The following is a 180401-nucleotide window of genomic DNA, read 5'->3' on the forward strand; positions in this document are numbered from 1 at the left end:
CCGAAAACACCACATCTACAAGCTCATTGACATCACGCACTCCATGTCAACGACGCCCCTTCACCCTGCGTTACCACCGAATGTGAGACAGGGCCGGATAGGTGACAGCCCCGCCGGGCGGGCCGGGCGGGGCTGTCGTACGCACGCGGTTGACGTCAGGCCGACGTCAGATGTGGCCGTCAGATGTGGGCCGCGCCCGCACCCTGATCGGCGTTCGCGCCGCGCTTGGTCAGCAGGGCGACGAACACCGCGACGGCCGCGACACCGGCGGCGACCAGGCAGGCCAGGCCCATGCCCGACATGAAGGTGTCGTGGGCGACGCCGACGATCTTCTCGGCGATGGCGGGCGGGGTCCCGGGCGCCACCGGCGGCACACCCACCTGAACGGCTTCCGACGCCTGGTCCAGCTGGGCGGGGGTGAGCGGCGGGAGCTTGGCATCGATCCAGTTGCCCGCGAGGTCGTTGTCGACCTTGGAGGCCATGACCGCGCCGAGCACCGCCGTACCGAGGCTGCCGCCGATCTGCATGGCGGCCTGCTGCAGACCGCCCGCAACGCCGGAGAACTCCATCGGGGCGTTGCCGACAATGACCTCGGTGGCGCCGACCATGACCGGAGCGAGGCCGAGGCCGAGCAGGGCGAACCAGACCGACATCGGCAGGCTGCCGGTGTCCGTGGACAGGGTCGACATGCCGAACATGGCGACCGCCGTGAGCACCATGCCGCCGGCCAGCGGGATGCGCGGGCCCGACTTGGTGATCAGCGCGCCCGCCAGCGGGGAGCCGACGATCATCATGCCGGTGAGCGGCAGCAGGTGCAGACCGCTGTCGACAGGGCTCATGCCGTGCACGTTCTGCAGATAGAAGGTGACGAAGAACAGGCCGCCCATGAAGGCGATGGCCATCAGCACCATCAGGACCGTGCCCGCCGCGAGCGGCACGGAGCGGAACAGCTTCAGCGGGATGAGCGGTTCCCTGACCTTCGTCTCCCAGAAGGCGAAGAGCGCGAAGCAGACGACGGATACGGCCATGAAGCCCCAGGTCCGGCCGTCGCCCCAGCCCCATGCCGGGGCCTTGATCAGCGCCCAGACCAGGCAGAACATGGCCCCCGACAGCAGCGCGATGCCGAGGATGTCGAAGGACTTCGGCGCGTTCTTCGCGCGGTGGTCCTTGAGGATCAGCGCGCCGAGCGCGACCGCGAGGATGCCGACCGGGACGTTGATGAAGAAGACCGACTGCCAGCTGACGTGCTGGACGAGCAGGCCGCCGAGGATCGGGCCGCCGGCGGTGGACGCGCCGATCACCATGCCCCAGATGCCGATCGCCATGTTCAGCTTCTCGGCGGGGAAGGTGGCGCGCAGCAGGCCGAGCGCGGCGGGCATCAGCAGCGCGCCGAACAGGCCCTGGAGCACACGGAAGGTGACCACCAGGGCGATGCTGTCGGACAGCCCGATGGCCCCCGACGCGGCAGCGAATCCGACGACACCGATGAGGAACGTCTGCCGGTGGCCGAAGCGGTCACCGAGCTTGCCGGCGGTGATCAGGGTCACGGCGAGGGCGAGGAAGTAGCCGTTGGTGATCCACTGGACGTCGGCGAACGTGGCACCGAGGTCCTTCTGGATCACCGGGTTGGCGATCGCGACGATGGTGCCGTCCAGCGCGACCATCATCACGCCGATGGCCACGGCGAAGAGCGTCAGCCAGGGGTGGCCGCGCAGCCCCTTGACCGGTGCCGGGGCGGCGTCCTGGGGATCCTTCTGCGCCTTTTCGACGGTGGTCTGACTAGTCATGTCCGGAGGCTAATGTCAGCCACTGACAGTTGACAAACCAATTCACAAGTCGGTAACTGTCACATAGCTCACAGGTAGGCTGAGCCGGCCGAAGTGTCGAGAAGAGGACCATGAAGTGACGGTCGAGCCGACAGGGCTGCGGGAGCGCAAGAAGCAGCGGACCCGTGACGCGCTGGTGCGCGCCGCGCTGGAGCTCTTCACGACCAAGGGGTACGAGCAGACGACCGTCGACGAGATCGCGGACGCGGTCGAGGTCTCCCAGCGCACGTTCTTCCGGTACTTCGCCAACAAGGAGGAGGCTGCGTTCGCCGTCCAGCAGCTCGCCGAGTCCCACTTCATCGCGGCGGTGCGCGAACGGCCCGCGCAGGAGGGGCCGTTCGAGGCACTGCGGAACGCGGTGCTGGGGGCGTGGGACACGATCGGCGAGGCGATCGAGGCGATCATCCCCCTCGATCTGCATATGCGCAGCTACCAGCTGATCGAGTCGACGCCCGTGCTGCTCGCCGTCCATCTGCGGCGCTCCACGGAGGTCGAGGAGGAGATCGCCCGCCTGATCGCGGACCGCGAGGGCCTGGACGTGAACGTGGACCCGAGGCCACGGGTCGCGGTGGCGGCGTTCAGCGGGGTGATGCGTGTGACGGGCCGGCTGTGGAGCCAGGGCGAGGACGCGAGCATGGAGGCGCTCAGGAGCCTGACGGAGACGTACCTGGACCACCTGGGCCCGGCGCTGGCGGAGAACTGGGGGGCGCGGGGCACCCGTTCGGGCAACACGTACCGGCCGCGGTCCGCGCCGGAGCGTACGCCTCGCGCGCACGGAATGTGACGAGCTTTCCCTCAATCCCCCCGGGAACACGTGATCTGTCTCACGGTCTTCGCGAGCGCCCTCACGCGTCTCCTAGGGTGTCCCGCAGTGACTTCCTTCGACTCCTCCCCCACCTTGACCGCTTGGCGCGCCCTCCTCGCCCTCGCGGTCGTGTTCATCATGCTGGCGACCACCGGCTGGACCGCCGTACGACATCAGGGCGGTCCCCGTAACGCTCTCGAGGCCGAACTGGCCGACTGGACCAAGGGCCGGATAGGAGCACGGGCGCTGCCCGGGGCCGACTCGGCGCCGCATCGGCTGGCCGCCTTCTTCGGCTCGCTCGGCAGTGCCCAGCGGGCGCGGCTCGCCGACCAGTACCCGCTCGTCGTCGGCAATCTCAACGGCGCGCCGGTCACCCTGCGCTACCGCGCCAACCGCAAGGCGCTCGCGCACTCGCTCGAGCTCGAGCGCAAGCGCGTGAACGACCCCAACCTCACCGCGGACGGCCAGCGCGAGGCCGTCCGTCGTATGCACCGCTTCCAGGCGCTGATGAGCGCCGACCGGCAGATCCTCGCCTTCGACCCGTCCGGGCCCGGCAAGGTCGCCGAGGTGCTCGGCGACCTCGACCGCGCCGAGCGCGTCTCGGTGATCGTCCCAGGCGTCGACACCAATCTGCTCACCTTCCAGAAGACGACCCGCAAGTACACCGCGCCGGTCGGCATGGCGCAGTCGCTGTACGCGGCCCAGCGGGCCGCATCCCCTCGTACGCGTACCGCCGTAATCGCCTGGGCCGACTACACCGCGCCCGTCGGCGTCGGCATGGACTCGGCCATCGGCCGCCTCGCCGCGAGCGGCGCGATCCGGCTGACCGCGCTTGCGAACGCACTGCCCGGCGACTCCAGGGTCGCGCTGTTCTGCCACAGTTACGGCTCCGTCGTCTGCGGGGTCGCTGCCCGCGAACTGCCCGCCCGGGTGGACGACATAGCGGTGGCCGGCAGCCCCGGCATGCGCGCCCAGAACGTCGCCGGACTGCACTCACACACCCGGGTCTGGGCGATGCGGGACAGCGACGACTGGATCCAGGGAGTACCGCATCTCGAAGTCGGCGGCCTCGGGCACGGCGAGGACCCGGTGACACCGGCGTTCGGCGCCCGGGTGCTGTCCGCGGCCGGCGCGGTCGGCCACGCAGGCTATTTCGAGCCGGGTACGGAGAGCGTCAGCAACTTCGCGGAGATAGGCGTCGGTTCGTACGGCAGCGTGAGCTGCGCGAGCGAAGATGACACATGCCGCAGTGGTATTTACGGCAACGAGGCGGCCTGACGCGCGTAGAGCGTCGCGGATCGGGCCTCGCACCGATGCAGACGCGCGGGCGCACGCCGCCTACGATGAGGCGTATGGGTGATGTGCTGGCCGGAATTCAAGCCACCTGGGAGTTCGAGACCGACTCCGTGCTCATCCGCTTCGAACGGGGGCTCCGCACGCCGAAGCTGTTCCAGACGCTTCGCGAACGCCGTATCCCCCACGAGGCGTTGGCGTCGGTGACACTCTCCCCGGGCAAGCGCGGCACGGTGGTGCTGCACGCTGTGCCCAGACCCGGCGCGGATCCGCTGATGGAGGCCGCGGCCGGGCAGCTGAAGGAGGGCTGCGACCCGTACCGTCTTGTGCTGCCCGCGGAGCGGGAGACGCTCGCCGAGTACTACGCCGACGAACTGCGGGGCCTGCTCCCCGCGGACGCGGACAAACCCGCCGAGCGGTACGCCGTGGCCGCGCCCGAGGCGCCGCTGGGCTTCAAGGCGTACGACGGAAAGGCCTCCTTCGACGGCTCGCACGTCGCATTCCGCTGGTCCTGGACGGGCGCGTCGTCCGCCAAGTGGAAGGCGGGCGACCAGAGTTACCCGGTCGGGGAGCTGAGCGGGGTCGAGTGGCGCTCGCCGGAGGCGTTCGACGGGTATCTGCGGCTGCTGCTGCGCGGCGACGAACCCGGCGACGAGGGGGCCAGGCCCGCGCAGGTGGACCAGGACCCGGCCGCGGTGCTGTTCGGGCTGAGGTACGGGCCGGTACACGAGTCGCTGCCGTTCGCGGCCGCGGTGCTCGAATCCGTACGGAATACCGGCTCGGCGCCTGTACCGGCGCTGCGGGCGGGCCGGAGAGACCCGGCAGATATCGCGGAGCGGATACGGCACCTCGGGGAGCTGCACCAGGCGGGTCTGGTGACGGACGAGGAGTTCAGCACGAAGAAGGCGGAGCTGCTCGCGCAGCTGTGAGGGCCACCGGGGGCGGGCCGGCGGGGCGTTGCCCGCCTTCGCGGGGCCCGTCCCCGGTGTCACCAGCCTTCATCGCGCCCGGCCCGCCCTCGATGTCACCGCCTTCTTCGCGCCCGGCCCGCCCCCGGTGTCACCGCCTTCTTCGCGCCCGGCCCGCCCCCGGCGTACGGGCTACTCGCGGGCCGCCGAGGTCGACGACATGTCCGGGTACCTGTCCCCCGCCACCAGCCCGGCGATCGGCTCCAGCACCGCCAGCTCGTCGGCGGTCAGCGTCAGCCGGGTCGCGCCGATGTTCTCGAGGAGCCGGCTGGTCTTGCGGGTGCCGGGGATCGGGGCCACGGCGAGCGAGTGCGCATCCGCCCGCTGGTGCACCCAGGCGAGGGCGACCTGCGCGGCCGTCGCCCCGTGCGCCGCCGCGATCTTGTGGACCGGTTCCAGCAGCGCCGCGTTCGTCTTGGCGTTGTCGCCGGTGAAGCGCGGCTGGTACTGCCGGAAGTCGTCCTGAGACAGGTCCTTGCCGGCGTCCGTGAACGCGCCGGTCAGAAAGCCCCGGCCGAGCGGCGAGTACGGCACGAAGGCGACACCGAGCTCCGCCGCCGCGCCCACCGCGCTGCGTTCCACGTCCCGGCTGAACAGCGACCACTCCGACTGCAGCGCGGCGATGGGGTGCACGGCGTGCGCCTCGCGCAGTTCCGCGCCGGTGACCTCGCTCAGCCCGAGGTGCCTGACCTTGCCCTGCTCGACCAGTTCGGCCATCGCGCCGACGGACTCGGCGAACGGCACGACCGGGTCGCGTCGATGCATGTAGTAGACGTCGATGACGTCGGTCTTCAGGCGCCGCAGGCTGTCCTCGACGGCCTGCCGGATGTACGCGCCGTCGTTGCGGACACCCCGGTAGTGCGGGTCGTCGGTCCGCTCTATGGCGAACTTCGTCGCCAGCGTGATCTCGTCGCGGTGCGCTCCGACGAACGGCGCGAGGAACTCCTCGTTCGCCCCGCGTCCGTACACGTCCGCGGTGTCGAAGAGCGTGACGCCCGCCTCCAGCGCCGCCTCCAAGGTGTCCCGGGCGGCAGCCAGGTCGGTCTCTCCGTAGAACTCGCTCATTCCCATGCAGCCAAGGCCCTGCACGCCGACCAGGGGTCCGCCGCTCCCGAGCCGCACCTGTGCGATCTTGCTGTTGCTCATCAGATTCAGAGCCTCTCCGACGCCCGCCGGGCGTCCGCGTAAAAGCCGATCTTGTGGTCCAGCACGGCGAGCGTGTCCTGGAGCTCCGCGATACGCGACCGGACGTCGCGCCGCGTCTGCTCCAGCAGCTCCTGCCGTGCCTCGAAGGTGTGCTCGCCCTCCCGCACCAGCTCGGCGTAGCGGACCATGTCCGCGACCGGCATCCCGGTCAGCCGCAGCTTGCCGACAAAGGCGAGCCAGTCCAGGTCGCGGTTGGTGAAGCGCCGCTGTCCGGTGTGCGACCTGTCGACGTGCGGCATCAGCCCGATCCGCTCGTACCAGCGCAGGGTGTGCGCGGTGAGGCCGGTGAAGGCGACGACCTCGCTGATCGTGTAGCGGTCCTGCCCCTCGGGCCGGGGATGCGCACGGGGCGCAGAGGCGCAGATGTCCGTCCGGTCCGGCTTGGTCTCGATCAGCGTCATGCCTTCAACGCTAGATCCCTGGAGTGCACTCCAAGCAAGCAGAAACCGATGGCAGTTTTCGTGCGCCCCCGATTAGCCTCCGGTCGCATGAGCCTCGCCCGCCGCGCCACCCCACAGGACGCCGAAGAGCTGGTCCGCCTCCGCAAGGTCATGCAGGACTCGCATCTCGGGCCGAATCCCGACGTCAGCTGGCAGCCCGCCGCCGTCGACACCCTGCGCAAGAAGCTCGCCGACCCGGCCGGTGACCTGACGGCGTTCGTCGTCGAGCGCCCCTGCGGCCTGGCGGCGTGCGCGGTCGGCACGATCGAATACCGGCTCGGCGGTCCGGGCAATCCGCACGGCATGTCCGGCTATGTGTTCAGCGTGGCCACCGACCCGGACCTGCGGCGCCGCGGCTACTCCCGCGCCTGCATGGAGGAGCTGCTGGCCTGGTTCCGCGAGCGCGGCGTACGCAAGATCGACCTGCGCGCCTCCTCCGACGGGGAGCCGCTGTACGCGTCGCTCGGCTTCGTCCGCACCCCCGATCCCGCGATGAGACTGACCCTTTAGGCTCGTACACATGCAGAGCCTGGCGATGATCGAGAACTGGCCGGTACCGACCGCGGCGGCCGCCGTCGTACGAGCGGACGGCACGGTCGCCGGTTCGTACGGCCCCACCTCGCACCGCTTCCCGCTCGCCTCCGTCACCAAGCCGCTCGCGGCCTACGCGGCCCTCGTGGCGTACGAGGAGGGGGCGGTCGAACTCGACGAACCGGCGGGCCCCGAGGGCTCGACGGTCCGTCATCTGCTCGCCCACACCTCGGGCCTGGCCTTCGACGAGCACCGCGTGACGGCCCCGCCCGGCACCCGTCGGCTGTACTCCAACGCGGGTTTCGAGGTGCTCGCCGACCACATCGCCAAGGCGACGGAGATCCCGTTCGCGGAGTATCTGCACCAGGCGGTGCTCGAGCCGCTGGGGATGACGGCGACCACCCTGGACGGCTCGCCGGCGAAGGACGGCGTCTCGACGGTCGACGACCTGGTGCGCTTCGCCGCGGAGGTGCAGGCACCGCGTCTCCTTGACGCCCGCACGGTGCTGGAGGCGATGACGGTCGTGCACCCCGGCCTGTCCGGGATCCTCCCCGGCTACGGGCACCAGAAGCCCAACGACTGGGGACTCGGCTTCGAGATCCGGGACGCCAAGTCCCCGCACTGGACGGGCAGTTCGTCCTCACCGCGCACCTTCGGGCACTTCGGCCAGTCGGGCACGTTCCTGTGGATCGACCCGGACGCGCGGGCCGCGTGCGTGGCGCTCACAGACCGGGCGTTCGGACCGTGGTCGGTCGAGGCCTGGCCGCCGTTCACCGATGCGGTGCTCGCCGAGCTGCGCCGAGGGTGAACCGGGGCTCCGCCCCGGACCCTCCCCCTACGCCCTGCGGGCGTGGGGGACCCCCACGCCTCAAACGCCGGCGGGGCTCGCCTCGTTCAGCTCCCAGAGCAGGACCTCGGCAGCCTCCGCCGCAGCCAGCACCAAACCGTCCGCGTCCGTGATACGCGCCGCGTCACCCGGCCCCAACTCCGTGTCCCCCAGCCGCACTTCGCCCCGCACCACATGGACGTACACAGCCGCCGCGTCCGGGACCGCCGTGCGTTCGCCCGGGGCGAGGCGGCGGACATGGAGCATCGCGCCCGCCTCCGGCAGCGCGTACGGCGTCGAGTCCGCGATGCCGTGCACGATCTCATACGAAGCGTCGCCGCCCGGTGACAGTGGCGCGAGCCACATCTGTACGAAGACCAGCGGGGCGTCCCCGTCGTTGCGCTCCACATGCCGCACCCCGCCCGCCGAGCTGAGCCGCTGGACGTCCCCGGGCCCGACCACCGTCGCGTGGCCCGCCGAGTCGCGGTGGGTGAGCTCGCCCTCGACGACCCAGGTGACGATCTCGGTGTGGCTGTGCGGATGCTCGTCGAAGCCCGCGCCCGGCTCGAGACGTTCCTCGTTGCAGGCGAGGATCGCGCCGAAGCGGAGGTTGTCGGGGTCGTAATGGCGCCCGAAGGAGAAGGCGTGCAGGGACTCGATGCCCGAGGCGGGGTCGCCGCCGCGGAAGCGGTCGGCGGAGCGCCGTACGTCAATCACGGGTCCACCGTAGACCCGCGCGGCGTCTGCCAGGGAGCGAAGAAGCAGGCCCCGCCACTCCGTGCACCCGTCCCGATAAGGCAGTCTTGTCCCGTGCCCGAACCTGCAGCGAACGTCCCCCACCCACATCCCGCGACCCTGCGCCGCCTGGAGCAGTCCTCCGGCCGGCTTGCCGCGAACGCCATCGCACGCATGGACGAGACGCTGCCGTGGTACCGGGCGATGCCCCCGGAGAACCGGTCGTGGATCGGTCTGGTCGCCCAGGCCGGCATCGCCGCGTTCACCGAGTGGTTCCGGCATCCGGAGACCCCGCAGGCAATCTCGACCGATGTCTTCGGTACGGCGCCGCGCGAGCTGACCCGGGCGATCACCCTGCGCCAGACCGTCGAGATGGTGCGCACCACCATCGAGGTCATGGAGTCGGCGATCGAGGAAGTTGCCGCCCCCGGCGACGAGTCCGTGCTGCGCGAGGCCCTCCTCGTCTACGCGCGCGAGATCGCCTTCGCGACCGCACAGGTGTACGCGCAGGCTGCCGAGGCACGCGGCGCCTGGGACGCCCGCCTGGAATCGCTTGTCGTGAACGCCGTACTGTCCGGCGAGGCCGACGAGGGCGCGGTCTCCCGCGCCGCCGCGCTCGGCTGGAACTCGCCGGAGCATGTCTGCGTCATCCTCGGCACCGCGCCCGACGGGGACAGCGAGCTGACCGTCGAGGCGATCCGCCGGGCCGCCCGGCACGCCAAGCTGCAGGTCCTCACCGGAGTCCTCGGCGACCGGCTCGTCGTCATCGCGGGCGGCAGCGACAACCCGCTGCACGTCGCCAAGGGGCTGATCGGGCCTTATGCGGCCGGACCCGTGGTCGCGGGCCCCGTCGTCCCCGACCTGCTCGCCGCGACCAGGTCCGCGCAGGCCGCGGCCGCCGGGCTCAAGGCATGCTCGGCCTGGCAGGACGCGCCCCGCCCGGTCCTGGCGGACGATCTGCTGCCGGAGCGCGCGATCGCGTCAGACCCTGCCGCGCGTGAGCAATTGGTGGAGGAGATCTACAGACCGCTGGAAGAAGCGGGGTCTGCGCTACTGGAAACACTGAGCGTCTATCTGGAGCAGGCGAGCAGTCTCGAGGGCGCCGCCCGGATGCTCTTCGTCCACCCCAACACCGTGCGCTACCGGCTGCGACGTGTGACCGACGTCACCGGCTGGTCACCCTCCGATGTGCGCTCCGCGTTCACTCTGCGAATCGCGCTGATCCTGGGGCGTCTGGCCGACGGGGATTCGCAGTCCTAGACTTTTGTCGAAGACTAACAATTCCCCTGACGGTTCTTGGTCCCTGTCCCCACGGGCGGTTTGAGCCGTCCACAAGAGAGAGTGTGAGGGTGCTCGTACTCGTCGCTCCCGGCCAAGGCGCTCAGACGCCCGGCTTCCTTACTCCCTGGCTCGACCTTCCCGGCGCCGCCGACCGCATCGCGGCCTGGTCGGACGCCATCGGGCTCGACCTTGCCCACTACGGCACGAAGGCCGACGCGGACGAGATCCGCGACACCGCCGTGGCACAGCCGCTCCTGGTTGCCGCCGGCCTGCTGTCGGCCGACGCGCTGGGTGCTGTGCGGCCCGGCGCCGTCGCGGGCCACAGCGTCGGCGAGATCACCGCGGCCGTGTTCGCGAATGTCATCGAAGACGCCGCCGCACTCGGTTTCGTACGGACGCGCGGACTGGCGATGGCCGAGGCCGCGGCGGTCACCGAGACCGGCATGGCGGCCGTCCTCGGCGGCGACCCCGAGCAGGTCGTCGCCCATCTCGAAAAGCTCGGTCTGACCCCGGCGAATGTGAACGGCGCCGGTCAGATCGTCGCCGCCGGCACCGCCGAGCAACTCGCCGCGCTGGCCGAGGACAAGCCGGAGAAGGCGCGCGTGATCGCTCTGAAGGTGGCCGGTGCGTTCCACACGCACCACATGGCGCCCGCGATCGCGACCCTCCAGGAAGCCGCCGCGGACCTCACGGTCTCCGACCCGGTCCTGCCGTACGTCTCGAACAAGGACGGCCGCACGGTCTCCACCGGCGACGAGGTCATCGCCCGGCTGGTCGGCCAGGTCGCCAACCCGGTCCGCTGGGACCTGTGCATGGAGACCTTCAAGGAGCAGGGCGTCACCGGTCTGATCGAGGTCTGCCCCGGCGGCACGCTCACCGGCCTCGCCAAGCGCGCCCTGCCGGGCGTGCAGACACTCGCGCTCAAGACCCCCGACGACCTCGACGCGGCCCGCACGCTCGTCGCCGAGCACTCTTCCTGACAAGGAGCCGTAAGAGCATGTCGAAGATCAAGCCCAGCCAGGGCGCCCCGTACGCACGCATCATGGGTGTCGGCGGCTACCGCCCGACCCGGATCGTGCCCAACGAGGTGATCCTCGAGACCATCGACTCCTCCGACGAGTGGATCCGCTCCCGCTCGGGCATCGCCACCCGCCACTGGGCCTCCCCCGAGGAGACCGTGAGCGCGATGTCCGTCGAGGCGGCCGGCAAGGCGATCGCCGACGCCGGGATCAGCCCGCAGCAGATCGGCGGCGTGATCGTCTCCACCGTCTCGCACTTCAAGCAGACCCCGGCCATCGCCACCGAGATCGCGGACAAGATCGGCGCGATCAAGCCGGCCGCGTTCGACATCTCCGCGGGCTGCGCGGGCTTCGGCTACGGACTGACCCTCGCCAAGGGCATGGTCGTCGAGGGCTCCGCCGAGTACGTGCTCGTCATCGGCGTCGAGCGGCTGAGCGATCTGACCGACCTGGAGGACCGCGCGACGGCCTTCCTGTTCGGCGACGGCGCGGGCGCGGTCGTCGTGGGCCCCGCCAAGGAGCCGCAGATCGGCCCGACCGTGTGGGGTTCCGAGGGTGACAAGTCCGACACCATCAAGCAGACCGTGCCGTGGGACGACTACCGCGAGGGCAAGGTCGAGAAGTTTCCGGCGATCACGCAGGAGGGCCAGGCGGTCTTCCGCTGGGCCGTGTTCGAGATGGCGAAGGTCGCACAGCAGGCGCTGGACGCGGCCGGAATCAGCGCGGACGACCTGGACGTCTTCATTCCGCACCAGGCCAATATGCGGATCATCGATTCGATGGTGAAGACTCTGAAGCTGCCGGAGCACGTCACGGTCGCCCGTGACGTGGAGACTACCGGCAACACTTCGGCCGCCTCGATCCCGCTCGCGATGGAGCGGCTCTTGGCGACCGGACAGGCGAAGAGCGGTGACACCGCGCTCGTCATCGGCTTCGGGGCGGGTCTCGTCTACGCCGCGACGGTCGTTACCCTCCCCTAAGCAACCGGATCTTCCGGACGCCACACCCTCTGATACAAACCGAAGGAGCGCCACATGGCCGCCACTCAGGAAGAGATCGTCACCGGTCTCGCGGAGATCGTCAACGAGATCGCCGGCATCCCGGTCGAGGACGTCCAGCTGGACAAGTCCTTCACCGACGACCTGGACGTCGACTCGCTGTCCATGGTCGAGGTCGTCGTCGCCGCCGAAGAGCGCTTCGACGTCAAGATCCCGGACGACGACGTCAAGAACCTGAAGACCGTCGGCGACGCCGCGGACTACATCGCGAAGCACCAGGCCTGAGCCTGAATGCGTTTGTCGCCACCTGATGGTGGCGCCGTGACAATTCAGCACCCCCTACACGTGGAGAAAGAATTCCTGTGAGCTCGACCAATCGCACCGTGGTCGTCACCGGTATCGGCGCAACCACACCGTTGGGTGGCGACAGCGCATCGACCTGGGAGGGTCTGCTCGCCGGGCGTTCCGGAGTGAAGCCCCTCGACAGCGAGCGCTTCGCCGACCTCCCGGTCCGGATCGCCGCGCCCGCGGCGGTCGACCCGGGCGAGGTCCTGCCACGCCCGCTGGCCCGCAAGCTGGACCGCTCGGCGCAGTTCGCGCTGATCGCCGCGCGCGAGGCCTGGGCCGACGCCGGCTTCACCGCTCCCGCGGGCGAGGACGAGAAGGTCCTGCCCGAGCGTCTGGGCACGGTCATCGCCTCCGGCATCGGTGGCGTAACGACTCTGCTCGACCAGTACGACGTGCTCAAGGAGAAGGGCGTACGCCGCGTCTCCCCGCACACCGTTCCGATGCTGATGCCGAACGGACCGTCCGCCAACGTCGGCCTTGAGGTGAACGCCCAGGCGGGCGTGCACACTCCGGTCTCCGCGTGCGCGTCCGGCGCCGAGGCCATCGGTTACGCCGTCGAGATGATCCGCACCGGCCGTGCCGATGTGGTCGTCGCGGGCGGCACCGAGGCGGCGATCCACCCGCTGCCCGTCGCGGCGTTCGCCAACATGATGGCGATGTCCAAGAACAACGACGAGCCCGAGAAGGCTTCTCGCCCGTACGACAAGGCCCGTGACGGCTTTGTGCTCGGCGAGGGCGCGGGCGTCGTCATCCTCGAGTCGGCCGAGCACGCCGCGCGGCGCGGCGCGAAGGTCTACTGCGAGGTGCTGGGCCAGGGCCTGTCCGCGGACAGCCACCACATCGCGCAGCCAGAGCCGAGCGGCCGCGGCATCGCGTCAGCACTGCAGAACCTGCTCGACTCGACGGACCTCAAGCCGTCCGAAGTGGTGCACCTCAACGCGCACGCGACGTCCACCCCACAGGGCGACATCGCCGAGATCAAGGCCCTGCGCAAGGTCCTGGGCGACGAGCTCGACCATGTCGCGGTCTCCGCCACGAAGTCGATGACGGGCCATCTGCTGGGCGGCGCGGGCGGCATCGAGACGGTCGCGACGGTGCTTGCGCTGTACCACCGCACGGCCCCGCCGACCATCAACGTCGACGAGCTCGACGATGAGGTCGACGCGGACGTCGTGCGCGACGAGCCCCGCAAGCTCCCTCAGGGCACGATCGCGGCGATCAACAACTCGTTCGGCTTCGGCGGCCACAACGTGGTCCTGGCGTTCCGGACAGTCTGAGTCTCCGGCTGATCTCCGGCTGACTCCGGCTGAGCTTCTGTTCGTGCACGAAAGGGCCCCCACCGCTCGGTGGGGGCCCTTTCGCGTGTGTCCTCTCGCGTCCGTCAGACGACCTGGTGGAGCCAGCGGACCGGCGCGCCCTCCCCCGCGTACCGGAACGGCTCCAGTTCGTCGTCCCACGGCTTGCCCAGCAGCTTCGCGATCTCCGCCTCGAGGTCCGTCTCACCCTGCGCCGAGCGCGTCAGCGCGGCGCGCAGCCGGTCCTCCGGGATCAGGATGTCGCCGTGGATCCCGGTGACGGCGTGAAAGATGCCGAGGCCGGGCGTGGCGCTGTAGCGCTCGCCCTCCGCCGTGGGGCAGGGCTCGGCGGTCACCTCGAAGCGCAGCATCTGCCAGCCGCGCAGCGCCGAGGCGAGTTTGGAGGCCGTGCCCACCTCGCCCTGCCAGGAGAACTCGGCTCTCCAGGTGCCGGGCGACGCGGGCTGGCGGATCCAGTCGAGCTGGACCCGCACACCAAGAACACCCGCCACCGCCCATTCGACGTGCGGGCACAGCGCGCGCGGCGCGGAGTGAACGTACAGAACGCCACGTGTCGTCACCGGGACCTCCAGTGTGGGACGAGGATCGCCTTTCCCAGCGGCCTCAGTAAACAGCATCGGGAGTCAAACTCCACAAAAGGGACAGTATGTGACGTGATGTAATTTACCGGAGCCGATGGGCACGATGCCTCTGGGTCGACGGGAAAAAGCTACCGTGAGTAGGTGGCCAAGGGGTGACGTAATGTCGGTCCGGGAGCCCGTACGCACCAAGCTTTCACTCGGCAGGACGTCACGGACCGGTGATACGGAGGGGATCTGGGCATGCGGGAGACGAGCCGGAAGCGCCGTTCGCGCAGCGTGGCAGCAGCGCTGACGGCAGCGGTCCTGCTCGCGACCGGCGCCCTGGCCGGATGTGACTCCGCGTCGGATACGCGGGGCAACGGCTCCCCCGCCAAGCGGCGGCCGTCGCCCAGCCCCACCCCCGTCTGGGACCGCAGCCCCGACTCCATCGCCGCCGTAGGCGACTCCATCACCCGCGGCTTCGACGCCTGCGTGGTGCTCTCCGACTGCCCGGAGGTGTCCTGGGCGACCGGCACGGACGCCACGGTGCGCAGCCTGGCGCTGCGGCTGATCGGGCAGCCCGCGGTTACGGAGCGCAGTTGGAACTTCGCCCGCTCCGGGGCCGATGTGGCGGACCTGGCCGAGCAGATGACGCAGGCGGCGGCCCGGAAGCCCGAGCTGGTGACGGTGATGGTCGGCGCGAACGACGCCTGCGCGGACACGGCGGATCGGATGACTCCGGTCGAGGAGTTCCGGAGTTCCTTCGCGGCGGCCCTGCGGCAGTTACGGCGCAGTGCGCCGAAGGCTCAGGTGTACGTGTCGAGCGTGCCGGATCTCAAGCGGCTCTGGTCGACCGGGCGCGGCAATCCACTGGGCCGGCAGATCTGGAAGCTGGGCATCTGCGCCTCCATGCTGGGCAACGCGGAGGACGAGAGCGTGAAGGCGCAGCAGCGGCGGGACCGGGTGCATGAGCGGGTCGTGGCGTACAACGAGGTGCTCAAGGATGTCTGCGGGAAGGATCTGCGCTGCCGGTACGACGGCGGGGCGGTCTTCGACTACCGGTTCAAGGGCGAGCAGTTGAGCCGCTGGGACTGGTTCCACCCGAGCAAGAACGGGCAGGGGCGGCTCGCGGAGATCGCCTACCGCAACGTCACGGCGGCGAAGCCACCACGGTCGTGAACCGGGGCTTTGCCCCGGGCCCGGGACCCGCGTCCCGGGCTGCTTCGCCGGGTTGCCGCTGCCGCCGGGCGGTGACTGCTGGGGTCGGAGCGGCCGGAGCGGCGGGAGTGACGCGGTAGCCAGGGGCGCGGCACGGACGCGATACTTCCGCCACCCGACGGAAGGATTCCCGTGTCCCGAATACGCGTGCGCCTGGACGTAGTTGGCGTCGCCCTCCTCGTACTCGCCCTCACCGGCTCCCCCCTCGCCGCGGCCGATCCAGCGCCTGCGCCTGCTTCGCCGTTCACTGTCGAGGAGCAGCGGCTCGACAAGGCCGTGCCCCAGGAGATCCTGCGGCGCAGCGGATTCGACACCGTGGCGCCGCGGTTCGCGCAGGCGCTGGAGGGGACGCGGTCCTTCCGGCAGGCCGAGCGGGCTGTCGTACGGCAGGGCGCGCAGCTGTGGGACCGGGCGGTGGACCGGGCGCAGGGCCGCGGCCCGGCGCGGGGCGATCTGAGCCGGGACGACGACCGGCCGCTGTACTGGGCGCGGCTCGGGATGACCCGCGAACTGCGGCAGTGGCAGCCGGGGTTCGGCCTGACGGACACGGAACGGGCGCGGCTCCTCGACCGCCTCGAGCGCTCGTCGCGCGGCCAGGACTCGATGCACCTCCCCGCGGGGAAGGGCTTCAAGCGGATCGTGATGACGGGCTTCGACCCCTTCACGCTGGACCGCGACATACGAATAAGCAACCCGTCCGGGGCGACTGCGCTGGCGCTGGACGGCACCTGGATCCGCACGGCGGACGGGCCCGCCCGGATCGAGACGGCCGTCTTCCCTGTGCGCTGGCAGGACTTCGCGGACGGCACGGTGGAGCGGACGTTGCGCACGCAGCTGCCGAAGGCCGACCTGTTCACGACGGTGAGCCAGGGGCGGGTGGGCCGTATCGACATCGAGCGCTCCAACGGCGCGTGGCGGGGCGGGTTCGGGGACAACGAGAACGTCTCGCGCACGGAGACGGTGCCGGTGACCGATCCGGCGTCGCAGCCGCAGTGGACGACGACGACGCTTCCGTACAAGGCGATTGTGGCGGCGGAGACGGGGCGCTTCCCGGTGTACGACAACACGACGGTGACGGAGATCCCGCCGGGCGCCACGACACCGGTGGTCAGCCCCGGGGGCCCGACACCCGGCTCGACGGCGCGCGCGGGTGGCGGCGGCAACTACCTCTCGAACGAGATTGCGTACCGGGCGACACTGCTGCGGGACCGGTTGGGGCTGGAGATTCCGGGGGGCCATGTGCATACGCCGGTACTGGAGTTCGGGGTGGGGAACACGACGGAGATCACGGACCCGGAGTTCGTGCGGAACCGGGTGGACATCATTGGGCAGGTCCGGGCGATTATCCGCGTGGCGGCGGAGACGTCGGGCTGAGGGCGGGGGGCAGCCTGCGGCGGGGCTTGTCCCCGCCCACCCGCCCATTGATGCGGGGGCGGGCCCCACACCCCGGGCGCGGCAGCTTCGCGCCGCCGGAGACACGGCGGTCGCTTCCGCCGCCCGCGCCAACGGGCCGGGGGCCCGCGCCCTTGATGTGGGGGCGGTCCCACAACCGCGGAAGCGACACCGCCGAGCGGCAGGCTTGTCCCCTGACGTGGGGGCGGCCCCCGGGGCGGCAGCTTCACGCCGCGGGAGACACGGCCGTCGCTACCTGCCGCCCGCGCCAAGCGCGGCCGGTCGGTCCGCCCGCCCGCCCGCCCGCCGCAGACTTGCCCACTGACATGGGGGCGGCGCCCCGGGGCGGCAGCTTCGCGCCGCGCCGAGCGGGCCCCGGAGTGCGCGGCAGCTTCGCGACGCCCGGACACAGCCCGGGCGGGGTGAAGCAGGCTCAGCGGGCGAAGCCCAGAGTTACTCCCAGGCCCACCAGGACCGAGCCGATCGCGCGGTTCAGGGTCTTCTGCCAGCGCAGCATCGCCGTGCGCAAGCGGGAGTTGGAGAAGAACAGCGCCACCACGCCGAACCACGCCAGGTGGGCGAACGACATGAACAGGCCGTAGCCCGCCTGTTGCCACAGGTGGGTGTCCGGGCCCACCACCTGGGTGAACGTGGAGACCACGAAGAGCGTCGTCTTCGGGTTGAGCGCGTTCGTGAGGAAGCCGGTGCGCAGCGCGCCCAGGCGCGTCAGGCCCGGCTTGGACTCCAGGTCCACCGCCAGATCGGGGCGTGCCCTGAAGGTGCGTACGCCGATGTAGACCAGGTACGCCGCGCCGACCAGTTTGATCGCCGTGAACAACTCCGTCGACGACGCGATCAGCAGGCCGACGCCGAGCATCGTGTACGTGACATGGACCAGGACGCCCGCGGCCACACCCACCGCCCCGAGCAGCCCCGTCGTACGGCCGTACAGATAGCTGTTGCGCACGACCATCGCGAAGTCGGCGCCCGGGCTGATGACGGCGAGGACGGTGATGACGGCGACTGCGATCACTTCGGTCATGCGCCGATGCTGGCCAGCGCCGCCCCCGCGAGCAATCGATTACGGGCTTTCTCCCGGATGGTGAGACGGCGATGATGGGGCGCATGAAGACCGCAGCTGCGCAATTCGCGTCCGTGCCGGGCGATGTCGGCGCCAATGTCCACGCCATGCACGGCCTCATCCGCGCGGCGTCCGGCCAAGGCGCGGATCTGGTCGTTTTCGCCGAGCTGGCCGTGACGGGGTACGAGCTGGAGCTCATCGCCAAGGACCCGGCGCTCTGGGTCGCGGAGGACGATCCGCGGCTCGACCCCATACGCGAAGCCTGCCGCGCCGAGCGCATCGCCGCCGTGGTGAACTGCGCCGCCCGCACCGGCGGCGAGCGGCCCGCCATCGCCTCGCTCGTCGTCGGCCCGCGCGGTGAGCTCCTCACCCGCTACGACAAGCAGCATCTGCACGGCCCTGAGCTCGACATCTTCGAGGCGGGCACAGCCGACGGCCGGTTCACCCTCGACGGCGTCCGCTTCGCACTGGCGATCTGCTACGACAACCGTTTCCCGGAGCTCGCCGAGCGAGCGAAACAGGACAACTGCCAGGTGTACGTGGCCAGTTCGGCGCTCGACGTGGAGAACGACTCCTTCGAGGCGGTCTACCCGGTCCGGGCCAGGGACAACGGCCTGTACGTGGTTCTCGGCAACGCCGTGGGGCTCAGCGACGCCGGTGACTGCCGCGGCGGCAGCGCCGTCTGGGGCCCGGACGGCGCGATGATCGCCGACGCGGGCACCGCGGCCCCCGGCCTCGCGGTGGCAGAGCTTCCCCGCCAGTCCTAGTCCTTGTGGAGGGTGTACCGGGCCGGACTCGCCGGCTCGGCGTCCGCGTCCGGCGCCACCAGGTCCCGCACCATCAGCGTCGCACCGGCCACCGCCCCCGGCATCAGGAACACGGCCAGGAACGGCACGAGGAACGCCAGCGTCAGCGGCACGCCGAAGCCGAGGGTCAGCAACCGACGGCCCCGCAGCAGCCCGAGGCGGTCCTTGAGCTCGACGCCGCGCCGCTGGAGGGCGACCGCGGTGAGCTCCTCCGCGAGGAAGAAGCCCGAGACGCAGAAGCCTATGACAGGGATGACGGTCTGGCCGACGACCGGGATGAAGCCGAGGGCGAAGAGCAGTACGCCGTAGAGCACGACCCGCCCCAGGACCCGCAGCGAGTCGCGCGCGGAGATCCACAGCTCCCGCCAGAGCGGCAGGCCGGACTCGGGGACGTCGCCGCCCTCGGTCCGGTCGACCTGCTCGGACAGCGACTCGTAGAAGGGCTGGCCGACCAGCAGCGTCACCGCGGTGAAGGTGATCACCGCGAGGAACAGCCCGAAGCAGAAGACGAGCGCGGTCAGGAAGCCCCGGAACAGGCCCTGCCAGGGCGAGGACCAGTCGTCGGCGAAGGGTGTCGTCCAAGCGGCGAAGTCGTCGGCGCCGTAGCCGAGGCCGACCAGCGCGGCCGCGTACAGCACCAGGGTCACCAGCCCCGGGAGCAGCCCGAAGCCGAACCACTTGCCGTGCCCGCCGACCCAGCGCTGGCCCTTCATCAAGTAACCGAAGCCCACCCCAAGATCACGCATGGGTACAGCTTATCGGGGTGCCGGAGCCGGCGTGGGGCCGAGCCCGGCCGGACCGGGGCTGCGGCACGATCGGCCCGGCGGGTGGTGCGCGAAGGGCCGGAGCCGAACCGGGAGTTACGCCCAAGCAGCTCTTGTTGTCCGGCAGTTGACCCTGTAGACCCCTGCGTACCACTAATCGTTGTGCTGATCGATTCCGATCGATTCCGACACTCCGGAGGCATGTACGCATGGGCTTGCCCCGCCCCCTTCTCATCGCCACCGCCGCCCTCGCCGGGGCGGTGCTTCTTGCGCCCGCGCCCGCGACCGCCCTCCCCGGTCGCGACGGCCCACAGCCCCATCCCGTACGCGAAGGCGGCGGGCGCGACACCGCAGTCGCCAAGGCCCCCCTCTCGGCCGCCGCCAACGCGCTGCGCACCGCGGCCCCCGAGCTCGCGAAGAGCGGCGGCTATCCACGGCGTACCGTCCTGGATGCGCCGCCCGTGAACCCGGCCGACAAGTCGATCAAGCTGGGGCTCGCGCCGTACCACGCGCTCGCCCCGCGGCTGAACGCCCTGCAGAAGCTCGGCGACCGGGTCAGCGTCGAGGTGGCCGGGCACTCCGCAGGCGGGCACGAGCTGTATCTCGTCACCGTCACCGCGCCCGAGACCTCCCGGCAGGCGCGCGAGCAGGAGCGGATGCGGGAGCTGATCGAGAACTCCCCGGCCGCCGCCGCCAAGGACAAGCGCGTCAAGTCCGCCTACAAGACGCCGGTGTTCATCAACAACAACATCCACGGCAATGAGTGGGAGGGCACCGACGCCGCCCTGAAGCTCATCGAGGAGCTGGCGAAGGCGAAGGACGGCACGACTGCCGGCCTGCTGTCCAAGAACCGTATCTACCTCAATGTGACGGCCAACCCGGACGGCCGCATCGCCGGCACCCGCGCCAATGCCAACGGCTTCGACCTCAACCGGGACTTCATCACCGGATCCCAGCCCGAGGCGCGCGCCATCCGGCAGATCGCCATCGACAAGCAGCCGGCCCTCATGCTCGATCTGCACGGTTACGTCAACGGCACGCTGATCGAGCCGACGACTCCGCCGCACGGCGAGAACTACGAGTACGACCTCTTCCTCAAGAATTCGTACGCCAATGCGCTGGGCATGGAGAAGGCGGTGAACGGCCTCGGCTACACCCCCGCCAAGGATGGTGTGCAGCCCGCCGTCATCCCCTTCCGGGACGAGAAGGAGGGCTGGGACGACTGGCCGCCGATCTTCACCCCGCAGTACATGCCGTTCCAGGGCGCGATCGCCTCGCACACCATCGAGTTCCCGATGGCGGTCAACAACGAGGAGTACGACTCCCTGCCGGTCGCCGAGCTGCGCCGCCGGGCCGCGATCAACACGGCCGTCGCGGGCGCGGCGATGCGCGCGACGCTCGACTACACGCGTACGCACCGCACGTCGGTGATCGCCGACCAGATCGAGACCTTCCGGCGGGGCGCTGCCGGCGAGGCGCAGCGGCCGGTCTCGGAGGAGACCGTGCCGGGCGTGCCGGGCATCGGTCCCGAGGACGTGTACACCACGGCCTTCCCGCGCGCGTACGTCATTCCGGCGGGGCGCGGCCAGAGGTCGGCGACCGCGGCGGCCCGGCTGGTGGACCATCTGGTTGCCAACGACGTACGGGTGGAGCGGGCGGTGCTGCCGTTCAGGCTCGCGGGCCGCAGCTATCCGGCGGGGTCGTACGTCGTCGACATGCGCCAGCCCAAGCGCGGCATCGCCAATGTGATCCTGGCCGAGGGCCGGGACATCAGCGCGGACGTGTCCACGATGTACGACATCTCGGGCTGGAGCCTCGGGCTGCTGTGGGGCGCGACCGTGGACAGGGCTGCCAAGGGCAAGCTGCATGTGGTGGGCCGCCCGGTCCATGCTGCCGCGCCCACCGGCTATGTGGCCCCGTTCGGTGATCTGCGGCTGCGGCTCGACGACCCGAAGGAGCTCGCCGCCCTCAACTCCCTGCTCGTGCAGGGGGTGAAGGTGCGGCGCGCCGCGGACGGCTCGGCGATCGTGCCGGGTTCGGCCCGCGGTGTGGCGGGCGTGCTCGCCGGCCGTCTCGGGGTCGCCTTCTCGGCCACGAAGGAGAAGGGCACGGGCTCGCTGCACCGGACCAGGGTCGCCGCGGCCGTGACCCCCGGTGAGCTGTTCGCGCTGCGCGAGATGGGCTTCGAGGTACAGCCGGTGTCGACGGCCGCTCTCAACGCTGGCTTCGACTGGTCGAAGGCGGATGTGCTGATGGTCTCGGGCGGTCTGGAGTACGAGCGGCTGACCCCGGCCGCCCGCGGCGCGCTGGACGCCTTCCTCGCGGGCGACGGCGGTGTGGTGGCCCTCGGCTCAGACGGCGCGGCCTTCAACGCCGATGCGGGTCTGATCGCGGTCAAGCCGGTGGCGGGCAACGGCGACGCCAACGGCGTGGTCCGGGTGGCCAATGCGGCCGGCAGCCCGGTCACCGGCGGCGCGCCCGCGCACACCTTCGTGTACTCCCCGCTCTGGTTCACCGACCTCGGCCCGGGTGTGCGGGTGGAGCAGTCGTACGGCTCGGGGAACCCGCTCGTCGCGGGCCACTGGCGCACGACGGAGGACGGCAAGGGTGGCCCTAAGGACGCGGCCGGCCGGGCGTCGATCGTCAGCGGTACGAGCGCGAAGGGCACGCCGGTCGTGCTGTTCGGCACGGAGCCACTGTTCCGCGACCACCCGAAGGGCGTGTTCGCGCAGGTCGGCCGGGCGCTGATCACACGCTGAGTACGCAGCGAGGGCCGCACCCCGGACGGGGTGCGGCCCTCCTGTACGCAGCGCCGGTCAGACGGCGAGGTCGACCGTGATGTTGCCGCGGGTCGCCTTGGAGTACGGGCAGACCTGGTGGGCCTTCTCGAGCAGGTCCTTGGCGGTGGCGGCGTCCACGTTCGGGATGTTCGCGGAGATCTTGACGATGATCCCGAAGCCCTCGTCGTTCTTGCCTATGCCGACCTCGGCGGTGACCGTCGAGCCCGAAAGGTCTGCGTTCTCCCGGCGGGCGACGACACCCAGAGCACCCTGGAAGCAGGCGCTGTAACCGGCGGCGAAGAGCTGCTCCGGGTTGGTTCCCGCGCCGGAACCGCCCATCTCCTTCGGCGGGTTGACGACCAGGTCGAGCCGGCCGTCGTGGGTGACGACGCGGCCGTCACGGCCGTTCTCCGCGGTGGCGGCAGCGGTGTACAGGACGTCGGACTGCTGGATGGACATGAAGAAGTTTCCTGTCGCTGGTTCACCCCGGCTCGCGCCCACGACCGCGGTGGCTGAGGCCGAGCCTAGCTGGTCAGCGAAACGATCATCTTGCCGGTGTTCTCACCGCGCAGCAGACCGAGGAACGCGTCGTAGCCGTTCTCGATGCCCTCGACGACGGTCTCGTTGTACTTGAGCTCGCCGGAGGCGATCCAGCCCGCGACCTCACGGACGAACTCCGGCTGGAGCGCGGCGTGGTCGCCCACGAGCACGCCCTGCAGGCGCAGCCGCTTGCCGATGACCATGGCGAGGTTGCGCGGTCCTGGGGTCGGCTCGGTGTTGTTGTACTGGGCGATCATGCCGCAGATGGTCGCGCGGCCGTGCACGTTGAGCGAGGAGATCGCGGCCTCCAGGTGGTCCCCGCCGACGTTGTCGAAGTAGACGTCGATGCCGTCGGGGGCGGCGTCCTTCAGCTGCTGCGCGACCGGGCCGTTCTTGTAGTTGAAGGCCGCGTCGAAGCCGTACTCCTCGACCAGGAGCTTGACCTTCTCGTCCGAGCCCGCCGAGCCGATGACGCGGGAGGCGCCCTTGAGCTTGGCCATCTGGCCGACCTGGCTGCCCACCGCGCCGGCCGCGCCGGAGACGAAGACCGCGTCGCCCTCCTTGAAGGAGGCGACCTCGAAGAGCCCGGCGTAGGCGGTCAGACCGGTCATGCCCAGCACTCCGAGGTAGGCGGAGAGCGGGGCGAGCGAGGCGTCGACCTTGGTGGCGTGCTTCGCGGGCATCGCGGCGTACTCGCGCCAGCCGAGCCCGTGCAGGACGTGGTCACCGACGGCGAAGCCCTCGGCTCCCGAGGCGATGACCTCGCCGACAGCGCCGCCCTCCATGGGGTGGTCGAGCTTGAAGGGCGGGGTGTACGACTTCACGTCGTTCATCCGGCCGCGCATGTACGGGTCGACCGAGAAGTACAGATTGCGTACGAGGATGCGACCCTCGCCCGGCTCGGTCACCGGCGCTTCACGCAGAGCGAAGTCCTCCGCCTTGGGCCAGCCGTGCGGGCGGGCGACCAGGTGCCATTCACGACCGGACGCGGGGAGTGCGGACATGCTGCGTTCCTCCTAGAAAAGCTTCACTATGTGAAACAACCATGCTCATGGATATTTCATGTTGTCAAGTAACTGGGTATCCTGTTCGCCATGGCCACCCCACGAACAGACACCCTGACCGTCGAAGTCGTCGAGCTCATCGGCGCCGTTGTGGCCCGCTACCACGCGGAGTACGAGCAGGCCGCGGCCAAGCACTCACTCACCGGCGCGCAGGCGCGGGTACTGGGACTGCTGACCCTGGAGCCGATGCCCATGCGACGCGTCGCGCAGAAACTGAGGTGCGAGCCGTCGAACATCACCGGCATCGTGGACCGGCTGGCGAGCCGCGGACTGGTGGAGCGACGGCCTGATCCGAACGACCGCAGGGTGAAACTGGCCGCACCGACGAAGGACGGGGTCGACACCGCGCGGCGGCTGCGGGAATCACTGGACTTCGCGCGCGAGCCGCTGGCCGAGCTGTCGGACGAGGAGCGGAAGATGCTGCGGGACCTGCTCAAGCGGATGCTGGGCGAAGCGGCTCCGGCCGTGCCGTAGCCCTCGGTCACCCGACCGCTAGATGCACCAAAAGAGGAACTGGTTGCAGGTCTGGGTGGGCGTCGGGGTCGGCGTGGGGCCCGAGGACGGGGGGTCGGCCGGGGCCGATCTGCTCGGCCGCCCCGAGTTCGACGGCTCCGTACTGGCGGACGGCTGCACGACGGAGGGCGCGGCGGACGGCCTGCCGCCGCCCCGGCTCGTGGCAGTCGGCTTCCCGGTGCCGCCGCTGCCCGTGCCGCCGGTGCCGGTTCTCGTCGGGCGTGCGGAACTCGACGCCGAGACGGGCGACTCCGTCACCGGGTCGGGGCCCTCGGAGGTGACATCGACGTCTGTGGGCTCAGGAGGGGGCTCCGTCTCGACGTCCGGCTCTTCCTTGACGGCGGTGGCCGCGCCCTCGTCCCCCGGATTCTCCATGGCCAGCTCGGCGAGGCTCAGCGCACCCGCAGCGAGCACCAGGCCGAAGGTGCCGAGCAGCACCTTGCGGCCACGCCGCTTACGGGCCCGGCGCCCGGACGCGGCCCTGCGCCGGGAACTGTTCTGGCGATGGGCACGCCGATGGCCCGCCGGCTCGGACACCTCGTCCAGTTCGAGGACGTGCTCCGCCGCGGGCGCAATGGGGCTCTGATACCGGAGCTCCTCAACGGGTGTACCGCAGCCGGCACAGGCCAGAGCGCCGTTGAGGTGCCGACGGCACTGGTTGCAGTAATCCATGGCGCCCGCAGGCTATGCGGCGCGGAGGGACCAGTGGTGAATGAGCCTGTGAGGATTTTGTGTGGACCCCTCATCTTGGCTGCGAGTCAGCTTCTCGTCAGTGACGGCGCGTTCGTCCCGGGCAGCGGGGCAGGATGTCGGACATGACCCCTGCCGCACCGTTCGGGCCCCGCGAATTCCAGCTGGTACTGCTACGCCGGATGGCTGACCATCAACCCGGTCTCGTCGAGGACGCCCGCCACGAACTGGGCGCGTCCCTCGCCGAGATGCGCGAGGCCAACCGCCGCTGGCAGGCCATGGCCCGCTCGCCGAGGGGCCGCGGCGCGCTCGCCCGCTACCGCTCGGTGCTCGGGAAGCCGGAGCAGGTCGTACGTCGGCGGATCGGCGACCTCGAGTGCGACGCGCTGCTGTGGCCCGTAGCGCTCTGGCCCGATCTGCGCTTCGAGGTGCTGGCAGCGGACGGCGGGGCGGTGTGGAACGAATGGCTGGTCCGCGCCCCGGGGGCGGCGGGACCCGAGTTGCGTACGGCCGATGACCTGGTGCCGTGGTCGTGCACGGTGGACGAGGTGGCAAGAGCGTTTCCTCCGGCCAGACCGATGGAGGGCTCGGCGCCGACGCGATGGCAGCTGGCGTTCACCCTCCCCGACGGCGAGCAGGGCATCGCGGAGTTCTGCTGGGGACTGCTGCAGAGACGGCTGTAGCCGGGGCGCGACAGCCACCGATCGGCCGAACAAATCTGGCGGGTCGTCAGCTCCATACCCCCGACCGGCTCACCCAGCGCGCGAACTTCCCGTTGCGATCGCACGATGCCATCAAGTACCGCACTCGGGAGGATCCGCCGTGACCGTCAGCCTTGAGCAGTTGCGCCGTTGCCATGTCGCCGTCGACCTGGGAGCCGCGAGGACCAGGGTCTTCGTGAAGGGGGCCGGGCTCGTCGTCGACGAGCCGAGCGTCGCCGCCGTGAACACCCGCACCGGCGCGCTGATCGCCGTCGGCGCGCTCGCAGAGAAGATGACGGGCCGTACGCCCGACTACATCCGCGTCGCCCGTCCCATCGCCGGCGGCACCATCGTCGACATCGAGATGGCCCAGCGGATGCTCCGTCTCCTCCTCGGCGAGAAGCTGCGCCGCCAGCTGCGCCGCAAGCCGCGGCTGCGCGCCGCCGCCTGCACCCCGCACGACAGCGACCCGCTCGCCGAGCGCGCCGCCGTCGAGACCCTCGTCGGACTCGGCGCCCGCCGGGTCGAGCTCGTCGACACCCTGATCGCCGCGGCCGTCGGCTGCGGGCTGCCCGTGGAGCAGCCCACCGCGACCATGATCATGGTGTGCGGCGCGGCGACGACACAGGTCGCCGTGCTCTCGCTCGGCGCGATCGTCACGGCCGAGCGGATCCCGGTGGGCGGCAACGCCATCGACCACGCGGTGATCCAGCACCTGCGCCACCAGCACGAACTGATGCTGCCCAGCCAGTCCGTACGCCCCCTTCAGCTGGCGCTGAGCGGCAATGGCCTCAACACCCACGGCCCGGCGTCCACCGAGATCCACGGCCGGGACGTGGCGACCGGCCTCGCCCGCTCGGTGCGCGTCGACACCGCAGCCGTACGAGACGCCATCCACACCCCGCTCACCTCCGTGCTCGACGGCATCGGCAAGGTGCTGCGGGACTGCCCGCCGGACCTGGTCGCCGATCTCGCCGACCGCGGGATCATGATGGTCGGCGGGAGCGCGCTGCTGCCCGGCCTGGACCAGATGCTGCGCGACGCCACCGGAATGCCGGTGCACATCGCCGACCGGCCCGACATCTGCGCCGTACTGGGCCTCGGCGCGATGCTGGAGGGCAAGATCCAGCCGATGGTCCTCAATCCGCTCGCCGAAGCCAGCTGAGACAGCCGGTGGGCGGGGCGCGTAAATCAGTCGCGCCGGCCGTGGCCCGGGACCGACGCTGTGCGCCATGAGTATGTGGACGACGGCGATGGCGGGCGCGGCGGCGGGCCTGGGTGTGGCGATGCCCGTGGGGGCGATGGGCGTACTCCTCATCCAGGAGGGCATGCGCGACCGCCGCGGTGCAGTGGCCGCGGCGGCCGCGGTCGCCGTCGTCGACTTCGCGTACGCCGCCGTGGCAACCGCACTCGGGCCGCTCGTCGCCTCCGCGCTCTCCGGCGTCGAGGCCTGGGTCCGGCTGGTGTCGGCCACCGTGCTGGCGGTGATCGCGGTGCGCGGGCTGCTCGCCTCGCGGCACGCGGGGGACGCCTCCGAGAGCGAGATCGAGAGCGCGGGCGCCGGACCGGTGCGGACGTTCACCCGGTTCGCCGCGCTCACTCTCATCAACCCGACCACCGCCCTGTACTTCGCCGCCCTGACCACGGCTCAGGGCGCGGCCCTGAGCGGAGGCACAGCAGGCGCGGTGTTCGTCGGCGGTGTCTTCATCGCCTCGCTGGCGTGGCAACAACTGCTGGTCGCGGTCAGCGGTTTGGCGGGCACGCGGATCTCGGACACCGCTCGGGCGTGGACGTTCCGGATCGGATACGGGCTGGTCGCGGTGTACGCGGTCAAGGTGGCGCTCCCGCTGCCGTAGGGCGCCGGGACCACGGGCGTCCGGGGTGCGGGTTGCTTGTTCCCCCACCCCGCCCCTTCCCGGAACTGGGGCGATGCCCCAGACCCCTGGGGTGTGGGGGCTGAACGCGGCAGCCTCACGCCGCCACCACCAGCGGCGCGGCAGCAAACACCCCCTGCCCACGCGGCAGCGTCGCATCGCGCGGGTACAGCGGGGACGCAGCCCCGCCGTGCGGCAGCTTCACGCCGCGCCCTCCCGGCCGACGTGTACGGCACGCGGGGTGCGCAGGGCCTGCACCGGCACGGGGACGCGCAGGGGTCGTGTTCTGGACGTAAAGCGGCGCAACTCGAGCGAAGCGCGGTGAGGAAAGCAGGCCAGAATACGAGCCCCGGAGCGGCCCCCAAGCCCGCACCGGGCGGCCCCGGGCACGCCCAAGACCCGCACGCCGCGGCCCCGCGCACCCCGGACTCCCCAGACCCGCACCCCGCCGCCCCGCGCAAGCCGAACGCGCACCCCGGACGCCCCAGACCCGCGCCCCCCGCGGCCCCGCGCAAGCCGAACGCACCCCAGACCCGCACCCCGCGGCCCCGCGCACCCCGCTCGGCGCGCGGCGCCGCGTACTCGCGAATAGCGTGAAAGGGACGAAATTTCCTCGACCGGGAGGCTTGGTTCCCATGGCCGCGCAACCCGAAGGCACCCCCTGTTGGGCCGACGCGATGTTCCCCGATCTGGAAGCCGCCAAGAGTTTCTACAGCGAGCTGTTGGGCTGGACGTACGGCGAAGGCTTGGAAGAATTCGGCTACTACACACAGGCGTACTCCGACGGCAAGGCCGTGGCCGCCCTCTCCCCTCAGATGCCGGGCATGGAAAGCACCCCGGCCGCCTGGAACCTCTACTTCGCCACCCCGGACATCGCCGCGACGACCGCGAAGATCCGTGACAACGGCGGCGCACTGACGATGGAGCCGATGGAGGTAGGCGAGTTCGGCACCATGGTGACGGCCCAGGACCCCAGCGGCGCGTACTTCAGCGCCTGGCAGGCCGCCGGCCACGAGGGCTTCGAGAAGACGGGCGAGTCCGGCTCGTTCGCATGGGCGGAGGTCACCACCCGCGACGCCGCGAAGGCGGACGCCTTCTACCCGGCCGTCTTCCCCTTCGAGGTGCAGCGGATGGCAGACGAACACATCGACTTCTGTGTGTGGAACGTCAACGGCCGGCCGGTGGCGGGCCGGATGAAGATGACCGACGACTTCCCGCCCGACGTCCCGCCGTACATCAATGTGTACTTCGCGGTGCCGGACTGCGACGCCGCGGTGGCCACCGTCAACAAGCGTGGCGGGCAGGTGCACTTCGGCCCGATGGACAGCCCGTTCGGCCGTTTCGCGGCGGTCGCGGACCAGCAGGGCGCGGCGTTCTCCGTCATCGATCTGCAGACGACGCAGGGCGAGATGCCTGAGATGACCTGACGCGCTCGTCATCCCCGTCCGCGTGAACGGCCTCCCGCGGGCGGGGAAGTGACGGCACCGGACTCTGCAGGCCCCGGCCCGCGGCGTCGAGCAGCCGCCCCGGAGCCCCGGGCCGCGGCCCGGACGGGGCGATGTCCGTGCCGGACCCGGACCCGGACCCGCCATTGCTGACCCGGCGGACATTGGACTTGGGCACGTCCCCGTACGGAGACGTGCTCTCCGGATCAGGCACCGGATCCGGCACCGCACCCCCGCCCACCGGCCGCGGGGGTCTGCCGCCCGACGGGGAGGTGTTGACCTCCTCGGCGGGCGGATTTCCCGAATCGGCGGTCGGCCGGATCTTGGGCGAGCCGGCGGCAACGTTGTCAGTGGCCCAGCGCTGCGCCGGAGAGCCGTCACGGACCTTGACCACCACCGTCGCTCCGGCCTCCGCGACGGTGGGGACAACGGCAAGACCGTCGTTCCAGCGGGGAATCACATCACCCTGGATCGTCAGGTCGTAGCGGACGTCCGCGGCGTTGCCCGCCGACGGGTCCGCGCACGCGCCGAGGACGACCACGCCGTCCAGCTCATGGGAGTTGAGGCACAGTTCGGGGGCGGCGGCGCTGCGCAGCAGTCCGTCGTTCTCGTACACCCACTGCTGGGTCACGGAGCTGGAGCAGGGCGCCGTCGTCGCGTCGGCGCCGAGCTGCGCCCTGCGGTCGCGGATGTCGAGGCACAGGCCGGAGTCGGCGTTGCGCAGTCTGGTGTTGAGCGGGCCCGTGGGGAGTGCGGCAGAGGTGGTCGACGGCTGCGAGGGCTGCGGAGCGGGGCTGGAGGGCAGCTGGGATCCGGGGGCGGGGACCGCGCTGACGGAGCCGCTCGGGACAGCCGGTCCCGCATTACTGCCGTCGTCCGGCCAGATCTCGGTGACGACGGCCGCGACGATGAGCAGGCCGGTCACAATCCCGAGGCCGGTGATGACGGCCCCGCGTCCGCGCTGGGACAGCGACAGGGGGCGGCCGCGGAAGGTGACGCGGGGCAGGGAGCGAGGACGACCGCCCCGCGAGTGACGGCCGGCGCTGCGGACCGCGCTGCGGACCGCGCCCGCTCTGGCCGCCCGGGAGCGGGCGTTGTTACGGGCGGGCCGCGAGTCGAGGTAGGGCTGGGCGGCCGGGCCGAGTACGCCTTCGGCCAGCAGGAGGGCGAGCCTGCCGTCGACGTGGTTGAGCTGTTCGGCGCCGTGGCGGCAGTGCTGACACTTCGCCAGATGCGCCTGGATGTCGGGAATCAGTGGGCCGCCGCGGCGCAGGGATACGTCCAGCAGCCGGTTGAAGTGTCGGCATTCCTGGGACGGGGCGAGTTCCAGATGGGCCCGTAGGCAGCCCGCCCGCAGGATTTCACGCGCCTGTTCGAGCTGGGCCGCCGCGCCACGGGGATCAACGGCCAGCAATCCGGCCGGTACGGATATACCCTCGCCCTCGACCTCGACGTGCCAGAGCAGACATTGGGCGGGGCCCGGCATTGCCTGGAAAGCCCGCGCGATCAGCCCCCGATTCTCCGGGATGGTGAACATGTCGACAGGTACGGTGCGCCCGGTGTCCGGATTCTGGAGTTCGGGCAGCGCGGTGATGCGCTCGTCCGCCGCCCACGCCTTGCCGATTTGACGGGCAGTCACCAAAAGCAGCGGACGAAGTGCTGCGGCCGTCCGGGCCGGCCACAGATTTTCCAACACCTTGTGGGAGGCCGCGGTGGCGAGCATGGACGCCGCCCGGGCCGAAGGGGTGCAGATCGACGTGTAGTCGAACACCGGTTGCCAGTGCCTCGCCAGCAGCACTGCTACGGCACGGGCCTCGTCGTTCCTCCTGTCGGCCCGCAGTGTCGCCGCGAGACCTTCGTCGGAGTCCCCGGAGCTGAGACCGGTGCGGGGAGGAGGGACGGGACCCGGAGTACGGGGATTCTGCATAGACGTCTTTCCATCCAGGGCATTGCGGTGGGGGGTTGAACATGGTTCCGGTCCGGCCCGGGTTAACGGGCCGGACATTTCTGTCAGTTGAAAGGGTGCGCGCCTGCTTGGTCTATACCGCGGTGAAATTCGAACGGCTGAACAAAATCGGCCTGTTGAGACATGAGGAAGCTCACCCTTACACAACCCACAGGTGTGGAACAAGAGTTCCGGAACCGCGACCATTCCCGACGCTGTCGAGAAAAGGAAAGAACCGCTCGACTTTTGTTCAGAGTTGACTGGTTCTACCGTGGAGTAGCAGTGCGCGCCCTTCCCCCCGGCTCGGCCGCCACCGCTCTCACAGCGTCACAATGACGGCCTCGGTCGCCTTGACGCTGGTCCATACGGAAGTCCCGTCGGCGAGGCCCAGTTCGGCAGCCGCCTGCGGGGTGATCTCGGCGACGAGGTCGGGCGCCTGCGGTGAGCCGATCAGGATGCGCAGCCGGCTGCCGGTGGCGGTGATCTCCCGTACGGTGCCCGGCCACACATTGCGCGGGCTGCCGCCGGGCCTGTCACGGTGTACGGCGACCGCTTCCGGCGCGATGATCGCGAGGGCCTCGGTGCCGACGGGCAGCGGATCGGCGACGACGAGGAGCCCGCCGCCGGGGAGCGCGAGGCCGTCCGCCGTCGCGGTGCCGGGCCAGGCGTTGCGGCCGAGCATCCGGGCGACCCACGGGGAGCGTGGGTGGCGGGTGACCTCGGCGGGCGGCGCGTCCTGCAGGGCGCGGCCCCCGTCCAGTACGAGCACCCGGTCGGCGAGCGATACCGCTTCCACCGGGTCGTGGGTGACGATCAGGCAGACACCGCCGAAGCCGTCGAGGTGCGTGCGCAGGGTGTGGCGTACATGGGCGCGGGTGGTCTGGTCGAGTGCGGCGAGGGGTTCGTCGAGGAGCAGCAGCCGGGGGCGTGCCGCCAGCGCGCGGGCCAGCGCGACGCGCTGGGCCTGGCCGCCGGAGAGCTGGGCGGGCCTGCGGTGCGCGAGGTGGCCGACGCCGAGCCGGTCGAGCCAGCCCTGGGCGGTGCGGCGGGCCTCGGCGCGTGGGACGCCGTGGGCGCGCAGCCCGTACGCCGTGTTGCCGAGGGCGCTCAAGTGCGGGAAGAGCGCGCCGTTCTGGGGCACCCAGGCCACGCCGCGGCGGTGCGGGGGCAGGTCGGTCACATCGGCGTCACCGAGGCGGAGCGCGGCGTGGGCGCGTGGGGTCAGTGCGAGGAGGGCGCGCAGCAGGGTGGTCTTGCCCGCGCCGTTGGGGCCGACGACGGCGATGGTAGTGCCGGGTTCGGCGTCCAGGGTGAGCTCGTTGAAGCCGGTGACCTCGGCGTGCAGCGGCCAGCTCTCCTGCATTTCGGGGAGGTTGAAGTCCTTGACCGGCTCGGCGGGGGGCTGCTCGGCAGGAGGCGGCTCGGCAGGCGCTTCCTCCGGGCGCTGCCTGCCGGGTGCCTGGCCGGGGGCCCCGCCGGACCAGCGGCCGCGCAGCGCGATGAGCACCGCCATGGCGATGGCGAGCAGCAGCAGGGACAGGGAGGTTGCCGCTTCCGGCTGGTCCTGGAGCAGCAGGTACACCTGGAGGGGCAGGGTCTGCGTGGTGCCGGGCAGATTGCCCGCGAAGGTGATGGTCGCGCCGAACTCACCCAGGGCCCGTGCCCAGGTGAGAGCGGCTCCGGCGACGAGCCCGGGGGCCACCATGGGGAGGGTGACGGTGAAGAACACCCGTAGCGGCGAGGCTCCGAGAGAAGCCGCGGTCTCCTCGTAGCTCGGTCGCAGCCCCGCCAGGGCGCCTTCGAGACTGATGACGAGGAACGGCATCGCGACGAACGTCGCGGCGACGACGGCACCCGAGGTATGGAAGGGCAGGGTGATGCCGAAGGTGCCTTCCAGCCAGGGGCCGAGCAGTCCCCGACGGCCGAATCCGAGGAGGAGCGCGACGCCTCCGACAGTGGGCGGCAGCACCATCGGCAGCAGCACGAGGGAGCGTACGAGCGCCTTGCCGGGGAAGTCGACGCGGGCCAGCAGCCAGGCCAGCGGCACGCCGAGCAGCAGGGAGAGACCGAGCGCCCAGAACGAGACGAGCAGCGACAGCTGCAGTGCCTCGGTGACGCCCGGGCTGGTCAGATGCGTACCGAGATCGCCCCAGGAGGTGCGGACGAGGATGCCGATCAGCGGCATCAGCAGCAGCGCGATGGCGAGCAGCGCGGGCACGGCGAGCGTGACGGGGGTGCGGGTGCCGCGGCTGCGTAGGCGTCTCATCGGGGGTTCCTCGGGGACCTGGTTGGGGTCGAGTTACGGTCGTGGGCTGCCCGGCCCCCCGTACCGGGCAGCCCACTCACGGCTGTTACGGCTGCCGGCGGTCACGGCTGCTGGAAGCCCGCGTCCTGAAGGATCTTCTGCGCCTCGGGCGTGCTCAGCCACTTCACGAACGCGGCGGCGGCCCCCGTGTTCGTGGACGTCTTCAGGGTCGCCGCCGGGTAGGAGGCGACGGCGTTCTGACCGTCGGGGATCTCGACGGCCTCGACCTTGCCCTTCGCGCTCGCGGCGTCCGTCTTGTAGACGAGTCCGGCGTCGGCCTCGCCGAGCTCGACCTTGCTGAGGACGGCGCGGACGTTGGGCTCCTGGGAGACCGGCTTCACGACGATCTTCTGGGCGTCCAGGATCTTCTTGCTGTAGCGGCCGACCGGCACCTCGGGGGCGGCGAGCACGACCTTCAGCCTGGTGTCCGCGAGGTCCGCCAGCGAGCCGACCTTCTCCGGGTTGCCCTTGCCGGTCGCGATGACGAGCCGGTTCTTGGCGATGACCGTCGGGGCGCCGGTGTCGGACTTCAGCCCGTCCATGGTCTTGGTGTCGGCGGTGACCAGGGCGTCTGCGGGGGCGCCCTGCCTGACCTGGGCGGCCAGCTCCTGGGACCCGGCGAAGGAGAACTTCACCGTGGTGCCGGGGTGGGACTTCTCGTACGCGGCGCCCGCGGTCTTGAAGACATCGGTCAGCGAGGAGGCGGCCAGCACGGTCAGCTCAGCCTTCGGTGCGCCGGCGGCGGCCCCGGTGGCCTTCGCGCCGCTGTTCTTTTTGCTGTCGTCGCTGCCGCAGGCGGCCAGCGGCACGAGCAGTGCTGCGGTCAGGACGGCGGCGGCACGGCGCCGGGTAAAGGCGTACGACACGAGGACTCCTTGGTGAAGCGGTGGGAACAGGCCGCGTCGGGGACGGGCGACGCCGCTGCAAGGGATGAGCGCTAAGTGAGTGTTCCGGGGGGTCTCGGGAGCGGTTCTCAGACGCGGTCGATGTGCACGCTGGTCGACTTCACGCGGGCGGTGGCCTGCATGCCGACCTCCAGCCCCAGCTCCTCGACGGCCTCCCTGGTCAGCAGGGAGACCAGCCGGTGCGGGCCGGCCTGGATCTCGACCTGGGCGGCGACATCGCCGAGCTTGACCGCGGTGACGATGCCCGGGAAGGCGTTGCGGGCCGAGGTGTACGAGACGTCCTCATCGCCGGTCCCGCTCTGGGCGACCTCGATCGAGAAGGCCGCCAGGTCACGGCCGTCGATGAGGCGGCGCCCGCTTTCGTCGCGATGGGTCGCGACCTTGCCGGCGTCCGCCCAGCGACGCGCGGTGTCGGGGCTGACGCCCAGCAGACGCGCCGCCTGGCCGATTGTGTAGGACTGCATATGCGACAAGGTAGGCGGCATCAGCCAGCATTTACAAGCCATCGAGCACCGCTTCATAGCAAATGCTAGACCCCTTGGAGGAAGCCCCAAGCGCGCTGCCCGGCCGCTGCCCGGGCCCGTGGCTACGGTGACCCCATGAGCCTGAGCATCCGCAATCAGATCCCCGGCACGGTCGTCTCCGTCACGCCCGGCGAGGTGATGGCCGCCGTCAAGGTCCGCCTGGAGGGCGGCCAGGAGATCACCGCCGCGATCACGCTGGAGGCCGTCAAGGAACTGGGCCTCGCGCCCGGCTCCGCCGTACGCGCCCTGGTGAAGTCCACCGAGGTCTCGCTGGCCACCGGCGCGGTCGAGGGCCTGAGCATCCGCAACCAGATCCCCGGCACCGTCACCGACGTCGCCGCCGGCGGCGCGATGGCGAGCGTCAAGGTCGGCGTGGTGGGCGGCGAGCTGACCGCCGCGATCACGAAGGACGCGGTCGCCGACCTGGGCCTGGCCGCCGGGTCATCCGTAGTGGCACTGATCAAGTCGACCGAGATCTCCCTTGCCACGCCCTGATCGCGACCCAACTACCCCTGCTGCCCGGCCCGTGGAGCCCCGCGGGAATGCCAAGGCCGCATAGTAAAATTGGCTCTCATGTCGAAGCCTGATTACCTGCTTGTCGATGTCGCCGCCATGGTGGAATCGGAGCAAACCAATCAGATGTCTCTCACCGTGGTGGTCGACGGGGCTGTCATCACCGGACGACTGGCTCCCGAAGCCATGTGGAGGCAGCGCGTCGCCGAGGTCCTGAAAGATTCGGACCTACTTGGACCGTTCTCCACCATCTTCATGGCGGCCGGGGCCGGTCCCCGCAGCGAACAGGGTGAGCCGCCCACACACCTGCACTTCCATGTCGCGAGAATCCTTCAGGGAAGCCTCGGGATTCCCGAGACCGGGGGGATGTACCGCATTGCCATCAAGGATGTGAGCGCCTGGACGGTGGGGGACTTCAGTTACTCCGACCACTGAGAATTCGCTCTCAACGGCGCCACCGGCCGCGGACCCGTCCATGCGGCAGCATGGAGGCAGGGACAATCCCGGCGGCTGTGCAGCGTGACAGCCTGGAGTCGGCTGTGGCGGGCCGGCAAATGGGGAAGAGGTGCCGGATGGGTTCGGATGCGGACGACCATGACGGGCCGGCCACGGACTCCCATGAGCTGGACCGGGCGGTGCAGCAAGCCCTCGACCGGCTGACGCTGCTGACCAACGCCGCCGACGCACTGGCCAGCACCCTCGACCTGGACACGGGCCTGCGACGCCTGTGCCACACGCTGGTGCCGGGCCTGGCGGACTGGTGCGCGGTGGATCTGCTCGACGAGCACGGCCGCCTGCGCCGGCACGTGATCGAGCACCGTGAGTCCGACCTGGTGTCACCCGGCCTGTACGAAGGTGAACTGCCACCGGTGTCCGAGGATTCGGCCGCCTCACTGGCCCGTGCCCTGCGGGGGGCCGGGCCGCTGCTCGTCACGTCATTCTCCGCGCCCGAAGCTGCGGCCGATCCTCTGCATGCCAGGGAACTGGAACTCTTCGACCGCCTGGGAGCGGACACGGTGGTGATCGCGCCACTGCGCTCCCGCCGGCAGGTTCTGGGCGCGTTGACCCTGGCGCGCACGGAGAGTACTGGGGCACTGGACGAGGACACTCTTCCGCTGGCGGAGGACCTGGCGCATCGCGTCGCGCTCGCCGTCGACAACGGACGCCTGTACTCCGAGGTCCAGAACACAGGGGAGCGCATCCAGCGCTCCCTGCTGCCCGATCTGCCCACGCTCGGACTGCTCGAGTTGGCCGCCCGCTACCAGCCCGCTCTGGCCACCTCCCAGGTCGGCGGAGACTGGTACGACGCGTTCGTCCTGCCCGGCGGTGCCGCGGCCCTCATCATCGGAGACGTCGCAGGCCACGATCTGCAGGCCACCGTCACCATGAGCCACATGCGCAACATGTTGCGCGGCATCGCCTGCGACCGCAAAGAGCCGCCCGGCAAGATCCTTGGCCGCATGGACGCGGCCAACAGCATCCTCTACCCACACCAGACCCTGACCTGCATTTACGCGCTGGTCGAGAAACCGGCCGAGCATGAGCCATGGGCTCTTCAGTACGCCGCCGCCGGCCATCCCGCCCCGCTGTTGATCACAGCTGAAGGCGACACACGCTTCCTGACCGACGGCCGCAGCATGCTTCTGGGAGTGGATCCCACCCAACGACGCCCCGACGCGACCGAAGTCCTGCCGGCGAACGCCACGATCCTGTTCTACACCGACGGCCTCATCGAACGGCGCACTGAAGACCTCGACCGCGGCGCGGCCCGGCTGCGCCAGCACGCCGCCGCCCTCGCCCAAGAACCCCTGGGAGCCCTCTGCGACGAGCTCCTCACCGGCCTCGCTCAGGACAGCAGCGACGACGTCGCCCTCATCGCCGTTCGCACACCGGCATCCGACGACCGCGCCGCCACCGCCACCGCCACCGCCGACTGAGCTCAACAGCCGGCGGCGCCACTCGACCGCGTCCCCTCATTCGATGAGGGCGGCCTCGAAGGAACCCCCCAGGTATCGGTCCCGGCTGTCGCGACGCTGCAGCTTGCCGGTCGTCGTGAGCGGCAGCGTCCCCGGCTTGAGGAGGACGACATCGTGCACCTGGATGCGGTGTCCTGCATGGACGGCGCGCCTGATCTCCTGCTTGATCTCCTGCGCGGTCACCGGCTCGTCACTCCCGCCGCCGGCTGCCGACGTCGTCTCGGCGAGCACGATGAGCCGTTCATGTGCGCCGTCGTCGACCGACACCGCGCAAGCACCGAACTCGCGGACTGCCGGATGGCTGGCCTCAACAGTGGCTTCGATGTCCTGCGGGTAGTGGTTGGCACCGGCGATGATGATGACGTCCTTCGCCCGACCGGTGATGAACAGCTCCCCGCTGTGCAGAAATCCGAGGTCACCGGTACGGAGAAACCGCTCGCCCGGCTGGTCGGGAAGGGTCCCCATGAAGGTCTCGGCGCTCTCCTTGGGAGCGTTCAGGTAACCCGTTGCGACGCTCGGGCCGGACACGAAGATCTCGCCCACCTCGTCCTCATCGCAGGGCTTGCCGGTCTCCGGGTCGACGGCGACAGCCGTGCTCAACGGATGGATCGGGCCGCAGCCGACCAGCTCCCGACTGTCCAGTGCCGACGCGGCTGGGCGCACTTTTCCGGCGGCGAGCGCCTCGGAGTCCACGCGCAGGACTTCCGGGCCCTGGCCGACCGGCACGGCCGTGACCATCACTGTCGCCTCTGCGAGGCCGTACGCGGGGGACAGCGCCCCGCGCCGGAAGCCGGCCTCTGCGAATGCCGCGCAGAAGCGGTCGAGGGTATCGGCGCGGACGGGCTCACCTCCGACCAGAGCCATCTCCCAACGGCTGAGGTCGAGTTCCCGGCGCTGAGCGTCGGTCACCCGGCGGACACACAGGTCGTAGGCGAAGTTCGGCGCGCAGCTGTCCGCGCGTCCGAGCCGGGAGATCGCCCGCAGCCACGTCAGCGGACGCTGTACGAACGTCATCGTCGGCAGCAGTGTGACCTCCCGGCCGGAGAAGAGGGACTCGAGGACGTTGCAGATGAGGCCCATGTTGTGGTGCGGCGGCAGCCACGACACCGACGACGGGCGGGGCAGCCCGGCGTCGTCGGCAGACCGGCGCGTGTTGTCGTATATCAACGACAGATTGTTCAGCACATTGCTGTGAGTGATCGCGACGCCCTTCGGCACTCCGGTCGATCCCGAGGAGTACTGCAGGTAGGCGACCATCTCAGCGGCGGTCACCGGCGGGGTCCACTGCCGGGCCAGGTCCAGGCATACCTCGTCGGTCGCCACCCGGTCGAGTCGGGCGAGCCCTGCGGTGCCGGTGAGGACGGGCTCCGCGGCGGCAAGCATAGGGCCGGTGGACAGGAACAGCCGGGACTCGGAACTCGCGGCAATCGACTCCACCCGAGTCCATTTGGCATTGCCCCGCGTGCCGTCGAGCGGAGCTACCGGCACCGGGATCAGACCCGCATAGATGCAGCCCAGGAAGGCGGCGTGGAACTCCAGTCCGGGCGGGTAACTCAGCAGCGCGCATGCGCGTGCGGTTGGAGCCTGCTTCAGCAGCGTCACGGCGATCGCCCGCGCATAGCGGTCGAGTTCGGCCAGGGTCAGCGAGTCGGATTCATCGACACCATCGCCCAGGAACACAAAGCTCTTCCGGTCGGGCTCGGCTGCCGCACGAGTGCGGCACAGGTCGATCAACGTCGTCAGTGCGCCATGCTCACCGGCCACCCCCTCGGGCAGGCGGACACTGTGCTGATGATTGGTTTGCATGAGACCACTCCAAACGGAGGAAGGAGGAAGAAGGCGGCGGCAGTTCGCGCGCCCTCCCTGCATGGAGCGAGGTTCAGACCGTCTCGAACACCCGCGCCCGGTACCTGGACCGGCACCGCGAGCGCTGCAGCTTGCCGCTGGTGGTGAACGGCAGCGAACCGGCCTTGACCAGGAGGACCTCGTCGGCCCGGAGGCTGTGCCCGGCGAAGACGGCCTCCCGGACGGCTTCTTCGACCTCGTCCGCCCCGACGGTCGCGCGTGCACCTGACGGAGCGTCCGGCGGGGGGCCGGCCACGACGCGGTACCGGCTGTTGATCTCAGCCAGGACGACGAGGCGTGTGCGTCCGCCGTCTTCGACGGTGAATGCGCAGCAGCAGCCTTCCCGTATGGCCGCGTGGCTTCCTCCCGCGGTCGCCTCGATGTCGTACGGGTAGTGCTGCATGCCCTCCACGACGATGAGGTCGTCCACCCGGCAGGTGACGAAGAGCTGACCGCCGTCCAGAAAGCCGAGGCTGCCGGTGCGCAGGAACTGGCGGCCCTCGTGGCCGCGCACGGTGGCGTTGAACGTACTTGCCGTCTCCTGCGGGGCGTTCCAGTACGCGGCACCGATACTCGGTCCGGAAGCCAGGATCTCCCCTGTCTCGTCCGGGGCGCAGGGTTCGCCGGTGGCCGGCTCCACCACCGCGATGGTCATGGACGGGTGCAACTGGCCCAGGCCGACCAGTCGGCGGGCCCCGTCCTCGCGACCGGCTCGCTGCACCTTGCCTTTCGCCAGCGCCACCGCGTCGAACCGCCGGATCACCGGTTCGGGCTCCACCGGCCCGCCGCTGAGCATCACGGTGGACTCGGCGATGCCGTAACTCGGGAAGAACGCCTCTCGGCGAAAGCCGAACGGGGCGAGCATGGCACTGAACTGGTCAATCATCTCCGCACGCACCGGCTCGTCCCCGACCACCGCGATCCGCCAACCGCTGAAATCGAGGGAACGCAGCTGCTGCTCGGAGACGCGCCGCACGCACAGCTCGTACCCGAAACCGGGTGCCGAACTGATGCCCGCCCCGCGGTCCGATATCGCGCGGAGCCAGTTGACCGGATCCTGGGTGAACGCCGACGGCGGCATCAGTACGGCGTCGTACCCGACATAGAGCGGCTGCAGGACCCCGGTGATCAGTCCCATGTCGTGGAACACGGGCAGCCAGGACACAACGGGCGGCAGCCGGTCGAAGTCGTCCGTGTCCCGGGAACCGTTGGCCAGGATCAGCGAGAGGTTGTGCAGGACGTTGCCATGGGTGAGCTCCACACCCCGGGGCGGACCGGTCGTGCCGGAGGTGTACTGCAGGTACGCGATCGTGTCCGGGCCGATGCGGGGGGCATTCCAGCCGTATGCCTCCGTCCCACTGATCTCGTCAGTCGCCACAGAGGTCGGCCGGCGCGGTGTGGACATGTCCTTCAGCAAAGTGTCGACACGGTCCAGCCTGGACCCGTTCGACAGCACCAGATCCGGCTGGCAGCTGTTGACGATTGCCCGGAAGCGCGTATACCGGTCGTCGACACCGACGCGCAGCACCGGAGGAGCCGGCACCGCGATCAGGCCGGCATACAGGCAGCCGAAGAAGGCGGACACGAAGTCCAGACCCGGCGGATAACTCAGCACGGCGCGGGCGCCCGGCGGGGCATGCCTGCTCAGACGCACGGCGATCGCCCGTGCGCGGGCGTCGAGTTGGGCGAGGGTGAGCGAGTCGGACTCTTCGAGGCCGTTCTCCAGGAAGGCGAACATCCGTCGATCCGGGTCCCTGGACGCGCGATACCTGCAGAGCTCGACCAAGGTCGTCGGCTCGAGTCGGAATTCTGTGATGGCATCCTCTGACATCGTGGTCCTCCTGTTCGGCTTGGCCATTGCCATTGCCCCGCCATTCCCCCACTGGCCGCCAGGACCTGGCTATTTGCCCAGCCATTGCTGTACGCCTGCGTCACGTTCGTTCCACTCGAAGAGATGCTAAGTCGGCGGAGAAATATGGGGTATCCGCCGGCGGAAGGCGTCCACCCCCTACCGGAGGCGAGTGCCGGGTAAGCCGTAGGACGGATGACAACCAGCCTCCGGTCGCCCTCACGGTTCCGTCCGCCGGCCGTTATGGAAAGCGCCTCGTGCTGGCTAACGTAATGACGACGGCCAGTGGACAACGAATGACCCGTGCCCAAGCCCGTGCCCAAGCCCGTGTCCAAGGGAGAACATTTCCCTAGAAGGCTTCAGAAAGGGAACCGTGATGTCCTACGAAGCATCTGACGACTACTTCTTGGGTTATCCGAAGCTCCCCGATCTCCCCGGTCCCCCGGACGGGGAAGTCCTCGGTACAACCGGCGTTGTGGTCACCGGCTTAGGAATGACCACGCCGCTGGGTGCTGACGTCCACTCCACCTGGAAGGGGCTGCTCGCCGGCGAATCCCCGATCACCGTGCTCGACGAACCGTGGGCCCGCGACCTGCCCGTACGGCTGGCAGGCCGACTGAGTCAGGAACCGACCGAGGTACTGCACCGGGTCGAGGCCCGCAGGATGGACCGCTGCCAGCAGATTGCGATGGTGGCGGCCCGGCAGGCATGGGCCGACGCCGGCGCGCCCACGGTGGCGCCGGAGCGGTTGGCCGTGGTGATCGGCACCGGCCTCGGCGGCGGGAAGACCCTGGTCGACCAGCACGACGTGTCCTCGGCGAAGGGGCCGGGGCGCGTGTCGCCCTTCGCCGTGACGATGCTGATGCCCAACGGCCCGGCCGCCGCCGTCAGTCTGGATCTCGGCGCCCGCGCCGGCGCCCACGCACCGACCAGCGCCTGTGCCTCTGGAGCGGAGGCAATCGCCATGGGGCTCGCCATACTTCGTGCCGGGCGGGCCGACGTCGTTGTCGCCGGCGGCACCGAGGCATGCATCGGGCGGCTGTCCATGGCGGCCTTCGCCCGCATGGGAGCCCTGTCCAGCCGTCATGACGAACCTCAGAGCGCTTCGCGGCCGTTCGACAGCGGCCGTGACGGCTTCGTCATGGCCGAGGGCGCCGGAGCCGTCGTACTGGAACGAGCCGAATCCGCACGAGCTCGTGGCGCGCGGGCGTATGCCACGCTTGCCGGTACGGGGATGAGCTCCGACGCGCACGCCATGACAGCTCCTTCAGCGGACGGTCAGATCAGTGCGATCCGCCAGGCCCTGAGCTCCGGCGGCCTCGGCCCGCAGGACATCGTTCACGTCAACGCTCACGCTCCCGGTACGCCCGTCGGTGACCGTATCGAAGCGTCGGCGTTGCTGGAATCGATCGGCCCGCATGCTCTCGTGACGGCGACCAAGTCGATCACGGGCCATCTCATAGGCGGGGCGGGCGCGATCGAGGCCATCTTCACGGTCCTGAGCATCTTCAACGACGTGATTCCCGCGACCAGGAACCTCGACGACAAGGACCCCGAGGTGAAGGTGGAGATCGTCACGGAAAGTCCTCGGCACACCAAGGTCACCGCGGCCATCTCGAACTCGTTCGGTTTCGGCGGTCACAACGTGGTCCTCGCTTTCACCAAGCCCGCCTGACCAGGGGCGCGGGACGGGCCGGAGGAGAGGGGGCTTGAGGGGCTGGGGGTACTGGAGGGCCTGCGGAGGCCCGTGGAGCCTGTGCAGGCTGGGGCGAGTGCACCAGACCGCTCCGCTGAGCCATCAGCGCCGCGTGCATCCGGTTCGGCAACTCGAGCTTGGCGAGGATGCGCGAGACGTGGGACTTCACGGTGGCGGGCGTTACATGCAGCTCGCGGGCGATCTCTTGATTCGACCTCCCCATGGCTATACCGGACAGGACTTGGGTCTCCCGGCCGCTCAGGGTGGCCAGGGCGACCGCGTGAGAGCGCTCCTGTGGCGGCGGAAGAATCTCGAACCGATCGATCAGCCGTCGGGTCATCGTGGGGCAGATGAAAGCCGCGCCGCCGGCGACCGCGCGCACGGCTGAGGTCAGCTCCTCCTGGCTGGCGCTCTTGAGCAGAAAACCGCTAGCGCCCGCCTTCAGCGACCCGAACAGATGGCTGTCGAGGTCGATGCTGGTGAGGACGACGATTCCGGGTACGAATCCGGGTGCGATTCCTGGTGCTGCCGCCCCAGAAGGCTGGGCGAGTTTACGTATGAATTCATATTCGGCATCGACGAGTACGACCTGCGGTCGCCGCAGCTCGACCATTCGTATTGCCTCCTCGCCGACCCTCGTATCGGCGACCACGGTGATATCCGGTGCCTCCCCGAGTGCATGCCGGAAACCGCGGCGCACAAGGTCCTCATTGTCGACCAGCATTACTTCCAACGTGCTGAAGTCGTCCATCAATCACTCCGCCTGTGCGATTCGGAAGTGTGGTCCCCATTCCACTCCGTGGTCTCCTGACCGGTGTGGTTTCACGGGTACTGTCAAGAACGCTTTCCGGTACAGCGGTTGCACACGCGATGACTGCAGGGCGCGCTGAGCCCTACTGGTGACCGTGGCTGATACCGCATATGCCCCCTGGCCGGCGCGCACATCCCGGTTAGGCTGAATGACAGCCTGCGGCGGGATTCGCCGCATCGATCCCTTCCGATGCTAGGGGGATTGGCAGTGCTGGTTCTAGGCAATGGCGGCCATGCTGTTGGCCGTTCCGGACACGGGGCGGGGGTCGACGAAGTCTCCACGGCTCCGCGGCTGTTCCCGCGAGGCATCGCAGGCGTACGCGCGATGGTGGATGTCGGGGTCGAGCGCGGAGTTCCCGTACCGGCATGCCTGGACGGCAGCGGTGTGGACGAGAACACTCTTGCCGACGATGCCGCACACGTCCGCGCCTGGCAGGAGCTCGTCGTGGCGCAGAACCTGGTCCGCGCCACAGGCGATGCTCCCGGCCTGGGGCTGGAGGTCGGCAGCCGGATTCCGCTGCGCAAGTACAGCGTGTGGGGCTTCGCACTGCTGGCCAGCCCAACGCTGCGCGAAGCGGCGGCTGTGGGACTGCGCTACCTGGAACTCACCTTCGCCATGGTCGGGATCCACCTTCAGGAGGACGGGGACGAGGTCCACCTCGTCCTGGACGACGGGTTTGTGCCCCAGCCCGTCCGGCACTTCTTCGTCGAGCGGGAAATGGCCAACATCCGCACCATCCTGGACACCATTCTGGGTCGGCCCTTCACCCCCCTCCGGCTGGAGGTGCGCTTCCCACGGCCTGAAAAGCCCGCAGCGTACGAGGCGTTCGCCGACGCGCCGATCGCCTTCGGGGCGCCGCGCAACGCGATCGTCACCCTCGCCGCGGTACTGGAGCAGTCGCTGCCGCAGGCGGACCGCCACACGATGCAGGTGTGTGAACGCGAGTGCAGCCTCCTGCTGGCCCGGCGCGCCCACACCGAATTCGCAGCGCGGGTACGGGAACTGCTCATGCAGTGGCCGGACGGGATCCCCGACATGGGTGTTGCCGCAGCCGCGCTGCACGTCTCCACCCGCACACTGCACCGGCGTCTGGCTGTGGAGGGCACTTCCTACCGGCGTCTCGTCGACGGAGCGCGGCACGCTCGCGCTGTCGAGATGCTGTCCACCCTAGGACTGGGAGTCGACCAGATCGCCGTACGGCTCGGGTACGCCGATGCGGCGGCATTCATCCGCGCGTTCCGCCGGTGGACGGGTGCGACTCCGGGCGCCTACCGCACCAGGGTGCCTACCCGGCCGTACTGATCATTTCCGGACCACGTTCGGAGCGTACAGGGGTGCGTCCAGTCTCCGGACGGGGGATCCCTGAAGACCATGCGACCCGGCGGGCCGCTACAGGGGCCACTTGACCTTGGTCTGGGGCCTTCCGGCTGCCTGCGGGCCACTAGGGCCACTTGCGGGCCACGCGAGGCAACCGAGCGGGACACGCGATGGGCAACGGGCTGAACGCCAAGGAGCAGGCACAGGCCGAAAACGTCGTTTGGGCGGGCGGCTCGCCCGGCTACCGGCTGCTCCGGTCGGCGTCGGCTTGACGGCCGTCGGCATCCGGCGTAGTCCGGGATTAGGAGGTGGATCAGATACTTCCGGGAGGATTTCGAGAGGAGTCCGATCATGCTCGGCGATCTGCTCGGCGAAGAACAGGGAGAAACCACCGGAATGCGGGTCCTGCCCACTGACGGCGGCCACCCCGCGATGGAAGTCTCCTTCCAGGCGGTGGGCACGCTTCTGAGCGCAGCGGTCAAGGACATGGGGACGTACGAGTCGTTCGTGCGACCCGACGGCACACTCTTCGGCGATGGCCAAGGGATCATCATGACCCAGGAGGGAGAGACGGTCACCTGGCACGGTCAGGGCGTCGGGCACTTCACCGACACCGGCGGAGTGAACTGGCGAGGCGCCATCTACTACGAAACCGCCGCCGCCAAGTTCGCGCAGCTCTCAGGGACCGCGGGCGTGTTCGAGTTCAACACGGACGAGAACGGAAAGGTCACAGCCAAGGTCTACGAGTGGAAGTAGCCCCCGCAGCCCCTGCCCGTTTTGCAGTGAGCCCGGGCGGGTCGCGCGGCTCAGAATTTCCACCACCGCGCTGCGGCGGCAGTCCTTGTGAAGAACGTCCACTTCCTGCGCTACGCAGAGGCCAGCGGCACATACGGCAAGGTCCTGGATCTGCTCAGCGGCCACTGAGGTTCCTGGCCGGCACCACGTCGGCTCTCGCCGGGACGACGGCTGGGCCGATGAGGGCGAACGCGCTCACCAGCAGCGCGGCCACTGGAGCCGCGGCGGCCGCCGCGCGCCCCAAGCGCGGTGCTGCCCCGGCTCGGCGACGGCTACGCGCTGCGCGTTCCGTACGACGTCATCGATCTGCTGCGCTTCCGGGACCTGGTGGCCGCGGCGGAGACCGCACGGCGAGACGGCGGCCAGGCGCGAGCCGTGGCGCTGCTGGCCGACGCGCTCGGGCTGTGGCAGCAGCCGCCCCTCGCCGACCTGCCGTTCCTCGCCGCCCACCCGATGGTCGTCGCGCTGGCCGGGGAGCGTCGTGGCCTGGTGGCCCAGTACGGCGAAGTCGTGATCGCGACGGGAAAGAGCGCCCCAGCGTGCTGCCGGTCCTGGAGGAGGCCGCGGCCGCGCAGCCACTGGACAAGGGCGCCCAGGCCCGGCTCATCCGGGCGTACCAGGCGGTCGGGCGACGCGACCAGGCAGTCGCCGTCTACCGGCGAAGCCGCCGCCTGCTGGTCGATGAACTCGGCGTCGCCCCCGGCCCCGAGCTGTCCGAGGCCTATGTCTCCGTGCTGCGCCGCCGCACCAGGCCTCCTACTCCCGGCCACGGGCATGTCCCCGACCAGGACGCGGCCACCGGCCCGGTACCGGTGAGCGTCGTCGGCGCGCTCCCCGCGCAGTTGCCCGCGGATGTACCCGACGGCCGGGACACGGAGCTGTCGGCCCTCGACCGGCTACTGACCGGAGCGAAGGGAAGCCCGACGGCGGTGGCCGTCTCGGTGGTCTCCGGCACGGCCGGGGTGGGGAAGACCGCGCTGGCCGTCCATTGGGCGCACCGGACGCGGCACCGTTTTCCCGACGGCCAGCTCTACGTCAACCTGCGCGGCTCCGGACCACCCCATGCCGCCCCGTGACGCCCTCACCCGGTTCCTCAGCGTCCTCGGGGTTCCTGGTGACGTGATCCCGCTCGACGTCGACGACCGCGCCAGCCGGTACCGGACCGAGATCGCCGACCGGCGGATGCTGGTGGTCCTGGACAACGCCCTGTCCGAGGAGCAGGTCCGCCCGCTGCTTCCCGGCCCGCCGTCCTGCACCGTCGTGGTCACCAGCCGGGACAGCCTGGCCGAGCTGGTGGCCCTGCACGGCGCCCGCCGCATCGGCCTGGGCCCGCTCCCACTGCCCGACGCGGTCGCCTGGCTGCGGACGCTCATCGGAGCGCGGTCGAAACCGAGCCGTGGCCGGTCGCCGCCCTGGCCGAACAGTGTGTACGGCTCCCGCCGGCGCTCCGGGTCGCGGCCGAGCTCGCCGTCGCCCGCCCGTCGCCGCAGCTGGTGGACCTGGTAACGGAGCTGGCCGACCGTCCAGCAGGTGTCCGGACGCGGCCGGACCGAGCGCACCTGGCAAACCCACTGGTCACTGACCCGGTCACCCAAGGGAGAGGCCGACATGCGACGAAGGCTGCGAAGACTGCGTTCCCCGGCCCTGTTCCCTGCTCGGCATTCATCAGCGGGAGCACGCCGCCGGCGACCAGGCAGGCCGGTGGGTTGAGGGCGGCCGCGAGCAGGTGGCGGATCTCCGGGACGGTCACCTCGACCGGCTCGTGGCTGGCGCGGTGCAGTTCCCGCTGCCCAGCACCGACATAGCCATCGCACTTGACACGAACTGACACACTTCCGGTCCACCGACCGGTAATGGTGAGCCCGCCCCACCCCCGGCGGGCTCACCACCGTTGGCTACCACCCGTCCCAAGGCCCGGAGCCCTTACCGGTGATCTGCCAACCGGCCGGGAGTTGGCCGTCAGGGCCAACCTGTTGCGCGGACGGTTGGGGATCGGCAGCCTGCTGAGCGGCAGCCTGTTCAGCGGCAGCCGACCCTGGCGGTCCCACCACTGTCGCCAGTACCGCCGCAGCGGCGACTCAGTACGCAGCGAGTACGGATCAACGTTCCCCTCCTGTTTGGCACTTGCCCGAGCGCCCCGGGATCTCCGGAGCGCTCCTGGCCTTCGTCTTCGACTGTTCGCGTCAGCGTTTGAGGGACTCGGCGTCTCCCATGACGATCACCGGGTGCTGGTCGGGATCGAGCGTGAGCAGCAGTTCTTTCATGTGTTTCCGCGCCAGGCTCACGCAGCCGTGCGTAGGCCCGTCGTGATCGACGTGCAGCCAGATGCCGCCGCCCTTGTCGTCGCCGAGGGGGCGGGTCCAGTCGAGAGGGGAGGTTCCGGCCTTGCGGTTGTAGTTGATCGCGATGACGTAGTCGAAGGAGCCCGCAAGCGGCTCGCCCTCGAAGCCCGTGCCGCCGATCCTGAAGCCCTGCGACGACTGGTCGTACGGCAGCTTGGTGCCGGGGTCGGGCAGCAGCCCGCCGGCATCGGTGAGGGTGAACACACCTATGGGCGAGTGGAGATCGCCGGCGCGGTGGTCGTCCGTCCAGCCCTTGAGAGCGTTGTGCGCCGGCCAAGTGGCTCCTGGCTCCCAGCCCGCGCTGGTGCGCCGGTACAGCACCACCTGCGACTTCGGGGAGTCCTTGACGCGGCCGGTGACCAGGACAACCTGCCGCGCGTTCTTGGGGATTCCGGCCAGCGTCTGGGGGCCCAGGCCCGGTAGCTCCGCGGGGACGGATGCGGCGGTCGCTTCGGTGTCCGCAGGTGTCTGCCGGGGCCTGGCCTGTGTCGTGCTGGGGACGCCGGACTCGGTGGGTGACGCGTCCCCAGCACCGACGGCCGCCGACCGGGCGTCGTCGGCTGTTCCGGTGCCAATGCCCCCGCATCCGGCGAGCGTTAAGGACAGGGCCAGAACGGCGGCCGGTATCCCCAGACGGTTCAGGCCCGGGGTTGTGGAGGTGGTCGCTTGACGGTTCCCGAACTGAGCACGGGGACGCCGTCGCGGAGGGCGACTGGTTGATGAAGCCATGTCGTCAGCCTCGATGAGACAAGTGAGGAACTTGTCAGCTCCGTCGGACGAGGTCGCCCGTGGTCGGACGAGGTCGGACGAGGTCGCGCGGCAGCATCGGGTGTGCCTCGGGGGCGATGCCGGTAGCAGATCGCTTCCGGCGTCTCTTCCCTGACGGCGACCTGCGACCCGGTCCGCCTCAGCGTGCGGAGCCCGCCTTCCACTGATCCCATGCCATGTTCCAGCCGTTGAGGCCGTTGTCGGGGGCAATCGTCTTGTCGTTCGAGTTCTGCACCACGACCACGTCACCGACGAGGGAGTGGTCGTAGAACCAGGCGCCGTCCTGATCAGGGTCGCCGCCGCCCTGGGTGTCGTTCAGCCCCACGCAGCCGTGGCTGATGTTGGACCGGCCGAACACCGAGTCCGCGCCCCAGTAGTTGCCGTGGATGAACGTGCCCGAGGTGGACAGGCGCATGGCGTGCGGGACGTCGGGGATGTCGTACTCGCCGGCGAAACCCACCGTGGCTCCGTCCATCCGCGTGGTGATCAGCTTCTGCGAAATCACCATCTGGCCGTTCCACGTGGGCGAGTTCTTGGCGCCTGCCGTGATGGGTATGGTCTTTTGGGCCTTGCCGTCGCGGACGACGGTCATCCGGTGCGCGGAGGCGTCCACGGTGGAGACCTGACTACGGCCGACGGTGAACCGTACGGTCTTGTTCTGTTCGCCGTAGGCGCCCTCGGCGCCCTTGACTCCATCGAGGCGGATCGTGACGGTGACGGTGGAGTGGGCCTTCCAGTACTGCTGCGGACGGAAATCGAGGCGCTGCGTGCCGAACCAGTGGCCTACGACGGCCTGTCCGCTGGTGGAGCTGACCTCGATGGCGGACTCGACGGCCTTCTTGTCGGTGATCGCTTTGTCGAAGGTGAACGAGACCGGCATCCCCACACCGACCGTGGATCCGTTGTCCGGGGTGAACGTGCCTGTAAAGCGGTCGGTTTCGGCGAGGGTGGTGAACGCGATCTTCTTCGTCTCCTCGCGTCCGTCGTCGTTGGCAGCCACCACGGTCAGCCGGTAGGCGGTGCCGTGGTCGAGGGCGGCATCGGGTGCCCAGGTCCTCTTGTCCGGGGAGCGTTCGCCGCGCACGGTCCGGCCGTTCGCAGTGGCCAGGGACACCTTGGTGATCCTCCCCGCCTCGACCGTGACGCGGCCACCGCGCGCGACGGAGACATGCTTCTGTCCGTCGGCGGCGTTCAGATGTATGCGCGGCGTGGCCGTGGCTCCGGCAGCGGCCGGCGCCGCTTTCGCGCGGTCGTTCGCGTCTCCTGGCCCAGTGTTGCATCCGGCCAGAAGGCATACCGAGATCGACAGGACAGCGAGGGCCGGGGCGGGGCGGGTGCGGTGCATGGGGTCTCCGTCATGCGCGTTGGGTGGCGTATCCCACCGAGTCGTGGGAAGCCAGGCCCCGGGTTCGAGCGGCGCGGTGTCGGCGCTGTTCGGCGCGACCCATTGGGCCGGGCGACAGCCGCTCTCGTGGCTGCGGCCCGGCCGCAGCTCTTCGGCTCGCCGTCGCCGTCACACCCGGTAGCTGCCCGGCGTGATGGCGGCGCCGAAGACGACCAAGGGCAACGCCCAGCGTGGCGTGCGGATATCAGGAAGTTGTCAGGGTGTGGGAAGGCCCGCACATCGGCCTGATGTCGATCCCGTGCACTTAGAGTCAGTGGCGTGTGCGCACATATTCTGGTGGCGGAAGACGACCGAATGCAGGCCGAGCTCATACGCCGGCTGCTGCTTCAGGAGGGTCACACCGCCGTCGTCGTCCACGACGGCCGGGCGGCGATCGACGAGGCCAAGAGCCGCAGACCCGATCTGGTCGTCCTGGACCTGATGCTGCCCAGGATCGACGGTTTCGGCGTGTGCCGCGTGCTGCGCCAGGACGGGGACGTACCCGTCCTCATGCTCACTGCCCGCTCCACCGAGGACGACGTACTGCTCGGCCTCGAACTCGGCGCGGACGACTACATGACCAAGCCGTACAGCCCACGGGAGCTGCTGGCCCGCATACGCACCGTGCTGCGCCGCACCCACCGCCCCGCCGAGAACTCCCCTCTGCTGCGAGCGGGCTGCATCACCGTCGATCCCGTACGGCACCTGGTGACGTGTGACGGCACCCCCGTAACCTGCACCCCCGGTGAATTCGCCATCCTCCACGTCATGACCGCAGAACCCGACCGGGTCTTCTCACGCCGTCAACTGCTTGAGCACACACGCGGCCACGACCGCGCCTCCACCGAACGCGCCATCGACGTACACATCATGAACCTGCGCAAGAAGATCGAACCCGACCCGCGCAGACCCGTCCGGCTGCTGACGGTCTTCGGCGTCGGCTACAAGCTCGTCGGCGGCGGCCATGACGCCTAGTCCTCGTATTCCCTGGCGCAAGAGCCTGTCGGTGCGCCTTCTGCTCACCTCCATGGCGATCGCCGTCGTCTCCGTGGGCGCCACGTCCTGGCTGGCCGTGGAGACCACCACGCGGGCCATCCAGGAGGAGCGTGGTCAGGTGCTCTCCGACGACAACGACATACTGCGGCAGCTCAGCGGCTACGCCGCGACCCACGCCGACTGGGACGGCGTGCAGAGCTCGGTGCGCACGCTGTCACGCACCATGGGCCGGCGCATCGCCCTGGCGACGGAGACCGGATACCCCATCGCCGACTCCGCCGCCCCGGGTACCCCCCTGCCCGCCCGCGCCTCGGCCACTGTCGAACCGCTGAACACCGACACCTACACCGAACCAGGGGCCCAGCTCGCCGGGATCGACCCGCGGGCGGTGGGACCGTATCTTCTCCCCCCTTTCGAACGGGCACAGGTGAAGACGCTTGCCGAGAAGCGCCTCGCGTGCATGCGGCGATACGGGAGTGACGGCAGCAGCCGACAGACTCCCAGCGGCCGCACGGTGGTCACGTCCGACGGCGGGGAGGCGTCTGTGCCGCTGCAGTGCGCCGACGGACAACTCAACACACCCGCGCGCACCGAGCAGAAGGCACTGGACGAACTGGGCGCCCTGATCGCCTCCTGCCCCGATCGCGAGCAGGGGAAGGGGAAAGGAACCCCGCTGGCCGGAGTTGGCATCGACTTGATTCCCGGCTTCAGCACCCTGGCGAGCGACAGCGGCCGCCCGCTCGGTCAGACGCAGAGCTGTGTCGACAGCGCGCGACGCAAACAACTCGACCCGTACGTCGCCCCGAGGGCCAGACTTTATCTGGGCAGCCTGGGCCGGCAGCCCGCAGGTTTCAACCTCTCTCCCGCCAACAAGGCCAAGATCGTCGGCGTCACGGGGCTCGTCCTGGCCGTCACCGTCGCCATGACCGCGGTTGTCGCCATCCGCCTGGTCCGTCCCCTGCGAGCACTTACGGCCGCGGCCCAGCAGCCGCCGCAGCGGCACGCGCGCGTTGCCGTCACCACCAAGGACGAGACGGGCTATCTGGCGACCGCCTTCAACGATCTCACCGAGCGCCGCGAACAGATGGAAGCCCAGCGCAAGGCCATGGTCAGCGACATCGCCCACGAGCTGCGGACCCCGCTGACCAATATCCGCGGCTGGCTGGAAGTCACGCGCGACGGGCTGCTGGACCCTGACCCGGACCTCATCGCCTCCCTGCACGACGAGGCACTGCTGCTGCAGCACATCATCGACGATCTGCAGGACCTCGCCGCCGTCGACGCCGGCACCCTGAAGCTGCACCGGGAGCCGGTAGGCGTGGACGAACTCGTAGCCCAGGTAGTGTCCGCCCACAGCGCCCGCGCCGAGGCCTCGGGCATCCGCCTGCACACCCGCACCGACCCCGGCCTCTGGCTGGACGCCGATCCTGTGAGGATGCGCCAGGCCCTGGGCAACCTCGTCTCCAACGCGCTGCGGCACACCCCCGCGGACGGCACGGTCACGGTCACCGCCCGGCAGACCGGCGATCTGGCTGCCCTCACCGTGGAGGACACGGGCGGCGGCATCACCCCCGAGGACCTGCCCCATGTCTTCGAGCGTTTCTGGCGGGCCGAAAAATCCCGCAGCAGACGCACCGGTGGCAGCGGACTGGGCCTGTCCATCGTCCGCCAGTTCGTCGAGGCGCACGGTGGAACCGTCACCGCCGAGAGCGAGCCCGGCGCCGGGGCGGTGTTCTCCATCCGACTCCCCCGCAGACCGGAACCGCATAGCCTGTCCCCGGCTCGTGGCAGGCCCGTGCCTTGACCTGGGCGACCTGCAAACGAGAGGACGACGACGGTCGCCCGGACCGGTTGCGGTGGCCAGGGCGGACAGGGCGGACGCATTGCTCGCGCCGGAGCCGTGGTGACGAGCGCCTGAGCCAGGTATGGAAGGCGACGAGCCCTCGGCTGTATCGATCGAACTCCAGGTGGAACTTGGTGCCGTCCCTGATGTCGATGACCGCCAGCCCTCAGGACTGGACAACGGGCAACCGCCAATCAAGACACCGTCCAAGGCTCGGCCGACTGGGCCAGACACTCGACCGCACCGTGTACGCCACTTAGTAGGCGATCTCCACGGGCCGAGCGGGGTGGAACTCCGGGCTCGGGGCGCGGGGCGTCAGCACGCTGCGCCCTGCCCCCGTGAACCCGGGCAGGGCGCAGCTCGTGACGGCCACGACGGCCGCGGCGTGTTCGGCTGCGTGCTCTAGTGCACGAGCTTCACGTGTTCCGTCTGCGCGTAGTCGATGCGCGTCTCGGCTCCGGTCGTCAGCGGGTATCTGACGAAAGCGGACCCCTCTCCTGTGAACGGCCCACCGGGCGCGTTGCTGAGCAGGCCCAGGGGAGAGCCCCTGCGCACGATCAGCGTGTCGCCCTGCGGCGGCGCGGCCGTGTTCGGGGGACCCGAGTCGACGGACAGCAGGGCGCTGACCGTGTTCTTGGCGGTGAGGTCCACCGTGTCCTTGCCGCCGCGCGCGGTGACGCCAATCCGCTCGGTCTCGCCGGTGGTGATCTCGAGGCCCAGCAGCCCCTCGACCCGGAGCAGGGTCAGCAGGTCCACGGTGCCGAGGATCGAATCGGCCCCTGTAGTGCCCACGATGGTGACCTCGTCGTCGCCGCCCTCAGGGTTGATCGCCACGTTGCCCGTCACTCCGGAGAGGTTCAGCACCTGCGGCGAGTTCGTCCGGGTCAGACGCCCGCCATTGGCGCTCGTCGGTGTGAACGTCAGCGACTCGTCGCCTGCTCCGCCCTGAATGGCCAGGCCGCTGCCGGCCGCGTCGAGGTTCACCACGGGGATCCCGCGGATACCGACGAAGCCGCCCGGGATGCCCGGGTAGCCCGTCACGGTGCCCTGGTCGACGTCGACGAGCACGTCCTCGGTCGCGCCCGAGAGCGTGAGCGACTGGTTGGCGATGGTCACCGGCAGGGACGGTGACGCCGGGCTCACATTGCCGGCGAGGTCCTCGAACCGCACGGCCATGTCGTATGTCCCGTCGTCGAGCGGATCGCTGACGACTTCGTACTCACCGCCCGAGGTGACGGTGTCCTTCCCGACCACGGACGGTCCCCCGGCCGGCGGATCGGCCGTCAGCCGCACCAATGCGTTCGGCTCGACCGATGAGCCCTGGAAGGCGGGCTTGGTGATCGTCGTGATGTTGTCGATCTCGTTGCCACCGGTGTCGCTCGACGACAACAGGTCGGGGGCGCTGAGCGGTGCGGCCGGTGCGGTCGTGTCGAGCGTGATCGCCAGCGCGTGCGCGCTCTCCTTGCCCGAGCCGGTGTCGTGCAGGATGCCGGCGCTGTCCGGGCCGTCGGACGGGTCGACGATCAGTACCTCGGCGGTGATCAGATGCTCCCCCTCCACCAGGACGGGGTCCAGGTCGATCTCGTACACCCCTGGCTTGAGAGTCGGGTCCACCGGCTGTGCGAGGCCGACTCGCTGTCCGTCACGCTCCACGGCCACCTTGTAGCCGGGGACGTCGTCCTCGAGAGCGGCTGTACCGTTCTCCGGCGAGAGCACGATGCCCGCGGCCCGCAGCTCCGAGTCGTCGACTCTGAGGAGGATCTCCGGTCCGGTGACATTGGTGACGTCGTCGTTGTCGATCCGGCCCGAGTCCGACTCGCGCTTGAGGTCGAGGCCGAAGGGTTCGGGGGCCGCGCGGTTGACGATGGTGAGGTCGTAGGTCGCTTCCGGCGGATCCGTCGGTGATGCCTGACCCGGCTCGGTCGGGTCGCTGATCCCGCTGTCGCTGACCGCGATGAAATACGGCTGGTCCTTGACGACCGGGATCGCAAGCTCGCTGGTCGAGCTGCCCGGCCTGGTCTCCGCGATGGTTCCGGTGGCGACCTCGTTGCCGAACCTGTCGTACGCGCGCACCTGGAGCTCGGAGATCACCTCGTTGAAGGCGATTCCGGCGTGCAGGTGTCCGGTGTGGCGGGCCTCGACCCTGAAGAAGTCGACGTCGGTCGCGCTGTGCAGGGTGAGTCGGCCCTGGTTGAACCTGTCGTCGGACCCGAGTGCGGCGGCGACGGCGGTGTCGATCGACTCGTTCGGTTCGAAGGTGTCCCGGAATGCTCCGAGCATCGAGAACGTGTCGTAGTAGGTGGTCTGCGCTCCCGTGGCCGGGTTACCGCCCGCCGGTGGGGTGGCGTTACCGGTCCAGGTCGCGTAGCCGATCCCGTCGACCGTCCACACGCCGTTGTACTCGCCGATGCGCAGGGTCTGCTGGGTGGAGCCGGCGGCGCAGCTGAAGCGGCAGGGGGCATTAAGGTCGGGGTCGAAGGGTGAGTCGCTGACCCGGAAGTCCTGCGCCCAGGTCTGCCCGCCGTCCCGGCTCGTAGTGCCGTAGAGCTCCAGCAGGAAGTTGTTGCTCCCGTTCGGCCCGGTGCCGTTGTTGCGCTGGCCACTGCGGTTGTCGTACCAGGTGACGACCGCGTTGCCGTCCTGGTCGATGTGGGCGGTGGGCATTACGGCGAAGGTCTGGCCCGGCCCGTGGTCGACCCTGCCCCGGGTGAAGGTCTGCCCGTTGTCCGTGGAGCGGGCGATGACGACGTCGGCGTCGTCGCCGTTCCCGAAGGCGTCGTTGGGGTCGTCGTTGGCGACGACGTAGACGTTCCCCGGCCGGGCAGGGTCGGGCAGGATCCAGGGCTGCATGCTGCCCTGGAGCCAGAAGTCGGTCCCCGGGATGTCACCGCCCGGGGTGTCCTGCACGTTGCAGGTGACGGTGGCCTGCCCCGCCCCGAACGCCGCGGTCCTCTGCGGGACCGTACCGGCGGCGAAATCGGCCCCGCCGGAGCCGTCGCGAAGGAGTTGTGTGGTGCCCTGGCCGGGCGCCCCGTCGGCCCCCTCGTTGCACCCGTTGGCGTGGTAGGCGACGTAGAGGTCGCCGTTCGGGCCGACGGCCGCGTGGGAGGGCCAGACGTTCCCCTCTCCGGCCGCGGAGAGGACGCGCGGCGTCGACCACGCCGTGCCGCCGTTCACGAGGCGGGAGAACTGGATCTCCCACGGGGCGCCGAGGTGTGTCCAGACGATGTAGAGGTTGTCCCGGTAGGGGCTGGTGGGGTTGGCGTCGGCCACCAGCCACTGCTTGTCATGGTTGTTCGGGCTGTTCCCGCTCACCTGGTCGGGGGTGTAATTCTGGTTCCCCGTCGTCGTCAGGTCGTTGATCCGAGCGACCCCCACCCCGAAGCGATTGGGGGTGGTGTTGAAGCTCGACGAGAGGTGGGTGACGAACAGGCGCCCCTGTGAGTCGAAGGCGAGGGACGGGTCCCCGGAGCATGGGAGGGTCGACGTCCGCGTGATCGGGAAGCCGTCCTTGCCGAAGTTGTTGTCGATGCGGACCGTGCATCCCCGCATGATGGCGACCTGTGACGGCTTGCGGGGATTGGCCGTGGCATTGTGCGGCTCGAAGCCGGTGTCGACCGCTTGGTCATCGCCCGCCCAGGCGGGCGTCGCCGATCCGACGAACAACAGCGTCTGCAGTACGAGGAGGATACTGCTGACAATGGTGAGGGCACGCCGTTGAATGTGGTTGTTCAACATTGCGTCCCCCTCTTTGGATCTGCTCATCCCTCTCCTTCTGGGCCCGGCCGCCGCGCCTGCACCCTGACGGCCTGTTCATCGCGCCAGAGGACTGTGGCACCGTGCGGCCGCTCGCCCGGAGAGGCCGCGACCGAGTCACGGGAATTCACCAAGATCCTCGCCAGAACCACCCGTACGTAGCACCCCGCTCGCCGGTGCGGGAGCCAAAGCAACACCGGAGACCGCACCAGCGCACTCGCCTCCATCACCGAAGCCGTCGAAATCCGCCGCGCCCTTGCCCAAACCAACCCCGCCGCCGACCTCCCCGACCGGTCCGTATCTCTCAACAAGCTGTCGATCCAAGCCGACTTGGGGTTCAGACAGCACGACCACGACAGGGGGCTGCTTATCCAACCGGGATCGACAGCCGCACTCGCCCGACCTCACGAAGTTCGCTTGACGAGCATGGCAACGACCTAGATCCACGCGAGATGAGAACCGTTCTCGGGGACGAAGAGGCCCTGAGTGCCCGTCAGCAGCAGCCGTCCTCCAGCTTGCTGGCCAGCTGCCCCACCATCAGATCGCCGAGATCCTCGGCGACCAGGACATTGCTACGGAACAAGCACTCCACGCCTTGGATCAGGCAGACCCCATACTCCTGCGCGAGATCCTGTATGCCATCCGCGGCCCAATCGTCGGCATCAGCGGTGCGATGTTCGCCGCTGTCATCTCGACAGCTGGTAACAACACCGGCCAAGCCCACCGGTTCGCGACGGCTGTCGCCCGGCACGGCGGAGGAGTGGGTGGCCCCGAGCGGTTGCTCAGAGCTGCTTGGTCAGGACGCACAGGTCATAGTTGTCCAAGTCGCCCATCTACCCCCACAACTTGGGCATCTTTTCAGCAACGAAGGCGGCGGAGCCGGTCTGCATGCTCCGGCACCCTGTGGGGGCCGTGTCCGCAGCCTCGGCGGTTCGGGCCTGCGGTGCTGGCGGCGCGGCTGCGGGAGGAAGCCGTGGCGGCGCTCCCAGTGTGGTTGTGCGACGGGGAGCGCCGCAGGGTGCGGGTGGGCTTGTTTATCGCGGAATCACTGTGTCGGCGATGCGTGGTTTGCCCTCGCCGGCCGCATTCCAGGTGCCCATGAACACCCGATAGCAGCCGCGACCTTGCGGCGACACGCCCTGGCGCAACAGCCGGAAGCTCAAGGCGTCCGGCGTGCCCGCCGGTTCAGGCGAGGGATCCGGTCGAAGACCGCGGCGAGCCTGGCGGCCTGGTCGAAGAGGGTCGCCGGGCGGGAGCGGTCGCCGTCGAGATGGGTGAGGGTTTCCATGCCGAGGTAGAACGCAACGGCCGCGCTCGCCAGTACGGATACGCGCACGACGGACGCGAGTGGTTTGCCGCGCAACAGCGCGGTCAGCAGTTCCTCGGCCAGCTCCTCCCAGTTCCGGGTTTCGAGGGCCAGCTGGGCGGCCAGCCTCGACCCGGGCCTGGCGCCGGCGTACAGCTCCTGGACGGCGGCGATGTGCCCGGTCTCGGTGTCCTCGTCGTAGAGCTCGCGGAGCCGTGCGACCGCGTGCGCGGCCCTGTCGGTCCCGGACAGTTCGGCGCGATAGCGTCGTATACGGGACGCGCTGGTCCGTGCCAGCGCCGCCACCAGCAGATCGTCCAGGTCCGAGAAGTGGTAGTAGATCACCCCGGGCGCGAAACCGCCGGTCTGGGCGATCGCCCGCGCGGTGGTACCTCCGTAGCCGTTGCGCACCAGGCAGGCGAGGGTGGCGTCGAGGACGCGGTCACGAGTGTCAGACAACGCGCACCGGCCGGACCCCATGGGCGGCGAAGTGGCCTTCGAGTCGGCGCGCGAGCTCCGGCAGGTGATGGCTGGGCACGCGCGGGTAGAGATGGTGCTCCAAGTGGTAGGTGAGCTCCAGGAAGACGGCGGGGATGATCCTCCCGCGCAGCGTGCGGGTCTGCGTCAACGGGGTGTCTCCGTAGTCGTGGTGCGGCAGATATACCGTCAGGAGGGGGTACACCCAGCTCCCGACGATCGCCATCACCGTATAGACCAGCACCCCTGGCGTGTGGGGCAGGAGCAGCACTCCCCCGCCGAGCGCGGCGAACGGGGCCGTGGCTTCCGCGAGGAGCCAACGGCGGTCCCGCCCGCGCCGGTAGGACCAGAACCACAGGCGCACGAGGAACACGGGGCCGTAGCAGACGGCACCGAGCAGCGACAGCTCGGCCGGGTAGCCCTCCGGGTCGTCGGGGTGCGGGAAGATCCGGTGGTGCTGGGTGTGTGTGGACCGGTAGGCGTGCCCGCTCTCCAGCAGGACCAGCCCCATCGCGAACAACGCCCAGTCGGTGGCGCGGGGCGACAGGCCGATCGTGCGGTGCACCACGTCGTGGGTGACGGTCACGACGGCGACGAAGATGCCGAAGACGATCACGGGAGTCAGCCACCACCAGCCCAGCCACACAGCGCCCGCAAAGCACAGCACTCCGGCGCCCGGGCGGGACAGGGCGACAATCCGCTGCCTGCGTGTGGTGACGAGGAGATCCTCGCCGAGGTCCGCCAGGGACGGCAGACCCGGTGCCGGGGACCCTGCCGCCGGAGGCGGCAAGGCGGCCGGAGGCGGCAAGGCGGCCGGAGGCGGCAAGGCGGCCGGAGGCGGCAAGGCGGCCGGTATGACCGGTGGTTCGGGCCCTGCGGCCGGATCGGGCGGGGTCATCGGGCCCGTCCCTTCTCCCTCAGGATGCCCTCGGCGACGATGCGGCTGCCCAGCACGCAGGCGACCGTGCCGAGGCCCGGCCAGGTCGAGTCGCCGACGAGCCACAGCCCGGGACCGCCCAGATCGTGCGGAACGGCGTGCTGGTTGGCGTTGCGCAGATGCTGGCGCACTCCGCCGACCGCTCCGTCCGGACGGAAGCTGAACCGTTCGTAGCTGCGGGGCGTTCCGGTCTGCGCGATCACGGCTCGCTCTCCGAGACGGGGGTACACGCGCCGGGCCAGGGCTACCAGCCGTTCGCCGGCTTCCTTCTTGCGCTGCTCGTACGCAGTCCGGTCGAGGCCGCGCCAGGCGGCGAGGTCGGTGTGGGTGGAGATCATCACCGCCCGGTGCCCGGGCGGGGCGCTGAGCGTGTCGCCGGGTGCGGACACGGAGACGAACATGTTGTTGCCGTCGCCCAGGGGACGGTCGTACGCCTGCAGCACCTGATGGTGCGTGAGGTCCTGGCCCGCCACCTCGGACTCGGGTACGCCGAGGAAGACCACGGTCGCACCGCCCAGCGCGTCCGCGTCCCGTTCCAGGTACGTCCGCAGTCTGCGGGCGACCGGGAGCCCCGCGCAGATCGTCGCCGTGGTGGCGGCAGGGACCGCGCAGACGAGTCGGCAGGCGTGAACGACGCCTTGGCGGGTGTTCAGCCGGTAGGCGCCGGGGCCGCCTTCGACGCGCGCGACGCGGCAGCCCACCCGGAGCGAGCCGCCGAGGCCCCGGTAGTGCTGCACGAGTACGCACCAGAATCCGTGCATGCCGCCGGTGTGCCGGCTGAGTCCCGCGCCCCGGATGGTCACCCCGAGCGCCGCGTTGATGAGGGGCGCCTCGTCGACACCGGTGTGCACCGTGTCCTCGACCAGCATGCCGAGCAGCCCCACCAACGCGTCGTCCCCGCGCAGGGAGTGGTCCCGCAGCGCGTCCCCCAGGGTCCGGTTCAGGTGGCGGGCGAGCCATACGCCGGGCATCCCGACCGCCCACAGGTCGCGGAGGGCGTCGGCGGGGCCGCGTACCGGCAGCCGAACGCCCCTCCGGCTGGCCTGCCAGAAGGTGTGTGCCAGCCGGTCCAGCAGCGCCCAGAACCGGCGATGGTCCGCACTGTCGCCGAACTTGCGCAGCCGTTCGTGGTGCCACGCGGCGTGATCGCGGTACAGCACGACCTCACGGTCCGGCAGAAAGGCCCGGTAGCCGGGCAGTTCATGCGCGTCCAGCGGCGGAATGCCCACGGTCTCCAGCAGTTCGCCGCCGACGCCGCCGGGGCCGAAGTCGACCAGGGTGGTCGTGCCAACGTCGAAGGAGAAACCCCGCTTCCGGTAGTACCCGGCGCAGCCGCCCGCGTGGCCGTGTGCCTCCAGCACAAGCGTGGACAGTCCGGCCGCCTGCAGCCGCAGCGCCGTCGCCATGCCCGCCATGCCGCCGCCGATCACCGCCGAGTCGACATGCTCCTGCACGTTCTGAACATTCGTTCTGAACATCCGTTCAGAATGGGCAACTTCATCCTTCGCGTCAAGAGCTCCGACGTGTCCGAAGAGACTCATTGGAACCCCCTCGTCTTCCTTGCACACTTCTGTACGATCACCGATCACAAACGGGGGAACAGCTGCGGAGGGGGCGGCGATGGATGGTAAAACCACTGGACGCAGAGGCAGTTGGCGGTTGAGGGCCGCAGCGTCGGGAGCCGCGGCGGCGGTGCTGCTCGGCGGCTGCAGCGCCGGGGCGGCCAAGGAGGCAGCCGAGCCCAGCGCCAAGGCGTCGCGGTCCCCGGCGCCGTCCGCTTCCGCGTCAGGCCAGGCGGCGGGTGGCGCACAGCCGTCCGCGACGCCGTTCGAGGCGGCCGCGGATCTCGTGCCCCGTACGAAGAGTCAGGGCTCTGCACTGGCCGAGGCGGTCGTGTTCCGGCCACAGGACTGGGGCCGGGGCTTCAAGGCGCAGCAGTCGGCCCGGAGCGCACCGGGCACCATCGCCGTACTCGACGAGCAGTGCCAATGGCAGCGCCGGGCGCTGCCCAAGGGCGTGCTGGCCTCGCTGTCCCTCTACAGCGAACTGCCCGGCAGCGGGAGCCGCGGCGCGATCAAGGTGACGGCGGCGGTGACCGTGCATGCCACGGAGCTGGGTGCCGACGACCAGCTGGCCACCACGCTGGAGGAGGTGCTGCGCTGCCCCGAGCAGCAGGTACGCACCGGCGAGCGGATCACGGACCTGATGTCCGCGGGCACTCCTTTCGGCGTGCGCGGGAACACCTACGCAGACGATTCGGTCTATGAGCGCGGCTCCTATCTCGCCGGGAGCGGCAAGACCTCCTACCGGTGGATGGTCACACGGCTGGGCCCGGTGACCGTGGCGGTGTCGCTGAAGGGCACCCACGGGTACACCTACGACGAACTGGAGCAGTACGTGACGCGCGGGACCACCAACATGCTCGACCGTGTGAGATTCGAGCTGGGAGGCAAGGGCTGATGGAGCAGCTGCGTTCTTCCGACCCCGTGCGTATCGCCGACCACCGTCTACTCGGGCGGCTCGGCGCCGGTGGCATGGGGGTGGTGTACCTCGCGCGCACACCGGTCGGCGCGCTGGTGGCGCTGAAGGTGCTGGCAGGGGAGTACGCCGAGGAGCCTGGCTTCAAGGAGCGGTTCCGCCGCGAGGTCGACGTTGCCCGGCGCATCCACAGCCCGTGGGCCGTGCCCCTGATGGACGCCGACGCGGACGCCGAAGCGCCGTGGCTGGCAACGGCGTACGTACCCGGCCCGTCGCTGGCCGAGGCCGTGGCCGCGCACGGGCCGCTCGCGGAGCACGGGCTGCGGATCCTCGGCGGCCGGCTGGCACGGGCCCTGGCGGAGGTCCACCGGGCCGGGCTGGTCCACCGGGACCTCAAACCGGGCAACGTGCTGATCGCCCTCGACGGGCCTCGGCTCATCGACTTCGGTATCGCCAGGGCGCCCGAGGACACGGCACTCACCGCGACGGGGCTGATGGTCGGCACACCCGGCTATCTGTCACCGGAGCAGGCCGAGGGGCGCGGCGGGCAGGCCATCGGCCCACCGAGCGATGTGTTCTCCCTCGGTTGCGTCCTGGCGTTCGCGGCGACGGGTCGGCCGCCGTTCGGTACCGGGGCGCTCGACGCCCTGCTGTACCGGGCCGTGCACGACCCTGCCGACCTCGACGGTGTCCCGCCCGCGCTGGGCGAGATGGTGTCGCGCTGCCTGGAGAAGGACCCGGCGCAGCGGCCCGGTGTCGAGGAACTGGTGCGGGAACTGCTTCCCGGTGACCTGGCCGATGCCCCTGCCGACGGCCCGACCCATGACGGGCCCGACGGCGGCACGACGGACGGCGGCACGGAGGGCGGTACGGAGGGCGGTACGGAGGCAGGCGGCGGGGCCGCCTCGTGGCTGCCGGAAGAGGTCACGCGGCTGATCGCCCGGCGCTCGGCCGCCGCACTCGCGCTGCCGGACATCGACAGCACCGAGATCTCGGCCGGCACCTCGCGAGCGGAGAGCCCCCCGGGGAGCAACTCCCAGGGCAGGAGCGGACCTCAGGATGCCGACACCGAACCGGCATCCGACACCGAGGATGCGGTGCCGTCGGTCACGGACGACACCCGGACTCCCGGACGGCGCCGCTTCCTCCTGCTCGCCGGTGGGGGCGCGGTGCTCACGGCGGGTGCGGGCGCGGGCTGGTGGACCCTGGGCAGGGTCGGCGGCCCGGACGACAGGAAGCCCGCCGCCTCCACCACTTCCCGGCGCCCCGCCTATACCGTCGCGGTGCACGGCGACCTCAGCGGCTCCCGGCGCGAGACGGGGCAGGCACAGGAGCGCGGACTGCGGCTGGCCGTCGCGGAGTTCAACGCCCGGGGCGACTCTCCCTTCGACGTGAAGGTGCGGGCCGTCGACGACTCCGGCGACCCGGCCGTCGCGGCACGGCTGGCGAAGCAGCTCGCCGACGACCCGTCGGTGCTCGCCGTGGTCGGTCCGACGACGGACGAGACCGCCCAGACGGCGCTCGCCGCGTACGACGCCGGCCTCCTGCCGGTGGTCGCCGTGTCTCCGGGAGCCATCAACCTCAGCGTCCAGGGCTTCCGCTCGTTCCTGCACGCACGGCTCCCCGACTCGCTGCTCTCCTTCTACATCAGCGCCTATCTGCGCGGGACCGCGCACTCGCGCAGGATCGGTGTCGTCGTCGACCGCGCGGCCGACAACTACGGCTGGGAGCTCAGCAGCAACCTGAGCAGGGCGTTGCGGGACGAGGGACAGCCGTACCTGCCCAGGGTGGTGAGCGCGATGCGGTCCGGCTTCGGCGACGCGGTGGACGATCTGCGGGCCGCCGATGCCGACTCCATCGCCTTCGCCGGACTGCACGACCGGGCCGCGTCGCTCGCCCGGACGCTGCGGGAGCGCGACTTCTCCGGCGCCCGCGTCTCCGGCCCGGACCTGCTCGACCCGCGCTTCCTCACGGCGGCGAAGGAGGCCGCCGACGGATGGACGATCGTCGCACCGGTCGTCGACGCGACGCTCAAGCCCGAGGTGAAGGCGTTCGCCGACGCCTACCGGAAACGCTGGAAGGAGGCGCCGCCTCGGTACGCGGCGGAGGCCTATGACGTGACGGGCATGGTGCTCAAGACGCTGGCGGACCTGTCGGCGAAGAGCCGCACCCGCAAGGAGCTGCTCACCGCCGTACGGGCCATCAAGTACCAGGGCGTCACAAAGCCGTTCGCGTTCGACAAGAGCGGCCATATCGTCATCGACGGCACCGGGGTCTTCCTCTGGCGGGTCGACAAGGGTCGCTTCGTGTACGGCGGCCCCGCGCCGTTCGCAGCCTGATGGAACCGCTGCGCACGGCCGATCCGTCCCGGCTGGGCCGCTACCGGATACTGCGGCGGCTCGGCGCCGGCGGCATGGGCGTCGTCTTCCTGGCCCGCGCGCCGGGAGGGGCGTTCGCCGCGGTCAAGGTCGTGCGGGCGGTCCATGCCGACGGCGAGGACTTCCGGGCCCGGTTCCGCCGGGAGATCGCGGTGGCCCGGCAGGTGGACAGCCCCTGGGTGGTCCCGTTGCTGGACGCGGACGCCGACACAGAGGATCCGTGGCTGGCGACCGCGTTCGTACCGGGGCCTTCGCTCTCCGAAGTACTGGAGGCGCAAGGGCCGCTGTCCGCCGCCACGGTGTGTGTCCTTGGGCTCCGGCTCGCCGAGGCGCTGGAGGCGGTCCACCGGGCGGGTCTGGTGCACCGCGATGTGAAGCCGGGCAACGTGCTGCTGGCCCCGGACGGGCCGCGGCTGATCGACTTCGGCATCGCACGGACGCCGGAGGGTACGGCGCTCACGTCCAGCGGCGTGATCGTCGGCTCGCCCGGATTCCTGTCGCCCGAGCAGGCGCGGGCGCGCGCCGGCGAGATCGGCCCGCCCAGCGACGTCTTCTCGCTGGGCTGTCTTCTGGCCTTTGCCGCCACGGGCGTACGGCCGTTCGGCGGCGGTGCGGCCGCCGGAATGCTGCTCCGCACGGTCTACGAGGAGCCGGACCTGCCCGGGCTGCCGGACGCGCTGGAGCCGCTCGTACGAGCGTGCCTGGACAAGCATCCGGCACAGCGGCCGACCGCCGCCCAGGTCCGCGAGGCGCTGGACGAGATCGCCCCCGACGACCGGGAGCGGTGGCTGCCCGAGCCGGTCACGCGGCTGATCGCCGACCGGTCCGCGGCCGTGCTCGGCATGGAGGCGATCGAGCCGACCCGGGTGTCCGCACCGGCCGGCACGATGTCACCGGAAGCCGCGACGGTGACGTCCCTTGTGGATCCGGAGTCCCACGCAAGCGTCGTGGGCCGCCGTGGTTTCCTGCGAATCGGCTTCACGGCCGGAGCACTGGGGGCCGGCGGCGGAGCCTGGTGGTGGAGCACCCGTGGCGGCCGGAAGTCGGGCGGCGGCGCCTCGTCCTCCTCGGCCTCACGGCCCGAACTCGTCGTGGCCTTCCAGGGGGATCTGTCCGGCGCCGCGAAGGACACCGGGCACGCACAGCTCAACGGCGCCCGGCTGGCCGTCGAGCGCGTCAACGCCGCGAGCGGCCGCCCGCTGCGGCTGAAGCTGCGCCCGTACGACGACGGGGGCGAGCCCGAACGTGCCCGGGACCTGGCCGAGCGGCTGACGGCGGACGAGCGTGTCCTCGCCGTTCTGGGTCCCACCACCGACGCTTGTCTCCTCGCCGCGGAGGACACCTACACCAAGGCCGTGATGCCCGTCCTCTCTGTTTCGGTGGGGGTCGCGCCACAGGTCAGGGAGGCCAGCATGTCCACTCTCCGCTCGCATGCGGCGCTGCGGCCCACCGATCAGCTGCTCGCCGCCCCCTGCAACGCCTATCTCGCCCGCTCCGCCGACGCACGCAAGGTGTTCCTCGTGGACGACCGGGCCGAGGGCGACTTCGCCTGGGCCCTCTGCGACGACCTCCAACGGGTGCTGCAACGGGAGGGGAGGGAGGCGACCGTCACGAGTATCGCCGCCGGGACGCTCGACTCCGCCGCGCTCGCCGGCAAGGTCATGGCGGATCGCGCGGACGCGGTCGTGTTCAGCGGAAGCCAGGAACGCGCGGGCGCCTTCGCGTCGGCGCTGCGCAAGGCGCGGTTCACCGGAGCCCGGGTCGCGACCCAACGGGCCTTCGGCACGCGGTTCCTGAAGTCCGCGGGTGCCGCCGCCGAGGACTGGGTGTTCGCCACCACCTTCATCGATCCGACGTCCACGCCGGCGGCGCGCTCCTTCACCGCGGCGTACCGCGCACGGTTCGACGAGCGCCCTGGCTGGTACGCGGCGGAGGCGTACGACGCCGTGCTGTTCCTGGCCGAGGTCTGTACGAGAAAGGGCTCTCCCCTGGCGGAACGGGGCGCGATCGTGCGTCGCATGCCCGGGGTCGACTACCGCGGCATCAGCCGGACGATCAAGTACATCGCGGACAAGGGCTACAACAGCGACGCGCTGTTCCTGTTCCGTACCGTCGACGGAGAGTTCGACTTTCTCGGGCAGTACAAGGAAGCGGTCTCGTGAGCCGGACGCATCGACGGAGGTGGGGCGGATGTGGCCACGGTGGGCGGGAGCGTGACGGTGCACCGGGCACGACCTCGGCCGCGTCTGTCATGCCCGGCCTGCCAGCATCGCGTCCACGCCAAGCTCTCCCCCGGCGGCGTGCGGTTCTTCGCCCATGACCCGGGAGCGTCTCGGCGGTGTGCGCTGGCAGGTGAGTCGGTCGCGCACCATCGGCTGAAGCTGGCGCTGGCCGGGGCCGTTCGCGCTGCGGGCCATCATGCGTCCGTGGAGGCGACCGGGCCTGAGGGCCTATGGCGTGCGGATGTGTTGTCGACCAGTCCCGATGGCATTACCCGCTGGGCGTGGGAGCTCAGCTGTCTGCGATCACCAGCGAGGACATCGAGCGTCGCACCGCCCGCTACGCTGCCGACGGCATTGGGGTGTGCTGGGTGTCTGACCGTCCGCGGAATTGGCTGGGGACCGCTCCCTCCCTGCTGGTGGGCACCACAGCTGTCGGGGAGTATCCCGTGGAGTCTGGTGTCGCACGGTTCGTCACCGAGGAATGCGCCTGCAGCCACGGCCACCGCACATGCCCGGCTGGTCGGCACGGCCGCTGGGATGGCGACCGCGGGGCCGGTTTACTGGATGTGGTCGCCCATATCCTCCACGCCGTGCTGCTGCCCCATGCCCCTACGGGTCCAGTGGGCCTGGGGATCCCGGGCGTGTGGCGATGGCTGTGGGCGACGCCGGAGGCGGTCGGGGAGGCCAGGGCCTATGCCGAGGAGGAGCGCGTCGGCAGGGAACGGTGGCGCAGGCAGCAGATTGAGTACGCTGCCCGTCGGTTCCCCGAGGCCAACGCCCCCTTGGTCAGCCAGTGGCAGCAGACGCTAGAGCCCGCCGCACGGCAGCAGTTGCAGGACGCGGCGCTGGCGCAGGCCCGCGCCGACACCGGCCAGCTGGCATTCGTCCATGCGAAAGCGACCGCGTGGCACTTCGGCTGCGGAGTCCTGGTCACGGTCGGCTCAGCCGTCCCCACCTCCACACGGGGCTGGTACGGCCTGATCCGCCCCGATCCCACCCGACTCGACATGACGTTGGTGCACCAGCTCGGCCTGGTGCTGTTCACCACCCCCGAGGAGTCCGCCGCCCTGACCCGGGCAGCCCCGGCCGGAACACGTGTCATCACCGTCGAAACCAAGGTGTGACAGCCGATCCGCATCGGGCCGACCTGCCAGCGGCTGACGCTCTATGTGGCCAACTGCAAGCTCAGCCGAGCTGTTCCTCCTCATGCCGCTCAACGTGCTGGAGACAGATCAGGCTCTGCGCCGTCCCCCTCACCTCAGCGGCAGCGAAGCACCGCATTGCTACCCGACCAGCATCGAGATCACGCGTGTGGTTTCGTTCACGGATCACGACGGCGATTGTTCAGCACTCTGGGAGGCGCCCGCCCGGGGCCGAGGTCGATGTTCACGCGAACGGACAGCACCCGTCCACTGACTCCCCGTCCCGGGCAGGGGGTGGCCTTCCTGGGCCTCGGTACCCGTAGTAGCCGTTGTTCGACCGGTCGGTATTCGGCCTGGTGACAGCTGCAGTTCCCGGCGGACAGGCAAGGCAGACCGGCCGGGTCCTCGGTCCCTGGGTATCGGTGGACCTTTCGCCTCGCCTGCGGCGCACGCCCGTGGTGCGATGAAACAGGGGGTCGGGAAGGAGAGAACGATGATCCCACCGGCAGGGGAGCGCAAGAGTGGCACGGGCCCTGTGTCGGTCCGCCCGCTGGGTGAGGCGGACCTGGATCGGGCCGACGAGATCTTCAGGGTCGCCTTCGGGACGTTCCTCGGGGCTCCCGAGCCGAAGACGTTCTTTGGGACCGCCGACTACGTCCGCACTCGCTGGGCGGCCGATCCACAGGCGGCCTTCGCAGCGACGGTCGAGGGCGAAGTCGCCGGATCGAACTTCGCCGTCAACTGGGGCAGCGTCGGGTACTTCGGTCCGCTGACCGTGCGTCCGGACCTGTGGGACCAGGGCGTCGGCAGGCGCCTCATGGAGCCGGTCATGGACTGCTTCGACACCTGGGAGAACCGCCACCTGGGCCTGTTCACCTTCTCGCACAGTCCCAAGCACCTTGAGCTCTACCGCCGTTTCGGTTTCTGGCCCCGATTCCTCACAGCCATCATGAAGAAGCAGGTGGCAGGCAGTGCCGCAGTCCCCGGCCGAGTGCTGTACGGCCAGCTGCCCGCCGCCGAGCAGCCCGACGCCCTGACCCTCTGTCGCGCACTGACCGGGGCCGTGTACGAGGGCCTGAGCCTGGAACGCGAGATCGTGGCCACGCACGCGCAGGGGCTCGGTGACACCATTCTGCTCCAGGGCGTCGGCTCCGAGCTCGATGGCTTGGCCGTCTGCCATTGCGGAGCCGGGTCGGAGGCCGGCGAGGACGTGTGCTTCGTCAAGTTCGGAGCCGTACGCCCTGGCCCGGAGGCCGCCAACCGGTTCGAACGACTGCTTGGCGCGTGCGAGCAGCTGGCCGCCGAGCGCGGACTGGGTCAACTGGACGCCGGGATGAACCTGGGCCGCCCGGATGCCTACCGTCGAATGGTCGACCGCGGTTTCCGCACCTGGTTGCAGGGCGTGACCATGCACAGGCCCAACGAACCCGGCTACAGCCACCCCGACGCCTACGTGATCGACGACTGGCGCTGAGACCCCGCCACACTCGGCCCGCGAGGAAGGCCCGGTGCCGCCCGAACCCGTGAACATTCCGCGTCGGCGCCGACGGCCAGACACCTCCCGGACCACTGTCGAAGTGCAGTCCCTTCTCATGGACAGAGCCACGCGTGCGAGGGACAGTCCGAGAGCCTGGTGCCGAGCCGCCTGGCCCCAGAAATGGGCTCAGGCGAATATCAGCCGCCATCGGCAGCTGGGCGTCCGCGGGGCCGTTTTCAGTTCGGCCCGTTCCTGTACGCCTTCAGCCAATCACCGGGGGCTACCCGTGTCGGAGCATGCCACCGCAATCCCAGGCGGCCGCCTCATCAACCACATCCACCACCCCGTGGACCGCACCCCGCAGCGGTCGGCGTGCTCGGACCTCTCGTGGACACTTCCCGGTACCTGTGTGCTGCCAGCGTCCCGAATTCACAGTTCCGACCGTCAGGCCAGCCACCTGCGGTGGCTCGCACCAACGGCGGGTCGATACATCCGCGCAGGTCAGCGAATTGCCAACCGGCATAGACCACTCCGGGACCGAACTCGCGAGCAGCGGATTCGGTCCGCTGAGCCGGAGTTGACGCTCCAACACCTCGCGAGGAACGTTTCCGCAGGTCAGATCATGCTTCAGGTGGGGCGGGTGGGACTCGAACCCACGGCCGACGGATTATGAGTCCGCTGCTCTAACCGGCTGAGCTACCGCCCCTAACGGCGCGTCGCGCACAAATGTGCGCGCCGTCTGCCGCAGCATAGCCGCTCATACGATCTCCTGCCTCGGGTGGTCGGCAACGCACAATCATGAGGACTGCGCTGCCCCCTGCCCGGTTCCAGGAGCCGTCCCGAAGTAGTCCAGGACACGAAAAAGGACCCCCCAAGGGGCCCTCTTCCGGTATCTGCTCCCCCGGCTGGACTCGAACCAGCAACCCTCCGGTTAACAGCCGAATGCTCTGCCAATTGAGCTACAGGGGATCGCGCTCCCCCGACTGGACTCGAACCAGTAACCTGCCGGTTAACAGCCGGCTGCTCTGCCAATTGAGCTACAGGGGATTGCTGCGTGTGCACCGAACGTACCTACCCCGGGTCTCCCGGGGGGCGTGCGCTCGCCGCGACACATACATTAGCGCAAGCAGGGGGGTGCTCCGCCAATCGGTAAGGCCCCGGGTGATCACGGGCCTGACCGGGTAGGCGGCGAGCACCGACGCAAGGGAAGGGTGGCAGCCATGCGGTACAAGCTCACGTTCCTCGCCGGACTAGCCCTCGGCTACGTGATCGGCACGCGAGCCGGGCGCGAGCGCTACGAGCAGCTCAAGAAGTCCGTGCGCGAGATCTCCCAGAATCCGGCCGTGCGCAATGCCGCGGAGTCCGCGGCGCACAACAGCCGCGAGGTCGCGGGCAAGGCTTTCCACGCGGTGAGCGAGAAGGTCGGGGACCGGGTGCCCGACTCGGTGGCCGAGCGGGTGCGGTCCCTGCGGGAGCGGAGCGCGAGCGGCGAGGACGACTGGGGCACCAGTAATACCTGACCACCGGCAGTAATTAACCGGCGGCATGTGACGTGGTACCTCCCCGCGTGCGGCAGAATCTTCAGTCATGGGGATAGTCGCCGGCTTGGACAGCTCGTCTGCATTCACGCGCATCGTCGTCTGTGACGCGGACACGGGTGCCGTGCTGCGCCAGGGGTACGCGCCGCACCCCGTCGAAGCGAAGGCCACCGAGATCGATCCGCAGGTATGGCTGCTCTCGCTCGGCGAGGCAGCCGCCGGCGGGCTGCTCGAAGGCGTGCAGGCAATCGGCGTCTCCGCGCAGCAGCACGGTCTGCTGACGCTGGACCCGCAGGGCAATCTCGTACGTCCCGCACTGCTCGGCAATGACAAGCGTGCGCAGGCCGCCGCGGCGGATCTGATCGACGCGCTCGGCGGGCGGCAGGCCTGGGCCGAGGCCGTCGGTTCGGTGCCGCAGTCCGCGCAGCCGGTGGCGAAGCTGCGCTGGATGGCCCGCTCCGAGCCCGAGGCGGCGCAGCAAGTCGCGTCCGTCATGCAGCCGCACGACTGGCTGGTGTGGCAGCTGCTCGGCCGGCCGGCCCGCAGGACCACGGACCGCGGCGGCGCTTCCGGCACCGGTTTCTGGTCGGCGGGCACCGGCTCGTACCGGCCCGACCTGGTGGAGCTGGCGCTCGGGCACCAGTGCGCGCTGCCCGAGGTGCTCGGCCCGGCCGATGCCGCGGGTACGACGCCCGAGGGGCTGCTGATCTCCGCCGGGACCGGCGAGACAATGGCGGCGGCCTTCGGGCTGGGCGTCGGGGTCGGCGACGCGGTGGTGTCGCTGGGAGCCTCTGGCTCCGTGATGGCCGTGCACCACCAGGCACTGGCCGATCCGGGCGAGATGATTACGTCGTTCGCCGATGCGACCGGGATGCATCTGCCGGTAGTGCACACGCTCAATGCCGTACGGGCGCTGCGCGGCACGGCCGAGCTGCTGGGCCTCGAGGGTCTCGACGAGCTCTCCGCGCTGGCCATGAAGTCGACGCCCGGTTCGTCCGGGCTTGTGATGCTGCCGTATCTGGAGGGCGAGCGCACTCCGCAACTGCCGCACACCGCCGGGACGCTGAGCGGTCTGCGCCGCGAGTCGATGAAGCCCGAGCATCTGGCCCGAGCCGCCTTCGAGGGCATGCTCTGCTCGCTCGCGGACGCCATGGACGTGCTGCGCGGGCGCGGAGTCGAGGTGCGCAGAGTGTTTCTGCTGGGTGGCGCCGCCGAGCTGCCCGCCGTACAGACCGCGGCGCCCGCGATCTTCGGGGCGCAGGTCGTCGTGCCGCAGCCCGCCGACTACGCGGCGCTGGGCGCGGCCCGGCAGGCCGCGTGGGCGCTCGGGGTCTCGCAGGGGACGCTGTCGCCGGCCGCTCCGCCGGCCTGGCAGGGCGCCGCGGTTGGGGTTGCCCCTGGCTTGTCCAAGGGGACTTTCGAGGCGGGCGGGCAAATCGTTCCGACGGAGGAGGAACGCGCGGTGGGTCAGGCGGTGCGCCAGCAGTACGGCGCGACGCGGGATCACATCCACCCCGGGGCGTTCAACCCGACATCTTGACCCTGCCTTGAATTAATCCCTTGGGGTTACCGGGGCGGAGTGTCGCAAGATGGGGTGACCCCTCGATCTTGCCGACTCCGAGAGACAGCGCGTGCTGATACGACTTCTACGGACGTATCTCAGTCCGTACCAGAAACCCATCGCCTTACTGGTGGCGCTCCAACTGCTGCAGACCAGCGCCACCCTCTATCTGCCCACCCTCAACGCGGACATCATCGACAACGGTGTCGTAAAGGGGGACACGGGCTACATCCTCCGGGTCGGCGCGGTCATGATCGCCGTGAGCGTCGTCCAGGTGGTCTGCAACATCGGAGCGGTCTTCTACGGCGCGCGAACCGCCTCCGCGCTCGGGCGTGATGTCCGGGCCGCCGTCTTCGACCGGGTGCAGAGCTTCTCCGCGCGCGAGGTCGGGCACTTCGGGTCGCCGTCGCTGATCACCCGTACGACCAATGACGTCCAGCAGGTGCAGATGCTGGTCCTGATGGCGTTCACGCTGATGGTGTCGGCGCCGATCATGTGCGTCGGCGGCATCATCATGGCGCTCGGCCAGGATGTGCCGCTGTCGGCGGTGCTGCTCGCGGTGGTGCCGCTGCTCGGCATCGCGGTGTCGCTGATAGTCAAGAAGATGCGGCCGCTGTTCCGGACCATGCAGGAGCGGCTGGACACGGTGAACCGGGTGCTGCGGGAGCAGATCACGGGCAACCGCGTCATCCGCGCCTTCGTACGCGACGAGTACGAGAAGGAGCGGTTCCGCGGGGCCAACACCGAGCTGACCGATGTGTCCCTGTCCACCGGCCGGTTGATGGCGCTGATGTTCCCGACCGTCATGACGGTGGTGAATGTGTCGTCCATCGCCGTCATCTGGTTCGGCGCACACCGCGTCGACAGCGGCGCGATCCAGATCGGCGCGCTGACCGCGTTCCTCGCGTATCTGATGCAGATCGTGATGGCCGTGATGATGGCCACCTTCATGTTCATGCAGGTGCCGCGCGCCGAGGTCTGTGCCGAGCGGATCGAGGAGGTACTGGCGACGGACTCGAGCGTGGTGCCGCCGTCCGCGCCCGTACGGCAGCTGCGCAGCCACGGGCATCTGGAGGTGCGGGACGTGGAGTTCCGCTACCCGGGGGCCGAGGAGTCGGTGCTGCGCAGCGTCGGTCTGGTGGCGCGGCCCGGCGAGACGACCGCGATCATCGGATCGACGGGCAGCGGGAAGTCGACGCTGCTGGGGCTCGTACCGCGGCTGTTCGATGTGACGGGCGGCGAGGTGCTCGTCGACGGGGTGGATGTGCGTGAGCTCGATCCGGCGCTGATGGCGAGGACGGTGGGGCTCGTGCCGCAGAAGCCGTATCTCTTCTCCGGGACGGTGGCAACGAATCTTCGGTACGGAAAGCCCGGCGCGAGCGACGACGAGCTGTGGCAGGCGCTGGAAGTCGCGCAGGCCGACGACTTCGTACGGAATCTTGAAGGCGGGCTGAACGCGTCGATCGCGCAGGGCGGCACCAATGTCTCCGGCGGGCAGCGCCAGCGCCTCGCGATCGCCAGGACCCTGGTGCAGCGGCCCGAGATCTACCTCTTCGACGACTCCTTCTCGGCACTGGACTACGCGACGGACGCGGCGCTGCGCGGGGCGCTGGCGCGCGAGACCGCCGAGGCGACGGTGGTGATAGTCGCCCAGCGGGTGTCGACCATCCGCGACGCCGACCGCATCGTGGTTCTGGACGAGGGGCAGGTCGTGGGGACCGGCAGCCATCACGAGCTGATGGAGAGCAATGAGACCTACCGAGAGATCGTGCTCTCGCAGCTGACGGAGGCTGAGGCCGCATGAGCGGGCCGGGCGGACGGATGATGACGGGACCGGTCGAGCGGTCCATGGACTTCAAGGGCTCGGGCAAGCGGCTGCTGCGGCAGCTCGCGCCGGAGCGGGCGACGCTGTGGGTGATGCTCGCGGCGGGCGTGCTGAGCGTCGCGTTCGCGGTGGTCGGGCCGAAGATACTGGGGCAGGCGACCGACCTGGTCTTCGCGGGGGTCGTCGGCCGGGAGATGCCGGGGGGGACCAGCAAGGAGCAGGCGATCGCCGACCTGCGGGACAAGGACCAGGGCGGGCTCGCCGACATGCTGTCCGGCGTGGACTTCACGCCCGGCGACGGCATCGACTTCACCGCCGTGGGCCATGTGCTGCTGGTGGCGCTGGTGGTGTATCTGGCCGCGGGTCTGCTGATGCTGGTGGCGACGCGGCTGTCGATCCGGGTGATCAACCGGACCGTGTTCCGGATGCGGGAGGACGTGCAGGCGAAGCTGTCGCGGCTGCCGCTGTCGTACTTCGACCGGGCCAAGCGCGGCGAGGTGCTCAGCCGGGCGACGAACGACATCGACAACATCTCGCAGACGCTGCAGCAGAGCATGGGGCAGCTGATCAACTCGCTGCTGACCATCGTGGGCGTGCTGGCGATGATGTTCTGGATCTCGCCGCTGCTCGCGCTGGTCGCGCTGGTGACGGTGCCGGTGTCGGTCTTCGTGGCGACGAAGGTCGGCAAGCGTTCGCAGCCGCACTTCGTGCAGCAGTGGAAGACCACCGGCAAACTCAACGCCCACATCGAGGAGATGTACACCGGCCATGCACTGGTGAAGGTCTTCGGGCGACAGGACGAGTCGGCGCGGGCCTTCGCCGACCAGAACGAGGAGCTGTACGAGGCGGGTTTCAGGGCCCAGTTCAACAGCGGGGTGATGCAGCCGCTGATGTTCTTCGTCTCGAACCTCAACTATGTGCTGGTGGCGGTCGTCGGCGGACTGCGGGTCGCGTCCGGTGCGCTGTCCATCGGTGATGTGCAGGCGTTCATCCAGTACTCCCGGCAGTTCTCGATGCCGCTGACGCAGGTCGCCTCGATGGCGAACCTGGTGCAGTCGGGCGTCGCGTCGGCCGAGCGGATCTTCGAGCTGCTGGACGCGGACGAGCAGGAGGCCGACGCTCCGACGGCCTCGGCCGGGCGGCCGGGACAGCCGCTGGGGCAGGTCTCGCTGGAGAAGGTCGCCTTCCAGTACGACCCGGAGAAGCCGCTGATCGAGGATCTGTCGCTGAGCGTGGAGCCGGGTCATACGGTCGCGATCGTCGGCCCGACGGGTGCGGGCAAGACGACGCTGGTGAATCTGCTGATGCGGTTCTACGAGGTCACGGGCGGCCGGATCAGCCTGGACGGCGTGGACATCGCGAAGATATCGCGGGAGGAACTGCGCTCCGGCATAGGGATGGTGCTCCAGGACACCTGGCTGTTCGGCGGCACGATCGCGGACAACATCGCGTACGGAGCGCCCCGAGAGGTGACGCGGGAGGAGATCGAGGAGGCGGCGCGCGCGGCGCACGCCGACCGATTCATCCGTACGCTCCCCGACGGCTACGACACGGTGATCGACGACGAGGGGTCGGGGGTGAGCGCGGGCGAGAAGCAGCTGATCACCATCGCGCGGGCGTTCCTGTCCGACCCGGTGATCCTGGTGCTCGACGAGGCGACGAGCTCGGTCGACACCCGAACCGAGGTGCTCATCCAGAAGGCGATGGCGCGCCTGGCCCACGGGCGTACGAGCTTTGTCATCGCGCACCGGCTCTCCACCATCCGGGACGCGGATGTGATCCTGGTGATGGAGAACGGCGCGATTGTCGAACAGGGCACGCATGAAGGGCTGTTGGCGGCGGAGGGTGCGTATGCGCGGCTGTACGCGGCACAGTTCGCGCAGGCGGTGGTGGAGGTGGAGTAGGTCGGGGGCGGTGCGCCTGTTCCCCGACCCGCCCCCTACGCCCGGGCGGCGTGGGGGGGACCCCCACTCCCCGAACTGGGGGCGGGGCCCCAGACCCCGGTACGCCCTTCTGGGGGTCCCCCCCACGCCCTCCGGGCGTAGGGGGAGTGTCCTCAATCGCCGGACGGGCTTGATTTTCGCCGGTCGTCCTGAGAATTCAGGCCGACCGGCGGAAAATCTAAGCCCCGTGGGAGTCCCCCGGACGAAGTCTGGGGGAGATTGAGGAGCGGGGTCCGGGGCGGAGCCCCGGTGTCAGTCCAGGTAGCCGCGGAGCTGGTCCGCGAAGGCGTGGTCGCGCAGCTTGTTGAGGGTCTTGGACTCGATCTGGCGGATGCGTTCACGCGTCACGCCGAAGATACGGCCTATCTCTTCGAGCGTCCGCGGCCTCCCGTCGACCAGCCCGTAGCGCAGCTGGACGACCTTGCGTTCGCGCTCGCCGAGGGTGGAGAGCACCGCCTCGAGGTGCTCACGCAGCAGCAGGAAGGCAGCCGACTCGACGGGCGACGCCGCGTCGCCGTCCTCGATGAGATCCCCGAGGGCGACATCGTCCTCCTCCCCCACCGGCGCGTGCAGGGAGACCGGCTCCTGAGCCAGCCGCAGCACCTCGCTGACCCGCTCCGACGGCAGGTCCAGCTGGATGGCGACCTCCTCGGGGGTGGGTTCGTAGCCGCGCTCCTGGAGCATCCGGCGCTGGACCCTGACGACCCGGTTGATCAGCTCGACGACATGGACCGGGACGCGGATGGTGCGTGCCTGGTCCGCGAGGGCCCGGGACATGGCCTGGCGGATCCACCAGGTCGCGTACGTGGAGAACTTGTAGCCGCGGGCGTAGTCGAATTTCTCGACCGCCCTGATCAGGCCCAGGTTTCCCTCCTGGACGAGGTCGAGCATGGTCAGCCCGCGGCCTACGTAGCGCTTGGCGACGGAGACGACGAGCCGGAGATTTGCCTCGATCAGCCGGCGCTTCGCCATCCGGCCCATGACCACCAATTTGTCGAGGTCGACGGCGAGTTGGGAGTCGTCGATGTCGGGGGTCTTGCCGAGCCGCTCCTCGGCGAACAGACCGGCTTCGACGCGCCGCGCCAGTTCGACCTCCTCGACAGCCGTGAGCAGCGGAATTCTGCCGATCTCCCGCAGATACTGGCGGAACAGGTCGGATGAGGGCCCGCCGCTGTCGATGCGGCCGACCCGTCGTTCCGGAGGCTCGGGCACTTCCACTGGATCCTCGACGAGGGTCTCCGGGACCGCTTCGGGAACGGTCGCGGTCTCGGGGTGATGTACGGCCCGGCTCTGCGCGGGAACCTGCGCGGAGACGGCCGCGACAGCATCGGTCTCGGTCAGGGTCTGGGTCTGCACGGGGGCGACCTCCAGGGTGATCGCTGCCGGTTCGGGGGCGTGCGGCAGCGGGACGGAGGCGGCCGGGCCGCTTTCCGTCCCGTACACGATGAACGGATCCGCGGGGGTGAGAGGCCCACTGTGGGTGGACCGGCCGCGCTCCGGGGACTCAGGCACCGCACCCCAGTGTGGGGTACGACACATCACCGCCACGAGGGGCGTGCGGCTACTTTTTGAGTCCAGTGCGTGACCGGGCGGTTACCCAAGCGGGGCTAGAGGACGTCGGCGCCCTGGTTGCGCAGGGACTGGGCGTACTGCTGGAGCACCCACAGTTCGTTCTGTACGGCCGTGTGGTGCTCGGGGTCGGCGTGCGGGCCGAGGCGGGCGAGGGTGCCCTGGACCTCGCGGATGCGGCGGTCGACCGCGCGCAGCCGGACCTGGACGAGCTGGGTGCCGGCGTAGGTCTCGTCGACCGTCCTGGCGTGCACCGCTTCGACGGCGAGCTCGGTGACCAGGGCGCGCACAGTGTCGTTCGGGGCGGCGTCGCGCACGCGGGCGAGGTAGTCGGGGGTGTCCTGGGTGCCCTGTTCGGCGCCGCCGGCCTCGGCGATGGTCTGGCGGACCGCGGCGTAGGGCGGGGCGGTGAACTCGTCCACGCCGTACGCGTCGAAGGCCGGCGAGACCAGATCCGGGTGCTGGAGCGCGAGCTTGAGCAGTTCGCGTTCGGTGCGGTGGGCGGGGCTGCGGAGGTTGAGGGCGGGGCCCGCGAGGGTCCGCGGGGCGCTCTGGGTCTCGTACGACTGCTGGGTGCGGGACTGTGTCGCCGGACCGCGGCCGCCGCGGTCGCGGGCCCAGCGGGCGAGCTGGGCGACCCGCTTGACCACGAACTGCGTGTCGAGGATGCCGAGAATGCCGGCGAGCTGCACCGCCGACTCGTGCTGGATGGCGATGTTCTTGATGCCCGCGACGATCGGCGCGGCCTCGTCGAGCGCGGCGGCCCGGCCCGCGGGCGTCTCCAGGTTGTGGCGCAGCACGCTGTGGCGGATCGCGAACTCGAAGAGCGGCGTACGCGTTTCGACCAGCTTCTGCACCGCGTCGTCGCCCTCGGCCAGGCGCAGTTCGCAGGGGTCCATGCCGCCGGGCGTAATGGCGATCGAGGTCTCGGCGGCGAACTTCTGGTCGTCCTCGAAGGCGCGCAGCGCGGCCTTCTGTCCGGCCCCGTCGCCGTCGAAGGTGAAGATCACCTCGGCGGTGGCGTTGTCCATCAGCAGCCGGCGCAGGATCTTGATGTGGTCGCCGCCGAAGGCCGTGCCACAGGTGGCGATGGCGGTGGTGACCCCGGCCAGATGGCAGGCCATGACGTCGGTGTAGCCCTCGACGACGACGGCCCGGCTGGTTTTGGCGATCTCTTTCTTGGCGAGATCGATGCCGTACAGCATCTGGGACTTCTTGTAGATGCCCGTCTCAGGGGTGTTGAGGTACTTCGGCCCGTTGTCGCTCTCGTACAGCTTGCGTGCTCCGAAGCCGACGACATCGCCCGAGATGTCGCGGATCGGCCACATCAGCCGGCCGCGGAAGCGGTCGATGGGGCCGCGGCGGCCGTCCTGGGAGAGGCCGGAGAGGATCAGCTCCTTGTCGCTGAAGCCCTTCCCGCGCAGAAAGCGGGTGAGGTGGTCCCAGCCCTGCGGGCTGTAGCCGACGCTGAAGTGCTGGGCGGCGGCCTGGTCGAAGCCGCGCTCGGCGAGGAACTTGCGGCCCGTCTCGGCCTCGGGGCCGGTCTCCAGCTGCTCGATGTAGAACTGCGCGGCGGCCTTGTGCGCCTCGACCAGGCGGATGCGCTCGCCCCGCTGGTGGGTGGGGTTGTACCCGCCCTCCTCGTAGCGCAGGGTGATGCCCGCCGTCGCGGCGAGGCGCTCGACCGTCTCGGAGAAGGAGAGATGGTCGATCTTCATCACGAAGGCGAAGGTGTCGCCGCCTTCCTGGCAGCCGAAGCAGTAGAAGAGACCCTTGCTCGGGCTGACCTGGAAGGAGGGGGACTTCTCGTCGTGGAAGGGGCAGAGCCCCTTGAGGTTTCCGCCGCCGGCGTTGCGCAGCTGGAGGTACTCGGAAACGACGGCGTCGATCGGGACCGCGTCCCGGACCGCCTTCACGTCGTCATCGTTGATCCTGCCTGCCACACGCGGAAGTCTACGGTGGCGCTGTGACACTCCCGTCAGCTGTTGAGGGAAGTGAGCGGTACGGAAGGGTCGGCGAGGGCTTCCGGGTCCACCGGGTTCCCGGAGCGGATCAGCTGCTGGATCGGGTCGGTGACGTCCCACACATTGACGTTCATCCCGGCGAGCACCCGGCGGTCCTTCAGCCAGAAGGCGATGAACTCCCGTTTCCCGACGTCGCCGCGGAGCACCACCTGCTCGTACGAGCCGGGCGGCGCCCAGCCTGAGTACTCCAGGCCCAGGTCGTACTGGTCGGAGAAGAAGTACGGGATGCGGTCGTACGAGACATCCTGGCCGAGCATCGAGCGCGCGGCGGCCGGGCCGCCATTGAGGGCGTTCGCCCAGTGCTCGACGCGCAGCCTGGACTCCAGCAGCGGGTGGTGCGCGGCCGCGACGTCGCCCGCCGCGTAGATGTCGGGGTCGGAGGTGCGCAGTGCGGCGTCGACGGCGATGCCGCCTCCGTGCCCCCGGTCCGCGAGCGCGAGGCCGGCGGCTTCGGCGAGGGCGGCGCGCGGGGCCGCGCCGATCGCGGCGAGGACGTCGTGGGCCGGGTGCTCCTCGCCGTCGTCGGTACGGACGGAGAGGACCATGCCGTCCTGGCCGGTGATCTCGGTGAGGCGGGCGCCGAAGTGGAAGCGGACACCGTGCTCGCGGTGCAGTTCGGTGAAGACCTGGCCCAGCTCGGGGCCGATGACCTGGTGCAGCGGGGTGGGTTCCGGTTCGACGACGGTGACCTCGGCGCCGTAGCCGCGGGCGGCTGCCGCGACCTCCAGGCCGATCCAGCCCGCGCCCGCGATGACCAGATGGCCGTTGTCGCGGCCGAGCGCGGTGAGCACCTGGCGCAGCCGGTCGGCGTGGGCGAGGCGGCGCAGGTGGTGGACGCCGGCCAGCTCGGTGCCGGGGATGTCCAGGCGGCGCGGCTCGGCGCCGGTGGCCAGCAGCAGCTTGTCGTAGTGCAGGACGGTGCCGTCGCCCAGGCGTACGGACTTGGCGTCCCGGTCGACCGCGACGACGGTCTGGCCGAGGTGCAGTTCGACGTCGGCCTGGGCGTACCAGGCGGGTTCATGGACGAAGACGCTGTCGCGCTCCTCCTTGCCCGACAGATAGCCCTTCGACAGGGGCGGCCGTTCATAAGGGTGGTCGCGTTCGTCACCGATGAGGATCACGCGGCCGGTGAACCCTTCGGCACGGAGGGTCTCGGCGGCCTTGGCTCCGGCAAGTCCACCGCCGACGATGACGAATGTCCGATGTGCGTCGACCACTTGATGCCTCCTCTTTGCTTTTACGCTGCGCAGCCTTCAGCGAGCGTCCCGCACGCAGCGTTATGGCGGAAGAGGGAGTGACCCCTGGGCGTGTCATCTCGGACGCGCCGCGGGGGCTCCCTCCCAGCTGCTCAGCGGCGGGCCGTGAGCTGGGCGTGCAGCGTGCGGGCGGAGGCGTCCGTGAGCGAGGCGAGCTGGTCGACGATCACCCGCTTGCGCGCCCGGTCGTCGGGGGCGGCGTCGAACAGAGCACGGAATTGCGGGTCAAGGCTCTCGGGGGCGCGGGCGGTGAGCGCCTCGGCCAGTTCGGCGAGCACGATGCGCTGGTCGGCGCGGAGCGCCTCCTGTTCGGCGCGCTGCATCACATAGCGGTCGGCGACGGCCTTGAGGACCGCGCATTCGTTGCGGGCGGCCCTCGGGACGACCAGCTCGGCGGCGTACCGGGTGAGGCGCCCGGAGCCGTATCTCTGGCGGGTCGCGCCCTCGGCGGCGAGGCAGAAGCGGCCGATGAGCTGGCTGGTGGCGTCCTTCAGCCGGGCCTGCGCGACCGCCGAGCCGTCGTAGTGGTGCGGCCACCACTCCTGGTCGATGAGCCGGTCCAGGGCCTCGGCCAGCTCCTGCGGATCGGTGTCCTCGGGTACGTACCGCCCGATCGCCACCCGCCAGATGTCGCTGCGCTCCGGTTCGGCGAGGAGAAGGTTGGGGTCGATATGGCCGGCGTGCAGTCCGTCCTCGAAGTCGTGCACGGAGTACGCCACGTCGTCGGACCAGTCCATGACCTGGGCCTCGAAGCACTTGCGGTACTCGGGGGCGCCCTCGCGGGCCCATTCGAAGACCGGCAGGTCGTCCTCGTAGACCCCGAATTTCACCGAGTCGGGGTCGGCGGGGTGTCCGCCGCGCGGCCAGGGGTATTTGGTGGCGGCGTCCAGGACTGCCCGGGTGAGGTTGAGGCCGACGCTGACGAGCTCGCCGGTCCCCGCCCCGGCACCGGCTGATGTCATCGTGCGGTGGACGAACCGCTTGGGCTCGATACGGGTCAGCAGCCGCAGCGACTGGGCGTTGCCCTCGAAGCCGCCGCAGTCCTTGGCGAAGTCGTTCAGTGCCTGCTCGCCGTTGTGTCCGAACGGCGGGTGGCCCATGTCGTGGGCGAGGCATGCGGCCTCGGTGAGATCGGGGTCGCAGCCGAGCGCCGCGCCCAGTTCCCGTCCGACCTGGGCGCATTCCAGGGAGTGGGTGAGCCGGGTGCGGGGGCTGGCGTCCCAGGCCTGGTTTCGGGTGCCGGGGGTGACCACCTGGGTCTTGCCGGCGAGCCGGCGCAGCGCGGAGGAGTGCAGCACGCGCGCGCGGTCGCGCTGGAAAGCGGTACGGCCCGGGCGTTTGTCCGGCTCGGGGGCCCAGCGTGCGGTGGCCGCCTCGTCGTAAGCGTCGTCGGGGGTGTCGTCGAATGCGTCGGGGCCGGATGAGGTGGTGCCGGTGGTGCCTGCCATGCACCGAAGGTAACCGGAGCCGGTGGCAGTCGGGCGATGCGGTGGTCTACGCAGGGGCGAGTTCGCGCCGCTGCGTGGCGTGCGCAGTGCTCAGGGCCTCGTCGTAGCGCTGCAGCAGCAGCCGGGCCAGGGCCGGGTGCGCGCCGAGGGGGGCGGCGGCGATCCAGGGCGCGGCGGCGGCGCTGCGGGTGGCGAACAGGCCCGGGAAAGCGAAGTAGGAGGCGACGGCGATGCGGTGGCGGCCCCGGGCGGCGAGCGCGCGCAGGGCCGCGGGGACGGTGGGCTGGGCAGCCGACGCGTAGGCGGGAACGACCGGCACTCCGCCGAGCCGCTCGCTGAGCAGTTCCGCGGCGCGCCGGGTGTCGGACGCGGAATCGGGGTCGCGCGAGCCCGCGGCGGCCAGGACCACTCCGGCGCTGCGGCTGGTGCCGTCCTCGGGCCGCCAGCCCGCCTCCGCCAGCCGTGAGCAGAGCGCCTCCACGAGGAGGGGGTGCGGGCCGAGCGGGGCGGCGACGCGTATGTCCGCGCCGGGTACGGCCGCGGCTGCCTGCGGCAGATCGTGCTTGACGTGGTAGCCGCGGCTGAGCAGCAGCGGTACGAGGACGGCGTGGGCGCCGTCCGTACGCCGCTCGCCTTGGAGCGCGGCGAGGGTGCCGGGCAGCAGCGGCTCGTTCAGCTCGATGTGGCCGAGGCGGACGTCGAGTCCGGGGCGCAGCTCGCGGACTCGGTCGAGGAGCTCGGTGACGGTGCGCAGGGCGCGTGGGTCGCGGCTGCCGTGCGCGACGGCGACGAGGGTGGGCCGTTCGGTCGGGGGCATGCGCCTGCGGGCTCCGTTCAGTGTGACGTGGCTGAGTTGGCTGCCGAGCTGGTCGGAGATGCGCAGGAGCAGCTGCGCTGTGCTGTCGAGGGGCGTGGCGTCGAGGGGCAGGGACTCGTGAAGGTGCGCCGGCTCCGTCATGAACCGATCCTGACGTGCCGAGATTGCCGGGTCGTTGCGTGAGGGTGACGGGTGTTTTCCACGGGCTCACCGACACCCCGGCGGCGTTGTCAGGCCCGTCACCTACTGCGATCGGGGGCCGGTATCGCCATGGACTGGATCGAGACGGAGCCAAAGCGGCCCCCGGCCGAACCGATCCGGCCCCATCAACGTCTGACCAGGCGTGAAGGTGAGACTACGACTTCCCAAAGCACCCCGTACCCGGCGCGCCCAGCGGCGGATCGCGCAGGCCGTCATGCTCGCCTGCGTCTTCGCACTCGCTCCCGCGACCTGGATGCACGCCGTCGCCGACAGCCGCATCCGCACCGTCGCGCAGGTCCCGGCGCAGGATGTCGCCGTCGTATTCGGGGCCGGGCTCTGGAAGGGCCGCCCCACGCCCTATCTCGCGCACCGGCTGGACGCCGCCGCCGAGTTGTACCGGGCGGGCAAGGTCAAGGTTGTGCTCGTCACCGGCGACAACAGCCGCGTGGAGTACGACGAGCCGGACGCCATGCGCACGTATCTCACCGCCCGCGGCGTGCCGGACAAGCGAATCGTCAGCGACTACGCCGGGTTCGACACCTGGGACTCCTGCGTACGCGCCAAGAAGATCTTCGGGGTCCGGCGCGCGGTCCTGGTGACCCAGGGCTTCCACATCCGGCGGGCCGTCGCGCTCTGCCGGGCGGCGGGGGTCGAGTCGTACGGCGTCGGGGTCGCCGAACCCCACGACGCGACCTGGTACTACGGCGGGACGCGGGAGATGTTCGCGGCCGGCAAGGCGGCGCTGGATGCCGCGTTCACGCCGGATCCCCGGTTCCTTGGGGCCGAGGAGCCCGGGGTGAGGGAGGCGCTGGCCGCAGCCGCCCGGTGACACGCGGCGACAGACTCGCGTCGGCATCCGCGGCGCGCGACAGTGAACCGTATGGAAAACGACGTAGCAACCCTGCTCAGCCGGCACGCCGAAGCGCTCGCGCTCTTCACCGAACGCGTGCACGCGGTACGGGCCGATCAGTGGGACGACCCGACGCCCTGCACCGAGTGGTCCGTGCGCGATCTCGTCAACCATCTCACCGCGGAACAGCTGTGGGTGCCCGACCTGGTGACCGACGGAGCCGGCATCGACGAGGTGGGCGACGCGTACGACGGCGATGTGCTCGGCGCCCACCCGCGGACCAGCTGGGACGCGGCCGCGCGCGCCGCGCGGAAGGCGTTCGGGGCGCCGGGGGCGCTGGAGCAGACCGTGCTGCTCTCGTACGGCGAGACCCCGGCGGTGGCGTACTGCGCGCAGATGATCACGGACGCCGTCGTGCACACCTGGGACCTGTCCCGTGCGATCGGCGCGCCGGAGCGGCTGCCGGACGTGCTGGTGAGCTTCGCGCTCGACGAGGTCACTCCCTACGCCTCGGGCCTGTCGAAGTCCGGTCTTTTCGCCCCGCCGATCGAGCCGCCGCCGGGCGACAGCCACCAGGCCAGACTGCTGGCGTTGCTCGGCCGCCGCGCGTGAGGAGCGCTGCGGGTACCTCACGGGCGCCACGGGTACCGAACGGGGCACCGCGGGTACCTCACGGGCGCCAGGGGCGCGGGCGGAGATGGGCGTACCCGGACCGTAATGCGGCGCGCCCGCCCGCGTAACACGGGCGTCGCAACCTGGCCGTATGTCCGAAACCACCACCGAGGCCGCTGCCCCGGTCACGCCGACCCACTGTCCCTACTGCGCCCTGCAGTGCGGGATGAGTCTGCGCGGCGGACCCGAGGCGGTCGAGGTGGTGGAGCGCCCGGACTTCCCGGTGAACCGGGGCGCGCTGTGCGGCAAGGGCCGTACCGCGCCCGCGCTGCTCTCCTCCCGGGTGCGTCTGACCGAGCCCCTGGTCCGTCGCCCCGCCACAGGCAGGCTCGAGCCGGCCACCTGGGAGGAGGCTCTCAGTACGGTCGCGGCGGGACTGCGGCGTACGAGGGCGGTGTACGGCCCCGACGCGGTCGGCGTCTTCGGGGGCGGGGGCCTGACCAATGAGAAGGCGTACGCGCTCGGGAAGTTCGCGCGGGTCGTGCTGGGCACCTCGCAGATCGACTACAACGGGCGCTTCTGCATGTCGTCGGCGGCGGCCGCGCACCAGCGGGCATTCGGGCTCGACCGCGGGCTGCCGTTCCCGCTGGAGGACATTCCGCGCTCCGGGTGCGTGATCCTCGTGGGCTCGAATCTCGCCGAGACGATGCCGCCGGCGCTGCGCTATCTGACCGAACTGCGGGAGAACGGCGGCAAGTTGATCGTCGTCGACCCGCGGCGGACACGGACGGCGGAACAGGCCGACCTGCATCTCACGCCCCGGCCGGGGACGGATCTGGCGCTGGCGCTCGGGCTGCTGCACGTGGTGGTGGCCGAGGGGCGTACGGACGAGGAGTTCATCGCGTCGCGTACGAGCGGCTGGGGCGAGGCGCGGGCCGCGGCAATGGCGCACTGGCCGGAGCTGGTGGAGCGGATCACCGGGGTGGGCGTGCCCCAACTGCGCGAAGCGGTGGGGATGTTCTGCGACGCGGAGTCGGGGATGGTGCTGACCGCGCGCGGTCCCGAGCAGCACTCCAAGGGCACGGACACGGTGAGCGCGTGGATCAATCTCTGCCTGGCGACGGGCCGCGCGGGCCGACCGCTGTCCGGCTACGGCTGCCTGACCGGCCAGGGCAACGGCCAGGGCGGCCGCGAGCACGGCCAGAAGGCGGACCAGTTGCCGGGCTACCGCAAGCTCGACGACCCGGCGGCGCGGGCGCATGTCGCCCGGGTGTGGGGGGTTGAGCCGGAGACGCTGCCGGGCCCGGGGCGCAGTGCGTACGAACTGCTGGACGCGCTGGGCGGGGACGTGAAGTCGCTGCTGCTGATGGGCTCGAACCCGGTGGTCTCCGCGCCCCGAGCCGGGCATGTGGAGGAGCGGCTGCGCTCGCTGGACTTCCTGGCGGTCGCGGACGTGGTGCTGTCGGAGACGGCGGCGCTCGCGGATGTGGTGCTGCCGGTCACGCAGTGGGCGGAGGAGACGGGCACGACGACCAATCTGGAGGGCCGCGTCCTGCTGCGCCGCCAGGCGGTGACGCCCCCACCGGGCATACGGAGCGACCTGGAAGTGCTGGGCGGGCTGGCGACTCTGCTGGGCCACGAGAAGGGCTTCCCGGCGGACCCGGAGGAGGTCTTCGAGGAACTGCGCAGGGCGTCGGCGGGCGGCCCGGCGGACTACTCGGGCATCACGTACCGAAGGATCATGGAGGAGGACGGGGTGTTCTGGCCGTGCCCCGAGGAGGTCTCGGGAGACCACCCCGGCACGCCCCGGCTCTTCCACGAACGGTTCTCGACCCCCGACGGGCGCGCCCGCTTCGTCACCGTGGCGCATCGGGCCGCCGGCGAAGAGGTCGACGAGACGTATCCCGTACTGCTCACCACCGGGCGGGTCGTCTCGCAGTACCAGTCCGGTGCGCAGACCCGGCGGGTCGATGAGCTCAATGCCGCCTCCCCCGGGCCCTTCGTCGAGCTGCATCCGTTGCTCGCCGAGCGCCTCGGGGCCGTCGAGGGCGAGCCGCTCGCCGTCGTGTCACGGCGCGGGCGTGCCGTCGGGCCCGCCCGGATCACTGCGGGGATACGGCCCGACACCGTCTTCATGCCGTTCCACTGGCCCGGCGAGGGCCGGGTCAACTCGGTGACGAACCCCGCGCTCGACCCGACCTCGCGGATGCCGGAGTTCAAGGTGTGCGCGGTCCGGGTGGAACGCGCGCACGAGACGTAGCCCCGGTCAGCTGCTCAGCCCGCCGCACCAGTCGCCGCCCCGGATCCGCGTGCCCTTCGCCCGCAGCTCCCCGGCCGGCCCCGGCGCCGCGACGTACACCCACGCCCGTACGGCCGTGCCGTCCGGGCCCAGGACGTCGCGCGCCACCCGCTCGTACAGATTGCGCGGGTGGCCCGGCGCGATGTACTCCTCCAGGTGGTCGAGTACGGCGAGCAGCTCGCCGTACTCCCCCGGGGCCGCCGTCACCAGCTCCCCCGCGACCGTGCCGCCAGCGGCGTCGAGGACGGCGTACGGATAGCCGGGGCCCTCGTACAGCACCGCGCCCCCGAGCAGCCCGGGCTCTTCCGTCGCCGTTCGGCCGTGCAGGAACAGATCGTGGTTGCACTCGCCCGGGCGCAGCGTGCCGTAGACGAAGAACGGGAGCTCTTGCGCAGACATCGTCACGGCACCATGGTCTCCGCCTCGATCCACGCCAGATACGCGGGGCTGCCGCCCACCACCGGCGTCGCGATGATCTCCGGTGTCTCGTAGTCGTGCGCGGCGACCAGATGCGCCTCCAGCGCCGCATAGCAGGCCTGCGTCGTCTTGAAGAGGACCTGCCACTCCTCCGCGGTCTCCATCGCGTTCCTCCAGCGGTAGACGGAGGTGACCGGCGCGGAGATCTGCGCGCACGCGGCGAGCCTCGCCTCCACCGCGCCGCGCGCCAGCTCCTCCGCCTTCGCGGCGCTGTCAGTCGTGGTCAGTACGGTCAGCGCCTGGGCCACTGACGTGCTCCTTCGGTCGCAGGGGTCGGGTCGCGGGGTCGGGTCGCAGTCGGTCAGGCAGCCACCGTACGCACTCGCTCGCCCAGCAGTCCGGTCAGCGTGTCCGCGGCCCTCAACCGGCATACGGGTGGCTGTACTTGGCGTTCCGCAGGGCGTGCCCCCACCAGGCGAGCTGGTCGAGCATCGTCTTGGCCGCGGCGTCGCAGGCGGCCGGGTCCTTGTGCCGCCCCTCGCCGTCGAAGTGGGCGCCGGCGTGGTGGAAGGAGACCGTGTCGCGGACGGTGACGGCGTGCATTTCGGCGAAGACCTGGCGCAGCTGCTCGACGGCGCGCAGGCCGCCGGAGATTCCGCCGTACGAGACGAAGCCGACGGGTTTGGCCTGCCACTGGGTGTAGTGCCAGTCGATGAGGTTCTTGAGGGCGGCGGGGAAGGAGTGGTTGTACTCGGGGGTGAGGACGACGAAGGCATCGGCGTCGGCGAGCTTCGGGGAGACCTTGGCCAGTTCGGCGCGGACGGCGGGGCCGGGGCTGTAGGAGAGGGCGGTGGGCAGGCCGGCGTCGGCAAGGTCGATCAGTTCGACGGTGAAGTCCTCGCGCCCGGCGGCGCGGGAGAGGAACCAGTCGGCGATGACGGGGCCGAAGCGGCCTTCGCGGTTGCTGGAGAGGACGACGGCGAGCTTCAGCGGCACAGTGCTCTCGGTCGCGGTGCTCTCGGGCGCGCTTTGAGGCGCGGTCTCGGGCGAGATCTCGGACGCGGTTTCAGGCGTTGTGAGGTCCATGAGGATGAGACTCATACCTCAAGCATGGTTGAGGTCAAGTCCGTGCCCGGCGAGCGGGTACGGCCGGCCGGGGGCCCCTTCACCCGTTCAGCATGCCCGGGGCCAACCTCGCCATCTGATTCCCCGTCACCGGCGATGACCTGCGACAACGTCTCGTGTCCAGCGCGACACGCCGAGTCTGTCCATCGAATCTGATTGCCCATCAGCAGGCGTGGGCGGCGGGCTGCGCCTTACCTCAAAGTGAGGACGATCACTCGCACCACCGCGCTTCACCGGAGGACCGACATGCGCACCACCGCCCGCCTGCTGACAGCCACCGCGCTGGCAGCCGCCACGATAGGGCTCGGCGCCCACGGGGCGTACGCCGGGGACTTCGCGGTACTGGAGGCGTTCCCGTCGACCGCCTCGCCGGGCGCCACCATCACCGTGAACACCACCGCCTGCGGTCCCGGCGGCCACGGCGTCGGAGACGCGCGGTCGCTGGGCGCGGGCGAATTCCGTTTGTCTGCGGGTAAGCACAAAGAGGTCATAGTCGGCCGGTTCACAGTCCCGCACGAGGCCAAGCCGGGGACCTATGCCATCGAGGTGAGCTGCAAGAACGGCAAGCGGGCCACTGGTGACCTGGCGGTGCGGCACCACAACCGGCCGAGCGGCCATGTGCACTCCGGCGTCGGCGGCAGCGTCGGCCCTGACACCACCCAGATCGCGGCGGGCGTGGCCGTACTGGCCGCGGCCGCCGTAGGCGGGACCCTGCTCCTGCGCCGTCGGGCGAGCGGCGCGCAGGGCAGCTGACGGGCCGGTTCCCACCGTCCCTCGTACCCGCCGTATCCCCGCTCCCGTCAGGTCCCAGGACCTGACGGGAGCGGGCGAGATTTATCCGGAGGACCGATGAGCGCCAAGGGCAGCGGCTGGGGCATAGCCGTCGCCGTCTGCGCCGGCCTGTGGCTGGTCCAGAACGGCTCCGAGAACGTGACCCCGCCGGTCCCGTCCGCGGCGGAGGCCTTCGCCGCCGGTCCCCACCACCACACCGACGCGGCCGCCGACCCACTGCCGCCGTCCCCGCCGGTACGGCTGCGCATACCGGAGATCAGGGTCGACGCCCCGGTCACGCGCCTGGGCCTGGACAGCAGAGGCAGCCTGGAGGTGCCACCGGCCGCCGACCGCAACCTCGCGGGCTGGTACCGGGACGGCACATCCCCCGGCGCCAAGGGCACGGCGATAGTCGCCGGCCACGTCGACAACGCGAAGGGCCCGTCGGTCTTCTACAACCTGGGCGCGCTGAAGAAGGGCCACCGGATCGAGGTGACCCGGCAGGACGCCCGTACGGCGGTGTTCACGATCGACGCGATCGAGGTGTACGGGACGGGCGCGTTCCCGGACGAGAAGGTGTACGGGTCGAGGGGCCGCGCGGAGCTGCGGGTGATCACCTGCGGGGGCGGCTTCACGAAGAAGACCGGCTACCAGGGGAATGTGGTGGCGTTCGCGCACCTGATCGGGGTACGGCCACCATCGGCATGATCGTCCGCAGTACGGCGCCGATCCGCCCGCTACGCCGTCCACTGGTCGAAGGCGAGCTTCGCGACGAGCGAGAAGACCACGACGAGCAGCACTCCGCGGACGAACTCGCTGCCCTTCCTGAGCGCCATCCTGGCGCCGAACATGCCGCCCGCCAGGTTGAACACCGCCATCAGCGCAGCCAGTTGCCACATCACCGTGCCCTGGTAGGCGAACATCGCCAGGGCCCCGCCGTTGGTGCAGACATTCACGATCTTGGCGGTGGCGGACGCGGTCACCAGGTCGAGATGGAGCACGGCGGTGAGCGCGAGCACCAGGAAGGTGCCCGTGCCGGGCCCGAACAGACCGTCGTAGAAGCCGATTCCGCCGCCGACGAGCACGATCGCGGCAATCATGCGGGCGCGGCCGACGGTGCGCCGGTCGGCGTCCGATGCGGTGCCGAAGGTGGGGCGCAGCATCACAAAGGCCGCCACGCCGAGGAGCACCACCATGATCACGGGCCGGAGTACGTCGCTGCTGATCCCGGCCGCGAAGAACGCGCCGCCCATCGAGCCCGCGAGTGCCGCGAGCCCGATCCGTACCGCCGTCTTCACCTGCACCGGGGCCTTGCGCACATAGGTGATCGCGGCGCCCGACGTACCGACGATGGCGACGGCCTTGTTGGTGCCGAGGATCTGCGCGGCCTGGGCGTTCGGCAGGCCGAGCAGCATGGCCGGCAGGAGCAGCAGCCCGCCGCCGCCCACCACCGCGTCGATCCAGCCCGCCGCGGCGGCGGCGAGGCAGAGGAAGACGAGCGTCGTCAGCGATATGTCGGGCATGATCGTGACCCTACGGAGGAGATGCGTGTGTCGTCCATCAATCCCGGGAGTGTTGAGCGACGTCTGAGGTTCCGGGGGCGGGCGGCGGGGCCTCAGGACCGCGGATCAGGCCCGCGGATCATGCCCGAGGCGGGTCCGCGGGCCTGGTTCCGATGACGACGGTGGCGTACAGCTCCTCGGAAACAGCCACCTGCGGCACCAGCCCGCCGCGGGCCAAGGCCTCGACGGCCCCCGGCGCCTGCCGCTCGCTCGTCTCGACGAGCAGGCACCCACCGGGCGCCAGCCACCGCGGCGCCTCGCCGGCCACCCGCCGAAGCACGTCAAGCCCGTCCGCACCCCCGTCTAGCGCCACCCGCGGCTCGAATTCGCGCGCCTCCGGGGGCAGCAGCTCGACCTCCCCGGTCGGTACGTACGGCACATTCGCGGCCAGTACATCGACCCGGCCCCGCAGCGCGGCGGGCAGCGGCTCGAAGAGGTCGCCCTCATACACCTGCCCCCCGACGGCCCCGACATTGCGCCGGGCGCACCGCACCGCGGCCGGGTCGACATCGGCGGCGTACAGCTGGGTCCCCTCCAACGCCGCCGCCAGCGCGACGCCCACCGCACCGGAACCGCAGCACAGATCGACGACGACAGCCCGCGACCCGGCGAGCCCGGCAGCCTGCGCCACGAGGAACTCGGTGCGCCGGCGAGGCACGAAGACCTCGGGTTCGACGACCACCCGCAGACCGCAGAACTCGGCCCACCCGAGGACGTGCTCAAGGGGCAGCCCGGCGACCCGCCGGTCCACCATGGCGGCAAGTTCGGACTGCGTACCTGCCGTGGAGATGAGCAGTCGCGCCTCGTCCTCGGCGAATACACAGCCGGCGGCGCGGAGCCTGGTGACGATGGCGGAGAGAGGAAGAAGTGACGGTGAAGCCGACATGGATGCCTTTCGGGAAGCCTGAGGGCGCTCCCGCGGGGCGGTCACCTATGTCGGATTGACCGCGCGGTCGTGAGATGAGAGCACCCAGCCTGCTACTGCGGTAATGGGTCTCACCTCCTACGACGGTCCACTGCTGGAGACGGCAACACTACCCGAGCCGGGCGGGCAGCGGGGCGCGCATCCCCGTCCCCTCACACACCCGCCCCCGGCACGCTGAGGGCAGCGTTCCTCGCGGGAAACAGACGAGAACCTGGCGGGTAACACCGAAGCCGCAGGCTGCGGGCATGGCTTCAGAGATAGTGGTGATCGGCGGCGGGACGGCGGGCGCACAATTGGCGCGCCGGCTCGGCTACGCGGGCGTCTCCGTCACCGTTCTCGGTGAGGAGCCGCACGCCCCGTACAACAGGGTGCTGCTCGCGGAGGTCCTCGCCGGGCGGTACGGCCCCGAGGTCATCGCCCTGCCCGAGGTTCCGGTACGGCGCGGCGTCCGGGCCACCGAGATCGACCGCGACCAGCGTCTTGTGCACTGTGCGGACGGCACCTCTGTGGCGTACGACCGGCTGGTACTGGCGACCGGTTCCAACCCGGTGCTGCCGCCCCTGCGCGGGATCGCCGACGGGCTCCCGGACGGGGTGCACCCCTTCCGTACGCTGGACGACTGCCTCGCCCTTTCCGAGAAGGTACGCCCCGGCATCAGCGCGGTCGTCGTCGGCGGCGGGCTGCTCGGCGTCTCCGCGGCCCGCGCGCTGGCCGAACGCGGCGCCCGGGTGGTGCTGACCCAGCAGGGCGAGCACCTCATGGAGCGCCAACTGGACGTCTCCGCATCGAAGTTGCTGCGCGCCCACCTCGAAGCGATGGGCGTGGAGATCCACACGGAGTGCCGGGTAAGGGGACTTCGCGGTACGTCCGTCGAGCTCGCCGACGGGTACGTCCTCGACTCCGAGCTGGTCGTGCTCGCCTGCGGGGTACGTCCCCGGGCCGGCCTGGCGCGCGACGCCGGTCTGGAGGTCCGCCACGGCATCGTCGTCGACGACGAGCTGCGCACATCCGACCCGTACATCCACGCCATCGGCGACTGCGCCGAACACGCGGGCGTCGTCCACGGCCTGGCGGGCCCCGCGCTGGAGCAGGCGGACGTCCTGGCCTCCGTGCTCACCGGCACCGCCGCCCGCTACACCGGCACCCGCGCGCTGACCCGGCTCACCCTGTCGGGCCCCGGCTCGCTCGATCTCGCCGCGTTCGGCGATCCGACCCCCCACCCCGGCGACGACGTCGTTCAGCTCACTGACGCCACCCGCGGCGCGTACCGCAAGGTCGTCGTCCGCGGGGACCGGCTCGTCGGCGGGGTACTGCTCGGCGACCTCCGCACCGTCGGCGAGCTGGCCCGCACCTGGGAGGGCGACGAGCCGCTCCCCTCCACCCCACTGTTCCACCTGCTTGGAGGCGCTTGAGATGTCCACCCCCACGACTCCCACCACGAGTCCCACCATCGTGGTCGTCGGCCACGGGATGGTCGGCCAGCGGTTCCTCGAAGCCCTCGCGGAGCGCGGTGTGGCCGGGCGGGCGCGGATCGTCGTGCTGTGCGAGGAGCCCCGCGCCGCCTACGACCGGGTCCAGCTGACCTCGTACTTCTCCGGCCGTACGCCCGACGAACTCTCCCTCGTCGAAGGCGACTTCATCGAGCGCCACGGCATCGAGCTGCATCTCGACGACCCGGCGGAGACCATCGACAGGCAGGCGCGCACGGTCACCTCACGCGCCGGACGGACCTTCACGTACGACACGCTCGTGCTGGCCACCGGTTCGTACCCCTTCGTACCGCCGGTGCCCGGCAAGGACAGCGACGGCTGCTTCGTCTACCGCACCATCGAGGACCTCCTCGCGATCGAGGAGTACGCCAAGAACTGCACGACCGGCACCGTGGTCGGCGGCGGGCTGCTGGGCCTCGAGGCGGCCGGGGCCCTCAAGGGGCTGGGACTGGCCACGCACATCGTCGAGTTCAATCCGCGGCTGATGTCGATACAGGTGGACGAGGGCGGCGGCGCCGCGCTGCGCCGCACCGTCGAGAACATGGGCCTGATCGTGCACACGGGCGTCGGCGGTAAGGAGATCACGGCGGGCGAGGACGGCGCGGTGACCGCGATGGCGCTGTCGGACGGCTCGTCCATCGACACCGACCTGGTCATCTTCTCGGCGGGTGTGCGGCCCAGGGACCAGCTCGCCCGTGATTGCGGCCTGGAGATCGGCGAACGCGGCGGCATCGTCGTCGATGAGCAGTGCCGTACGTCCGATCCCGCCGTCTTCGCGATCGGCGAGTGCGCGCTGGCGTCGGACGGCCGGGTGTACGGCCTGGTCGCGCCCGGCTACGAGATGGCCGAGACCGCGGCCGCCGCGCTGGAGGGTGAGGTCAAGGCCTTCACCGGCGCGGACTTGTCCACCAAGCTCAAGCTCCTCGGCGTGGACGTGGCGTCCTTCGGCGACGCGCACGGCACCGCCGACGGCTGCCTGGACGTCGTGTACTCCGACTCCCGGTCCGGGGTCTACAAGAAGCTGGTCATCGGCCGCGACGGCGAGCTGCTCGGCGGCGTCCTGGTGGGCGACGCCGACTCCTACGGCATGCTGCGCCCGTTCACCGGCTCCGTCCCTCCGCTCTCGCCCGAGCAGCTCGTGCTGCCCGCGGGGATCGGCGCGCCGGCCGCGCTCGGCCCCTCCGCGCTGCCCGACGAGGCGGTGATCTGCTCCTGCCACAACGTCACCAAGGGCACGATCCGCGGCGCGGTCACCGAGCACTCCTGCACCACCGTGCCCGAGGTGAAGAAGTGCACCAAGGCCGGTACGGGCTGCGGCAGTTGCGTCAAGGTGCTCGGACAGCTGGTCAATGCCGAGCTGGAGGCCTCGGGCGTCGAGGTCGACAAGGGCCTGTGCGGCTGCTTCGGCCAGAGTCGCCAGGAGCTGTACGAGATCGTGCGGGCGCTGCGCATCACCTCGTACCAGGAACTCCTCGACCGGCACGGACGGGACGGCGCCCGCGGCGGCAACGGCTGCGAGGTCTGCAAGCCGACCGTCGGCTCGATCATCGCCTCCCTCGCGCCCACGATCGGCGCCTCGGGCTATGTCCTGGAGGGCGAGCAGGCCGCGCTCCAGGACACCAACGACCACTTCCTCGCCAATATGCAGAAGAACGGCTCGTACTCGATCGTGCCGCGTATTCCGGGTGGCGAGATCACCCCGGAGAAGCTGATCGTGATCGGCGAGGTGGCCCGTGACTTCGGTCTCTACACAAAGATCACGGGCGGCCAGCGCATCGACATGTTCGGCGCACGCGTCGACCAACTGCCGCTGATCTGGGCGCGGTTGGTGGACGCGGGCTTCGAGTCCGGGCATGCGTACGGCAAGGCGCTGCGCACCGTGAAGTCCTGTGTGGGCCAGACCTGGTGCCGCTACGGCGTGCAGGACTCGGTCCGGATGGCCATCGATCTGGAGCTCCGCTACCGGGGTCTGCGCTCCCCGCACAAGCTGAAGTCCGCGGTCTCGGGCTGCCAGCGCGAGTGCGCGGAGGCACAGTCCAAGGACTTCGGGGTCATCGCCACGGCCAACGGCTGGAACCTCTACGTCGGCGGCAACGGCGGCGCGACCCCGCGCCACGCGGATCTGCTCGCCCAGGATCTCTCCGACGCGGAGCTGATCCGGCTCATCGACCGGTTCCTGATGTTCTACATCCGCACGGCCGACCGTCTTGAGCGCACCTCGACGTGGCTGGAGCGGATCGAGGGCGGCCTCGATCACATTCGGGACGTGGTCGTCCACGACTCGCTTGGCATCTGCTCCGAGCTGGAGTCGCTCATGGCCGACCATGTCGCGGGCTACCGCGACGAGTGGTCCGAGACGATCAACGACCCGGAGCGGCTGCGCCGCTTCGTCTCGTTCGTCAACGCGCCCGACGTTCCGGACCCGACGGTGAAGTTCGTGCCCGAGCGCGACCAGGTCAAGCCCGATCTGCCGCTGCTGTCCATCCGTCCGCTGGAAGCCCTGGAAGGTACCGCCGCCCGATGACAATCGCTCCCGAAAAAACGGAAACTCAGGTCCAGCTCCGCCTGGGCGAGGAGTGGGTCGCGCTGTGTGCGCTGTCCCTGCTCACCCCCGGACGCGGAGTCGCCGCACTGCTGCCCGACGGCCGCCAGGCTGCGGTCTTCCTGGACCGCGAGGGCGCTGTGTACGCCATCGACAACCGCGACCCCTTCTCCGGCGCCCAGGTTCTCTCCCGCGGCCTGGTCGGCTCGTCGTCCGGCCACCCGTTCGTCGCGTCGCCGCTGCTCAAGCAGCGCTTCGACCTGGCGAGCGGGCGCTGTCTGGACGACGAGTCGGAATCGGTGACGGCGTACGAGGTACGGCTGAGCACAGACCTGGTCGTCGGCAGTGGCTCCGCCGCCTGATCGTTCGTAGGGTGGACCTACCAAGGTTCCCTAGCGAGGGGTTCAGCCATGTCGGGCTGGAACGCGAGCGACATCCCGGACCAGGGCGGACGTACCGCCGTGGTCACCGGAGCCAATAGCGGAATCGGACTCGTCACTGCCCAGGAGCTGGCCCGCCGCGGCGCGCGAGTGATTCTCGCGTGCCGCAGCGAGGCCCGCGGCAAGCAGGCGCAGGAGCACCTAGCCCGCCAAGTCCCCGGCGCCGACGTGCAGTTCCGGCCGCTGGACCTGGCGGAACTGTCCTCCGTACGGGAGTTCGCGGCGAGCTACCCGTACGAGCGCCTCGACCTGCTGATTAACAACGCCGGTGTGATGGCCCTGCCGTACGGAAGGACGGCCGACGGCTTTGAGACGCAGTTCGGCGTCAACCACCTCGGGCATTTCGCGCTGACCGGGCTGCTGCTGCCGAAGCTGCTCGACACCCCGGGCGCGCGGGTGGTGGTCGTGTCCAGCTTCATGCACGCCCTGGCCAATATCGACATGGGCGATCTCAACAGTGAGCGCCGCTACCGCCGTTGGGTCGCCTACTCCCGCTCCAAGACGGCGAACCTGCTCTTTGTGCACGAGCTGGCCAGGCGGCTGGGTGCGGCGGGCTCCGACGTCGTCGCGGCCGCCGCCCATCCGGGCTATGCGGACACCAATCTGCAGACCGCGGGCGCGCGGCTGGAGGGCAAGAGGACAACCGAGCGGTTCATGCAGGCCGGCAACCGGATCATGGCGCAGGCCGCGGAGTCGGGCGCGCTGCCGACGCTGTACGCGGCCGCCGCGCCTGGCGTGCGGCCGGACTCTTTCACCGGGCCGAGGCTGGGCTGGCGCGGCGCGCCCGCGCCGTCGCAGCGGGCGAAGTGGACGCGTAACGATACGGCGGGCGAGCGGCTCTGGGTGGCGTCCGAGCAGCTCACGTCGGTGACGTACGAGGGCCTCAAGGCCTGAGGCCTCGCCGCGGCCGGGGGCCGGCCCGCGGCCACAGCCTCCAGGTCTACATGCCTCTCTTGGTGCCGGTCACGGAGATCCATGCGCCCGGCCCGTACGCAATGTGGATGCTGTCGGCTCCGCCGCCGTGCTTCACCCAGATGAGCAGGGCACCGCTGCTGTGGATCTCGTACGAGAACCGGCCTTCCTCTTCGCTGTCGATGCGGCGCTCCTCGTCGGCCGCATGCACCGACATTCCACTTGACCCCGGCACAACCCACGTAACGGACATACCCAGACGGTACGCCCGATCGGTTCGGGCCCCCCGGTGACGGCGCCGGATGGCCGAAACCCCGCGGACTCGACCGCTGTACGTCACCTCTTGTTGACGTAGAGTCAATTCGGCACTCTTAGGTTCCGGAAGCGCGCGACCTCGCGGCGCCGACCGGTGCCGCGGGGCGGTCACCAGCACCCTGGAGTGACAAGTGGAACGTCGCAACTTCCTGCGCGGAGCGGTCATCGGCACTTCCGTCGCCGCCTTCGGCGGCACCCTGATGCGCGGTGCCGCATACGCGGCCCCCGCCCAGAACGGCCCGAGCCCGTACGGTTCGCTGGGCGCGGCCGACGCCAACGGCATCCAGCTGCCGAGCGGGTTCACCAGCCGGGTGATCGCCCGCTCCGGGCAGACCGTCTCCGGCACTTCCTACACCTGGCACAACGCCCCTGACGGCGGCGCCTGCTTCGCCGACGGCAGCGGCTGGATCTATGTCTCCAACTCAGAGATCAACCCCGGCGGCGGCGCCAGCGCCGTGAAGTTCAACTCCTCCGGCACCGTCACCAGCGCGTACCGGATCCTCTCCAACACCAGGCAGAACTGTGCCGGCGGGGCCACCCCGTGGAACACCTGGCTGTCCTGCGAGGAGGTCTCCCTCGGCTACGTCTACGAGACCAACCCGTGGGGTGGCACCAGCACCCGCAGAGACGCCATGGGCAAGTTCAAGCACGAGGCTGCCGCCGCCGACCCGGTGCGCCAGGTGATCTACCTGACCGAGGACGAGTCCAACGGCTGCTTCTACCGGTTCATCCCGAGCACATGGGGCAACCTCTCCTCCGGCACCCTCCAGGTGCTCGTCGCCGGCTCCGGCACCTCCGGCTCCTTCACCTGGCAGAACGTGCCCGACCCGGACGGCTCGCCCACCGCGACCCGCAGCCAGGTCTCCGGTGCCAAGCACTTCAACGGCGGCGAGGGCTGCCACTACGCAGGCGACACCGTCTGGTTCACCACCAAGGGCGACAACCGCGTCTGGCAGCTCAACCTCGCCAACAGCACCTACGAGCTGGCCTACGACGACAGCCTGGTCAACCCCGGCCCCGCCCCGCTGACCGGCGTCGACAACATCACCGGCTCCTCCTCCGGCGATCTCTTCGTCGCAGAGGACGGCGGAAACATGGAGATCTGCATCATCACGCCGAACGACATCGTCGCAGTGTTCCTGCGGATCACCGGCCAGTCCTCCTCCGAGATCACCGGACCGGCCTTCTCTCCGAACGGCCAGCGGCTGTACTTCTCCAGCCAGCGCGGTACAAGCGGCTCCTCGTCCGGCGGCATCACCTACGAGGTGACCGGGCCCTTCCGCTCCTAGCCCGCGGCCTCCGCAGTGGCGCCGCCCCGCAGCAGGGCGGCGCCCAGTGGAGTGAGGGTGTGCAGTACGGCGTTGCCGTGGCGCAGCGTCACCACCAGGCCCGCCTCGCGCAGGACCGCCGCGTGCTGGCTGGCCGAGGCGAGCGACACCCCTGCCCTGCGGGCGAGTTCACTGGTCGTACAGCCGAAGCGGATGGCCTGCAGGACGGCCGAGCGGGTGTGACCGACGAGCTTGCCGAGCGAGGGGCCGCCCGTCTCGCTGAAGGCGGGGGCGCAGCTGTGGACGGCGGGGTAGACCAGGACCGGCGGGAGCGCGGTGTCACGGTAGACCACCGGGGTGCCGCGGCAGAAGAACGACGGCTGGAGCAGCAACCCCCGCCCGTCCAGGTGCAGTTCGCGCTCCACGGGATAGTCGGCCTCCAGCACCGGGGCCCGCCAGCGCAGCACCGGCGGCAGTGAGGCGAGCAGTTCGCCCGCGCCGCCGTCGAGCAGCGCCCGGCCGCGTACGGCACGGTCCGCCTCGACCCTGGCCTGGATGTGCGGCCAGTACGGCTCGATGGCGGCGCGGTAGTAGCTGCGCAGAACTCCTACGAGCCGGGCGAGCGGCTCGGGATCGCCTTCGGCGAGCGCGGCGAGCCGGCCGGGCAGCACCACCGCGCCGCCCCGTCCCGCGGCCGCGAGAGCCAGCTCGGAGTGCAGCCGTCCGGGCGGCGTCGCCCGCAGCGCCTCCAGCCCCGCATCCAGCCCGCCGCCCCCTTCGGGAGGCGTGAGAAAGTCCGGGAAATACCCCTGCGGCGGAACCATCGGAGCAAGCAGACGTGTTTCACCATTCAACCGGGCGCGGGTTTCCGATCGCCATTCCCCGAACACGAGCGCACGCCGCCGCTCCCGCAATCGGTGAAAGCTGAGAATCGTTTCCCACAACTCATCCGGTCTGACCGCCATCCGCACTCTGGCTAGGTCGTCCCCAGTGAAATGGATACGTAGCACCGAACCCCCACATGTTGCATCCGCAATCGCCCCCATCACTGAGTATGCATGCCATCACAGGACGTTACCACGGTGTTTCAGCCACAGTTGAAACGCCTCGCGAGGGGTGGGTGGCAACCGAAAGGCTGTACGACGTCGGGCAGGAAACCTTCTGTCACCGATGGACGTGCGAAGACCGTGGGGGGCTTTGCACGACCGGCGGCGGGCGACAGACGGTGCGGCTCCCTGTCCGGCACGGGTAATGGGGCGTGGTCGGCGGATGGGGATCCGCAGGCCGCGCCCCGCCCGTTGTTTTGCGTAGCGAATGGCAGAAATTCGATTGCCCGCCTGTGGCCCGGAAACGGTCCGGCGGACAACGGTCCATAATTCAACCGGGCCATTGCGTCGGCATGGACTTTGCCGAAAGTCCGGAAGAAGACATGGAAGGGGCGGGCGCCCCGCACAAGGCGCCCGCCCCTTCCCCTTCGGTGTTCCGGAGCCGCCACCGGGTCGGTGAGGGTCGGTGTACCGACTGGGGGCGAACCCCCAGACCCCGGCGACGGCTCCGGCGTCTTATCGGGAGTCGCTGCCCCGCGCCTTGGTGGACACAGACGCCGCGCGGCCGGCCTCCAGGCGCGCCACCGGGATGCGGAACGGCGAGCAGGACACGTAGTCCAGACCCACCTCGTGGAAGAAGTGCACCGACTCGGGGTCGCCGCCGTGCTCGCCGCACACGCCCAGCTTCAGGTCGGGGCGGGTGGCCCGGCCGGCCTCGACCGCGCTGCGGACGAGCGAGCCGACGCCGTCCTTGTCGATGGTCTCGAACGGGGAGACCCCGAAGATGCCCTTCTCCAGGTACGCCGTGAAGAACGAAGCCTCCACGTCGTCGCGGGAGAAGCCCCACACGGTCTGGGTGAGGTCGTTCGTGCCGAACGAGAAGAACTGGGCGGCCTCGGCGATCTGACCGGCCGTGAGCGCGGCGCGCGGCAGCTCGATCATCGTGCCGATGGTCAGCCTGAGGTCGGTGCCGGTGGCTGCCTGCACCTCGGCGATGACCCGGTCGGCCTCTTCACGGACGATCTCCAGCTCCTGGACGGTGCCCACCAGCGGGATCATGATCTCCGGCCGCGGGTCGCCCTTGGCGTTCTTGCGCTCGGCCGCGGCCTCGGCGATCGCCCGTACCTGCATGGCGAAGAGACCGGGGATGACCAGACCGAGGCGTACACCGCGCAGACCCAGCATCGGATTCTGCTCGTGGAGCTTGTGCACGGCCTGGAGGAGGCGCAGGTCGTTCTCGTTGGCGTCCTTGCGGGACTCGGCGAGGGCGACGCGCACCGACAGCTCGGTGATGTCGGGCAGGAACTCGTGCAGCGGCGGGTCGAGCAGCCGGACGGTGACGGGCAGTCCGTCCATCGCCTCGAACAGCTCGATGAAGTCCTTCTTCTGCAGCGGCAGCAGCGCGCCCAGTGCCTGCTCGCGCTCGTCGTCGGTGTCGGCGAGGATCAGCTTCTCGACCATCTCGCGGCGCTCGCCGAGGAACATGTGCTCGGTGCGGCACAGGCCGATGCCCTGCGCGCCGAACCGCCGTGCGCGCAGCGCGTCCTCGGCGTTGTCGGCGTTGGCCCGTACTCGAAGGCGGCGCACCCGGTCCGCGTAGGCCATGATCCGGTGCACGGCGGCGACCAGTTCGTCGGCGTCGTCGGCGCCCGCGTGCATCCGGCCCTCGAAGTACTCGACGACCGGGGAAGGCACAACCGGCACCTCACCGAGGTAGACCTTGCCGGTGGAGCCGTCGATGGAGACGACGTCGCCCTCCTCGATGACGGTCCCGTTCACGGTGAGCCGGCGCCGCTTGGTGTCGACCTCGAGCTCCTCGGCGCCGCAGACACAGGTCTTGCCCATGCCGCGGGCGACGACGGCGGCGTGCGAGGTCTTGCCGCCGCGGGAGGTCAGGATGCCCTCGGCGGCGATCATGCCGTCCAGGTCGTCGGGGTTGGTCTCACGGCGGATGAGGATGACCTTCTCGCCGGAGCGCGACCACTTGACCGCGGTGTACGAGTCGAAGACGGCCTTGCCGACGGCCGCGCCGGGCGATGCGGCGATGCCGCGGCCGAGCAGCTCGGTCTTCGCCTGGTCGTCGAAGCGGGGGAACATCAGCTGTGCGAGCTGTGCGCCGTTGACGCGCTGGAGCGCCTCGGCCTCGTCGATCAGGCCCTGGTCGACGAGCTGGGTGGCGATACGGAAGGCCGCACCGGCGGTGCGCTTGCCGACCCGGGTCTGCAGCATCCACAGCTGGCCGCGCTCGATGGTGAACTCGATGTCGCACAGGTCCTTGTAGTGCGTCTCGAGGGTCTCCATGATCTGCATCAGCTGGTCGTACGACTTCTTGTCGATCGACTCGAGCTCGGCGAGCGGCACGGTGTTGCGGATGCCCGCGACGACGTCCTCACCCTGCGCGTTCTGCAAGTAGTCGCCGTAGACGCCCTGGTGGCCGCTGGCGGGGTCGCGGGTGAAGGCGACGCCGGTGCCGGAGTCGGGGCCGAGGTTGCCGAAGACCATGGAACAGATGTTGACGGCCGTGCCGAGGTCGCCGGGGATTCGCTCCTGGCGGCGGTAGAGCTTGGCGCGGTCGGTGTTCCACGACTCGAAGACCGAGCGGATGGCGAGGTCCATCTGCTCGCGCGGGTCCTGTGGGAAGTCGCGCCCGGCGTCGCGGGAGACGATCTTCTTGAACTGCTTGACCAGCTTCTTCAGGTCGGCGGCGTCGAGGTCGGTGTCGACGGTGACCTTCTTGGCGGCCTTGGCCTCCTCGAGCGCCTCCTCGAAGAGGTCGCCGTCGACGCCCAGCACGGTCTTGCCGAACATCTGGATGAGGCGGCGGTACGAGTCCCAGGCGAAGCGCTCGTCGCCGGCCTGCTGCGCGAGCCCGGACACCGACGCGTCGGAGAGGCCGATGTTGAGGACGGTGTCCATCATGCCCGGCATGGAGAACTTGGCGCCGGAGCGTACGGATACAAGGAGGGGGTCGTCGGCCTGGCCGAGCTTCTTCCCCATCGTCTGCTCAAGTGCGTCGAGGTGGGCGCTGACCTCGTCACGCAGTGCCGCGGGCTCCTCGCCACTGTCGAGGTAGACCTTGCACGCCTCAGTGGTGATCGTGAAGCCCGGAGGGACGGGCAGCCCGAGGTTGGTCATCTCGGCGAGGTTCGCGCCCTTGCCGCCGAGCAGGTCCTTGAGGTCCCTGTTGCCCTCGGTGAAGTCGTAGACGAACTTCTGATCTTTGTTTTCCGACACGGGTCTCGACTCCTCGAGGACTCGGTGGCTGCCCTGACGGCGAGGAACATACCCAGATCGAAGGCGCCTGGGTACGTCCACCTGGACGTCATACGGCTGTAACCACTCCTCCGCCACCAGATCGAAAGTAAATGGCGAGGGGATGGAGCATCGATGTGTTTTCAAGACTCGAAGCCATCGATACGGAAGGTGATGGATACCGCAGGTTCCGACACCCATGGCGACGAGTCGCTCGACCGAATGAACCCAACAGGGGTGGCACTGCGTGCCACTCTTCCGAGAGGTGCAGTCGCTGCCAATTCGCTCATCTGAGCGCCACCCCTATCAAGGGTGGCGAGAATCACGCGACCGACAAGCGTCCTGTCCCATCATCCGGACCCGCGTAACACACCGCAACACGCGGCTCCGCCAGTACTGCGCCGCCCGGCCGAGAGCGCGAACCGCGACCGCCGAGGATGGCACTCAGGGCCACCTGAGCTGCGTCTTCCGCGCGGCGGCCCGCATCAGATGAGCGGGCGACGGGTGCACCCGTCCTCACAGGGCGGACCCGGTCCACCCGTCAGCCGCCCGACGTGTCCAGTTCCGCCTCCGCGCTCACGCCCGCGCAGTCGTACGGGTCCTTCAGCCAGCCGTCCGGCAGGACCACCCGGTTGTTCCCCGACGTACGCCCCCGCGGCCCGTCCGCGCCCACCGGCCACGGCTGGTCCAGGTCCAACTCGCCCAGATGCGCGTCCAGTTCCGCCAGCGACGACGTGATCGCCAGCTTCTTGCGCATCTCCGAGCCCACCGAGAAGCCCTTCAGATACCAGGCCACATGCTTGCGGAAGTCGATCACGCCACGCGTCTCGTCGCCGATCCACTCCCCCAGCAGCTCCGCGTGCCGCCGCATGACGACCGCGACCTCCTTCAGCGTCGGCGTCGCATAGGCGTCACTGCCCTCGAACGCCGCCACCAGATCGCCGAACAGCCACGGCCGCCCCAGGCACCCGCGCCCCACGACCACCCCGTCGCACCCCGTCTCGCGCACCATCCGCAGCGCGTCGTCCGCCGACCAGATGTCGCCGTTGCCGAGCACCGGGATCTCCGGGACGTGCTCCTTCAGCCGGGCGATCGCGTCCCAGTCCGCCGTACCGCCGTAGTGCTGCGCAGCCGTACGCCCATGCAGCGCAATCGCCGTCACACCCTCCTCGACCGCTATCCGGCCGGCGTCGAGATAGGTGATGTGGTCGTCGTCGATGCCCTTGCGCATCTTCATCGTCACCGGCAGATCCCCCGCGCCCGTGACCGCCTCGTTCAGGATCGCGCGCAGCAGCGGCCGCTTGTACGGCAGGGCCGAGCCGCCGCCCTTGCGGGTCACCTTCGGGACCGGGCAGCCGAAGTTCAGGTCGATGTGGTCGGCCAGATCCTCCTCCACGATCATGCGGACGGCCTTGCCGACGGTCACCGGATCCACTCCGTACAGCTGGATGGACCTGGGCGTCTCTGTCGCGTCGAAGTGGATGAGCTGCATGGTCTTCTCATTGCGCTCGACCAGCGCCCGCGTCGTGATCATCTCGCTGACGAACAGCCCCTTGCCGCCGGAAAACTCACGGCAGAGGGTGCGGAAGGGCGCATTCGTGATGCCGGCCATGGGCGCGAGCACCACTGGGGGCTGCACGGCGTGCGGGCCGATCTTGAGCGTCGAGGACGGGGCGAGCGGGGTCATTCGCCCATTGTCGCGCACTGCCGGAAACGTTGGTCAGCCGTACGATCCGCGTATGCCCGAGCTCACACACCGGCGGCAACTGCTCGTGCTGGCGATCTGCTGTATGAGCCTGCTGATCGTCAGCCTCGACAACACCGTCCTCAATGTCGCGCTGCCCTCCATTCGCAAGGACCTGGACGCCTCCGTCGCCGGAATGCAGTGGACGATCGACGCATACACCCTGGTCCTCGCCTCGCTGCTGATGCTCTCCGGCTCCACCGCCGACCGGATCGGCCGGCGCAGGGTCTTCCAGGCCGGGCTCCTCCTGTTCACCCTCGGCTCGCTGCTCTGCTCCCTCGCCCCCAACCTCGAATCGCTCGTCGCCTTCCGAATGGTGCAGGCCACCGGCGGCTCCATGCTCAACCCGGTCGCGATGTCGATCATCGCCAACACCTTCACCGACCCGCGGGAGCGCGCTCGCGCCATCGGTGTGTGGGGTGGCGTGGTCGGCATCTCCATGGCCGCGGGGCCCCTCGTCGGCGGAGTGCTTGTGGACAGCGTCGGCTGGCGCTCGATCTTCTGGCTCAATCTGCCCATCGGCCTCGCCGCAGTGCTGCTGACCTGGCTTTATATCCCGGAGTCCCGCGCTCCGAAACCGCGCCGCCCCGACCCCGTCGGCCAGCTGCTGGTCATCGCGCTCCTCGGCTCGCTCACGTACGCGATCATCGAGGCGCCCTCGGCCGGGTGGACCTCGCCCCTCATCCTGGGCTTCAGCGCGCTCGCGGTCCTCGCGCTCGCAGGACTGCTGCTGTACGAGCCGAGGCGCGCCGAGCCGCTGATCGATCTGCGCTTCTTCCGCAGCGCGCCGTTCAGCGGGGCCACCGTCATCGCGGTCTGCGCCTTCGCCTCGCTCGGCGGATTCCTCTTCCTCAACACCCTCTATCTGCAGGACGTCCGCGGCCTGTCCGCCCTGGACGCAGGGCTGTACATGCTGCCGATGGCCGCGATGACCCTCGTATGCGCCCCCCTGGCAGGGCGGCTCGTCAGCAGCCGCGGCCCCCGTCTCCCCCTGCTGATCGCAGGCGTCACCATGGCGGCGACCGGCGTGCTGTTCGCCGCCTATGAGGCCGAGACCTCCGATGCGCTGCTCTTCGCCGGATACGTCCTGTTCGGCCTCGGCTTCGGCATGGTGAACACGCCGATCACCAACACCGCCGTCTCCGGCATGCCCCGCGCCCAGGCCGGGGTCGCCGCCGCCGTCGCCTCCACCAGCCGGCAGATCGGGCAGACCCTCGGCGTCGCCGTCATCGGAGCCGTACTGGCCGCCGGGGTCTCGTCCACCTCCTACGCGCAGGGCTTCGTCGCCGCGAGCCGCCCCGCCTGGTGGGTCCTCACCGGATGCGGACTGTGCATCCTCGTGGTCGGCGCGCTGACCAGCGGCGCCTGGGCACAGGGGACGGCACGGCGCACAGCGGACCGCCTGGAGGTGCGGGACCTGGACCAGTCGGCGTCCACAGCGGCCGCGTAGCCCGCGCCGAGCCCGGGCCCGTACGGCAGTTGGGGCGTGGCTCACCTTCGCCGGACACGGTGGTGCCGGCCAAGCTCGTTGGGCAAGGATTCGGGAGATGAGTCCGAGTCGCACGTGCGAAACATGCGGGACCGAGCTGCCCGGCCGTGGCCGGCGTCCAGGAAGCGAGCCGGCGCAGGGCGGCCGGCCCGCCCGCTACTGCTCGGACGCATGCAGACAGCGCGCCTTCCGCCGACGCTCCGCACGGCAGCACGGCACAGTCACGGCGGCCGCGCCTTCCCCCGACCGCGACCTGCCACGGGCGCTGGACTCCTTCGTCGGCCGCGGGGGTGAACTGTCCCGGCTGCGGGCCCTGTTGAAGTCGTCACGGCTGCTGACACTCACCGGCCCGGGCGGGGTGGGCAAGACACGTCTGGCGCTGGAGTTCGCCGCCGGTCTGCGCGGCGCCGGGGCCGGCCGGGTCCGGCTGGTCGAGCTGGACTCGCTCCACGACGGCAGCCGGCTGGCCCAGGCCGTGGCCGCCGCGCTCGGCGTGGGCGAACGCGGCGGCAGAACCGGCGTCGAGGTGCTGGCCCATGCGCTGGGCGACCGCTCGACGCTGTTGATCCTGGACAACTGTGAGCACCTGGCAGAAGCGTGCGCGCAGCTGGCCGCGGCCCTGCTGAGCCGGTGCTCCCGGCTGCGTATCCTCGCCACCAGCCGCGAGGTACTGCGCGTGCCCGGCGAAGTCGTGTTCCGGGTCGGCGAGTTGTCCCTGTCGCCGCCCGGTGAGGACGACGACCCGGCGGCCGTGCTCCAGGCGGACGCCGTACGGCTCTTCGTGGAGCGCGCCGGCAGCCGCGCCCCCGGATTCGCGCTGGATTCCGGCAACGCCCGTACGGTCGCGGAGATCTGCCGGCGGCTGGACGGCATGCCGCTTGCCATCGAACTGGCGGCACGCCGCACGGGCGCCCTCCCGCTGACCGACGTCCTGACCGGACTGGACGACCAGCTCGCCCTCCTCACCGACGGCAGCAGAACCGGGCCGGACCGGCACCGCGAGCTGGCGGCCGCGATCGACTGGAGCCATCGATTACTTGATCCCGAGGAGCAGACGCTCTTTCGCCGGCTCGCCGTTCTCGTCGGCGGATTCGATGCCGAGGGCGCAGCCGCGGTCTGCGCGGACGGCGAGATGCAGCCGCGGCACGTCCTGCGGGTGCTGTGCGCGCTGGAGGCCAAGTCCTTGATCGTACGGCTGCCGGGCGACGCCGAAGGCACCCCCGCCGAAGGCACCGCGAGATTCCGGCAGTTGAGCGCCATCCGCGCCTACGCTCTGGACCGCCTCGCCGAGTCGGGCGAACTGGACGGCACCTGGCAGCGGGCCGTCGACTGGCTGACCGGGCTGATGCGGCCCGCCGCGGACCAGTTGTTCGCCGACCAGGCCGGCGGGCCGCTGACCGAGGAGCGGGACAACCTCGCGGCGGCCGTCGCCCACACCGCCGACCGCGACGGCGCACCGCACATCGGACTGGCGCTGGCGCTGGCGCGGGTGCGCTTCCAGCAGGAGCAGCTGACGGCCGCTCGCGCGCTGCTGACGGAGGTGCTGGAGCGGGACAGCGGCTTCCGGCACGGCGGTGCGGCCCTGGCGCTCGCCGCACGCGCGGCCTGCCAGCAGGCGGACCCGGCGGCCGCACTGCGCTTCGCGGAGCAGGCGGTTTCCGTCGAGCGGCGGCGTGACAGCCCCGCGGGGCTCGCCAACGCGCTGGACGCGCGGGCCGCCGCCAAGCTGGGCCTCGGCGAGTTCTCCGAGGCGGTCGCCGACTTCGCTGAGTGCCTGGCCGTCGTCGTCACGCTCGGCCGCCCCCGGGACGAGGCGTGGTGCCGGCATCACCTGGCCTGGGCGCTGCTGCATGCCGGCAAGGCGGCCGAGGGCGACGCGCTGATGGCTTCCTGCCTGCCCCTGCTGAGGGAACAGCAGCCCTGGTGCCAGTCGACGGCCGCGCTGCACACCGCCGGTGCGATACGGCTCGCGCTGGGCGAACTCGAAGCGGCGGAGGGGCTGTTCGCCGAGGCGCTGCGCACGGTGCCCGGCGAGAGCTTCCACGCGCTGTATCCGCTCGAAGGGCTCGCCATCGTGGCGGCCGAACGGGGCGACATGAAACGGTCGCTGCGGCTGTTCGCCGCCGGCGCGCAGGCGCGACGGCGGCTGGACACCGAGCCGGAAGCCGAGTGGCAGCGGCAGGTCGAGGCTGCGGCGGCCCGCGCGAAGGCGGCGCTGCCCGCAGCGGCGCGGGACGGGGCGCTGGCCGGTGGACGCCTGCTGCGCTGGGAGCGGCTGCTCGCGTACGCGCTCCGGGCGGGCGACGCCGCCGTAGGTGTCGGTGACGCCGGCGCCGAGTCCCCGCTGACCGGTCGGGAGACGGCGGTGGCGGCGCTGGTCGCAGAGGGGCTGACCAACCGCGAGATCGCCGCGCGCCTGGACCTGTCGGCGAGCACCGTCGCCACGCACCTCGACAACATCCGCGACAAGCTGGGCATGCGGTCGCGGACGCAGATCGCGCTGTGGGTGGCCGGAAAGGAACGGCTCGGCGCCCCGGACGGCGCGCTGCGCCGGGACGAGGTTTCGTAACGCCGCGAACCCGCCGGTCATCTGATCGATCCGCTCGGTCACGACAGCGGCCAGGCTGAGCCGGAACAGGGCATTCCAAGGACTCGTAGGCGTGGATCCCGGTCCTTCCCCCCACGGAATGCCCTGCCTGGCGATTGAATCCGGCAAGGAGACGCGATGCGGCATGACCACGACGCGGACGGCGAACACACCAGCTCACGAAGGGCGTTCATCAGAACGAGCTCGGTGGGAGTGACCGCCGCCGCCCTCGCGGCGACGGGAGCCGCGCCCGCAGCCCCCGCCCCCGCGGCCCCCGTGACCGCGGTGACCGCGGCACTTCGGGCGGGGCGCCCCCTGGCCGTCACGCCCGCCTGCGACGGTCACGAGACCCCGGAGTCGACGGAGGGCCCGCTCTTCAAGCCGCAGTCCCCCGAGCGGGGAGACTTCATCACCCCGGCCATCCGCGGAGTGCGGCTCGACTTCACCGGTGTCGTCTACGACACCGCCTGCAAGCCCCTGCCGGGGACGCTCATCGAGTTCTGGCAGTGCGACCAGAACGGCGACTACGACACCGCCGGCTTCTCGCTGCGCGGCCACCAGTACACCAACAGCAGGGGCGGCTTCCGGCTCAGCACGATCATCCCCCGTGACTACTGGGGCCGTTGGGGCCGACGAGCACCCCATATCCACACCCAGGTCCAGGCCCCCGGCGGACCGGTGCTGATCACGCAGTTGTACTTCCCGGACGACACCCAGGCGTACGGCAGGGACTTCGCCGCGCTCAACGCCGCCGACGGGCTCATCAACCGGGCCTGCACGATCGCGCTCGCGGGCCCGCAGGGCGGCGCTTACACCGGCGCCTTCGACTTCGTCATCAAGACCACGGTCCAGTAGCCGACCGCCGATCACCCAAGGATTTCCGTGATGCATACGAGCAAGTCATCCGGGGGGCCGCACGTCGGCCGGTCGCCCATTCTGGCGGCGCTGGCCGCCGGCGCCATCGCGACCGGCGGCCTGATCGTCGCCGGCACGGGCTGGGCCGGTCCCGCCCCCAGCGGGCCGGACGCCTCCGCCGCAACGTCCCGCGTCGCCGGACACTGGCAGCAGACGCCGGTGCCCGTGACGAAGGGCGACCTCACCGCCGTCGCCGCGCTGAGCGACAAACAGGCGTGGGCCGTCGGCTACCGGCTGAGCGCGACCCAGGTGGAGGCGCTGGCCCTGCGCTGGAACGGCACCTCCTGGGCCCAGGAGTCGACGCTGCCGAACGGCAGCTTCCCGCAGGCGCTCGCTGTCCGCTCGGCCAAGGACATCTGGGCGGTCGGCGCCAACACTGCGCACTGGGACGGCACTTCGTGGACCACGCGCAACCTGGACCGGGATCCGGCCGGCCGGGTAGTGCCCGACGCGGTGGCCACGACATCCGACGGAAAGGCCTGGACGGCCGGCCGGGCAGTGCCGCAGTCCATCAAGAACGCGGTACCCGCCATCCAGTCGTGGGACGGCTCTGCCTGGCGCCGGCAGTCCCTGCCCGACGTCGGCAAGGGCGAACTCACCAGCCTCGCCGCCGTCGCGCCGGACGACATCTGGGCGGCGGGCACGGTCTACGGCACCGACACCACCGATCAGACCGCCCTGCTGCTGCACTGGGACGGCACGTCCTGGAAGCGCGTCGACGCTCCCGCGGGCAAGAGCGGTGAAGACTCCTTCGTCAGCGCCATCGCCGCACTGGGCGCCGACGACATCTGGGCCGTGGGCGGCGTGAACTCCAAGGGGCCGGATCGCCCCTACGCGCTGCACTGGGACGGCAAGAAGTGGGCCGCCGTCACCACACCGGACATCGCCGACGGCCGGCTCCGGGCGGTGGGACGAGCCGGGGACGGCGCACTGTGGGCGGTCGGCGGCAAGGGCGCGGTCTCCGTCGCCCTGCGCTGGAACGGACAGCAGAGCCGCTGGGAACAGAGCGCCGACCCTGCTGTCGTGGTACGGGGATTCAGCACGGTCCCGCAGAGCGCCGACCTGTGGACCGTGGGCATCGCCAAGCAGGGCGACCTGGTCCCCACGGTGACCCGCTTCACGGGCTGACGTCGGCGACCGCGAGCGCCTGAAGCTTCTCCAGGCGCTCGCGGGAGTCGTCGTCGAGGGGCACGTAACTGACCAGGCGGGGACCGGCCGCGGGCCCGAGCCAGAGGTTGTTGTGCTCGAGGTGCAGCAGGCCGACATGGGCGTTGCGGATGTACTTCGTCCTGCCGCCCTGGTCGATGACCTCATGGCGCGCCCACACCTCCCGGAACTCCGGCGAGACCGACTCCAGCCGGCCGAGCAGCGACTTCCAGGCGGGCTCCGCGAGATGCCCGGCCATCGCGGCGCGGAACTTCGCGGCCATGGTCCGGCTGACGTCCCCCGGATCGGCGACCGCCGCCCGCCAGTCGTCATTCGTGAAGGCCAGGATCATGCAGTTGCGGTCCTCGGGCGGCAGGGCGTCGAGGTCGCAGAGCAGCCGTCCGTACGTGCGGTTGTAGGCGAGGATGTCGTACCGGCTGTTCTGGATGCATGCCGGGATCGGTTCGAGCTGCTCCAGCATCTGCCGCAGCGCCGGGGTCACGGTCGGGCAGGGCGTGCCGGGCGCCGGGTCGGTGGTGCCGGCCAGCGCGAAGAGATGGGTGCGCTCGCTCAAGTCGAGGAGCAGGGCGCGGGCGATGGCGTCGAGGACCTGCGGGGAGACCTGGATGTCCCTGGCCTGTTCCAGCCAGGTGTACCAGGTGACGCCGACGGCCGAGAGCTGGGCGACCTCCTCGCGGCGCAGACCGGGGGTGCGCCGGCGGCGGCCGCGTGGGAAGCCGACCTGCTCGGGGGTGATGCGCTCGCGACGGCTGCGCAGAAAATCCGCGAGCTCATGCCTTCGTACGTCGGACTCCTGCACCATCGTCGTCATACTCCCAGATACTCCCAGGGTGCCGAACGCCCCACCCTGTTGCCAGGTACTGCTTGTACCAGGATAAATAAACTCTGGTACCAGGCTGTGCGGCCGAGGATCGTCAAGGACGTGAGTAAGACCAGTGTCCTCTCCTCAGTCCCCGTCCGCGCCGCCGCCGACCAGAGCGGACCGGCCCTCGGCCCGCTCGGGCTGTTCACCGTGCTGCTCGGCGCGGCACTTCCGCTTATCGACTTCTTCATCGTGAATGTCGCCCTGCCGACCATCGACCACGACCTGGCGGCGGGCCCCGCACTCCTCGAGCTGGTCGTCGCCGGCTATGGCCTCTCGTACGCCGTACTGCTCGTCCTCGGCGGACGGCTCGGGGACATGTACGGCCGCCGCCGGCTCTTCCTCATCGGCATGGCGGCCTTCGGGCTGACCTCACTCGCCTGCGGACTCGCGCCGGACGCCTGGACGCTGGTCGGGGCGCGGGTGGCACAGGGCGCGGCGGCCGCGCTGATGCTGCCGCAGGTGCTGGCCACCATCCAGGCGGCGACGGCCGGACCGCGCAGGGCCAAGGCGATGGGCCTGTACGGAGCGACCGCCGGGCTCTCCATGGTCGCCGGGCAGATCCTGGGCGGCGTGCTGGTCGCCGCGGACATCGCGGGCACCGGCTGGCGGGCGATCTTCCTGGTGAACGTGCCGGTGGCGCTGCTCGGCCTGGTGCTCGCGGCCCGCTCGGTCCCGCGGACGCGCGCGGAGCGCCCGGCCCCCGTCGATGTACCCGGCACCGTGCTGCTCGCCGTGGCCCTGCTGACGCTGCTGGCGCCACTGACGGAGGGACGGGCCGCGGGCTGGCCGCTGTGGACCTGGATCGCGCTGGCGGTCTTCCCCCTCGCGGCGGTCGCCTTCTACCGGGTGGAGCGGCGTGCGGACCGGCAGGGGCGCACACCTCTGGTGCCGCCGAGCCTGTTCGCGCTGGTCCCGCTGCGGCGCGGGCTCGCGCTGGTGCTGCCGTTCTCGATCGGCTTCGGCGGCTTCATGTTCGTGATCGCGGTGGCGCTGCAGCAGGGGCTCGGGATGGGGGCCGTGGCCTCCGGCATGGCGCTGGTGCCGATGGCGCTGGCGTTCTTCGGGGCGTCGCTGGCGGGCCCGCGGCTGGTCGTGCGGTACGGGACCCGGATCGTGACGGCGGGCGGAGTGCTGCAGGGCCTGGGCGTCGCGCTGCTGGCGCTGGCCGTGTGGCGCGGCTGGCCGGACCTGGGCTTCGTGGAACTGCTGCCGGGCGTCGCACTCGCCGGGTTCGGCCAGGGGCTCCAACTGCCCGTCATCTTCCGCATCGTGCTCTCCGAAGTGCCCACGGAGCGGGCCGGCGTGGGCAGCGGGGTGATGGTGACGACGCAGCAGTCCGCACTGGCACTGGGCGTGGCCACGCTGGGCTCGCTGTTCCTGGCGCTGGCCGCGGAGGCAGGGATGCGCCAGGCGCTGACCGTCACGCTGCTGGTGCAGCTGGCGATGATCGCGCTGACGGCGCTGCTGAGCCTGCGCCTGCCGCGCACGGTGGACTGACACTGAACTGAACAGCACCCGGACACGGCCGTGGGCCCGGACCGCATCGCGGTCCGGGCCCACGGTCCTGATCAGGCCTGCCCCTCCTGCGGCGCATCCTGCGTGCTGCCGCCCTGGGCGCGCTCGCGCATCTTGCGCACCAAGTCCTGCTTCTGGTCGGCGGCCGCCTTGCGATCGGCGTTGCGCGCGGGACCGTTGCCCTGCTGGTCGGCTCGGGACAGCTTCTTTCGCTGTCCGCCCACGCCGAGGAGGTTGTTACGGCTCTTGGCCACGGGGTTCTCCCATCGTGGTGAGAAGTGACTCGGGAATCGTCAGACGGGGGCGGGAGCGGACCCGCCGCCCTCTCACTCGTAGATCTGGAAGAACGAAGACATGCAGGTGACGGTACCTCGCCGGGGAGCCTCGCGATACCAGTTTCGGTCGAGGCCCGCGGGCTAGCGGATGGCGGACGTCGACAACGGATGACGGATGACGGATAGCGGATGACACATGACGACTGACAGATATTGAAATCTGTCAGTCGTCATGCCATGGTTGATATGCGTCACCTCCCGACCTCCCACAGGAGCCCCCTCATGCCCTCCACCCCGCGCCCCTTCCGCACCCTCGGATCCACCGGCCCTCAGGTCTCCCCGCTCGGTCTCGGCTGCATGGGCATGTCCGCGCTGTACGGCGAGGCCGACCGTGCCGAGTCCATCGCCACCATCCACGCCGCTCTCGACGCGGGCATCACGCTTCTCGACACCGGCGACTTCTACGGCATGGGGCACAACGAGCTGCTGATCAACGAGGCGCTGCGCACCGCCCCCGCGGCCCTGCGCGAACAGGCGCTCACCAGCGTCAAGTTCGGCGCCCTGCGCGACCCGGACGGCCGCTGGGTCGGTTATGACGGCCGGCCCGCCGCGGTCAAGAACTTCGCCGCGTACTCCCTCCAGCGGCTCGGCACCGACCACATCGACATCTACCGCATTGCCCGTGTCGACCCCGACGTGCCGATCGAGGAGACGGTCGGCGCGATCGCCGAGCTGGTGGAGGCCGGCCATGTCCGCCACATCGGTCTCTCCGAGGCCGGTGCGGAGTCGATCCGCCGGGCCGCGGCCGTGGCGCCGATCGCGGACCTGCAGATCGAGTACTCCCTGATCTCGCGCGGCATCGAGGAGCAGATCCTGCCGACCACGCGCGAACTGGGCATCGGTATCACGGCGTACGGCGTGCTGTCCCGCGGCCTGATCAGCGGCCACTTCACCCGCGACCGCGAGTTCGCGCCCGATGACTTCCGTGGGATGAGCCCGCGCTTCCAGGGCGAGAACCTCCAGCGCAATCTGGATCTGGTCGACCAGCTGCGCAAGATCTCCGAGGAGAAGGGCGTCAGCGTCGCGCAGACCGCGATCGCCTGGGTGCTCTCCCGCGGCGAGGACATCGTGCCGCTCGTCGGGGCCCGTCGCCGGGAGCGGCTCACCGAGGCCCTGGGCGCGCTCGACGTCACCCTGGACGCCGACGAACTCGCCGCGATCGAGCGGGCCGTCCCGGTGGGCTCGGCCGCGGGCGAGCGCTACCCGTCGGCGCAGATGGCCCACCTGGACAGCGAGCACTGACGGGCCGGTACCGTCTGGTTTCCGTCCAGCGAAAGGCAGCACAGACGCGATGACGCCCGAAGCACTGACCCCCGAGCGGATCCTCGAGGCGACCGAGGATGTTCTGCGCCGCTACGGCCCGGCGAAGGCCACGGTCGTGGATGTGGCCCGCGCGCTCGGCGTCAGCCATGGCAGCGTCTACCGCCACTTCCGTACGAAGGCGGCGCTGCGCGAGGCGGTGACCAGCCGCTGGCTGGAGCGGACCGTGGTGGAACTGGCGAAGATCACCAATGGCACGGAGCACCCGGCCCCGGTGAGGCTGCGCTTCTGGCTGACGACGCTGTTCGAGGCGAAGCGGCACAAGGCCGGTGACGATCCGGAGCTGTTCGCGACGTACAGCGTGCTGATCGGGGAGAACAGCGGCGTCGTGGAGGAGCACATCCGCGAGCTGGTGGAGCAGCTGCGGGAGATCATCGAAGAGGGTGTACGCGCCGAGCAGTTCGCGTTCGCGGAGCCGAGCGTGGCGGCGCAGGCGGTGTTCGACGCGACGGCCCGTTTCCACGATCCGGCGTACGCGCCGGAGTGGCAGAAGCCCACGATCGACGGCGAGTTCGCGGCGGTTGCCGATCTGGTGCTGCGCGGCCTGAGCGCCTGAAGCCAGGCGCCCGGGCCGGAGCGTTCAGCTCACGCGCTCGGGTCGACCGTCGCCTGGTGGGCCTCGGCGAGGTGTTCTTCGGCCTTGAGCCAGGGCAGGAACTGCGCCCCCTTGCGCCAGCCGCAGGTGTCGCAGGTCAGCGTCCGCTGCATGCCCGACTTCTGTACGTGCACGATGTGTTCGCGGCCGTGCTGATCCCATCTGCTGACCTTGCTGGTGGTCATGGACGGCATCGTGTCCTCCTGGTGACGACTGCGCCCAGTGTGCAGCAGGGACAACATCAACAGGAGACTCTTGTCGCTCTGTTGCCCCATGCGTAGCCCAGCGGGCGTTCAACGGGCGCTCAGGCGCCACCTTCCAGGAGCTGTAGGCGGCATGGAAGGGCCGGCCGGGGCTGTGGCCCGGCCGGCCTTTCGTACATCCCAGACGTCCACAGAAGTCCGCGGGCGTCAGCGGGCGTCCGCGGGTGTCAGCAGCCGAGCAGGCGGCTGCCGAGGTAGCCCTGGATCTGGTCCAGCGAGACGCGCTCCTGCTTCATGGTGTCGCGCTCGCGCACGGTCACGGCGTCGTCGTCGAGGGTGTCGAAGTCGACGGTGACGCAGAACGGCGTGCCGATCTCGTCCTGGCGGCGGTAGCGGCGGCCGATGGCACCGGCGTCGTCGAACTCGATGTTCCAGTTCTTGCGCAGGTCGGCCGCCAGGCCCTTGGCCTTCGGCGAGAGCTGCGGGTTGCGGGACAGCGGCAGCACCGCGACCTTGACGGGCGCGAGGCGCGGGTCGAGACGCATCACGGTGCGCTTCTCCATGACGCCCTTGGCGTTGGGGGCCTCGTCCTCGTTGTACGCGTCGAGGAGGAAGGCGAGCATGGCGCGGCCGACACCGGCGGCGGGCTCGATGACGTACGGGGTCCAGCGCTCGCCGGCTTCCTGGTCGAAGTACGACAGGTCGTGGCCGGAGGCCTTGGAGTGCGCGGAGAGGTCGAAGTCGGTGCGGTTGGCGACGCCCTCCATCTCGCCCCACTCGTTGCCGCCGAGCTGGTAGCGGTACTCGATGTCGGCGGTGCGCTTGGAGTAGTGGGAGAGCTTCTCGGCCGGGTGCTCGTACCAGCGCATGTTCTCCTCACGGAGACCAAGGTCGCGGTACCAGTTCCAGCGCTGCTCCATCCAGTATTCCTGCCACTGCTCGTCCTCGCCGGGCTTGACGAAGAACTCCATCTCCATCTGCTCGAACTCGCGGGTGCGGAAGATGAAGTTGCCGGGCGTGATCTCGTTCCGGAACGACTTGCCCATCTGGGCGATGCCGAACGGCGGCTTCTTGCGGGAAGTCTGCTGGACCTGGCCGAAGTTGGTGAAGATGCCCTGGGCGGTCTCGGGGCGCAGGTAGGCGATGGAGCCGGAGTCCTGGGTGGGGCCGAGGTGGGTGGCGAGCAGGCCGGAGAACTGCTTGGGCTCGGTGAAGGTGCCCTTGTTGCCGCAGTTGGGGCAGTTCAGGTCGGCGAGGCCGTGCTCGGGGGCCTTGCCGTGCTTCTCCTCGTACGCCTCTTCCAGGTGGTCGGCGCGGAAGCGCTTGTGGCAGGAGGTGCACTCGGTGAGCGGGTCGGTAAAGGTGGAGACGTGGCCCGACGCCTCCCAGACCTCACTGGCAAGGATCACCGACGAGTCGATACCGACGACGTCCTCGCGCGAGGTGACCATGTAGCGCCACCATTGACGCTTGATGTTCTCCTTCAGCTCGACACCCAGCGGTCCGTAGTCCCAGGCGGCACGCTGACCGCCGTAGATCTCGCTGCACGGGTAGACGAAGCCACGGCGCTTGCTCAGGTTGACAATGGTGTCGATCTTGTCGGCGGCCACGGTGCTCTCTTCATTACGACGACGACGAACGGCGAATGCTTCAGGTTACCGGCGGCCGCACCCCCTGGATCAAATCGGTTCGGGGGCAGCGGGAGCTCGGGAGCTTTGTTGACAATCGTTTCCAGTTTTGTTGAAAATGACTGTCATGAACGTACGCCGCCTCATACCCACCACCGTCGCTGCCGGAGCCGTCGCCCTCGGCCTGATGGCCGTTTCCGCCTGCTCCAGCTCCAATGCCGCCGACGGCGGCAAGAACGGCGACAAGCTCAAGGTGGTGGCGTCGTTCTACCCCATGCAGTATCTCGCAGAGCAGATCGGCGGCGACCACGTCTCCGTCTCCACTCTCACCGAGCCGGGCGTCGAGCCGCACGATCTGGAGCTGGGGCCCCGCCAGACCGCCGAGCTGAACGAAGCCGGCTACATCCTCTACCTCAAGGGCATCCAGCCCGCCGTCGACAAGGCCATCGCCCAGTCCGAGGCGAAGAACAAGGTCGACGCCGCCACCCTCACCAAGCTCGAGCACCACGGCACCGAGGGCGGCCACAGCCACGAGGGCGAAGAGCCCGGCCATGAGGAGTCCGGCCACGACGAGCACGCCCACGAGGGCGAGGGCGAGGCCGGCGCCGACCCGCACATCTGGCTCGACCCCGTGAAGTACGCCGAGGTCGCCAAGGGTGTGGGAGCCTCCCTGGGGAAGGCCGACCCGGACCACGCCGCGGACTACAAGAAGAACACCGAGGCGCTGGTCGGCAAGCTGAACGGGCTGAACACCGCGTTCCAGCAGGGGCTGAAGAACACCACGACCAAGACCTTCATCACCACCCACTCCGCCTTCGGCTACCTCGCCGAACGGTACGGCCTGGACCAGGAGGGCATCGCGGGCCTCGACCCCGAGTCCGAGCCCAGCCCGGCCCGTATCAGGGAACTGCAGGACGTCGCCAAGAAGGACAAGGTCACCACGGTCTTCTTCGAGACGCTCGCCAGCGACAAGACCGCCAAGACCCTCGCCAAGGACGCCGGACTGAAGACGGACGTCCTCGATCCGCTCGAGGGGATCACGGACAAGTCCAAGGGCCGCGACTACATCGAGGTGATGCAGTCCAACCTCGACGCGCTGCAGAAGGCTCTCGGCGCGAAGTGATATCTGCATCGGAGGCATCCGTGAGCGAGCCCGTCATATCCATCCGCGGGGCTCAGGCCACGCTCGGCTCGCGGCCCGTGCTGCGCGGCATCGACCTCACCGTCCAGCGCGGTGAGGTCGTCGCGCTGCTCGGGGCCAATGGCTCGGGCAAGTCCACCGCCGTGCGCTCCCTGATCGGCCAAGTGCCGCTCACCGGCGGCGAGATCGCCCTGTTCGGCACCCAGCTGCGGCGCTTTCGCGCATGGTCGCGCGTCGGTTACGTACCGCAGCGCACCACCGCGTCGAGCGGTGTGCCCGCGACGGTGCGTGAGGTCGTCTCCTCGGGGCGTCTGTCGCGTACGAGGCTGGGCCGGCTGTCGAAGGCCGACCGGGCGGCCGTGCAGCGCGCCATAGAGCTAGTCGGGCTCACCGACCGCGCCAAGGACTCGGTGAACGCCCTCTCCGGCGGCCAGCACCAGCGGGTGCTGATAGCGCGTGCGCTGGCCTCCGACCCGGAACTGCTGATCATGGACGAGCCGATGGCGGGCGTGGACCTGGTCAGCCAGGAGATCCTGGCCGGCACGCTGCGCGAGCAGGTCGCGGCCGGGACGACCGTGCTGCTGGTGCTGCACGAGCTGGGCGCGCTCGAGCCCTTGATCGACCGCGCGGTGGTGCTGCGCGACGGCTGTGTGGTCCATGACGGGCCGCCGCCGGAGGCTGTGGGCCAGCACGCGCTGCCCGGCCACGACCACGTACATCCGCATGCGGCCGACGAGCCGCTCCGCACGGGACTGCTGACCTGATCATGGAAATCCTCGAGACGGCCTTTATGCAGCGGGCGCTCATCGCGGCCGTGCTGGTCGGCATCACCGCGCCGGCCGTAGGCATCTATCTGGTGCAGCGCCGGCAGGCGCTGATGGGCGACGGCATCGGCCATGTCGCGATGACCGGCGTCGGTCTCGGCTTTCTGCTGTCGACCAACCCGGTGTGGATGGCGACGATTGTCTCGGTCGTCGGCGCGATCGCGATGGAGCTGATCCGGGCGTACGGACGCACCCGCGGCGACATCGCGCTGGCGATGCTCTTCTACGGCGGCATGGCGGGCGGTGTCCTGCTGATCAACATCTCGGACGCCGGGTCCACGGCGAATCTGAGCTCGTTCCTGTTCGGCTCGCTGTCCACGGTCGCCGACGAGGACCTCACCGCGATCGCGCTGCTCGCCGCCTTTGTGGTGCTGGTCTCGCTGGGGCTGCGCAGGCAGCTGTTCGCGGTCAGCCAGGACGAGGAGTTCGCGCGGGTGACCGGTCTGCCGGTGCGTGCGCTGAACCTGCTGATCGCCGTGACCGCGGCGGTCACGGTCAGTGTGGCGATGCGGGTGGTCGGGCTGCTGCTGGTCAGCGCGCTGATGGTGGTACCGGTGGCCGCGGCCCAGCAGATTTCGCGCTCGTTCAGGGCGACGTTCACGGTGGCGGTGGGGATCGGCATCGCCGTGACGCTGGCCGGAACCGCCACCTCGTACTACCAGGACGTACCGCCGGGCGCGACGATCGTTCTGCTGGCCATAGCGATCTTCGTGACGCTGACCGCGCTGGCGACGCCCCTGGCGAGGCGGCGTGCGCGAGCTTTGGAGGCGAGCGAGGCCGAGTGCACCATGGAGGGGCCGGGCACACGACGGCCGAGTGACGACGTCAAGGTCTGACCCCGGGCCTGGCAGAATGGCCCGACACGTGTGCGGGCAAAGCGAGGAGGCACCTGTGACGACGGCGCCAATCGGCGGGAACACCGCCCCAGTGCGAGGCCGGTCGACCCGGCAGCGTGCCGCGGTGGCTGCGGCGCTCGACGAGGTGGATGAGTTCCGCAGCGCGCAGGATCTGCACGACATGCTCAAGCACCGCGGCGACTCGGTGGGTCTGACCACGGTCTACCGCACGTTGCAGTCGCTCGCGGACGCGGGCGAGGTGGATGTGCTGCGCACGTCCGACGGCGAGTCCGTCTACCGGCGCTGCTCGACGGACGACCATCACCACCATCTGGTGTGCCGGGTGTGCGGCAAGGCGGTCGAGGTCGAGGGGCCGGCGGTGGAGCAGTGGGCGGAGACGATCGCGGCGCAGCACGGTTATGTGAATGTGGCGCACACGGTCGAGATCTTCGGCACGTGCGCGGAGTGCGCGGCGGCGGCCGCCGCCAAGTAACCGGGGCTCCGCCCCGGACCCCGTGTCCTCAATCGCCGGACGGGCTTGATTTCTCAAGCCCGTCCGGCGCTTGAGGACAGAACCGGCCCGGCCCGTGCCGGGTGCGCGGCGCGAAGCTGCCGCTCATGGGTCTGGGGCGTCAACCCCCAGACGTCCCGTCAGGGTTTCGGGAAGGGGCGGGGTGGGACCCCCCCGCTCACGCAGACGTGCCCTCGGGCCGCCCCCGCATCGCTTCCAGCTCCTCGTTCGGGATCGCCCCGCCGAACCGCCGGTCCCGCTGCGCGTACTCCAGGCACGCCCGCCACAAGTCCCGCCGGTCGAAATCCGGCCACAGCACGTCCTGGAAGACCATCTCGGCGTAACTGCTCTGCCAGATCAGGTAGTTGGAGGTGCGCTGCTCGCCGCTCGGGCGCAGGAACAGGTCGACGTCCGGCATGTCCGGGTAGTACAGGTACTTCTGGATCGTCTTCTCGGAGACCTTCGACGGGTCGAGCTTGCCGGCCTTCACGTCCGCCGCGATGGCTGCCGCGGCGTCGGCGATCTCGGCGCGGCCACCGTAGTTGACGCAGAAGTACAGCGTCATCGCGTCGTTGTTCTTGGTCTGCTCCTGCGCGACCTGGAGCTCCTGGACGACGGACTTCCACATCTTCGGCATCCGGCCCACCCAGCGGATACGGATACCGAGCTCGTCCATCTCGTCACGGCGGCGGCGGATGACGTCGCGGTTGAAGTTCATCAGGAAGCGCACCTCGTCGGGCGAGCGCTTCCAGTTCTCGGTGGAGAAGGCGTACAGGGAGAGGTTCTTGACGCCCATCTCGATGCAGCCCTTGAGGACGTCGAGGACGACGCCCTCGCCGACCTTGTGGCCCTCGGTGCGCGGCAGCCCGCGCTCCTTGGCCCAGCGGCCGTTGCCGTCCATGACGCACGCCACATGGTTCGGCACCAGCTCGCCGGGGATCTTCGGCGGGCGCGCGCCGGAGGGGTGCGGCTCGGGGACCTTGTACTCGCGGCGGGACCGGCCCAGGATTCCGCGTCGTGCCATGCGGTTCACATCTCCTATTTCTCTACTTCTCGACGTACCTCAGCGAGCGCAGGCCGCGCTCCAAGTGCCAGTGCAGATAGGCGGACACGAGCCCGCTGCCCTCCCTGACGTGGCGCGCCTCGCACGCGTCCGCCGTGGGCCAGTCGCCGGTCAGCAGCGCGCTGAGCAGACCGATGGCCTCCGCAGAGGGTACGACGCTGCCGGGCACCCGGCAGTCGCCGCATATGACGCCGCCGGCGGCGACGGAGAAGAAACGGTTGGGCCCGTGCATGCCGCATTTCGCGCAGTCGTCGAAGCTGGGCGCGTAGCCGTTGACGGCGAGGGAGCGCAGCAGGAACGCGTCGAGGATGAGGTGTGGCGCGTGCTCGCCGCGGGCGAGGGTGCGCAGGGCGCCGACGAGGAGGAGGTACTGCTGGACGGCGGGCTCGCCCTCGTGGTCGGTGAACCGCTCGGCGGTCTCCAGCATGGCGGTGCCGGCGGTGTAGCGGGCGTAGTCGGTGACGATGCCGCCACCGTACGGAGCGATGGTCTCGCTCTGGGTGCACAGGGGGAGCCCGCGGCCGACGAGTTCGCTGCCGCGGGCGAAGAACTGCACGTCGACATGGGAGAAGGGCTCGAGCCGCGCCCCGAACTTGGACTTGGTCCGCCGCACGCCACGGGCGACCGCACGGACACGCCCGTGCCCGCGCGTGAGCAGCGTGATGATGCGGTCGGCCTCACCCAGCTTCTGGGTGCGCAGGACGACGCCGTCATCACGGAACAGGCTCATGCGGCCATTGTCCCGTACGGACCGCTGTCGGTTGACCGGGACCGGTCAGCAGTCAGTCGCTCACCCTCTCCTCCAGGCGGACCGTCACGCTGTCCCCCGCCTCCTTGCCGATCGCCTTGCGTACGTCGGCCTTCACGGGCAGCTTGTGCGTGCCGTCCCCCAGGGCCATGAACGAGCTCTGGAACGGATGCCCGTCGATCGTCCCCCGGACCTTGACCAGACCCCGAGTGCCGAAGTACTCGACCGACGCGGGCCACACGACATAGGTCCAGCCGCCCTTCGCAGGGCTCTTCTGCAGCGTTGCGCCGAATTGTTTGTCCATGCAGGTAGGACGGCGCGGGGCGGGCAAACTCATCGCTCCCCTCCAGGTTTCGCGATGACCCATTCCATACGAGAATTAGACAAACACCCCTGACGAGCAGGCCACGCCACCATCGCAACGATCGGGGCCAGCGTGTCGTCCACCGATACCAGGTTGAGTACGCACCCCTTCGGCACTACGAGCGCCGAAGGCGCGGCGGAGCGTGACAACGCGCTGACTGATGCCGTCCTCAAAGCCGTCGAGGTGACCGGGGCCCACGCGGCGAGTGTGTTCCTCATCTCGCGCAACCATCACACGCTGGTACTGGCCGCAGCGGCTGGGATGCCGCCTTCCCTGCTCGGCGGCTGGCGGCGGATTCCTGTGAGCAGTCCCATCCCCGTCGCGGAGGCGTTCCGCTCCAGGCGGACGGTCCATCTGGTCGACGCCGACGAGACCATGCGGCGATTTCCCCAGCTCGCAGTGGCCTTGCCCTACCCTTTCGGCTCCGCCTCCGTACCGGTCACGGCGGGGCAGGAGACCTTCGGGTCCATGGCTGTGGTGTGGGCCTCCAAGTCCGGAGGGCAAGGGCTGTCCAAGGCGCAGCGACGGCATTTGCGCACCGCGGCCGGCCGCCTCGGCGCATCGCTCGCCGAGCTGAACGCGCGCGGCGCCGACGTCGGGTGCGACATGGAGACCGTTCCGGTGGAGGTCGCGATACCTTCCGCCTCGGCGGTGCGGGTAGGCCTGTTCGACTGGAATCTCGGCACCGGAGCCCTCGAAGCGGATGCCACGTTGTGTTCGATCTTCGGCCTCGCCCCGGACGAGTACGACGGACAAGCGGCCACACTGGCGGCCAAGGTGCACCCAGCGGACCGTCCCGGTTTCCAGGCTGCCGCCCGTACTGGAGTCGAGGAGGGCCGCATCCTCGCCCAATGCATGCGCGTGCCGGAGAAGGGCGGAGGTCACCGCACCGTCGAGCTGTGGGGCCGGGTACCTGAGACCGCCGCCGACGGGGAGGCGCGGCCCCACCTGGTGGGCGGAGTCCTGGACCTCGGGTCGGGTATGGCCGCCGTCGCGGCGATCGAACGGCTCACGGACGGCTTCTTCTCGCTCGACCGAGAGGGGTGTGTGACCTACGCCAACCACAGCCTGGTGCGGCTGATGCGCGTACGCCGGGAGGATCTGGTGGGCCGGCGCCCCTGGGACGTCCTGCCGTGGCTGGCCGAACCCGCCTACGAAGACCATTTCCGGGCCGCCAGGGTCTCCCAGCAGCCCGTCTCCTTCCTGGCCCAATCCCCCGACCAGTGGCTCGTGTTCTCCCTCCGCCCGGATGCGCAGGGCATGACCGGCTGGGCAGCGCCGGCCGGACAACCGGTCCCGGCCGGGACCGAGCCCGGATCACTGCCCGCGGAGGCAGGAGGGGCCGCCCCGTCCTCGCGTCCCGCACCGACGCGTCTGAGCGCCATCTATCGCGTACTTCAGATGAGCAGCGCCCTGACCGAGGCGGTCACCGCGCGCGAAGTGGGCGATGTCGTCGCCGATCAGCTCCTGCCCGCCGTCGGCGGTCACCGACTGGCGATATACGTGGTGCACGAGCGGCACATGCGTCTGATGTCGCAGCGTGGCTACCGCGAGAGCTTCCTGGAGCGGTTCGAGGGCAGGCCGCTGCATCAAGGGGGGCCCGTGACCGGGTCGCTGACCTCCGGGGTCCCGCTGTTCATCGAATCGAGGGAAGAGTTCCTGCGGGCCTATCCCGAGCTCCACGCCGAGTCCAGTTCCTTTGCGTTCCTGCCCCTGATCGCCTCCAGCCGCCCCGTGGGTGCCTGCGTCCTGGGCTTCGACGAGGTCCACCGGTTCCCCAACGAGGAACGAAGCCTCCTCACCGCGCTGAGCGGTCTGATCGCCCAGGCACTGGAACGTGCCAGGCTCTACGACGCCGAATTCACTCTCGCCCGGGGCCTGCAGAACGCGCTGCTTCCGCACCTACTGCCCACAATGCCGGGCGTCCGCGTCACCGGCCGGTACCTGCCCGGTACCCGCGGGATGGACATCGGCGGCGACTGGTACGACGCGATCCCCACCGACCGCGGCGTCGTGCTGGTCGTCGGCGACGTCGAGGGCCACAATGTCGCCGCCGCAGCCACCATGGGCCAGGTGCGCAGCGCGGTACGGGCCTTCGCCTCCGCGGGCCACAGTCCGAGCGATGTGATCGCCAGTACCAACCGGCTGCTCCTCGACCTCGCCCCCGGGCTCCTCGCCAGCTGCTGCTACGTCCTCATCGAACCGGGTCCGGGAGTCGCGCACGTGGTCCGCGCGGGCCACTGCCCGCCCCTGCTGCGCCGGCCCGACGGGCACACCGAGATCCTGGATCTGCCGGGCGGCCCGCTACTCGGAGTGGAACGCACCGTCGACTACCCGGAATCGGAGCTGAATCTCCTGCCCGGCTCGGTCCTGGCCCTCTACACGGACGGACTGATCGAGACACGCGGGTCCGACATCGGTGTGGGCATGGACCGGCTGCGGACCTCGCTGGCCCATGCTCGTGTGGGGTCCCTGGATGAACTGGCCGACGCACTCCTGCGGGACGCCCGCCAGTCCCCGAACCGACTGGACGACATCGCGCTACTACTCACCAGATACACCGATGCCTCGCCGCCTACGCCCGCCGCCGCCGGGTGAGCAGAAGCGGGCGCCGGACGGCCGGCGTCAGGTCACCTCGCCCCGGCTGCGGGCGTTCACGTACGCCGTCGTCGCGCTGATCCGCTCCGCCGCGGTCGCGGGCCGCACCGCGTCCGGCTCGCACTCCCACTCCCGGCCCCCGCCGACCGGTCTCAGCAGCAGCCGCGCGCCCGCCTCCCCCATGAGCCGGCCCACCTGTCCGGTGCGGATGTCGACGACGTAGGACCCGACGGGCGGCGTCACCGTGCGACTCCTCCTTCCTTCGGCAGTACTGCCGTGAGCATGCGGACGATGTCGACGGTGCAGCGCCCCAATTCGACCAGGGGACAGGGCACGTCGCGTGCGTACGAAGCGGGCTCCAGGCGCAGCGACGGCAGGGTAATGCCGGACCACTCCAGGGCCGTACGCAATTTGTTCACAGCTTCCTCCGCCTCTTCGATGCATTCCACCGAGTGCCGCGGGTTTTCCTTGCGCGCCATGACTTCCCTTCCCCATCCGATTTCACGTTTCGCATTACAACGGTGATGGCCCGCAGCTACTCTCGACAGGGGTATGCGCACTACAACGGGGCAGCTGCACAAGGGGTTTGATCGATGGCCAACGGTTCACGGCAGGCGGCTTGGGAGTTCTTCGGAGCCGAGTTGAAGCGGCTCCGGGAGGAGGCGGGATTCACTCAGGCGGCGCTGGGCGCGCGGGTTTTCGTGTCAGGCGGATACATCGGCCAATTCGAACAGGCCATTCGGAAGCCGCAATTGGATGTGGCACAGCGGATCGATGAGACGCTGCAAACCGGAGGCTTTTTCGAGCGGATGTGCCGGAAGCTGATCAGTACTTCGCGGTACGCGGACTACTTCGCGGCCGCGGCTGAGCTTGAGGCGCTCGCGACCAAGATCTGTGAGTTCGCGCCGACGGTGATGCCCGGGCTCCTCCAGACCGCGGAATACGCCCAGGCGGTCGTCCTGGCGAGCAATCCGCTCGCCGCCGACGAGTACGTCCAGGAGACGGTCAAGGCGCGGATAGACCGCGCCCAGATCCTGAAGGACGCTGCACGGCCCGTGTATTGGGCGATCCTGCACGAGACCGCGCTGCGGATCCCCGCGGGCGGCCCTGCCGCCATGGCGCGCCAGCTGGACCACATCGCGGCGCTGGTGCGCGAGCGCAAGACCCTGATCCAGGTGATGCCGTACGCGGCCGGTGCGTACCCACAGATGGGCAAGATGCTCACGCTCATGGAGTTCGAGGACGCTCCACCAACTGCCTATACAGAGGCCGTGTATTCGGGGAATCTGTTGGACGATCCGGCAGTGGTGAAGCGGACACAGGCGGCTTACGATCTACTGAGGGCCGCCGCGCTGTCGCCGGAGGCGACCCTGACCCTGATCGAGTCGGCGGCGGAGGACTTCAGACGATGCGCGAGTACGACCTGAGCACCGCCCGGTGGCGCAAGAGCACCTACAGCGACGGCGACGGCGGCGAATGCGTCGAGGTCGCCTACGACTTCGTGGGCGCGGCCAGGTGGCGCAAGAGCACCTACAGCGACGGCGACGGCGGCAGCTGCGTCGAAGTCCTCGACAACATCCCCGGCGTCGTCCCCGTCCGCGACAGCAAGACCCCCACCGGCCCCGTCCTCGTCATCGGAGCCGCCAGTTGGACCGCTTTCGTCGAGGGTGTCCGCCTCTAGAGCGCTCCATCTCCGCGTCCTTGTTGATGGCGCGGGCCAGGATCACCCCGATGAGGATCAGCCCGACGCCGAACCAGGACGCCGCGGCGTCGAAGATCAGGGAGACGACGCCCACCGGGATGATCAATCCGGCCAGCGGGATCAGGAAGTTGCGCACCGGCGGCGGGGGCTCACCGGTGCGGTTCCGGCTGCGGACGACCTGTGGGTACCACTCGGTGAAGCTCAGCGCGGTGACGATCGCCGCGATCTGGATGATCCACGCGGTCCAGAGGTTGTTCGGGTTGTGCAGGACAAGGTCGCCGAAGCCGCCCGCGATGGCCGCCACGAGGAAGGCCGCGCCCCAGACGCCGGTGATCACTTGGTTGGTGTGGAGGAACTCGGGCGACTTCCAGTACTCCGGGCCGACGCGTTCCCGTCCGTACTGCACCGTGAAGGGCACCCGTACGGCCATCGAGCCGAAGGCGATGACCATCAGTGCGAGGTTGGAGATCTCGCCCGCGTACGTCTCCAGCCATCTGTGGGTGCCCGGCGACGAGGTTGCTCCGATTCCGGCGAGCACGGCGAAGAAGAGGACGTCCAGCACTTCCAGGATCTTGAGCGAGGTGCCGCGGTAGAGCATCCGCGCCGTGACCAGGAGCGCCACCGACATGGCGAGGGCGAGGCCCACCGCCAGTCCGAAGCGGCCCGGGCCGACGACGACCGAGAAGATGATCCACGGGGACATCCCGACGATCGGGCTCTCGAGCGCGGCGGCGAGACGGCCACCGGGTGCCGTGTTTTCGACAGCGTTCATTGCGGGGGCCCCTTCGCCCGGGCAGATCCTCCTGTTCCCAGCTTCCCGCGTGATGCCCGGCGGCGCGATAGGAGGCCGGGGGCGGGGCCCCGCGGGCTGCCCAAGGGTGGAAGGTTAGGGTGTCCTTACCCCGCCCCTCCCGGGTTCCGGGTCATAGATCAGGCTTATGGGTTCATAGGTACAGGGCGGGTACCGCGGTGGGAGCGCCGTTGCCAGGGTGGCGTACGAGAGTCGGCTCCCTCCGCACGCGCCAGGCCGTCTCACTCGCCGGGTCACGCCCGTGGACCTCGTTCGAAGGGAACCATTCATGCCCCGCCCTCTGCGGATCGCGATCGTCGGTGCCGGCCCCGCCGGGATCTACGCCGCCGACGCACTGCTGAAGTCCGAGGCCGCCGTCGAGCCCGGCGTCTCCATCGACCTCTTCGAGCGGATGCCCGCGCCGTTCGGGCTGATCCGGTATGGCGTCGCGCCCGACCACCCGCGGATCAAGGGCATCATCACCGCCCTCCACCAGGTGCTCGACAAACCGCAGATACGCCTCTTCGGAAATGTCGACTACCCGAGCGACATCGGCCTGGACGATCTGCGTGAGTTCTACGACGCGGTGATCTTCTCCACGGGCGCGGACGCGGACCGGGCGCTCGACATACCCGGCATCGAGCTGGACGGCTCGTACGGAGCCGCGGACTTCGTGTCCTGGTACGACGGCCACCCGGATGTGCCGCGCACCTGGCCGCTGGAGGCCGAGAAGGTGGCAGTGCTCGGCGTCGGCAACGTCGCCCTGGACGTGGCCCGCATCCTGGCGAAGACCGCGGACGAGCTGCTGCCGACCGAGATCCCGCCGAATGTGTACGACGGCCTTGCCGCCAACAAGGCCCTCGAGGTGCATGTCTTCGGGCGGCGCGGCCCCGCGCAGGCCAAGTTCAGCCCGATGGAGCTGAGGGAGCTCGACCACTCCCCGAACATCGAGGTGATCGTCGACCCCGAGGACATCGACTACGACGAGGGCAGCATCGCCACGCGCCGGGCCAACAAGCAGGCGGACATGGTCGCGAAGACGCTGGAGAACTGGGCGATCCGGGATGTCGGCGACCGGCCGCACAAGCTGTTCCTGCACTTCTTCGAGTCGCCGACCGAGGTCGTCGGCGAGGACGGCCGCGTGGTGGGGCTACGTACGGAGCGGACGCGGCTGGACGGCTCGGGCAATGTCACCGGCACGGGCGAGTTCCGTACGTGGGACGTGCAGTCCGTCTACCGTGCGGTCGGCTATCTCTCCGACGAACTGCCCAAGCTGCCCTTCGACTTCCTCACCGGCACGGTCCCGCACGAGGGCGGGCGGGTCGTGGAGGCCGGCGAGCACCTGCAGTCAACGTACGTCACGGGCTGGATCAAGCGCGGCCCGGTCGGCCTGATCGGCCACACCAAGGGCGACGCGAACGAGACGGTCGCCAACCTGCTGAACGACCACGGCAATGGCCGCCTGCACGCGCCTGCCGCGCCCGGCGAGGAGGCCGTCGTCAACTTCCTTGAGGCGAAGGGTGTTTCCTACACCACGTGGGAGGGGTGGCACCGGCTGGACGCGGCGGAGCGGGAGCGGGGTGCGGCGGAGGGGCGTGAGCGGGTGAAGATCGTCGAGCGCGAGGCGATGCTGCGGGCGAGCGGTGCCTGACCCGGCGGGGCGGTGTCTGGGGCTCGACCCCCGGACCCCCGCGCCTCATATGCCGGCGGGGCTGAACATTCGGCCCTGACCGGGGCTCCGCCCCGCGCCTCAATCTCCCCCAGACTTTGTCCGGGGGGACCCCCACGAGGCTGGATTTGCCCGGGCGGGCATCAGGTTTCGGCCGGACGGGCGGAAATTCAAGCCGTCCGGCGATTGAGGACAACGCCCGAAGGGCGTACCGGGGTCTGGGGCGGAGCCCCAGTTCGGGAAGGGGCGGGTAGGGGAAAAGGCCCCGCCGCAGGCGGCTACGCGTCGCGCGGGACCACCAGCCCCGACTCGTACGCCACAATCACCAGCTGCGCCCGGTCCCGCGCCCCCAACTTCCCCATGATCCGGCTGACATGCGTCTTCGCCGTGAGCGGGCTCAGGCCGAGCCTCTCGGCGATCTCGGTGTTGTTCAGGCCCCGGGCCACCAGCGCAAGCACCTGGCGTTCGCGGTCCGAGAGGCCGTCCGGGCCGCCGGTGGCGGGCGGTTCGTCCGGGATGCGCAGGACGCGGGCGATCAGACGGGACGTAGGGCCCGGTGAGAGCAGGGACTCCCCCGCCGCGACCGTCCTGATCGCGGCCAGCAGGTCGGCCGGTTTGGTGTCCTTCACCAGGAAGCCGGACGCGCCGGCGCGCAGCGCTTCGAGGATGTGCTTGTCGGTGTCGTACGTGGTGAGGACCAGGACCTTGACCCCGGCGAGGTCGTCGTCGGCGGCGATCAGGCGGGTCGCCTCGATGCCGTCGAGTTCGGGCATGCGGATGTCCATGACGACGAGGTCCGCGCGTTCGCTGCGGGCCAGTTCGACGGCTTCCGCGCCGGTGGCCGCCTGGCCGACGACCTCCATATCGCGGGCGGACTCGACGAGCATCGCGAACGCGGCGCGTACGAGCGTCTGGTCGTCGGCGAGCAGTACGCGGATCACGCTCATGCGAGGGCCTCCGATTGCTGGAGCGGCAGGGCCGCGGCGACCTCGAACCCGCCGCCGTCGCGCGGGCCGGCCATCAGTGTCCCTCCGACGCTACGGGCACGCTCGCGCATCCCGACGATGCCGTAGCCGGAGCCTTCTGTGGCGCCCGGGGCGGTGCCGTCGTCGGTGACGGTGACGCGCAGGTGGCCGTCTGCCGCCTCGACCGCGACGCGTATGCGGACGCCGGGGCCGCCGTGGCGTACGGCATTGGTCAGCGACTCCTGCACGATGCGGTAGGCGGCGGCCTCGACGGCGGGCGGGATGTGCGCCTCCTCGGTACGCACGTCGAGATCGGCCTGTGCGGCGCGTACGAGACCAGGCAGCGCGGTCAGATCCGGCAGCGGTCCGGCGGCGTCCGGGCCGTCCGCCCGAAGGACCTCCAGGGTGGTGCGCAGCTCGCCGCGGGCGGTGCGGCAGGTGTCGGTGATGTCGTCGAGCGCCTTGGCGACGGCGGCATGGTCGAGCCGGTCGGGGTCGACGGTCAGGACGTGGGAGGCGACGGAGGTCTGCACGCCGATGAGGGTGATGGAGTGGGCGAGGAGGTCGTGCAGGTCGCGTGCGATACGCAGGCGCTCCTCGGCGACGCGGCGGGCGGCCTCGTCCTCGCGGGTGCGTTCGGCCCGCTCGGCGCGTCCGACGACGGAGGCGATGTAGCGGCGGTAGGTGCGTACGTCCACGCCGAGGACGAGCACGGCGAGGATCCAGCCGGAGGTGAGCAGCGTCACCTCCCCCTGGTGGGCATCGATCCGGAACATCACGGTCACGGCCGTGCCGATGACGGCGGTGCCTATGAGGAAGGTGTGCAGGGGCCGGGCGACGGCGGCGACCGTGTAGAGGGCGAGAAGGGAGCCGGGGACGGGCGCGAGGTGGGTGTTGTCGGCGGCGTGGTACGGGACGATGCAGACGAGGACGGCGAGCAGGACGACCATGGGTCTGCTGCGCCGCCAGGCGAGGGCGACGACGCTGCCGGCCAGGAGTACCCACCCGACCGCGTCGGGCCGGCGGCCTTCGTGGACGACGGTGAGCGCGAGCACGACGGCGAGGACACCGATGGCGGCGGCGAGGACGGCGTCATTGCGCGCGCGGTGAGGCGATGTGAGGGGATCGCGGCTGACGGCGGTGAGGACGCGCTCCCCGAGCCTTGGACGCGGGACGGCTGTCTGTGGCTGCTGCACGGGTCCATCCTCCGGTAGATGTCCTGGGGCTCCGCCCCAGACCCCGTACGCCCTTCTGGGGGCCCACGCCCTCCGCGGCGGTCAGCCCGCCGTCGCGGTGGTGGATGCGGCCGCCGTCACGGCCTCCTTCCGACAGGGGCGTCGGGGTCGTGTCCAGACTCCCGTCGGGGAGGGGCGGATTCCTCGCGCGCAGGGCCGAGTTGAGCGCTACTGCAGAGGGTGACACGGGGGTGGTTTCTACTCCGCCGGGAGTAGAAACCCGACCGCCGGAGGGCCCTGCTAGAACGGCGTACGCGCCGCCGCCAGCAGCCGCGCCGTATCGTCCGCGCACAGCCGCAGCGCCGCACCCACCGTCGTCAGCACGTCCCGCTCCGCCGGGCTGTACGGCCCGTCCGCGAGGGCGATCCGCGCGCCCTGCAGCAGGATCGACTCGCGGCCCGCGGGGGCCAGATGCGGCGCGAGCGGTTCGAGAGCCTCGTGGAGCTCGATGGCGAGCGCGGCGCCATAGGGCCCGGTGTCGGTGACGAAGCGGCCGGTGTCCGCGGCGAGCGCCTCGATCAGGCCCGTGAGCTGGTCCTCGGTGCAGTCGTCGAGGCCGGCCGCGCGGACGGTGGCGACGGCGGTCTCGCGGACCGAGCGGGAGGAGGTGCCGCCGGAGGCGAGGACGGCGAGGGCGACCGTGTGGACGGCGTCACGGAGCATCGCGGAGAAGCGGGCGGTGGTGGGGTGGTCGAGGCTGTCCATGCCGAAGTGGCTGTGGCAGGCGGCGCATTCGACGATCGGGCCCGCCGAGCCGCGCGGCAGCAGGGGCACACCGAGGACGGTGAAGCGGCGGCGGCCGGTGCGCCGGCGGTAGTTGCGATCGCCTCCGCAAGCGGGACAGAAGAACTCACCGTCGCCCACAGTGTTCCAGGAGGTATGAACGCCGCAGACCAGCACTTTTCGGCCGAATAGTCCTCGGGCTGGCTGCACGTCCCACCTCCGTAACTCCCCCGTAGCCCTTTGGGCACGGGGGCGCCCCCACGGCAACGTTGCCGCGTTGACGTGATGTTAGCCACAGCGATGATGCGGCGTCAGCACCCGGGAAGCAGTACGGCTGGACATGGCCGATCCTCGCCCTCACGGGGAGCCCCGCAACCGGCAACGTTGTCCTGTGCGTCAGCACCCCATTGGCCTGCCCTGTCGCCCCAGCGCCTCACACCCCCAGGTGCCCGACAGCCCCATACAAACGCACATGCGAAACCAAGCAGCACTGAGTGGAATTCGTCCCGGAGACCGCCCCTTCGAGGAGCCGTGATTCGCCAGGACGATTCGCCCCACGATTCGCCGGACGGACTTGAATTTCAAGCCCGTCCGGCAATTCAGGACGAACCGACCGCCGGGCGGCGGTCGGCTGTCGGCCGCGCCCCGCGTCCTAGCGCGCGGCCCGGTTCACCGCGGAGACGACCGCCTTCAGCGACGCCCGCGTCGTATTCGCGTCGATGCCCATCCCCCACAGCACCTTCCCGTCGATGGCGCACTCGATGTACGACGCCGCCTGCGCCGACGCACCCTCGCTCATCGTGTGCTCCTGGTAGTCCAGCAGCCTGGCGTCCACGCCCACCGCGCTCAGCGCCTCGAAGAACGCCGAGATCGGGCCGTTGCCAGAGCCGGTCAGCACGGTCTCCGCGCCGTCCACGACCGCCTCGACGGTCAGCGTGTCGATGCCGTCGGTGTCGGTGGTGGTCTGTCCGGAGCGCAGCTGGATACGGCCCCACGCGTTGTCCGGGTTCGGCAGGTACTCGTCCTGGAAGACCGACCAGATCGCCTTCGGCGTGACCTCGCCGCCCTCGGTGTCCGTCTTCGCCTGGATGATCTTCGAGAACTCGATCTGCATCCGGCGCGGCAGGTCCAGCTTGTGGTCGTTCTTCAGGACGTACGCGATACCGCCCTTGCCGGACTGCGAGTTGACCCGGATGACCGCCTCGTAGGAGCGGCCCACGTCCTTCGGGTCGATCGGCAGATACGGCACGGCCCACTCGATGTCGTCGACCGTCTTGCCCTGGGCGGCCGCGTCGGCCTCCAGCGCGTCGAAGCCCTTCTTGATGGCGTCCTGGTGGGAGCCGGAGAAGGCGGTGTAGACCAGATCACCCGCGTAGGGGTGGCGCGGGTGGATCTCCATCTGGTTGCAGTACTCGCTCGTACGGCGGATCTCGTCGATCTGCGAGAAGTCGATCTGCGGGTCGACGCCCTGCGAGAAGAGGTTCATGCCCAGCGTCACCAGGTCGACATTGCCGGTGCGCTCGCCCTGCCCGAACAGACAGCCCTCGATCCGGTCCGCGCCCGCCATGATCGCCAGCTCGGCGGCGGCGACGGCGGTGCCGCGGTCGTTGTGCGGGTGCACGGACAGGCAGACGTACTCACGGCGCGACAGATTGCGCGACATCCACTCGAAGCGGTCGGCGTGCGTGGACGGAGTCGAACGCTCCACCGTGGCGGGCAGGTTGAGGATGATCTCGCGTCCGGCCTCCGGCTGCCAGACGTCACAGACGGCCTCACAGACCTCCAGCGCGAAGTCCAGCTCGGTGTCGGTGAAGATCTCCGGGCTGTACTGGTAGCCGAAGATCGTCTCGTCGGTCAGGATCTTCTCGGCGTACTCCATCACCAGCCGCGTGCCGTCCACGGCGATCTGCTTGACCTGCTCCTTCGAGCCGCGGAAGACGACCCGGCGGAAGGTGGGCGCGGTGGCGTTGTACAGGTGGACGGTGGCCCGGTGCGCGCCGCGCAGTGACTCGACGGTGCGCTCGATCAGCTCCTCGCGCGCCTGGGTCAGGACGGAGATCGTCACGTCCTCGGGGATCGCGCCCTCTTCGATGATGGAGCGTACGAACGCGAAGTCGGTCTCGCCGGAGGACGGGAAGCCGACCTCGATCTCCTTGTAGCCCATGCGTACGAGCAGGTCGAACATCTCGCGCTTGCGGGCCGGCGACATCGGGTCGATCAGGGCCTGGTTGCCGTCGCGCAGATCGGTCGACAGCCACCGAGGGGCCTTGGTGATCCGCTTGTCGGGCCAGGTGCGGTCGGGGATGTCCACGGCGTCGTACGTGCCGTACTTGTGGATCGGCATCCCGGACGGCTTCTGGGTGTGGGTCGCGTTGGTGACGGGCGTGGGGCGACCGACGGAGTTGTCAGACATTTGCGTAGGGCTCCTCGGGGTCCATCAAGTTGGACGGCCGACTGAGTCGAAGCAGCACCAGATCCCGCGGGGAGGGGGTCGGCCTACGACTACAGGCCCTCGCCGCGGCAGCTAAGGAGAAGCAGCCCGAAACGCATGATGCAGATCACCATAGCTGAGGCTCGCGACAAGCGGACGTCCCGTATCAGTATGCGGGACACGCTTCAGTTACGGGTAAACGGTGATCCATCACTCCATTTCGTCAATCATGGTGGCAACTAGTGACAGCTTCATGACCCAGTGCCACAGTCGCCCGCATGGACGCCAACGCCCGCCGGGTCAACCCGGTCTTCTGCACCATCGTGCCGCCACATGTCCTCGACAAACTGGCCCGCGCCGAGAACCCCGCGATCGCCGAGCCCGCCGCCCGAACGCTCGAGCACGACGCCCTCCAGCGCACCCGCCGCCGGATCACCACGGTCCGCGGCCTCGCTCCGAGCGTCAGCGGCATCGCCTCGGACAAGCCGAACCGCACGATCTACGACGCCCAGCACCGCGAGACCGTACCGGGCACGAAGGTGCACTCGGAGAGCGACAAGCCTGCCAAGGACGCCACGGTCAACCGCGCCCACGCGGGCCTCGGCGCGACCTTCGAGCTGTTTCTCTCGGCGTACGGCCGCCGCTCCATCGACGACGCCGGCCTGCCGCTGAACGCGACCGTGCACTACGGCGAGAAGTACGGAAACGCCTTCTGGGACGGCGAGCGGATGGTCTTCGGCGACGGTGACGACGATCTGTTCCTGGACTTCACGCTGCCGGTGGACGTGATCGGGCACGAGCTCACGCACGGTGTCACGCAGTACACCGCGAACCTGGAGTACTTCAGCCAGTCCGGCGCGCTGAACGAGTCCATGTCGGACGTCTTCGGCTCGCTGATCAAGCAGTACTCCCTCGGCCAGAGCGCCGACCAGGCCGACTGGCTGATCGGCGCGGGCCTGCTGGGCCCGAACGTCACGGGGGTCGCACTGCGCTCGATGAAGGAGCCGGGTACGGCATACGACGACGATGTCCTCGGCAAGGACCCGCAGCCCGCGACGATGGAGGACTACGTCAAGACCGGTCGCGACAACGGCGGCGTCCACATCAACTCGGGGATCCCGAACCACGCCTTCTACCTGGTCGCCACCGCACTGGGCGGCAGTGCGTGGGAGCGGGCGGGCCAGATCTGGTACGACGTGCTCACCGGCGGCGAACTCGCGACGACGGCGCAGTTCACCGACTTCGCGGCCCTGACGGTGGCCGCCGCGCGCTCGCGCTACGGCGAGGGCGCGGAGCAGGAGGCTCTGCTGAAAGCGTGGTCTCAGGTCGGGGTGCCTACCAACTGAGCCGTTCTCGTACTAGACAGGACCCATGCGTATCCAGGTAAGGCGCACGGGAGGATTCGCCGGCATCGAGCGGTTCGCCGAGGTCGACACCTCGGGGCTGACCGATGCGAGCGAGTGGCATGCCCTGGCCGAGCAGGCGATGGCCGACGGCCGGGGCACGCCGCCCGTCGGGGTGCCGGACGGGTTCAGCTACCAGATCACGGTCGACGGGCGGACGGTGTACTGCTCCGACCCCCGGCTGTCCGCGGCACAGCAGCAGCTGATCTCGCGCGTCCTCAAGGAAGGCTCCTGAGGGGCACGGGCGCCGACGCCGAAGCGGCTTCCGCGCCGTCCCCCTGAGCGATCGCGAAGTCCCGGACGAGGGCCGACAGGGTCTCGTCCGGGGTGCGCGGGCCGGTGAAGTACCCGGCCCGCTCCAGCTGCGCGAGGCCGTGCAGCTGGCACCACAGCTGCCAGGCGCGCAGTGAGTCGTCGCCGTCCCGGAAGCGGCCGGCGGCGGTGCAGCGGCGGATGACGCCGTGCGGGACGCGCAGCATGCCGGTGCCCCTCTCGCGGTCCTCGTCCGTCAGCTCGAAGCCGGCCAGCCGGGATCCGCCGAACATGACGGCGTAGACATGCGGTTCGGCGCGGGCGAACTCCTGGTAGACGCGGCAGATCGCGTACAGGTCGGCGACCGGGTCGTCGCTGGGCTGTACGACGTCGGTGCGGGCCTTGAAGCGCTCGAAGCCTTCGCGCATCACTTCGCGGACGAGCCCCGGCATCGAGCCGAAGTGGGTGTAGACGGCCATGGTCGACGCGCCGACCTCTTTGACCAGGCGCCGGGCGCTCAGCGCGGCGGGGCCCTGTTCGGCGAGGACGCGGGCGGCCTCGTCGAGAAGTCGGCGGCGTACGGAATCAGCGGGTGACACGGCAGCAGGATAACGCCGTTATGGGCCAGCACCTCGGCCTGCGCGGGCCAGACCCGGCTTGCGCGGGTCAGAACCCCAGCTTGCGCAGCTGCTTCGGGTCCCGCTGCCAGTCCTTGGCGACCTTCACATGCAGGTCCAGGAAGACCGGCGTGCCCAGCAGCGCCTCGATGTGCTTGCGCGACTTCATGCCGACCTCCTTCAGGCGCTTGCCCTTCGGACCGATGACGATGCCCTTCTGGCTCGGGCGCTCGATGTAGAGGTTCGCGTGGATGTCCAGCAGCGGCTTGTCCGCAGGGCGGTCCTCGCGCGGCAGCATCTCCTCCACCACCACCGCGATCGAGTGCGGCAGCTCGTCCCGTACGCCTTCCAGCGCGGCCTCGCGGATCAGCTCCGCGACCATGACCTGCTCGGGCTCGTCCGTGAGGTCGCCCTCCGGGTAGAGCGTGGGGCCCTCGGGCAGCAGCGGGATCAGCAGGTCGGCCACCAGCTGAACCTGCTTGCCGCCGACCGCAGAGACCGGGACGATCTCCGCCCACTCCATGCCCAGCTCCTTGCCGAGCCGGTCGATCGCGATCAGCTGCTCGGCGAGGGTCTTGGAGTCGACCAGGTCGGTCTTGGTGACGATCGCGACCTTCGGGGTCTTCTTGATCCCCGCGAGCTCCTTGGCGATGAAGCGGTCGCCGGGGCCAAGCTTCTCGTTCGCCGGCAGGCAGAAGCCGATCACGTCGACCTCGGCCCACGTCGTCCGTACGACGTCGTTGAGGCGCTCGCCGAGCAGCGTGCGCGGCTTGTGCAGGCCGGGGGTGTCGACCAGGATCAGCTGCGCTTCGGGACGGTGCACGATGCCGCGCACCGTGTGCCGGGTCGTCTGCGGCCGGTTGGAGGTGATCGCCACCTTCTGGCCGACAAGAGCGTTCGTGAGGGTGGACTTGCCCGCGTTGGGGCGGCCTACGAAGCAGGCGAAGCCGGCCCGGTGGGGGCCGTTGTTCTCATCAGTACGAGCGCTCATGGCGCCCATTCTCCCTGATGTCATGCGCCCCCGAGTACGCGCGGCCGCCGGCGCCGCAGCCGCGCCCACACACCCGCCCCCGCGAGAGCCGCCGCGAGCACCACCGCGACCAGCCACGGCAGCGCGAAGAAGGAGGCCCCTGCCGACTCGCGGACGTCCCGCGCGCTGGCCGTGAGCCGGACCTCGCCCCATTCGAGCTGGGGCGCGCCCGACCAGCGTTCGGTGAGGCGGATCTTCTGACGCGGCAGCAGTTCGGAGGGGATCTTCGTCAGCTCGCGGCTCAGCAGATCGCGGCCGAAAAGGCCCTCCGCCTCGAGCGCGACCTTGGGGTTGAGGGTCACATTGCCGCGGTTGTGGAGCGTGTACGAGATCAGCGCGCTGCTCTCGCCGGTGCCCGGCACCAGGGGCTGCTGATGGGTGAGTTCGACGTTCTCGACGGAGAGCGCGGGCACGGTGGGGCCGCCCACCCGCAGATAGACGCGCGCGCCGACGGCCTGCTGGATGCCGACGGCGACCGATGCCGTCGAGGGGCGAACGCGCTCGTCGAGGGCGACCAGTGCGCCGGGGTGGTCGCCGGGCTCGGCCCCTTCGGGGACCGTGAGGGTGTACGGCACGGTGACCGAGCTGTTCGCCGGGACGGTGACCTGCTCGCGGTCGAGCGTGGCCCAGGCGCCGACGCCGCGCTGCTTCTCGTTTCGCGCGCGTACGGCGAAGCCGCCGTCCCGCTCGGTGTTGTACGCGTCGGCCGCGTACAGCTGGAAGGTCCGCGGGGCCGCGGTCTTGTTGGTGACGGTCACCTGGTCGGTGAGGGTCGTGCCGGGATCGGCGGAGAGGTAGAAGTACGGCCGCCTGCCCAGCTCGGTGGGGATCCCCCCAGCGGAGCGAGGGGGAGAGGCGGGATAGACGGACCAGTTGCCGTTGTCGGCGGCGTGCGTGGCCGGGACGGCGCCGTATCCGTGCAGCAGCACGATCAGGACAGGCAGCAGGATGAGGTGCAGCTTGCGCATGAAGCCCCCGGGGTGGGCGGGCCGACCGGGTGCGCGCCCGGCCCGCTGTTTCTGCTTGTGGCTCGGTTGGCCGCGGTCAGGTGAGCGTGAGGGTCAGTACGCCGGAGTACGCGCCGGGGGCGGTGTACGCCGGGACATTCAGCGAGACCTTCGCGTCGAGGGTGAACTCGCCTCCGGTGAGCGCCCCGTTGGGGGTGGAGGCCAGGGTCGCGCCCGCGCTGCCGACGGCTCCCGCCGAACCGGCAACACAGGTGCTGGGACTGCCCTGCTTGGTGGTGCAGGCCGGCGTCCAGCCGAGCTTGCCGGCGTCGATCTTTCCGCCGGGCCCGGTGAAGTCGGTGACCTTGCCGGTCAGGGACCAGCCCGCGGGGCCGCCGCGGAAGTCCTTGACCGTCACCGTCTTCAGATCGCCGGTGGACGCCCCGCCCGTGCCGAAGTCGACCGCCGAGAGAGCGACGGTGTCACCGGCCTGGGACATGGACAACGTGCCTGCCGCGACGGAGGAGTTGAGCTTCTGGCTGTTGCCGGGCAGTGGGGTTTCGTCGATGACGGTGTACGCCGCCGGGCCCGCGCCCTTCTCCGTGGACCAGGCGGCGCCCTCGTACGCGACGATGCCGGTGGTCGCCTTGTCGTTGACCTTGAGGTGTGCGGTGAAGCCGCCGTTGGCGTCGGACTTGAAGGTCGTCCTGTCGGCGGTCTCGGCGGCTCCGGCCCGTCCGACGACGGTGATGTCGGCGAGCGGAGTGAACTTGGCGCCGGTGACGGTGACCTGGTCGCCGGGCTTGCCGGAGGCCGCGGCCAGCTGGATGGCGCGCTCATTTGCCCCGGGCTGGTCCGTCGCGACGATCGTCTCGGAGACGGGCGCGGGCGGAGTGATGACCGTACAGGGGGTGTCCAGCTCCATGATGTAGCTGGTGTGGATGTTGTAGTCGCCGGGCGAGAGGGTGATCGAGCCGGGCGCGGTGACCGTGAAGGTGCCGGTCATCGAGAACGGCGGGAACGCGCCCTTGCCGGGGACCGGCGGATTCTTCTTGGGTCCGGTAACGGTGACGCTGCCGGCCTGGGCGCCGCCGAGGGCGACCTTGCCGCTGGGCGTCATGATGTCGGCCGGGAGCGCGATGTCGACCGGGTTGCTGGCGGCCGGTTTGGTGACGGTGTACGTGACCGTGACGGTGTCGCCGACCTTGGGGGCGGCGTTGTCGACGGTGATCTGGGCGGTCGTGGTGCCGTCGATGGGCGGGATGCCGGCGATGGGCGGAGGTACGCAGTGGGTCGCGAAGTCCACCGGTGCGGAGGCGGCGGCCAATGCGTGCGCGGGCCCGGCGAGTGCCGCTGTACCGGCGACAAGGGCGACCGCTCCCAGCGCGGCGGTCCAGCGCCGCCTGCGGCCGACAGGTTTCCGAGGGACGGATCTTCGATCAGCGGATCTTCGGGTGGCTGTAGCCATGATTGCCCCCTTCTGAGGAATGCCGGGGGCCATTGACGTGGTACGGCCGGAAGAAGTCAATGGAATCGAAATGCACCGTCTGATGACCCATCAGATTCTGTCAAGATCCGCGTTTCCGCAGACCGGAAGGGGAATCGCCGCCACCGGAAAGGTGACGCCGGTCCCTGTTACAACGGTGCTGTCATGCCCGCCCGGGCCTCAGCCCGCGGCGACCGACGCCTTGAGCTCCCCGTCCGGCCCGGCGAGCAGCACCGGCGTCGCGGGCCCGCCCAGGTCACGTACCGCGGCGCGGTCCTCGTCGGAAGCGGCATCGGCCTCGGAGACGACGGCCGCGGCCTCCAGGGACGTCGCGCCGCTGGCCACGGCCATGGCGACGGCGGTCTGCAGCGCGCTCAGCTTCAGCGAGTCCAGCGCCACGGTCCCTGCGACGTACGTACGCCCGGTCTCGTCCCGTACCGCAGCGCCCTCAGGCACACCGTTACGGGCCCGGGCGCTGCGCGCCAGCGTGATGATCTTGCGGTCCTCGGGGCCGAGGCCGGTGCTCTGCGTCATGCCCCGAGCATAGATCGACGGGCGCGGACCGAAACGGCGAGGGCCCCGGAGCCGGGACCCTCGCCGCTTGCCGTGCTGCCGAGGTCAGCTCTGCGCGCCCTTGGTGAACTTGTCGCCCGCCATCCTGGCCAGCGCGTCGAAGTCCTTGTGGCCCGAGGCGTCGGCCGGAACGTGCGCGACCCGAGTCACGCCGGTGCCCTGACGAGCCACCATGAGGTTTATCTCGAACTTCACCTCGGCCATCTCCGGGAACACCATCTTCACCCGGAAGGCAAGGGACTCCTCGCCGGCCTTCGGCGCCGTGATCTTCTCGGTCTTGACGTCGGCCTTCATGCCCTCCATCTCGAAGGAGAAGCCCTTACAGGTGTCGAGCGCGGTGGAGATCGCCTTCACGAAGTCGGTGGCGCCGCTGCTGTCCTGATAGGTGAAGACCTGCTGGGCGAGCGACCTCTCGCCGCCCTCGAACTCCTGGTCCCCGCCGACCGTCGCCCCGGCGACCTTGTCGGCGAAGGTGCCGGCGATCGGCTGACACTCGGGCTTGTCCGCCTTCGGGTCTTCGTTCGAGGGCTCGGGCTTGGTGACCTTCCAGCCGGTCGGCAGGTCCTTGAGCTCCAGCGTCGCGGCCTTCATCTGCGCGGCGGTCAGCGGGGTGGGCGCCGGCGCCTCCTTGGCCTTGTCGTTGGCCTTGTCCTGCTTCTGGTCGGCGGCCCCGCCGCAGGCCGCGGTGAAGCACAGCGCGGAGACGGCGAGGGCGGCGGCGGCGCCGCGGCGCATACGGATACGCATGAGGTGGTGACTCCCCTGAATCGGAATGGCTCGTGGGGAGCTTCCCCCCTCCCCGGTAACGGGCAGAGGATATACATAGGCCCAGCTCAGCCCACCGCTGGACCGGCGTTTGAGGCGCGGTCCGGGACGCGAAACCCAGCCCCGCCGGCTTGAGGCGCGGGGTCCGGGGGCGGAACCCCGAAACCAAGCCCCGCCGGCGTTTGAGGCGCGGTCCGGGACGCGAAATCCAGCCTCGCCGGCGTTTGAGGCGCGGGGTCCGGGGCGGAGCCCCAGTTGCCTACGCCGGCCGGTCCAGCCGCAGCCGTTCCGCCCTCGGCAAACCCGCCACCACCAAGTCGTACGAGTCCTCGACAAGCTCCCGGACCATCCGGTCCGGCAGCTCACCGACCGTCACGGTGTTCCAGTGCCGCTTGTTCATGTGATAGCCGGGGACAACCGCCGGATGGTCCGCCCGCAGCTGGACCGCAATCTCCGGCTCGCACTTCAGGTTCACCCTCAGCGGCTCCGCGTCCAGCGCGCTGAGGGCGAAGAGTTTGCCGAGAACCTTGAAGACTGACGTCTCGGGCCCGAACGGGAACTCCTCCACCGCCGCGTTGAATTCCAGGCAGAACGCCCTGAGTTCCTGCGGGGTCACGTGGACTTCCTCTCCTCCGGCTCCGACAGCACCGTGACGATCTTGTTCCGGCGGCCGGCCGGCGACTCCGCCGTCAGCCGCAGCGTGCGTCCGTCCGGCAGGTCCACCGGCGCGGACGCCCCCGCGATCGGCACCCGGCCGAGCGCCTTCGCCAGCAGGCCGCCGACCGTCTCCACGTCCTCGTCGTCGAGTTCGTCGAGGCCGTACAACTCGCCGAGGTCACCGATGTCGAGCCGGGCGGTGACCCGGAAGCGCCCGTCGCCGAGGTCCTCGACCGGCGGCAGTTCACGGTCGTACTCGTCCGTGATCTCGCCGACGATCTCCTCCAGGATGTCCTCGATGGTGACGATGCCGGCCGTGCCGCCGTACTCGTCGATGACGACGGCGACATGGTTGCGCTCCTGCTGCATCTCACGCAGCAGATCGCCCGCGTTCTTGGTGTCGGGCACGAACATCGCGGGCCGCATCGCCGTGGAGACCAGATCGGCCTCCGACTCGCGGTTGATGTGCGTCTTGCGGACCAGGTCCTTGAGGTAGACGACACCGACTATGTCGTCCTCGTTCTCGCCGGTGACAGGGATGCGCGAGAAGCCGGAGCGCAGCGCGAGGGTGAGCGCCTGCCGGATGGTCTTGTAGCGCTCGATGCAGACCAGGTCGGTGCGGGGGACCATCACTTCGCGTACGAGAGTGTCGCCGAGCTCGAAGACGGAGTGCACCATGCGGCGCTCGTCGTCCTCGATCAGCGACTCCTGCTCGGCCAGGTCCACCATCGCCCGCAGTTCGGCCTCGCTCGCGAACGGGCCCTTGCGGAAGCCCTTTCCGGGCGTGAGCGCGTTGCCGATGAGGATCAGCAACTGCGGGATGGGGCCCATGACGCTGGCGAGCGGGAGCAGGACGTACGCCGAGGCCGTGGCGGTGTTCAGCGGGTGCTGACGGCCGATGGTGCGCGGCGAGACGCCCACCGCGACATACGAGACGAGCACCATCACGCCGATCGCGACGAGCAGCGCCGTCCAAGTCGCGCTGAACTCCTGCAGGCAGACGTAAGTGACCAGCACCCCGGCCGCCATCTCGCACGCCACCCGCACCAGCAGGGCGACATTGAGATAGCGGGTCGGGTCGGCGGCGACCTGCGCCAGCTTTTCGGAGCCGCGCCGCCCGGAGCGTACGGCCTCGGCGGCGCGGAAGCTGGAGACGCGCGCGATGCCCGCCTCCGCGCAGGCCGCCAGCCAGGCGACGACGACCAGCAGAATCGCCCCGAAGAGCAGTTGGCCGGTCATGAGACGGTCGGCGCCGGGGACGGGCCGGTAAGGCCCTTCTCCGCCCGCCAGCCGTCGATGATCGCGGCCTGGAGACCGAACATCTCGGCCTTCTCGTCCGGCACCTCGTGGTCGTAACCGAGCAGATGCAGCACCCCGTGGACGGTCAGGAGCTGGAGCTCCTCGTCCATGGAGTGCTGCGTCGGAGCCTCTTCGCCCTGTTTCTGGGCGACTTCGGGGCAGAGCACGATGTCACCGAGGAGCCCCTGAGGGGGCTCCTCGTCGTCCTTGACCGGCGGGCGCAGCTCGTCCATCGGGAAGGACATGACATCGGTTGGACCGGGCAGGTCCATCCACTGGATGTGCAGTTGCTCCATGGCCGCAGCGTCCACGACGATCACCGAGAGCTCGGAGAGCGGGTGGATGCGCATCCGCGCGAGCGCATAGCGGGCGACATCGAGGATCGCCTGCTCGTCGACCTCGGTTCCGGACTCGTTGTTGACGTCGATCGACATGGCGCGCTCTGACTACTTCCCGTTTTGACCGTTTTGACCGTCGTACTTCTCGTACGCGTCGACGATACGGCCGACGAGCTTGTGCCGGACGACATCCTGACTTGTGAGCCGGGAGAAGTGGACGTCCTCGACGCCCTCCAGGATTTCCTGGACCTGGCGCAGTCCACTCTTCGTGCCGTTCGGCAGGTCGACCTGGGTGACGTCACCGGTGACGACGACCTTCGAGTCGAAGCCGAGCCGGGTCAGGAACATCTTCATCTGCTCGGCGCTGGTGTTCTGCGCCTCGTCGAGGATGATGAACGCGTCGTTGAGCGTCCTGCCGCGCATGTACGCCAGCGGCGCGACCTCGATCGTGCCCGCCGCCATCAGCCGCGGGATCGAGTCGGGGTCGAGCATGTCGTGCAGCGCGTCGTACAGCGGCCGCAGATACGGGTCGATCTTCTCGTACAGCGTGCCGGGCAGGAAGCCGAGCCGCTCGCCCGCCTCCACCGCGGGACGGGTCAGGATGATGCGGTTGACCTGCTTGGACTGCAGGGCCTGCACCGCCTTGGCCATGGCGAGATACGTCTTGCCGGTACCGGCGGGGCCGATGCCGAACACGATCGTGTGCTTGTCGATCGCGTCGACGTACCGCTTCTGGTTGAGGGTCTTGGGGCGGATGGTCCGGCCGCGGCTGGAGAGGATGTTCTGGGTGAGCACCTCGGCCGGTGTCTCGACCTCGCCATTGCCGCTCTCACTGGCTCTGAGCATGGCGATCGAGCGTTCCACTGCGTCCTCCGTCATCGGCTGCCCGGTGCGGAGCACGAGCATCATCTCGTCGAACAGGCGCTGGATCAGAGCGACTTCCGCCGCGTCGCCGACCGCGCTGACCTGATTGCCCCGGACATGGATGTCGGCCGCCGGGAAGGCCTTCTCGATCACGCGCAGCAGGGCATCACCCGAACCCAGGACCGTCACCATCGGATGCTTGGCGGGGACGGTGAAGTGGGCTCGCGCCTGCCCCAGCGCTGGGGTCTGGGCTGTGGGTGTCTGAGTCATGGGCCGGCTCTGTGGCCTGCACATACCTCCCGTTGCAGGGTTCTCGCTGCTCGACAACCTCTGGGAACCAAGCGTACGACCTGGCACTGACAAGACCGAGGGCTTTTACGGCGGGGTGCCGCGCGAACCGCGCCGCGGCTCAGGCCGAACGGCCGAAACCGATGGTCGGCACGGCCCTGCGCAGCGGCCAGGGCCTGGTCGGGGCGGGCAGCAGCGCCTCGAGGAAGGCGTACCGGCGCAGGGCCGCGGGGTCCTGGTCGTCGCAGCCCTGGACGTACTGCCACCAGGCCGCGATCTCGGACCAGCCTGGCGCGGAGAGCGATCCGCCGAACTCCTGCACCGACAGGGCGGCGGTCAGCCCGGCGAAGGCGAGGCGGTCGGCGAGCGGCCAGCCGGCGAGGGTGCCGGTGACGAACCCGGCCACGAAGACGTCCCCGGCGCCGGTCGGGTCGAGCGCCTCCACCGCGATCGCCGGAACCTGGGCGCTCTCGCCGGTCGCGCCGTCCACGGCGTACGCGCCGTCCGCGCCGAGGGTGACGACGGCGAGGCGCACCCGGTCGGTGAGGGCTTGGGCGGCGGCGCGCGGGCAGTCGGTGCGGGTGTAGCGCATCGCCTCCTCGGCGTTGGGCAGGAAGGCCTCGCAGTGCTCCAGATCGGCCAGGTCGGCCGGGTCCCAGCGGCCGGACTCGTCCCATCCGACATCGGCGAAGACCCGGGTGCCCTTGCGCGCGGCCTGGGCGATCCACTCGTCGCGCCCGGGGGTCAGCGAGGCGATGGCGGCGCGGGCGGGCGGTGGGCACTCGGGCGCGGACTCGGCCGGCGGGGCCTCGTGGCCGTGCGAGACCATGGTGCGCTCGCCCTCGTACGCCATGGAGACGGTGACGGGCGAGTGCCAGCCGGGGACGGTGCGGGAGAGGGAGAGGTCGATGCCTTCGCCCTGTTCGAGGGCGTCCCAGCAGTACTCGCCGTAGTGATCGTCCCCGAAGGCGGCGGCAAGCGAGGTCCGCAGCCCGAGCCGGGCGAGCGCGGTGGCCATATTGGCGACGCCGCCGGGGCTGGACCCCATGCCACGGGCCCAGGACTCGGTGCCGCGGACGGGGGCGGAGTCGAGGCCGGTGAAGATGATGTCGAGGAAGACGCTGCCGGTGAGGTAGACGTCACAGCCGGGGTCGGCCGGGGTCCGCAGCGCCGCAAGCGGGTCGAGGCAGGCGGCAGTGTGGTCCAGTTGCTCTCCGTGTCGAGTGGTCACCGTGCCGCTCCCGGTACGTGGTTCAGATCAGGCCAGTCTGCCTGATGGTCGCCGGGCGGGCTGAAAATGCAGCCCCGCGGGGGTCCCCCCGGACGAAGTCTGGGGGAATTGGGGCGCGGGGTCCGGGGCGGAGCCCCGGCGGTTACCAGCGGGGGACCCGCGGCGCGACCCAGCCCGGCTCGGCGGCCCGCATCGCCGCGGCGTCGTCACGGTCGCGCATCGTGCCGTCGTCGTCGAGCCAGCGCCGGTGGAGGCGGGCCAGCCGTCCGCGGTCGAGTTCGACGCCGAGGCCCGGCAGGTCGGAGACAGCCAGCCGGCCGTCCTTGAATGCGAGGCGCTCGGTGATGACGTCCTCGGCCTGCCAGGGGTAGTGGCTGTCGCAGGCGTAGTCGAGGTTGGGGACGACCGCGGCGACATGGGTCATCGCGGCGAGGCTGATGCCCAGGTGGGTGTTGGAGTGCATGGACAGGCCGACGCCGAACGTCCGGCAGATCGCGGCCAGTTCACGGGTATTGCGCAGGCCGCCCCAGTAGTGGTGGTCGGAGAGGACGACCTGCACGGCACCCCGGGCGAAGGCCTCCGGTATCTCGGCGAAGGTCGTCACGCACATGTTCGTGGCCAGCGGCACGTCCGTCCCCGCCGCGACCTCCGCCATCCGGGCCGTCGTGGACGCCGGGTCCTCCAGATACTCCAGTACGTCGGCCAGCTCCTCCGCGACCCGCAGCGAAGTCTCCACCGACCACGCGCCGTTGGGGTCCAGCCGCAGCGGCTGCCCCGGGAACGCCTCCGCCAGCGCGCGGACCGCCGCGATCTCCTCCTCCGGCTCGAAGACGCCGCCCTTGAGCTTGAAGGAGGCGAAGCCGTAGTCACGGGCGAAGCGCCTGGCCTGGGCGACGATGCCCGCCGGGTCGACCGCAGCGCCCCAGTCGTCGGGCTCCCCCGCCCCGTCCGGGTGTCCGGCCCAGCGGTAGAAGAGATACGCGCTGTAGTCGACGGCGTCGCGCACCTTGCCGCCGAGCAGCACGTGCACGGGCAGCCCGAGTGCCTTGCCGAGCGCGTCGAGGCAGGCGACCTCGAAGCCGGAGACGACCGAGAGCCGCAGCTTGTCGGCCGTCTGCACGCCACGCAGCCCACCGACGTCGACGGCGTCGGCGCCGGTGGCCTCGGGCGAGTCGCCGCACACCAGGGCCGCGAGCCGGTGCAGCCCGTTCACATCGCTGACCTGGCAGCCGGGCAGCGCGTCCGCCAGCGGGGCTGCCAGATCGAGGTACTTGGTGTCGCCGTAGGTCTCGCCGACGCCGGTGACGCCGCCCGCCGTGACCACCTCGACGATGAGGCGGGGGGTATACGGCTGGTGCACGCCCTGCGTGTTGAGCAGCGGCGGGTCGGCGACGAGGATCGGGGTGAGCCGCACCTCGGTGATCGTCAGGTCCTGCGTCGGCTCCATGCTGTCTCCCTATATAGATGACGTACATGGATGAGAATCGAGACTAGATACGCGAACAGACGCCGTCAATGGGGCATGACCCAGATACGCCAGAAACCCGCCGCAGGATGATCTTGAGCGTCTGACGGGTCGTCTACGACGCCGGGTCGAGGCGCGGGGGTACCCGAGGCGGACGTGCCCGACCGGCTCTGTGCCGGCGCTCGCGGGCCGGGGCAGCTCGCTCAACGCCGAGCCCGGCTTGCGCACGGCGGGGGTCGGCACGTTCAACGCCTTGGCGAGTTGGGGCACGAGCCGGAAGAGGGCGGTGTGGTACTGGATGGCCACCGGCGCCCCGGGCGGCGTTGATGCCGGATGCCGCTACGCGGCTCAGGAGGTCCGGGTGTGGTGGTCCAGCAGGCGGGTGAGCAACTGCAGGAACTGGTCGCGTTCGGCCGGGCTCAGCGGCGCGAGCAGTTCGTCGTGGAGGTCGTCCAGGACCTTGTCAAGGCGGCGTAGGTGGCGGCGGCCTTGGGGGGAGATGGTGATGATGTTGCGGCGCCGGTCGTCGGGATCCGGTGCCCGCTCGACGAGGTCACGCTCGGCCAGTTCGTTGAGCACGCCGACCATGTCGCTGCGGTAGATGCCGGTGCGCCCGCTCAGCGCCGCTTGGCTCCCCGGCCCGAAATCCTGCAGTGAGGCGAGCACGGCGTAGTGCCACTTGCGGGCGTCGACCTCGGCCAGTCCCTCGTTTATCAACCGGTCCGACCGCGCGGACAGTTGCGACAACAGTCGGCTCGCCCGTCGGCGCAGCCTGTCGGGCATCTTGGGTGCGCCGTCGTCGGGCCCGTCCGCGGCTTCGGCTCTGATCATGGCGCCCATCCTACTCGTTGCGTTAGTTCGACTAACGATGTACGTTCGTTCGCGCCGAAAACGTTAGTGCAATAAACGATTGAGTGAACTCCAAGGAAGGAAGATCTTGCCCACCAAGACACTGCAGATTCCCACCACAGACGGCCAGGCTGACGCTTTCGCCGCCTTCCCCGACCGTGGCGAGCGGCACCCGGGGGTGCTGATGTACGCGGACGGCTTCGGCATCCGGCCCGTGCTGCGGGAGATGGCCCGCGAACTGGCCGAGCACGGGTACTACGTGCTCGTCCCCAACCTCTTCTACCGGCACGGCCCGGCACCGGTGATCGAACTTCCCGAGCACATCGGAGAAGAGGTCCGGCCCGCGGTCTTCGCCCAGCTGATGCCCTTGATCGAGGCGCACACGGCCGAACGTGTCCTGAGCGACGCCGACGCCTACCTCAGGTGCCTCACCACCCAGCCCGAGGTCGGCGCCGGACCGGTCGCGGTGACCGGCTACTGCATAGGCGGCCTCCTGGCGATGCGCACCGCCGCGGCCCACCCCGGCCAGGTGGCCGCCGTCGCCGGATTCCACGGCCCCGTGGGCGCCGACGGGCCCGACAGCCTGCACCGCCTCCTCTCCCAGCTCACCGCCCAGGTCCACCTCGGCCACGCCGAAACCGACATAACGCCCGAGGCCCTCGGCGAGCTCAACCAGGCCCTGGACGCCGCAGGTGTCGGCTACACCTCCGAGATCTACCCCGGCACCGTCCACGGCTTCACCATGTCCGACACCGACGCCTTCAACCCCTCCGCACTGCAGCGCCACTGGGACCGCCTGCTCCCCCTCCTCGGCCGCACCCTGGCCAACAGCTGAGGCTCCGGCCCGGAAACCAAACCCGCCGGCCGCACCCTGCGCAAGGTCAATGGTGGCGGCGCTGGACCAGCGCACCTTCAGCCGGGTGGGCCGACGGCTGCCCGCGCATGCGGGTGCGCTCGGCAAGGCGCTGCTCGCCGAGCGGGCGGACGATCAACCCCCGCTACCGGAAGGCGAATTGGAGGCGGGCCTGGCCGCGACCCGGGAGCGCGGCTACGCCGTCGACCGCGAGGAGGGCGTGCTGGGCATCGCGGGCTTCGGTTTCGCGCTGCGCTACGACACGCCCGCGACGGACGCGATCAGCTGCTCGGTGCCGGTGCCGGTGGCGCGGCTGACGGAGGAGCATGAGCGGGGGGTCGTGCCGGTGATGCGGACGTAGCCGGGGCTCCGCCCCGGACCCCGCTCCTCAATCGCCGGAGGGGCTTGAAGTTCGGCCCGACCGGCGGAAATTGAGCCCGTCCGGCGATTGAGGGGGCGGGGTGGGGAACAGGCCCGCCGCAGGCGCACCGCACCGCACCTCCCCCGCCTACTGCGCGCCGCCGAACTCGTACGCCTCGACCTCCGCGATCAACCGCCCCCTCCGCTCCTCGTCGTCCTCCAGGAACGACGCCACAAACGAATTGCGCGCCAGCTCACGCAGCTGCTCGTCGCCCAGCCCCAGCGCCTCGTGCACCGCGTGGAACGTGTCCCCGACGTAGCCGCCGAAGTACGCGGGATCGTCCGAGTTGACCGTGCACAGCAGCCCCGCGTCCATCATCCGCGCCAGCGGGTGCTCTTCCAGCGTGTCGACGACCCGCAGCCGTACGTTCGACAGCGGGCACAGCGTCAGCGGAATCCGCTCCCGTGCGAGCCGCTCGACCAGCTCCGGGTCCTCCATGCAGCGCAGACCGTGGTCGATGCGCTCCACGCCGAGGACGTCCAGCGCCTCACGGATGTACGCCGGCGGGCCCTCCTCGCCCGCGTGTGCGACCTTGCGCAGGCCGAGCACGGCAGCCGCCTCGTACACCTCGCGGAATTTCGACGGCGGGTGCCCGACTTCCGCCGAGTCCAGGCCGACCCCGGCAATCCGGTGCAGATACGGCTTCGCGGTCTGGAGCGTCTCCATCGCCGACTCGGCGGACTCGTCCCGCAGGAAGCACATGATCAGCCGGGTCGTGATGCCGTGCCGCTCCTCGCTGCGGTCGAGCGCGCGGGCCAGGCCCTCGATCACCGTGGCGAGCGGGACGCCGCGGGAGGTGTGCGCCTGCGGGTCGAAGAAGATCTCCGCGTGGCGTACGCCCTGGGCCGCGGCGCGCGCCAGATAGGCGTCGGTGAGCTCGGCGAAGTCGTCCTCGGTGCGCAGAACGGCCATCAGGCTGTAGTAGACGTCGAGGAAGGACTGCAGATCCTCGAAGAGGTAGGCGCGGCGCAGCTCTTCGGTGTCCTTGTACGGCAGCTCGACGCTGTTGCGCGCGGCGAGCGCGAAGGCGAGCTCGGGTTCGAGGGTGCCTTCGATGTGGAGGTGCAGTTCGGCCTTGGGGAGGGGCACGGCTGTCTCGTCTCGGTTACGGGTGACGCTTGGGGAAAGGGACGCGCAGCAGGTCGTGAGCGACGGTCAGTTCCCCCTCGAAACCGGCCGCGCGCGCCTGCCGCTCGAATTCCTCGGGTTCGTTGTACCGCTGCGAGAAGTGCGTCAGGACCAGATGCCGCACGCCCGCGTCACGGGCCGCCCGGGCCGCCTGGCCGGCGGTCAAGTGGCCGTGGTCCTCGGCGAGATGCTCGTCCCCGTCGAGGAAGGTCGACTCGATGACGAGCATGTCGCAGCCGTCCGCGAGCGCGTGCACGCCTTCGCAGAGCCGGGTGTCCATGACGAATGCGAAGCGCTGCCCTTTGCGGAGCTCGCTGACCGCGTTCAACGGAACGCCGCCCACCTCGCCCTCGCGCTGGAGCCGGCCGACGTCCGGGCCCTTGATGCCGTACGCGGCGAGCTTCTCGGGCAGCATCCGGCGGCCGTCCGGCTCGACGAGGCGGTAGCCGTACGACTCGACGGGGTGCGAGAGTCTGCGGGCCTCGATGGTGTACGACGCGGACTCGGCCAGGACGCCGTCGGCGGCGACCGGGGACGCGATCAGCTCGACCGTCTCGCGGTAGGCAGTCGCGTACCGCAGCCGGTCGAAGAAGCGCTGCCCGTCGGCCGGATAGTGCGCGGACACCTCGTGCGGGACCCGGTCGAGGTTGATCCGCTGGATCACCCCGGCGAGGCCGAGTGAGTGGTCGCCGTGGAAGTGCGTGACGCAGATCCGGTTGATGTCGTGCGCGGCGACCCCGGCACGCAGCATCTGGCGCTGGGTGCCCTCACCGGGGTCGAAGAGGATGCCCTCGCCGTCCCAGCGCAGCAGGTAGCCGTTGTGGTTGCGGTGCCGCGTCGGGACCTGGCTGGCGGTCCCGAGCACGACGAGTTCACGTACGGACAAGGTGAGTCGGCTCCGTTATCCGGGGGGCCACTCGAGGCCGCGGCCGCCCAGCAGGTGGGCGTGGGCGTGGAAGACGGTCTGTCCCGCGCCGGTACCGGTGTTGAAGACGATCCGGTACCCGGCGCCGTCGACCTTCTCCTCGGCCGCGACCTCACCGGCCTCCCGCAGCAGATCGGCGACGAGCTGCGGCTCGGCGGCGGCGAGGGTGGCGGCGTCCCGGTAGTGCGCCCTGGGGATGACCAGGACGTGGGTGGGGGCCTGGGGGTTGATGTCGCGGAAGGCGACGACGGTCTCGGTCTCCCGTACGACTGTGGCCGGCACCTCCCCCGCGACAATCTTGCAGAACAGGCAGTCAGCCTGCGGTTCTCCCGCCATGCCGGGGTCCTCCTCGAGTGAGTCCACTACGACCGGCATCGTATCCAGTGATCGGGTTCGTGGTGCTGTGGGACGGCGACCCGCACCCCCTACGGCAGCTCCGGAGGCGACTTCGCCGGGTTCTCCGTCAGCACCGCCAGCGCCATCCGGACCGCCTCGTCCAGTTGCGGATCACGACCCGACGCGTGGTCCTGGGGAGACATCACCACTTCCACGTCCGGGTCCACGCCATGGTTCTCCACGCCCCAGCCGTACCCCTCGAGCCAGAACGCGTACTTGGGCTGCGTCACCAGCGTCCCGTCCACCAGTGAGTACCTGCTGTCGATGCCCACCACGCCGCCCCAGGTCCGCGTGCCCACCACCGGGCCGATGCCCAGCGCCTTGATCGCCGCGTTGACGATGTCGCCGTCCGAGCCGGAGAACTCGTTCGCCACCGCGACGACCGGGCCGCGCGGCGCGTCCTGGGGGTAGCTGAAGGGCTGCATCCCGCGCGGCAGGTCCCAGCCCACGATCCGGCGCGCCAGTTTCTCCACGACGAGCTGGGACGTATGCCCGCCGCGGTTCTCCCGTACGTCCACGACCAGACCCTCGCGCGCCACCTCGACCCGCAGGTCCCGGTGGATCTGCGCCCAGCCCGGCGCCTGCATGTCGGGGACGTGCAGATAGCCCAGCCGGCCGCCGGACTTCTCGTGGACGTACGCACGCCGGCCGGCCACCCACGCGTGGTAGCGCAGCGGCTCCTCGTCGGCGAGCGGGACGACGACCGCGTGCCGCGGATCGCCGCCGCCCGCCGGGGAGATGGTCAGTTCGACGGGCTTGCCCGCCGCGCCGACCAGCAGCGGCCCCGGCCCGGCGACGGGGTCCACCGGGCGGCCGTCCACCGCGAGGATCGCGTCGCCCGCGCGCACCGCGACGCCCGGCGCGGCGAGGGGCGAGTGGGCCTTCGGGTCGGACGTCTCGGACGGCAGGATGTGGTCGATGCGCCACGCGCCGTCCGCCGCCCGGGAGATGTCCGCGCCCAGCAGCCCCTGCCGCGTCGAGCTGTTCCCGTACCCCCAGCGCGGCGTGACGTAGGCGTGCGAGGTGCCGAGTTCGCCCTGTACCTCCCACAGAAGGTCCATCAGATCGTCGTGGGTGGCCACGCGCTTCAGCACCGGGCGGTAGCGGTCGAGTACGCCGTCCCAGTCGACGCCGCCGAGGTCCGCGCGCCAGAAGTTGTCGCGCATCAGCCGGCCGGCCTCGTCGTACATCTGCCGCCACTCGGCGGCCGGGTCGACACTGCCGCGTACGCGCGAGAGGTCGACGGTGATGTTGGTGTCACTGTCCTCATCGCGCGAGGCCCTGCGGTCGCTCGGCACCACCTTGAGCTTGCCGTCGGTGTACAGCAGCACCCGCTTTCCGTCGCCGCTGACCTGGAAGCTCGTGGCGTCCGAGGAGAGTTCCTCGATCTGCTGCTGGACCAGGTCGTACCGCTCCAGCGCGGTCTTGGGCCCCGGGTCGTCAGGCGTGGCGCGGGTCGTGCCGAGGACGCCGCGCAGCGGGTGGTGCAGCCACAGCAGCCCCTCCTTGGCGGCACGCAGCGTGGAGTAGCGGGCGGCCTCGACGGGGAACGGCACTATCCGGTCGGCGAGTCCTTCGAGGTCGATACGGGTGACCGGGACGCCGCTCTCCTCGCCGTCCTGCTGCCGCTGGTCCTTGTCCGCCTCGAAGGCCCGCCCGTGGCGCTGCGGTCCGAACGGCGACGGCGTCGTGGCCGCGAGCGTGATCAGGTGCGGGCGGCAGCCGCCGACGAAGGCGAGGTCGAAGACATGCGTGTCGTAGACCGGGTCGAAGGCGCGCTCGGAGAGGAACGCGAGGTGCTTGCCGTCGAGCGTGAAGGCGGGCTGGAAGTCGCAGAAGCGCAGCGGGGTCGCCTCGGACACCGACAGATCGGCGGTGTTGGCGAGCTTGAGCTGGCGCAGCGGGTCGGGCCCCGCGTGCGACCAGGCAAGCCAGCCGGAGTCCGGCGAGAAGGCCAGGCCGGTGGCCTCGCCGTGCTCGCTGCGGTCGACCTCGCGGACCTCGCCCGACTCGCGTTCGACGAGCAGTACGCGGCCGTCGTGCGAGGCGACGGCGGCGCGGCTGCCGTCGGGGGCGACGGCCAGGCTCAGGACCCGGCCGAGACGTCCCGCGCCGAGTCTGCGCGGCGTCGCGCCGGGCGCCTTGCCGGTGGCCGGGGCGAATTCGAGGGCGTCGTCCCCCTCGGCGTCGGTGACCCAGACGACATGCTCCTCGCCGTCGACCCGGAAGGTGCGGGGCAGCCTCGCCCGTACGCCGGGCTCCACGGCGAGCGCCCGCGCGGGCCCTTCCCGGTGGGTGACCCAGTGGACGCCGCCGCGGATCTCCACGGCGCTGCCGCGGCCCGTGTGGTCGGGCGTGGCGGTGCCCAGGTAGTAGTCGGCCTTGACGGGGCGGGGCCGCAGATCGGTGCGCTGGCCGCCGAGCCGGATGTCGAGCCTGCGGGGCTCGGCGCCGTCGAGGTCGTCGAGGAGCCACAGTTCACCGGCCGAGGCGTAGGCGACCCGGGTGCCGTCGGTGGTGGCGTGGCGGGCGTAAAAGCCGTCCACTCCGGTGTGCCGCCGCAGATCGGACCCGTCGGCCAGGGACGAGTACACCGCCCCCACACCTTCGTGGTCGGAGAGGAAGGCGATCCGGTCCCTCGCCCACAGCGGGTACTCGATGTTCCCGTCGAGCTCCTCATGCAGGCGTACGAACTCCCCGTCGCCCGCCCGGTCGATCCACAACTTGCCCGCCGTACCGCCCCGGTAGCGCTTCCAGGCGGCGGCCTCGCGCCCCATGGTGGCGGAGAGCAGCACTGTGTGCGGCCCGTACGCCACATCGCCCACCGGCCCGTACGGCAGGACGGTCGCGGGCCCGCCGTCGAGCGGCACCGCCCGCGCCCAGCTGCGGCGCAGCGAGGCCTGGCCGTACGTACTGATCGCGAGAACCTCGCCGTCCGGGGTCCAGCCGCGGACGGACGTCCTTCCGCTGCCCCAGTACGTCAGCCGGTCCGCGGGCCCGCCGTCGATGGGCGCGAGATGCACCTCGGGCGCGCCGGCCAGCTGCGACGACCAGGCGATGTGCGTGCCGTCGGGCGAGATCCTGGGGTGATTCACCGGAACGTTGTCGGCGCTGACGCGCCAGGCCCGGCCGCCGTCGAGCGGGGCGACCCAGACGTCGTCCTCTGCGGTGAAGGCGATCAACTCGCCGTGGACATGCGGATACCGGAGGTAGGCAGGGTGCGTCACACCGTCACCCTAGGCAGGCGGCCGCCGCCCGGTCACGGCTTTCGGATCACTTGCGCGGCGGATCGGGCGTCGCGGTGACGGTTACGGTGACGGTTACGGTGGCACCCGGGGCTCCGCTCGGCGAGTGGCTAGGCGGACGGTTGGGGGAACGGGTCGGCCCGCCGGAGCAGTTGCCGAGCACGGTGGCCTGGAAGACGACCTTGCGGTCGACCTTCGCGATCAGGTCGCCGCGTACGCACTTCCCCGAACGCTCCTCCGTCACCTTGCCCTTGAGCGTGATGTCCTGTTCCGAGTTGGTCTCGCCCTGGCAGTCGACGGTGGCGCCGCGCGAGGGGGAGGGCGACTTGGTCGCTCCGGTACCGGCGTTGCCGCCATTGACCGTCGCCGTACAGCTGAGCCAGCGCACATCGAAGCCGAGGCGTTCGAGTGTGCTGGTCCCCGTCTTGTCGGTGGTGATCGCGACGGCGACGGAACTCAGTCCGCCGGTCGTCGGCTCACAGGCCGCGACACCCACAACTGCCGCGCCGGCAGTGCCGATTGCGGCAAGGGTGCGCGGGTAGCGTATTCGTCTCATGCCCCTCATGAGGGGCAGGCTCCCACTGCGGCCCCGGGCTGCGGTAGACCGCTTGCCGCCACGCATCGACACGGTTCGGGCGGGCCCGAACCCGGGGCTCCGCCCCAGACCCCGCGCCTCAATCGCCGGAGGGGCTTGTTTTCGGGGCTCCGCCCCGTACCCCGCTCCTCAATCGCCGGAGGGGCTGGATTTCGCGTCCGGGACCGCGCCTCAATCTGGGTAGGGAAACGCCCGCCGCAGGCGGAGCGTCAGGACCAGCGGCCCGTGCGGCCCAGCAGCAGCGCCGTCGCCGCCGTGCCCGCAGTCGACGTACGCAGCACACTGCGGCCGAGCCGGTACGGCTTCGCACCAGCATCCGCGAACGCCGCCAACTCTTCCGGCGACACACCCCCTTCGGGCCCCACCACCAGCACGATCGACCCCTCCGCCGGCAGCTCCGCGGTGGCCAGCGGCTCGGCCCCCTCCTCGTGCAGGACCGCCGCGAAATCGGCTTTGGCGAGAAGTGCCGCAACCTGCTTGGTCGTTGCTGCGTCCGCGACCTCGGGGAAGCGGAGCCTGCGTGACTGCTTGCCCGCCTCGCGAGCCGTCGCCCGCCACTTGGCGAGCGCCTTGGCGCCCCGCTCGCCCTTCCACTGTGTGATGCAGCGCGCGGCCGCCCACGGTACGACCGCGTCGACGCCGGTCTCCGTCATGGTCTCGACGGCGAGTTCGCCGCGGTCGCCCTTGGGGAGCGCCTGGACGACGGTGATACGGGGCGTCGGCTCGGGCTCCGTGGGGAATTCGAACGGCTCTACGATCAGCCGGTCCTTGCCCTCGGTCCGCAGGACGACGCCCGCGGCCCCGCGACCGCGGCCGTCCGTGAGCACGATGTCCTCGCCGGACTGCAGTCGGCGTACGGAGACGGCGTGCCGCCCCTCGGGCCCGTCCAGGGTGAGGACCGCACCCGGTCCCACGCCCTCCAGGGAGTCGACGACGAATACGGGCGCGGTCATCAGGAACGGCCCAGGGCCAGTGCGGCGCGCGCGGAGTCCAGTTCGGCGACGAGTACGTCGACAAGCCGGCCGGCGGGCAGGTCGCGCGCCATCTTGTGGCCCTGCCCGGCCCAGAGCGCCATCCCCTGGGGGTCGCCCGCCTTGGCGGCGGCCTTGCGCAGAGGGCTCGTCAGATGGTGCACCTGGGGGTAGGCGGCGGGGGCGTACGGGCCGTGCTCGCGCATGAAGCGGTTGACGAGACCGCGGGCGGGCCGCCCGGAGAAGGCGCGGGTGAGTTCGGTGCGTACGAACAGCGGGTTGGTCATGGCCTGCTTGTGCAGCGCGTTGGCGCCGGACTCGGGGCAGACCAGGAAGGCCGTCCCGAGCTGCGCCGCGACCGCGCCGGCCGCGAGCACGCCGGCGATCTGGCCGCCGCGCATCAGGCCGCCCGCGGCGATGACAGGCAGCTGCACGGACTCGCGGACCAGCGCGACGAGCGAGAGCAGCCCGATGCCGGAGCCGTCGGTCGCGGGGTCGTCCCGGTGGGTGCCCTGGTGTCCGCCGGCCTCGACGCCCTGCACGCACACGGCATCCGCCCCGGCCCACTGCGCGGCCTGCGCCTCTTCGGGCGTGGTGACGGTGACGACGGTGAAGGTCCCGGCCTTGGCGAAGGAGTCGAGCACATCGCGGGTCGGACAGCCGAAGGTGAAGGAGACAACGGGAACCGGATCGTCGAGGAGGATGGCGAGCTTGGCCTCGTACCCGTCGTCCCGCCCCGAGTCGGGGTCGCCGAGCGGTGTCTCGTACCAGGCGGCCTCACCGGCGAGCTGATGCCGGTAGACCTCGACGGCGGCGGGGTCGGCGGTGTTGGGCTGCGGCATGAAGAGATTGACACCGAAGGGCTGCCCAGTGAGCCCGCGGACCTGTTTGATCTCCTGGTACATGCCGTCCGCGGTCTTGTACCCGGCAGCCAGGAACCCGAGCCCACCGGCTTCGGACACGGCGGCGGCGAGCTGCGAGCAGGATGCGCCGCCCGCCATGGGGGCCTGCACGATCGGATAACGGCAAAGATCGGCCAGTGCGGAGGACATGCAGGCATGGTGCCATGTCACTCCCGCACCACCGAATCCGGCGTTCCGTTCGTTAACCGGGCAGCTTGGGGGCTCGCCCGCGAAACGCACCACCGACAGCAACCACCAACGCCCCATGGCTCACGGCGACCACGAACCTGGTTGACTCCCACGAACGTCCCCGGGCCCACGGCAACCGCGAGCCCGGTGACTCCGCCTACCGGCCGTTGAAGGCGTCCTTCAGGCGGGAGAACAGGCCCTGCTGGCCCGGCTGGAACTGGCCCGTCGGCCGCTCCTCCCCGCGCAGCTTCGCCAGGTCCCGCAGCAGCCGCTCCTGATCCGCGTCCAGCTTCGACGGGGTCATCACCTCGACGTGCACGATCAGGTCGCCGCGGCCCCCGCCCCGCAGGTGCGTGATGCCGCGCCCGTGCAGCGGGATCGACTGCCCCGACTGCGTGCCCGGGCGGATGTCGACGTCCTCCACGCCGTCCAGCGTCTCCAGCGGGCACTTCGTGCCCAGCGCCGCCGCCGTCATCGGGATGGTCACCGTGCAGTGCAGATCGTCGCCGCGCCGCTGGAAGACCGGGTGCGGCAGCTCGTGGATCTCGACGTACAGATCACCCGCGGGGCCGCCGCCGGGGCCGACCTCGCCCTCACCGGCGAGCTGGATGCGCGTGCCGTTGTCGACGCCGGCCGGGATCTTCACGGTCAGCGTGCGACGGGACCGGATACGGCCGTCGCCGGCGCACTCCGGGCACGGCGTCGGCACGACCGTGCCGAAGCCCTGGCACTGCGGGCACGGCCGCGACGTCATGACCTGGCCCAGGAAGGACCGCGTCACCTGCGAGACCTCACCGCGGCCGCGGCACATGTCGCAGGTCTGCGCCGAGGTACCCGGCGCCGCGCCCTCGCCCGAGCACGTCGTGCAGACGACCGCCGTGTCGACCTGGATGTCCTTGGTCGTACCGAAGGCCGCCTCGTTGAGGTCGATCTCCAGCCGGATCATCGCGTCCTGGCCGCGCCGCGTACGCGACCTCGGCCCGCGCTGCGACGCCGTACCGAAGAACGCGTCCATGATGTCCGAGAAGTTCCCGAAGCCACCGGCTCCGAAGCCGCCCGCGCCTCCGCCGCCCGCCTGCGAAAGCGGGTCCCCGCCGAGGTCGTAGACCTGCTTCTTCTGCGGGTCCGACAGCACCTCGTAGGCGGCGTTGATCTCCTTGAAGCGCTCCTGCGTCTTCGGGTCCGGATTCACATCCGGGTGGAGTTCGCGCGCAAGGCGGCGGAAGGCCTTCTTGATCTCGTCCTGCGATGCGTCGCGGCGCACGCCGAGTACGGCGTAGTAGTCCGTGGCCACTTACGACTCCGCCAGGATCTGTCCGACGTAACGTGCCACTGCGCGTACCGCTCCCATCGTTCCGGGGTAGTCCATGCGGGTCGGTCCGACCACGCCGAGTTTGGCAACTGCCTCGTCGCCCGAACCGTAGCCGACCGCGACCACGGACGTGGAGTTGAGGCCTTCATGGGCGTTCTCGTGACCGATCCGTACGGTCATGCCCATACCGCCCGATTCCTTGGCCTCGCCGAGCAGCTTGAGGAGCACCACATGCTCCTCGAGCGCCTCCAGCACCGGCCTGATCGTCAGCGGGAAGTCGTGCCCGAAGCGCGTCAGATTGGCGGTGCCGCCGATCACCAGACGCTCCTCGGTCTCCTCGACCAGGGTTTCGAGCAGGGTCGAGAGCACCGTGGAGACGGTCCCTCGGTCCTCCGCCTCGAAGGAATCGGGAAGATCCTGCACCAGCTGCGGCACATCCGCGAAGCGGCGCCCGACGACCCGGCTGTTGAGCCGGGCCCGCAGGTCCGCGAGCGAGGTGTCACTGAACGGCGCGGGGCAGTCGATCATGCGCTGCTCGACCCGTCCGGTGTCCGTGATCAGCACCAGCATCAGCCGGGCGGGCGCGAGGGAGAGGAGCTCCACGTGCCGGACGGTGGACCGGGTCAGCGAGGGGTACTGGACGACGGCGACCTGCCGGGTCAGCTGCGCCAGCAGCCGTACCGTACGGCCCACGACGTCGTCGAGGTCGACGGCTCCGTCCAGGAAGTTCTGGATGGCGCGGCGCTCGGGCGACGACAGCGGCTTGACGCCCGCCAGCTTGTCGACGAAGAGCCGGTAGCCCTTGTCCGTCGGGATGCGTCCGGCGCTGGTGTGCGGCTGGGCGATGAACCCTTCCTCCTCCAGCACCGCCATGTCGTTGCGGACAGTGGCCGGCGAGACGCCGAGCTTATGACGCTCGGTGAGCGCCTTGGAGCCGACGGGCTCCTCGGTGCCGACATAGTCCTGGACGATGGCGCGCAGCACCTCGAGTCTGCGTTCACTGAGCACCGCGCACACCTCCAGCTGTGGTCCCTGGGCGACTGCTTGGCACTCGATGCATACGAGTGCCAGCCTTTCACCGTGCCAGTGTACGGCCGTGGGGTACGCCCCTAGCAAGGGCGGCCGACCACGCTACCGTGCGACATCGCTGGTCGTTGCCTATAGCGTCCCGGTATGGACGTCAGTTGGGAAGAGTTCGGCTGGGAGCGGCTGGCCGACGGGGTGGGCCGCCGACGGATGCCGGTCTGGGACGCGACTGTGGGTCTGATCGCCGGTGACAGCGGTGTCCTCATGTACGACACGGGCTCCACACTCCGCGAGGGCGCCGAGCTCCGCACCCAGGCGCAGGCGCTGCTGGGCGGCCGCCGGGTGACGCATATCGCACTGAGCCACCCCCACTTCGACCATGTGCTGGGGACGGCGGCGTTCGCGGGGGCGCAAGTGTACGGCGCGGTCGGTGTGGCCGATCTGATGAAGCGGGAGCGGGACGGGATCCGCGGCTCGGCGGTACGCCACGGGGTAGCCGAAGACGACGCGGCCCAGGCGGTCGACGTGCTGGTGGTGCCGCACCACATGGTGAGCGGGGAGTGGACGCTGGAGCTGGGCGGCCGCCAGGTACTGCTGGCGAATGTGGGCCCAGGACATTCGGGCCACGATCTGGCGGTCCTGGTGCCGGGCAGCCCGGAGGTGGTGTTCTGCGGCGACCTGGTGGAGGAGTCGGGCGAACCGCAGGCGGGCCCGGACGCGATCCCGTCCCGCTGGCCGGCGGCGCTGGACCGGCTGCTGTCCCTGGGCGGCGAGGACGCGGTGTACGTGCCGGGGCACGGGGCGGTCGTCGACGCGGCGTTCGTACGCGCCCAACGCGACGTGCTGGCGGCGCGCTTCGGGGTGTCGTAGCGTCTGGCGAATGCGCAGCTACAGCCCCGATCTGACGCCCCCTTGGAAGAAGCAGCAGCCGGCTCCCGAGGTCCCCGCCGACCCGGACCTGGTCGTGGAGGAGGTCGGCACGGGCTTCTGCGGCGCGGTGATCGGCTGCGAGGCGGGGACTGTGACCCTGGAGGACCGCTTCGGCAAACACCGGGTGTTCCCGCTGGCCCCGCGGGGCTTCCTGCTGGAAGGCCGCGTCGTCACCCTGGTCCGCCCGACGTCGCCGTCCGCGGCCCGCCCGGTCCGTACGGCCTCGGGCTCCCTCGCGGTCCCCGGCGCCCGCGCGCGGGTCGCGCGCGCCGGGCGCATCTACGTGGAGGGCCGCCACGACGCCGAGCTCGTCGAGAAGGTCTGGGGCGACGATCTGCGGATCGAGGGGGTGGTGGTGGAGTACCTGGAGGGCATCGACGACCTCCCCTCGATCGTCACGGCCTTCGCCCCGGGCCCGGACGCGCGCCTGGGGGTACTGGTGGACCACCTGGTCCCGGGCTCGAAGGAGTCCCGCATCGCGTCCGAGATCTCCAGCGCCCACGCCCTGGTGGTGGGCCACCCGTACATCGACGTGTGGGAGGCGGTGAAGCCGTCCTCGGTGGGCATCCGCGCCTGGCCGACGGTCCCGCGCGGCGAGGACTGGAAGACGGGCGTCTGCCGCGCTCTGGGCTGGCCGGAGAGCACGGGCGCGGCGTGGCAGCGGATCCTGTCGGGGGTGCGGTCGTACAAGGACCTTGAGCCGGAGCTGCTGGGGCGGGTGGAGGAGCTGATCGACTTCGTGACGGCGCCGGGGGTGTGACCCGGGGTTCTTCCCCTGCCCGCCCCTTCCCGTAACCGGGGCTCCGCCCCGGACCCCGCGCCTCAAACTCCCCCCAGACTTCGTCCGGGGGGACCCCCACGAGGCTGGATTTCCGCCGGTCGGCCTGAATTTTCAGACCGACCGGCGGAAATTGAAGCCCGTCCGGCGATTGAGGACACGCCCGAAGGGCGTACTGGGGGTCCCCCCACGCCCGCAGGGCGTAGGGAGCGGGTCTGGGGCTTGCCCCCAGTTCGGGAAGGGGCGGGTAGGGGAACAGCCCTGCCGCAGGCGCACCGCACCGCCCCGCCCCGTCAGTCCACCAGGTCCCGCACCACCGCGTCCGCCAGCAGCCGCCCCCGCAGCGTCAGCACCGCACGCCCCTCGGCATACGGCCCCGGCTCCAGCAGACCGTCCGACAGCGCCCGACCCGCCGCCGCCAGGCCGTCCGCGCGCAGCAGGTCCAGCGGGCAGCCCTCGCTCAGGCGGAGTTCCAGCAGGACGCGCTCCACCCGGCGGTCCTCCGGGGAGAGCAGTTCGCGCCCGGCACCCGGCGAGCGGGAGTCGGCAAGCGCCGCCGCGTACGCGCCCGGGTGCTTCACGTTCCACCAGCGCACCCCGCCCACGTGGCTGTGCGCGCCGGGGCCGGCGCCCCACCAGTCCGCGCCGCGCCAGTACAGCTCGTTGTGCAGGCACCGGCCGGCCTCGGAGGTCGACCAGTTGGAGACCTCGTACCAGTCGAAGCCCGCCTCCCGCAGCGCCGAGTCCGCGATCAGATACCGGTCCGCGTGGACGTCGTCGTCGGTCATCGGCACCTCGCCCCGGCGGATGCGGCGCGCCAGCTGCGTGCCCTCCTCCACGATCAGCGCGTAGGCCGAGATGTGGTCGGGCCCGGCCGCCACCGCCGCCGCCAGGGACGCGCGCCAGTCGTCGTCGCTCTCCCCCGGCGTGCCGTAGATCAGGTCGAGGTTCACATGGCCGAAGCCCGCCTCCCGCGCCTCCGCGACGCACGCCTCCGGGCGGCCCGGGGTATGCGTACGGTCCAGCACCTTCAGTACGTGCTGCCGCGCGCTCTGCATCCCGAAGGAGATCCGGTTGAAGCCCCCGGCGCGCAGCTGGGCGAGATACTCCGGATCCACCGACTCCGGGTTCGCCTCGGTGGTGATCTCCGCGTCGTCGGCGAGCCCGAATTCGTCCCGTACGGCATCCAGCATCCGTACGAGATCTCCCGCGGCCAGCAGCGTCGGCGTACCGCCCCCGACGAACACCGTCCGCACCTGCCGCGGGTCGTCGCCCAGCACCTTGCGGGCCAGCCGGATCTCCTCCGCCACCATCTCGGCGTAGTTGTCGCGGGAGGCCAGCACGCCGCCCGAGCCGCGCAGCTCGGTCGCCGTGTAGGTGTTGAAGTCGCAGTAGCCGCAGCGCGTGGCGCAGTACGGCACATGCAGGTAAAAGGCGAGCGGCCGGTCCGCGGCGCCGTGGAGCGCGGACGCGGGCAGCGCCCCGTCCTCGGGCATGGGCTCACCATCGGGCAGTACGGAAGGCATGCCCCCCATTGTCCGTCACCGTGGCCGTCACCCCGAACGGCTACTGCGCCTGGAGCACCAGCAGCGCCAGATCGTCCTCCGGAGGCGTCTTGGCGAACTCGTACACCGCCTGCCTGATCCGCTCCGCGACCCCCTGCGCGGTGAGACCCGCGCACCCGGCGAGCACCCGCTCGAGCCCGTCGCCGTCGTCGAACATCCGCGGCCCGGAGCGACGCTCGGTCACCCCGTCCGTGACGCACAGCAGCGTGTCGCCGGGCTCCAGGTCGAAGGTCTGGCTCCGGTACGCCACGTCGTCGACGACCCCGAGCAGCACCTGCGGCTCCGCCGCCGTACGCACCCGGCCGTCGGGGCGCAGCAGCAGCGGCAGCGGATGACCCGCGCTCGCGAGGGTGCATCGCACGCCGCCCTGCGGCGAGCGCACCAGCTCGCCGTAGAGCAGGGACAGGAAGCGCGCCTGCGGCCCATCGGGCACGCCCTGCCCGCCCGCCGCCGCGACCATCAGGGCGGCCGCCTCCGCCGCCTCCATCGCGTCGTCGAGCAGCAGTCCGTTCAGCCGGTCGAGTACCTCGCCCACCTGGTATCCCTCGCGGGCGAGCAGCCGCAGCCACGGCCGGGCGAGGCCGGTGACGACGGCGGCCTCGGGCCCGCTGCCCTGGACGTCGCCGAGCATGAAGCACCAGCGGCCGCCGGAGCTGGCCGGAAAGATGTCGTAGAAGTCGCCGCCCGCGACGCCGTCGTCACTCGGCTCGTAGACCAGGAACCGGTCGACGCCCGGGATCTCGCCGACCTTGCCGGGCAGCAGCCCACGCTGGAGGACCTTGCTGATGGTGGCCTGCCGGGTGTACTGCCGTGCCGCGCTGATCGCCAGGGCGACCCGCCGCGCGAAGTCCTCGATCAGTGCGGTCACTTCGTCGGGTACGCGCGCCAGGCCCTGGCGTGCCACGAGCAGCGTACCCAGGCCGCGTCCGCCCGCGACGAGGCGGTAGGCGACGGCCGTGCCCTCGCCCGCTCCCGGCTCGCCGTCACGGGGCCAGGGGATAGGCACAGGACCGTTGCCCGAGGTCTCGGGCAGTAGCGGCGGCTCCTTTTCCAGGGCCTCGCGCAGCATCTCCATACGGGACTCGTCGCTGTGCCAGACCCGGGCGAGCCGCGGTGCCATCCCTGCCGAGCCGCCCGTCCCCCAGCCCGAGCGCCCGGCCTCCCCGTCCAGCCAGATCGCGCACCAGTCGGCGAGCCGCGGCACCAGCAACTGCCCGGCGAGCGCCGCGACCATGTCCTCGTCGAGCTGCCCGGCGAGCAGGTCGGAGGCTTCGGCGAGGAAGGAGAGCGCCCCGCGGCTCACCCAGTCCTGGTCCTCGCGGACGGCGCGCCGGGGCGCGGGGGCGAGGATCTCGGCGGCGCGCAGCCCGCGCTGCAGCGCGGGTTCGGCGCCGGGCAGCGGGCAGGTGTCCCAGCCGTCGACGGGGAGCCGGGCCCAGATGGTCTTGAGGGCTGCGAGATAGGTGATGCCCCAGCGCTCCGCGAGCGCGCCGACGAGGTGGAGACCGCGGCCGTACTCGGGAGTGCCGGTGTGGTCGGCGTCGTGCGTTTCGTTCCGTACGGCCCTTGCGGGGTGGTGGTCGGAGACCTCGATCACCAGCGCGGCGGGTTCGCTTTCGGCCGACTCCTCGAGGCGGCAGAGGAGTTCAACGGTGGTGCCCGCATGTACGACGGCGTTGGTGACGAGTTCGTTGACGATCAGCACGGCGTCGTCCGCGAGCCGGTCCGTACTGTGGTTTCCCGGCGGGCAGCCCGCGGGCCCTGCGCTGCCCCGGCAGAAGGCGCAGGTGGCGAGCAGCCCGAGGTTGGTCCAGTCGGCGAGTGCGGCGCGCACGAAACGGCGCGCGGCGGACGGCGCGAGCGGGTTGCCGGGCAGGCTGGTGCGGGAAATCGACCGTGCGTCGTCCCGTAGTGGGTACAACGCAGTTGAGCGCTGGCCGGTGTCGCGCTGCATCGGAATGGGCCCCACAGTGCGGCTCCTGGTCGGTTCTGGCAATGCGCCGCTTATGACACCGACAGAGTGACAGACTGAGCCTGCCCATAAGCGTCGAGTCACCGAAGTGGGCGGATATGAACAAAGATATTGCGTTGTCTCCCGCCCAGCCGGACTCCCGGCTGCCTGCCCAGCCGCCCGCGGACGGCGCCTGGATCCGTGTCTCGGAGCTCCGCCCGCTGCTGGCCGCGATGACGGCATTACGGGACGGCGACTTCCGGATACGGGTGGCGGAAACCCATGAAGGCATGTCCGCGGAACTGGCCGCGATGTTCAACCAGATCGCCGTGCGCAACAAGCACTTCGCGGACGAACTGACACGCGTAGGCCGAGAGGTGGTTCGGCACGGCAGGCTGGACGACCGGCTGGCGGCCAGCCCCGGCCAGGGCGCCTGGACCACCGACGTGAACAGTACGAACGCGCTGCTCGACGCCCTGGTGGTGCCCGCGGCGAACGCCGCCCGGGTGCTGGACGCGGTGGCGGGCGGCGATCTGACGCAGCGGGTCGATCTGCACGACGGCAACCGCCAGTTGCGCGGCGATCTGCGCCGGCTGGGCCGCGCAGTCAACAAAATGGTCGACCAGCTCTCGCTCTTCACGAGTGAGGTGACGCGAGTCGCTCGCGAGGCCGGCACCGAGGGGCGGCTGGGCGGCCGGGCCAAGGTGCAGGGCCTGTCCGGGAGTTGGCGGGATGTGACAGAGGCCGTCAATACGATGGCGTCCCGGCTGACGGCCCAGGTGCGGGACATCGCCGCGGTGACCACGGCCGTGGCGCGCGGCGATCTGACCCGTACGGTCACGGTCGAGGCGACCGGCGAGCTCCTTGAGCTGAAGCTCACCGTGAACACGATGGTGGACCAGCTCTCCGCCTTCGCCGACGAGGTGACGAGGGTCGCCCGCGAAGTCGGTACGGAAGGCCAGTTGGGCGGCCGCGCGCAGGTCCGCGGCGTGTCGGGGGTCTGGAAGGACCTCACGGACAACGTCAACTTCATGGCGTCCAACCTGACGTCCCAGGTCCGCAATATCGCGCAGGTCACCACGGCCGTGGCCAACGGCGATCTGTCGCAGAAGATCACGGTCGACGCGCAGGGCGAGATCCTCGAACTCAAGTCGACCATCAACACCATGGTCGACCAGCTCTCCGCCTTCGCCGACGAGGTGACAAGGGTCGCCCGCGAAGTCGGCACGGAAGGCAACCTCGGCGGCCGCGCCCAGGTCCGCGGCGTGTCCGGCGTCTGGAAGGATCTGACCGAGAACGTCAACTTCATGGCCGACAACCTGACCTCGCAGGTCCGGAACATCGCGCTCGTGTCGACGGCCGTCGCCCAGGGCGACCTCGGCAAGAAGATCACGGTCGAGGCGAAGGGCGAGATCCTCGAACTCAAGTCGACCATCAACACCATGGTCGACCAGCTCTCCGCCTTCGCCGACGAGGTGACAAGGGTCGCCCGCGAAGTCGGCACGGAAGGCAACCTCGGCGGCCAGGCCCAGGTCCGCGGCGTGTCCGGCGTCTGGAAGGACCTCACGGACAACGTCAACTTCATGGCGTCCAACCTGACGTCCCAGGTACGGAACATCGCCCAGGTCACCACCGCCGTCGCCAACGGCGATCTCTCCAAGAAGATCACCGTCGACGCCCGCGGCGAGATCCTGGAGCTGAAGGACACCGTCAACACGATGGTGGAGCAGCTGAGCGCCTTCGCCGACGAGGTGACAAGGGTCGCCCGCGAGGTCGGCACGGACGGCCGGCTCGGCGGCCGCGCCCAGGTCCTCGGCGTCACGGGCCTGTGGAAGGACCTCACCGACAACGTCAACTACATGGCCGACAACCTCACTTCCCAGGTGCGGAACATCGCCCAGGTGGCAACGGCCGTGGCCCAGGGCGACCTCTCCAAGAAGATCGACGTGGACGCCCGAGGCGAGATCCTGGAGCTCAAGACCACCATCAACACCATGGTGGACACGCTCTCCTCCTTCTCCTCCGAGGTCACCCGGGTGGCCCGCGAGGTGGGCTCGGAGGGGCAGCTGGGTGGCCAGGCACGCGTCGAGGGCGTGTACGGCACCTGGAAGCGGCTCACCACCAATGTGAACGAGCTCGCGCTCAACCTCACCACCCAGGTCCGCGCCATCGCCGAGGTCGCGTCCGCCGTCGCCCAGGGCGACATGTCCCGCTCCATCACCGTGGAGACGCGGGGTGAGGTCTCCGAGCTCAAGGACAACATCAATCTGATGGTGTCCAACCTCCGTGAGACCACCCGCGCGAAGGACTGGCTGGAGTCCAACCTGGCCCGTCTGGCCGGTCTGATGCAGGGTCACCGCGACCTGATGGAAGTCGCCGACCTGATCCTTCGCGAGCTGACCCCGCTGGTGAACGCGCAGTACGGCGCCTTCTTCCTGGCCGACCCCGACCAGAACGGCACTCCGTCCCGTACGACGTCCACCACCAAGGGACTGGCCTTCATCGCCGGTTACGGCTCCGCACAGTCCTCCACCGTCGACACCACCGGCATGCCGGGCCACGGCCTGGTCCGGCAGGCCGCCCTGGAGAAGAAGCGGATCCTCCTCGAGGAGGCCCCGCCCGACTACATCAAAATCAACTCAGGGCTCGGTGAGGCGTCCCCCGCCAGCGTCGTCATCATCCCGATCCTCTTCGAGGACCAGCTGCTGGGCGTCATCGAGCTGGCGTCCTTCTCCCGCTTCTCCGATGTCCACCTGGCCTTTTTCGACCAGTTCGTCAACACCATCGGCGTCGCGATCAACACCATCATCGCCAACTCCCGTACGGAGTCGCTGCTCGGCGAGTCCCAGCGGCTCGCGGTCCAGCTCCAGGAGCGCTCCGACGAGCTCCAGCGCCAGCAGGCGGAACTCCAGCGCTCCAACGCGGAGCTGGAGGAGAAGGCGGCTCTGCTCGCGACGTCCTCGCAGTACAAGTCGGAGTTCCTGGCGAACATGTCGCACGAGCTGCGCACCCCGCTGAACTCCCTGCTCATCCTGGCCCGGCTGCTCTCCGACAATCCGGACGGCCATCTGTCCGACCAGGAAGTGCAGTTCGCCACCACGATCCACCGCTCGGGCTCCGATCTTCTCCAGCTGATCAACGACATCCTGGACCTGTCGAAGATCGAAGCCGGCCGGATGGACGTACGCCCGAAGAAGCTGCCGCTGATCAAGCTGCTCGACTACGTCCATGCCACCTTCCGACCGATCACACTGGACCGGGGGCTGGCCTTCGAGGTCGGCGTCGGCGAGGACGTGCCGCGCGAGATGTACTCCGACGAGCAGCGGCTCCAGCAGATCCTGCGCAATCTGCTGTCCAACGCCATAAAGTTCACCTCCTCCGGCCGCGTCGAACTGAGCGTGAACAGGGTCAAGGACCCCGACAACGAGCTGCTCAAAGGCACGGACGACCTGATCGCGTTCGCCGTCACCGACACCGGCATCGGCATCGCCCCGGAGAAACTCCCGGTGATCTTCGAGGCTTTCCAGCAGGCCGACGGCACCACCAACCGCAAGTACGGCGGCACGGGCCTCGGCCTGTCCATCAGCCGGGAGATCGCGGGGCTGCTCGGCGGCCGCATCATCGCGGAGAGCGAGCCGGGCCGCGGCTCCACATTCACGCTGTACGTGCCCGTCCTCTACCCCGGCCAGGTGGGCGGCGACAGCGACGGCTCGTACGACGGCCATGTTCTGCACGGCGTCCATGACATCCACGACGTGCCGCTGACCTCGCCGGAGCGGCACCACGCCGAACATCTTCCGCGCCAGGACGTGGACGACGGCTGGCCGACGACCACCAAGCTGGAGGAGTGGAAGTCGGGCCGTGCGGGCCGCATCCTGTCGGGCCGTCGCGTCCTCATCGTCGACGACGACATCCGCAATGTCTTCGCGCTCACCCATGTGCTGGGCAGGGTGGGCATGCCCGTGCTCTACGCGGAGAACGGCCGTGAGGGCATCGAGACGCTGGAGCGCAACCCCGACGTCGAACTGGTCCTGATGGACATCATGATGCCCGAGATGGACGGGTACGAGACGATCGAGGCGATCCGGCGCAGCCCGCTCTGGACGGCCCTGCCGATTGTCGCCCTCACGGCCAAGGCGATGCCCGGGGACCGCGAGAAGTCGATCGCGCAGGGCGCCAATGAATACGTGCCGAAACCCGTCGACGTGGACCGTCTGCTGACGGTCGTCTGCGCCCTCCTCGACCCCGAGGGCGGGCCGGCCGAACCGGGCGGCCAGGCGTCGGCAGATCCACCCGCAATACCGGGACAGCCAAACGGCGATGCGGAGCCGGCTGTCCCGCCGACCATCACGTGAGGCAGACACGATGAGCACAGAGGCGGCCACCACCGACCGCGCGAGCATCCTCCTCGTGGACGACATGGAGGACAACCTCGTCGCCCTGGAGGCAGTACTGGGGTCCCTCAACGAACCGTTGGTCCGGGCGCGTTCCGGGGAGGAGGCGATGAAGGCACTGCTGCGGCAGAAGTTCGCGGTGGTGCTGCTGGATGTGCGGATGCCGGGCATGGACGGCTTCGAGACGGCGTCCAACATCAAACGTCTCGACCAGACGAAGGACATCCCGATCATCTTCCTGACCGGGACGGAGGCGGACAGCGGCTATGCGTTCCGGGGGTACGCAACGGGGGCGGCGGACTATCTGACCAAACCCTTCGACCCTTGGGTGCTGCGGGCGAAGGTGAATGTGTTCCTCGATCTGCACCGCAAGAACCGTCAGTTGGAGCGGCTGCTGGCGAGTGAGCAGGAGCAGCTGGGGCAGATCGCGAAGCGGCTGACGGCGATAGAGACGGAGCTGGGGCGGAGCGGCCCGAGCGATGTGCCGGAGCTGCGGGCGCAGTTGACCCGGATAGAGAAAACGATGAGGGAACTCCTCAATCGCCGGACGGGATGAGAATCAGCCCGTCCGGCGATTGAGGACCGGGGTCCGGGGCGGAGCCCCGGCGGCGCGGGCTACGCCTCGCGGGAGCCCGCGTACATGTCCTCGATCAGGTCCTTGTACTCGCGCTCGACGACCGGCCTCTTCAGCTTGAGGCTGGGCGTCAGTTCGCCGTGCTCGATGTCCAGGTCGCGCGGGAGCAGCCGGAACTTCTTGATCGTCTGCCAGCGCTGCAGCCCCTCGTTGAGCCGCTCCACATAGCCCTCAATGAGCTGCTCGGCCTGCTTGGTGGCCACCACGTCGGCGTACGACTTGCCGTCCAGGCCGTTCTCCTTGGCCCAGCCGAGGATGGTCGGTTCGTCCAGGGCGATCAGCGCGGTGCAGAAGTTACGGTCCGCGCCGTGCACCAGGATGTTGGAGACGAACGGGCACACCGCCTTGAACTGGCCCTCGACCTCCGCCGGCGCGATGTACTTGCCGCCCGACGTCTTGATCAGGTCCTTCTTGCGGTCCGTGATCCGCAGATAGCCGTCCGCGGACAGCTCGCCGATGTCCCCGGTGTGGAACCACCCGTCGGGCTCCAGGACTTCCGCGGTCTTCTCCGGCAGCCGGTGGTAGCCCTCCATGATGCCGGGGCCGCGCAGCAGGATCTCGCCGTCGTCCGCGATGCGCACCTCGGTGCCGGGCAGCGGCTTGCCGACCGTGCCCGTGCGGTACGCCTCGCCCGGGTTGATGAACGACGCCGCGCTCGACTCCGTAAGCCCGTAGCCCTCCAGGATGTGGATCCCGGCGCCGGCGAAGAAGTAGCCGATGTCGGGCGCGAGCGCGGCGGACCCGGAGACCGCGGCGCGCAGCTGCCCGCCGAAGGCCTCGCGGAGCTTGGAGTAGACGAGCGCGTCGGCGACCTTGTGCTTGGCGGTGAGCCCGAAGGTCGCGGAAGCCGTGCCCGTACGGCGGAAGTTGTCCTGCGCGGCCTTCGCGTACTCGCGCGAGATACCGGCCGCCCACTTGAAGATCTTGTACTTCGCGCCGCCGGCGGCCCGCGCCTTGGCCGCGACACCGTTGTAGACCTTCTCGAAGATGCGCGGCACGGCGGCCATATAGGTCGGCTGCACGACCGGCAGGTTCTCGATGATCTTGTCGACGCGGCCGTCGACGGCGGTGACATGGCCGACCTCGATCTGCCCGGAGGTCAGCACCTTGCCGAAGACGTGGGCGAGTGGCAGCCAGAGGTACTGCACGTCGTCCTTGCTGATCAGCCCGGTCGCGGCGGTGGCCTTGGCCATGTATGACCAGTTGTCGTGCGGCAGCCGTACACCCTTGGGCCGTCCCGTGGTGCCCGAGGTGTAGATGAGCGTCGCCAGCTGGTCGGCGGTGATCGCCGCGACCCGCTCCTTGACGGCTTCGGGGTGCTTGTCGAGGTACTGCGCACCGCGGGCCTCAAGATCGGCGAGCGAGAGCACCCATCCCTCGGGGTCGCTCTCGTCCGGCTCCACGCCCGTCATGTCGAAGACGACGACGTGCCTGAGCTCCGGCAGCTCGGCCCGGCGCTCGCGCGCCTTGGCCAGCTGGGTCGCGTCCTCCGCGATCAGCACCCGGCTGTCGGAGTCGGCGAGGATGTACGCCGATTCCTCGGCGTTGGTGGACGGGTAGACGGTCGTGGTCGCGCCGCCCGCGCACATCACGCCGAGGTCGGCGAGGATCCACTCGACCCGGGTGGCGGACGCGAGCGCGACCCGCTCCTCGGGCTGCACGCCGAGATCGATCAGACCGGCGGCGATGGCGTAGACGCGCTCGGCGGCCTGGCCCCAGCTCAGCGACTCCCAGTCGTCGGGCCCGTGACCGGCGGCGGGGGCCACTGGGTAGCGGTAGGCCTCGGCGTCCGGCGTAGCCGCCACGCGTTCGGTGAACAGGGTCGCCACCGAGGGCGGTCGGTTCTCGATCTGGGTCTGTGTGTCGCTCACGACGTCCTCCGGGCCTGCGGCAGCACTGCAACTGGCTGGTTGTTTAACTGGCGAGTAACCATCGAGCCGTGATCAGGGTAGAGCGCGCAATGCCGGTGCGTAAGAGGCTGCGGGCTGCCGCTTGATAACGAACGGGCCCTCGCCCCGTTGGCCGGAAGACATGGTCGGTGTATCCCTCACCTATCGGGCGCTGTCTGCGCAGACACGCCAAAAGCGCCCGTCCGGACCCCCGGGCGGGCGCTTCTGCGTGACGTGCGGTGCGTGTGGGACGCGATGCGACGCGACGTGCGGCTACGTCATAGCCGCGTCTGCGCTACTTCTTCGCCTTGCCGCCGCTCTCGTCGCTGGACAGCACCGCGATGAAGGCCTCCTGCGGGACCTCCACGCTGCCCACCATCTTCATCCGCTTCTTGCCTTCCTTCTGCTTCTCCAGCAGCTTCCGCTTACGGGAGATGTCACCGCCGTAGCACTTGGCGAGGACGTCCTTGCGGATGGCGCGGATGGTCTCGCGGGCGATGACCCGCGAGCCGATGGCGGCCTGGATGGGCACCTCGAAGGCCTGCCGCGGGATGAGCTCCCTGAGCTTGGCGACGAGCCGCACGCCGTACGCGTACGCCGCATCCTTGTGCGTGACGGCGGAGAAGGCGTCGACCTTGTCGCCGTGCAGCAGGATGTCGACCTTGACCAGGCTGGCGGACTGCTCGCCGGTGGGCTCGTAGTCGAGAGAGGCGTAGCCGCGGGTCTTGGACTTCAGCTGGTCGAAGAAGTCGAAGACGATCTCGGCGAGGGGGAGCGTGTAGCGGATCTCGACCCGGTCCTCGGAGAGGTAGTCCATGCCGAGCAGCGTGCCGCGGCGGGTCTGGCACAGCTCCATGATCGAGCCGATGAACTCGCTCGGCGCAAGGATCGTGGCCCGTACGACCGGCTCGTGGACCTTGTCGATCTTGCCCTCGGGGAACTCGCTCGGGTTGGTGACGGTGTGCTCGGCGCCGTCCTCCATGGTCACGCGGTAGACCACGTTGGGGGCGGTGGCGATCAGGTCCAGGCCGAACTCGCGCTCCAGGCGCTCGCGGATGACGTCCAGGTGCAGCAGACCGAGGAAGCCCACGCGGAAGCCGAAGCCGAGGGCCGCGGAGGTCTCCGGCTCGTAGACCAGCGCGGCATCGTTGAGCTGCAGCTTGTCGAGGGCCTCGCGGAGGTCCGGGTACTCCGAGCCGTCCAGCGGATAGAGGCCCGAGAACACCATCGGCTTGGGGTCCTTGTAGCCGCCCAGCGCCTCGGTCGCGCCCTTGGTGAAGGAGGTGATCGTGTCACCGACCTTGGACTGCCGGACGTCCTTCACACCCGTGATGATGTAGCCCACCTCGCCGACGCCGAGGCCGTCGGCCGGGGTCATCTCCGGGGACGAGACGCCGATCTCCAGCAGCTCGTGGGTGGCGCCGGTGGACATCATGCGGATGCGCTCGCGCTTGTTGAGCTGACCGTCGACGACACGGACGTACGTGACGACACCGCGGTACGAGTCGTAGACCGAGTCGAAGATCATCGCGCGGGCGGGCGCGTCGGCGACACCGACCGGGGCGGGCACGTCGCGGACCACGCGGTCCAGCAGTGCCTCCACGCCGATGCCGGTCTTGGCCGAGACCTTGAGGACGTCCTCCGGCTGGCAGCCGATGAGGTTGGCGAGCTCCTCGGAGAACTTCTCCGGCTGGGCGGCCGGCAGGTCGATCTTGTTGAGGACCGGGACGATCGTGAGGTCGTTCTCCATGGCCAGATAGAGGTTGGCGAGCGTCTGCGCCTCGATGCCCTGGGCGGCGTCGACCAGCAGGACGGTGCCCTCACAGGCCGCGAGCGAGCGGGAGACCTCGTAGGTGAAGTCCACGTGCCCGGGGGTGTCGATCATGTTCAGGATATGAGTCCTGGACTGGTCGGGGCCCTCGGTAGGAGCCCAGGGCAGCCGTACCGCCTGGGACTTGATCGTGATGCCGCGCTCGCGCTCGATGTCCATGCGGTCGAGGTACTGAGCGCGCATCTGCCGCTGCTCGACCACACCGGTCAGCTGGAGCATCCGGTCGGCAAGGGTCGACTTGCCGTGGTCGATGTGCGCGATGATGCAGAAATTGCGGATCAGCGCCGGGTCGGTACGGCTCGGCTCGGGCACGTTGGTAGGAGTCGCGGGCACGCAGGGTCCTGATTCTTGAGACGCCGGGCGTCTCGTCTCGGGCGATGTCGGATCGGGATCGATACGTAGAGCTTCTATGGTCCCACGGCTGCGGGGCAGCGGTCGGTTTGGGCCGCTCGATGGGCGGCTGGTAGCCTGGGCAGCTGTGTCTCGTGCCCTCTCATGTACGAGACACACACTCAAAGATCATCGAACCTGAAAAGGCTCTTTCGTGGCGAACATCAAGTCCCAGATCAAGCGGAACAAGACGAACGAGAAGGCGCGCCTGCGCAACAAGGCCGTCAAGTCGTCGCTCAAGACCGCGATCCGCAAGGCCCGTGAGGCTGTCGCCTCGGGCGACGTCGAGAAGGCCAATGTGGCCGTCCGTGAGGCGTCGCAGAAGCTCGACAAGGCCGTCTCCAAGGGTGTCATCCACAAGAACGCCGCCGCCAACAAGAAGTCGGCGCTGGCCTCCAAGGTTGGCTCCCTCAAGGGCTGAACCTCTTGATTGTCGCCGGTAGGGACTCAGCGGGCCCTCTCTTCCGCTCCTGACCCGGCACCCTCAGCGCCGCACGCGGCCTGCGTTCGCCACGCGGGTGCGGCGCACACTGTTTGAACTGTGAGCCCCGGTGGCTGTCCTTCCCCAGGACGGCAACCGGGGCTTTCGGCATTGCGGGAGGTGCGGGTGCGCGGATCGGGGGGGGCAGGGCGGGGGTCGGCGGCCGGGCGGGCTCGGCCTGGCTCGGCGGCCGGGCGGCTCGGCCTGGCTCGGCGGCCGGGCGGGCTCGGCCCGGGCGGGCTCGGCCTGGCTCGGCCTGGCTCGGCTCAGCGTCGGGAGCGTGCCGCGCGGGCGATCGCCACGACCGCCTTCTCCAGCGCGTACTCCGGGTCGTCACCCCCGCCCTTCACCCCCGCGTCCGCCTCCGCCACCGCGCGCAGCGCGACCGCCACCCCGTCCGGCGTCCAGCCCCGCATCTGCTGCCGCACCCGGTCGATCTTCCACGGCGGCATGCCCAGCTCACGCGCGAGATCGGCGGGCCGCCCGCCTCGGGCCGACGAGAGCTTGCCGATCGCCCGCACCCCCTGCGCCAGAGCGCTGGTGATCAGGACCGGCGCGACCCCCGTCGACAGGGACCAGCGCAGCGCCTCCAGCGCCTCCGCCGTCCGCCCCTCCACGGCACGGTCCGCGACCGTGAAGCTGGAGGCCTCGGCCCGGCCGGTGTAGTACCGCCCGACGACCGCCTCGTCGATCGTGCCCTCGACGTCGGACGCGAGCTGCGAGACCGCGGCGGCCAGCTCCCGCAGATCGCTGCCGATCGAGTCGACCAGGGCCTGGCACGCCTCAGGCGTCGCCGACCTTCCCAGCGCCCGGAACTCGGACCGTACGAACGTGAGCCGCTCCGCGGGCTTCGTCGTCTTGGGACAGGCGACCTCGCGCGCCCCCGCCTTGCGGGCAGCGTCCAGCAGCCCCTTGCCCTTCGCACTGCCGGGGTGCAGCAGCACAAGGGTGATCTCCTCCGCGGGAGCATCGAGATACGCCTTGATGTCCTTGATCGTGTCCGCGGACAGGTCCTGCGCGTTCCGCACGACGACGACCTTGCGCTCGGCGAAGAGCGACGGGCTGGTCAGCTCGGCCAGCGTGCCCGGCTGAAGTTGGTCGGCGGTGAGGTCGCGTACGTCCGTGTCCGCGTCGGCGGCCCGGGCGGCCGCCACCACCTGCTGCACGGCACGGTCGAGGAGCAGGTCCTCCTGGCCCACGGCGAGCGTGACGGGGGCGAGGGGATCGTCGGTCGAATTCTTCCTGGTGGCCATCGCGGTCCAGCATCCCACGCGCCACTGACACCGCCCTCTCCGCTTACGGCTCTTCGCGCCAGCCGTCCCACTCCCCCGCGAACTCGTCCAGCTTCGCCGGGTCCAGCCGCCCGTCCGGGTCCTCGACGACCAGCAGCCACTGGGCGTCCTCGGCGTCGTCCTCGCCGGCCAGCGCGTCTCGCAGAAGCAGCGGCTCCTCGGCGACGCCGAAGCGGTCGCCGAGCGCCTCGGCCGCCTCCTCCGCGGCATCGCGGTCGGGCAGCACCAGTACATGTCTCACAGCACTCACAAGGACATTGTTCAGGTCGCCCTGCCCGGGGCTGTCGGCAGGCGGTCGAGCAGCAGCCCGAAGTGATCGCGATACGCCGCGAGCACCGCGGCGTCGTCGGCCAGCGGCTGCTCATGCCGCTCACCGTGCACGGTGGTGACCAGTTTGCGGCCGCTGAGCGTGATCCGTCCCTCGGCGGTGAGCCGGGAGCAGACGACGGACTGAGTGAAGTGCGAGTCGGGCGAAGTACGGTGCCACCAGGCCCCGGCCCGGAAGTCGTCGAGGACGCGTGGCCGCGTGTCGAGGCGGAACTGCGGCTTGCCGTCGCGGTAGACGTCGAGATCCCCGTACCGAGAGGCCTCGACGATCCGGAACGTGCCGGCCGGGTCCTTCTGATCGCCCCGCTCGTCGAACGCAAGCGGATGGTGGCTGTGGTCGCCGAAGCCGACGTCGGCCAGCCAGGGGCCGGTGGAGTCCACCGTCTCGACGAGCAGGGCGAGATGGTCGTACGGGATGCCGAGTCGGCCCTCGTCGCCGAACACACGGCCCTGGAGGAGGGTGACGGTGAAGCCGAGGTCGCGCAGCAACGCCGCGAAGGCGCCGTTGAGTTCGTAGCAGAATCCGCCCCGCCGAGCGTCCACGATCTTGGCGAGGAGCGCCTTCTCCTCCAGCACGATGTCCTCGCCGAGGTGGATGGAGAGGTTCTCGAAGGGCACTGTCCGCAAGTGCCGCAGCTGCAGATCGCGCAGCGCGTCGGCGTCGGCGCGCTCGGGGCGGCTCGCACCGATACGGCGGAGGTAGGCATCCATGGGACGAGTGTGTCCCGAGGGGCGCCCGAGCACCATGGCTCCCTGGTCCTAGGCCTCTCGCCCGAGGCGCGTGGGCGCGTGGGCGCGGGTGCGGCGGGTGCGGCGGTGGGTCCGGGCCGCGCGGGACCGCCCGCAGGGCTCGTCCGCCGCCGGTCACCGCGATCGCCCCGTCCGTGTCGGTACGCAGCACCACCGCTCCCCCTGCCTTCAGCGCCGCGACCGTACGGGGCGCTGGATGGCCGTACATGTTGCCGCGGCCCGCGGAGATCAGCGCCAGCCGCGGGCGCACGGCGCGCAGCAGGCCGGGGTGCTGGTGGGCGGAGCCGTGGTGCCACATTTTTTCTTAGGGGGTCCTGACTTCACGGTGTACCCGCCATGCCCGGATCAGATGCGGGCGCCGCCCTGTCATTTCTCCACGCGGTAGAACACCTTGTCGCCGCGCGGTTCCGCTCCGTAGGCCTCGTAGAAGGCCAGCGCTGGAGGGTTGTCACCGTCGGCGGTCCACTCGATGCGGGAGCATCCGGCGGCGCTGGCTGCATCCTTCAGTGCGGCCATGAAGAGTCCCGCGATGCCGCGGCGTCGTGCGGGCTCGCGTACGTACAGCTCTTTCAGGTACAGGGACGTGTCTGCTCCGGCGGCGGGCCAGAGGAACGAGAAGCTGGCGAGGCCAAGCACCTCCGACGCTTCGCGAGCGAGTAGCACCGTCGCTACGGGGTGATCGCTGAAGAGGGCGGCCGTGATCTGGTCCACGCTGCCCGGAACGGCTTCGCCACCGTAGTAGGCCTCTATCTCCCCCAGGATCTCGGAGATCACTGCTACGTCCTCAGGCGTCGCCCGGTCGATCGTCACCATCGTCATCCGTCCCTCTCCCCGGCGGGCAGCGCCAACACCTCGCGGAGTACCCGCATTTCCTGCACCGACTGTCGTGCCTTCGGCACAGTAGTAGTCAGCTCTTGGGCTCGGTAGATGATCAGGGCTGAGCGATGCGCCGACGGGAGGCCCACGATGGTGTCGGTTGCCAGTGTGGCGGCCCCTGCAAGATCGCCTTCGAATGCAAGACACTCCGCTTGATCCAGGTGGATCAAGGCTCGGTCTGTGTGGTCTCCAGCGGGGTACAGCTCCAGGGCGTGGGCCTGCTCGTCCCTGGCTCGCCCGATCTCCTTCAGGTGCGTCCACGCGTTTCCTGAATGAAACCGAAGCTGTGATTCGGAGTATCCGAATGCTGACCCAATGCGGTCGCTTGGATCGAGGCGTTCCAGGGCTGTCGCTGCATTGGTCAGTGCGGCGGCCGTATCCTTCTTACGCCCCTGTAGGGCGTGTGCGCGAGCTTCAAGTGGTGCAGCAAGAGCCGGGCCAACGCAGGGCAGACCACCCGCCAACTGCTGAGCTCGGCAGGCCAGTTCAACCGCACCCTCTATGTCGTGGCTGTAGTAAAGCTGGTACGCCTCCTGGGCGTAAATCCATGACAAAGTCGCCCGGTCTTCAGCCGCTGCCGCGGCGGCCCGCCCCGTGCGCCACCAGTCACGACTTGATGCATCCCCAAGCTTCAGCAGCGTGAGCGCCATGAGCCCGGACATCTGGGCGAGAGCCAAGGTGAGCCTGCGCCGGACTGATGACGGGTGACGGTGCGTCAGCACACGTTGCAGGTCTGCTATGTCGCTGATCAACTCGGGCAGAAGGTCGGCTTCCGGACGGTAGCGGGTTGCCCGTCCGTAGCGGGCGACGGTGTATTCCCAGTCGTCCAGCCCGGCATCCGTCATAGCCCCGGCTGCAAGAGCGTCAGAAAGTCCGCGCTGAAGGGCGGCGGCCTGCTCCAGGGCTCTCATCTCTGGCCGCACAGCTGCAAGCGCGACGAGCTCCCCCCGCGCTCCCAACGCCTTGTCCAGGGCTGCGGCGAGCGGCGGCGTGGGGCGACGCTTGCCGTTTTCGAGGTCGCCGACCATCGTCTTGCTGCAATTCGCAAGTTGGGCTACGTCGCGAATTGAACGGCTGCCGCGCAGCCGTCGTAACGCTTCCCCGAATGCCTCTTCGGTCATAGGTGTCCTCATGTCCGCAGCGTCCACAGCATTGCGGACGGGAGCGGACACGTTTCCCTCGGGTCCGGCCGTCCACATCGGCAACGCTACTCCTAGCCTCGCCGTTTCACTTGGTGCGGGAGGCGGGTTCTGGGCAGTAACGCGAAGGTGCCTTCTGAGCTGGGACGATGAACCTTGTTGAGGGGTT

154 protein-coding genes, 3 tRNA genes and 3 pseudogenes are annotated in these 180401 nt (G+C 70.2%); 73 read left to right on the forward strand and 87 right to left on the reverse strand.

Annotated features, from left to right (window positions below; genetic code table 11):
* Positions 1-179: 179 nt before the first annotated feature.
* Positions 180-1787, reverse strand: a complete 1608-nt coding sequence (locus tag ACZ3H8_RS32445) for an MFS transporter (protein WP_467407887.1) — start codon at positions 1785-1787, stop codon at positions 180-182.
* A gap of 115 nt (positions 1788-1902) precedes the next feature.
* Here ACZ3H8_RS32445 and ACZ3H8_RS32450 point away from each other — a divergent pair, with 115 nt between their 5' ends.
* From ACZ3H8_RS32450 to ACZ3H8_RS32460, 3 genes are all read left to right on the forward strand, one after another.
* The gene (locus ACZ3H8_RS32450; RefSeq protein ID WP_467407889.1) at positions 1903-2610 is read left to right on the forward strand and encodes a TetR/AcrR family transcriptional regulator; all 708 of its coding nucleotides are present in this window, start codon (positions 1903-1905) and stop codon (positions 2608-2610) included.
* Between the two features lie 87 nt (positions 2611-2697).
* A complete protein-coding gene (locus tag ACZ3H8_RS32455) occupies positions 2698-3909 on the forward strand; it encodes an alpha/beta hydrolase (RefSeq protein WP_467407890.1) in 1212 nt (403 codons plus the stop codon).
* A 74-nt stretch (positions 3910-3983) separates the two neighbouring features.
* Positions 3984-4853, forward strand: coding sequence for a DUF4429 domain-containing protein (locus tag ACZ3H8_RS32460; protein ID WP_467407892.1), 870 nt, complete (start codon positions 3984-3986; stop codon positions 4851-4853).
* A gap of 171 nt (positions 4854-5024) precedes the next feature.
* Here ACZ3H8_RS32460 and ACZ3H8_RS32465 read toward each other — a convergent pair whose 3' ends face one another.
* Both ACZ3H8_RS32465 and ACZ3H8_RS32470 read right to left on the reverse strand, forming a co-directional pair.
* A complete protein-coding gene (locus ACZ3H8_RS32465) occupies positions 5025-6038 on the reverse strand; it encodes an aldo/keto reductase (RefSeq protein ID WP_467407893.1) in 1014 nt (337 codons plus the stop codon).
* Positions 6039-6043: 5 nt separating this feature from the next.
* Positions 6044-6499, reverse strand: coding sequence for a MerR family transcriptional regulator (locus tag ACZ3H8_RS32470; RefSeq protein WP_307663714.1), 456 nt, complete (start codon positions 6497-6499; stop codon positions 6044-6046).
* 87 nt (positions 6500-6586) lie between these two features.
* Between ACZ3H8_RS32470 and ACZ3H8_RS32475 the strand changes: the two genes are divergently transcribed.
* Both ACZ3H8_RS32475 and ACZ3H8_RS32480 read left to right on the forward strand, forming a co-directional pair.
* The gene (locus ACZ3H8_RS32475; RefSeq protein WP_467407895.1) at positions 6587-7048 is read left to right on the forward strand and encodes a GNAT family N-acetyltransferase; all 462 of its coding nucleotides are present in this window, start codon (positions 6587-6589) and stop codon (positions 7046-7048) included.
* Between the two features lie 10 nt (positions 7049-7058).
* Entirely contained in the window at positions 7059-7877 is an 819-nt protein-coding gene (locus ACZ3H8_RS32480; protein WP_467407896.1) for a serine hydrolase domain-containing protein, read from the forward strand.
* A 60-nt stretch (positions 7878-7937) separates the two neighbouring features.
* On the opposite strand, the gene ACZ3H8_RS32485 is transcribed toward ACZ3H8_RS32480, so the two are convergent.
* Positions 7938-8612, reverse strand: a complete 675-nt coding sequence (locus ACZ3H8_RS32485; RefSeq protein ID WP_467407898.1) for a pirin family protein — start codon at positions 8610-8612, stop codon at positions 7938-7940.
* A 93-nt stretch (positions 8613-8705) separates the two neighbouring features.
* On the opposite strand from ACZ3H8_RS32485, the gene ACZ3H8_RS32490 reads away from it, so the two are divergent.
* The 5 genes from ACZ3H8_RS32490 to fabF all read left to right on the forward strand — a co-directional run bounded on the left by ACZ3H8_RS32490 (position 8706) and on the right by fabF (position 13553).
* Complete coding sequence (locus tag ACZ3H8_RS32490) at positions 8706-9890, forward strand: PucR family transcriptional regulator (RefSeq protein WP_398988968.1); 1185 nt, start codon at positions 8706-8708, stop codon at positions 9888-9890.
* An 89-nt stretch (positions 9891-9979) separates the two neighbouring features.
* Positions 9980-10891, forward strand: coding sequence for an ACP S-malonyltransferase (locus tag ACZ3H8_RS32495; protein ID WP_467407899.1), 912 nt, complete (start codon positions 9980-9982; stop codon positions 10889-10891).
* Between the two features lie 17 nt (positions 10892-10908).
* On the forward strand, positions 10909-11910 hold the full coding sequence (locus tag ACZ3H8_RS32500) for a beta-ketoacyl-ACP synthase 3 (protein ID WP_467407901.1): 1002 nt from the start codon (positions 10909-10911) through the stop codon (positions 11908-11910).
* 54 nt (positions 11911-11964) lie between these two features.
* On the forward strand, positions 11965-12213 hold the full coding sequence (locus tag ACZ3H8_RS32505) for an acyl carrier protein (RefSeq protein WP_078077492.1): 249 nt from the start codon (positions 11965-11967) through the stop codon (positions 12211-12213).
* A 77-nt stretch (positions 12214-12290) separates the two neighbouring features.
* The gene (gene fabF, locus ACZ3H8_RS32510; RefSeq protein ID WP_467407903.1) at positions 12291-13553 is read left to right on the forward strand and encodes a beta-ketoacyl-ACP synthase II; all 1263 of its coding nucleotides are present in this window, start codon (positions 12291-12293) and stop codon (positions 13551-13553) included.
* A 104-nt stretch (positions 13554-13657) separates the two neighbouring features.
* On the opposite strand, the gene ACZ3H8_RS32515 is transcribed toward fabF, so the two are convergent.
* Positions 13658-14152 (reverse strand): DUF3145 domain-containing protein, encoded by a 495-nt coding sequence (locus ACZ3H8_RS32515; protein WP_467407904.1) that lies wholly within the window; start codon positions 14150-14152, stop codon positions 13658-13660.
* A 261-nt stretch (positions 14153-14413) separates the two neighbouring features.
* Between ACZ3H8_RS32515 and ACZ3H8_RS32520 the strand changes: the two genes are divergently transcribed.
* Together ACZ3H8_RS32520 and ACZ3H8_RS32525 are read left to right on the forward strand one after the other, a co-directional pair.
* The gene (locus tag ACZ3H8_RS32520; RefSeq protein WP_467407906.1) at positions 14414-15331 is read left to right on the forward strand and encodes an SGNH/GDSL hydrolase family protein; all 918 of its coding nucleotides are present in this window, start codon (positions 14414-14416) and stop codon (positions 15329-15331) included.
* Between the two features lie 171 nt (positions 15332-15502).
* Positions 15503-16744 (forward strand): pyroglutamyl-peptidase I, encoded by a 1242-nt coding sequence (locus ACZ3H8_RS32525; protein ID WP_467407907.1) that lies wholly within the window; start codon positions 15503-15505, stop codon positions 16742-16744.
* Between the two features lie 451 nt (positions 16745-17195).
* Here ACZ3H8_RS32525 and ACZ3H8_RS32530 read toward each other — a convergent pair whose 3' ends face one another.
* Entirely contained in the window at positions 17196-17804 is a 609-nt protein-coding gene (locus tag ACZ3H8_RS32530) for a LysE family translocator (RefSeq protein ID WP_467407909.1), read from the reverse strand.
* Between the two features lie 83 nt (positions 17805-17887).
* Here ACZ3H8_RS32530 and ACZ3H8_RS32535 point away from each other — a divergent pair, with 83 nt between their 5' ends.
* On the forward strand, positions 17888-18610 hold the full coding sequence (locus ACZ3H8_RS32535) for a carbon-nitrogen hydrolase family protein (RefSeq protein ID WP_467407910.1): 723 nt from the start codon (positions 17888-17890) through the stop codon (positions 18608-18610).
* Here the strand turns inward: ACZ3H8_RS32535 and ACZ3H8_RS32540 are convergent.
* A complete protein-coding gene (locus ACZ3H8_RS32540; protein WP_467407911.1) occupies positions 18607-19395 on the reverse strand; it encodes an EI24 domain-containing protein in 789 nt (262 codons plus the stop codon). The genes ACZ3H8_RS32535 and ACZ3H8_RS32540 overlap by 4 nt on opposite strands.
* Before the next feature lie 227 nt (positions 19396-19622).
* On the opposite strand from ACZ3H8_RS32540, the gene ACZ3H8_RS32545 reads away from it, so the two are divergent.
* Entirely contained in the window at positions 19623-22172 is a 2550-nt protein-coding gene (locus tag ACZ3H8_RS32545) for a M14 family zinc carboxypeptidase (RefSeq protein WP_467407913.1), read from the forward strand.
* 57 nt (positions 22173-22229) lie between these two features.
* On the opposite strand, the gene ACZ3H8_RS32550 is transcribed toward ACZ3H8_RS32545, so the two are convergent.
* Both ACZ3H8_RS32550 and ACZ3H8_RS32555 read right to left on the reverse strand, forming a co-directional pair.
* Entirely contained in the window at positions 22230-22652 is a 423-nt protein-coding gene (locus ACZ3H8_RS32550) for an organic hydroperoxide resistance protein (protein WP_398988948.1), read from the reverse strand.
* 65 nt (positions 22653-22717) lie between these two features.
* Positions 22718-23737: an NADP-dependent oxidoreductase gene (locus tag ACZ3H8_RS32555; protein WP_467407914.1), complete on the reverse strand. Its 1020-nt coding sequence runs from the start codon at positions 23735-23737 to the stop codon at positions 22718-22720.
* Between the two features lie 90 nt (positions 23738-23827).
* On the opposite strand from ACZ3H8_RS32555, the gene ACZ3H8_RS32560 reads away from it, so the two are divergent.
* Positions 23828-24271 (forward strand): MarR family winged helix-turn-helix transcriptional regulator, encoded by a 444-nt coding sequence (locus ACZ3H8_RS32560; protein WP_467407916.1) that lies wholly within the window; start codon positions 23828-23830, stop codon positions 24269-24271.
* An 18-nt stretch (positions 24272-24289) separates the two neighbouring features.
* Here ACZ3H8_RS32560 and ACZ3H8_RS32565 read toward each other — a convergent pair whose 3' ends face one another.
* Positions 24290-24982: an SCO2400 family protein gene (locus ACZ3H8_RS32565; protein ID WP_467407917.1), complete on the reverse strand. Its 693-nt coding sequence runs from the start codon at positions 24980-24982 to the stop codon at positions 24290-24292.
* A 143-nt stretch (positions 24983-25125) separates the two neighbouring features.
* Between ACZ3H8_RS32565 and ACZ3H8_RS32570 the strand changes: the two genes are divergently transcribed.
* The 4 genes from ACZ3H8_RS32570 (at position 25126) to ACZ3H8_RS32585 (ending at position 29002) form a co-directional block, all read left to right on the forward strand.
* Positions 25126-25683: a hypothetical protein gene (locus tag ACZ3H8_RS32570; RefSeq protein ID WP_467407919.1), complete on the forward strand. Its 558-nt coding sequence runs from the start codon at positions 25126-25128 to the stop codon at positions 25681-25683.
* Between the two features lie 139 nt (positions 25684-25822).
* Complete coding sequence (locus ACZ3H8_RS32575; RefSeq protein ID WP_467407920.1) at positions 25823-26866, forward strand: rod shape-determining protein; 1044 nt, start codon at positions 25823-25825, stop codon at positions 26864-26866.
* A 67-nt stretch (positions 26867-26933) separates the two neighbouring features.
* The gene (locus ACZ3H8_RS32580; protein ID WP_467407921.1) at positions 26934-27557 is read left to right on the forward strand and encodes a LysE family transporter; all 624 of its coding nucleotides are present in this window, start codon (positions 26934-26936) and stop codon (positions 27555-27557) included.
* Positions 27558-28210: 653 nt separating this feature from the next.
* Positions 28211-29002, forward strand: a complete 792-nt coding sequence (locus ACZ3H8_RS32585; RefSeq protein WP_467407923.1) for a VOC family protein — start codon at positions 28211-28213, stop codon at positions 29000-29002.
* Here the strand turns inward: ACZ3H8_RS32585 and ACZ3H8_RS32590 are convergent.
* The 4 genes from ACZ3H8_RS32590 to ACZ3H8_RS32605 form a co-directional block, all read right to left on the reverse strand.
* Entirely contained in the window at positions 28956-30947 is a 1992-nt protein-coding gene (locus ACZ3H8_RS32590) for an RICIN domain-containing protein (protein WP_467407924.1), read from the reverse strand. The two genes, ACZ3H8_RS32585 and ACZ3H8_RS32590, sit on opposite strands and share 47 nt — an antisense overlap.
* Before the next feature lie 337 nt (positions 30948-31284).
* Positions 31285-33231, reverse strand: coding sequence for an ABC transporter permease (locus ACZ3H8_RS32595; protein ID WP_467407925.1), 1947 nt, complete (start codon positions 33229-33231; stop codon positions 31285-31287).
* Between the two features lie 101 nt (positions 33232-33332).
* A complete protein-coding gene (gene modA / locus ACZ3H8_RS32600; protein ID WP_467407927.1) occupies positions 33333-34136 on the reverse strand; it encodes a molybdate ABC transporter substrate-binding protein in 804 nt (267 codons plus the stop codon).
* A gap of 107 nt (positions 34137-34243) precedes the next feature.
* Positions 34244-34639 (reverse strand): TOBE domain-containing protein, encoded by a 396-nt coding sequence (locus ACZ3H8_RS32605; protein WP_467407928.1) that lies wholly within the window; start codon positions 34637-34639, stop codon positions 34244-34246.
* 135 nt (positions 34640-34774) lie between these two features.
* Here ACZ3H8_RS32605 and ACZ3H8_RS32610 point away from each other — a divergent pair, with 135 nt between their 5' ends.
* The 3 genes from ACZ3H8_RS32610 (at position 34775) to ACZ3H8_RS32620 (ending at position 37149) form a co-directional block, all read left to right on the forward strand.
* Positions 34775-35194 carry a TOBE domain-containing protein gene (locus tag ACZ3H8_RS32610; protein ID WP_467407930.1) on the forward strand — a complete coding sequence of 140 codons (420 nt, stop codon included), beginning with the start codon at positions 34775-34777 and terminating at the stop codon, positions 35192-35194.
* 78 nt (positions 35195-35272) lie between these two features.
* Positions 35273-35647, forward strand: coding sequence for a hypothetical protein (locus tag ACZ3H8_RS32615; protein ID WP_467407931.1), 375 nt, complete (start codon positions 35273-35275; stop codon positions 35645-35647).
* A gap of 137 nt (positions 35648-35784) precedes the next feature.
* Positions 35785-37149 carry a PP2C family protein-serine/threonine phosphatase gene (locus tag ACZ3H8_RS32620; RefSeq protein ID WP_467407932.1) on the forward strand — a complete coding sequence of 455 codons (1365 nt, stop codon included), beginning with the start codon at positions 35785-35787 and terminating at the stop codon, positions 37147-37149.
* 36 nt (positions 37150-37185) lie between these two features.
* On the opposite strand, the gene ACZ3H8_RS32625 is transcribed toward ACZ3H8_RS32620, so the two are convergent.
* Positions 37186-38994, reverse strand: coding sequence for a fatty acyl-AMP ligase (locus ACZ3H8_RS32625; protein WP_467407934.1), 1809 nt, complete (start codon positions 38992-38994; stop codon positions 37186-37188).
* A gap of 73 nt (positions 38995-39067) precedes the next feature.
* Positions 39068-40864 (reverse strand): fatty acyl-AMP ligase, encoded by a 1797-nt coding sequence (locus tag ACZ3H8_RS32630; RefSeq protein ID WP_467407935.1) that lies wholly within the window; start codon positions 40862-40864, stop codon positions 39068-39070.
* 394 nt (positions 40865-41258) lie between these two features.
* Here ACZ3H8_RS32630 and ACZ3H8_RS32635 point away from each other — a divergent pair, with 394 nt between their 5' ends.
* Positions 41259-42557, forward strand: coding sequence for a beta-ketoacyl-[acyl-carrier-protein] synthase family protein (locus ACZ3H8_RS32635; protein ID WP_467407937.1), 1299 nt, complete (start codon positions 41259-41261; stop codon positions 42555-42557).
* On the opposite strand, the gene ACZ3H8_RS32640 is transcribed toward ACZ3H8_RS32635, so the two are convergent.
* Positions 42541-43329 (reverse strand): LuxR C-terminal-related transcriptional regulator, encoded by a 789-nt coding sequence (locus tag ACZ3H8_RS32640; RefSeq protein WP_467407938.1) that lies wholly within the window; start codon positions 43327-43329, stop codon positions 42541-42543. The genes ACZ3H8_RS32635 and ACZ3H8_RS32640 overlap by 17 nt on opposite strands.
* 384 nt (positions 43330-43713) lie before the next feature.
* On the opposite strand from ACZ3H8_RS32640, the gene ACZ3H8_RS32645 reads away from it, so the two are divergent.
* From ACZ3H8_RS32645 to ACZ3H8_RS32665, 5 genes and pseudogenes are all read left to right on the forward strand, one after another.
* Positions 43714-44691, forward strand: a complete 978-nt coding sequence (locus ACZ3H8_RS32645; protein ID WP_467407939.1) for an AraC family transcriptional regulator — start codon at positions 43714-43716, stop codon at positions 44689-44691.
* Between the two features lie 366 nt (positions 44692-45057).
* Positions 45058-45462 (forward strand): hypothetical protein, encoded by a 405-nt coding sequence (locus ACZ3H8_RS32650; protein ID WP_467407941.1) that lies wholly within the window; start codon positions 45058-45060, stop codon positions 45460-45462.
* Positions 45463-45828: 366 nt separating this feature from the next.
* Positions 45829-45975 (forward strand): annotated as a pseudogene (locus ACZ3H8_RS32655) (BTAD domain-containing putative transcriptional regulator); the annotation flags it as partial.
* A gap of 65 nt (positions 45976-46040) precedes the next feature.
* The gene (locus ACZ3H8_RS32660) at positions 46041-46577 is read left to right on the forward strand and encodes an AfsR/SARP family transcriptional regulator (protein ID WP_467407942.1); all 537 of its coding nucleotides are present in this window, start codon (positions 46041-46043) and stop codon (positions 46575-46577) included.
* A complete protein-coding gene (locus ACZ3H8_RS32665) occupies positions 46564-47007 on the forward strand; it encodes a hypothetical protein (protein WP_467407944.1) in 444 nt (147 codons plus the stop codon). The genes ACZ3H8_RS32660 and ACZ3H8_RS32665 overlap by 14 nt, the downstream gene beginning before the upstream one ends.
* Positions 47008-47684: 677 nt before the next feature.
* Here ACZ3H8_RS32665 and ACZ3H8_RS32670 read toward each other — a convergent pair.
* Complete coding sequence (locus ACZ3H8_RS32670) at positions 47685-48572, reverse strand: L,D-transpeptidase family protein (protein WP_467407945.1); 888 nt, start codon at positions 48570-48572, stop codon at positions 47685-47687.
* 178 nt (positions 48573-48750) lie between these two features.
* A complete protein-coding gene (locus ACZ3H8_RS32675; RefSeq protein ID WP_467407947.1) occupies positions 48751-49956 on the reverse strand; it encodes a L,D-transpeptidase in 1206 nt (401 codons plus the stop codon).
* A 318-nt stretch (positions 49957-50274) separates the two neighbouring features.
* On the opposite strand from ACZ3H8_RS32675, the gene ACZ3H8_RS32680 reads away from it, so the two are divergent.
* Positions 50275-50970, forward strand: a complete 696-nt coding sequence (locus ACZ3H8_RS32680) for a response regulator transcription factor (protein WP_467407948.1) — start codon at positions 50275-50277, stop codon at positions 50968-50970.
* Entirely contained in the window at positions 50960-52795 is a 1836-nt protein-coding gene (locus ACZ3H8_RS32685) for a sensor histidine kinase (RefSeq protein ID WP_467407949.1), read from the forward strand. Before ACZ3H8_RS32680 ends, ACZ3H8_RS32685 begins: the two co-directional genes overlap by 11 nt.
* A 441-nt stretch (positions 52796-53236) precedes the next feature.
* Here ACZ3H8_RS32685 and ACZ3H8_RS32690 read toward each other — a convergent pair whose 3' ends face one another.
* From ACZ3H8_RS32690 to ACZ3H8_RS32710, 5 genes are all read right to left on the reverse strand, one after another.
* A complete protein-coding gene (locus ACZ3H8_RS32690) occupies positions 53237-56572 on the reverse strand; it encodes an Ig-like domain-containing protein (RefSeq protein WP_467407951.1) in 3336 nt (1111 codons plus the stop codon).
* A 511-nt stretch (positions 56573-57083) separates the two neighbouring features.
* Positions 57084-57341: a hypothetical protein gene (locus tag ACZ3H8_RS32695; protein ID WP_467407952.1), complete on the reverse strand. Its 258-nt coding sequence runs from the start codon at positions 57339-57341 to the stop codon at positions 57084-57086.
* A gap of 408 nt (positions 57342-57749) precedes the next feature.
* On the reverse strand, positions 57750-58355 hold the full coding sequence (locus tag ACZ3H8_RS32700) for a TetR/AcrR family transcriptional regulator (protein ID WP_467407954.1): 606 nt from the start codon (positions 58353-58355) through the stop codon (positions 57750-57752).
* Complete coding sequence (locus ACZ3H8_RS32705; protein ID WP_467407955.1) at positions 58348-59271, reverse strand: fatty acid desaturase family protein; 924 nt, start codon at positions 59269-59271, stop codon at positions 58348-58350. Before ACZ3H8_RS32705 ends, ACZ3H8_RS32700 begins: the two co-directional genes overlap by 8 nt.
* Complete coding sequence (locus tag ACZ3H8_RS32710; protein WP_467407956.1) at positions 59268-60788, reverse strand: phytoene desaturase family protein; 1521 nt, start codon at positions 60786-60788, stop codon at positions 59268-59270. Before ACZ3H8_RS32710 ends, ACZ3H8_RS32705 begins: the two co-directional genes overlap by 4 nt.
* Before the next feature lie 181 nt (positions 60789-60969).
* Between ACZ3H8_RS32710 and ACZ3H8_RS32715 the strand changes: the two genes are divergently transcribed.
* The 5 genes from ACZ3H8_RS32715 (at position 60970) to ACZ3H8_RS32735 (ending at position 69004) form a co-directional block, all read left to right on the forward strand.
* Positions 60970-61770 (forward strand): hypothetical protein, encoded by an 801-nt coding sequence (locus ACZ3H8_RS32715; RefSeq protein ID WP_467407958.1) that lies wholly within the window; start codon positions 60970-60972, stop codon positions 61768-61770.
* The gene (locus tag ACZ3H8_RS32720; protein WP_467407959.1) at positions 61770-64127 is read left to right on the forward strand and encodes a bifunctional serine/threonine-protein kinase/ABC transporter substrate-binding protein; all 2358 of its coding nucleotides are present in this window, start codon (positions 61770-61772) and stop codon (positions 64125-64127) included. Before ACZ3H8_RS32715 ends, ACZ3H8_RS32720 begins: the two co-directional genes overlap by 1 nt.
* Positions 64127-66328 (forward strand): bifunctional serine/threonine-protein kinase/ABC transporter substrate-binding protein, encoded by a 2202-nt coding sequence (locus ACZ3H8_RS32725; RefSeq protein WP_467407960.1) that lies wholly within the window; start codon positions 64127-64129, stop codon positions 66326-66328. The genes ACZ3H8_RS32720 and ACZ3H8_RS32725 overlap by 1 nt, the downstream gene beginning before the upstream one ends.
* A 650-nt stretch (positions 66329-66978) precedes the next feature.
* A complete protein-coding gene (locus ACZ3H8_RS32730) occupies positions 66979-67512 on the forward strand; it encodes a hypothetical protein (RefSeq protein WP_467407962.1) in 534 nt (177 codons plus the stop codon).
* Between the two features lie 511 nt (positions 67513-68023).
* Positions 68024-69004, forward strand: a complete 981-nt coding sequence (locus tag ACZ3H8_RS32735) for a GNAT family N-acetyltransferase (protein WP_467407963.1) — start codon at positions 68024-68026, stop codon at positions 69002-69004.
* A gap of 635 nt (positions 69005-69639) precedes the next feature.
* On the opposite strand, the gene ACZ3H8_RS32740 is transcribed toward ACZ3H8_RS32735, so the two are convergent.
* The 3 genes from ACZ3H8_RS32740 to ACZ3H8_RS32750 all read right to left on the reverse strand — a co-directional run bounded on the left by ACZ3H8_RS32740 (position 69640) and on the right by ACZ3H8_RS32750 (position 70054).
* Positions 69640-69713: transfer RNA gene (locus tag ACZ3H8_RS32740), tRNA-Ile, on the reverse strand.
* Positions 69714-69903: 190 nt separating this feature from the next.
* Positions 69904-69976, reverse strand: a tRNA-Asn gene (locus ACZ3H8_RS32745).
* A 5-nt stretch (positions 69977-69981) separates the two neighbouring features.
* Positions 69982-70054: transfer RNA gene (locus ACZ3H8_RS32750), tRNA-Asn, on the reverse strand.
* 173 nt (positions 70055-70227) lie between these two features.
* On the opposite strand from ACZ3H8_RS32750, the gene ACZ3H8_RS32755 reads away from it, so the two are divergent.
* The 4 genes from ACZ3H8_RS32755 (at position 70228) to ACZ3H8_RS32770 (ending at position 75835) form a co-directional block, all read left to right on the forward strand.
* Complete coding sequence (locus ACZ3H8_RS32755; RefSeq protein ID WP_307663661.1) at positions 70228-70527, forward strand: YtxH domain-containing protein; 300 nt, start codon at positions 70228-70230, stop codon at positions 70525-70527.
* Between the two features lie 67 nt (positions 70528-70594).
* Positions 70595-72085: an FGGY family carbohydrate kinase gene (locus tag ACZ3H8_RS32760; RefSeq protein ID WP_467407965.1), complete on the forward strand. Its 1491-nt coding sequence runs from the start codon at positions 70595-70597 to the stop codon at positions 72083-72085.
* A 91-nt stretch (positions 72086-72176) separates the two neighbouring features.
* Positions 72177-73910 carry an ABC transporter ATP-binding protein gene (locus ACZ3H8_RS32765; RefSeq protein WP_467407966.1) on the forward strand — a complete coding sequence of 578 codons (1734 nt, stop codon included), beginning with the start codon at positions 72177-72179 and terminating at the stop codon, positions 73908-73910.
* Positions 73907-75835, forward strand: a complete 1929-nt coding sequence (locus tag ACZ3H8_RS32770) for an ABC transporter ATP-binding protein (protein WP_467407968.1) — start codon at positions 73907-73909, stop codon at positions 75833-75835. Before ACZ3H8_RS32765 ends, ACZ3H8_RS32770 begins: the two co-directional genes overlap by 4 nt.
* Positions 75836-76126: 291 nt before the next feature.
* Here the strand turns inward: ACZ3H8_RS32770 and ACZ3H8_RS32775 are convergent, their stop codons facing one another.
* The 5 genes from ACZ3H8_RS32775 to ACZ3H8_RS32795 form a co-directional block, all read right to left on the reverse strand.
* The gene (locus ACZ3H8_RS32775; protein WP_467407969.1) at positions 76127-77386 is read right to left on the reverse strand and encodes an RNA polymerase sigma factor; all 1260 of its coding nucleotides are present in this window, start codon (positions 77384-77386) and stop codon (positions 76127-76129) included.
* Positions 77387-77481: 95 nt separating this feature from the next.
* A complete protein-coding gene (gene dnaG, locus ACZ3H8_RS32780; RefSeq protein ID WP_467407971.1) occupies positions 77482-79386 on the reverse strand; it encodes a DNA primase in 1905 nt (634 codons plus the stop codon).
* A gap of 35 nt (positions 79387-79421) precedes the next feature.
* On the reverse strand, positions 79422-80684 hold the full coding sequence (locus ACZ3H8_RS32785; protein ID WP_467407972.1) for an NAD(P)/FAD-dependent oxidoreductase: 1263 nt from the start codon (positions 80682-80684) through the stop codon (positions 79422-79424).
* A 131-nt stretch (positions 80685-80815) separates the two neighbouring features.
* A complete protein-coding gene (locus ACZ3H8_RS32790; RefSeq protein WP_467407973.1) occupies positions 80816-82171 on the reverse strand; it encodes a deoxyguanosinetriphosphate triphosphohydrolase in 1356 nt (451 codons plus the stop codon).
* Positions 82172-82217: 46 nt separating this feature from the next.
* Positions 82218-83129 carry a sirohydrochlorin chelatase gene (locus ACZ3H8_RS32795; protein ID WP_467407975.1) on the reverse strand — a complete coding sequence of 304 codons (912 nt, stop codon included), beginning with the start codon at positions 83127-83129 and terminating at the stop codon, positions 82218-82220.
* Positions 83130-83331: 202 nt separating this feature from the next.
* On the opposite strand from ACZ3H8_RS32795, the gene ACZ3H8_RS32800 reads away from it, so the two are divergent.
* From ACZ3H8_RS32800 to ACZ3H8_RS32810, 3 genes are all read left to right on the forward strand, one after another.
* Entirely contained in the window at positions 83332-84018 is a 687-nt protein-coding gene (locus ACZ3H8_RS32800) for a SanA/YdcF family protein (RefSeq protein WP_467407976.1), read from the forward strand.
* A 51-nt stretch (positions 84019-84069) separates the two neighbouring features.
* A complete protein-coding gene (locus ACZ3H8_RS32805; protein WP_467407978.1) occupies positions 84070-84651 on the forward strand; it encodes a TIGR03086 family metal-binding protein in 582 nt (193 codons plus the stop codon).
* Between the two features lie 151 nt (positions 84652-84802).
* Positions 84803-86911 carry a molybdopterin oxidoreductase family protein gene (locus ACZ3H8_RS32810; protein ID WP_467407979.1) on the forward strand — a complete coding sequence of 703 codons (2109 nt, stop codon included), beginning with the start codon at positions 84803-84805 and terminating at the stop codon, positions 86909-86911.
* 6 nt (positions 86912-86917) lie between these two features.
* Here the strand turns inward: ACZ3H8_RS32810 and ACZ3H8_RS32815 are convergent, their stop codons facing one another.
* The 3 genes from ACZ3H8_RS32815 to ACZ3H8_RS32825 all read right to left on the reverse strand — a co-directional run bounded on the left by ACZ3H8_RS32815 (position 86918) and on the right by ACZ3H8_RS32825 (position 88453).
* Positions 86918-87349 carry a gamma-glutamylcyclotransferase family protein gene (locus ACZ3H8_RS32815; protein ID WP_467407980.1) on the reverse strand — a complete coding sequence of 144 codons (432 nt, stop codon included), beginning with the start codon at positions 87347-87349 and terminating at the stop codon, positions 86918-86920.
* Between the two features lie 2 nt (positions 87350-87351).
* Positions 87352-87675 carry a divalent-cation tolerance protein CutA gene (gene cutA, locus ACZ3H8_RS32820; protein ID WP_398988833.1) on the reverse strand — a complete coding sequence of 108 codons (324 nt, stop codon included), beginning with the start codon at positions 87673-87675 and terminating at the stop codon, positions 87352-87354.
* 112 nt (positions 87676-87787) lie between these two features.
* A complete protein-coding gene (locus tag ACZ3H8_RS32825) occupies positions 87788-88453 on the reverse strand; it encodes an NADPH-dependent FMN reductase (RefSeq protein ID WP_467408079.1) in 666 nt (221 codons plus the stop codon).
* 285 nt (positions 88454-88738) lie between these two features.
* Here ACZ3H8_RS32825 and ACZ3H8_RS32830 point away from each other — a divergent pair, with 285 nt between their 5' ends.
* Positions 88739-89245, forward strand: a complete 507-nt coding sequence (locus ACZ3H8_RS32830; protein ID WP_467407982.1) for a hypothetical protein — start codon at positions 88739-88741, stop codon at positions 89243-89245.
* 96 nt (positions 89246-89341) lie between these two features.
* Positions 89342-89971 (forward strand): class F sortase, encoded by a 630-nt coding sequence (locus ACZ3H8_RS32835; protein ID WP_467407983.1) that lies wholly within the window; start codon positions 89342-89344, stop codon positions 89969-89971.
* Positions 89972-90000: 29 nt separating this feature from the next.
* Here the strand turns inward: ACZ3H8_RS32835 and ACZ3H8_RS32840 are convergent, their stop codons facing one another.
* Both ACZ3H8_RS32840 and ACZ3H8_RS32845 read right to left on the reverse strand, forming a co-directional pair.
* Positions 90001-90786 carry a sulfite exporter TauE/SafE family protein gene (locus ACZ3H8_RS32840; protein ID WP_467407985.1) on the reverse strand — a complete coding sequence of 262 codons (786 nt, stop codon included), beginning with the start codon at positions 90784-90786 and terminating at the stop codon, positions 90001-90003.
* A 118-nt stretch (positions 90787-90904) separates the two neighbouring features.
* Positions 90905-91711 (reverse strand): putative protein N(5)-glutamine methyltransferase, encoded by an 807-nt coding sequence (locus ACZ3H8_RS32845; protein WP_467407986.1) that lies wholly within the window; start codon positions 91709-91711, stop codon positions 90905-90907.
* Positions 91712-91995: 284 nt separating this feature from the next.
* Between ACZ3H8_RS32845 and ACZ3H8_RS32850 the strand changes: the two genes are divergently transcribed.
* Genes ACZ3H8_RS32850 through ACZ3H8_RS32865 form a run of 4 tightly spaced genes read left to right on the forward strand, consistent with a single transcriptional unit; the run spans position 91996 to position 97116 of the window.
* The gene (locus tag ACZ3H8_RS32850; RefSeq protein ID WP_467407987.1) at positions 91996-93162 is read left to right on the forward strand and encodes an NAD(P)/FAD-dependent oxidoreductase; all 1167 of its coding nucleotides are present in this window, start codon (positions 91996-91998) and stop codon (positions 93160-93162) included.
* A gap of 1 nt (position 93163) precedes the next feature.
* The gene (nirB, locus tag ACZ3H8_RS32855; protein WP_467407989.1) at positions 93164-95764 is read left to right on the forward strand and encodes a nitrite reductase large subunit NirB; all 2601 of its coding nucleotides are present in this window, start codon (positions 93164-93166) and stop codon (positions 95762-95764) included.
* The gene (nirD, locus tag ACZ3H8_RS32860) at positions 95761-96144 is read left to right on the forward strand and encodes a nitrite reductase small subunit NirD (RefSeq protein WP_467407990.1); all 384 of its coding nucleotides are present in this window, start codon (positions 95761-95763) and stop codon (positions 96142-96144) included. Before nirB ends, nirD begins: the two co-directional genes overlap by 4 nt.
* 48 nt (positions 96145-96192) lie before the next feature.
* Positions 96193-97116 carry an oxidoreductase gene (locus ACZ3H8_RS32865; RefSeq protein ID WP_467407991.1) on the forward strand — a complete coding sequence of 308 codons (924 nt, stop codon included), beginning with the start codon at positions 96193-96195 and terminating at the stop codon, positions 97114-97116.
* Positions 97117-97162: 46 nt separating this feature from the next.
* Here the strand turns inward: ACZ3H8_RS32865 and ACZ3H8_RS32870 are convergent, their stop codons facing one another.
* Positions 97163-97387: a hypothetical protein gene (locus ACZ3H8_RS32870; protein ID WP_467407993.1), complete on the reverse strand. Its 225-nt coding sequence runs from the start codon at positions 97385-97387 to the stop codon at positions 97163-97165.
* A 193-nt stretch (positions 97388-97580) separates the two neighbouring features.
* Here ACZ3H8_RS32870 and ACZ3H8_RS32875 point away from each other — a divergent pair, with 193 nt between their 5' ends.
* The gene (locus ACZ3H8_RS32875) at positions 97581-98738 is read left to right on the forward strand and encodes an alkaline phosphatase PhoX (RefSeq protein ID WP_467407994.1); all 1158 of its coding nucleotides are present in this window, start codon (positions 97581-97583) and stop codon (positions 98736-98738) included.
* On the opposite strand, the gene ACZ3H8_RS32880 is transcribed toward ACZ3H8_RS32875, so the two are convergent.
* The 3 genes from ACZ3H8_RS32880 to dusB form a co-directional block, all read right to left on the reverse strand.
* On the reverse strand, positions 98735-99727 hold the full coding sequence (locus ACZ3H8_RS32880) for an ArsR/SmtB family transcription factor (protein ID WP_467407996.1): 993 nt from the start codon (positions 99725-99727) through the stop codon (positions 98735-98737). The two genes, ACZ3H8_RS32875 and ACZ3H8_RS32880, sit on opposite strands and share 4 nt — an antisense overlap.
* A gap of 552 nt (positions 99728-100279) precedes the next feature.
* Positions 100280-102997, reverse strand: a complete 2718-nt coding sequence (ppdK, locus tag ACZ3H8_RS32885; RefSeq protein WP_467407997.1) for a pyruvate, phosphate dikinase — start codon at positions 102995-102997, stop codon at positions 100280-100282.
* Between the two features lie 559 nt (positions 102998-103556).
* Positions 103557-104702: a tRNA dihydrouridine synthase DusB gene (dusB, locus tag ACZ3H8_RS32890; protein ID WP_467407999.1), complete on the reverse strand. Its 1146-nt coding sequence runs from the start codon at positions 104700-104702 to the stop codon at positions 103557-103559.
* Positions 104703-104754: 52 nt separating this feature from the next.
* On the opposite strand from dusB, the gene ACZ3H8_RS32895 reads away from it, so the two are divergent.
* The 4 genes from ACZ3H8_RS32895 to ACZ3H8_RS32910 all read left to right on the forward strand — a co-directional run bounded on the left by ACZ3H8_RS32895 (position 104755) and on the right by ACZ3H8_RS32910 (position 110878).
* The gene (locus tag ACZ3H8_RS32895; protein ID WP_467408000.1) at positions 104755-106209 is read left to right on the forward strand and encodes an MFS transporter; all 1455 of its coding nucleotides are present in this window, start codon (positions 104755-104757) and stop codon (positions 106207-106209) included.
* A gap of 97 nt (positions 106210-106306) precedes the next feature.
* Positions 106307-108817: an ATP-binding protein gene (locus ACZ3H8_RS32900; protein WP_467408001.1), complete on the forward strand. Its 2511-nt coding sequence runs from the start codon at positions 106307-106309 to the stop codon at positions 108815-108817.
* Between the two features lie 156 nt (positions 108818-108973).
* Positions 108974-109690 carry a dioxygenase family protein gene (locus tag ACZ3H8_RS32905; RefSeq protein WP_467408003.1) on the forward strand — a complete coding sequence of 239 codons (717 nt, stop codon included), beginning with the start codon at positions 108974-108976 and terminating at the stop codon, positions 109688-109690.
* Positions 109691-109720: 30 nt separating this feature from the next.
* Positions 109721-110878, forward strand: coding sequence for a beta propeller repeat protein (locus ACZ3H8_RS32910; protein ID WP_467408004.1), 1158 nt, complete (start codon positions 109721-109723; stop codon positions 110876-110878).
* Here the strand turns inward: ACZ3H8_RS32910 and ACZ3H8_RS32915 are convergent.
* A complete protein-coding gene (locus ACZ3H8_RS32915) occupies positions 110868-111728 on the reverse strand; it encodes a helix-turn-helix transcriptional regulator (RefSeq protein ID WP_467408006.1) in 861 nt (286 codons plus the stop codon). The two genes, ACZ3H8_RS32910 and ACZ3H8_RS32915, sit on opposite strands and share 11 nt — an antisense overlap.
* 111 nt (positions 111729-111839) lie before the next feature.
* On the opposite strand from ACZ3H8_RS32915, the gene ACZ3H8_RS32920 reads away from it, so the two are divergent.
* Entirely contained in the window at positions 111840-113279 is a 1440-nt protein-coding gene (locus ACZ3H8_RS32920; RefSeq protein WP_467408007.1) for an MFS transporter, read from the forward strand.
* A gap of 71 nt (positions 113280-113350) precedes the next feature.
* Here ACZ3H8_RS32920 and ACZ3H8_RS32925 read toward each other — a convergent pair whose 3' ends face one another.
* Complete coding sequence (locus ACZ3H8_RS32925) at positions 113351-113551, reverse strand: DUF6243 family protein (RefSeq protein WP_467408009.1); 201 nt, start codon at positions 113549-113551, stop codon at positions 113351-113353.
* A 303-nt stretch (positions 113552-113854) separates the two neighbouring features.
* Here ACZ3H8_RS32925 and ACZ3H8_RS32930 point away from each other — a divergent pair, with 303 nt between their 5' ends.
* Both ACZ3H8_RS32930 and ACZ3H8_RS32935 read left to right on the forward strand, forming a co-directional pair.
* Complete coding sequence (locus ACZ3H8_RS32930; protein ID WP_467408010.1) at positions 113855-114874, forward strand: aldo/keto reductase; 1020 nt, start codon at positions 113855-113857, stop codon at positions 114872-114874.
* A gap of 49 nt (positions 114875-114923) precedes the next feature.
* Positions 114924-115508, forward strand: coding sequence for a TetR/AcrR family transcriptional regulator (locus ACZ3H8_RS32935; RefSeq protein WP_467408012.1), 585 nt, complete (start codon positions 114924-114926; stop codon positions 115506-115508).
* A 29-nt stretch (positions 115509-115537) separates the two neighbouring features.
* Here ACZ3H8_RS32935 and ACZ3H8_RS32940 read toward each other — a convergent pair whose 3' ends face one another.
* Complete coding sequence (locus ACZ3H8_RS32940; RefSeq protein ID WP_307663628.1) at positions 115538-115741, reverse strand: hypothetical protein; 204 nt, start codon at positions 115739-115741, stop codon at positions 115538-115540.
* Positions 115742-115977: 236 nt separating this feature from the next.
* Entirely contained in the window at positions 115978-117360 is a 1383-nt protein-coding gene (locus ACZ3H8_RS32945) for a glycine--tRNA ligase (RefSeq protein ID WP_356232097.1), read from the reverse strand.
* A gap of 145 nt (positions 117361-117505) precedes the next feature.
* Between ACZ3H8_RS32945 and ACZ3H8_RS32950 the strand changes: the two genes are divergently transcribed.
* The 4 genes from ACZ3H8_RS32950 to ACZ3H8_RS32965 are packed head-to-tail and all read left to right on the forward strand — an operon-like array spanning position 117506 to position 120672.
* Positions 117506-118501 (forward strand): metal ABC transporter substrate-binding protein, encoded by a 996-nt coding sequence (locus tag ACZ3H8_RS32950; RefSeq protein ID WP_467408013.1) that lies wholly within the window; start codon positions 117506-117508, stop codon positions 118499-118501.
* Complete coding sequence (locus ACZ3H8_RS32955; protein ID WP_467408081.1) at positions 118501-119283, forward strand: metal ABC transporter ATP-binding protein; 783 nt, start codon at positions 118501-118503, stop codon at positions 119281-119283. Before ACZ3H8_RS32950 ends, ACZ3H8_RS32955 begins: the two co-directional genes overlap by 1 nt.
* Before the next feature lie 2 nt (positions 119284-119285).
* Positions 119286-120179 (forward strand): metal ABC transporter permease, encoded by an 894-nt coding sequence (locus ACZ3H8_RS32960; protein ID WP_467408015.1) that lies wholly within the window; start codon positions 119286-119288, stop codon positions 120177-120179.
* A 55-nt stretch (positions 120180-120234) separates the two neighbouring features.
* Entirely contained in the window at positions 120235-120672 is a 438-nt protein-coding gene (locus ACZ3H8_RS32965) for a Fur family transcriptional regulator (protein ID WP_307663623.1), read from the forward strand.
* A gap of 196 nt (positions 120673-120868) precedes the next feature.
* On the opposite strand, the gene ACZ3H8_RS32970 is transcribed toward ACZ3H8_RS32965, so the two are convergent.
* The 3 genes from ACZ3H8_RS32970 to ACZ3H8_RS32980 are packed head-to-tail and all read right to left on the reverse strand — an operon-like array spanning position 120869 to position 122805.
* Positions 120869-121714, reverse strand: a complete 846-nt coding sequence (locus tag ACZ3H8_RS32970) for an isoprenyl transferase (protein ID WP_356233466.1) — start codon at positions 121712-121714, stop codon at positions 120869-120871.
* A 22-nt stretch (positions 121715-121736) separates the two neighbouring features.
* Complete coding sequence (gene recO / locus ACZ3H8_RS32975; protein ID WP_307663621.1) at positions 121737-122483, reverse strand: DNA repair protein RecO; 747 nt, start codon at positions 122481-122483, stop codon at positions 121737-121739.
* A 52-nt stretch (positions 122484-122535) separates the two neighbouring features.
* Positions 122536-122805 carry a DUF1905 domain-containing protein gene (locus ACZ3H8_RS32980; RefSeq protein ID WP_467408017.1) on the reverse strand — a complete coding sequence of 90 codons (270 nt, stop codon included), beginning with the start codon at positions 122803-122805 and terminating at the stop codon, positions 122536-122538.
* Positions 122806-122937: 132 nt separating this feature from the next.
* Here ACZ3H8_RS32980 and ACZ3H8_RS32985 point away from each other — a divergent pair, with 132 nt between their 5' ends.
* A complete protein-coding gene (locus ACZ3H8_RS32985; protein ID WP_467408018.1) occupies positions 122938-125463 on the forward strand; it encodes a SpoIIE family protein phosphatase in 2526 nt (841 codons plus the stop codon).
* A gap of 27 nt (positions 125464-125490) precedes the next feature.
* Here the strand turns inward: ACZ3H8_RS32985 and ACZ3H8_RS32990 are convergent, their stop codons facing one another.
* Both ACZ3H8_RS32990 and ACZ3H8_RS32995 read right to left on the reverse strand, forming a co-directional pair.
* The gene (locus ACZ3H8_RS32990) at positions 125491-125706 is read right to left on the reverse strand and encodes a hypothetical protein (protein WP_307663618.1); all 216 of its coding nucleotides are present in this window, start codon (positions 125704-125706) and stop codon (positions 125491-125493) included.
* Positions 125703-125942: a hypothetical protein gene (locus ACZ3H8_RS32995; RefSeq protein ID WP_467408020.1), complete on the reverse strand. Its 240-nt coding sequence runs from the start codon at positions 125940-125942 to the stop codon at positions 125703-125705. Before ACZ3H8_RS32995 ends, ACZ3H8_RS32990 begins: the two co-directional genes overlap by 4 nt.
* A 114-nt stretch (positions 125943-126056) precedes the next feature.
* Between ACZ3H8_RS32995 and ACZ3H8_RS33000 the strand changes: the two genes are divergently transcribed.
* Positions 126057-126890 (forward strand): helix-turn-helix domain-containing protein, encoded by an 834-nt coding sequence (locus tag ACZ3H8_RS33000; RefSeq protein ID WP_467408021.1) that lies wholly within the window; start codon positions 126057-126059, stop codon positions 126888-126890.
* Positions 126872-127144, forward strand: coding sequence for a DUF397 domain-containing protein (locus tag ACZ3H8_RS33005; RefSeq protein WP_467408023.1), 273 nt, complete (start codon positions 126872-126874; stop codon positions 127142-127144). The genes ACZ3H8_RS33000 and ACZ3H8_RS33005 overlap by 19 nt, the downstream gene beginning before the upstream one ends.
* Here the strand turns inward: ACZ3H8_RS33005 and ACZ3H8_RS33010 are convergent.
* Positions 127095-127937: a DUF3159 domain-containing protein gene (locus tag ACZ3H8_RS33010; RefSeq protein ID WP_467408024.1), complete on the reverse strand. Its 843-nt coding sequence runs from the start codon at positions 127935-127937 to the stop codon at positions 127095-127097. The genes ACZ3H8_RS33005 and ACZ3H8_RS33010 overlap by 50 nt on opposite strands.
* Before the next feature lie 307 nt (positions 127938-128244).
* Between ACZ3H8_RS33010 and ACZ3H8_RS33015 the strand changes: the two genes are divergently transcribed.
* Complete coding sequence (locus ACZ3H8_RS33015) at positions 128245-129606, forward strand: FAD-dependent oxidoreductase (RefSeq protein WP_467408026.1); 1362 nt, start codon at positions 128245-128247, stop codon at positions 129604-129606.
* A 296-nt stretch (positions 129607-129902) separates the two neighbouring features.
* Here ACZ3H8_RS33015 and ACZ3H8_RS33020 read toward each other — a convergent pair whose 3' ends face one another.
* The 4 genes from ACZ3H8_RS33020 to leuA form a co-directional block, all read right to left on the reverse strand.
* A complete protein-coding gene (locus tag ACZ3H8_RS33020) occupies positions 129903-130571 on the reverse strand; it encodes a response regulator transcription factor (RefSeq protein ID WP_467408027.1) in 669 nt (222 codons plus the stop codon).
* Positions 130568-131785, reverse strand: coding sequence for a sensor histidine kinase (locus ACZ3H8_RS33025; RefSeq protein ID WP_467408029.1), 1218 nt, complete (start codon positions 131783-131785; stop codon positions 130568-130570). Before ACZ3H8_RS33025 ends, ACZ3H8_RS33020 begins: the two co-directional genes overlap by 4 nt.
* Before the next feature lie 279 nt (positions 131786-132064).
* A complete protein-coding gene (locus tag ACZ3H8_RS33030; protein ID WP_467408030.1) occupies positions 132065-132757 on the reverse strand; it encodes a TerB family tellurite resistance protein in 693 nt (230 codons plus the stop codon).
* 442 nt (positions 132758-133199) lie between these two features.
* Positions 133200-134960 carry a 2-isopropylmalate synthase gene (gene leuA, locus ACZ3H8_RS33035; protein ID WP_467408032.1) on the reverse strand — a complete coding sequence of 587 codons (1761 nt, stop codon included), beginning with the start codon at positions 134958-134960 and terminating at the stop codon, positions 133200-133202.
* 296 nt (positions 134961-135256) lie between these two features.
* On the opposite strand from leuA, the gene ACZ3H8_RS33040 reads away from it, so the two are divergent.
* Together ACZ3H8_RS33040 and ACZ3H8_RS33045 are read left to right on the forward strand one after the other, a co-directional pair.
* Entirely contained in the window at positions 135257-136324 is a 1068-nt protein-coding gene (locus ACZ3H8_RS33040; RefSeq protein ID WP_467408033.1) for a M4 family metallopeptidase, read from the forward strand.
* 25 nt (positions 136325-136349) lie between these two features.
* The gene (locus tag ACZ3H8_RS33045) at positions 136350-136616 is read left to right on the forward strand and encodes a protealysin inhibitor emfourin (protein ID WP_467408034.1); all 267 of its coding nucleotides are present in this window, start codon (positions 136350-136352) and stop codon (positions 136614-136616) included.
* Here ACZ3H8_RS33045 and ACZ3H8_RS33050 read toward each other — a convergent pair.
* The 13 genes from ACZ3H8_RS33050 to ACZ3H8_RS33110 all read right to left on the reverse strand — a co-directional run bounded on the left by ACZ3H8_RS33050 (position 136600) and on the right by ACZ3H8_RS33110 (position 149024).
* Positions 136600-137232 (reverse strand): TetR/AcrR family transcriptional regulator, encoded by a 633-nt coding sequence (locus ACZ3H8_RS33050; RefSeq protein ID WP_467408036.1) that lies wholly within the window; start codon positions 137230-137232, stop codon positions 136600-136602. The genes ACZ3H8_RS33045 and ACZ3H8_RS33050 overlap by 17 nt on opposite strands.
* A 67-nt stretch (positions 137233-137299) precedes the next feature.
* On the reverse strand, positions 137300-138241 hold the full coding sequence (gene era / locus ACZ3H8_RS33055; protein WP_467408038.1) for a GTPase Era: 942 nt from the start codon (positions 138239-138241) through the stop codon (positions 137300-137302).
* A gap of 20 nt (positions 138242-138261) precedes the next feature.
* The gene (locus tag ACZ3H8_RS33060; RefSeq protein ID WP_467408039.1) at positions 138262-139248 is read right to left on the reverse strand and encodes a WxL protein peptidoglycan domain-containing protein; all 987 of its coding nucleotides are present in this window, start codon (positions 139246-139248) and stop codon (positions 138262-138264) included.
* A gap of 76 nt (positions 139249-139324) precedes the next feature.
* The gene (locus ACZ3H8_RS33065) at positions 139325-140695 is read right to left on the reverse strand and encodes a beta-xylosidase (RefSeq protein WP_467408040.1); all 1371 of its coding nucleotides are present in this window, start codon (positions 140693-140695) and stop codon (positions 139325-139327) included.
* Between the two features lie 198 nt (positions 140696-140893).
* Positions 140894-141247: a cytidine deaminase gene (locus tag ACZ3H8_RS33070; RefSeq protein ID WP_467408042.1), complete on the reverse strand. Its 354-nt coding sequence runs from the start codon at positions 141245-141247 to the stop codon at positions 140894-140896.
* Between the two features lie 84 nt (positions 141248-141331).
* Complete coding sequence (locus ACZ3H8_RS33075) at positions 141332-142033, reverse strand: hypothetical protein (protein WP_467408043.1); 702 nt, start codon at positions 142031-142033, stop codon at positions 141332-141334.
* Positions 142034-142310: 277 nt separating this feature from the next.
* Positions 142311-142667 carry an MmcQ/YjbR family DNA-binding protein gene (locus ACZ3H8_RS33080; RefSeq protein ID WP_467408045.1) on the reverse strand — a complete coding sequence of 119 codons (357 nt, stop codon included), beginning with the start codon at positions 142665-142667 and terminating at the stop codon, positions 142311-142313.
* A complete protein-coding gene (locus ACZ3H8_RS33085; RefSeq protein WP_467408046.1) occupies positions 142664-143947 on the reverse strand; it encodes a hemolysin family protein in 1284 nt (427 codons plus the stop codon). Before ACZ3H8_RS33085 ends, ACZ3H8_RS33080 begins: the two co-directional genes overlap by 4 nt.
* Entirely contained in the window at positions 143944-144441 is a 498-nt protein-coding gene (gene ybeY, locus ACZ3H8_RS33090; RefSeq protein ID WP_467408048.1) for an rRNA maturation RNase YbeY, read from the reverse strand. Before ybeY ends, ACZ3H8_RS33085 begins: the two co-directional genes overlap by 4 nt.
* A gap of 12 nt (positions 144442-144453) precedes the next feature.
* Positions 144454-145479 carry a PhoH family protein gene (locus ACZ3H8_RS33095; RefSeq protein ID WP_467408049.1) on the reverse strand — a complete coding sequence of 342 codons (1026 nt, stop codon included), beginning with the start codon at positions 145477-145479 and terminating at the stop codon, positions 144454-144456.
* A 139-nt stretch (positions 145480-145618) separates the two neighbouring features.
* Positions 145619-146728, reverse strand: coding sequence for a carbohydrate kinase family protein (locus tag ACZ3H8_RS33100; RefSeq protein ID WP_467408050.1), 1110 nt, complete (start codon positions 146726-146728; stop codon positions 145619-145621).
* 142 nt (positions 146729-146870) lie between these two features.
* Positions 146871-148175: a glucarate dehydratase family protein gene (locus ACZ3H8_RS33105; RefSeq protein ID WP_467408052.1), complete on the reverse strand. Its 1305-nt coding sequence runs from the start codon at positions 148173-148175 to the stop codon at positions 146871-146873.
* Between the two features lie 366 nt (positions 148176-148541).
* A complete protein-coding gene (locus ACZ3H8_RS33110; protein ID WP_467408053.1) occupies positions 148542-149024 on the reverse strand; it encodes a MarR family winged helix-turn-helix transcriptional regulator in 483 nt (160 codons plus the stop codon).
* Between the two features lie 106 nt (positions 149025-149130).
* On the opposite strand from ACZ3H8_RS33110, the gene ACZ3H8_RS33115 reads away from it, so the two are divergent.
* Complete coding sequence (locus ACZ3H8_RS33115; RefSeq protein ID WP_467408054.1) at positions 149131-149877, forward strand: dienelactone hydrolase family protein; 747 nt, start codon at positions 149131-149133, stop codon at positions 149875-149877.
* A 70-nt stretch (positions 149878-149947) separates the two neighbouring features.
* Positions 149948-150256 (forward strand): annotated as a pseudogene (locus ACZ3H8_RS33120) (IclR family transcriptional regulator domain-containing protein); the annotation flags it as partial.
* A gap of 147 nt (positions 150257-150403) precedes the next feature.
* On the opposite strand, the gene ACZ3H8_RS33125 reads toward ACZ3H8_RS33120, so the two are convergent.
* The 9 genes from ACZ3H8_RS33125 to hrcA form a co-directional block, all read right to left on the reverse strand.
* Positions 150404-151405: an adenosine deaminase gene (locus ACZ3H8_RS33125; RefSeq protein WP_467408056.1), complete on the reverse strand. Its 1002-nt coding sequence runs from the start codon at positions 151403-151405 to the stop codon at positions 150404-150406.
* Between the two features lie 16 nt (positions 151406-151421).
* Entirely contained in the window at positions 151422-152330 is a 909-nt protein-coding gene (locus ACZ3H8_RS33130) for a ribonuclease Z (RefSeq protein ID WP_467408057.1), read from the reverse strand.
* A 15-nt stretch (positions 152331-152345) separates the two neighbouring features.
* On the reverse strand, positions 152346-152705 hold the full coding sequence (locus ACZ3H8_RS33135) for a histidine triad nucleotide-binding protein (protein ID WP_307665979.1): 360 nt from the start codon (positions 152703-152705) through the stop codon (positions 152346-152348).
* Between the two features lie 89 nt (positions 152706-152794).
* Positions 152795-155992 carry a S41 family peptidase gene (locus ACZ3H8_RS33140; RefSeq protein WP_467408059.1) on the reverse strand — a complete coding sequence of 1066 codons (3198 nt, stop codon included), beginning with the start codon at positions 155990-155992 and terminating at the stop codon, positions 152795-152797.
* Positions 155993-156038: 46 nt separating this feature from the next.
* Entirely contained in the window at positions 156039-156566 is a 528-nt protein-coding gene (locus ACZ3H8_RS33145) for a hypothetical protein (RefSeq protein ID WP_467408060.1), read from the reverse strand.
* Between the two features lie 248 nt (positions 156567-156814).
* Entirely contained in the window at positions 156815-157558 is a 744-nt protein-coding gene (locus ACZ3H8_RS33150; protein ID WP_467408062.1) for a 16S rRNA (uracil(1498)-N(3))-methyltransferase, read from the reverse strand.
* Positions 157558-158628 carry a nitronate monooxygenase gene (locus ACZ3H8_RS33155; protein ID WP_467408063.1) on the reverse strand — a complete coding sequence of 357 codons (1071 nt, stop codon included), beginning with the start codon at positions 158626-158628 and terminating at the stop codon, positions 157558-157560. The genes ACZ3H8_RS33150 and ACZ3H8_RS33155 overlap by 1 nt, the downstream gene beginning before the upstream one ends.
* A gap of 196 nt (positions 158629-158824) precedes the next feature.
* Entirely contained in the window at positions 158825-159961 is a 1137-nt protein-coding gene (gene dnaJ, locus ACZ3H8_RS33160) for a molecular chaperone DnaJ (RefSeq protein WP_467408064.1), read from the reverse strand.
* Complete coding sequence (gene hrcA / locus ACZ3H8_RS33165; RefSeq protein ID WP_356227623.1) at positions 159962-160987, reverse strand: heat-inducible transcriptional repressor HrcA; 1026 nt, start codon at positions 160985-160987, stop codon at positions 159962-159964. It abuts the gene before it with no gap.
* A gap of 165 nt (positions 160988-161152) precedes the next feature.
* Here hrcA and ACZ3H8_RS33170 point away from each other — a divergent pair, with 165 nt between their 5' ends.
* Positions 161153-161875 (forward strand): MBL fold metallo-hydrolase, encoded by a 723-nt coding sequence (locus tag ACZ3H8_RS33170; RefSeq protein WP_467408065.1) that lies wholly within the window; start codon positions 161153-161155, stop codon positions 161873-161875.
* Positions 161876-161885: 10 nt separating this feature from the next.
* The gene (locus tag ACZ3H8_RS33175) at positions 161886-162695 is read left to right on the forward strand and encodes a DUF3097 domain-containing protein (RefSeq protein WP_467408066.1); all 810 of its coding nucleotides are present in this window, start codon (positions 161886-161888) and stop codon (positions 162693-162695) included.
* Positions 162696-163006: 311 nt separating this feature from the next.
* Here ACZ3H8_RS33175 and hemW read toward each other — a convergent pair whose 3' ends face one another.
* Positions 163007-164239, reverse strand: coding sequence for a radical SAM family heme chaperone HemW (gene hemW / locus ACZ3H8_RS33180; protein WP_467408067.1), 1233 nt, complete (start codon positions 164237-164239; stop codon positions 163007-163009).
* Between the two features lie 40 nt (positions 164240-164279).
* Positions 164280-166232, reverse strand: coding sequence for a SpoIIE family protein phosphatase (locus ACZ3H8_RS33185; protein WP_467408083.1), 1953 nt, complete (start codon positions 166230-166232; stop codon positions 164280-164282).
* A 230-nt stretch (positions 166233-166462) separates the two neighbouring features.
* On the opposite strand from ACZ3H8_RS33185, the gene ACZ3H8_RS33190 reads away from it, so the two are divergent.
* Positions 166463-170584: a HAMP domain-containing protein gene (locus tag ACZ3H8_RS33190; protein WP_467408084.1), complete on the forward strand. Its 4122-nt coding sequence runs from the start codon at positions 166463-166465 to the stop codon at positions 170582-170584.
* A gap of 10 nt (positions 170585-170594) precedes the next feature.
* Positions 170595-171179 carry a response regulator gene (locus ACZ3H8_RS33195; RefSeq protein ID WP_467408069.1) on the forward strand — a complete coding sequence of 195 codons (585 nt, stop codon included), beginning with the start codon at positions 170595-170597 and terminating at the stop codon, positions 171177-171179.
* 59 nt (positions 171180-171238) lie between these two features.
* Here ACZ3H8_RS33195 and ACZ3H8_RS33200 read toward each other — a convergent pair whose 3' ends face one another.
* Positions 171239-173128 carry an AMP-dependent synthetase/ligase gene (locus ACZ3H8_RS33200; protein ID WP_467408070.1) on the reverse strand — a complete coding sequence of 630 codons (1890 nt, stop codon included), beginning with the start codon at positions 173126-173128 and terminating at the stop codon, positions 171239-171241.
* 313 nt (positions 173129-173441) lie between these two features.
* Entirely contained in the window at positions 173442-175310 is a 1869-nt protein-coding gene (lepA, locus tag ACZ3H8_RS33205) for a translation elongation factor 4 (protein WP_467408072.1), read from the reverse strand.
* Between the two features lie 211 nt (positions 175311-175521).
* Here lepA and rpsT point away from each other — a divergent pair, with 211 nt between their 5' ends.
* Positions 175522-175788 carry a 30S ribosomal protein S20 gene (gene rpsT / locus ACZ3H8_RS33210; RefSeq protein WP_307663582.1) on the forward strand — a complete coding sequence of 89 codons (267 nt, stop codon included), beginning with the start codon at positions 175522-175524 and terminating at the stop codon, positions 175786-175788.
* Positions 175789-176114: 326 nt separating this feature from the next.
* Here rpsT and holA read toward each other — a convergent pair whose 3' ends face one another.
* The 6 genes and pseudogenes from holA to ACZ3H8_RS33240 all read right to left on the reverse strand — a co-directional run bounded on the left by holA (position 176115) and on the right by ACZ3H8_RS33240 (position 180214).
* Complete coding sequence (gene holA / locus ACZ3H8_RS33215; RefSeq protein ID WP_467408073.1) at positions 176115-177101, reverse strand: DNA polymerase III subunit delta; 987 nt, start codon at positions 177099-177101, stop codon at positions 176115-176117.
* 43 nt (positions 177102-177144) lie between these two features.
* Complete coding sequence (locus tag ACZ3H8_RS33220) at positions 177145-177390, reverse strand: hypothetical protein (RefSeq protein ID WP_450533290.1); 246 nt, start codon at positions 177388-177390, stop codon at positions 177145-177147.
* 11 nt (positions 177391-177401) lie between these two features.
* The gene (locus ACZ3H8_RS33225) at positions 177402-178178 is read right to left on the reverse strand and encodes an arylamine N-acetyltransferase family protein (protein WP_467408075.1); all 777 of its coding nucleotides are present in this window, start codon (positions 178176-178178) and stop codon (positions 177402-177404) included.
* Between the two features lie 115 nt (positions 178179-178293).
* Positions 178294-178518: pseudogene (locus tag ACZ3H8_RS33230) on the reverse strand (hypothetical protein); the annotation flags it as partial.
* Between the two features lie 65 nt (positions 178519-178583).
* Positions 178584-179036, reverse strand: coding sequence for a GNAT family N-acetyltransferase (locus ACZ3H8_RS33235; protein WP_467408076.1), 453 nt, complete (start codon positions 179034-179036; stop codon positions 178584-178586).
* Complete coding sequence (locus tag ACZ3H8_RS33240) at positions 179033-180214, reverse strand: helix-turn-helix domain-containing protein (protein ID WP_467408078.1); 1182 nt, start codon at positions 180212-180214, stop codon at positions 179033-179035. Before ACZ3H8_RS33240 ends, ACZ3H8_RS33235 begins: the two co-directional genes overlap by 4 nt.
* Positions 180215-180401: the final 187 nt, after the last annotated feature.

The sequence above is a fragment of the Streptomyces sp. NPDC002868 genome (assembly GCF_055563295.1).

Coding starts and splice junctions, on each gene's coding strand:
- ACZ3H8_RS32610 (WP_467407930.1), top strand. CDS start 34,775: ATGAGCCTGAGCATCCGCAATCAGATCCCCGGCACGGTCGTCTCCGTC.
- ACZ3H8_RS32595 (WP_467407925.1), bottom strand. CDS start 33,231: ATGAGACGCCTACGCAGCCGCGGCACCCGCACCCCCGTCACGCTCGCC.
- ACZ3H8_RS33060 (WP_467408039.1), bottom strand. CDS start 139,248: ATGCGCAAGCTGCACCTCATCCTGCTGCCTGTCCTGATCGTGCTGCTG.
- ACZ3H8_RS32805 (WP_467407978.1), top strand. CDS start 84,070: ATGGAAAACGACGTAGCAACCCTGCTCAGCCGGCACGCCGAAGCGCTC.
- ACZ3H8_RS32795 (WP_467407975.1), bottom strand. CDS start 83,129: ATGACGGAGCCGGCGCACCTTCACGAGTCCCTGCCCCTCGACGCCACG.
- ACZ3H8_RS32835 (WP_467407983.1), top strand. CDS start 89,342: ATGAGCGCCAAGGGCAGCGGCTGGGGCATAGCCGTCGCCGTCTGCGCC.
- nirB (WP_467407989.1), top strand. CDS start 93,164: ATGTCCACCCCCACGACTCCCACCACGAGTCCCACCATCGTGGTCGTC.
- ACZ3H8_RS32980 (WP_467408017.1), bottom strand. CDS start 122,805: ATGGACAAACAATTCGGCGCAACGCTGCAGAAGAGCCCTGCGAAGGGC.
- ACZ3H8_RS32640 (WP_467407938.1), bottom strand. CDS start 43,329: ATGGACGACTTCAGCACGTTGGAAGTAATGCTGGTCGACAATGAGGAC.
- ACZ3H8_RS32710 (WP_467407956.1), bottom strand. CDS start 60,788: ATGTTCAGAACGAATGTTCAGAACGTGCAGGAGCATGTCGACTCGGCG.
- ACZ3H8_RS33105 (WP_467408052.1), bottom strand. CDS start 148,175: ATGGAGCCGACGCAGGACCTGACGATCACCGAGGTGCGGCTCACCCCG.
- ACZ3H8_RS32590 (WP_467407924.1), bottom strand. CDS start 30,947: ATGCAGAATCCCCGTACTCCGGGTCCCGTCCCTCCTCCCCGCACCGGT.
- ACZ3H8_RS32570 (WP_467407919.1), top strand. CDS start 25,126: ATGACCCCTGCCGCACCGTTCGGGCCCCGCGAATTCCAGCTGGTACTG.
- ACZ3H8_RS32830 (WP_467407982.1), top strand. CDS start 88,739: ATGCGCACCACCGCCCGCCTGCTGACAGCCACCGCGCTGGCAGCCGCC.
- ACZ3H8_RS33000 (WP_467408021.1), top strand. CDS start 126,057: ATGGCCAACGGTTCACGGCAGGCGGCTTGGGAGTTCTTCGGAGCCGAG.
- ACZ3H8_RS32565 (WP_467407917.1), bottom strand. CDS start 24,982: ATGGATTACTGCAACCAGTGCCGTCGGCACCTCAACGGCGCTCTGGCC.
- ACZ3H8_RS33020 (WP_467408027.1), bottom strand. CDS start 130,571: ATGAGCGTGATCCGCGTACTGCTCGCCGACGACCAGACGCTCGTACGC.
- ACZ3H8_RS32665 (WP_467407944.1), top strand. CDS start 46,564: ATGCCGCCCCGTGACGCCCTCACCCGGTTCCTCAGCGTCCTCGGGGTT.
- era (WP_467408038.1), bottom strand. CDS start 138,241: ATGAGCGCTCGTACTGATGAGAACAACGGCCCCCACCGGGCCGGCTTC.
- ACZ3H8_RS32535 (WP_467407910.1), top strand. CDS start 17,888: ATGAAGACCGCAGCTGCGCAATTCGCGTCCGTGCCGGGCGATGTCGGC.
- ACZ3H8_RS32790 (WP_467407973.1), bottom strand. CDS start 82,171: ATGGCAGGCACCACCGGCACCACCTCATCCGGCCCCGACGCATTCGAC.
- ACZ3H8_RS33155 (WP_467408063.1), bottom strand. CDS start 158,628: ATGTCCTCCGCACTGGCCGATCTTTGCCGTTATCCGATCGTGCAGGCC.
- ACZ3H8_RS33110 (WP_467408053.1), bottom strand. CDS start 149,024: ATGATCAGAGCCGAAGCCGCGGACGGGCCCGACGACGGCGCACCCAAG.
- ACZ3H8_RS33195 (WP_467408069.1), top strand. CDS start 170,595: ATGAGCACAGAGGCGGCCACCACCGACCGCGCGAGCATCCTCCTCGTG.
- ACZ3H8_RS32950 (WP_467408013.1), top strand. CDS start 117,506: ATGAACGTACGCCGCCTCATACCCACCACCGTCGCTGCCGGAGCCGTC.
- ACZ3H8_RS32865 (WP_467407991.1), top strand. CDS start 96,193: ATGTCGGGCTGGAACGCGAGCGACATCCCGGACCAGGGCGGACGTACC.
- ACZ3H8_RS32550 (WP_398988948.1), bottom strand. CDS start 22,652: ATGTCCATCCAGCAGTCCGACGTCCTGTACACCGCTGCCGCCACCGCG.
- ACZ3H8_RS32915 (WP_467408006.1), bottom strand. CDS start 111,728: ATGACGACGATGGTGCAGGAGTCCGACGTACGAAGGCATGAGCTCGCG.
- ACZ3H8_RS32735 (WP_467407963.1), top strand. CDS start 68,024: ATGATCCCACCGGCAGGGGAGCGCAAGAGTGGCACGGGCCCTGTGTCG.
- ACZ3H8_RS32910 (WP_467408004.1), top strand. CDS start 109,721: ATGCATACGAGCAAGTCATCCGGGGGGCCGCACGTCGGCCGGTCGCCC.
- hemW (WP_467408067.1), bottom strand. CDS start 164,239: ATGCCTTCCGTACTGCCCGATGGTGAGCCCATGCCCGAGGACGGGGCG.
- ACZ3H8_RS32540 (WP_467407911.1), bottom strand. CDS start 19,395: ATGCGTGATCTTGGGGTGGGCTTCGGTTACTTGATGAAGGGCCAGCGC.
- ACZ3H8_RS32500 (WP_467407901.1), top strand. CDS start 10,909: ATGTCGAAGATCAAGCCCAGCCAGGGCGCCCCGTACGCACGCATCATG.
- ACZ3H8_RS32850 (WP_467407987.1), top strand. CDS start 91,996: ATGGCTTCAGAGATAGTGGTGATCGGCGGCGGGACGGCGGGCGCACAA.
- ACZ3H8_RS32620 (WP_467407932.1), top strand. CDS start 35,785: ATGGGTTCGGATGCGGACGACCATGACGGGCCGGCCACGGACTCCCAT.
- ybeY (WP_467408048.1), bottom strand. CDS start 144,441: ATGTCGATCGACGTCAACAACGAGTCCGGAACCGAGGTCGACGAGCAG.
- ACZ3H8_RS33185 (WP_467408083.1), bottom strand. CDS start 166,232: ATGCAGCGCGACACCGGCCAGCGCTCAACTGCGTTGTACCCACTACGG.
- ACZ3H8_RS32615 (WP_467407931.1), top strand. CDS start 35,273: ATGTCGAAGCCTGATTACCTGCTTGTCGATGTCGCCGCCATGGTGGAA.
- ACZ3H8_RS32630 (WP_467407935.1), bottom strand. CDS start 40,864: ATGTCAGAGGATGCCATCACAGAATTCCGACTCGAGCCGACGACCTTG.
- ACZ3H8_RS32475 (WP_467407895.1), top strand. CDS start 6,587: ATGAGCCTCGCCCGCCGCGCCACCCCACAGGACGCCGAAGAGCTGGTC.
- leuA (WP_467408032.1), bottom strand. CDS start 134,960: ATGTCTGACAACTCCGTCGGTCGCCCCACGCCCGTCACCAACGCGACC.
- ACZ3H8_RS33040 (WP_467408033.1), top strand. CDS start 135,257: ATGGACGCCAACGCCCGCCGGGTCAACCCGGTCTTCTGCACCATCGTG.
- ACZ3H8_RS32705 (WP_467407955.1), bottom strand. CDS start 59,271: ATGACCCCGCCCGATCCGGCCGCAGGGCCCGAACCACCGGTCATACCG.
- ACZ3H8_RS32760 (WP_467407965.1), top strand. CDS start 70,595: ATGGGGATAGTCGCCGGCTTGGACAGCTCGTCTGCATTCACGCGCATC.
- holA (WP_467408073.1), bottom strand. CDS start 177,101: ATGGCCACCAGGAAGAATTCGACCGACGATCCCCTCGCCCCCGTCACG.
- ACZ3H8_RS32470 (WP_307663714.1), bottom strand. CDS start 6,499: ATGACGCTGATCGAGACCAAGCCGGACCGGACGGACATCTGCGCCTCT.
- ACZ3H8_RS32995 (WP_467408020.1), bottom strand. CDS start 125,942: ATGGCGCGCAAGGAAAACCCGCGGCACTCGGTGGAATGCATCGAAGAG.
- ACZ3H8_RS32815 (WP_467407980.1), bottom strand. CDS start 87,349: ATGTCTGCGCAAGAGCTCCCGTTCTTCGTCTACGGCACGCTGCGCCCG.
- ACZ3H8_RS32935 (WP_467408012.1), top strand. CDS start 114,924: ATGACGCCCGAAGCACTGACCCCCGAGCGGATCCTCGAGGCGACCGAG.
- ACZ3H8_RS33075 (WP_467408043.1), bottom strand. CDS start 142,033: ATGCGTATCCGTATGCGCCGCGGCGCCGCCGCCGCCCTCGCCGTCTCC.
- ACZ3H8_RS32845 (WP_467407986.1), bottom strand. CDS start 91,711: ATGTCGGCTTCACCGTCACTTCTTCCTCTCTCCGCCATCGTCACCAGG.
- ACZ3H8_RS32445 (WP_467407887.1), bottom strand. CDS start 1,787: ATGACTAGTCAGACCACCGTCGAAAAGGCGCAGAAGGATCCCCAGGAC.
- ACZ3H8_RS33145 (WP_467408060.1), bottom strand. CDS start 156,566: ATGAGACGAATACGCTACCCGCGCACCCTTGCCGCAATCGGCACTGCC.
- ACZ3H8_RS32670 (WP_467407945.1), bottom strand. CDS start 48,572: ATGGCTTCATCAACCAGTCGCCCTCCGCGACGGCGTCCCCGTGCTCAG.
- ACZ3H8_RS33240 (WP_467408078.1), bottom strand. CDS start 180,214: ATGACCGAAGAGGCATTCGGGGAAGCGTTACGACGGCTGCGCGGCAGC.
- ACZ3H8_RS32840 (WP_467407985.1), bottom strand. CDS start 90,786: ATGCCCGACATATCGCTGACGACGCTCGTCTTCCTCTGCCTCGCCGCC.
- ACZ3H8_RS32675 (WP_467407947.1), bottom strand. CDS start 49,956: ATGCACCGCACCCGCCCCGCCCCGGCCCTCGCTGTCCTGTCGATCTCG.
- ACZ3H8_RS32520 (WP_467407906.1), top strand. CDS start 14,414: ATGCGGGAGACGAGCCGGAAGCGCCGTTCGCGCAGCGTGGCAGCAGCG.
- ACZ3H8_RS32465 (WP_467407893.1), bottom strand. CDS start 6,038: ATGAGCAACAGCAAGATCGCACAGGTGCGGCTCGGGAGCGGCGGACCC.
- ACZ3H8_RS33065 (WP_467408040.1), bottom strand. CDS start 140,695: ATGGCTACAGCCACCCGAAGATCCGCTGATCGAAGATCCGTCCCTCGG.
- ACZ3H8_RS32930 (WP_467408010.1), top strand. CDS start 113,855: ATGCCCTCCACCCCGCGCCCCTTCCGCACCCTCGGATCCACCGGCCCT.
- ACZ3H8_RS32900 (WP_467408001.1), top strand. CDS start 106,307: ATGAGTCCGAGTCGCACGTGCGAAACATGCGGGACCGAGCTGCCCGGC.
- ACZ3H8_RS32545 (WP_467407913.1), top strand. CDS start 19,623: ATGGGCTTGCCCCGCCCCCTTCTCATCGCCACCGCCGCCCTCGCCGGG.
- ACZ3H8_RS32555 (WP_467407914.1), bottom strand. CDS start 23,737: ATGTCCGCACTCCCCGCGTCCGGTCGTGAATGGCACCTGGTCGCCCGC.
- ACZ3H8_RS33135 (WP_307665979.1), bottom strand. CDS start 152,705: ATGGCGGGAGAACCGCAGGCTGACTGCCTGTTCTGCAAGATTGTCGCG.
- ACZ3H8_RS32720 (WP_467407959.1), top strand. CDS start 61,770: ATGGAGCAGCTGCGTTCTTCCGACCCCGTGCGTATCGCCGACCACCGT.
- ACZ3H8_RS33190 (WP_467408084.1), top strand. CDS start 166,463: ATGACGGCATTACGGGACGGCGACTTCCGGATACGGGTGGCGGAAACC.
- ACZ3H8_RS33010 (WP_467408024.1), bottom strand. CDS start 127,937: ATGAACGCTGTCGAAAACACGGCACCCGGTGGCCGTCTCGCCGCCGCG.
- ACZ3H8_RS32625 (WP_467407934.1), bottom strand. CDS start 38,994: ATGCAAACCAATCATCAGCACAGTGTCCGCCTGCCCGAGGGGGTGGCC.
- ACZ3H8_RS32970 (WP_356233466.1), bottom strand. CDS start 121,714: ATGGCACGACGCGGAATCCTGGGCCGGTCCCGCCGCGAGTACAAGGTC.
- ACZ3H8_RS32725 (WP_467407960.1), top strand. CDS start 64,127: ATGGAACCGCTGCGCACGGCCGATCCGTCCCGGCTGGGCCGCTACCGG.
- ACZ3H8_RS32895 (WP_467408000.1), top strand. CDS start 104,755: ATGCCCGAGCTCACACACCGGCGGCAACTGCTCGTGCTGGCGATCTGC.
- ACZ3H8_RS32480 (WP_467407896.1), top strand. CDS start 7,059: ATGCAGAGCCTGGCGATGATCGAGAACTGGCCGGTACCGACCGCGGCG.
- ACZ3H8_RS33045 (WP_467408034.1), top strand. CDS start 136,350: ATGCGTATCCAGGTAAGGCGCACGGGAGGATTCGCCGGCATCGAGCGG.
- ACZ3H8_RS32605 (WP_467407928.1), bottom strand. CDS start 34,639: ATGCAGTCCTACACAATCGGCCAGGCGGCGCGTCTGCTGGGCGTCAGC.
- ACZ3H8_RS32810 (WP_467407979.1), top strand. CDS start 84,803: ATGTCCGAAACCACCACCGAGGCCGCTGCCCCGGTCACGCCGACCCAC.
- ACZ3H8_RS33070 (WP_467408042.1), bottom strand. CDS start 141,247: ATGACGCAGAGCACCGGCCTCGGCCCCGAGGACCGCAAGATCATCACG.
- dusB (WP_467407999.1), bottom strand. CDS start 104,702: ATGACCCCGCTCGCCCCGTCCTCGACGCTCAAGATCGGCCCGCACGCC.
- ACZ3H8_RS32870 (WP_467407993.1), bottom strand. CDS start 97,387: ATGTCCGTTACGTGGGTTGTGCCGGGGTCAAGTGGAATGTCGGTGCAT.
- ACZ3H8_RS33095 (WP_467408049.1), bottom strand. CDS start 145,479: ATGACTCAGACACCCACAGCCCAGACCCCAGCGCTGGGGCAGGCGCGA.
- ACZ3H8_RS33225 (WP_467408075.1), bottom strand. CDS start 178,178: ATGGATGCCTACCTCCGCCGTATCGGTGCGAGCCGCCCCGAGCGCGCC.
- ACZ3H8_RS33150 (WP_467408062.1), bottom strand. CDS start 157,558: ATGACCGCGCCCGTATTCGTCGTCGACTCCCTGGAGGGCGTGGGACCG.
- recO (WP_307663621.1), bottom strand. CDS start 122,483: ATGAGCCTGTTCCGTGATGACGGCGTCGTCCTGCGCACCCAGAAGCTG.
- ACZ3H8_RS32530 (WP_467407909.1), bottom strand. CDS start 17,804: ATGACCGAAGTGATCGCAGTCGCCGTCATCACCGTCCTCGCCGTCATC.
- ACZ3H8_RS32585 (WP_467407923.1), top strand. CDS start 28,211: ATGGCCGCGCAACCCGAAGGCACCCCCTGTTGGGCCGACGCGATGTTC.
- ACZ3H8_RS32905 (WP_467408003.1), top strand. CDS start 108,974: ATGCGGCATGACCACGACGCGGACGGCGAACACACCAGCTCACGAAGG.
- ACZ3H8_RS33175 (WP_467408066.1), top strand. CDS start 161,886: ATGCGCAGCTACAGCCCCGATCTGACGCCCCCTTGGAAGAAGCAGCAG.
- ACZ3H8_RS33015 (WP_467408026.1), top strand. CDS start 128,245: ATGCCCCGCCCTCTGCGGATCGCGATCGTCGGTGCCGGCCCCGCCGGG.
- ACZ3H8_RS32635 (WP_467407937.1), top strand. CDS start 41,259: ATGTCCTACGAAGCATCTGACGACTACTTCTTGGGTTATCCGAAGCTC.
- ACZ3H8_RS33005 (WP_467408023.1), top strand. CDS start 126,872: ATGCGCGAGTACGACCTGAGCACCGCCCGGTGGCGCAAGAGCACCTAC.
- ACZ3H8_RS33235 (WP_467408076.1), bottom strand. CDS start 179,036: ATGACGATGGTGACGATCGACCGGGCGACGCCTGAGGACGTAGCAGTG.
- nirD (WP_467407990.1), top strand. CDS start 95,761: ATGACAATCGCTCCCGAAAAAACGGAAACTCAGGTCCAGCTCCGCCTG.
- ACZ3H8_RS32650 (WP_467407941.1), top strand. CDS start 45,058: ATGCTCGGCGATCTGCTCGGCGAAGAACAGGGAGAAACCACCGGAATG.
- ACZ3H8_RS32755 (WP_307663661.1), top strand. CDS start 70,228: ATGCGGTACAAGCTCACGTTCCTCGCCGGACTAGCCCTCGGCTACGTG.
- ACZ3H8_RS32560 (WP_467407916.1), top strand. CDS start 23,828: ATGGCCACCCCACGAACAGACACCCTGACCGTCGAAGTCGTCGAGCTC.
- ACZ3H8_RS32460 (WP_467407892.1), top strand. CDS start 3,984: ATGGGTGATGTGCTGGCCGGAATTCAAGCCACCTGGGAGTTCGAGACC.
- ACZ3H8_RS32580 (WP_467407921.1), top strand. CDS start 26,934: ATGAGTATGTGGACGACGGCGATGGCGGGCGCGGCGGCGGGCCTGGGT.
- ACZ3H8_RS32940 (WP_307663628.1), bottom strand. CDS start 115,741: ATGCCGTCCATGACCACCAGCAAGGTCAGCAGATGGGATCAGCACGGC.
- ACZ3H8_RS32505 (WP_078077492.1), top strand. CDS start 11,965: ATGGCCGCCACTCAGGAAGAGATCGTCACCGGTCTCGCGGAGATCGTC.
- ACZ3H8_RS32645 (WP_467407939.1), top strand. CDS start 43,714: ATGGTGGATGTCGGGGTCGAGCGCGGAGTTCCCGTACCGGCATGCCTG.
- ACZ3H8_RS32690 (WP_467407951.1), bottom strand. CDS start 56,572: ATGTTGAACAACCACATTCAACGGCGTGCCCTCACCATTGTCAGCAGT.
- ACZ3H8_RS33170 (WP_467408065.1), top strand. CDS start 161,153: ATGGACGTCAGTTGGGAAGAGTTCGGCTGGGAGCGGCTGGCCGACGGG.
- ACZ3H8_RS32960 (WP_467408015.1), top strand. CDS start 119,286: ATGGAAATCCTCGAGACGGCCTTTATGCAGCGGGCGCTCATCGCGGCC.
- ACZ3H8_RS32825 (WP_467408079.1), bottom strand. CDS start 88,453: ATGGACCTCACAACGCCTGAAACCGCGTCCGAGATCTCGCCCGAGACC.
- ACZ3H8_RS33085 (WP_467408046.1), bottom strand. CDS start 143,947: ATGACCGGCCAACTGCTCTTCGGGGCGATTCTGCTGGTCGTCGTCGCC.
- ACZ3H8_RS32770 (WP_467407968.1), top strand. CDS start 73,907: ATGAGCGGGCCGGGCGGACGGATGATGACGGGACCGGTCGAGCGGTCC.
- ACZ3H8_RS32685 (WP_467407949.1), top strand. CDS start 50,960: ATGACGCCTAGTCCTCGTATTCCCTGGCGCAAGAGCCTGTCGGTGCGC.